This is a genomic window from Cyanobium sp. Tous-M-B4, from assembly GCF_024345395.1.
Lineage (GTDB): Bacteria > Cyanobacteriota > Cyanobacteriia > PCC-6307 > Cyanobiaceae > Cyanobium_A.
The window spans coordinates 1-219027 of sequence record NZ_JAGQBA010000001.1 but is presented as its reverse complement, the minus strand read 5'-3'; the positions used below and the strand labels follow the sequence as shown (position 1 = coordinate 219027).

The following is a 219027-nucleotide window of genomic DNA, read 5'->3' as shown; positions in this document are numbered from 1 at the left end:
ATCCAGTTGCCGGCCACCTGCACCACGGCGCGGCGCTCATCGAGGCGCACCAGCCGGGCCTGTTGGGACAGGAGCATTCGCGTAGACGGCAGCTCCAGGCCCGCCAGGATTTGCTGCCAGAGCTCCGGCAGGTTGGCGGAGCTGTTGGGCTCGACGTTGACCGGAGCTGGGGCTGGAGCCGGAGTCGGGATTGGGGCTGCTGCTGGCGCGACCGCTGGTGTAATTGGAGGTGCAACCACCGGCGCAGTTGCGGTGGGGGCTGCTGCAGGTGCTGCGGCAGAGATTGGCTGGGCGGCAGCTACCGGCTCGGCCAGTAGACCCAACAGCAGTACCTCTAGCCACAGGCGCGGGTTGACGCTGTGGCGCAGCTGCTGCTCGCTGCCCCTTAGCTGGGCCTGCCACTGCAGTAGGCGGGCTTTGCCGAGGGAGCGGGCCAGATCGGGTAGGGCTTGGCGGAACTGGGGCGACACGCTGGTGAGCTCTAGGCGGTCGGGCGCCGTGCCAGCTAGCACTAGATCCCGCAGCAGGCTGACGAGCCCCTGCAGCACGGCGGCGGGCTCCCGGCCCCGCTCCAGCAGCTCGCGGCAACCCTCCAGGAGGGCGAGGGGATCGCAGCTGGCCAGGGCACCGGCCAGGGCCAGTAGCTCCTGCTCCGGGACAGCCCCCAGCAGCTCCCACACGGCCGTGGCCTCGATCGGCGCCGGCAGCAGGCTGAGCTGATCGAGCAGGCTCTCCGCATCCCGCAGTCCCCCCTGGGCTCGCTGGGCCACCACGTGCAGGGCTTCTGGCGTGATGCCGATCTGCTCCTGCTCAGCGATCCAGCTGAGGTGTTGTTCGAGGGCCTGCAGGGGGATGCGGCGGAAATCGAAGCGTTGACAGCGGCTCAGGATCGTGGCGAGTACCCGCTGGGGGTCGGTGGTGGCCAGCACGAACACCACCCGCGGCGGTGGCTCCTCCAAGGTTTTGAGCAGGGCGTTGAAGGCGGCGGTGGAGAGCATGTGGCACTCGTCCACCACGTACACCTTCCAGCGGGCCTGCACCGGAGCGAAGCGGGAGCGCTCGATCAGCTCGCGGATGTTGTCGACGCCGGTGTTGGAGGCGGCGTCGATCTCGATTACATCGAGGGCATTGCCGGCGGCGATGGAGGTGCAGAGCTCGCAGACGCCACAGGGCTCGGGGGTGGGCCCATCGCTGCCGATGCAGTTGAGCGAGCGGGCCAGGATGCGGGCGCTGGAGGTTTTACCCGTGCCGCGAGGGCCACAAAACAGATAGGCCGGTGCAATCCGGCCGGTGCGCAGGGCGTTGCCCAGGGTGGCGGCGATCGCCTCCTGCCCCACCAGCTGGTCGAAGCGCTGCGGACGGTATTTGTGGTGGAGGGGTTGGTAGCTGGAGATCGCCGTTGGGCTCATGAAGCTGAGGCTTGAGATTAGTGGCCCTGGTCCGGTTCAAGCTGGCGCCTTAGCCGCTCTTCCAGTTCTTCCACGGCCGTGAGTTGGTCGGCCAGTTTCTGGGCTGCTAGCCGCAGGCTTTCGAAGCGGTCCTGCCCCCAGCGCGCTTCAGCCTTACCAAGCTCCTGCTCCAATTTCTGCTGCAGGCCTTGGCGCAGCTTGTCGAGTTCGGCCAGGTTGCCCTGGCGCAGCAGCATTCGGGCAGCACTGAGCATGGCCGCTGGCACCCACTGACCGATGGCCAGGGCTCCGAGGCTGCCGGTGTGCAGCAAATCCTCGACCTGGGCGCTGCGATGCCGGCCGGTCTTGCACCAATGGGCGAAGTGTTCGCAGTTGTTGAACAGCAGGTTGTAATTCTGTTCGCCCAGGCGCCCCATGGCCCGCCGCAGGGTCACGCCGGCCGGGGAGCAGTCGCCCGCGGCATAGGGAACCACCGCTACAGGTTCGCCGCGGCTGAAATCGGCCAGGGGGCTGCGCAGGATTTCGCGCCCTTCCAGGTAGTGGGCCACGCTGCCGTCGCCTAGATCGATGCCGTGATGGAGGAACAGACCGTGCTGGCGCGGCACCTGTAGGTGGTCAGCTGCGGACATCGGTGCGGGCCCGATCAGGCGCTGGCCTGCTGTGGCGAATCCAGGTTGGCGCTGCCGAGGGGCACCACCTTGCCCTTGCTGCGCTGCTCCACCAGCTCCCGGGTCACGGTGAAGCTCTTGACGTCGTTGCGGGAGGGCAGGTCGTACATCAGGTCGAGCATTAGCTCTTCGACGATGCCGCGCAGGGCCCGGGCGCCGGTCTTGCGGCGATGGGCCTCGATGGCAATCGCTTCAACAGCGCCGGCCTCGAAATCGAGCTGCACGTTGTCCATGCTCAGCAGGGTTTGGAACTGCTTGATCAGGGCATCCCGGGGTTCGGTGAGAATGGCTTGCAGGGCTGGCGTGTCGAGGGGCTCAAGCACCGCACTAACCGGCAGCCGACCAATGAATTCTGGGATCAGGCCGTAGCGCACTAGGTCGTCGGGCTCCAGATGGCGCAGCACCTCGGCCGCATGGCGATCCTTGCCGCTGCGGGGCCGGCTGCTGCCATCGGCACTAAGGAAACCGATGGAGTTGCGGCCCATCCGCTTTTGCACCACATCTTCGAGGCCGACGAAGGCACCACCGCAGATGAACAGGATCTGACTGGTGTCGATCTGAATGCATTCCTGGTAAGGATGCTTCCGGCCTCCCTGGGGCGGCACGTTGGCCACGGTGCCTTCGAGCATCTTCAGCAATGCCTGCTGCACCCCTTCTCCGGAGACGTCCCGGGTAATAGAGGGGTTTTCGCTCTTGCGAGCGATCTTGTCGATTTCGTCGATATAGATGATGCCTCGCTGGGCCTGCTCCACATCCTGATCCGCTTTCTGCAGCAGCCGCAGCAGGATGTTTTCCACGTCTTCGCCGACGTAGCCCGCCTCGGTAAGGGTGGTGGCGTCTGCCACCGCAAAGGGCACATCGAGCATTTCGGCCAGGGTCTGGGCCAGGAGCGTTTTGCCGCAGCCGGTGGGGCCGATCAGCAGGATGTTGCTCTTGTGCAACTTGGTGGCTGTCTGGTCCGTTTCGCCCTTGCCATCGCCCTGCCAGGCCAGGCGTTTGTAGTGGTTGTAAACAGCTACGGAAAGATTTTTCTTGGCTTCGTTTTGGCCCACCACCTGGCGGTCGAGAAAGGCCTTGATCTCCTGGGGCTTGGGCACCTCCGCCAAAGTTGGAGCGGGTTTAGTTGTTTTTTTGCTGGGTGCCTTACCACGGTTGGAGTCGGCGGCATGGCGGCCGCTCCCGCCTCCGCTGGCTGTGCCGCTATGGCCGTCTACCAGCTCCTCATCAAGGATCTCGTTGCAGAGATCGATACATTCATCGCAGATGTAGACCCCCGGGCCGGCGATCAGCTTGCGCACCTGTTCCTGCGACTTGCCGCAGAACGAGCACTTCAGGTGGGCGTCGAACTTGGCCATGGGCAGGGGAGTCCTGATTCCAGGATCGACAGGAAATAACGGATCGTCAGCTGACCTTAAGGATCAAACCGGAAGGAATCACTCAGCAGCCGCGGCGGCAGGGGATTCGGTCACGACCCGATCGATCAGGCCGTATTCAACCGCCTCTGCGGGGGAAAGGAAGTAGTCGCGGTCCGTGTCTTCGGTGATTTTTTCGAGGGGCTGACCGGTGTGTTCAGCCATCAGACCGTTGAGGGTGTCCTTGAGGAAAAGAATCTCCTTGGCCTGGATTTCAATGTCCACTGCCTGGCCCTGGGCACCGCCGAGGGGTTGGTGAATCATGATCCGGGCATTGGGCAGGGCCAGCCGCTTGCCCTTGGTGCCACCCGAGAGCAGGAAGGCACCCATGGAGGCGGCCAGTCCGAAGCAGATGGTCACCACATCTGGGGAGACCTGCTGCATCGTGTCGTAGATCGCCAAGCCGGCAGTCACCGAGCCGCCTGGGGAGTTCACGTAAATCTGGATGTCCTTCTCCGGATCCTCGGCTTCGAGGAACAGCAGCTGGGCGACTAGGGAATCGGCCACCTGATCGTCGATGCCGGTGCCCAGAAAGATGATCCGCTCGCGCAGCAGGCGCGAATAGATATCGAAAGCGCGGTCGCCTTTGCCGGACTGCTCCACCACCGTGGGCAGCACCCCCGGGGAGCCGCTTGGGCTCCAGCTGCTGTGGACGGGATGGCGAAGGGTGGCGTCGATCACACGCGGAGTAGCTCTCGGAGAACCAATCTATTGGTCCTCGCTGTGGCTATTGGGCCTTGGCTGGTTTGTCCTTTGCTTTCGCTTTGGCCTTTGCCTGCTCCTCGCCTGCAGCCTCAGGGTCGGCGTCGGCTGGAGTGGCAGCTTTTTCGGTGATGGTGCTATAGGCCTCAAGCCACTCCAGCAGCTTGTCGCGCAGCAGGTCGTCAGCAACGGCCAGACGCAACCTTTCAGGATCGATGTTGCCCTGCTGGCTCAGGCCGCGGCTGATCTCTTTGATCTTGGTTTCGAGCTCCTTGGCTTCCACCTCGATCGCCTCGGCGGTGGCGAGGGCCTTGAGGGCCAGGCTGCGGCGCAGGCGCTCCTCTGCCTCCGGCCGGGAGGTGTCCATCAATGAGCGCACCAGGTCGGGGGTGAACAGCTTTTTGACGTCCATGCCCTGCTGGGCGATCTGTCCGGCTGTCTGCTCCACCAGGTTGCGGATTTCCTGTTGGATCAGGGTTTCGGGCAGTTCCACTTCAAGCTCTTGAACCAGGGCGGCGAGCAGGGCGTCGTGGCGGCTGGCCTTAGCCCTGCGCTCGGCGTCGTCCTTGAGGCGGGTTTCCAGATCGCTGCGCAGTTCTGCCAGGGTGGCTTTGTCGCTGGCCTGCTGGGCAAAGGAGTCGTCAAGGGCGGGTAGTTCCCTGCACTTGAGGTCTTTCAGGCTGATCTCGAAGCGCGACTGGCGGCCGGCGGCCTCTTCTTGGGGGTAGGTATCGGGGAACTGGCAGTCGATGGTCTTGCTAGCGCCGATATCCATGCCGATTACGCCCTCGACGAAGCCGGGGATCATCCGGCCCTCCTCCAGCTCGACTTCCATGGCATCGCTGCTGCCACCACTGATGGCCTCGCCGCTATCCACGTAGATGCCGCTGAAGCTGAGCACCGCTACATCGCCGCTGGCGGCGGGGCGGCCTTCTACGGGCACCAGGGTGGCCAGCTGCTTGCGCGACTGCTCGATCAGTTCATCGATGCGGGCTGGATCGAAGCTGATTGCTTCGGCCTCAGCCTTGAGCCCCTTGGTGGACTTGAGTTTTGGTGTGGGCTCGACGTCGAGCTCCAGGGTGATGGTGAGGGGGCTGCCGGGCTCGAAGCGTTCCAGCACGACTTCAAAGCCTTCGGTGAGCTCGGGCCGGCCGATGGCTGCCACCATTTCTTGGCTAACAGCATCCCGGAAAGCGGCGTCCACCAAGTCTTCTAGGGCGGTGGCGCGGATGCGCAGGGGGCCGATCTGCTGGAGCAACACCGGCCGGGGCACCTTGCCCTTGCGAAAGCCGGGAAGCTTGATGCTGCTACTCATCTTGTCCACGGCGGCGTCATAGCTGGCCTGGCTGCGGCCGCCGGGGATGGCCACCTCGAGGGCCACGCGGCTGCCCGGACGGGGACTGGCCTTTATCGACAGCGGGCTGGCGGCTGGGGCGGCGGCAGAGCTCATGGAAAACAGTTGCAGACCCCAATCCTAGAAAGCGGCCGTTCCGAGCTCTCAGCGCGTATTGTCGAAAAGGCGCACGACGAAAGCGATAGGTCCCAAATCAGCAAGTAGCGGCTTCGACGTAAGCCGGCTTCTTTGTTGCAGCTTTCCGTCTCTAGCTGGTTTGACGTTTGACCCCCAGCTCCGCCATCGAGTTTTGATTCCTTTCCCGCTCCCTTGACCGCCGCCCAGACCGTCCCTGCCCCGCCATCTCCCTGCCTGCCCAGCCGCCCCTTGCGGGTTGCGGTTCTCGGTGCGACCGGTGCCGTTGGCCAGGAATTGCTCGAGTTGCTCGCTGAGCGCAATTTTCCTGTGGCTGAGCTGATTCCCCTGGCGTCACCGCGCTCCGCTGGTCAAAGCCTTGCTTGGCAGGGCAAGTCGCTGGCGATCCGCCCTGTGGAGGCCTCAGCTTTTGAAGGGGTGGACGTGGTGCTGGCCTCAGCCGGCGGCTCGGTGTCGCGCCAGTGGGCTCCGGTGGCGGCCCGGGCTGGTGCGGTGGTTATCGACAACTCCAGCGCCTTCCGAATGGATCCGCAGGTGCCCTTGGTGGTTCCAGAAGTGAACCCCGAGGCTGCTTTTGCCCATCGGGGCATCATTGCCAACCCCAACTGCACAACAATTCTGCTCACTCTGGTTTTGGCCCCCCTGGCGGCGCGTCGGGAAATTCGGCGAGTGCTGGTGAGCACCTATCAGAGCGCCAGCGGCGCCGGTGCCCGGGCGATGGAGGAGCTGCGCCAGCTCAGCCGCACCGTGCTCGATGGTGGTGAGCCCGTGAGTGAGGTGCTGCCCCACTCCCTAGCCTTCAACCTTTTTCTGCACAACTCTCCGCTGCAGGACAACGGTTATTGCGAGGAGGAGCTGAAGATGCTCAACGAAACCCGTAAGATCATGGGCACGCAGGAGCTGCGGCTTTCGGCTACCTGTGTGCGGGTGCCGGTGCTGCGGGCCCATTCTGAGGCCGTAAATATTGAATTTTATGAGCCCTTCCCGGTGCAGGAGGCCAGAGCCCTGCTGGCTGAGGCCCCCGGCGTGGAGCTGCTGGAAAACTTTGAGGCCAACCGTTTCCCGATGCCCACAGATGTGACGGGCCGCGATCCGGTAGCGGTGGGACGTATCCGCCAGGACCTCAGTGATGCCAATGCCCTAGAGCTGTGGCTCTGCGGTGATCAGATTCGCAAGGGTGCGGCTCTCAATGCGATCCAGATTGCCGAGCTGTTGATCCAGGGCCCGGCGGCTGCAGCTGGAGCGGTTTTGCCCGGAGGTGCTGCTTGAGCCCTATCCAGCCAGCCACTCCGTTATTTGGCCGCGTGCTGACGGCGATGGTGACCCCCTTCGCTGCCGATGGTTCGGTGGATCTGGGCCTTGCGGCCCAGCTGGCAGAGCACCTGATCAATCAGGGCTCCGATGGAATTGTGGTGTGCGGTACCACTGGCGAATCACCCACGCTCAGCTGGGACGAACAGCATGCGCTTTTAGTAGCGGTGAAGCAAGCGGTTGGGCATCGGGCCAGCGTGCTGGCGGGCAGCGGCAGCAATTGCACCGCCGAAGCGGTGGAGGCCACGCGGCAGGCGGCGGCCCTCGGTGCAGACGGTGCCCTAGTGGTAGTGCCTTACTACAACAAGCCCCCCCAGGACGGCCTTGAGGCCCATTTCCGTGCTGTGGCAGCGGCGGCACCCCAGCTGCCCTTGATGCTCTACAACATCCCTGGCCGTACAGGCACCAGCCTGGAGCCAGGCACCGTTGCCCGCCTGCTCGACTGCGCCAACGTGGTGAGTTTCAAGGCTGCCAGCGGCAGCACCGAAGAGGTGAGTGCCCTGCGGGCTCTGTGCGGCAACCGTCTGGCGATCTACAGCGGTGACGATGCCCTCACCCTGCCGATGCTTGCCGTTGGTGCTGTGGGAGTGGTGAGTGTGGCCAGCCACCTGGCCGGAGCTGAGATCAGCGCCATGGTGCGCGCCTTTTACGCGGGGGATTTGGCCCAGGCCCTGGCTCTGCACGACCAGCTGCTGCCGCTGTGCAAGTCCCTTTTCTGCAGCACCAATCCGATCCCCGTCAAAGCCGCCTTGGAGCTCAGCGGCTGGCCCGTAGGTGCACCCCGTCTTCCCCTGCTTTCCGCCACTACCGACGTGCGACAACGCCTCTCCGAAACCCTGGCCGCCCTGCGTCCTACCTGACGCCAAGGCTTGAGACCAGATCGATTCAGTTTGTTCCTTTTCCCTAAAAATTCTTCTCCATGACCAGTTCCAACGGCAGAGCCCAGGGCACAAGTCAGCTCGCCACCAAGCCGCCCCACCTGCGGGTGATTCCCCTGGGCGGCCTGCACGAGATCGGCAAGAACACCTGTGTGTTCGAGTACGGCGACGACATCATGTTGGTGGATGCCGGATTGGCCTTCCCCAGTGATGGCATGCATGGCGTCAATGTGGTGATGCCGGATACCAGCTATCTCAAGGAAAACCAGAAGCGGATTCGCGGCATGATCGTGACCCATGGTCACGAAGATCACATTGGTGGTATAGCCCACCACCTTAAAAACTTCAGCATCCCCGTGATTCATGGCCCGCGCTTAGCGCTGGCCATGCTCACCGGCAAGATGGAGGAAGCCGGTGTGATGGATCGCACTATCCTCCAAACCGTCGCGCCCCGCGATGTGGTGAAGGTGGGCCAACACTTTTCTGTGGAGTTCATCCGCAACACCCACTCGATGGCCGACAGCTTCTCGCTGGCCATCACCACCCCTGTGGGCACGGTGATTTTCACCGGCGACTTCAAATTTGACCACACACCGGTGGATGGCGAGACCTTCGACATGGCTCGCCTCGCCCATTACGGCGATAAGGGGGTGCTGTGCCTGTTCAGCGACTCCACCAACGCCGAAGTGCCGGGCTTCTGCCCGCCGGAGCGTTCAGTGTTCCCTTGCCTGGATCGTCACATCTCCCAGGCAGAAGGTCGGGTGATCATCACAACTTTTGCCAGCTCGATTCACAGGGTGTCGATGATCCTGGAGCTGGCCCTCAAGAACGGCCGCAAGGTGGGCCTGCTGGGCCGCTCCATGCTCAACGTGATCGCCAAGGCCCGGGAGTTGGGTTATATGCGCGCCCCGGATGATTTGTTTGTGCCGATTAAGCAGATACGCGATCTGCCCGACCGCGAAACTCTGTTGCTGATGACTGGTAGCCAGGGTGAACCCCTGGCCGCCTTGAGCCGCATCTCCCGTGGCGAGCATCCCCAGGTGCAGGTGAAGAGCACCGACACGATTATTTTCTCGGCCAGCCCGATCCCTGGCAACACCATCTCGGTGGTGAACACCATTGACCGGCTGATGATGCTCGGCGCCAAGGTGGTTTATGGCAAGGGCGAGGGTATTCACGTCTCTGGCCACGGCTTCCAGGAAGACCAGAAGCTGATGCTGGCTCTAACCAAACCCAAGTATTTTGTGCCCGTGCATGGCGAGCACCGCATGCTCGTGGCCCACAGCAAAACCGCTCAGTCGATGGGGGTACCAGGCGACAACATGCTCATCATCGACAACGGTGATGTGGTGGAGCTCACTGCCGATTCGATCCGTAAAGGCGACCCCGTCAAGGCCGGCATCGAACTGCTGGATGCTTCCCGCAACGGCATTGTTGATGCCCGTGTGCTTAAGGAGCGCCAGCAGCTGGCCGAAGACGGCGTGATCACTCTGCTTGCGGTGATCAGCACCGACGGTGTGATGGCTGCGCCGCCGCGGGTGAATATCCGTGGTGTGGTCACCACTGCTGATGCCCGCAGGCTTTCGATGTGGGCCGAGCGCGAAATCGGCTGGGTGCTGGAAAATCGCTGGAATCAGCTCTGCCGCAACACCGGTGGCAAGGCCCCTGAGGTGGATTGGGTGGGTGTGCAGCGAGAGGTAGAGGTGGGTCTGCAACGCCGTCTGCGCCGCGAGCTGCAGGTGGAGCCGCTGATCATTTGCCTGGTGCAGCCAGCACCTGCCGGTACGCCTGCTTACAAGGGTCGCGCCGACGCCGAACCCGATAGCCGACCCGCTCCCCGGGGTCGCTCTGCCCGTGATGGAGGTGGCCGTGGCCGCGACGGCGCCGTGCCGGCACCCCAGCGTCAGCTGGTTGCCGTTGGAGCCGCCGCCCCTGCCGCCACGCCTGTGTCTGCTCCTACTGCTGCTCCAGCCGCTGTGGTTGCTGAGGTTTCGGCCCCAGCAGTCCCAGCCCCAGCAGAGCTCGAGCCGGAACCCGCCGGCCGTACCCGCCGCCGCCGTTCAGCCGCTATTGCGGGCTGATCGGCTCCAGCACCAGCTCAGCGGATCACCACTCGCAGCAGCCCCTTGGAGAGTTCGGCTAACTCCTCGGGGCTTGGTCCGCCGACTGGCTCGGCAAACCGTTCTCCAGGCCCAGCCAGGGTCTCTTCACTCAAGTCGACCCACAGTTCTTCGGCGGAAGCAGCATCTGCCTGGGCCACCTCGATCAGCTCTGGCTCATTGACCACTTCAACTACCAGATTCGGCACCGGCGCCTGCGCCGGCACGGGCACCTGAGCCTCCGCCGCCTCGATGCCGCCAAGTTGCTCCATCCAGGGCATGGCTGAGCCAGCGCTGGTGATTGCTGTTCCGCCCGCTACTGGCTCATTGCCGAAGGGGAAGGCTTGGCCTCCACTGCTTGGCGCATTCGAGGCTTGTACCGGTGCAACTTCCAGTTGTGCTGCCTGGCTGGCGCATTGCTCCAGCCCCTGGTCGGCGATATCCCGAAGTACGGGTTCTTGGGTGGCTGCGCGAACGCGGCTGTAAAAACCGGTTGCTGTAGCTCTGTCTTGGTAGCCGTAGAGGTAGGTGTGGCCTAGTAGAAGCTGCAGTCTTTGGCGCAGGGGGTCGGCGGGTTCGTTGGGCAGCTCGAGCAGCAGCTCCTCGCTTAAGCGGGCCACATCGTCCCATTGGCGTTCGCTGTAAACCCGCTCAATGGCCTCATAGCGCTGTTGTAGCGAGTGCGGCGAGGTTGTCATTGCGGCAGCTGGGCGGCGGGATGGTGCAGCCACAGTGTGCAGCGATCCCAGCGCAGCTGCCAACCCGCTCCTAGGTCTGCCTGGCCTGGGGGATGGCCCGGTTGCAGCCGCCGCAATAGTTCTTCGAGTTGCCTGGCTGGGAGCGCCAGCCCGGTGCCTTGCTCAAGCCAGTGATGCAGCAGTTGGCGCTGGTTGGCTACGGCTAGGTCGCCCAACTCCTGGCGCTGCAGTCCTGGTGCCGCATCGTGGCTGGAGACTGTTTTTAGAGTTTGCAGGGCAAGATTCACCAATTCGTTGCTGCTCTCCACCTCCTCCACCAGCCTCTCGGCTTGGGCGCTGATCCTCTGGGCAGCACCGGGATGGAGCTCCTCGAGCACGGGCACCACCTCGGCCCGGATTCGGTTTCGGCTGTAGCGGCGGTTGGTGTTGCTCGGGTCTTGCCACACGGGCAGCTTCAGTTGCTGGCAAAGCCGGGCGGTGTCGGCCCGGGAGAAGGGCAGCAGCGGCCGCGCCAGCGCGATTGGCTCGCATGGATCGGTGGTTGGGCTCGATGGGATGCTGAGGGGGCGCAGGCTGCGCAGGCTGGCCAGGCCGCGGCGATGGCTGCCTCGGGCTAGGTGCAGCAACAGGGTTTCGGCTCGATCGCTGGCGGTGTGGGCGGTCACCACATGGCCCACCCCCAGGCATCCGGCCTGCTCAGCCAACTGGCCATAGCGCCAGTGGCGGGCGTCAGCTTCGCTGGCTGCCTCCGGCGGCCTCAGCCAGGAGGAAACGTGCAGCTTGAGCCCTTGGTCGCTGCACCAGCCGGCCAGCTCCGCTGCCACCTGGCCCGACTCCGGTCGCCAGCGGTGGTCGCCGTGCCAGAGGTGCATGGGCCACTGGTGCAGGCGCTGCAGGTCGCGCAGCAGGGCCAGCAGGGCCATGGAATCTTGACCACCCGAGATGGCCAGCAGCAACGGCGCTCCTGCTGGCAACAGCTCGGGATGGTGCCGCAGGTGGCGATGCAGCCGCAGGTGGTCCGGGCCCCAGCGCGGCCTGGGTGGGAGAATCGATTCACTATTCAAATCTTGCGTTTCCATGGTTGCGAAGTCGCGTCTTGAGCAGCTGCCCTCCGCCCTGCAAGCCGCGCTTGCCGATCGCCGCCTGCTCAAGGTGATCGCTGGCCTCACCAATTTTGATGCTGCCAGTGTGGAGCGGATCAGCCGGGCCGCTGGCCAAGGCGGTGCCGATTTGATCGATGTGGCCTGTGATCCGGAGCTGGTGCAGCTGGCCGCTGCAGTGAGCGGCTTGCCGATCTGCGTGAGCGCAGTTGAGCCCGAGCTGTTTGCCGCTGCTGTGGCTGCCGGGGCGGCAATGGTTGAAATTGGCAACTACGACGCCTTCTATCCCCTCGGTCGCATCTTCGACGCCGCTGAAGTGCTGGAGCTCACCCGCCGCACTCGCAAGTTGCTGCCTGAGGTCGTGTTGAGTGTCACCGTGCCCCATGTGCTGCCCCTCGATCAGCAGGAGCAGCTGGCGGTGGATCTGGTGGCCGCCGGTGCCGACATCATCCAAACCGAGGGCGGCACAAGCGCTAAGCCCTTCAGCGCCGGCAGCCTCGGCTTAATTGAGAAGGCGGCTCCAACCCTGGCCGCTGCCCACAGCATCAGCCGCGCCTTGGCTGCGGCGGACAGTGTTGAAGCGGGTAGTGCTGCACCGGTGTTGTGTGCCTCTGGCCTCTCCGCCGTAACCGTGTCGATGGCAATCGCCGCCGGTGCCGCCGGTGTGGGGGTTGGTTCAGCGATCAACAAGTTGAACGACCCCCTGGCCATGGTGGCCGTCGTGCGCGGTCTACGCGAGGCCCTTGGTAAGCCTGTAGGCGCAATCGTTGTTGGTTGACGCCAAGCTCAGTGGTTTCTGCCTGAACCCATGACTATTTTGCGGCAATGATCACCGCATTTTTTTCATGGGTTCTCTGATGTGGCTATTGCAGTGGCCGATTCGGGCCATCGTGCTGTTGATTGTGGCCTGGCTTCCCTTGGGAGTGGAGGTGAGCAGTTTCCCGATCGCCATGCTTTCCGCTGTGGTGATTGGCTTGCTAGGCACCCTGTTGATCTGGCCGCTGAAACTGCTGCTGGGGCCGGTGTGGGCGGTCACCAGCCTGGGAGGACTGATCAGTCCAGTGAGCCTGCTGTTCAACTGGGCGATCACGGTGGTGCTGTTTGGCCTGGCAGCTTGGTTGATCAAGGGATTCCGCCTCAAAAACGGAGTGGTGAGCGCAATTCTCGGCGGCGTTGTCTATGCCGTGTTGTCGGCCGTGATCCTGCGGATCCTTGGCCTTGATGTCGACTTCACTCGCGCAGCTGCCCTGATCACCACAGCTCCGGTGGTTTGACCCCGAGAATGGGGGAATGGTTCCGTTTGAACTCCACGCCCCTTACCAACCCAAGGGAGATCAGCCCACGGCCATTGCCGGGCTGGTGCAGGGCGTTGATGGGGGCGAGCGCTACCAGACCCTGCTAGGCGCCACCGGCACCGGCAAGACCTTCACGATCGCCAACGTGATCGCCCAGACCGGGCGCCCTGCTTTGGTGCTGGCCCACAACAAAACCTTGGCGGCCCAGCTCTGCAATGAGCTGCGGGAGTTCTTCCCGAATAACGCTGTTGAATATTTCATTAGCTACTACGACTATTACCAGCCAGAGGCGTATGTGGCTGTCTCCGACACCTACATCGCCAAAACAGCTTCGATAAACGAAGAGATCGATATGCTGCGCCACTCGGCGACCCGCTCGCTGTTTGAGCGCAACGATGTGATCGTGGTGGCCTCTATTAGTTGTATTTATGGTTTGGGTATCCCCAGTGAATATCTAAAAGCCGCAGTCAAGTTCAAGGTGGGCGAGACCCTCAATTTGCGAGGCTCTTTGCGGGAGTTGGTAAACAACCAGTATTCCCGCAACGACCTGGAGATTTCCCGCGGTCGTTTTCGGGTGCGGGGGGATGTGCTGGAGATCGGCCCGGCCTATGAAGACCGGCTGGTGCGGATTGAGCTCTTTGGTGATGAGGTGGAGGCGATCCGCTACGTGGATCCCACCACTGGGGAGATCCTGCAAAGCCTCGACACAATCAATATCTATCCGGCTAAGCACTTTGTGACGCCAAAGGAGCGGCTGGCGGACGCGATTTTGGCCATCCGCAATGAGATGCGTGAACGGCTCGATGTACTCAACGGTCAGGGGCGGCTCTTAGAGGCCCAACGGTTGGAGCAGCGCACCACCTATGACCTGGAGATGCTTGAGCAGGTGGGCTACTGCAATGGTGTGGAGAACTACGCCCGCCATTTGGCCGGCCGAGAGGCGGGCACGCCGCCGGAATGCCTGATCGACTATTTCCCTAAAGACTGGCTGCTGGTTGTGGATGAGAGCCACGTCACCTGCTCCCAGCTGCAGGCGATGTACAACGGCGACCAGTCGCGTAAGCAGGTGCTGATTGAGCACGGCTTCCGCCTGCCTAGTGCTGCCGACAACAGGCCGCTCAAGGGTTCGGAGTTCTGGGAGAAGGCCCAGCAGACGATCTTTGTGAGTGCCACTCCTGGTAACTGGGAGATGGAGCAGAGCAGTGGCCAGATTGTGCAGCAGGTGATCCGCCCCACCGGGGTGCTCGACCCGATTGTGGAGGTCCGTCCTAGTGAGGGTCAGGTGGATGACCTGCTCGGCGAGATCCGGGTGCGGGCGGAGAAAAACGAGCGAGTGCTTGTAACCACGCTCACTAAGCGCATGGCCGAAGATCTCACCGATTATCTGGCCGAAAATGGCGTGCGAGTGCGCTATTTGCACTCCGAGATTCATTCGATTGAGCGGATTGAGATCATCCAAGATCTCAGGAATGGTGAATACGACGTGCTGGTTGGCGTTAACCTGCTGCGGGAGGGATTGGACCTGCCCGAGGTATCTCTTGTAGCGATTCTTGATGCTGACAAGGAGGGTTTCCTGCGGGCCGAGCGCTCCTTGGTTCAGACCATTGGCCGGGCCGCCCGCCACATCGAGGGCAAGGCCATCCTCTACGCCGACAATCTCACCGATTCGATGGCTAAGGCCATCTCTGAAACCGAGCGCCGCCGCGCCATTCAGCACGCCTACAACGTTGAGCACGGCATCACCCCCACCCCTGCAGGCAAGCGGGCCGGCAATTCGATTCTCTCCTTTCTGGAGATGTCACGGCGGCTCAACGACGACCAGCTGGAGGAGGCCACCGAGCAGGCCGAGCACAACAATGTGCCCCTGGATGCCCTGCCGGAGCTCATCCAGCAGCTTGAAGAGAAGATGAAGGGTGCCGCCAAGAACCTTGAATTTGAGGAGGCTGCCAACCTGCGCGACAAGATCAAAAATCTGCGCCAGAAGCTGGTGGGAAGGGCTTAATCAGGGGCCTCGGTCTTGACAGGTGACTCAGTTTCGCCAGGTGACTTAGTGCCCTCGGCCCGATGTTGCGCGATGCCACCCAGTGCAAATGCGGCGTGCACCGCCCGTAGAGCTGCTACCCCATCGGTTTCGGCTACGACGCAGCTGGTGCGGATCTCGCTGGTGGCGATCAGTTCAATGTTGATGCCTGCGTCGGCCAGGCAGCGGAACATGCGGGCCGCGGTGCCCGGGGTGAATGGCATGCCGGCCCCTACGGCGCTGATTCGGGCTATGGCGGGCCCCTCCTCGAAGCTGGAGCCGGGCCATTGGCGCAGTAGGGGCGCCAGGGTCTGTTGCGCCCGCGTCAGATCGTCGCGTTTGAGCACGAAGCTCATATCGCGGCTTGGCCCGACGTGGGTGCGCTCGGATTGCACGATTGCGTCGAGGCTGATGCTGGCGTCGGCCAGGGTGCGGCAGACGGCCGCGGCGGTGCCGGGGCGATCGGGCAGGCGCCTAACTGCGACCTGGGCTTGATCGCGGTCGAGGGCAACGCCGCGAACAGCCGGATCCCCCTGATGGCAGGGCCTGGGATTGCGGCGCAGCTGCTGATCAGGCAGCTCAAAGGCTTCGGCTGCGGCCCGCAGGGCCCGATCCGCCTGGTCTCCAGCCACCAGGCAGCTCACCTTCACCTCGCTGGTAGCAATCAGGCGCAAGTTGATGCCCGAGCGGGCCAGGGTGTCAAACAGCCGGGCAGCTACCCCTGGCCTGCCCATGATTCCGGCGCCCGAGATGCTCAGCTTGGCCAAGCCGGCTTCGGCGCTCAGCTGGGCGCCGCCATCGTTGAGGGTCGCGCCCATGGCGGCCAGCACCTCGCGGCACACCAGCTGGGCCCGGTCGCATTCAGTGGCGGCCAGGGTGAAGGCGATGTCGTTCGAGCTGCCCTCGTGGGTGGCTTGCACGATCAGATCCACGTTGAGACCGGCGGCACCGAGGGCCTCGAACAGCTGGGCTGCCACTCCGGGCCGGTCGGGCACGTGGGCGAGGGCCAGCACGGCTTGGTCTGTTTCGAGTTCGGCGCCATCCACTGGTTTGCCCAGCTCCAGACCTTCATGGCGAATCGGCCTGGGGGCGCCACTGGTGAGCAGGGTGCCGGTCTTCTCGCTCCAGCTGGAGCGCACCACTAGGGGCACGCCGTAGTTGCGGGCGATCTCCACCGCCCGCGGGTGCAGCACCGAAGCCCCCAGGCTGGCCAACTCGAGCATTTCATCGCAGCTCACCTGTGCCATCAGCTGGGCGTCGGCCACCTTGCGGGGGTCGGTGGTTAAGACCCCAGGAACATCCGTATAGATCTCGCAGGTATCAGCGCCCAGGGCTGCTGCCAGGGCCACCGCCGAGGTGTCGGAGCCACCGCGGCCCAAGGTGGTGATCTCGGGGGTGCCGCCAGCGCCACTGCTGGTGCCCTGGAAACCAGCCACCACCACCACCTGACCATCAGCGAGTAAGCGCCGCAGCCGTTCGGTGCGGATCTCCAGGATGCGGGCGCGGCCATGGGCCGATTCGGTGACGATGCCAGCCTGGGTGCCTGTCATCGACACTGACGGCACGCCCTCGGCGTGCAGTGCCATGGAAAGCAGAGCGATCGACACTTGCTCGCCGGTGGCTAGCAGCATGTCCATCTCCCGCTGGGGTGGGTTGCTGCTGATGGCGCGCGCTAGGCCGGTGAGCTGGTCGGTGGTGTGGCCCATCGCTGACACCACAATCACCAGCTCGTGGCCCTGCTCACGGCTGCGGGCGATGCGGCGGGCCACTGCCTGAATGCGCTCCACATCGGCCACCGAGGTGCCGCCAAACTTCTGAACCAGCAGGGCCATGGCGGGGTGCGGCGGTGAGCGTCAGTGAAAGAACGGCTAATTATCCGTCCTGGTTCCTGAGGGGTTGAGCAGGAAGCCGTCGCGGAAGGCATCGCCGGCTTCACTGCCCCGCTTGAGGGCAGCCTCCACTGAGAGCAGCTGGCTGAGCAGGCGCAGAAATACGGCGGGCTGGCGGCCGCGGATCTGCTTTCGCATCACGTAGATCCGTTTTGGATTGCCGATGCCGGCCGCTTTAGCGATCACGGCTACGTCGCTTTCACCTTGCTGGTCGAGCAGGGTGACCCAAAGCCAGCCGCGGATTTGGCTGCTGAGAGCGGCAACGATGCGCAGGGCCGGTTCGTTGGCCTCCAGCAGGGCATCGAGCCGGGCAATGGCGTCGGCTGGCTGGCCAGCCAGCAGGGCATCGCCCACGGCGAGGGAGCTGGTGGCCTGACCGCCCACCAGGGCTTGCACGGCGGCGAGGCTGATGGGATTGGCGTAAAGGCTGAGCTTTTCAAGCTCGCTGGCGAGGCGGGCGCTGTCGTTGCCGATGGCATCGGAGAGGGCTGCAGCTGCGGCTGGCTCGAGCTTCAGCCCCAGCTCCCGGGCCGTGCTGCTCACCAGCTCCACCTGGCCGGCGCCGTCCCAGATGGCTGGCAGGGCAAAGCTTTGCTCGCTGGCCTGGCCAGCCTTCACCAACTTCTGCAGGGCCTTGGTGGTGCGCAGCCGGGCATCCGGCTTGCCGGAACTCACCAGCACCAGATGGCAGCCATCCGCCACCTGGGCTAGGGCGGCCTCGAAACGCTCGGCCAGCTCAGCTGGGCACTGGCTGCAAAACGGACTGCGTTGCAGCACCACCATGCGGCTGCCGGCGCCAAAGGGCGGCGTGCGGGCCTCCTCGAGGGCCTGGGCCGCCTGGCCGGTGTCGTTGCCATCGAGGCGGCTGAGGTTGATGGTGGCCCAGCTGGGATCCACCTGCGCCTGCACCAGCGCCTCTACGGCACGGGTGCGGGCAGCTTCGTCGTCGCCCCAGAGCAGGTGAATGGGCATGGGTGGTGTGCGGGGCTCAGATCCGCAGGGCGCTGAGCACCGGATGCAGCCCAGTCTGGGCCAGGGCCGGATGGTCGGTGACTAGCACCACTGCGCCGGACTGGATGGCAGTGGCAAGTTCGATGGCGCAGCTGTCGTCGAGCTGGGGTTCCTGGCGGCGCAGACGCACGGCCGCAGCAGCGATGGCGCCATCGCTGGGGATCAGTTGCCAGTGGTGGGGATTCTCGAAGGCCTGGATGTAGCGCTGGGCCAGGGCCTCGTCGCCCCGGGCCAGGGGCCCCTCGAGCACTCGCATCAGGCTCAAGCTGCTAACAACCCCAATCCAATACCCAGCCCCTATTCCCTGCATCAGTGGCTCGAGGTGTTTGCCGGCGCCCTGGGCGTCTGCCAGAAAGGCCACCAGCGCGGTGCCATCGAGGGCGATTCGGGAGCCGTGGGCTAGCAGGCGGGGGTTGAAGGCCTCTGTGTGGGGCAGGTTCTGTACAGGTTGTACAAAAGCTGGCGGTGGTGGTGCTGGCCGGGCTGGTTGGCGTTGCTGGGGATCCCAGCAGCCCCTGCCGCTGCCTTGTAGGGCCATCAGGCTCTGGATTTGACGTTGGCGGAGCAGGGGATCAACCGGTGCCCGCCCTGCCAGCGGCACCAGGGCGGCCATGGGGGTGCGGTGGCGCTGGATCACGATTCGTTCGCCGGCCGCCGCTCGCTCCAGCAGTTCCGGTAGGCGGCGCCTGGCCGCTTCGACGCCCATGGTGGTGTCAGGCATGGGTGTGCACGAATCTGTACAGACCGTACATGCTGTACAACCTGTACAGAATTAAGGACAGCGCTGCTGGTGATTGATGCACCGCTCAGAAATGGGTCAAAAGAAATGGGTCATGAGAAATGGACCAAGAAAAATGAACTAAGAAAAATGAATCGAACCATGAGTAATGCTGAAACTGCGGCCTTTCGTGGAGTGCCTTCCCTGGATCACCCGATTTTTTGCGAGAGCTTGCGGCTGATCCGGCAGTTGCCGGGCACGGCGGCGGCGCTGGCGGCGCTCAGCCCCCTGCAGCAGGACGTGTTGCTGCGCCTGATTCACAGCAGCGGCGATCCGGGCCTGGCGGCCGATCTGGTTTGCCCCGCGACCGCCTGTGGCGCCGGCTTGGCGGCCCTGGCTGCTGGGGCGCCAATCCTCACGGACACGGCAATGGCGGCCGCGGCGGTGGCGCCGATGGCGCGGCGCACCTTCGCCAATCAGGTGCGCAGCGTGCTCGATTGGGCCCCCGCCGCGGCCCCGGAGGGTTCCACGCGCACGGCAGCCGGGATGGCGGCGGCGCTGGCCGGGCAGGGTGAGCCAGTCGTGGTGTTGATCGGCAGCGCCCCCACGGCCCTGGAGGTGCTGCTGGAGCTGGTGGCATCAAAAGCGGTGCCGGCGCCGGCCCTGGTGATCGGCATGCCGGTGGGGTTTGTGGGGGTGGCCCAGAGCAAGCGTCACCTGGCTGACAGTGGCCTGGTGCATATGCGGCTCGAGGGCTCCAAAGGCGGAGCTGGACTGGTGGCAGCGGCCTGCAATGCCCTGCTGCGGGCTGCCTGGCTTCAGGCGGCGAGCGCCCCGTCTGGCCCGACTTCCGCCTCCTCTGGCTCCTGATCCACCCGCACGACGCTGTTGGCTTCGATGCGGCCCAGCACCTGGCGGGCGCGCAGCACCACCGCGGCGGGTACGCCGGCCAGGCGGGCGGCCTCGATGCCGTAGCTGCGGCTGGCGCCCCCCGAGGCCACCCGGTGCAGGAACACCAGGGCGTCGCCGGTTTCCTGCACCAGCACCTGGGCGTTGGCCACGTTGGGTAGCTGGTCGGCTAAGGCATTGAGCTCGTGGTAGTGGGTGGCGAAGATGCTGCGGGCGCCGATGCCGCCGCGCTCGGCTGGCGTGGCCAGGTGCTCGGCCACGGCCCAGGCGATCGAGAGGCCGTCGAAGGTGGCGGTGCCGCGGCCGATCTCGTCGAGCAACACCAGGGAGCGTGGCGTGGCGTGGTGAAGAATGTTGGCCGTCTCGGCCATCTCCACCATGAAGGTGGACTGGCCGGCAGCCAGGTCGTCGCCGGCGCCGACGCGGGTGAAGATCCGATCGGCGATGCCCAGGCGCGCCGAAGCCGCTGGAATCCAACTGCCCATCTGGGCCATCAGCTGCAGCAGGCCGCTCTGGCGCAGGTAGCAGCTCTTGCCGCTGGCGTTGGGGCCGGTGAGGATGATCAGGTCGGGGCGGGGATCGGAGTCGGGGGCTGCCTCGGGGATGGCACCTAGCACCACGCTGTTGGCGGTGAAGGGCTCTTCCACCAGCAATTGCTCCACTACTGGGTGGCGGCCGGCTTCGATCTGCAGCAGGCGGGCCTCGGGACTGGCGGGGTCGGTGATTTCGGGACAGCAGTAGCCGCTGGTGGCTGCCACCTCGGCTAGGGCCCCGAGGGCGTCGAGCTCGGCCACCAGGCGCGCAGCTGTGCGGATGGCGGCAGCCTGCTCGCCGACCCGGGTGCGCAGGCCGCAGAACAGTTCGTATTCGCGCTGGGCGGCGCGGGCTTTGAGCTGCTGGATGGCGCCCTCGCGGTTGCGCAGGGCTGGGGTGACGAAGCGCTCCTCGTTGGCCAGGGTTTGGCGGCGGATCCAGTGCTGTGGCACCGCCGCCGCCTTGGCCTTGGACACCGCTAGGAAGTAGCCGAAGGTGCGGTGGTACTGGAGTTTGAGGCTGGCGAGGCCGCTGAGCCGGCGCTCCTCGGCTTCCTGCAGGGCCAGCCAGGCGTCCTGGTCGTCGAGTTGGTTGCGCAGCTCATCGAGGTCTGGATCAACGCCGTCGTGGATCAGGCCGCCCTCGGTGAGGGAGAGGGGCGGGGTGTCGAGCAGGGTGTGGCGCAGGTCGGCGGCGAGGGTGTCGAGCTCGGGCCAGGGGCGGGCCAGGGCCTGCAGGGGGGCGCTGCTGGCTTGGGCGAGCTGGCTAGCCAGCTGGGGCAGGCGCTCCAGTCCATCGGCCAGGGCCACCAGATCCCGGGCCGAGGCGCTGCCGGCGCCGGCCCGGCCCGCCAGGCGCTCCAGGTCGCCCATCGGGCGCAGCAGGCGGCGCAGGGCCAGCCGTAGGCCGCGATTGGCCACAAGCTCACTGACGCCGCCCTGACGCTCGAGGATCGCCGCGCGCTCCACCAGCGGCGCCTGCAACCAGCGGCGCAGGCAGCGGCCGCCCATGGCGGTGTGCGTGCGATCCAGCGCCCAGAGCAGGGAGCCGTGCACGCTGCCGCCCAGCTGGGTTTTGGTGAGCTCCAGGTTGCGGCGGGTGGCCGCATCGAGCACCAACTGGTCGCCCGCCTGCCAGGTGGTGGGCGGATCTAGGGGCACCCGGGCCTGGCTGGTGTCGTCGAGGTAAGCCACCAGGCCGCCCGCCGCGCGCAGGGCCAGCGGCGCTTCGCCGAGCCCCAGGCCATCGAGGCTGGCCAGGCCGAAGCGCTGCTTGAGGGTGGCGGATGCTTCCGGTGCCTCAAAGGGCGTGCGGGGCAGGGGCGTCAGCCGCAGGGCCTCGGGGCACCAGTTGGGGCTGGGGCTGGCGCTGGCACTGGCGGTGGCGGTGGCGGCGGGCCAGAGCACCTCGGCGGCCTCCACCTGCAGCAGCTCCTGGTGCAAGCCGGCGCTGCCGGCCCGCTCGGTGACCCGGAATTCACCGGTGCTGACATCGGCCACCGCCAGGCCCCAGCACGCGCCCTCCATCACCACGGCGCAAAGCCAGTTGTTGAGGCGGGCCGCCAGCAGGCCCTCTTCAAGCACGGTGCCGGGGGTTAGCACCCGGGTGATGCCGCGCTTGAGCAGTTCGCCTTTGGCCGGGGTGCTTTCCAGTTGGTCGCAGAGGGCGACGCTGAGGCCGCGGCGCACCAGCTCAGCGCAGTAGCGCTCGGCGGCATGGTGGGGAATGCCCGCCATCGGCACCCGACCGACCGCTTTGCCGCCCTCCTTGCCGGTGAGGGTGAGCTCCAGGAGGCGCGAGAGGGTGATGGCGTCTTCGAAGAAGCACTCGAAGAAGTCGCCGAGGCGGTAGAGCAGCACCCGATCGGGATGGGCGGCCTTGAGCTCCACGTAGTGACGCAGCATCGGCGTCAGCTGCTCGGCGCTCACCAGGCTGTGGTGGTGCCAGGGGGGCAGGTCGGAGTCGGGGCTTGAGCTTGCTGTGGTTGCCGCCGGTGGGGCAGCTGGGGCGGCTTGGCGCTGACGGCTGCGGGGCCGGGTTGGGCCGGGCTCGGGTGCGGGTTGGGGTTGAGGTTCCTCGGCCAGGCCCAGGGCGGCGGTGAGCGAAAGCTGTTGTTCGGCTTCCGCGGCCACGGCCCTTTCCTGGTGAGGTTGGATCGTAGGTCGACTTGCCGGTGGGCTTCATGTTGTGAAGCGAGGCCCCGGCTGACCTGGGTCTGCGTGTGAGAATCTCGCAACCGATCGGCGTGTAGCCGCTGCTAATCCATGCAGATCCTCAACACCCTCACCGTTTTGGCTCTGGTGGTGCTGTCGTTCGCCTTGATTGTGGCGGTGCCGGTGCTGTACGCCAGCAGCGAAGATTCAGGTCGCTCCAATCGCCTTATCCTGCTTGGCGGCCTCGCCTGGGTGGCCCTGGTGCTGCTCAACTGGGGCATGAGCATCTTTGTGGTCTGAAGCGTGGCGATTTTTGAAGGGCGGTTCACCGACACTGCTGGTCTGCGTATCGCGGTGGTGGTTGCCCGTTTCAATGACCTGGTTACCGGCAAGCTGCTGAGCGGCTGCCTCGACTGCCTCTCGCGCCACGGCGTTGACACCAGTGATGCCAGTGCCCAGCTGGATGTGGCCTGGGTGCCCGGCAGCTTTGAGATCCCCCTGGTGGCCCAGCGCTTGGCGGCCAGCGGTCGCTATCAGGTGGTTATCACCCTGGGTGCGGTGATTCGTGGCGACACCCCCCATTTCGATGTGGTGGTGGCCGAGGTGAGCAAAGGCGTGGCTGCCGTGGCCCGCGACACCGGCGTGCCGGTGATCTTCGGCGTGCTCACGACCGATACTTTGCAGCAGGCCCTAGAGCGGGCCGGCATCAAGAGCAATCTGGGCTGGAACTACGGCTTGCAGGCCCTTGAGATGGGCAGCTTGATGGCGGCTATTCCCGACTGAGAGTGCCGGGTAGTTGGTTTTGAGTTGGACGACTTTGCGATGGTGCGCCACCGCCGGCGCTATTTGCCTGGCATTGCCGCCCTGCCTCTTTTGCTGCAGCTCCAGACGGGATCTGGCTGAGGCTGCTGTCGCGCTTTTTTATCCGGTCGAAACCCCTGAGCCCCCTGAAACTCCTTGTTTCACCAGTAGGGCCTGGGGGGCTGCGTCGCGGAAGCCCAGCTGCTCGTAGAAGCCGGCGCTGTTGGTGGTCATTAGGTAAACGCGCTCGACACCCCGCAGGGCCGGGGCTGTCAGCAGGGCTTCCACTACCCGGCGGCCGAGTCCCTGGCCGTGCAGGTCACCGGCCACCACCACATCCCAGAGCACGGCGCGATAGACGCGGTCGCTGCTAGCTCGGCCGAATCCCACTAGGCGCTTGCCCTGCCACAGGCTCACCACCACGCTGCTGCCGGCGAGCAGCCTGCGCAGTTGGGTGTGGCTGCGCTCTTGGGCCCAGAAGGCGTGCTTGTTAAACAGGCGCTGCAACTTCCATAGGCCGCGGCTGGGCCGCAGGCCCGGGCCGAGGCCGAACCAGCGCAGGCCAGGGGCGCCAGGTGCGTGGATCAGGAGGCGCAGTGCTGCCATGGCAGCATTCTCCCAGCGGAGCGTTCCCTATGACCCGTAAGGGAATTATTTTGGCGGGAGGCAGCGGCACTCGGCTGCATCCGATCACGCAGGCGGTGAGTAAGCAGCTGCTGCCGGTGTACGACAAGCCGATGATCTATTACCCGCTCAGCACGTTGATGCTGGCTGGTATTCGGGAGGTGCTGATTATCAGCACGCCCCATGATTTGGCATCTTTTGAGCGTTTGCTGGGAGATGGCAGCGCTTGGGGCATGGAGATTCGCTACGCCGTTCAGCCGAGTCCGGATGGGTTGGCTCAGGCGTTTTTGATCGGCGCTGATTTTTTAAGTGGTGCGCCGGCGGCACTGGTGCTGGGCGACAACCTCTTCCACGGCCACGATTTGATTCCCCAACTGCAGGCCAGTAATGGCGGAGGGGCTGGAGCCACGGTGTTTGCCTATCCGGTGCGGGATCCAGAGCGCTACGGGGTGGTGGAGTTTGCGTCGGATGGTCAGGTGCTGAGCCTGGAAGAGAAGCCAGCGCAGCCCCGTTCGCGCTACGCGGTGACCGGCCTTTACTTCTATGACGATTCTGTGGTGGATCGGGCTCGCCAAATCCAGCCGTCGCCACGGGGAGAGCTGGAGATCACCGATCTCAATCGCCAATACTTAGAGGAGGGGTTGCTGCGGGTGGAGCTGATGGGCAGGGGTATGGCTTGGCTGGATACGGGCACCTGTGATTCGTTGCATGAGGCAGCCAGCTACATCCGCACCCTGGAGCACCGCCAGGGCCTGAAGGTGGGCTGCCCGGAGGAGGTGGCCTGGCGTCTGGGCTGGATCAGCGCTGAGCAGCTCGCCGGATTAGCGGGGCCGCTGCGCAAGAGTGGCTACGGCGACTATTTGCTGCAACTGCTGGAGATCTCCAATGCAGGTTGAGCAGCTGAGCACAGCCTCCGGTGTGGTGATTGAGGGTCCGCTGCTGATCACGCCCCAGATTTTTGGCGATGGGCGGGGCTTTTTCTATGAGAGTTGGAACCAGCGCCGCTTTGATGAAGCAGTGGGCTGCCCCACCACCTTTGTGCAGGACAACCATTCGCGCTCTTGCCGCGGGGTATTGCGCGGCCTGCACTACCAGCTGGAGCCAGAAGCCCAGGGAAAACTGGTGCGCTGCCCGGTGGGTGTGATTTTTGATGTAGCGGTAGACCTGCGGCGCAGTTCCGCCACCTTTGGCCAGTGGGTGGGAGCAGAGCTCAGCGCTGACAATCAGCAGCAGCTGTGGGTGCCGGTGGGCTTTGGCCACGGCTTCCTAACCCTCAGCGAGAGCGCTGAGGTGCTCTACAAGGCGAGCGGCTACTGGAGCAAGAGCTGCGAGCGCTCCCTGCGCTGGAACGATCCTGATCTCGCCATCACCTGGCCGCTGGAAGGCATGGAACCGTTGCTGGCGCAGAAGGATGCTGATGCCCCTGAGCTTGCGGCAGTGATGGCGGCTGGGGAGGTATTTGCGTGAAGGTACTGCTCACCGGCGCTGCCGGCCAACTGGGTCAGGCGCTGCGACAGCAGGTGCCTGCGGGAGTGGAGCTGATCGCCACCTGCCGCAGCGGTGGCAATGGTTTGCTGGCCCTGGATCTGGCTGATGCCGGCGCCTGTCGCGCAGCCATCCGTGATCACAGGCCCGATTGGGTGCTCAACGCCGGCGCCTACACGGCGGTGGACAAGGCCGAAAGCGAGCCAGAACTGGCCTTGGCGGTAAATGGCGGCGCCCCAAGGGCCTTTGCCGAGGCGCTGCTGGAAACGGGTGGACGCTTGCTGCAGGTGAGCACCGATTTTGTTTTTAATGGCAGCCAGGGCAGCCCCTATCGCCTGGAGCAAAAGCGCGATCCCCTTGGGGTTTATGGCTGTAGCAAGGCCGCTGGCGAGGAAGCGGTGGAGCTGCTGCTGGGCCCCGCTGCTGGCGGTGCAGGGGCAGGGCGGGGAGTGATTTTGCGCACCAGCTGGGTGATGGGGCCGGTGGGCAAGAACTTTGCCCTCACCATGCTGCGGCTGCACCGGGAACGCCAGCAGATCGGCGTGGTGGAAGACCAGGTGGGTTGCCCCACCAGCACCCATACCCTGGCGGCGGCTTGCTGGCGGGTGATAAGCGCTGGCATGAGCGAGCCGGTGCTGCATTGGAGCGATGCGGGAGCCGCTAGCTGGTTTGACGTGGCTGTGGCAGTGGGCGAGTTGGCTCAGGAGCTGGGGCTCTTGGAGCAGCCAGCTCTTGTGAATCCGCTGACTACGGCGGAATATCCACTGCCGGCTCAGCGGCCCAGTTACTCGCTGCTGGATTGTTCAGGCAGCCGCAAGGCCCTCGGCCTGGCCCCCACGCCTTGGCGGCAGGCGCTGCGTCAACTTCTCGAAACTCTCCTATGACCAACCCACCCGACGTTTCAGCGCTCCTGGCCGGCCGCCGCCGCATCCTGGTGACCGGTGGGGCCGGCTTTATCGGCGGGGCGGTGGTGCGCCGGCTGCTTAGCGAAAGCGAGGCGTTGGTGTTCAATCTCGATAAATGTGGCTACGCCAGCGACCTCACCAGCATCGAGGCGCTGCCCCAGGCGGAGGCACGCCACCAGCTCCTCAAGGTGGACCTCACCGATGCGGCGGCTACAGCAGCGGCGGTGCAGCAGGCCGATCCCGACCTGGTGATGCACCTGGCGGCAGAGAGCCATGTGGACCGCTCGATCGAGGGGCCGGGGGCCTTTATTGAGAGCAATGTGAGCGGCACCTTTCAGCTGCTGCAGGCGGTGCGGGCCCACTGGGAAGGTCTGAGCGCTGAGCGCAAGGCGGGTTTTCGTTTTCATCACATCAGCACCGATGAGGTGTTCGGCTCGCTGGGGGCTACGGGGCGCTTCTCGGAGACCACCCCTTACGACCCACGCAGTCCCTATTCAGCGAGCAAGGCGGCCAGTGATCACCTGGTGAGCGCCTGGCACCACACCTATGGCCTGCCGGTGGTGCTCACCAACTGCAGCAACAACTACGGCCCCTGGCAATTTCCCGAGAAGTTGATTCCGGTGGTGATCCTCAAGGCAGCGGCTGGCGAGCCGATTCCGCTTTATGGCGATGGCGCCAACGTGCGCGACTGGCTCTATGTGGAAGATCACGTGGATGCGCTGCTGCTGGCTGCAACCCAGGGGCAGCTGGGCCGCAGCTACTGCGTGGGAGGCCATGGGGAGCGCACGAACAAAGAGGTGGTGGAAGCGATCTGCAACGCGCTCGATGAGCTGCGCCCGGCCGGCGCCCCCCACGCGCGTCTGATCACACCGGTGACGGATCGCCCTGGTCACGACCGGCGGTACGCGATTGATCCAACCCGGATCAGCAACGAGCTGGGCTGGCAGCCGCGCCACAGCTTTGAGGAGGGTTTGGCAGCAACGGTGCGCTGGTATCTGGAGCACCACAGCTGGTGTGGGGCTGTGAGCGAGCAATGCGGTTACAGCGGTGCTCGCCTGGGCCTTATTTCTGGTGGCTGATCACGGTTCAGCGATGTTGGCCTTCTGTGCTTCTCAGTAGGCTGACTGAAGCGCTGATTAGCTTTCTCCATGCTCAAGCTCCTGCTGGGTGACCCCAATGCCCGCAAGCTGAAGCGTTACCAGCCGATCGTTTCCGACATCAACCTGCTCGAGGAGGAGATTGCCCCCCTCTCCGACGATGAGCTGCGCGGCCTTACGGGTGAGTTCCGTCAGAAGTTGGAGCAGGTGGCTGGCAATGCCGCCAAGGAGCGGGCCCTGCTTGATGAGCTGCTGCCCCAGGCCTTTGCCGTGGTGCGTGAGGCGGGCAAGCGGGTGCTGGGCATGCGCCACTTCGATGTGCAGCTGATCGGCGGCATGGTGCTGCACGACGGCCAGATCGCCGAGATGAAAACCGGCGAGGGCAAAACCCTCGTGGCCACCCTGCCCGCCTACCTCAACGCCCTCACCGGTCGGGGCGTGCACGTGGTGACGGTGAACGACTACCTGGCCCGCCGCGACGCCGAGTGGATGGGTCAGGTGCACCGCTTCTTAGGGCTATCGGTGGGCCTGATCCAGCAGGAGATGGCGCCAGCAGCCCGCCGGGCCAACTACGCCTGCGACATCACCTACGCCACCAACAGCGAGCTGGGCTTCGACTACCTGCGCGACAACATGGCCAGCGACATCGCCGAGGTGGTGCAGCGCCAGCCCAACTACTGCGTGATCGATGAGGTCGATTCGATCCTGATCGATGAGGCCCGCACGCCGCTGATCATCTCCGGCCAGATCGAGCGCCCCCAGGAGAAATATCGCCGGGCCGCCGAGGTGGCTGAGCTGCTGGAGCGTTCAGCCGAGCTGGGTAAAGACGGCATCGACCCTGAGGGTGACTACGAGGTCGACGAGAAGCAGCGCAATGTGACCCTCACCGACGAGGGCTACGCCAAGGCCGAGCAGCAGCTTGGCGTGAGCGATCTCTTCAACCCAGAAGACCCTTGGGCCCACTTCATTGGCAATGCCCTCAAGGCCAAGGAGATGTTTGCCCGAGACGTGAACTACATAGTGCGTAACGGCGATGCGGTGATCGTTGATGAATTCACCGGCCGGGTGATGCCGGGGCGGCGCTGGAGCGACGGCTTGCACCAGGCGATTGAGGCCAAAGAGCAGCTGGAGATCCAGCCCGAAACCCAAACACTCGCCTCAATCACCTACCAAAACTTCTTCCTGCTCTACCCGCGCTTGGCCGGCATGACCGGTACCGCCAAAACCGAAGAGGTGGAATTCGAGAAAACTTACAAGCTCGAAGTGGCAATCGTGCCCACCAACCGGGTGCGCTCCCGCTCCGACTGGACCGACCAGGTGTACAAAACCGAAACGGCCAAGTGGCGCGCCGTGGCCCTGGAAACCGCCGAGGTGCATAAGGGCGGCCGGCCGGTGCTGGTGGGCACCACCAGCGTGGAGAAATCGGAGCTACTCAGTGCCCTGCTGGCCGAGCAAGACATCCCCCACAACCTGCTCAACGCCAAGCCCGAAAACGTGGAACGGGAGGCCGAGATCGTGGCCCAAGCAGGCCGGGCCGGTGCCGTAACCATCGCCACCAACATGGCGGGCCGTGGCACCGACATCATCCTGGGCGGCAACAGCGATTACATGGCCCGCCTCAAGTTGCGCGAGGTGCTGCTGCCCAAGTTGGTGCGCCCTGAAAACGAGCACAGGCCCATCCCCTCAGCCAAAGCTGCCCGTGAGGCTCGCAGTTTGGGGAGCCTCTATCCCTGCAGCCTCAGCGAAACCAGCGAGCAAGAGCTGGTCACCCTCGCCAAATCCCTCGTGAATGCCTGGGGCGACCGGCAGCTCACCCTGCTCGAGTTGGAAGACCGCATCGCTCAGGCAGCTGAAAAGGCCCCCAGCGAGGACCCCCAGATCCAGGCTCTGCGCGACTGCATCGCCCAGGTGAAGGCTGAATACGACGCCGTGGTTAAGCAGGACGAGCAGCAGGTGCGCGAGGCCGGTGGCTTGCACGTGATCGGCACCGAGCGCCACGAATCCCGCCGCGTTGACAACCAGCTGCGCGGCCGCGCCGGCCGTCAGGGTGACCCGGGCTCCACCCGCTTCTTTCTGTCGCTTGAAGACAATCTGCTGCGCATCTTTGGCGGCGACCGGGTGGCCGGCCTGATGAATGCCTTCCGGGTGGAGGAAGACATGCCGATTGAATCAGGCATGCTCACCCGCTCGCTGGAAGGGGCCCAAAAGAAGGTCGAAACCTACTACTACGACATCCGCAAGCAGGTATTCGAGTACGACGAGGTAATGAACAACCAGCGTAAAGCCGTTTATACCGAGCGGCGCCGAGTGCTCGAAGGCCGGGAGCTAAAGGCTCAGGTGATCGGCTACGGCGAGCGCACCGTAGAAGACATCGTGGAGGCCTACGTCAACCCCGAGCTGCCACCGGAGGAGTGGGACCTCAGCCGACTAGTGGAGAAAACAAAGGAGTTTATTTATATCCTGGAAGATCTCACCGCAGACCAGCTCCAGGGTTTAGGGGTAGAGGAGCTAAAGGCCTTCCTGCAGGAGCAGCTGCGCAACGCCTACGACATCAAGGAGGGCCAAGTTGAGCAGCAGCGCCCTGGCCTGATGCGGGAAGCGGAGCGCTACTTCATTCTCCAGCAGATCGACACCCTCTGGCGTGAGCACTTACAAGCAATGGATGCCCTGCGCGAGTCGGTGGGTCTGCGCGGCTATGGCCAGAAAGATCCCCTGATTGAATATAAAAATGAGGGCTACGATATGTTCCTAGAGATGATGACCCAGATGCGCCGTAACGTGATCTACTCGATGTTCATGTTCCAGCCGGCGCCGGCACCCCAGGGGGCGACTGCTTAATCGCAGCTGCCCCTGAGTTCAGCTGGTGATGCCAGGGTTGTCTCCCAAGAACTCCAGGATTTCGCGGTCTTTGAGGTTTTGAGCGGCCCCGGTGCAGGGCTCCAGCAGGGGGCGGCCGGCGGCCAGCTCCCGCAGGCAGCCCTGGGTGCGGGCTAGTTCCATTTCCAACACGTCGATGCGCTCCATCAGGTTGCGGATCACATTCGCTTCCGTGTCGGGCAGGGCTGAGTGGGCTAGGGGGTCGATGCGCACCCCGCTCTGATGGATCACCCGGCCCGGGATGCCCACCACCGTGCTGTCGGCTGCCACATCGCGCAGCAGCACTGAGCCGGCACCGATGCGGGTGTTGGCGCCCACAGTGATGGCACCCAGCACCTTGGCGCCGGCGCCTACCACTACGTTCTCGAGCAGGGTCGGGTGGCGCTTGCCGTGGGCTTTGCCGGTGCCCCCCAGGGTTACGCCCTGATAAAGCAGGCAGCGATCGCTGATCACGGCCGTTTCACCGATTACCACGCCCATGCCGTGGTCGATGAACACGCCGTGGCCGATCCGGGCGCCGGGATGGATTTCAACGCCGGTTGCCAACCGCCCCACCTGGCTCAGCAGCCGCGCTACCAGGGGCAAGGGCGGCAGTCGCCGCCCCCAGAGCCAATGGCTGAAACGGTGCAGGGTCAGGGCGTGCAGCCCCGGGTAGCAGAGCAAGATTTCCAGCGTGCCTCGGGCCGCAGGATCTCGCTGCTTGATGATTGCCAGGTCGGCCTGCAGTGCCTTGAGCATTGAGCCATCCTGCCGGAGCCAGGGGCGCCTGGCTGGGGTTTGCCCAGCGTTTGACCGAGGGGCACCCTGTCATGCATGATCTTCAAACCGGCAACGCCGGTAATTGCGGATGTAGCTCAGTGGTAGAGCATCTCCTTGCCAAGGAGAGGGTCGAGAGTTCGAATCTCTTCATCCGCTTGAATTAGTTGGTCCTTTGGTTCACTGAGCCAGTAGGCCGATTTCTTTGCGCAGGCCGTCGATGGTGGCGGTGCCTAGGTAGCTCTGGGCGCAGTGCACTACCGGCATCCGTATTAGTTGGGCCCTGTTTTGGCGCAGGCTCTGCTCCACCAGAGGCAGGCTGGGGCGGTCGCAGAGCACGTGGCTGGCGGCCCGCAGCAGGGCCAGCAGGCGGCTGCCGGTGTCGGGGTTGGCGGTCATCACCAGCAGCTCGTTGCCGCGCATGCTGTGCAGGATCACCTCGGCGGCCCTCAGGATGCCTGGGCTGATGCTCACCAAGCCCACGCAGCTGCCCTGGCGCAACTCCTTGAGCAGGTCGAGCTCGTGGCGAAAATCGTTGAGATCAACGGCCACCGCCCGCACGCCGTGCTGCTTGGCAATCTCCTCCACCGGCTGTAGGAAGTAGCGGCTGGTCACCACCGTGCCGTTGTTGGATTCGGTGAGCACCGCCGCCAGCTCCTCCATCGGCACCACCTCCACCGGCACCTCCAGGCTGGGGCTGAGCTCCTCGGCGATCAGCATCGATGCGCCGATGTCCTCGCGGGGGGTGCTGACCAGCACCCGGGCGCCGCAGCGCAGGCGCCAGTCGATCTCGCGAGTGAGTAGGTCGCGGCCCTGCTGCAGGGTGCAGCCGGCATTGAGCAGGCCATCGACGCTTTGGCGCACCTGACGGTCGATGTCCGGCAGAGGCCTGCCCCTGGGGCCCGGCGGCGGCTTGATTTCCCGCGGCTTTTGCTGGTCGCGCACATAGATGCCCGACCCAGCCATCGCCTCAACAACGCCGTCGGTTTCCAGCTGGCGATACACCTTGCTGATCGTGTTGCGGTGCAGGCCTGTTTGCATCGCCAGCTGCCTGGTGCTGGGCAATCGGTGCCCCGGCGGGTAGTGGCGGGCCGCAATGGCGAAGCAGATCTGGTTGTAGAGCTGCGTCGACGCCGGGATGTCGCTTTCCTGCTGAATGTGGAATCGCACGCCGGGGTTGGGCCAATTGGGCTGGTGGCCACCATAAAGAGGCTTGGCCCTGGGGACAATCCCCCTGTTGGCATACGCGCGTGTGCCGGTTGGGAGAGTGCGGCTGCTCTGGCTGGTTTGAGTGGTGTGCGTAAGAAAAGTTCCTGAATTCTGTACGGGCTGTACAAAACTCTGGACACAAGCTCAATGCCCCAGCGCTTCCGCTTTTTCTGCCCGCAGGTTTAGCTGGCTGTTTCGGCTGCGGCGGCGGCCTTGCTGTTGCCCTTTGGAGCGGCGGCCTTGCGGGGGCTCAGGAACATGATCATGTTGCGGCCTTCCCGCTTGGGGGGCTGCTGGATCTCGGCGTTGTCCTCGAGGTCCTTGGCCATGCGGTAAAGCAGCACTTCAGCCAGGGCTGTGTGCTGGATTTCGCGGCCGCGGAAGATCACGGTGCACTTCACCTTGTCGCCGTCCTTAAGGAAGCGCTGCGCCTGACCGATCCGCACTTGATAGTCGTGCGAGTCGATCTTGTAGCGCATCTTCACCTCTTTTACTTCCGTCTGATGCGACTTCTTCTTGGCTTCTTTGGCCTTCTTTTCCTGTTCAAACTTGTATTTGCCGTAATCCATGATCCGGCACACCGGCGGATCGGCCTTCTCGCTCACCAACACCAGATCGAGCTCGCGGTCCTTGGCCACTTCAAGGGCCTCCTCGCGGGTGATCACCCCCAGTTGACTGCCATCGGCATCCACCACCCGCAGGTTGGGGTAGCTGATGCGGTCGTTGATGTTGGGCAGCTCCCGCACGGGAGCACGGCGGTCAAAACGGGGACGTGGAGGCATTCAGGGGTGTGAAGGATCGCGAAATCGCTAACGCTTCACCCTAGTCCGCGCTCGACCACTTGCAACGCCTGGGCCAACTGCCCCTCGGTGCTGCGCTCTTCCAGCCAGATCGGCGCATGGCGCCGCCTAAACCAGGTGCGTTGCCGTTTGGCGAATTGGCGGGTGCGCTGCTCGCAAAGGGCGATCGATTCAGTTTCGCTGAGCTCGCCGGCCAGCTGCCGCCTCGCTTCGCCATAGCCGATGGTGTTGAGCAGGGGCAGCCCAGCCCCGTAGCGCTTGATCAGCGCTTCGGTTTCAGCTACCAGCCCCGCAGCAAATAGGCCCCGGGTACGGCTGGCAATGCGGGCTGTTAGGTCGGTGGGGTTTAGGCCCAGCTCCAGCACCCGCCAGGGCGGCGGCGTGGCCCCCTGCTGGCTGGAGAGGGGCCGCCCTGTGGCATAGAGCACCTCCATGGCCCTTTGGGTGCGCACGGCATCGGCGGGGGCGATGCGGGCGGCGGCCACCGGATCGCCCTGGCGCAGCAGCTGGTGGCAGAGGGGCTGGCCGAGGGCTGCCAGCTGGGCGCGCAGCTGGGGTTGGGGTGGCACCGCTGGGGGCTCCAGCCCCTGGGTGAGGGCCTGAAGGTAGAGGCCGCTGCCGCCAGCCAGCAGGGCCAGGGGCTTGCGGGCAAGTTCGGCCTTGAGCTGGTCCTCGGCGATGGCCCGAAACTCCTGCAGGTTCATCGGCTGGTCGGGATCGCGCAGATCCAGCAACTCGTGGCGCGCCTGCCCCCGCTGGGCGGCCGTGGGCTTGGCGGTGCCCACGTCCATCTGGCGGTAGAGCTGGCGCGAATCCACGTTGAGCACCGCTAGATCCAGGGTCTGAGCCAGGGCGATCGCCAGGTCTGTTTTACCGCTGGCCGTTGGACCCATCAAGACGATGACGAGCGGTTGGCCTGCGGACTCAGTTGGGCTCATGGGTCCACCTTGCCAGGGGGTGTCAGCCCGGGTTGGCGGTGGTAAATTGCTTATTGCAAAAGGGCTTTTGGGCTCGTTTGCGCCTTACTTGCCCCGGGATTTCGCCGTCCTGTGCCGAATCCCTGGGGAGACCTTCCTGCATGAGCGCTGAAAGCCAAGCTTCCACAAAAATTCAGGCCGCCTATGGCGCCGAGCAGATCCAGGTTCTGGAGGGCCTGGAGCCGGTTCGCAAACGGCCTGGCATGTACATCGGCTCCACCGGCCCCCGAGGCCTGCACCATTTGGTGTACGAGGTGGTCGACAACGCAGTGGATGAGGCCCTAGCCGGCCATTGCGACCAGATTCTGGCGGTGCTCAACGACGACGGCTCTTGCGCCGTCACCGACAACGGCCGCGGCATCCCCACAGATATCCACCCGCGCACCGGTAAGAGCGCCCTTGAAACCGTGCTCACGGTGTTGCACGCCGGCGGCAAGTTTGGTTCCGGTGGCTACAAGGTTTCTGGCGGCCTGCACGGCGTTGGTGTTTCGGTGGTCAATGCCCTCTCAGAGTGGGTGGAGGTCACGGTTTACCGCCAAGACCAGGTGCACACCCAGCGCTTTGAACGCGGTGCTCCGATCGGCATCCTGCAATCAGCCGCTGGTGAGAAGGGCCGCACCGGAACATCGGTGTGCTTCAAGCCCGATATCGAGATTTTCTCGACCGGCATTGAGTTCGACTACCAAACTCTCTCTTCGCGTTTGCGCGAGCTGGCCTACCTCAATGGTGGGGTGCGGATCGTCTTCCGTGACGACCGCGCCGCGGCCCGCAATGCCGCTGGCGAAGCTCACGAAGAGATCTATTTCTACGAAGGCGGCATCAAGGAATATGTCGCCTATATGAATAAGGAGAAGGATCCTCTCCACCCCGAAATCATCTACGTCAACCGCGAAAAGGACGGCGTACAGGTGGAAGCGGCACTGCAGTGGTGCGTGGATGCCTACTCAGACAGCATTCTTGGCTTTGCCAACAACATCCGCACCGTCGATGGTGGCACCCACATCGAGGGCCTCAAAACTGTGCTTACCCGCACCCTCAACACCTTTGCCAAAAAGCGCGGCAAACGCAAGGATGCCGATACCAATCTGGCTGGCGAAAACATCCGCGAGGGCCTCACCGCGGTGCTTTCGGTGAAGGTGCCCGACCCGGAATTTGAGGGTCAGACCAAAACCAAGCTGGGCAATACGGAAGTTCGCGGCATTGTTGACACCCTTGTGGGTGAAGCCCTCAGCGAATATCTTGAATTCAATCCCTCGGTGATCGATCTGATCCTCGAGAAGGCGATTCAGGCCTTTAATGCTGCTGAGGCTGCTCGCCGCGCTCGCGAGCTGGTGCGCCGCAAGAGTGTGCTCGAGAGCTCCACCCTGCCTGGCAAGTTGGCAGATTGCTCCTCCCGCGACCCGGCCGAGTCTGAGATCTACATCGTGGAGGGGGATTCAGCTGGTGGCTCTGCTAAGCAGGGGCGCGACCGTCGCTTCCAAGCGATCCTGCCATTGCGGGGCAAAATTCTCAATATCGAGAAAACAGACGACGCCAAGATCTATAAAAATACCGAGATTCAGGCGCTGATTACAGGATTAGGCCTGGGGATCAAGGGCGAAGAATTTGACGAGAAAAATCTGCGCTACCACCGTATCGTGATCATGACCGACGCCGACGTCGACGGCGCCCACATCCGTACCCTGATCCTCACCTTCTTCTTCCGTTATCAGCGGGCCCTAGTTGAAGGCGGCTACATCTACATCGCCTGCCCACCTCTCTATAAAGTGGAGCGCGGCAAAAACCACACTTACTGCTACAACGAAGACGATCTCAAGACAACGATCGCATCATTTGGTGAAAAGGCGAATTACACGATCCAGCGTTTCAAGGGCTTGGGTGAAATGATGCCCAAGCAGTTATGGGAAACCACCATGGATCCCACCACTCGCATGATGAAGCGAGTCGAGATTGAAGATGCTCTCGAAGCCGATCGCATCTTCACAATCCTGATGGGCGACAAAGTTGCCCCGCGCCGGGAATTCATCGAGGCTCATAGCGCCACCCTCGATCTAGCTCAGCTCGACATTTGATGGCGGGCACCCGCATGACGCAGTCGTCTGCAGCTTGGCGCTGGGCGGCCCTGCTTGGTTTCGCCCTGATCACCCCCGTGGGTTTGCCCGCCGGAGGGGCTGATCGGAGGCCCCATGAGGTGCGGCGGCGTAGCGCCAGCGATCCCTTGATTTCTACTCGTGCTGTGGCTTTGCGGGTCGCTCCTGAACAACGGGCACCTGCCCTGCAGCAACTTGGGCCAGGTGAGCCCCTGCGGGTGCTGCGCAGCTGGCGGGGCAGCTCCGGCCAGCGCTGGTTGCAGGTGGAGGTCGCTGATCGCCGTGGCTGGGTGCCGGCGGGTTGAGTCCGCCGCTCAGGCGGCCAGGGCAGCTTCGATGGCGCCCTTCAGCTCAGCTGAATCGGGCTCCACATTGCTCTTGTAGCGGCCCAACACGGTGCCATCCTTGCCCACTAGAAACTTCTCGAAGTTCCAGGCCACGGGGCCAGCGGGCTCGCTTTGGCTGAGGGTGGTGTAGGGCTCTTCGGCCATTACCACCTTGTCGAGCAACTCAAAATCAGCGCCGTAGGTGCTGGAGCAGAACTGCTGAATCTCTGGCAGCGTGCCGGGCTCTTGGGCGCCGAAATCGTTGCAGGGGAAGCCGAGCACCGCCAGGCCCTGGGGGCCGTAGCTCTCCTGAAGCGCCTGCAGGCCTGCGTATTGGCGGGTGAAGCCGCAGCGGCTGGCTACGTTCACGATCAGCAGCACCTTGCCGGCCCATTCGCCCAAAATGCGCTCGTCGCCTTTGGCGTCGCGCACGGCCACATTGCTCACGGAGATAGCCATTGGTGCGGGTGTCATCAAGTGGGCGGACCATAGCGAGCCGAGGGCAGCTGCGACCCATAAACTCATAATTGCGGCGTCGCGGTGCCCATGAGCGAAGCCAACGGGATTCAGGTGGCCGAGGTGGTCGCCCAACAGCTGGAAAGCCTGCTTGAGGCCGGTAACTACGACGGCGCCAAGTTGCTGCTCGGCCCCGTGCAGGAGGTTGATGCGGCAGAAGCGATCGGCAGCTTGCCGCGCACCCTGCAGGCCCTGGCCTTTCGGCTGTTGCCAAAGGACGAAGCCATCGAGGTCTACGAATACCTCGATGCAGCGGTACAGCAGACCTTGCTGGAGCGGCTGCGCTCCGGCGAGGTGCTGGAGCTGGTGGAAGAAATGTCACCCGATGATCGGGTGCGGCTTTTTGATGAGTTGCCCGCCAAGGTGGTGCGGCGCCTACTGGCTGAACTCAGTCCAGCGGAGCGGCGGGTCACGGCCCAACTTCTTGGCTATGAGAGCGAGACGGCGGGCCGGCTGATGACCACCGAATTCGTCGACCTCAAGGAGTTTCACAGCGCCGACCAAGCCCTGGCGATAGTGCGCCGCCGCGCCCGCGACACCGAAACCATCTACTCCCTCTACGTCACTGATGGGTCCCGTCACCTCACCGGCATCCTGTCGCTGCGCGATCTGGTCACAGCCGACCCCGAGGCGCGCATCGGCGATCTGATGACCCGCGATGTGGTGAGCGTCGGCACCGACACCGACCAGGAGGAGGTGGCGCGCGCCATCCAGCGCTACGACTTCCTGGCCGTGCCGGTGGTGGACCGGGAGCAGCGGCTGGTGGGGATCGTCACCGTGGACGACGTCATCGACGTGATCGAGCAGGAGGCAACCCGCGACCTTTATGCCGCCGGCGCCGTGCAGGCTGGCGATGAAGACGACTACTTCCAAAGCAATCTGTTCACCGTGGCGCGGCGCCGGGTGGTGTGGCTGCTGGTGCTGCTGGTGGCCAACAGCGGCACCTCGGCGGTGATCGCTTCCCAGGAGCTGGTGCTCAAGCAGGTGGTGGTGCTCGCCGCCTTTATTCCGCTGCTGATCGGCACCGGCGGCAATGTGGGAGCCCAGAGCTCCACCGTGGTGATTCGGGGCCTGAGCACCCAGCGCATTCAGGCGATGGGCGCCTGGCGGGCGATTTGGCGCGAGGCTGTGGCCGGCGCCCTGCTGGGCTTGTTGATGGTGCTGGCGGTGGTGCCGTGGGCTGCCTACGTGGCAGGCAGCTGGGTAGTGGCTATGGCCGCCGGCCTGAGCCTGGTGGCGATCACCACCCTCGCTGCAACGGCCGGCGCGGCGCTGCCGCTTCTGTTTGACCGTCTAGGCCTGGATCCGGCCTTGATGTCAGCCCCTTTTATTGCCACCGCTACCGACGTCGCTGGGGTGTTCATCTACCTGCAAACCGCCTCCTGGCTGCTGCAACGCGCCGCGCCTGGCTAGGTGGCTACTTGGAGTGGCTTGAGCTGTCGCCGCAGTTTTGGGGTTTCTGAGAGGAGTTAACACTTCTTCAGGTTAGGCTTTACACATCTTCAAAGCCCCAACGCCGTGGTCGTCGCCATCGCTACTGCACCCAGCGCAGCTGCTCCCGACAAGGCTGCCCGCTCCATGCCCGCGGCCGACGGCGACCTAGTGCGCAGCTACCTGCGGGACATTGGCCGAGTGCCGCTGCTATCCCACGAGCAGGAGATCACCTTGGGCCGCCAGGTGCAGGAGCTGGTGGGTTTGGAGGAGCTTGAGCAGGAGCTGGAGGTTCAGCTGGGTAACAAGCCAAGCCAGGTGGAATTGGCCCAGGCCGCTGGTCTGAGCGCGCCCCTACTTAAGAAGCGCTTGCAGGCTGGCCGGCGTGCCAAGGAGCGGATGGTGGCTGCGAATTTGCGGCTGGTGGTGAGCGTGGCTAAGAAGTACACGCGTCGGAATATGGAGCTGCTGGACCTGATTCAGGAGGGCACGATCGGTTTGGTGCGCGGCGTTGAGAAGTTCGACCCAACCCGTGGGTACAAATTTTCAACTTATGCGTATTGGTGGATTCGCCAGGGGATCACGCGGGCAATCGCTGAGAAGAGCCGGACGATCCGGCTGCCAATCCACATCACCGAAACACTGAACAAGCTTAAGAAGGGTCAGCGTGAACTGAGCCAGCTGTTGGGGCGCACGCCGACGGTGACGGAGCTTGCCGAAGCGGTGGAACTGCCGGAAGAGGAGGTGAAGGATCTGCTGTGCCGTGCGCGCCAACCGGTGAGCTTGGAGACGAAGGTGGGCGATGGGGATGACACCGAACTGCTTGACCTGCTGGCAGGAGATGCGGAGCTGCCGGAGGAGCGTGTAGATGGTGAGTGCCTGAAGGGCGACCTGCGTGCGCTGCTGGAGCAACTGCCGGAGCTGCAGGGGCGGGTGCTGAAGATGCGTTATGGCATTCCTTGCTCCGACAACCCCGAGGGCGGCGAGCCGATGAGCCTCACCGGTATCGGCCGCATCCTCGGCATCAGCCGTGATCGGGTGCGCAACCTGGAGCGTGACGGGTTGGCCGGCTTGCGCCGCATCAGCGATGCGGTTGAGGCTTACGTGGCCGGTTGAGCCTGGGTTGCTGCGATCAGGCAGTAGGCAAGCGACATGGCACCGGGATCTGGATGTCCGAGGCTGCGGCTGCCATGGGGGCGTGCTCGCCCCAATTTTGGCAACATTTCTGCGGTTGCTTGTGCCGCCAGTAGGCAATTTGCCGCAGCGTTCTGCAGGGCTTGATCGAGGGCTACGCCGGCCTCCAGCTCAGAGCGCAGCTTCAGGCAGTAGGGCTGGAGGGCATCCACCATGGTTTTGTCGCCGGGAGCCGCCTGTCCGAGGGCGACTACGGCCTGCAAGGCGGAGACGAAAGCTGCCGCAATTTCTTTAGCTCCTATTTCGCTTGACCTGGCTAACGAATTGCCGGCTGCCAGCAGGGCCCCACCCCACAGGGCTCCAGAGGTGCCACCGCCGTGGTCAGACCAGGCTTCTCCTGCTTCCATCAGCACCTCCCCGGTGCTGCAGCCTCGGGTGCAGGCGTGGATGGCGCTCTGCCGGGCGCCCCGAATGCCCCGCAGCATTCCCAGGCCATGGTCACCATCGCCGGCCACGGCATCGAGAGCCCCGAGTTCCTCAACCCGCTGCTCCAAGGCCTTTTCCACAGCCTCGAAGCGTCCCAGTAGGGCGTTTTGGGCTGCTGTGAACTCTGTACTGTCTTGAGTAGCAGTCTTGCTGACAGATGTTTGCTGTTTGGACTCCAGTTCCGCTACGGGATCTGCCGCCGGGATAGGTCCAAGGGCGCCGCGGCGGTAGGCAGCGCTGTCGGCGGGGGCGCTCCAGAAGCCTTCCAGCTCCGCATCCAACCAGCAGAGGCTGAGGGACACCCCGGCCATATCCAGGCTGGTGACCAGCTCGCCGCACTCACAGTCGGCCAGCACCACCCCCCTGGCCAGGAGCTCCTGGTTAACGGCCCCGAAGAGCACGAACAGCTCCTCGTATTTGAAGCTGCCCAGCCCGTTCAGCAGCACCACCAGCCGTTGCTGGTCCTCGGGCACATCCGCCGGCCGTTCGGCCAGCAGTCGTTCCACGAGTAGTGCTGCCAGGCTGTCGGCATCGGTGAGGGGCCCTTCCGACAGGCCCGGTTCGCCGTGCAGCCCCATGCCGATGGCCATGCGGCCGCTGGGCACATCAAATAAAGGCTGGCTAGCGCCCGGCAGGGTGCAGCCACTGAAGGCCACCCCCAGGGAGCGGATGCGGCCATTGGCTTTGCGGGCCAGCCGCTCCACCTCGTCGAGGGGCAGTCCGGCTTCGGCAGCGGCACCTGCCACCTTGAATACAACCAAGCCACCGGCAATGCCACGCCGCAGTTCTGGTTGGTCAATGGGGGCGCTGGCGATGTCGTCGGTGACCGTCACGATGCGCACGTCGATTCCCTGCCGCCGCAGCCGTTCGGCTCCGAGCGTGAAGTGCAACACGTCTCCGGCGTAGTTGCCGAAGCTCAGCAGCAGGCCCGCTCCTCGTTCCACGGCTAATCCCACCCGCATCACCTGACCTGCCGAGGGCGAGGCAAAAATGTTGCCGCAAGCGGCCCCGGCGGCTAAGCCCCGGCCCACCAGGCCGGCAAAGGCCGGATAGTGACCGGAGCCGCCGCCCACCACGACACCCACCTGGCCGCAGGGGATCGGCGCTATTCGGATCACGCCGCCATCGATGCGCTGAACGTGGCGGGGATGGGCAGCTACAAAGCCGTCGATGGCCTTGCTGGCGAAGTCGGAGGCGTCTGTCGGCAGGTAGCTCATGGCTCCAACTTATTCAGGCCCAATTGGCCGAGCCACAAACGTTCACGGGGCGCTGTCTACGCTGCCGCCGATGCCGCTGCCACGCCGTGATGGATGCCCCCAGCGAGTTGCCGTTCCAGGTGATCGGCGTTGGGCTTGTGCGCAACGGCGCCGGTGAGGTGCTGATCGATCAGCGGCTCAATGAGGGTTTGCTGGGGGGCTTGTGGGAATTCCCCGGCGGCAAGCAGGAGCCGGGTGAGCCGATCGTTGAAACGATCCGCCGTGAGTTGGAGGAGGAGTTGGCGATTGAGGTGGCGGTGGGCGAGGAGCTGATCGTGGTGGAGCACGCCTACAGCCATAAGAGGTTGCGCTTTGTGGTGCATCTGTGCACCTGTTTGAGCGGCGAGCCCCAGCCGCTGGCCTCCCAGCAGGTGCGCTGGGTGCGACCTGAGCAGCTGGGCGAATATCCCTTCCCGGCGGCCAACGCCCAGATCATTGCTGCGCTGTTGGGGGCGGGCACTTCATTCGCGGCAGCTAGCTAAGCCAAGACTTAGCTAGCCAAATAAAACAGCAAGCTGCCCCTGCCGGTCGATCAGCGCGGCGAACGCACCTCGATCAGACGTCCAGCTTCTGGGTTCAAGGGGTCGCGCAAGCTGAGCTGGATCTGCCAGCAGCCGGCCGGTGCGCTGCTGAGTCGCTCCGGCCACTCCACTGCCAGCAGGGCGCCTAGGGCTCGAGCTTCCTCCTCCTCCTGAGCGAATAGTTCGTCGGCGGCGGCGGGTAGCTCCAGCCGGTAGAGATCGAGGTGCACCAGCCCGCCGCTAGGCGTTAGCGGGTAGTGCTGGGCGAGGGCGAAGGTGGGGCTGGTGATTGGTTCCTCAATGCCGAGGCCGGCGGCTAGGCCCTGCACCAGGCAGGTTTTGCCGGCCCCCAGGTCACCTGCCAGCAACAGGATGCTGCCAGCGGGTAGACGCAGCGCCAGTTGCCGACCGAAGGCCTTGGTGGCGGCGGCATCTCTCAGGGCTTGCATCACAGGGCTTGTGTCACGAGGAATGAGGGGCTCCTTGTAGATTGCATTTTCAGCGAGCCCGAAGCCTCGGCGTCTCCGCAGATATTTCCAAACCACGCCCTCCCAGCCGGGAGCGAGCAGTACCCCAAGCAAAACCCATGGTGGCTTCACCGGCCTCAACGGCTTCCGCGCCCGTGCTGCAAAGCACTAATACCTATGTGATTGCCGATCTCGGCCTGGCCGATTTTGGCCGCAAGGAGATTGCAATTGCTGAAACTGAGATGCCTGGCCTGATGGCCCTGCGCTCCAGGTTTGGCGCTGAGCAGCCCCTCAAGGGCGCCCGCATTGCGGGTTCCCTGCACATGACGATTCAGACTGCAGTTCTGATTGAAACTTTGGTCGCCCTCGGCGCCGAAGTGCGCTGGGCCAGCTGCAACATCTTTTCAACCCAGGATCACGCTGCCGCCGCGATTGCTGCGGCCAATGTGCCGGTTTTTGCCTATAAGGGCGAAACCCTTGATGAGTATTGGGCCTTCACCCACCGCATCCTTGAGTGGGGCGATGGCGGCACACCTAACATGATCCTCGATGACGGTGGCGATGCCACTGGACTCGTGGTGTTGGGTACGAAGGCCGAGAGCGATCTTTCAGTTCTCGATAACCCCTCCAACGAAGAGGAAACCGCCCTTTTCAACAGCATTCGCCAAAAGCTGGCCGCCCAGCCAGGCTTCTACTCCCGCATATACGCCGAAATTCAGGGCGTTACCGAGGAGACCACCACTGGTGTGGCCCGGCTGTATCAAATGCAGAAGAGCGGCGAGCTGCCCTTTCCTGCGATCAATGTCAACGATTCGGTCACCAAGAGCAAATTTGACAACCTTTATGGTTGCCGCGAATCCCTGGTAGACAGCATCAAGCGCGCTACTGATGTGATGGTGGCCGGCAAGGTTGCCCTAGTGCTTGGCTACGGAGACGTGGGCAAGGGCTCAGCTCAGTCGCTGCGCGGCCTTGGCGCCACGGTGATGATCGCTGAAGTTGACCCCATCTGCGCCCTGCAGGCGGCGATGGAGGGCTACCGCGTCGTGCGTCTTGACGACGTGGTGGGCGATGTGGACATCTTCGTGACTGCCACTGGCAACTTCAAGGTGATCCGCCACGAGCACCTGATTCAGATGAAGGATCAGGCGATCGTCTGCAACATCGGTCACTTCGATAATGAGATCGATGTGGCGTCCCTCAAGCAGTACACCTGGGACAACATCAAGCCTCAGGTTGATCACATCGTGCTGCCCAGCGGCAACAAAATCATCCTGCTGGCTGAGGGCCGTTTGGTGAATTTGGGTTGCGCTACAGGCCATCCCAGTTTTGTGATGAGCGCCTCCTTCACCAATCAGGTGCTGGCTCAAATTGAGCTGTTCACCAAGGGTGACCAGTACGCCAAGCAGGTGTATGTGCTGCCTAAGCACCTCGATGAGATGGTGGCTCGTTTCCACCTCGACAAGATCGGTGCCAAGCTCACCGAGCTCTCCCAGGAGCAGGCTGATTACATCAACGTGCCGGTTGCCGGGCCCTACAAGCTCGATCACTACCGCTACTGAGACGAGCCCGATGGGGATTGGCGAACTGGTGCAACAGCTGCCTCAGCTGATTGGTGCGGCAGTGGAGGCCAATCCCTGGCTCGGTTACGGAGCGATCTTTGCGGCGATGTTCCTTGAGAACCTCTTCCCGCCGATCCCCTCTGAATTGATCATGCCCCTCGGAGGCTTTTATGTGCAGCAGGGCCAGCTGGCCCTGCTGCCAGTGGTATCAGCAGGTCTGCTCGGCACGGTGCTTGGGGCTTTGCCTTGGTATGGCATTGGCCGGCTTATCAACGAGCAGCGCCTGGAGCAATGGTTGGCGCGCCATGGCCGCTGGATTGGTATCAGCCCTAAGGAGCTGCACCGCAGCCGCGATTGGTTTGCCAAATACGGCACCGCTTTGGTGTTTTGGGGCCGGCTGGTGCCTGGCATCCGCACCTTGATCTCGGTGCCCGCGGGCATCGAGATGATGCCCATAGCGCCATTCCTGCTTTGGACCACGGCGGGCAGCCTTATCTGGACCCTGCTACTCACCTTGGCGGGCCTAGCACTGGGTGAGGGTTACACAAATGTGGAGCACTGGATCGAGCCGGTGGCCAAGGCCGTGAAGTTGGTGCTGGTGCTGGCCCTCGCCGCCGGCTCCGCCTGGCTGGGGCTGCGCATCTGGAAGAAGCGCCGCGATTCCCACTGAGCCAGATCAGGTCCGCCGCCATTTGGCTTCAGAAGGGCACTTCCTCCTCGCTTGGGGAGCCACCACCGAACCCTCCTCCCATTCCTGTCCCCATGCCACCGCCACCTTCGGCGTCGCGTTTGGAGCCAAGCAATTCCAGCCGGTCTACCCGGATTACGGGCTTGGTGCGCTCCTCACCGCTGGCCCGGTCGGTCCAGCGATCCAGCTTGAAGCTGCCGATGATGCCCACTAGGGCCCCTTTGCGGACATAGTCGGCGGCTACTTGGGCTTGTTTGCCCCAGATCTCGAGGTTGAACCAGTCGGGCTCGTCGTCACGGCTGCGGCGGTTGACCGCGAGGGTGAGGTTGGCGACCACACTGCCTGATTCGAAATAACGGACTTCGGGGTCGCGGCCGGCCCGGCCGACAAGGGTGATGGAATTCACGCCCATGGTTGATGTCTCCTGTTGCTGATGGATCAATGATGCGGCACCCGGTTCGGCTGCCACCTTTCATCAGTTCCACCGTTAGAGCCGTCTGTAACACCCTCGTATGATTCGGCCCTTGCAGGCCCGGCGTCCGTGTTTTTCCGTCGTTTCCAGTTTTCGCGCGATATCGGTATTGATCTGGGCACCGCCAACACCCTCATTTTCGTGTCGGGCAAAGGCATTGTGCTCCAAGAGCCCTCTGTGGTGGCCATGGATCTGGAGCGGGGTGTGCCCCTGGCCGTGGGCGATGAGGCCAAGATGATGCTGGGCCGCACTCCCGGCAACATTCGCGCCGTGCGGCCCCTGCGTGACGGCGTCATCGCCGATTTCGACGCCGCCGAGCAGATGATCAAAACCTTCATTCGCAAGGCCAATGAAGGCCGCGGCATCGTGGCGCCCCGGTTGGTGATCGGCATCCCCAGTGGAGTTACAGGTGTGGAGCGCCGTGCTGTGCGGGAAGCCGGCCTGGCCGGCGCCCGTGAGGTGCACCTAATTGATGAGCCGGTGGCGGCCGCCATCGGCGCGGGCCTGCCCGTCACCGAGGCGGTGGGCACCATGATTGTCGATATCGGAGGCGGCACCACTGAAGTGGCAGTGCTCAGCCTGGGCGGCACCGTGCTGAGCGAGTCGGTGCGGGTGGCTGGCGACGAACTCAGTGACGCCATCGGCGTCTATCTCAAGAAGGTGCACAACCTGGTAGTAGGAGAGCGCACTGCTGAGGACATCAAGATCCGCATCGGCTCCGCCTTCCCTGACGATGCCCACGACAACACCTCCATGGATGTGCGCGGCCTGCACCTGCTCTCCGGTCTGCCCCGCACCATCAACGTCCGCGCCGGCGATATTCGCGAGGCCATGGCCGAACCCCTCAACGTGATCGTGGAAGCCGTTAAGCGCACCTTGGAGCGCACGCCGCCTGAGCTGGCCGCCGACATCGTCGATCGCGGCATCATGCTGGCCGGTGGTGGTGCCCAGGTGCGGGGCATCACCGACCTGATCAGCCACGAGACCGGCATCCTTACCCATGTGGCAGAAGACCCGCTGCTGTGCGTGGTGAACGGTTGCGGCATGGTGCTTGAGGACTACAAGCGGCTGCAGCGCGTGCTCGACACCCCTGACTTCGTGCGTCAGACCGCCTGATCCCGATGCAGGCCGGCCGCAGGCTTCGCCTTCCCGCCCTGAGCGCTGTAGTTCAGGCCTGGCCCTGGGCCTTGCTGGTGCTGGCCCTGCTAGCCGTGCGGCTGAGTAAGGGTGCGGGTTTTACCGATGCTTACGCCCTGTTGAGCCGTCCTTTCTGGCCCGGTAGTGCCCAGGGTGAGTGGGTGCGCAGCGGCCAGGCTCTCAACGATCAAACCCGCTTGCGCCAGCTGGATGCCGACAACCGCCGGCTGCGCAGCTTGCTCGAGCTGCAGGGTCACGGTGGCCGCGAATTGGCGGCAGCGGTGATCTCGCGCCAGGCAGGGGGCTGGTGGCAGCAGCTCGTTATTGGCCGCGGCGAGTTGCAGGGCCTGCGGCCCGGCATGGCGGTGACGGCGCCGGGGGGGCTGATTGGCAGGATTGCCAGCGTTACTCCCACTACTGCCAGCGTCACCCTGCTCACCGATCCCGGCAGCCGGGTTGGCGTCTGGGTGGGACGGGTTCGGCGCCATGGTTTGCTCACGGGCATCGGCACCAGCCGCCCCTTGCTGCGTTTTCTGGAGAAGGATCCAGGCGTGCGCCCGGGGGATGTGGTCGTCACCTCGCCCGCCAGCACCCTGGTGCCTCCCAACCTCACGGTGGGTGTGATCCAGTCGGTCGACGACCGGGCCGTGCCGGCCACGGAGGCCGTGGTGCAGCTGAGTGCCCCTGTTGAGGCGGTCGACTGGGTGCAGGTGCGGCTGCCATGAGTCGGCTGGCCCGCCACGGTTGGTGTGTGGCTACGGCCTTAGTAGTGCCCTGGCTGGTGCTGGCTGCGCCCGGCCCCCTGAAGCTGGCGGGCATTCCCCCGGCTTGGTCTGTGCTTTGGCTGCTGCCCTGGGCCCTAGCCGATGGACCCCTCTCCGGCGCCCTGGCTGGCGCCGGGCTGGGACTGCTGCTCGATGCTTTGCACCCTGGGTCGATAACGCAGATCCCTGCCCTAGCCCTGCTGGGCTGGTGGTGGGGTCGGCTGGGCCGCCAGGGGCCGCCGATCGAGCGCAGCTTCAGTCTTGGCCTGCTAGCCCTGTTGGGTGCGGCCCTGCTTGGCGGCAGCCTGATTTTGCAGAGCCGGCTGCTGGGCCCATGGCCCCTGGAGCCCGCATTGCAGACCTGGCTGGCCCAAACCCTGCTCACGGCCCTGCTGGCACCGCTGCTTTGCTCCCTGCAGCTGCTGCTCTGGCGCCAGCAGATCCAGGGCGGGCGAGGCTGAGTAGATGGCATTGATCCAGACCCGGCGGCGTTTCCTTGAGCTTCTTGGCGGCGGCTCTGCTGCTGCCCTGCTGGCAGCGGGCCTGGGCAGTTGTGGCAGGGCTGGTCCGGGGCCTGATTCCGCGGCGGCCAAGGTGCTGAATTTCTGGACCCTGGACCTGGCCCCCAAGTTCAACGGCTATTTGCGGGAGCTGATCGCAGCCTGGGAGGGTCAGAACCCCGGGTTGCGGGTGCGCTGGACCGACGTGCCTTGGAGCTCGGTGGAGCGCAAGTTGCTTGCGGCGGTATTTGCTCGCACCGCCCCGGACCTGGTGAATCTCAACCCCCCCTTCGCGGCCAACCTGGCCAGCAAGGGGGGGCTGCTTGATTTAAGCGATGTGCTGCCGGCGGGGGCTGCTGATGCCTATTTGCCAGCGATCTGGGAGGCAGGCCGCCAGGGGCAGGGGGGCCAGCAATTTGCCATTCCTTGGTATTTGACCGCCCGGATCACCATGGCCAACCGCCGGCTGCTTGAGCGGGCCGGCTACAGCGCCCCCCCGGGTTCCTGGGACCAGGTGCCGGCCTATGCCGAGGCGGTGCGCCGTCGCACCGGCCGCTACGCCTTGTTTGTAACCGTGGTGCCCGACGATTCCGCCGAGCTGCTCGAGACCCTGGTGCAGATGGGGGTGAAGCTGCTGGATGGGGAGCAGCGGGCGGCCTTCGATAGCCCCGCGGGGCGGCGGGCCTTTGCCTTTTGGAGTGACCTCTACCGCCGCGGCCTGTTGCCACGAGAGGTGGTGAGCCAGGGCTACCGGAGAGCCATCGAGCTCTACCAGTCGGGGGACCTGGTTCAGGTGGCCACGGGGCCTGACTTCCTGCGCAACCTGCAGACCAATGCTCCCGGCATTGCAGCGGTTACGGCGCCCTTTGCGCCGCTCACGGGCGCCAGCGGTGAGGCCAACGTGGCGGTGATGAATCTGGTGGTGCCCAAGCAGAGCGCCCTGGCGGCCGAGGCGGCCCGCTTCGCCTTATTTCTCACCAATGGCCCCAACCAGTTGGCCTTCGCCGAGCAGGCGCGGGTGCTCCCCTCCAACCGGCAAGCCCTGCAGCAGTTGGAGGCCAGCCTGGCGACTGCTCCTGCACCTGCACCTAGGGCTGGCGCTGGGGCGCAGGATCCTCTGGTGCAGCGGGCCCGGTTGCTGTCGGCCCAGACCCTTCGCCAGGCCAGGGTGCTGGTGCCGGCGAGCCCGGGGGTGAAACGACTGCAGGCGATTGTGTATACCCAGCTGCAGCGCGCCATGCTCGGCCAGGTGGGCAGTGATGCGGCCCTGACTGCTGCGGCTGACGAGTGGAACCGCTACTCCCGGGCCCGTTGGGGGTGACCTTAGGGGGCATCGAGCGGTATGGTTGCGATTCTTCATCCCGGCGCACCGCCCATGCCTTCGGAGGACAGGCCCATTTCAGACGCCTTCTCCGATTCCCTGGGGCCTGCCCCGGTTGAGCCCAAAGCCACCGTGTTGGTGGTAGATGACGAAGCCGCTGTGCGCCGGGTGCTGGTGATGCGCTTGCAGCTGGCTGGCTACAGGGTGATTTGCGCTGAAGACGGCGAGGAAGCCCTCAGCCTGTTTCACCAAGAGCAGCCTGATCTCGTCGTGCTCGACGTGATGCTGCCCAAGCTGGATGGCTTTGCGGTTTGCCGCCGTCTGCGGGCTGAATCCTGCGTGCCGATCATTTTCCTTTCGGCCCTTGATGCGATCGCCGAGCGGGTGTCGGGCCTAGACCTCGGCGCTGACGACTACCTGCCCAAGCCCTTCAGCCCTAAGGAGCTTGAAGCCCGCATCGCCACAATTTTGCGGCGGGTTGGCCGCGGTTCAGCCTCTGCAGAGCCTCGCGAGGTGCCCAGCGGCAGCGGCGTGCTGCGGGTGGGGGACTTGGTGGTAGACACCAACCGCCGCCAGGTGACCCGCGACAGCGAGCGCATCGGGCTTACCTACACCGAATTCAGCCTCTTGGAGCTGCTGTTCCGGGAACCCGGTCGGGTGGTGCCCCGGGCCGAAATCCTTGAGCAGCTTTGGGGCTATCCCCCCCGCCGCGCCGCCGACTTGCGGGTGGTTGATGTGTATGTAGCTCGCTTGCGCGGCAAACTCGAGCCCGACCCTCGCAATCCGGAGCTGATCCTCACGGTGCGCGGCACTGGCTACGCCTCCCAGCGGATGGCTGAAGCAAGCCTGGCGGCTAACGGCTAGCGCTCCTGCAGGATGGGCCGATTCAGCCCCCTGTCTGCCTTGTCGGATCTGCGCGAGACCCGTCTGGAGAAAGCCGCCGCCCTCGCCGCCCTCGGCCAGGGTCCCTACGCCCTGCGCTTTGAGCCCAGCCACCGCACGGCGGCTTTGCAGCAGGACCATGCCGACTTGGCCAACGGTGAGGAGCGGCAACTGGAAGTAGCCGTGGCAGGCCGGGTGATGACTCGCCGCGTGATGGGCAAGCTCGCCTTCTTCACCCTGGCTGATGAAACCGGTCCGATTCAGCTGTTTATTGAGAAGGCCACCCTCGAGGCGTCCATGCCGGAGGACCCGGAGGCTTTCGCCCACCTCACCTCCTTGGTGGATGCCGGTGACCTGATCGGCGTGCAGGGCAGCCTGCGCCGCACCGATCGCGGTGAGCTGTCGGTGAAGGTGAAGGGCTGGACCATGCTCTGCAAGAGCCTCCAGCCCCTGCCCGACAAGTGGCATGGCCTGGCGGATGTGGAGAAGCGCTACCGCCAGCGCTACCTCGATTTGATCGTGTCGCCCCACACCCGCGAAACCTTCCGGCGCCGGGCCGTGGCGGTGAGTGCCATGCGTCGCTGGCTCGATGAGCGGGATTTTCTGGAGATCGAAACACCGGTGCTGCAGAGCGTGCCGGGCGGTGCCGATGCCCGGCCATTTGAAACGCACCACAACGCCTTGGATCTGCCCCTCACCCTGCGGATTGCCACCGAGCTGCACCTGAAGCGGCTGGTGGTGGGGGGCTTCGAGCGGGTGTACGAGCTGGGGCGCATCTTTCGCAACGAGGGCATCAGCACCCGCCACAACCCCGAGTTCACCTCGGTGGAGATCTACCAGGCCTATGCCGACTACACCGACATGATGCTGCTCACCGAGCAGCTGATTGCCCACGTGTGCCAGCAGGTGTGCGGCACCACTCAGATCAGTTACCAGGGCACCAAGATTGATCTGGCGCCCCCCTGGCGGCGGGCCACCATGCATCAGCTGGTGCAAGACGCCACCGGCCTGGATTTCACCAGCTTTGGTAGCCGCGAAGAGGCGGCCGCGGTGATGGGGGCCCAGGGGCTGGAGGTGCCGGCCCTGGCCGATTCCGTGGGTCGCCTGCTGGTGGAGGCCTTCGAGCAGCGGGTGGAAGCGGAGTTGATCCAGCCCACCTTCGTGATCGATTACCCCGTGGAGAATTCGCCCCTGGCCCGGGCCCACCGCAGCAAGCCGGGGATGGTGGAGCGCTTTGAGCTGTTCATCGTGGGCCGTGAAACCGCCAACGCTTTCAGCGAGTTGATTGATCCAGTGGACCAGCGCCAGCGCCTGGAGGCCCAGCAGGCCCGCAAGGCCGCTGGCGACGACGAGGCCCAGCAGGTGGACGAGGATTTCCTCCAGGCCCTGGAGGTGGGCATGCCCCCCACGGGCGGCCTGGGCATTGGCATCGATCGGCTGGTGATGCTGCTCACCGACAGCCCCTCGATCCGCGATGTGATCGCCTTCCCCCTCTTACGTCCGGAGGTGCGTCCGTAGGTGCGTTTGGAGGCTCGTCAAGAGGCTGGGCCTGGCGCAATGGGATAATCCCTCTAGTAGGCAATCTCCCCCATCCGGGGTCAGCGATTCCATGAGTGGCGAGCGCGTTGGTTTTCGCTTCAAACACGCGGATGCTGTGGTGAAGCGCAACCCCCAGGGACGCTCGCGCCGGGGCTGGGTGATGGAGCCGGTGGAGCAGACCACCAGCCGCGGCACCAAGATGCCCGCCTATCGAATTCGTTGGCGTGATAGTGAACGTCCCGAGATCGTGCTGCAGCACATGCTGATCGCCGATCCCGACCCCACTCCGCCACCCGACGGTGTCAGCCTGGTGCCGCCGGCGCCCAAGGCTTGATTGGCTTCCGCCGCTTTGCTTGCCTTGAGCGCTGAGGGCTCAGCTCTGCCGCCGCCGCAGCTGCTCTAGAGCCTGTTCGGCCTCGAAGGTGGCCCAGTCCTGCTCAAGGTTGGAGGCCTTTGGCGGGCGGGGACGGCTCTCCAGTTCGCGCAGATCGCGCTCCACGGTCGCGAAGCTCACCCCCAGTTCCCCAAGGTGTTGCCAGCGCTGCCGGCCCTGTTCCATCAGGCCCAGTTGGTGGGCTTCAGCCCGCTCGGCCAGGGCTGTGGCGCCAGCGGCACGGGCCTTGGCCAGCCGTTCCTGCCAGCAGCGGATTTCAGCGGCCAATTGCAGCAGGGCCTGGCGCTCCTGTTCCGCCTGCCTTTGTAACTGGCGCCGCTGCCCCACCAGCCTGGCTTGGCGATCCCGTGCTTCCTGCTCGCCAAGTAGGGCTTCCTGGCTGGGGTTGGCGGCGAGAAAGGCCGCAAGTTGCTGATCCAGCTGCGCCTCCAGCTCGTCGAGCCAGCTCACGGGGCGGGCTGCCCGGCGGGCGTGGTGATCAATGGCGCCTCGATCTCTTGCTGCAGCGGTGTGATCGCCGCTTCGCGGGAGCGCAGCAGCAGCTGGGTGAGTCGGGCGATTGCCCCTTCACCCAGGTCCTGGCTGCCTATGCGATCAAAAGCGCCTCGATACAGCTCCTCCAGCTCGGCGATCAGGCCCTCGCGCACCTGCCGCATGGCAGCCCGTTGCTCCTCACGACCCATGGTTCTCCTGCCTGATGTCAGGAGTCTGCCGTCACCAGCAGGTGCAGCGAAAGGTCGTCGGCGGGATCGCTCCAACGCCCCAGCGGTCGCCAGCCGGCCCGTTCAGCTAGGGCGGTGAATTCCGCCGGGCCGTATTTGACGCTGTACTCGGTGATCAGCGGCTCCCCTGCGGCGAAATTCCAGATCTCGCCCGCCAGCTGCACCGACTGGGCCTGGCGGCTCATCAGGGCCATGGCGATGCGGCTGTGCTCGGGTTGCCACCGCGCGCTGTAGGCGAAGGCGTCGGGGTCGAAGTTGCCCGCTAGGTCGCGGTTGAGGCGCACCAGCAGGTTGCGGGCAAAGGCGGCTGAAACTCCGGCGGCATCGTTGTAGGCGGCCTCCAGCCGCTCCACGGCTTTGGGCTGGTCGATGCCGATCAGCAGCCTGGCGCCGGGGCCCAGCAGTTGGCCCAGCTGCCGCAGCAGCGCCTGCGCTTCCTCGGGGCTGAAGTTGCCGATTGAGCTGCCGGGATAGAAACCCAGGAGCCGCCGGCCGCTGAGTAAGGGGTGCTCTGGCAGCTGCCGCAGGGCGCTGTAGTCGCAGCAGATGCCGAGCACGGGCACTGCCGGGTGGCGCGCCTGCAGGTCCACGCAGCTTTGCTGGAGATGGTCGGCGCTGATGTCAAGGGCTACGTAGGCCGGTGGCAGCAGCGCCTTGAGCAGGGGCCCCACTTTGCGGGCATTGCCGGCGCCAAACTCCACCAGCACCCCTGCTCCCAGCGCTGCTGCCAGCTCAGGCGCCCGCGCTTCCAGCAGGGCGGTTTCGGTGCGGGTGAGCCCGTATTCCGGCTGCTCGCAGATCGCCTCAAACAGCCGTGAGCCTTCGGCGTCGTACAGCAGCCAGGCCGGCAGCTGACGCGGTTGCTGGGCCATGCCCTCGCGCACTAGCCGCCGCATGTCTGCCGGTTCGGGGTGGAGGTCGATTAGTTGCATGTCAGCCGCCATCGCGGGCTAGGCGTAGGCCACCGGCCAGCCAGCGGCTCGCCGGTGGATAGAAGTTGCGGTAGGTGAGCCGTTCGTGGCCAGGCGGGGTGAGAAAGCAGCTGCCGCGCAGCACCATCTGGGAACTCATGAACTTGCCGTTGTATTCCCCCACCGCCCCGGCTGCCGGCGCGAAGCCCGGGTAGGGCCGGTAGGGGCTGGCGCTCCACTGCCAGAGCACCCCGAAGGCCTGCTCCAGTTGGGGTGCCAGCAGCTCCCATTCGGCCTCGCCTGGCAGCCGGGCACCCGCCCAGCGGGCGTAGGCATCGGCTTCAAACCAGCTCAGGTGCCGCACCGGCAGCTCGGAGCGCCGCGGCTGACGCCCCGCCAGAGAAAATTCCTCGCCGTCGCGCCAGTAGCGCGGTCCCTGCCAGCCCCGGGCTTGCGCCACCGCCCAGCCCTCGCTCATCCACAGCTCCGGCCTCTTGTAGCCGCCATCGGCAATGAAGGTTGCAAATTCGCCGTTGCTCACCAAGCGGGAGCTAAGCGCAAAGGGTTCGAGCCACTGGCGATGCCTGGGCGCCTCGTTGTCGAAATGAAAGCTGCCACCTGGATGGCCGATCTCCACCAGCCCCCCCTCGTGCTGCAGCCAGGTGGGCTCTTGGGCAACGCTCGCCTGATAGGCAGCCTCCGGCTCTGAGCCATATGCCGGCTCGAGTGGGTTGCGGCTGAAGCCATCCAGCAGGTCCATCAGCAGCAGCTCCTGGTGCTGCTGCTCGTGCTGCAGCCCCAGTTCCACCAGCTCCAGCCGGGGATCGCCCGGCTCAAGCTGCTCCAACAGGCTGAGCAGGGCCCCATCCAGCCGCTGCCGCCAGGCCAGCACCTCGGCCAGGGCTGGCCGGGTGAGTAGGCCCCGCTGGGGCCGGGGGTGGCGGGCTCCTACTGAGTCGTAATAGCTGTTGAAAAGAAAGCCCCAGGCGTCCGGCGACACTGGGCTACGCAGCACAAACTGCTCAAAAAACCAGGTGGTGTGGCCCAGGTGCCACTTGGGCGGGCTGGCATCGGCCATGCCCTGCAGGCAGACGTCTTCGGGCTGCAGGGGAGCCACCAATTCGACGCTGCGTTGGCGCACCTGCGCGTAGCGCGCCTTCAGCTCCTGCCCCATGCCGCTGCCGCCAATCTGGGGCTAATTCAGGCCCGACCTTAGGGACCTTGCCTACGATCCCGCCACGCAACGCACGCGGATATGGCCGGCATCACTTCAGGGTTCGTGGGCGCCGTTGGCAACACGCCCCTGATCCGGCTCAATGCCCTGAGCGAGCAAACGGGCTGCGAGATCCTCGGCAAGGCCGAGTTCATGAATCCTGGGGGGTCGGTGAAGGATCGCGCCGCTCTGGGGATCCTGCTGGAGGCGGAGGAGCAGGGGCTGCTGCAGCCTGGGGGAACCGTGGTGGAGGGCACCGCTGGTAACACCGGCATTGGCCTCACCCACCTCTGCAACGCCCGCGGCTATCGGGCCCTGATCGTGATCCCCGACACCCAGTCGGCCGAGAAGATCGGCCTGCTGCGCAGCCTCGGCGCCGAGGTGCGCACGGTGCCGGCGGTGCCTTACCGCGACCCCAACAACTACGTGCGGCTTTCGGGCCGTATCGCCGCTGAAACGCCCGGGGCCGTGTGGGCGAACCAGTTCGACAACCTGGCTAACCGCCGCGCTCACTTCAACTCCACCGGTCCGGAGATCTGGCAGCAAACCGATGGGGCGGTGGATGCCTGGGTGGCGGCCACTGGCACCGGCGGCACCTATGCCGGTGTTGCCCTGTATCTGAAGCAGCAAAACCCAGCCGTGCGCTGCGTGCTGGCCGACCCCCACGGCAGCGCCCTACACAGCTGGGCCAGCCGGGGTGAGCTGGTCAGTGAGGGAAGTTCGATTACCGAGGGGATTGGCAACAGCCGCGTTACCGCCAACCTGGAGGGTGCTCCCATCGATGATGCCGTGCGCATCGACGACCAGACCGCGCTCGAGACGATCTATCAGCTGCTGTGGCAGGAGGGCTTGTTTTTGGGCGGCTCGGTGGGCATCAATGTGGCCGCGGCGGTGGAAACGGCCCGGCGGCTTGGTCCTGGCCACACGATCGTGACCGTGTTGTGCGATAGCGGTGATCGCTACCGATCTCGGCTCTATGACGCCGATTGGCTGGCGGGCAAGGGGTTACACCAACCCCTGCGGCCCTCGCTGGAGGTGGGCTGATGGCGGTGCAGGTGGGTCAGTTGATCGGCGAGCGCTACCGGCTCGAGCAACGCCTCAGCTCCGCCCCGCCGGCAGAGGCTCCCCAGGGGGAACTCTGGCGCGCTAGCGATCAGCTAGCCGCCGAGGCGCCGATGGCCTTGCGGCTGCTGGGTCCAGCTATCGACCCGGCTCGGGCGCGCCAGCTCTGGGGCCGGCTGCAGGGGCTGCTCCATCCCCAGGTGCCCCGGCTCGGGGCGGCCATCCAGGCCCAGGAGGGTTTGTGGCTGGTGCGCGAATGGCAGGCCGGCCGCACCTACCAACTGCTGCTGCAGGCCCGTGCCGAGCGCCAGTTGGTCTTCGGTGCCGGTGAGGTGCTGCTGCTGCTGCGCCAGCTGCTGCCGGTGCTGGCCGTGTTGCATAGCCAGGCACTGGTGCACGGCGACCTCAGCCCCGCCAACCTGTTGCGCCGCGACAGCGACGGGCTGCCGGTGCTGCTCGATTTCGGCCTGGTGGCAGGCACGGCCGCCGCCACCCCGGGCTACGCCCCACCCGAGCGGGCTCGGGTCGCCGATCCCGAGCCCTGGATGGATCTGCATGCCCTCGGGGTGGTGGCCCTGGTGCTGCTCAGCGGCGAGGAGCCCGCCCGGCTACTGGATCCGGTCACCATGGCCTGGCGCTGGCCGGCGGCCCTCACTGCTGAACCGGCCTTGCAGGCCCAAATCAGCCGCCTGCTGGAGCGCCAGCCCGGCGAACGCTTTGCTTCCGCCTCCCAGGCCCTGGCTGCCTTCCAGGCCATACCCATGCCAGAGAGCACCGGTCCGGTGCCCCGCGCCGACCGCACCGTCGCTTTGGTGCCACCACCACCTCCAGCACCAGCACCTGAAGCGCCTGCAGCACCTGAAGTTCCTGTTGAATCCTCTCCGGAGCCGGTCCAGCTGCCCCCACCGCCTTCTCCCGTGCTGCGTAGCCGCTTGGAGGAGCGCGAGGAGGTCGCTGAAGGCGGCGTCTGGCCGGTTGTGATTGCCCTGGTGCTGTCGGCGGTCGTGGGCACTGCCCTGGGCTGGTGGTGGCTGAGCCGCGGTCGCTTGACCATGCCCGTTCCCGATGCGGCCCTGCAGTTGCCCAACAGCCTGCCGCCGGCGGAGGTGGATCAGCGCCAGCAGCTGCTTAACCGGCTGCGGGCCATGCAGGTGGATCGGGGCTGGTTCTTGAAGTTGGTGGATGCCAGCCTGCTGGCCCAGTTTCCGGAGCGGGGCGGTCGCCTGCCCAGCGATTCTCTCGACGACTCTCCCCTGCGCAAGGTTTGGAATGAGCTTGCAGAGGAGTGGCTGGCTCGGGTGGAGCAGCTACCCCTCGAGATTCGGCGCCGTCTGGGTTCCTACACAAACGGTGACTGGGAGAGGCGTCAGCAGGCCCTGGTTAATCAGGGACTTAGCTCAGCGGTGTTGCGCCAGCTGGTTTCGGGCAGTGCCCAGAGCCTGCTGCCCGGCCGCCCCGGCGCTGACATCCCGGCCGAGCCCTTTCGCCAGCTGTGGTTTGCCGCGGCGGAGCAGGGCCTGGCCAACGTGCAGATCGAGGCGATTCAGGCCCAGGCCCAGGCAACCCAGGTGATTTCAGCCCAGGTAGAAGCTGGTGGTGCCCGGCTGTTCCCGGTGCGGTTGCCGCCGGGCTATCGCCTGGTGCTGGGCGTGAATGGCTCGCCCTTGATGCAAATGAGTGTGTTTAGTGCCGATGGCGAGCTGCTGGAAGCCAAGGGGCCCCTGCGGGTGGTCAGTTTGGGGGAGCAGAAGAACTCCCCAGTGCAGCTTCTGGTAACCAACGAGGGCGTGGCGCCGGCCCTGATCACCCTGTCGTTGCGGGCCGATCCGCCCCCTGTCGAGACGCCGCCGGTGACCGTCCCCGAACCATCACCGCAGGCGCCGGCGCCCCAGCTAGAGCCTCCCCAGGCTCCGGCCGTGCCCGCGCCCGCCGCCGATCCCCTGCCGCCCGTACCACCGCCAGTGAACTGACTCCAGCCGGAAGGCGTATGGGCGGGTAGGTCGGGCGCTCCGGCCCCCCAATTCAGAGCCGGGCGATTGCGGCCTTGGCGTCCTTGATGTCCTGCTTGCGCCGCTCCTCGTGACGCTTGTCGTGCAGCTTGCGGCCCTTGGCTAAACCGATTGTCAGCTTGATCCAGGAGCCCTTGAGGTGCAGGTTCAGGGGGATCAGGGTGAGGCCTTTTTGATCTAGGCCAATCCGCAATTTGTCAATTTCGCGGCGGTGGGCCAGCAATTTGCGCACTCGCAACGGCTCATGGTTGAAAAACGCGCCCGCGTGGCTGTGGGGCGAAATGTGCACGTTGTGAAGCTGCAGTTCTCCTTTGCGAATCAGGCAGAAGCCATCGCGCAGATTTGACTGCCCGGCCCGGATCGACTTCACCTCGGTGCCAAATAGCTCGAGGCCGCACTCCAGGGTTTCGAGGATTTCGTATTGGTGCCGCGCAAAGCGGTTGTCGGCCAGCAGCTTGTTGGCGGCATCGCGCTGGGCCTTAGCGCTCTTCTTGCCCCCGCCCTTGGCCATCGCTGCTCCGCAACCGTCCCCTTGATCTCCCGACCCTAGGGAGCCCCCGGTACCCTCGCTGCATGGCCATCGTCTCCTCGGGATCCTCGGCGCCCCGCGGCCGCCCCAGCCGCGACGAGCCACCAGCGCGCCTTGTGGACCCCGCTCCCGTGCTCGAGGAGGTCCCCGCCGCAGCCAGTGGCCTGCCCCGGGAGGACAGTCTCCGCCCCAAGCGCCTTGCCGATTACATCGGCCAAAGCGAGCTCAAGCAGGTGCTGGCCATCGCGGTGGAGGCCACCCGCGCCCGCCAAGAGGCCCTCGACCACGTGCTGCTTTACGGCCCACCGGGCCTGGGCAAAACCACCATGGCTTTGGTGCTGGCTGAGGAGTTGGGCGTGCGCTGCCGCATAACCAGCGCCCCGGCCCTGGAGCGCCCCCGCGACATCGTTGGCCTGCTGGTGAACCTGCAGCCCCATGAGCTGCTGTTCATTGACGAGATTCATCGGCTCAACAGGGTGGCCGAGGAAATTCTTTATCCAGCGATGGAGGATTACCGCCTCGATCTCACCGTGGGTAAGGGCACGACGGCCCGCACCCGCAGCCTGGATCTGCCACCTTTCACGCTTGTTGGCGCCACCACCCGGGCCGGATCGCTGAGTTCACCGCTGCGGGATCGCTTCGGCCTGATTCAGCGGCTTGAGTTTTACGGACTCGATGAGCTTCAGCAAATTGTGGAGCGGGCTGCTGGCCTGCTCCAGATCAAGCTGGAGGGCGGGGCCGCCCTGGAAGTTGCCCGCCGCTGTCGCGGCACCCCCCGCATTGCCAATCGACTGCTGCGTCGGGTGCGCGATGTGGCTTCAGTGCGGGGTCATGGCTGCATTGGTGCGCCCCTGGTGGCTGAGGCCCTCAGCCTGCACCGCGTTGACGACCGCGGTCTCGATGCCAGTGACCGGCGTTTGCTCACCTTGATGCTCGAGGGCTACGGCGGCGGCCCCGTGGGCCTCGACACCCTGGCCGCCGGTCTCGGCGAAGATTCCGCCACCCTCGAAGCGGTGGTGGAGCCCTACCTGTTGCAGCTGGGTTTTCTGCAGCGCACCCCCCGGGGACGGCTGGTTACCCCGGCGGGCCGTAATCACCTGGGCTGGCCGGCTAAGGCGGCCGCATGACCAGCAGCCAACCATGATTCCTACGTTGTTTTCTTTGCTGCTGGGCCTGCAGCTGCTGCTGCCCCAGCTGTTTGATCAGGCCCTCAGCGCCAGTCGGCAGGGGCGCTTTGATGAGGCTCTACCCCTCTGGAACCAGGTGCTGGAGGTGGCCCCGGAGGATGCGGCGGCCTGGAGCAATCGGGGCAATGTGCAGCTGGCCCTGGGCGATCCCCGCGCCGCTATCGCTGACCAGACCAAGGCGATGCAGCTCGACGGCGAGAGCCCCGATCCCCATCTCAATCGAGGCACAGCCGAGGAGGCCTTGGGCCAGTGGGCTGCCGCCGAAGCCGACTACCGCTGGATCCTGGAGCGCGCCCCGCAGGACGCGGGTGAACCGCGCGCCTCGGCCCTCTACAACCTCGGCAACGTGCAGGGCTCCCTGGGGGACTGGCAGGAGGCGCGAAGTTGCTTTGAGGCCGCTTCCCTGGCTAGGCCAGGCTTCGCCATGGCCCGCTCCAGTGCCGCCCTGGCGGCCTTCCAGCTGGGCGATCGCGCCGAGGCCGAGCGGCAGCTGCGCAACCTGATCCGCCGCTATCCCCTGTTTGCCGATGCCCGAGCTGGTCTCACGGCGCTGCTCTGGCAGAAGGGGGCTCGCGGTGAGGCCGAAAGCAACTGGGCGGCCGCCTCTGGCCTCGATCCCCGCTACCGGCAGCAAGAATGGTTACTTGCGACGCGGCGTTGGCCCCCCGAGCCGGTGGCAGCTCTGGCGCAATTTCTCGCTTTGGCCCCTTGATCGATGGCCCTCGAATGACGGCAACACCCTGCAGCTGGAATTGGCAGGCCCTGGGACTTGAGCAGGCCCTGGCCGAGGTGCTGCCGGAGCTGATCCAGTTGCGGCGTCATATCCATCGCCATCCCGAGCTCAGTGGCCATGAGCAGCAGACCGCTGCCCTGGTGGCAGGTGAGCTGCGGCGCTGGGGTTGGCAGGTGCGCGAGGGTGTCGGCCGCACCGGCGTGCTGGCGGAGCTGGGGCCAGAGCAGGGGCCTGCTGGCTTGCCCGCCCCCCTGGTGGCCCTGCGGGTGGATATGGATGCCCTGCCTGTGGAGGAGCGCACCGGCCTCGACTACGCCTCCACCCAGCAGGGCTTGATGCATGCCTGCGGCCACGACCTGCACACCGCCGTGGGACTGGGGGTGGCCTACCTGCTGGCTGAGCTTGCCGAGCGCCACCCCGAGCTGCTCACGGCCCGGGTGCGGCTGTTGTTTCAGCCCGCTGAGGAAACGGCCCAGGGGGCGGCCTGGATGAAGGCCGATGGCGCCATGGACGGTGTGGCAGCCCTGTTTGGTGTGCACGTGTTTCCCAGCCTGGCGGCGGGCACGATCGGCGTGCGCAGCGGCAGCCTTACGGCTGCGGCCGGTGAGCTGGAGGTGGAGGTGCTGGGCGAGGGCGGCCACGGCGCCCGGCCCCACCAGAGCACCGACGCCATTTGGATTGCGGCGCGGGTTGTGAGTGGTCTGCAGGAGGCGATCAGCCGCCGCCTTGATGCCCTGCACCCGGTGGTGGTGAGTTTCGGGCGGATCGAGGGTGGTAAGGCCTTCAACGTGATCGCCGACCATGTGCGCCTGCTCGGCACGGTGCGCTGCCTCGACACCGACGTGCACGCCCAGCTGCCGGGCTGGATCGAAGACACGGTGCAGGCCCTCTGCCGCGGCCATGGCGGTGAGGCCCGGGTGCGTTATCGGGTGATTTCACCGCCTGTGCACAACGACCCTGCCCTTACCGAGCTGGTGGCTGAAGCTGGGGTGGAGTTGCTCGGTCGCCAGCAGGTGCAGTGGCTCGAGCAGCCGTCTTTGGGAGCGGAGGATTTTGCCGAACTGCTCGATGGCACCCGCGGCACCATGTTTCGGCTGGGGGTGGCGGGGCCTCAGGGCTGCACGCCGCTGCACAGCAACAGCTTCGCTCCCGACGAAGCGTCCCTGCCGGTGGGCATTGGCGTGCTCACCTTGAGCCTGCTGCGCTGGATGGAGCGGCGCCCATGAAGCAAAGGCCCTGGCTGCGGGGGTTGCTGGCCCTCTCCTCGCCCCTGTTGATCCTGCTGGCGCTGCTGGTGCTGCTGCAGCGTCGCGGCGTCGATCGGATTCCAGTCTTGCCGGCCCTGCTTATCGGCACGGGCTTGCTTGTTACCAGTGCCGTGAGCCGGCGACGGCGACGGCGTGAGCTGCTGGCGGCCCTGCGCCACGATGGGGATGTATGACCAATCCCTCCCCCGATCTTGCGGCCCTGCGTGAGGCCATCCTTTGCGGAGACCCCAGTCGGGCCATGCCCGCCCTGGTGGGTTTGCGGGAGGTGCCGGTGGAGCAGGCCGTGCCCTTACTGCTGCTCGGGCTGGAGCAGAGCATGTTCATGGTGCGCTCGCTCAGCTGCGCTGGCCTTGGGGTGAAGCAAAACGAGGCTGGCTGGCTGGCGCTGGTGGCCGCGATGCAGGGCGATGAGGACGCCAATGTGCGAGCCGAAGCGGCCAACTCCCTGGTGAGCCACTGCCTTGAGCGGGCCTGGCCCCTGCTGCGTGATGTGTTTGCAGCCGATCAGCAGTGGCTGGTGCGCTGCAGCATCCTTTCGGCTCTAGCTGAGCAGCCGGCCATTGATCCGGCTTGGTTGCTGGAGCTGGCGTCGATGGCGATTACGGACGCGGATGGCACGGTGCGGGTGGGCGGCGCCGAGATCCTGGCCCGCTTGGTGCGGGAACAGGGCGCTGCCGAGGCCCGGGTCCTGTTGCAGCAGCTCCAGGCCGACCCCGACCACCGGGTGGTGGCCGCGGCGCTCAATGGTCTGCAGAGCTAGGTTGGATAGGTCACTAGGGGTGCCCCGCTGCATTAGTGCGGCTTCGGGCTGAGATCACACCCTCCGAACCTGATCCGGGTCATGCCGGCGCAGGGAAGTGGAATTGGATTGTGAAACCACTCTCAGGCTGCGCCCCGCCCTATCTGCAGCCTCACATGCGTAGCGCCTGGATTGAGAAGCGTCGCGGCACCGCGAACTATTCCCAGATGTATTACGCCCGCCAGGGCGTAGTGACTGAAGAGATGGCCTATGTGGCCAAGCGGGAAAACCTGCCCGAGTCGCTGGTGATGGAGGAGGTGGCTCGGGGACGCATGATCATCCCGGCCAACATCAACCACCTCAATTTGGAGCCGATGGCGATCGGTATCGCCAGCCGTTGCAAGGTGAACGCCAATATCGGCGCCTCCCCCAATGCTTCCGATCTCGATGAGGAGGTGGCCAAGCTGCGCCTAGCGGTGAAATACGGCGCCGACACGGTGATGGATCTCTCCACCGGCGGCGTCAATCTCGATGAGGTGCGCACGGCGATCATTAATGCCTCGCCGGTGCCGATCGGCACGGTGCCCGTCTACCAGGCCCTAGAAAGCGTGCACGGCTCCATCGAGAAGCTGGACGCCGACGACTTCTTGCACATCATCGAGAAGCACTGCCAGCAGGGCGTTGACTACCAAACTATTCATGCCGGCTTGCTGATTGAGCACCTGCCGCTAGTGAAGGGTCGCCTCACCGGCATCGTTAGCCGCGGTGGCGGGATCTTGGCCCAGTGGATGCTTTATCACCACAAGCAGAATCCTCTGTTCACGCGCTTCGATGACATCATCGAAATCTTCAAGCGCTACGACTGCAGCTTCTCCCTTGGGGACTCCCTACGTCCCGGTTGCCAGCACGACGCCTCCGACGCCGCCCAGCTGGCGGAGCTGAAAACTCTCGGCCAGCTCACCCGCCGCGCCTGGGAGCACGACATCCAGGTGATGGTTGAGGGTCCGGGCCATGTGCCGATGGATCAGATCGAGTTCAACGTCAAAAAGCAGATGGAGGAGTGCAGTGAGGCGCCTTTCTATGTGCTCGGCCCCCTAGTCACCGACATCGCCCCCGGCTACGACCACATCACCAGCGCCATTGGCGCGGCGATGGCCGGGTGGTACGGCACGGCCATGCTCTGCTATGTGACCCCGAAGGAGCACCTAGGCCTGCCCAATGCTGAAGATGTGCGTGAGGGCCTGATCGCCTACAAGATCGCTGCCCACGCCGCCGATATCGCTCGCCATCGCCCCGGCGCCCGCGATCGCGACGACGAACTCAGCCGCGCCCGCTACGCCTTCGACTGGAACAAGCAGTTCGATCTCTCGCTTGATCCTGAGCGAGCACGCGAATACCACGACGAAACTCTGCCCGCCGATATCTATAAACAGGCAGAGTTCTGTTCGATGTGCGGCCCCAAGCACTGCCCAATGCAAACCAAGATCACCGATGAGGATCTGGAAGGCTTGGAGCAGGTGCTGGCGCAGCAGAAGGCAGGAGTTGAGGCTGGGGCTGCGGCAGTGGTGTGAGATCACCCTGTTTGCGGTTCACGGTTCCGTAAGTTGACATAAAAAAGCTCCGCCGTTAGGCGGGGCTTTTCAGTCTCAGTTGAATCAGCCCAGCGCCTTGGCTGTTGCCACCACGTTGTCGACGGTGAAGCCAAACTTCTCAAGGCAGACCGGGCCGGGAGCGGATGCGCCGAAGCGGTCGATCGAGATGCAGGCGCCATCGAAGCCGGTGTACTTGTGCCAGCCGAAGGAGCTCGAGGCTTCCACCACAACACGCTTGCGCACGGCGGCGGGCAGCACGCTTTCGCGGTAGGCGGCATCCTGCTCTTCGAACAGCTCGATGCAGGGCATCGAGACCACCCGCACGTTTTTGCCTTCGGCGCGCAGCTGGGTTGCGGCTTTGGTGCAGAGCTCCAGCTCGGTGCCGGTGCCGATCAGGATTAGTTCCGGGGTGCCATTGCTGTCTTCCAGGATGTAGCCACCTTTGGCCACATGGGCTGCGGCCGAACCGGGTTGGTTGGCCATGGCCTGGCGGCTGAGGGCCAGCACGGTGGGGCGCTTGCGGTTGGTGACAGCCACCTGATAAGCGCCCATGGTCTCGTTGCCGTCGCCCGGGCGCATCACCAGCAGGTTGGGGATGGCGCGCAGGTTGGCGAGGGTTTCCACCGGCTGGTGGGTGGGACCGTCTTCGCCCAGACCGATCGAGTCGTGGGTGAGCACGTAGATCACGCCCAGCTCGCTAAGGGCTGAAAGGCGCATGGCGCCGATCATGTAGCCGGCGAACACCAGGAAGGTGCCGCCGTAGGGGATTAGGCCGCTGCCGTGGTATGCGATGCCATTCATGATCGCTGCCATGGCGTGCTCACGCACACCGAAGTGCAGATAGCGGTTGGCCTCACCACCCTTCTGGAAGCTGGCCTCGCCCTTGATATCGGTGAGGTTGGAGTGGGTGAGGTCGGCGGAGCCGCCGATCAGCTCGGGCAGGTTGGGGCCGAAGGCGTTCAGGGCGTTGTAGGAGTGCTGGCGGGTGGCCAGGCCCTTGTCTTCGGGGCTGAAGCTGGGCAGGGAAGCGTCCCAACCCTGGGGCAGTTCACCGCGCAGCTGGCGCTCGAATTCGGCCGCTTCGGCTGGGTACTGGCTGCGGTAGGTGGCCAGGGTTGCATTCCAGGCGGTTTCAAGGGCTTCACCGCGGCTGATCGCCTGGCGCCAGTGGTCGTAGGCGTCCTGGGGCACCTCGAAAGCGCCGTAGCTCCAATCGAGGGCTTTGCGGGTCAGCTCTGCCTCGTCGGCGCCTAGGGCCGCACCGTGTACTCCAGCGGTATTGGCCTTGTTTGGCGAGCCGTAGCCGATCGTGGTGGTCACCTTGATCAAGCTGGGCTTGTCGGTGACGGCCTTGGCTGCCTCAATGGCTTGGGCAATGGCGGCCACATCGGTGTTGCCATCCTTGACGTGGATGGTGTGCCAGCCATAGGCCTCGTAGCGCTTCAGCACGTCCTCGGTGAAGGACACCGAGGTGTTGCCGTCGATGGTGATGTGGTTGTCGTCGTAGAGGGCAATCAGCTTGCCCAAGCCCAGGTGGCCGGCCAGGGAGGCGGCTTCACCGCTCACGCCTTCTTGGTTGCAGCCGTCGCCCATGATCACGTAGGTGTAGTGATCAACTAGGTCGCAGCCGGGCTTGTTGAACTTGGCAGCCAGGTGCGCTTCGGCGATGGCCAAGCCCACGGCGTTGGAGATGCCCTGGCCCAGGGGGCCGGTGGTGACCTCAACTCCTGGGGTTTCGAAGGTTTCAGGGTGACCAGGGGTGCGGCTGCCCCACTGGCGGAACTGCTTGATGTCTTCGATGGTCACCGAGTCATAGCCGGTGAGGTGCAGCAGGGCGTATAGCAACATGCAGCCGTGGCCAGCGGAGAGCACGAAGCGATCCCGGTTGAACCACTTGGGGTTCTTGGGGTTGTGCTTGAGCAGCTTGTCCCACAGGGCGAAGGCCATCGGGGCGCAGCCCATGGGCAGGCCGGGGTGGCCCGAATTGCTCTTATTGATCGCGTCAATCGCTAAAAAGCGGATGCTGTTGACGCAGAGCGATTCGACGGATGTGGAAGGAGCGGCGACCATGGCTAAGGCAGGTGGGGGAGTGGGAGGAGGAGGCTCACGCCATGCGGCGGAACGCCAGGCAGACGTTGTGACCGCCAAACCCGAAGGAATTGGAGAGCACCACGTTGAGGGTGTGTTCCCTGGCCTGGTTGGGAACCACATCCAGATCGCAGGCCGGATCCGGATTTTGGTAATTGATGGTAGGTGGCACCAGGTTGTGCTCAATAGCCAGCACCGCTGCGACCGCCTCAATGCCGCCGCTGCCTCCTAGGAGGTGGCCAGTCATTGATTTCGTGGAGCTCACGGGTATGCGGTATGCCCGATCCCCGAGGGCACTCTTGATGGCGGAGGTTTCGTTGCTGTCGTTGGCCTGGGTGCTGGTGCCGTGGGCATTTACGTAGTCGACGGCTTCGGGCTCAAGCCGGGCATCTTTGAGGGCAAGACGAATGGCTTCGGCACCGCCGACCCCTCCAGGGGTGGGTGAGGTGATGTGGTGGGCGTCGCAGGTCATGCCGTAGCCCACAACCTCGGCCAGGATCTGGGCACCACGGGCCCTGGCGTGTTCCAAGCTTTCGAGCACAATTACTCCGGCGCCTTCGCCGATCACAAAGCCGTTGCGCTCGGCGTCGAAGGGGCGACTGGCCGTGGTTGGGTCGTCGTTGCGGAAGGACAGCGCCTTAGCGCTGGCAAATCCCGCTACTCCCAAAGGAGTAATGGCCGATTCGGCGCCACCAGCGACCATCACGTCAGCCAAGCCTAGCTGGATCAGCCGGTAGGCATCACCGATGGCGTTGGAGCCGGCGGCGCAGGCGGTGGCTACCGCACTGCTGGGTCCCTTGGCACCAAGGGCAATCGCCGTTAGGCCAGTCGCCATATTGGGGATCATCATCGGCACGCAGAACGGACTCACCCGATCCGGGCCCCGATCCTTGAGCACGTGGGCCTGGGTTTCCATCATCAGCAGGCCGCCAACGCCGGAGCCAATGGCTGTGCCCACTCGGTGTTGGTTGGACTCATCAATGGTGAGTCCCGCATGGGCAACTGCTTGCTTGGCAGCGATTACCCCAAACTGACAAAAGCGATCCCAGCGCTTGGATTCCTTGGGCTCTAGCCAGCGGGAAGGATCAAAATCTTTTACCTCAGCTGCGAAGCGACAGGCATGACGACTGGCATCAAAAAGAGTGATACCCGCCACGCCGTTGCGCGCAGTGCTCAGACCCTCCCAGTAGCTGGAGACGTCGTTACCGATCGGTGTGATCGCGCCGAGACCGGTGACGACGACGCGCTGGAGACCCTGCACCATGGGGTGGCTCAGGCCTGCTTGTCCTGAATGAACTTGACGGCATCGCCAACGGTGGTGATGCCTTCGGCAGCTTCGTCAGGGATTTCGATGTCAAAGGCTTCTTCCAGAGCCATTACCAGCTCGACGGTGTCGAGGGAGTCGGCACCCAGATCATTCTGAAAGTTTGATTCGGGCTTCACTTCCCCAGCGTCAACGCTGAGCTGCTCGGCAACGATCGAGCGCACTTTCTCGTAGATCGCTTCCTGGGACATGGCCGCTGTGAGAGTCGATGCACTCTACGGGTCACCCCGCTGGGCTCCCCCCGGCGTATGAACAAGGGTGACGGGCTGAGGGCTGCGTGGGTGCGTGTCCGGAGGCTGTGGGTACGTTGGGCTCCACGCCGTTTGTTCCCGGCTCAGGCCCATGTCCCACGCCGTCAAGATCTACGACACCTGCATCGGTTGCACCCAATGTGTGCGCGCCTGCCCACTCGATGTGCTCGAGATGGTGCCCTGGGATGGCTGCAAAGCCGGCCAGATTGCATCCTCTCCCCGCACAGAAGATTGCGTCGGTTGTAAGCGCTGTGAAACCGCTTGCCCCACCGACTTCCTCAGCATTCGCGTTTATTTGGGCGACGAAACCAGTCGCTCTATGGGCTTGTCCTACTGAAGATCATTGGCGCTATTGCCAATAAGCTCAAGCCCGGCCCTTCGCCGGGCTTTTTTGTTGCGCTCCTCGCTGGCCCAGGCCTATGTGCGGCATTGTTGCCCTGATTGGATCGCGGGAGGCGGCTCCCCAGCTGCTGGAGGGTTTGCGCCAGCTCGAATATCGCGGCTACGACTCCGCCGGTATTGCCACTGTTAATGGGGCTGGCCTCCATTGTCTTAAGGCCGAAGGCAAGCTTGTAAATCTCACGACCCGCTTTGAAGCCCAGGGGGCCCCGGGCCAGTGCGGCATTGGCCATACCCGCTGGGCCACCCACGGCAAGCCGGAGGAGCGCAACGCCCACCCCCACCTCGATGGCTCTGGTCGTTTGGCGGTGGTGCAAAACGGCATCATCGAGAACTACCGCGGCTTGAGGGAGGAGCTGCAATCGCAGGGGGTGCTGTTCCGCTCCGAGACCGATACGGAGGTGATTCCGCACCTGCTGGCTCGGGAGCTGGAGCGCCGCCGGGCGGCAGGTGAGCAGGCTTCAGCGGCTCTGCTACTGGCTGCTTTGCAGTCGGTGTTGCCGTTGCTGCAGGGCGCCTATGCCTTGGCGGTGGTGTGGGCAGAAGCCCCTGGAGCTCTGGTGGTGGCCCGTAAGGCGGCGCCCTTGCTGATCGGGCTGGGGGAGGGGGAGTTTCTTTGCGCTAGTGACACCCCGGCCCTGGCAGGCTTCACCCGCACGATTTTGCCGATGGAAGACGGCGAGGTGGCCCTGCTCACCCCGTTGGGCATCGAGCTCTACGACGCCGCGGGCCAGCGGGTGCAGCGCAGCCCCAGCCTGCTTAGCGGCACCGAGCACGTGGCGGATAAGCGCAGCTTCCGCCATTTCATGCTTAAGGAGATCCACGAGCAGCCTGAAACTGCCGCCCTTTGGGTGGCCCGGCACCTGCCCGAGGTTGTGGCAGGGGAAGCGACTCCACTGGTGGCCCTGCCTCTTGCGGCTGAGGTGTTTGAGGGTGTGGAGCGGATCCAGATCCTGGCCTGCGGCACCAGCCGCCACGCCGCCCAGGTGGGTGCCTATCTGCTGGAGCAACTGGCCGGTATCCCCACAAGCGTTTTTTATGCCAGTGAATTTCGTTATGCGCCGCCGCCGCTGAGCCCCCACACGCTCACTATCGGCGTGACCCAGTCGGGGGAAACCGCCGACACCCTGGCGGCCCTTGCAATGGAGCAGGAGCGTCGCCGGCTGGTGGCCGATTCGGCCTACCGGCCGCGGCTGCTGGGCATCACCAATAGGGCAGAAAGCTCCCTGGCCCGGATGGTGGACCACATCCTTGATATTGGCGCTGGCATTGAGGTGGGGGTTGCGGCCACCAAGACCTTCCTTGGCCAACTGCTGGCTTTCTACGGATTGTCCCTGGCATTTGCGGAGCGGCGACTGGGCCAGCGGCAGGGTGGCGTTAGCTCGGGCCGCAGCCGCGAGGAGCTCAAGGCGCTGGTTGCTCAGTTGCGCCAGTTGCCCCAGCAGCTGGAGGCCCTGGTGGCAGACCATGACCAGCGCTGCGCTTCCCTAGCCCACCGCTTCGAGGGCACCCAGGATGTGATCTTCCTGGGCCGTGGCATCAACTACCCGATTGCCTTGGAAGGTGCGCTCAAGCTCAAGGAGATCAGCTATATCCACGCCGAGGGCTATCCGGCCGGCGAGATGAAGCACGGGCCGATCGCCCTGCTCGATGCCAAGGTGCCGGTGGTGTCAATAGCTATGCCAGGTGCGGTGTTCGACAAGGTGCTCAGCAATGCCCAAGAGGCCAAGGCCCGCGATGCCCAGCTGATCGGAGTGGCGCCCGAATGCCCAGACGCTGAGTTGTTTGATGTCTTACTGCCGGTGCCGGCGGTAGATGAGCTACTCAGCCCGCTGCTAACGGTGATCCCTATGCAGCTGCTCAGTTATCACATCGCCGCCCACCGGGGTCTAGATGTGGACCAACCCCGCAACCTGGCCAAGAGCGTCACGGTTGAGTGAGGTTTGGAGCGGGGCTGGCGTCGCTGCGTCCGTAGCGATCTTCAAAGCGGACGATGTCGTCTTCGCCTAGGTAGGGGCCGCTCTGCACCTCGATCAACTCCACCGGAATCTTGCCCGGGTTGGACAGGCGGTGGCGGCAACCCAGGGGGATGTAGGTGCTCTGGTTTTCGCCTACCAGCTCCCTGCCGCCATCTTTTTCCACCACCGCCGTTCCCTGCACCACGATCCAGTGCTCGGCGCGGTGGTGGTGCATCTGCAGCGACAAGCTGGCACCGGGGTTGACCACGATCCGCTTCACCTGCCAGCGCTCACCCTCGGTGACGCCGTCATAGGAGCCCCAGGGGCGGTAGATCTTGCGGTGGGCCTTGCTCTCTGGTGCCCCCTCCCTCTCCAGCAGCCCCACTATTGCTTTGACCTCCTGGGCCCGGTCGCGGTGGGCTACCAGCACGACGTCATCGGTTTCCACCACCACCAGATCCTCCACACCGAGCCCCACCACCAGCCGATGCTCGCTGCGTAGGTAGCAGTTGCTGCTCCCCTCGCTGATCACCCGGCCCCGCAGCACGTTGCCGTCGCTGTCTTGATCGGCGGTTTCCCACAGGGCGCTCCAGCTGCCCACATCACTCCAACCTGCCTCCAGGGGCAACACGGCGCCCCGGTCGGTGCGCTCCATCACCGCCACATCCAGCGCCACGCTGGGGCAGCTGGCAAAGGCCTCCCGCTCCAGCCGCAGAAAGTCGAGATCGGCGCTGTCGTGCTCCAGCGAGGAACGGCAGGCGCTCACAACCTCAGGTGCCAGCCGCTCCAATTCCGCCAGGATCGCGCTGGCTTTGAACAGGAACATGCCGCTGTTCCAGGTGAAGCGCCCCGTGGCAAGAAATTGCTCGGCGGTGGCCCGATCCGGCTTCTCCACAAACCGGGCGATTGGTACCGGTTCGTTGGCACCCAGCAGTGACTGGGCGGCTTCGATGTAGCCGTAGCCGGTTTCTGGCGCCGTGGGCACGATTCCAAACGTCACCAGCTGGCCGGCTTCTGCTGCTGCCATTCCGGCAGCCACCGTGGCGCGGAAGGTGGCTGCATCGCGGATCACGTGGTCTGCCGCCAGCACAAGTAGCAGGGGATCATCCCCTTGGGCCGTGGCCTGCAGCGCTGCAACCGCCACCGCCGGGGCGGTATTGCGGCCTATCGGCTCCAGCAGGATCGCTTGGGGCTCCACGCCGATCTGGCGCAATTGCTCGGCCACGATGAAGCGGTGGTCTTCATTGCAGATCAGCAGTGGTGCGCCGAGGCCTGGCAAGCCCTTCAGGCGCTGCTGGGTCTGCTGCAGCAGGGTGTCTTCTCCCGTGCCTGCGAGGGGCCAATACTGCTTGGGATAGCTAGCTCTCGACAGCGGCCACAGCCGCGTGCCCGTGCCGCCGCACAGGATCACCGGCACGAGTGCACTGCTTGGGGAGCTAGGGCTATTTGCCATGGACCGGACTGGGTTGCTCCCATTCAAGGTCACCTTTGGCTTACCAGCGCAACAGCTGCCTTCTGAGAGTCGACTAAAGCTCCAGCAGCCCAGGGGGCGGGGTGATGCCGATCCAGCCTTCCTCGAGATGGACTTCCGGCACGATCGCAGTCACGAAGGGGATCAGCAGTCGCCGCGGGCCATCGGGGGTTTCCTGCTCCACCTCCAGCAGGTCGTTGCCAGCGTGGATCAGGTCGCGAACCCGGCCAATGGGCCGTTGATCCGCCAGCAGCCGCACTTCGGTGCCCACCAGGTCGAGCAGGTGAAATTCGCCTTTGGCCAGCTTGGGGCGGTCGGCTAGGGGCACCAGCATCTGGTCACCCACCAGGGCTTCGGCCGCTTCCCGGCTGTCGATGGCGGCGAGCCGCACCACAAACAACTCCTTGCCGGGCAGTTGCCTGCCGCTCAGCAGCTCTACCTGGCGCGGCGCCTCCTCCCGCCGCTGCAACCAGCGCCGCCCGGCCCGGGTGAAGCGCTCCGGGAAATCGCTCATGGGCAGCACCCTCAGCTCCCCCTGCAGCCCTTGGGCTGACACCACTTTGCCGACTACAAGTAGATCGTCGGGGCCAGGAGTGGCGATCTCGCTGCTGCTGGTTTGATCGGCCATGGCCAGCTACTTCCCGCGTCCCCCGATAATGGCCCTACGCCTCGCCTAAATCATGGCCGACCTGCCGATCCTGCCGGGCTCCACCGTGGTGGTGCGTGACGGCCGCTCGATTTACAACGGCTACCGGGGCTTTGTGCAACGGATCAGCGGCCAGCAGGCCGCCGTGCTGTTTGAGGGCGGCAACTGGGACAAGCTCGTCACCATGCCGCTCAAGCTTCTCGAGCAGGCTTGATCACAGCGAGGGCAGCCCTGGCTGCTTCCTGTTCAGCGCCGCGCCTTGAAGGCCCCCAGCCCGTGTGGCTTGTCTGGTCCGCAATCGTCACGCTGCAATGAAAGCGGCGCGGGTCAGCGTGGGCTTGGCTGCGCTCCTGGCAGTCGTAGTGCGGCAGGCCCAGCCCGGCCGCTTGGGTCCACTCCTGCAGGGCCGATTTCCAGTTGTGGCGGTCTGGATCGGCCAGCAATTCGCTGCTGCTGCGCTGCCAGTGGGGAGAGAGCCAGCGGTGCACCGGCTCCAGTCCGCCCTGGCTGGCGCCCCAGGCTTCATAGAGGCCACCAAGAAGGGCTTCACAGCATTCCGCCCGCACCGTGGCCCGTCCGGCCTGATCACCACTGGCCATTGGGCCTAGGTGCAGCACGGATTCGATCTTGCAGTGCTCGCCCAGTTCGGCCAGCCAGCGGTCGCTCACCAATTGGGCCCGCAGGGCAGAGCAGCGCCCCACGCTCAGGTTTGGAAAGTGCAGTTGCAGGAATTCTGCTGCGGCTAGGCGCAGCACCGCGTCGCCCAGGAATTCCAGGCGCTCATGGTTTCGGGCCAGGCCCGCTGAGGTGTGGCTGAGAGCCTCCTCTATGGGGGCAAGGTCGCGGTCGCCAACCTCAAGGCCTAGGGAGCGCAGGAAGGCAACCAGCTGCTGGTGGCGTTCGGGCCGCATGGGCTGGCGGGGAATAAGGGTGAAAGCAGGACGTAAGCCGGGTTCTGTTCTCCCACCAGCGAGCCGGTGGGGGGTGATCATCTGTCTGGGACCGTCGTTGCCGGCGGCCTCGAGCGGCGCACTTGAAGCGGGACGGGTGTCATGGCCAACCGTTGTCCCTGGGCCTTGCTCCTAGCTGGGGTTTACCTAGCCAGCACCTCTCGATGCTGCTGGTGCGCTCTTACCGCACCCTTGCACCCTTACCTGTGCGGGGGGTGCGAGCCCCCTGCCATCGGCGGTGTGTTTCTGTGGCACTGTCCTCACGGTCACCCGCACTGGGCGTTACCCAGCAAGCCTGGCCATTGGGGAGCCCGGACTTTCCTCAACCAAGCGCTCCAGCTACCTCCGCGGAGGTGCCGCAGCCCTGATCGCGATCACCTCGCCTGCTTTCGCATTCCATAATGCCGGTATGGGGCTGTAGCTCAGCCGGATAGAGCGACGGTTTCCTAAACCGTAGGTCGTGGGTTCGAGTCCCGCCAGCCCCGTTTTGAAGGCCCATGGCTTGGGTCATTGACCGGGTGGGCTCGTACCTCTAAGGTCGCTCGCAAATTGGGTTTTTAGGGTCTTTGCTGCCACGGCTTCTCGATCAGCCCATCCTGTTGGACACTCGCTGGTCGGCCCGTATCGACGGCCCGGAGGCCCTGGCCTCCCTCCTTGATCACCAATTTGTGATCGAGGATCTGGAACCCCTGCAGCCGCGGCTGCAGGGGTCTGCCCGTCTGCAGCTGCAGGCGGCTTCTGCGGTGGTGGGAGAGGTGGGCTTCAGCAGCGTGCTCGGCACCCCGCTCACCCTTGCAGTGGATCCGCGAGAGCAGCTCTGCCTGTTGGCTCTGCCCTCCGTGGGGTGGGGGCAGTATCAGCTCGATGGCGAGCAGGTGGACAACAGCCACGGGCGGACGGTGGCTTTTCTGCCGGCCAGAGGCTGGCGCCTGGTTAACGATGCCACCGGGGGAACGGCAATCCAGTTCCGTGAAGCGGCCCTGATCTCCCGGCTGCAGACGATGGCGGAGCGGCCCAGTTCTGCCACGCTCTTGGCGGCTCGCCTGGCGGCGCCCTTCGCGGTTGATATCAACCAGGGGCCCTGCGCTTACCACCACCGGCACCTGCTGGCTGCCCTCGCCCTGGTCGACGGCAGCTTTCGCATGGCCCAGCGGGAGCCCGATCCGATGCTCTGCCTGGATGATCTGGTGCTGCGTTGCGTGGCGCTCCTGCTGCAGGCCCACTGGGGAGTTAGTTCCGAAGCGCCTCAGCTGTCCGGTGAGCAGCTCAACCTGCGCTCCTCGGTGCAGGAGCTAATGGTGTGGATGCGGGCCAACCTGCAGCGGCCGCTGGCCCTCAGTGAACTGGAGCAACACAGCGGCTATGGGCGGCGATCGCTGCAGATGGGCTTCAAGGCCGAGGTGGGATGCGGGCCGGTGCAATGGCTGCGCCGCCAGCGCCTGGAGCAGGCCCGCCGGATGCTCGAGAGATCCGCGTCCGGCCTGAGCGTGAGCGAAGTGGCACAGGCGTGTGGCTATCTGAGCCTTTCGGGATTCAGCCGCGACTTCCGTGAGCGCTTTGGGATGTCGCCCCGCCAAGTGCGCTATCTCCGGATGGCGAGGTCGCCCAAGTCCAGCTGAAACCAGGAGGGCGTGAGCCTTCGCAGCCATCCCTGGGCTGACAGGCCCCTCCCCAATGAAAAGCCCGGCGCTGGAGGGATCCGGCGCCGGGCTGGGGGGGATCGACCGCGGTGGGTTTACACCAGGTCGTTGCCGAGGTTGTTGTTGAGGCTCAGCTCATTTTTGAGGCTCTCAATGCCCCAGGTGTTGGCGCCGCCATCGTTGATGTTGAAGGCATCGCGCACCATGGACTGCACATCAGCCACCGTGTACTTGTAGTTCACGTCGTCGCGCTCGGCATTGAGCACAGCGGCAACGGCATCACGGGCCAGGGCGAACTGGCCACCACCACTCAGTTTCACGGCTTCCGACATCGTCACGTCGGTTTTGTTGCGCCAGTTCAGCGAGGCTGCTTGTCCGCCGAAGAAGAACACCTCAAAAGAGGCATTCTTGTAGCTGGCGCCTTCGTAGGCCTCCTCGTTCCAGGTGGCATCGGCCTTGCGACCCGTGATGTGCTCACTCCAGTAGCCCAGGGAAAGGCCCTCGAGGGTCGACGGGGGCTCGGGCGGGTTGTAATTCACGATTGCATCGTCTTCGTTGCTGAGAACGTTGCTGCCCTTGTAGGTAGCTGATGCTTGGGCCACATTCACCACATTTCCGGTGACTGCGTCAGCCTCGGTGGTGGTGTAAGAGCCAGTGAACTTCCACGCCTCGTTGACGTCGAAGGTGCCGTCGTTGTCTGTATCGCCAACGTTAAACTCGCTGCCCTCAGTGAGAATGCCGCTCACTGCATCGTTCAGCAGGCTGTCGCTGATGGTGAGATTATCCAGGTCGCGATTGCCGTTGTTGGTCGCCGTGAAGGTGTAGGTGATGGCTTCGCCGGCGGCTTCAAAGGTGGTTCTGTCGGCTTCCTTCAGCAGTGCGATGCTTAGGCTGGGAGGTGCGTAGGTGACGGTTTCATTGTCAGTGTCGGTTGCCGAAAGCTCCTTGTAGGAGCCGGTGGCGGTTGCCGTGTTGGGAATGTCGGCGTTGTTGGCTTCGGTGGTGGTGTAAGAGCCGGTGAACGTCCAGGTTTCGTCCGTATCCAGGATGTTGTCTTCGTCAGCGTCGCCGATGTTGAACGAGGTGTCTCCTGCTGTGACAGCAGCAACGTTGTTGAGCAGGGGGTCGGTAACCGTAACGTTGCTCAGCCCGCGATTGCCGGTGTTGTCAACGCTGAAGGTGTAGACGATTTCCTCACCAGCACCTTCATAGGTCTCCTGATCGGCTGTTTTGGTCAGATCGATGCCCAGATCGATTGCGTCGTAGGTGACGATTTCATCGTCAGTGTCGGACGCCTCATTGTCGCGGTAGGAGCCGGAGGCGGTTGCCGTGTTGGGAATGTCGGCGGTGTCGCCTGCGGTGGTGGTGTAAGAGCCGGTGAACGTCCAGGTTTCGTCCGTATCCAGGATGTTGTCTTCGTCAGCGTCGCCGATGTTGAACGAGGTGTCTCCTGCTGTGACAGCAGCAACGTTGTTGAGCAGGGGGTCGGTAACCGTAACTTTGCTCAGCCCGCGATTGCCGGTGTTGTCAACGCTGAAGGTGTAGACGATTTCCTCACCAGCCCCTTCATAGGACGCCTGATCGGCCGTTTTGGTCAGCTCGATGCCCAGTTCGATTGCGTCGTACTCGACGATTTCATCGTCGTCATCGTTGACGGCCTGGGTGCCGTAGAAGGCCTCGGCTGTGGCGGTGTTCGGAATCGCATCGCCTTCGAGATCTGCCTGGTCGGCATTGTAGCTGCCTTTGAAGACCCAGGTTTCGCCAATGTCGAAGCTGCCGTCGTTATCGGCATCGCCGGTGTTTTCACCGGTTACTTCATTCAGAACAGCGGAGATCTCCTCAATCAGGGGATCGGTGACTGTCAGGTTGGTGAGATCACGGTTACCCGTGTTTGTGACTGCAAAGGTGTATTCGATCGGATCGCCAAACTGCTCGAAGCTGTCGACGTTGGCTGTTTTCTCTAGTGTGAGGGCGGGAGCGGGCTCGTCGACCACCGAGATCATTCCGGCTGTGGTCGCGGAGGACGACTCTCCGTTGGCGCCTGTTCCATTGCCGAATGGGCCGAAGTCTTTTGTCGCAATGGTTGCGCCAAAAGCGGCGATTGCACCCTCTTGGATCTCTTCGGGAATTGTGTAGCTGGCTGTCCAGGTTCTAAGCTCGCCTTGGTCCCAGCGGCCGTCTCCGTCGGTGTCGCCGGAAGCATCCAGTGTCCAAGTGACTGTGATGGGAATTGTTTCGAAGCTAGAATCTGGATTTAGGACAAGAAGATTGACATTCGAGAATGTGACTTGATTGATATCAAGGTCTTCTCCGACTGCTTCTGCGGTCAGCCTCAGCGTGACCTCTTGGCCGCCATAAATCTGAACTCCATCGGCAGCAAGGTCGCCATCGTTGATGGTCAGGGTTGACTGAACTCCCATGGGTTTTGAGGTTGGGGATGCGGGATTGGTTGGGTGAGGAAGGGTGCTGGCGTCAGCCCATTGAAAAGGCGACCAATGCCGGCGGGGCCAGTGGTAGACAAGCCCCCGCGGGACGGAAAACTAATGATGTAGCAGAGACGGCATTCCTCGTAGCAATTTTAGCTTTTGGTGCCTATTTATACGGCTCTTGGCTGCAACTCTGCGCTAGCTGCGTAAAATTCGCTTTATGGCAAGTAGTTTCTTTTCGTTGATTGTCAAGTCCCGTCAATCTGCCCTTGGTTGGCCTGGCAGAAGAGGGACTTGTCGTTTTGTCCTGTCTGTGGCCGTAATGGGCCGGATGGTTGATCTTCAAGCTGTGCATCGCTGTCTTCCATGCCCGGTAGCGAGCGCTACAGGTGGTGCCCTACCTATTCGCAGCACCGGGGCTAGCGTGGTCCTAGTCGTTTGACCGCGATGACTCAGCTTCACGATCTGCGTCTGCGTCTGCTGGTGCAGCAGGAGAGCGAACGCATCGCCGATAGCCAGCCCGATGAGCTCGACCTTTCGGTGGTTCAAGCCCGCTGCCTTTGCTGGCTGGCCCTGCTAGCTGAGGCTCACGAGGAGCAGGCCACCGACGCTGAGCGTAGTGGTGATACCGAGCAAGCCATGGGCTGGTTTGCCGATTCGATGCGGCTGCGCGACGTAATCAACGTGGTGACCTCGATCGAGATCCCCTTGGCGGCTTGAGTGCCATGATGGGGACTGAGATCAAAAGGGAGTGCGGTGCCAGAAGAGCCCTGCCAATGCCCTGATTGCCAGCGGTTCTATCGGGAACATGACCGATTGATCCGTGAAAATCCCACCCTGCGCCAGCAGCAGGAGCTTAATTGGGCTGCGCTGCAATCTTTTCGCACCCTGGCAGGCCGGGTGATGGAAGAGTTGCAGAAGCAGCAGGAGGCAACAGAAGCCGCCAGTCAGGCCAATGCTGCCCCTGGCGGCCAAGGAGCAGGTACAGGGGCTGTTGAGGATCAGGGCGCTGAGCCCGATGCCTTCCAGCAGGCCATGGCGGATTTGGAGAATATCAATGCCCACCTCTTCTCCATAGAGGCCCTGATGGAGCGCATCTTTGATGTGCGGGTGCCCGATGAGGTCGAGCAAAAGTTTCGGGAAGTGGCCGGTGAGCTGGCCCCTGATCCGCTTAATGCCGATCGCCTAAGGCTGAATCGGCTGCTCCACCAAACTCCAGACCTGCCCGGTTAGACCATCTCCCTGCTCAGTCCAGCTCGCAGGTGATCGTGACCGGGAAGCTTTCGGCTTTCCAGATCCGCTCTGCGTAGTCGCGGATTGAGCGATCTGAAGAGAAGAAGCCACTGCGGGCTGAATTCAGCAACGACATGCGATTCCAGCGACCCCTGTCGGCCCAGGCCAGGTCGACCTCGGACTGGGCCCGCAGATAGTCGTTGAAGTCGGTCAGCACGAAGAAGGGATCCCGGCCGGTGAGGTTTTGCAGCAGCGGTCTAAATAGGTCGCCGTCACCATTACTGAAGTGGCCCTGCTCCACCAGTCGCAGGATCTCGGCCAACTCGGGCATTCCCCCGATCAGCTCCCAGGGGCAATAACCCGACTGGTGCAGTTCGGAGATCTCCTCAGCGGTCTTGCCAAACAGGAAGAAGTTCTCCGCCCCCACCTGTTCGCGAATTTCCACGTTGGCGCCATCGAGCGTCCCGATGGTCAGCGCCCCATTCATGGCGAACTTCATGTTGCCGGTGCCGGAGGCTTCCTTGCCGGCGGTGGAGATCTGCTCCGAGAGATCGGAGGCGGGATAAACCCGCTCACCCAGCTTGACGTTGTAGTCGGCTAGGAAGATCACCCGCAGCCGGCCCTCCATGTCGGGGTCGGCATTGATCGTTTCGGCGATGCCGTTGATGAAACGAATAATGAGCTTGGCCATGTAATAGCCCGGTGCTGCCTTGCCGCCGAAGATCACCGTGCGCGGGGCCATACCCTCGGCCTGACCATTCTTGATGCGCAGGTACTGGGCTACTACCTGCAGGGCATTGAGGTGCTGGCGCTTGTATTCATGGATCCGCTTCACCTGAACATCGAACAGGGAGGTGGGATCGACCAGCACACCCGTGTGGCGATGGATGTAATTACTCAGCTGGCCCTTAACGCCCAGCTTGGTGGCCTCCCAGCGCTCGAGGAAGCTGCTGTCATCGACGAATTGCTCTAGGCGGCGCAGCTCATCGAGATGGTTAATCCAGCCTGGGCCAATCGATTCATTCAGCAGGGCCGACAGCTGGGGATTGGCCAGGGCCACCCAGCGCCTCGGGGTGACGCCGTTGGTGACATTGGTGAATTTCTCGGGCCACAGGGCCGCGAATTCAGGAAACAGCTCGGTTTTGACTAATTCGCTGTGCAGGGCTGCTACGCCGTTGACGTGGTGGGAAGCAACGGTGGCCAGATTGGCCATACGGACTGCCTTATCGCCCTCCTCATCGATGATCGAGACCTTGCGCAGGATCTGCTCGTTGCCCGGATATTTCAGGCGCACCTGTTGCAAGAAGCGGCGGTTGATCTCGTAGATAAGCTCCAGGTGGCGGGGTAGCAGGGAGCCAAATAGCCCCAAGCCCCACTTCTCGAGGGCTTCCGGCAGCAGGGTGTGATTGGTGTAAGAAAGAGAGCGGCTGGTGATGTTCCAGGCGACCTCCCAGTCCAGGTGCTTGTCATCGAGTAGCAGGCGCATCAGCTCTGCCACGGCGATGGCCGGGTGGGTGTCGTTTAGCTGCACCGCCCAGTGATCGGGGAAATCCGTGATTGGGATGCCGCGGGCATCGAGGTTGCGGATCATGTCCTGGAGGGAGCAGCTCACGAAGAAGTGCTGCTGCTTTAGGCGCAGACGCCGACCCTCATCTGTGCCGTCGTTGGGATAGAGCACCTTGGAGAGGGTCTCGGAGCCCACCTTCTCCTCTACGGCGCCGTAGTAGTCGCCGCTGTTAAAGGCATAGAAGTCGAAGGATTCGGCGGCATCGGCTCGCCATAACCGCAGCCGGTCGCAGGTGTTGACCCGGTAGCCCAGCACCGGCACGTCGTGGGGAATGCCGATGGCGTGCTCTGTCGGAATCCAGCGCACCCGGTAGGTGCCGTGCTCATCGCGGTAGCTCTCAGTGTGGCCGCCGAAGCCCACGAAGCAGGCTTGATCGGGGTGGGGCAGCTCCCAGGGCCAGCCGCTCTTGAGCCACTTGTCGGTGATCTCAACCTGCCAGCCATCGCGGATCAGCTGGTCAAAAATGCCGAATTCGTAGCGGATGCCGTAGCCGGTGGCCGGGATTTCCAGCGAGGCCAGCGACTCCAGGAAGCAGGCCGCCAGCCGACCCAGGCCTCCGTTGCCCAGGCCAGGCTCCTCCTCAACATCGAGGATCTCGTTGATGTCGTTGATGCCGAAACGGCGCAGGGCTTCCGCCGCTTCCTGCTGGATGCCCAGCATCAACAGGTTGTTGCCCAGTTGGGGCCCGATCAGAAATTCAGCGGAGAGGTAGGCCACCACTCGAGTCGGGGTGGCACTGAGCGCCTCAATGCCAGCCAAGTATCGGGTCATCAGCCGGTCGCGCACCGCGTAGCTGAGGGCCATGTAAAGGTCGTGGCGGCTGGCCGTGGGGGCGAGCTTGCCGAGCGTGTAAAAAAGGTGTTCGGTCATGCCGTCGAACACGTTTTCCGCGGTCAGACCACTGCGATCTGGGTCGGCGTAGCAGCCCGGGGTGGGCAGACGCAGGTTGCTGGGTTGGAGGTCGCTCATTGGAGTAATTCTCCCGCATGGGCCGCTGTAGGCAGTGGGTTCCATCGCCAGTTGGTGACATCCTCCGCATCCATGCCGTGCTCATGGGCGTGGGCCCGGTTGGCCAAGATCGCCTCCTTCATGCGCTCTTTGACGTGGGCAGCGCGGGATCCCAGGCCCGCAACCCGGTCAATCACATCAATAACCAAGTTGAAACGGTCGATCTGATTGTTCATCGCCAGCTCCAGAGGGGTGTTGATGTTTCCTTTCTCCTTATATCCGCGCACATGGAAGTTGACGTGGTTGGTGCGGTGGTAGGTGAGTCGGTGGATTAGCCAAGGGTAGCCGTGAAAATTGAAGATCACCGGTTGGTTTGTGGTGAACAGGCTGTCGAAGTCCCGGTCGCTGAGGCCGTGGGGGTGTTCGCTCGGAGTGGTGAGAGCAAACAGCTTCACTACATTGAGCACTCGGATTTTTAGGCTCGGGATTTCACGCCGCAGAATTTCAACCGCGGCCAGGGTTTCCTTGGTAGGGATGTCGCCCGCGCAGGCCATCACCACATCAGGCTCATCTGGTTCAGTGCCGCACTCGTCGTTGCTCGCCCAGCTCCATAGGCCGATGCCCTTGGCCACGTGGGCCCGGGCCTGCTCGAGAGTTAGATATTGCAGGTGTTTCTGTTTGTCAGAAACGATGATGTTGCACACGTTCGTTTCCTGTAGCGCCTGTTCAGCTACAGCCAGCAGGCTGTTGGCATCGGCCGGCAGGTAGACGCGCACCACCTCGCCACTCTTGTTGCCGGCGAGATCGATGAAGCCAGGGTCTTGGTGGGTGAAGCCGTTGTGGTCTTGGCGCCACACTGTGCTGGAGATCAGGCAGTTCCAGGGGGAAATCGGTGCGCGCCAGGGGGCGTGGTGAATGCAGGATTCCAGCCACTTGGCGTGTTGGTTGAACATCGAGGCAATCACATGGGCGAAGGCCTCATAGGTGTGGAAAAAACCATGGCGGCCGGTGAGTAGGTAGCCCTCCATCATTCCCACCAAGGTGTGTTCGCTCAACATCTCGACAACGCGGCCGCTGCGGGAGAGCTCGCTGCCGTTGAGGTCTTCCGGCAGAAATTCCTCCATCCACACCTTTTTGCTGACCTCGTAGATGGCTTGCAGCCGGTTGGAGGCGGTTTCATCCGGTCCGAACACGCGCACGGAATTGGGGTTCAGGGCAATGGCATCGCGCAGCAGCTCCCCCAGGGGAGCGGTGTTTTCGGCCTCGTGCCTGCCCGGCTGCTCGACGGGCACGGCATAGTTTTTGATCGGCGGCAGGTGCAGGCGGCGGCGCAGCAGCCCTCCATTGGCATGGGGATTGGAGCCCATGCGGCGTTGGCCAATGGGCGAGAGGGCGCGCAGCTCGGCGATCAGGCTCCCCTGTCCATCGAAGAGTTCGCCGGGGCGGTAGCTATGCAGCCAGGCCTCGAGTTGCACTAGCTGGGCCGGGTCTCGCTTGGGATCGGGCAGGGGCACTTGGTGGCTGCGCCAGAAGCCTTCCAACTTTTTGCCATTCAGCTCCGCCGGCCCTGTCCAGCCTTTAGGCGATCGCAACACGATCATGGGCCAACGGGGCCGGCTGACGTTGCTGGGATCGCCGCTGCGGCGGGCCTCCGCCTGCACCTCTTGAATGCGGTTTATGGCGCTGTCCATGGCGGCTGCCATGGCTTGGTGCATCGCCATCGGCTCGCTGCCTTCCACAAACAGGGGCTCCCAGCCGTAGCCCCGCATCAAGCTGGCGAGCTCCTCCCTGGGGATGCGGGCCAGCAGGGTGGGGTTGGCGATTTTGTAGCCGTTGAGGTGCAACACCGGCAGCACGGCGCCGTCGGATGCGGGGTTGAGGAACTTGTTGATGTGCCAGCTGGTGGCCAAGGGCCCGGTTTCCGCTTCGCCATCGCCGACGCAGGCCAGGGCGATCAGGCTGGGGTTGTCGAACACCGCCCCGCAGGCGTGGGAGAGCACGTAGCCCAGCTCGCCGCCCTCATGGATTGAGCCAGGGGTTTCCGGTGTGCAGTGGCTACCGATGTGGCCGGGGAAGGAAAACTGCTTAAGGAAGCGCTGCATGCCGGCAGCATCCGTCGACTTGTCGGGATAGATCTCGCTGTAGGAGCCATCGAGGTAGGTGGGTGCCAGTACCCCAGGGGCGCCATGGCCCGGGCCCGACAGATAAATCATGTCGAGGTCGTGGGACCGGATCACCCGGTTGGCATGGGCCCAGATAAAGGATTGACCCGGGCTCGAGCCCCAATGCCCCAGCAGCCGACTTTTGATGTGGGCAGGTTGGAGCGGTTCGCTCAGCAGGGGGTTGTCCTGCAGGTAGATCATCCCCACCGCTAAGTAGTTGGCGGCCCGCCACCAAGCATCAAGACGCTGCAGTTGCTCTGCCATTGTCCGCGTCCTCTGCTCAATATTCAGACCGTAGCGATGGTTGCCAAATCCAAACCCCAGGGCCAAATAGAGATCAGTGTCCAAACACCTTGGCGCGGGCGGCTTAAGGTCGCGCCTCCCACTACCGCGCACCCACTTTTCCATGGTTCTGCCAGCGCTTTTGCTTGAAATCGGCAGTCACCAAGCCGAAGTTGCTGAAACCCTGATTTCGGTGGGCGAGTTTCTGGTGATCTTCGTGGCGGCCAGGCTGCTGGCGGAGCTGATGGTGCGGGTGCAGCTGCCCACGATCCTGGGGGAGCTGGTAGCTGGCGTTCTGATTGGCGTTTCCGGCCTGCATTTGATCGTGCCGCCCGAAACCCAGGTCCAACTCAGCAGTTGGGGCTTGGGCTTGCTCAGCTCTCTGGCCGATCTCTCACCGGAAAAGGTGCAGGAGATCTACGCCGAGACCTTCCCGAATCTGCAAGCGGTCTCCCAGATCGGTCTGTTTGCCCTGTTGTTTCTCACCGGACTGGAAAGCGAGCTCGATGAGCTGGTAGCGGTGGGTGCCCAGGCCACCACCGTTGCCGTAACTGGGGTGGTGCTTCCCTTTGCCCTAGGCACTGCGGGCCTTTATTACATCTTCCATGTGCCCCTGATTCCGTCGATCTTCGCCGGTGCGGCGATGACTGCCACCAGCATCGGCATCACCGCCAGCGTGTTTGGTGAGTTGAAGTTTCTGCGCACCCGCGAGGGTCAGACGGTTATCGGCGCGGCCGTGCTCGACGACATTCTTGGCATCGTGATCCTTGCGGTGGTGGTGAGCCTGGCTGGCGGCGAGGGCTTCACCGTGCGCCCGATCCTGAAGTTGGTTGCGGCGGCAGCTGTGTTTGTGGCGGCGGCCCTGTTCCTGAGCCGCACTGCTGCTCCTGGGTTCGACTGGCTGCTCGATCAGCTCAAGGCCCCTGGCGAAGTGGTCGTGGCGGCTTTCGTGGTGTTGTCGCTCTGCTGTTTTGTGGCCCAGGCGATCGGCCTAGAAGCCGCTCTTGGCGCTTTCGCTGCAGGCTTAATTCTCAGCTCTTCTAAGCACACCCATGCGATCCAGGACACCGTTAAGCCCCTAGTTGCCCTGTTTGCCACGATCTTCTTTGTGCTGATTGGCACCGGTATGGATCTGTCGGTGCTCAATCCGCTGAACCCTGAAAACCGGGAGGGATTGATCGTGGCGGCCTTTCTGCTCACCGTGGCGATTGCCGGCAAGGTGGCAACCGGCTGGAGCTATTTCAGTAAGGAGAAAACCAACCGGTTGGTGGTGGGTTTGGGGATGATGCCTCGCGGCGAGGTGGGCTTGATTTTTCTTGGCCTGGGTACCCAGGCTGGGCTGCTTACCAAGCCGCTGGAGGCCGCAATCTTGCTGATGGTGATCGGCACCACCTTCCTGGCGCCGATCCTGCTCAGACTGGTGCTGGGTGGCAGCGCTGGAGGTCCGGATCTTGATCCACTTGCCGAAATTCCAACCTGAGCGCTGGGGCCTGAGTTGGGGGGGCTGGCTAGACAACCGCCACGGTGAGTGGTGGCTGCTCGCCCAGCTGGCCCTGATTGCTGCCCACCTGCTGCCGCCTTGGCCTGCCCCGGGCGCCTGGGGTTATGCCTGGCCCCTGCCCCTAGCCCTGGCTGGCGCCCTTTTGCTGCTGCTCGGGCTGGTGCTGGCGGTCCAGGCGTTCTGGGGGCTGGGCTCCAGCCTTACGCCCCTGCCTGATCCGATTCCTGGTGCCCCATTGGTGACAAGCGGGCCCTACGGCCGTTGCCGTCACCCCCTTTATCAAGCGGTGCTGTTTTGTTCCCTGGGGGTGAGTTTGGCCCTGGGCAGCCTGCTGCATCTGGCCTTGCTGCTGGCCCTGGTGGCCGTGCTGGGCGGAAAGGCGCGCCGCGAGGAGCGGGCCCTTGAGCTGGCCTATCCCGATTACGCCACCTACCGGGCCCGCACACCGGCAATCATTCCCCGTCTTCCCTGGCTCGACTGGCGAGTGCTGTGAACAGGCCCCAGCCGGCGGCGATCAGGCCGAGGCTGCTGGCCCAGTCGGGGCCCAGGGCCCAGCTCAGGCCCAGGTCGGCCAGCACCCCGATGGCCAGGGCCAGCAGCAAGCTGCTAATCACCAACATCACCTGCTGGACAGGGCTCGGCAGGGAGCCCGCGGCCAGGGCTTCCTCCAGGCGCCCCAGGGGGCCGCTCAAGGGGAGGTACAGAGCTAGGGCCCACAGGGCGATCCCCGGCAGGAAGGGGCTCCAGTCAGGGCTGGTGAGGGGCAATGGCGTGCCGCAGATCTCCCTAGCATCGACCACCCTGGACACATCAAGGTGGCTTCCTTGTCTGTACCCCAGCCCTGGAGCTACGCCGGCCATCCAGTGCACGCCATCGCAGCGGCGCCGGCTGAGCCCGAGGGCCCCGCGATCCTGCTGGTGCATGGCTTCGGCGCCTCCACCGATCACTGGCGCCACAACATTCCCGTGCTGGCCCAGCGCCATGAGGTGCACGCCATCGACCTGCTGGGTTTCGGTCGCAGCGCCAAGCCGGCTGAGCTTGCCTACGGCGGCCCCCTCTGGCGCGACCAGCTGGCCGCCTATGTGCACGAGCGCATCGGCCGGCCGACGGTGCTGGCGGGCAATTCCCTTGGCGGTTTTTCAGCCTTGGCGGCTGGCGCTGCCTTGGGGGACCAGGCGGCCGGGGTGGTGCTGCTGAATGCGGCAGGGCCGTTCAGCGATGAGCAGGCGCCGCCTAAGGGCTGGGGAGCGATCACCCGCCAGACCATTGCGGGAGCCCTGCTCAAAAGTCCGGTGCTGCAGCGGTTGTTGTTTGAAAATTTGCGCCGGCCGGCCACGATTCGCCGCACCCTCAACCAGGTGTATGTCGACAAGACCAACGTCGATGAAGCCTTGGTGGAGGCGATCCGGCGGCCGTCGCTGGATCCGGGGGCTTTCGGTGTCTTCCGCACCGTGTTTGATATCCCCCGCGGCCAGCCCCTCGATGAGTTGTTTGTCCAGCTGACATGTCCGTTGCTGTTGCTCTGGGGCATCCGCGACCCCTGGATCAACGCCGTGGGCCGGCGGGCTGCTTTCCAGCGCCATGCTCCTGCAGGCACCAGCGAAGTGGTGCTCGAGGCGGGTCACTGTCCCCACGACGAGGTGCCAGATCAGGTGAATGCTGCCCTGCTCGACTGGATCGCCGGCCTTAGCTCCGGGGCGGCTCCACTCCAGGCAGATTCACTCCCGGCAGGCGACCGCGCGACAGTTGCTGCTTCGGGTCAAACTGCCGTTTGATCGCTTCGATCAGGGGCCGCGATGGGGCATCCAGCCAGGCTGGCAGTTTGCTGCTGGCCGGCTGGCGTAGCACCGTCAGGTAGCCGCCACCCTGCTGGCAATAGCGCCTGAGCGCCTCCACCTTGTAGGTAGGTAGGGCTGAGGCAGTTGCCCAGGCGATACCTAGGCCACTGCCAGCCCCCAGGACCACCGGCAAGCCGGCCAGGGCTGGATCTTTGAGCAGGGCAGTCGCCTGGTTGGGGCGCACCGCCAGCCGCAGCAACCAGTCGCTGGACCCAGTTTCAGACCCTTGGCTTTGGCCTACCAGGCTTGCGAGTTGGGCAGGTTCAAGAGTTTTGGCCGTGATTGCCAAGGGAGCAGCCTTGGCGGCGATGCAGCCGATTTGCTCATTGAGAGTGAGGGCGTTGATGCTGGCCAGGCTGATCAGCAGTCCGGTGCCGTCTTCTTGGGGGGCAGGGGGGCGCCACCAGTCGATCCGCTCCGGGCTGAGGCTTGAGCCCAGCAGCCAGGCGGCCAGTTGGCCGAGGGCTTCGAGCGGCCCCTCCAGCTTCAGGCCGCGCCGCTGGGGCGGCTCCGGCATGGTGCGCAGCGTGAGGCTGCTGATCAGGCCTAAGGACCCCCAGCTGCCCGCCATCAAGCGCATCAGGTCGTAGCCGGCCACGTTTTTCACCACCTTGCCCCCGGCCCGGGCGCGGGTGCCGTCGCTGCGGATCAATTCCAGGCCAATGATCTGGTCGCGCACGCCCAGGTAGCGCTGGCGCAGACCTCCGGCCAGGCCCCTGGCCACCAAGCCGCCCAGGCTGCCGCTGGCTTGGCCGCTCATGCCACTGCCCCAGGGCCAGTCAACGGCTAGCCATTGCCTGTGGCGGGCCAGTTCGGCTTGCAATTCGACCAGGGGCGTGCCGGCTAGGGCCGTCACAGTGAAATCGCCAGGGCTGTGTTCAACGATGCCGCTCAGCCGCCTACAGCTCACGGTGGCGCTGGCGCCCACAACTGGTGGCCCCCAGTTGAGTCGGCTGCCCAGGCCCGCGGGTTGCCAGGGCGCAGCCTGCTGGTGCAGCTCGCGCACCAGCTCCTGCAGCTCCCTGGGCTCCGGAGTCATCACGGCACGATGGTGCCATGGCCGCCTCCTCCAAAATCATCGTCATCGACGATGACCCCACCGGCTCCCAGACGGTGCACAGCTGCCCGCTGCTGCTGCGCTGGGATGCCGCCACCTTGGCGGAGGGGCTGCGGCACCCTTCGCCACTGCTGTTTCTGCTGGCTAACACCCGGGCCCTAGCGCCGGAAGCGGCCGCGGAGCGGGTGCGCCAGATCTGCCGGGCCCTGGCTGCGGCCCTGCCCCTGGCAGGCATTGAGCGTTGGTGGCTGGTGAGTCGCGGCGACTCCACCTTGCGGGGCCACTTTCCTTTGGAGGTGGAGGTGATAACGGCCGAGCTCGGCCCCTTTGCGGCCACCTTGTTGATCCCGGCTTTTTTTGAGGGGGGACGCACCACCGTGGAGGGGGTGCATCGCCTGCACGGCCAGCCCGTGCACGAAACCGCCTTCGCCCGCGACCGCCTGTTTGGCTACGCCAGCAGCGATCTACCGGTTTGGGTGGAGGAAAAAAGTGGGGGCCGTATCGCCGCTCACCAGGTCCAGCGTCTGACGGGCGCCGAGTTGGATTACGCCCTAAGCGATGGCGGCCAGGCCCTGGCGGAGCGATTTGCGGCCCTAGATGGCGGGCCTGTGGTGGCCGTTGACGGGGAGCGACCTGAGCAATTGGCCGCCCTGGCCCAGGTGGTGCGCCAGGCCTGGCCGCGGGCGGTGCTTTCCCAGTCGGCGGCCAGTTGGATCCAGGCCTTAGCGGCTTTGCCGCCCCAGCCCCTGGCTGGAGCTGCCCTGGCCCGGTTGCGCCGCCCCAAGCCAGGGCTGGTGCTGGTGGGCTCCCACGTGCCTTTGGCTGATGCCCAGCTTACCCAGCTGCTGACGGAGCCCCGCTGCGTGGGGCTGGAGCTGCCCGTCGCCAAGCTGGCGCGGCTGCTGGAAGGCCCCCTGCCGGAGCCCCTGCTGGCTTCCCTGGAGGCCGACTGGTTGGTTCAGTTGCGGCGGGTGCTGGCTCAGGAGCAAACGCCGGTGCTGTACACCAGCCGGGGTGAGCTCCAGTGCTCATCAGTGGCGCAGCGCCGCCGCTTAGGCGACGCTCTGGCGGCGCTGATGGCCCGGTTGGCTGCTGCCCTGGCCCCCCAGCTGGGTTATCTGATCAGCAAGGGGGGCATCACCACCCACACCCTGCTGGCCGATGGTCTGGCTCTGGCGGCTGTCGAGTTGCAAGGCCAGCTGCTGCCGGGGCTTTCCTTAGTGCTGGCTGATCTGCCAGAGCCTCTGCCGGTGCTCACCTTCCCTGGCAACCTCGGTGATGGGGACACGCTGCAGCTGGCCTGGCGCTGGATGGAGGGCTTGGAAAGCGCGGATTAATTCGTCTCCTCGGCTAGGGGTCGTCGCTCCGCCAACAGGCAGACGCCGTAGCCCATGGCCACCAGGGCTAGGGCGGCAAGGCTGCTTAGCCAGTCGTTGGCCGTACTGCCGATCAGGAAGGCCAGGGACACCGCCGTGATCAGTAGGGGGGACACGGGGTAGCCCCAGGTGAGAAAGGGGCGGGGCAGCTCCGGCTCCCGCTGGCGCAGGGTCACCAGGGAGGCAATGCCCGCCAGCGGCAGGCTCACGTAGAACACGGCGCCCATGGTCAGCAGCCGCTCGAAGGAGCCGGCCAGCACTAGGGCCGCGGCGGCCGTACTGGTGAGCAGCAGGGCCGCGCTCGGGGTGCCGCCCCCGTTCACTTGGGCAACAAAGCTCGGCAGCAGGCCGTCGCGGCTGAGGCCAAACAAAATCCGTGGGGCGGCCATCACCACGGTGTTGATCAGGCCTAGCAGGGACACAAGCGCTAACGCGGTGATCAGCAGGCCACCCAGCGGTCCAGCCAGGGCCCGTGCCGCGTCCGCGGCCGGCAGGCGTGCGCTGGCCAGCTGGGCGATGGGCAGCACATGCAGCAGGGCCAGGTTGATCAGCAGATAAAGCACCAGCACCGCCAGTACCCCGCCGATCAGGGAGCGGGGTAGATCTCGCCCCGGCTCGCTGAATTCTTCAGCGAAATAAACGGGGCTGGCCCAGCCGTCGTAGGTGGTGATCACTGCCTGTAGGGCCAGTACCACTGCCAGGCTCAGGCTCCGCCAGCCCGCGATCGCCATGGGCGCAGGCGGTGATAGCGCGATAGGGGGCGCCGCCTGGATGGGCAGCAGGAAGCACGCCGCCACTAGGGCCAGAAAGGCCACCGCCTTGGCGAGGCTGAGTAATTCCTGGCTGGCGCTGCCGGCCCGCATGCCCCGTAGCTGAATCAGGCTGAACAGGCCGATGGCCAGCAGCGCCAGGATTCGGACCGTGTAGGGCTCCTGGGGGATCGCGGCGGGCAGCAGGGCCTGGCCGTATTCCCCCACTGTGGTGGCTACCCAGGCCAGGCCGATGCAGTGGGCCAGCCAGTCGGTCCAGCCCACCAGAAAGCCCACTCGCTTGCCGAAGGCTCGCTCGGCGTAGACGTACCAACCGCCGGCCTTTGGCAAGGCTGCCGCCAATTCGGCAACGCACACCGCCCCCAGCAGGGCATAGAGCCCGCCGGCCAGCCAGGCGGCCAGCACCAGCTCCGCCGAGGGCAATTGGGCTGCCACCAGGCCCGGAGTGCGCAGGATGCCGGCCCCGATCGTGCCGCCCACGGCACCGGCCAAGCCAAAACCAACTCCCAGAATGTTCAGCAGGCGGCCTTTAGGGGCCTTGTTGATTGGCGGCTGGTCGGGGATGGGTTGGCTCAACCCCTGTAGCTCTGCTCCAGCAACTGCATCGGATGCAGCACCGGGATTGGCTGGGGCAGCTCCTGCAGGTGGCGCCGGATCTGCAGGCTGCAGCCGATGTTGGCGCTAACAGCGAGCTCGGCACCGGTGCCAGCTAGGTCTTTGGCCTTGAGCTGGCCAAGGGCGGCGGCCTCCTCAGGCTGCACCAAGTTGTAGATGCCGGCGCTGCCGCAGCACACTCCCGCTTCCGTCGCTTCGCGCAGCTGGATGTGGGGGATGGCATTGAGCAGGGCCCGGGGCTGGCTGCTGATGCCCTGGCCATGCAGCATGTGGCAGGCGTCGTGATAAGCCAGTTGGAGCGGGCGTTTGGCGCTGGCTGGCTCGCCGTCAGCGTGGCTCAGGGGCTTGAGGGCGGCGAGGAATGGCTGGCTTAGACCGAGCTCGGCTAAGAATTCCTGTATGTCCGCGACCGGGGCAGAGAAGCTGCTGCCGGTGAGCCGCCCGTAGGCCTTCATGGTGTGGCCGCAACCGGAGGCTGCCACCAATACGGCGTCGAGAGGCTCGGCTCCGGCGGGCTTGCCTGGGCCCACTACGGCCTCAAAGCTTTGGATTAAGCCGATTGCCAGCTCGTTGGTCTGGCTGAGTTCCCCCTGGTGGTGGGTCACGGCGCCGCAGCAACCCTGGGCTGGCGGGATCACTACCTCGATGCCGTTGGCGCTCAGCACCTGCACGGCGGCCTGATTCACGGCTGGATCAAATAAACGCTGCACACAACCCAGCACCAGCCCTACCCGGGCGCGGCGAGGACCCTGGGCGGGCACTACTAGGGGGAAGTCGTCGCGGAAGCCAGCCGGCACTAAGGGAGGTAGCAGCTGATCGAGGGCCTCCAGTTGGGGGCCGAACAGGCGGGTGAGCCCACTGCGGCGGGCCAGGGCCTGCAGGGGGGTGCCGGCGTAAAGGCGCAGCGGCGTGAGCAGGGCCCGAAGCCGCGCAGGGTAGGGAAGCAGGGCAAACAGCAGCTTGCGAAATGCTTGCTGGGCGGAGCTGCGCAGTTCCGGGGCGTTGAGCTGGGGGCGCGTCGCCTCGATCATTTGGTCGTAGCGCACCCCTGAAGGACAGGCGGTCACGCAAGCGAGACAGCCCAGGCAACTGTCGAAGTGTTTCGCCACGGTGGCGTCGAGGCTCAGTTCACCGTTGGCGATCGCCTTGAGGGTGTAGATGCGGCCCCGGGGTGAATCCATCTCCGTTCCCAGCACCCGGTAGCTGGCGCAGGTGGGCAGGCAGAAGCCGCAGTGCACGCAGGGGTCGGTGTTCATCCGCCGAAGTGGCGGATCACAGCATCAGCAAAGCCACTGCAGCTCACCGGCTCCACGGGAGGCTCCATCAGGCGGGCTAGGTCGTAGGTCACCTCGCCATTGGCGATGGCGGCGCTCAGGCCCGCGGTGATTAGGTCGGCGGCCTCCTGCCAGCCCATGAACTCGAGCATCATCACGCCGCTGAGGATTACTGAGCCGGGGTTGATGCGATCGAGGCCGGCATGCTTGGGAGCGGTGCCGTGGGTGGCCTCGAAGATCGCAGCGTTGTCGCCGATGTTGGCGCCGGGGGCCATGCCCAGGCCTCCCACCACGGCTGCGGCCGCATCGGAGATGTAGTCGCCGTTGAGGTTGAGGGTGGCGAGGATCGAGTAGTCGGCGGGGCGGGTTTGGATCTGCTGGAAGATGCTGTCGGCGATGCGGTCGTCAACAAGCACCATCTGCTTCCACTTACCACCGCCGTGGCTGGTGCCGATGGTATCGAGCACGCCCTGCACCTCGGCATCAATGGCGGCTTTCTTCTCGGGGGTGAGGCTGTCGTAGCCGGGCTCGATCATGCGGGCATTGGCCTCGATGCTCAGGCCGGGATCCTTTTCGAGGTTGCCGAGAATCCAGCTTTCCCGCTCGGTGATGCAGACATCGCGGAATTCCGTGCTGGCCAGTTCGTAGCCCCAGTCGCGGAAGGCACCCTCGGTGAATTTCATGATGTTGCCCTTGTGCACCAGGGTCACGTGGCGCTTGTCGCCCTCTAGGCGCAGTGCGTGCTGGATCGCCTTGCGGATGTGGCGCTGGCTGCCGTGCTTACTCACGGGCTTGATGCCGATGCCGGAGCCCGCTGGGATCTGGCGCTGTCCCAGCTTGCCGTTGGCTGGGATCACCACCTCATTGAGGTGCTTGATCAGATCGAGGCACACCGGATCGCCCGCTTCCCACTCGATCCCCATATAGATGTCTTCGGTGTTTTCGCGGTACACGATCACATCCAGGTCTTGAGGGCGCTTGTGGGGGCTGGGGGTGCCCTCGTAGTAGCGGCAGGGGCGCACGCAGCAGTAGAGATCGAAGATCTGGCGCAGGGCCACGTTGAGGGAGCGAATGCCGCCGCCGATCGGTGTGGTGAGGGGCCCCTTGATCGCCACGCCGAACTGCTTGATGGCGCTCAGGGTGTCTTCCGGCAGGTATTGATAGGTGCCGTAGAGGTCGCAGGCCTCGTCGCCGGCGTACACCTTGAACCACTCAATGCGGCGCTCACCGCCGTAGGCCTGGGCCACCGCCGCATCCAGCACTTTCTGGGTGGCGGGCCAGATGTCTACGCCCGTGCCATCACCGCGGATGAAGGGAACAATCGGATCGTTGGGCACGATCGGCTGACCATTTTCGAAGCGAATTGCGGTGCCGTTGGCAGGGGCGGTGAGCTTCTCAAAGCTGGCGGCGCTAGGGGTTGCCATGGGCTGTTACGGACCTGTTCGGCCTGAGCGGTGCGGCGAGCCTAGGTTTCAGGCATGTTGCGGTTCTGCTCAGGGGAAACGGCATGAATGCCGCCGATCAGGCCCGATCCCTGGAACTTGCCCAGGCAATCGCTGCGGCGGCGAGCCTGTTTCGCGTCCACTTCCCCGATGCCCGAGCCAACCTCACCCCCTGGCGCGACGACGCTCTGACCCGTGCCTTTGCCGAGCAGGAGAGCCTGGATCTCTCCTTTCATCTACCGGGTTGGAGTCCGCGCAGCCAGTGCCGCTCCTTTCTGGTGCAGCTGCGCCTGGACGGGGCCCCGGGGCGGAGCAGGCCTGAACGCCCTCGCCTGCTGGGGGTGACGATCCGGGGCCTCACCTACGAGAGCGAGCGCTGGCGGCTGGCCACCGTGGGCGACTGGCAGCCGTCGGGTAGTCATCTGCCACAGGCCGAGGTGGCGCAGAAGTTGCAGCAGTTTTCCCGGGAGCTGTTTGATCTCTTCGGTGGCGCCGAGCAGGCCGATCAGAACCTGGCGGCGTAACCCTTCGCAACCTTGCCAGGCGCCCCGGTAAAACTCCCGCCTAACTTGGCGCCTCGCCCGTATCAAGCCCCTGTCAGATGGCCGTCGCCCTTGCTTCCCAATTGCGTGAAGGCACCAAAAAGGCGCACACGATGGCGGAGAACACCGGCTTCGTGAGCTGCTTCCTCAAGGGGGTGGTGGATAAGGCCAGCTACCGCACCCTGGTGGCCGACCTTTATTTCGTGTACTCCGCCATGGAGGAGGAGTTTGGCCGGCTTAGGGAGCATCCGGTGGTGGGTCCGGTGGCCTTTCCTGAGCTCAACCGGCGCGAAAGTCTCGAGCAGGACCTTGCCTTTTACTTCGGTGGCGACTGGCGCAATGCGGTCCAACCCACCCCTGGCGCCCAGCAATACGTTGAGCGTCTGCACCAGGTGGCGCGGGAGTGCCCGGAGCTGCTGGTGGGTCACCACTACACCCGCTACATAGGTGATCTTTCCGGCGGCCAGATCCTCAAGAACATCGCCCAGAAGGCCATGAGCCTGGGCGAGCACGATGGCCTGCGTTTCTACGAATTCGCGTCTATCCCCGATGAGAAGGCCTTCAAGGCCAACTACCGCACCACCCTCGACGCCCTGCCAATCGACCAGGCCATGGCCGATCGCATTGTGGAGGAGGCCAACCACGCCTTCCACCTCAACATGACCATGTTCCAGGAACTGGAAGGCAATCTGATCGCCGCCATTGGCAAGGTGCTGTTTGGCTTCCTTACACGCCGTCAGCGTTCGGGCAGCACGGAAGTGGCGGCGGCCTGAGCCAGAGTTGGCGGGCCGCAGCCTCTGAGCGTCTTGCGCCCCCTTCGCTTTTTGGTGCCAGGCACCAGCGGTCGCTACCGCTGCGGCGGCCTGCTGGTGGAGCAGCAGACGGCCCGGCTGCTGGCCGAACTGGTGCCAACGGAACTGGTTACCTATCGGCAGCGGGAGCCCGGATTGCCCTACCTGGACGATCTGCTCCGGGCTGAACCCCTAGGCAGCCCGGCCGCTACTGCCGCCCTGTGGATCGTGAGCTGGGGTTTTGATGTGCCGTGCCAGTTGCGGGCCTTGCGGGGCCGGCCGGTGGCATATCACGCCCATAGCAGCGGCTACGGCTTCCGCTTGCCCCCCGGGGTGCCGGTGCTGGCGGTGAGTCGCAACACCCTGGGCTACTGGGGCCAATGGGCCAGCCGCAATCCGCTGTTCCTGGTGCCCAACGCCCTGGAGGCCAGTTGGATCGCCCGCGGTGATCGCCCCCACAACTTCGGCGCTGAGCCGGCGCCGGGCGGCCGCTCGATCGATGTGCTGATCCAGCGGCGCAAGACCAGCACCTACGTGCTGGAGCAGCTGGTGCCAGCCCTGCGGGCCCGGGGGCTCACGGTGCTGCTGCAGGACGGCTGGGTGGAGGATCTGGTGGGGCTGTTCAACAGCGCCAAGGTGGTGGTTTACGACTCCGCCGACCACTGGCGCTGCAGTGGGGTGAGCGAGGGCTTTGGTCTGCCGCCGATCGAGGCCCTGGCCTGTGGCTGCGTGCTGTTCAGCAGCCTTAACCACGCCCTGGCTGACAACCTCGACCCCGGGGGCCTGGCCCACCAGATCGGCATGGGCAGCCTGGCCGCCGACGGGGAGCGGATCGCTGCGGCGGTGGCCGATCCAGCCTCCTGGCTGCCTGCTCCGCGCCGCTTGGAAGAGTTGCTTGGTGAGCTCAGTGAACCGCGGCTGCGCCAGCGCTGGCGCCAGGCTCTAGAGGCGATCAACATCCACATCGATCGGCTGCAGGCCGGTGAGCCGCCACTGAGGCCCCCTTCCCTGCTCCAGCTGCGCTTGGAGCGCTGGCGGCAGAGGTTGGCCCGTCGCCTTGCCTAGGGTCTCAGGAATGAGTGCATTTCTCGCCGGCCTCAACGACGCCCAGCGCAAGGCGGTGGACCACCACACAGGTCCGCTGCTGGTGGTGGCCGGTGCGGGCAGCGGCAAAACCCGCGCCCTCACCCACCGCATCGCCCACCTGATCGGCCACCACGGCGCCGATCCGGCCCATCTGCTCGCGGTCACCTTCACCAATAAGGCGGCCCGCGAGATGAAGGAGCGGCTGGAGCTGCTGCTGGCTCAGAAGCTGGCCCAGAGCCAGTTTGGCCAGCCCTGGAGCACCCTGCCGGCGGTGGAGCAGCGCCAGCTGCGCTCGCGCATCTACCGCGAGGTGATCAAGGAGCTGTGGATCGGTACGTTCCACGCCCTGTTCGCCCGGCTGCTGCGCTTCGATATCGACAAGTTCAAGGATCCCGAAGGCCTCAGTTGGACGCGCCAGTTCTCGATCTACGACGAGAACGACGTGCAGAGCCTGATCAAGGAGATCGTCACCCAGGAGCTGCAGCTAGATCCCAAGCGCTTTGAGCCCAAGAAGGTGCGCTGGGCGATCAGCAACGCCAAGAACCAGGGCTGGATGCCCGAGCAGCTGGAAGCCGATGCCGGCGGCCAGCGGGGTCGGTTGATGGCGGAGACCTACCGGCGCTACCGGCGCGCCCTGGCCGCCAACAACGCCCTCGATTTCGATGATCTGCTGCTGCTGCCGGTGCAGCTGCTGCGTCAGAACGAGCAGGTCCGCGACTACTGGCACCGGCGCTTCCGCCATGTGCTGGTGGATGAATACCAGGACACCAACCGCACCCAGTACGACCTGATCAAGCTGCTGGTGACCAACGGTCGTGAACCCTCCGACTACGACGACTGGGACGGGCGCTCGGTGTTTGTGGTGGGTGACGCGGACCAGAGCATCTACAGCTTCCGCGCCGCCGATTTCACGATCCTGATGGGCTTTCAGGACGACTTCGGTGATGGGGCCGCCAGTGAGACGACCGCCACGATGGTGAAGCTGGAGGAGAACTACCGCTCCACCGCCACGATCCTGGAGGCGGCCAATGCCCTGATCGCCCACAACTCCGAGCGGATCGACAAGGTGCTGCGGCCCACCCGAGGCGAGGGTGAATTGATCTCCCTCACCCGCTGCGATGACGAGATCGCCGAGGCCGAGGCGGTGGTGCATCGCATGCGCATGCTCGAGGCCGCCCACCCCGATCTCAGCTGGGGCGATATGGCGGTGCTGTATCGCACCAATGCCCAGTCGCGGGCGATGGAGGAGTCGCTGGTGCGCTGGGGCATCCCATACATCGTGGTGGGGGGGCTGCGCTTCTACGACCGCCGTGAGATCAAGGATGTACTCGCCTACCTCAAGCTGTTGGTGAACCCCGCCGACACCGTGAGCCTGTTGCGGGTGCTCAATACCCCCAAGCGCGGCATCGGTAAAACCACGATCGAGCGACTCACCGACGCTTCCAACCAGCTTGGCATTCCCCTCTGGGAAGTGGTGCGTGATGCTGAAGCAGTGCGTTCTTTGGGCGGCCGCTCGGCCAAGGGGTTGCTGCAGTTTTGCGAGCTGATTAACGGCTTGCAGGCCTGCGCTCAAGACATCGCCCCTTCTGAACTGGTGCAGCGGGTGATGGAGCAGAGCGGCTATGTGGCCGAGTTGATCACCGAAGGCACCGATGAAGCGGAAGACCGGCGCCGCAACCTCAATGAGCTGGTGAATGCCGCCTTGCAATACCAGGAGGAAAACGAGGAGGGCTCCCTGGAGGATTTCCTGGCCTCAGCCGCCCTGGCCAGCGACGCTGACAGCAAGGACACTGAGCAGGACCGGGTCACCCTGATGACCCTGCATGCCAGTAAGGGCTTGGAATTTCCGGTGGTGTACCTGGTGGGCATGGAGCAGGGTCTCTTCCCCAGCTATCGCTCCTTGGAAGACCCCTCTGCTCTCGAGGAGGAGCGCCGCCTCTGCTACGTGGGCCTCACCCGGGCTAAGGAGCGGCTGTTTCTCTCCCATGCCAGTGAGCGGCGGCTTTGGGGTGGCATGCGCGAGCCAGCGGTGCCCTCGGTGTTTCTTTCGGAGCTGCCCAGCGCCCTGATCCAGGGGGACATTCCCCATAGCGGTGGAGCTTCCATTCGCCGTGAGCAGCGCCTGGAGCGGCTCACCCGCGTGGATCGCGAGGATTCACGCCAGGTGGCCGGTGGCGGTGCGGCCGGTGCTCCCGCCAATGCGGTGCGGCGCCGGGCGGCTGCCAAAACCTGGGCGGTGGGGGACCGGCTGCGCCACAGCAGCTTTGGCGAAGGTCAGGTGACCCACCTGTTTGGCAGTGGTGAGAAGGTGTCGATTGCCGTGAAATTTCAGGGGATGGGGCCCAAAATCCTTGACCCGCGTCTGGCGCCGATCGAGCCGGTCTAGGTGGAAATCCCCGGCATTCCAGCGCCCCTGCTGACAGCCCTGAGCCGGGCAGGGGTTCGGCCGGTGGCATTGGTCGGTGGGGCGGTGCGGGATTTGTTGCTGCACCGGCTGCACAACGATCCCTGGCGGGGGCTGCCCGATCTTGACCTGGTGGTGCAGGGCCGGGCTTCAGAGCTGGTTAAGGAGCTGGCTGGCCAGCTGGGCGAGGCTGTGGTGCAGCGCTGCCAGGAGCATGGCGCTTACGGCACCGTTGAGCTCGAACTCAATTTGGACGGCCAGCAGGTGCTGCTGGATGTGGCCACCGCCCGCTGCGAGACCTACCCGGTGCCAGCCGAAAATCCTCAGGTGAGCTTCGGCTCTCTGGCCGATGATCTGGCCAGGCGTGATTTCAGCATCAACGCCATGGCCTTGGATCTGGTCAGTGGCACCCTGCTCGATCCCCATGGAGGCCAGGCGGATCTGGGGCTGCGCCAGCTTCGCTTTTTGCATCACGGCAGCGTTCGCGACGATCCCACCCGGCTGGTGCGCGGTGCCCGCTATGCGGCGCGGCTAGGTCTGGAGCTTGAGGCGCTGAGCGCCGAGCAGGCGGCGGCCACCCTGGCCCAGTGGCCTTGGCCTTGGCGCCAGGGTGATCCGCCGGCTGAGGCGCCGTCAGCCCTGGGCACGCGCCTGCGGATGGAGTTGGAGTTGCTGCTGGAGCGCGAGCCCTGGCCGGCGGCGCTGGGGGCCCTGCAGCGCTGGGGCGCTCTGGCGCTGCTTGATCCGGCGCTGCAGGCGGATACCCAGTGGTCGCGGCGGTTGCGCTGGGCTGCTCGGCTGGGGTTGCCGCTGCTGGTGGCCCTGGTGGCGGGAGCGCGCCAGCCCCTTGCCCTGGCGGAGCGGCTGCAGTTGCCCCACCGCCAGCACCGCCTGCTGGCGCAATGGTTGGAGTTGCGGCGCCGGCTGGTGGAGCACCAGCTCGAGGGATCTCCGGCGCTGCCCGAGCACTGGTGCGCCCTGCTGGAGGCTTCTGGTTGCAGTCCAGAAGCGGTGGCCCTGGCCCTGGCCTGTGGCAGCGGCCCGCGCCGGCCCCTGCTGCGCTGGCTGCTGCGCTGGCGCCAGGTCAAGGCCGAGCTCACCGCCGCCGACCTGCTGGCTGCTGGCATGAGGCAAGGCCCCGAGTTGGGCCAGCGGCTGCGCCAGTTGCGGGCCGAGCGGCTGCGCTTGGAGCGGATCTGAGCGCCGCAGACCCCTCGTTAGCGTGGCGGGATGACTGACCAGATGTCCGTTCCCCGAGTGGTGGTGGCCGTACCGGCCCGGCTGGAATCGGCGCGGCTGCCCGGCAAGCTGCTCGCCGATATTGCCGGCAAGCCCATGCTCCAGCATGTGTTGGAGCGCTGCCGGCAGGCCCAGGGTGTGGCGGCCGTGGTGGTGTGCACAGACAGCGACCAGGTGCGCGCTGTTGCCGAAGGCTGGGGCTTCCCGGTGCTGATGACCTCGCCTGATTGCAGCTCCGGCAGTGAACGCCTGGCCAGCGTGGTGGCGGAGCTGGTGGCCGCTGCGGGGGGTGCGGCATCTGATTTTGACCAAACCCTGGTGATCAACGTCCAGGGCGACCAGCCGCTGCTGGATCCGGCGATTATCGAGGCGATGGCGGCTGAGTTTGCCCAGCTGCAGCGGCCGCCGGTGCTCACGCCCGTCTATCCCCTCACAGCCGACAAGTTGCACGATCCCAATGTGGTGAAGGTGCTGCGGGCCCGCGACGGCCGCGCCATCACCTTCTCCCGCAGTGCCCTGCCCCATTTGCGCGGGGTGCCGCCGGAGCAGTGGGCCCAGCACACCACCTATTGGGGCCATGTGGGCCTCTATGGCTATCGGGCCGACGTGTTGGTGGGCTGGGCGGCCCTGCCCCATTCCCGGCTCGAAGACCTGGAGAAGTTGGAGCAGCTGCGGCTTATCGACGCCGGTATCCCCCTGCTCACCTACGAGGTGGCGCAGGACTGCCTCTCGGTGGATACCCCGGAGCAGCTGGAGCAGGCCCGCGCCCTAGCCGGCGCCTAGGCGTTGCCGTCTCGCCAGCCCTCGCGGTTGAGGCTTTGCAACAGCCCCCGCTGCAGCAGCAGGGCTTCAGCTAGTTCACGCACGGCCCCATCCCCCCCCCGGCGGCGCAGCACCCAGTCGGCCTGGCGGCGCAGGCCGCGGGCGCCGTCGGCGGGGCAGATCAGCAGACCCGTAGCCGGGCGCACTGTTAGGTCGTTGAGGTCGTCGCCGATGAAGGCGGTTTGCTGGCGCTCCAGCTGCAGGTTGGCCTGGAGCTGGCGTAGGGCGCTGAGCTTGTCGCCGACGCCCACCAGACAGTGATTGACGTGAAGATGCCGGGCCCGCTGCTCGATGGCGCCGCTGCGCCCGCCGCTGAGAAAGGCCACCTCAATGCCTGCTCGCTGCAGCATCCGGATCGCCAGGCCGTCGCGCACGTCGAAGCGCTTCACCACCTGGCCCTGCTCGTCGTAGTGCAAGCCGCCATCGGTGAGGACACCGTCAACATCACAAACCAGCAATTCAATCGCTGCAAGATTCCGGCGCCGCAGCAGGGTTCGTTGCAGCAGCTGGCGGATCACAGGCTGCTTGGGGCCACACCCGCTGCCACTACTTGACGCAGGGCCAGCAGCTGGCTGAGCAGGGCCTCGAGCCGGTGCAGCGGCACCATGTTCGGCCCGTCGCTCAGGGCGTTGTCGGGGTCTGGATGGGTCTCCATGAACAAACCGTCCACCCCCACGGCGACGGCAGCTCTGGCAAGTGGTGCCACAAACTCCCGCTGCCCGCCGGTGCTGGTGCCACGACCGCCGGGCTGCTGCACGGCGTGGGTGGCATCGAAGATCACCGGGCAACCCAGGGCTTGGAGCTGGGGGAAGCTGCGGTAATCAACCACAAGGGCGTTGTAGCCAAAACTGGTGCCTCGCTCGGTGAGCCAAAGGCGGCCGCTGGCGGGATCTAGCCCGCATTCCTGCATTTTGTTCACCACCTGGGCCATGTCCCAGGGCGCCAGAAACTGCCCCTTTTTGACGTTTACCACCTTGCTGGTGCCGGCCACTGCCTTGGCGGCGGCTTCGAGCAGGTCGGTCTGACGGCAGAGAAAGGCGGGGATCTGCAGCACATCCACGGCCTGGGCCGCCGCCGCCGCCTGACAGCTCTCGTGGATGTCGGTGAGCACGGGCACCCCGAAGCTCTGGCCCACCTCCTGGAGGATCTTCAACCCCTCATCGGGGCCCGGGCCGCGAAACGACTTGCCGGAGCTGCGGTTGGCTTTGTCGAAGCTGGCTTTGAAGATGTAGCGGATGCCGACGCGAGCGCAGATCGTGCTCACTTGCTCGGCGATCTGCAGCACCAGATCGCGGCTTTCGATTACACAGGGCCCGGCGATCAAGGTGAAGGGAATGGCCGTCATGGGCGCTCCGCGGCGGTACTGCTGAACCCAGCCTGCACCAGATCGTGCAGCCGCAACAGGCCAAGCAGCTGGTGAGGTTGGGAGGGCTCCACAACTGGCAGCACCGAAATGGCTTTACGGGGATTGCGTTCCATCAGCTCTAAGGCTGCGACTGCAAGTGTTTGGGGCGTAACCGTGATCGGGTCAGCAGTGGCCATGGCGTCGGCGCGGATGGTGGCCCAGCTGGCCGGGTCATGGTGCTGCAGGGTGCGACGCAGGTCTCCGTCCGTGATCAGCCCGGCCATCAGTTCGGGGTTCGCGCTGGCTCGCACCCAGGCAGCCCCAAGACTGCCTTTGCCGTTGCTGCCTTCGGTGAGCCGCCCTATCACCTCAGCCAGGGGTGCCTCGGGAGAGAGCCCGTCCAGAGCTGTTGCCGGCACCATCAGATCGGCCACGGTGAGGGTGAGCTGGCGGCCGAGGGAGCCGGCTGGATGGTTGATGGCGAAGTCTTCGGGCGATATGCCTGCCCGCTCCATCCACACTGCCGCTAGGGCGTCGCCAATCGCCATAGCTACCGCCGTGCTGGCTGTGGGAGCCAGGTTCAGCGGGCAAACCTCCCGATCCACCGAGCTATCCAGCACCACGTCGCAGCCATTAGCCAGGCTGGACTCCAGACGCCCCACTAGGGCGATCAGGGCCGTGCCGCGGCGGCGCAGGTGGGGCAGGATCGCTAGCAACTCTTCGGTTTCACCGCTGTTGGAGAGCAGCAGGGCGACGTCGTCGGCAGCCACGATGCCGAGATCGCCGTGCAGGGCATCGACCGGATTGAGAAATACGGCCGTAAGGCCGATAGAGGAAAAGGTGGCCGCAATTTTGCGGGCGACTATGCCGCTCTTGCCCACACCCGTAAGTACAAGCTTGGCGCGGCGTTGGCGGCACCCCTCCAGCAGCTCCAGGGCTGCTTCCACCTGTTCGCTGCTGAGGCGCTGGGCGGCGGCGGCAATGGCAGCTGCTTCTTCTTCCAGGCAGCGGGTAAGGGCAGACAAGACGCCGGTCTCGCAGATAAGTCATTGTCGCTGGCGGTTCGGCGCGCTGTCGTTTAGGTGTGCACTTGGCCGATCACAGCGGCTTCGCCAAAGCCTGCTTGCTGCAGATCGCTCAGGGCCGCAGCCAGCTGGTCGCCTGGAAGCGCCGCCAGCAGGGGTCCGCAGGTCTGGGGATCAAGCAGCAGGGCTTGATGCGCTGCATCGGCTTGCCCCTGGAGCTCAATCCGCTCCCCCAGTAGGGCCAGGGCGCTGGCATTAGAAGGGGCCAGGCTGCTGGCCCAGCCTGCGCCCAGCAGGGCTAAGGCCCCAGGTAGGGCCGGGATAGCTGCTGCCGCCAGCGTCACGCGGCAGTTTGCTGGGCTGGCGGCCAGCATTTCGCCCAGATGGCCCAACAGCCCGAAGCCGGTCACGTCGGTGCAGGCCCGGCAGCCGCGGCGGTTTAGTAGCTCCACCAGGCTTGCTTGGCATTGCTGCATTTGGGCTAGGGCGGCATCTATCCACTGGGGCTGGGCGGCTCCAGCCATGGCCGCGGCAAAAAGCACCCCAGTGCCGATGGGCCGGCACAGCAACAGCCCATCGCCGCTGCGCAAGGGCCCCTTGCCCCAGTGCCGCCCAGCGGCTGCCCTGCCGTTCACGCTCAGCACCAAGCTCAGGCCAGCGGGGTTGGCCGGGCTGGTTTGGCTGTCGCGGGCCTCCAGGCTGTGGCCGCCGATCAGGCGGGCCCCGAGCGGTTGCAGCACCGATTGGATGCCGGCCAGGGTGTCGCTGAGCAGGTCTGCCTGCAGGGCGGGAGCTAGCTCAGGCAGGGTGACCACCGCTTGCAGGCTTTCCACCTGGGCGCCACTGGCCCAGATATCACTGCAGGCATGCAGGGTGGTGAGCCGGGCATTGAGCCAGGCGTCGGCCACCAGCGCTGGAAAGCCATCGACGCTCTGCAGCAGCAGGGACCCATCGCCTGCCTGGGCGATCACCGCGGCGTCCTCGGCGCTGCCCGGGGTGCCGCCGCCGAGGCCATTGCGCGCCAGGGCGTCTTGCAGGGGACTGGCGGCCAGTTTGGCGGCGCAGCCGCGGCATGCCATCGCTGCGCCCCCATCTGGGCCCATGGCCTTCAGCTCGCTGAAACCGGCCATGAAGCGCCGATCCACGGCCTGTTTCCAACGCCACAGCAGCGGGCTGGGGCCCAGGGCCCATGGACCCCAGAAGGCCACCGCCTGGGGCCTGGTGTTGCTGCCATCGCCCAGCAGCTGCAGGGCCCAGCGCTGGGGCCGCCAGGGCCGCAGCTGGCGGCCCGCCACCACTGCCGTCAGGTTGTGGGCCAGGGTTTGGGCGCAGCGCACAGCCCAGACACCGGAGGCGGGCCTGGGCCTGCTGGCGATCACGCCGCAGTCGCCGCTGGCGAACAACCTCGGCTGCTGCCGTACCTGCAGGCAGGCCTCAGTGAGCAGGCGCCCCTCGCTGTTGCAGGCCAGGCCTGAGGCGGCGAGCCAGCGGGGTGCGCGGCTGCCAGTGCAGGCCAGGTCGGCGGCGGCGGCGTCCGGGCAGTTGGCCTCGATGGCAATGCCGGCGCTCTCCAGTAGCTGCCCCCCCAATCGGTTGGCTGCCTTTGAGCCCAGATTCAGCTGGGTCCCGCGTAGCTGCAGCTTGGGCTGCTGGCCCCTCGCCCGTAGGGCCAGGGCCACCTCTACGGCTGCGCCACCGCCACCGCGAATGCGGACGCTGCCTGATTTGGGCTGGCTGCACCAGAGCAAGAAGGGCTCCAGGGGCTTTACCGCCATGGCCGCATGAGTTACGGCGCTGGTTTCTGCGCCCACATCGAGGCTGAGCCAGTCCCAGCGCAGGTTGGGCCGCCCCGCCAGTGCCAGCTCCCGGCTCACGGGATCAATCGCCGTGATCTCTGCCTGCACAAAGGTCACCCCCGCCAGCAGGCAAAGGCGGCGCAGGTCGATGGCGCAGTCGGCTGGCTCATAAAGACCGGCAACCAGCCCCGGCACCATGCCCGAATAGAGGGTGGTGCTGTGGCGGCTCACCAGAGTGATCCAGGCGGCCGGCCGCTGCCGGCCCATGGCCCACATGCGTAGCACCAGGGCGTGGCTATGGCCGCCACCGGCGAGCACCAGCCTTGCTTCAGCTGCCATAACCCTCGGGATTGGCCTGCTGCCAGGTCCAGCCGTCGCGGCACATCTCCTCCAGGGAGCGGCGGGTGCGCCAGCCGAGTCGTGTAGTTGCCAGGCGCGGATCGGCCACGGTGCTGGCCGCGTCTCCGTCTCGCCTTTCCACAACGGTGTAGGGAACTGAACGGCCACTGGCGAGCTCGAAGGCCCTCACCACCTCCAGCACCGAGTGGCCCTGGCCGCTGCCCAGGTTGAGGCTGAGCAGCTGGGGGGGCTCGGCCAGCAGCACGTCCAAGGCGGCCCGGTGCCCCTCAGCGAGGTCCATCACATGGATGTAGTCGCGGATGCCGCTGCCATCGCGGGTGGGCCAGTCGCCGCCAAATACCTGCAGGCAGTAGCGACGCCCCACCGCCACCTGGCTCACAAAGGGGAACAGGTTGTTGGGTATGCCCCTGGGGTCTTCGCCGATGCGGCCACTGGGGTGGGCGCCCACCGGATTGAAGTAGCGCAGCCGGGCGATGCGCCAGCCTGCTTCGCTGGCCGCCAGATCGGCCAGCAGCTGTTCCACCGCGGCTTTGCTGTGGCCGTAGGGGTTGATCGGCTGGATGGCGGCAGATTCACTGATCGGTGTTTGTTCGGGTAGGCCGTAAACCGTGCAGCTGCTGCTGAACACCAGGCTGCGGCAGCCATGGGCCTGCATTGCCTCCAGCAGCTGGCGCGAGCCACAGAGGTTCACGTCCCAGTAACGCAGCGGCTCTCGCACCGATTCACCCACCGCCTTGAGACCGGCGAAGTGGACCACGGCTGTGATTGGCTGGCCCGCCGGGGCCGCCGCGAAGGCCCGTTCCAGATCTGCAGCGGAGCGAATGTCGCCCTCCACCACCTGCAGCCTGCCGGCTGCGGAGGGGCCGGCGAGTTCGAGCACGCGCTTCAGGCTCTCGGGGGAGCTGTTGTCGAAGTTGTCGAGCACCACCAAGTTGTGGCCCGCCTCCAGCAGCACCAGACAGCTGTGGCTGCCGATGAAGCCAGCACCTCCGGTGATTAGCAGCTGGGCCATGGAGGTAATTCGTGCTTAAGGAATAGTCTCTCTTCCTGGCTATGTGAGTTCCATGGGATTGCCCACCATCCGCTCCATCTGCTGCATCGGAGCGGGCTATGTGGGCGGCCCAACTATGGCGGTGATTGCAGATCGCTGCCCGGATGTGCAGGTGACTGTGGTGGACCTCAGCGCTGAACGGATTGCAGCCTGGAATGGCGCCGATCTCAGCCGTCTACCGGTGTACGAGCCTGGTCTTGATGCGGTGGTGGGCCGCTGCCGGGGCCGCAATTTGCACTTTTCCACGGCCGTGGAGGAGGCAATCGCTGCGGCGGATCTGGTGTTCATCTCGGTGAACACACCCACCAAAACGAAAGGGCTGGGTGCAGGCCAGGCCAGCGACCTGAAGTGGGTGGAGGCGAGTGCCCGCACGGTGGCAAAAGCTGCCCGCGGTCACACGATCGTGGTGGAGAAAAGCACGCTGCCGGTGCGCACCGCTGAGGTGATTCAGCAAATCCTCTCCGCATCTGAGGGCAGTGATGTAGGTGAAACCCAGCCGGCCAAGAGCTTTTCGGTGCTCTCCAATCCGGAGTTTCTGGCGGAGGGCACAGCTATTGCCGATTTGGAGAAGCCAGATCGGGTGCTGATCGGCGGCCAGGACCCCGAGGCGATCGAAGCCCTGGCGGCGATTTACGGCCAGTGGGTGGCGCCCCAGAAGATCCTGCGCACCAACCTCTGGAGCAGCGAGCTCTCAAAACTCACGGCTAATGCCTTTTTGGCGCAGCGGATCAGCTCGATCAACAGCATTGCGGCTTTCTGCGAGGCCACTGGCGCCAATGTGCGCGAGGTGGCCCGGGCGATTGGCGCCGACAGCCGCATTGGCGAGAAGTTTCTGCAGGCGGGTCCGGGCTTTGGCGGCAGCTGCTTTCAGAAGGACATCTTGAATTTGGTCTACCTGTGCCGGCACTACGGGCTGGAGGAGGTGGCGGCCTACTGGGAGCAGGTGGTGAGGCTGAACCACTGGCAGCAACAGCGCATAGCCCGGCTGGTGATCAGCAAGCTGTTTGGCACGGTGAGCGGCAAGCGGATCGGCGTGCTGGGGTTTGCTTTTAAGGCCGATACCAATGACACGCGGGAATCACCGGCGATCCGGATCTGCCGGGACCTGCTGGAGGAGGGGGCGGTGCTGCAGATCGTCGATCCCAAGGTGAGCGAGAGCCAGATAGCTCAGGATCTGGGTCAATCGGCCGGCGCTGGCGAGGGCAGCTGGCAGCAGGTGCCGGAGGTGCAGCAGGCGGCCAGCGGCGCCGATGCCCTGCTGCTGCTCACCGAATGGCAGCAGTTTGCTGTGATCGACTGGCAGCAAGTGGCGGCGGTGATGCGCCAGCCGGCCTGGCTGTTTGATGCGCGCGCTAAGGCCGACGGCGCCCTAGCCCGTGCCGCGGGGCTGCAGGTGTGGACCGTGGGGGAGGGCTGAGCCATGCCCGCCTCCCTTACCCGCAACCTGATCACCGGCGGCGCCGGTTTTGTGGGGTCGCACCTGGTGGACCGGCTGATGGAGGCCGGGGAGGAGGTGATCTGCCTCGACAACTTTTTCACTGGCCGCAAAGCCAATGTGGCCCAGTGGATCGGCCATCCGCGCTTTGAGCTGATCCGCCATGACGTCACCGAACCGATCCGGCTGGAGGTGGACCGGATCTGGCACCTGGCCTGCCCGGCTTCGCCGGTGCACTACCAGCACAACCCGATCAAGACCGCCAAAACCAGCTTCCTGGGTACTTACAACATGCTGGGCCTGGCGCGGCGGGTGGGGGCGCGGTTGCTGCTGGCCAGCACCAGTGAGGTGTATGGCGATCCGGAGGTGCACCCCCAGCCGGAGAGCTATCGGGGCTGTGTCAACACCATCGGTTTGCGCAGCTGCTACGACGAAGGCAAGCGCATCGCTGAAACGCTGTGCTTTGACTACCGGCGCATGCATGGGGTGGAGATCCGGGTAGCGCGGATCTTCAACACCTATGGGCCGCGGATGCTGCCCGATGACGGCCGGGTGGTGAGCAACTTCATCGTGCAGGCCCTGCGCGGTGAACCGCTCACCCTTTATGGCGATGGCAGCCAGACCCGCAGCTTTTGTTATGTGGATGATCTGGTGGAGGGGCTGATCCGGCTGATGAATGGGGCGCACACCGGCCCGATCAACATCGGCAACCCGGGTGAATTCACGATCCGCCAGCTGGCCGAGCTGGTGCGCTCCCGGATTAATCCGGAGCTACCGCTGACCTGTGAACCGCTGCCGGCGGATGATCCGCTGCAACGTCAACCGGTGATCGAGCTGGCCACCCGCGAGCTGGGCTGGCAGCCGACGGTGGCGCTGGAGCAGGGGCTGGAGCCCACGATCGCTTACTTCCGCCAGCTTTTGGCCCCATGAGTCGCCCCGTGCTGGTGACCGGTGCGGCCGGCTTCATCGGTGCGGCGGTGTGTGAGCGGCTTTTGGCCCGGGGTGAACGGGTGGTGGGGATAGACAACCTCAACAGCTACTACGACCCCGCCTTGAAGCAGGCCCGGCTGAGCCGGCTCGAGGCCTCTGCCCCCAGGGAGTCCTGGTGCTTTCAGCGTTTGGAGCTGGAGGACGGATCTGCCATCGCGGACCTCTTCGCCCGCGAACGACCCCGGCTGGTGATCCACTTGGCAGCCCAGGCCGGGGTGCGTTACTCCCTTGAGAACCCTGCGGTGTACTTGCAGAGCAACCTGGTGGGGTTTGGTTCGATCCTGGAAGGTTGCCGGCACCACGGCGTTGAGCATCTGGTGTATGCCTCCAGTAGCTCGGTGTATGGCGGCAACACCAACCTGCCGTTTACGGAGCACCAGCCGGTGAACCACCCGGTGAGCCTGTACGCGGCCACTAAGAAGGCCAGTGAGCTGATGGCCCACACCTACAGCCATCTCTATGGGCTACCGGCCACGGGGCTGCGCTTTTTCACCGTGTACGGCCCCTGGGGCCGGCCCGACATGGCGCCGATGTTGTTTGCCAAGGCGATCGTGGCGGGGGAGCCGATTCGGGTGTTCAACCAGGGCCGCATGCGCCGCGATTTCACCTACATCGACGACATCGTGACCACGGTGATCGCCTGCGCCGATAAGCCGGCCAGCGCCGATCCCAGTTTTGACACCGCGGCTCCAGACCCTGCCACCAGCTGGGCGCCGCACCGCTTGTTCAATATCGGCAACAGCCAGCCGGTGCAGCTGCTGTATTTCATTGATCTGCTCGAGCGGGCTTTAGGTAGGCAGGCGATCCGCGACCTGCAGCCCATGCAGCCCGGCGATGTGGAGGCCACCGCCGCCGATACGAGCTTGCTCGAGGCCTGGGTGGGCTTTAGTCCCTCCACCTCTATTGAGGTGGGGGTTGAACGCTTCGCCCGTTGGTATCAAGCCAGCTACGCCTGAGCGCCGGCAGGCAGACTCACCCCACTTGCTGCTTTCGGTTTGGCATCGCTGCAGAGCCTGCGTGGCATGGCCGATCTGCTGCCAGAGCAGATTCGCCTGTGGCAGCACATTGAAGCTACGGCCCGCGAGCACTTCCGCCGCAGTGCCATAACTGAGATCCGCACCCCCCTGCTGGAGGTCACCGAGCTGTTTGCCCGCGGCATCGGCGAGGCCACCGACGTGGTGGGCAAGGAGATGTACACCTTTCTCGATCGCGGTGAGCGCAGCTGCACCCTGCGGCCGGAGGGCACGGCGTCGGTGGTGCGGGCGGCGATCCAGCACGGCCTGTTGAGCCAGGGTCCCCAGCGCCTCTGGTACGGCGGGCCGATGTTCCGCTACGAGCGCCCCCAGGCGGGCCGGCTGCGTCAGTTCCACCAGATTGGGCTTGAGCTGCTCGGTTTTGCCGATGCCTGCAGCGACGTCGAGGCCATTGCTGTGGCCTGGGATCTGCTGGCCGAGCTGGGGGTGGGCGGGCTGGAGCTGCAGCTCAATTCCCTCGGCAGCAGCGAAGACCGGGCCTGCTACCGTGAGCTGCTGGTGGCCTGGCTGGAGCAGCGGCGCGACCAGCTCGATGCCGATTCCCAGGCCCGCATCCACAGCAACCCCCTGCGGGTGCTGGACAGCAAGAACCCCGATACGCAGGCCCTGCTGGCGGCGGCCCCCAGCCTGGCGTCCGCTCTCAGCGACGCGAGCCAGGCCCGCTTTGCGGCGGTGCAGCAGGCCCTCTCGGCCCTGGGGATTCCTTTTGTGCTCAACCCCCGGCTGGTAAGGGGCCTCGATTACTACAGCCACACCGCCTTTGAGATCACCAGCAGCCAGCTGGGGGCGCAGGCCACCGTGTGCGGTGGTGGTCGCTACGACGGCCTGGTGCAGCAGCTGGGCGGGCCGGCCACGCCGGCGATCGGCTGGGCCCTGGGGATGGAGCGGCTGGTGTTGCTGCTCAGCCAGGCCGAGGCCCCGCTGGCTGCCGCCCCCGCCCTCGATCTTTATGTGGTCAGCCGTGGCGAGGCCGCGGCAGCGCTGGCTCTGGCCCTGGCGCGGCGCTGCCGCCAGGCCGGACTGGCGGTGGAGAGGGATGCCAGTGGCGCGGCCTTCGGTAAGCAGTTCAAGCGGGCCGACCGCTCCGGGGCCCGCTGGGCGGCGGTTATCGGCGAGCAGGAGGCGCTAGAGGGGCTGGTGGGGCTCAAGGATCTGCGCGCTGGCACTGAGCAAGCCGATCAGCGACTCACCCCTGAGGCCCTGCTTGAGGCCATGACGCCACAGGACCTGTCCACCGATGGGGGCCAGGCCAGGGTGTAGGGCCTTTGACTAACCAGGCAACAAGACGCGGAGCAGTTTCGGCCCTGATGGGTGATCCGACCGTCGCGATCATTGCTGGTGAGGGCGTGTTGCCTCGGATGCTCTCGGAGGCTCTCAGCCGTGCGGGGCGGCCCCATATCGCCTGCTACCCCCACGGCCTGGAGGTGGAGGTGCCGGCGGCTGAGGAGTTTTTCTTCGAGCGCTCGATCGCTTTCATCAAGTCGCTGCAGCAGCGCGGCATCGAGCAGATCGTGATGGTGGGCAAGTTTGTGCGGCCGCGCTCGCTCAACCTGCTGCGCTTTGAGGGCTCCACCTTGATGGCGGCGCCGCGCATCCTGGCCTCGCTGCGCAATGGCGACGATGCCTCCCTGCGGGCCCTGGCCCAGATCATCGAGGAGCACGGCCTGAAGGTGGTGGGCATCGAAGATGTGGCTCCAAATTTGCTGCCGGAGCCGGGCCTGTATGCCAGCACCGTGCCGAGCGATCTGGACCGGGCCGATGTGGAGCGTGCCGCTTACATCGTTGAGGCCATTTCCCAGGTGGATGTGGGCCAGGGAGCGGTGGTGGCTAAGGGGCTGTGCCTGGCCACCGAAGCGCTGCCCGGTACCGACGCCATGCTCGAGTGGGTGGCAGCCACGCGCCCGGAGCGACCGGAAACGGGCCGCTCCGGCGTGCTCTACAAGGCCCCCAAGCTCAACCAAGACCGGCGCATGGACCTGCCCGGCATCGGTCCCACCACCGTGGCGAAAGCCGCGGCGGCTGGGTTGGCGGGCATCGCCTGGGAAGCCCGCAGTGCCCTGTTGCTGGATGCGGAGCAGACGATGGCGGACGCCGAGCGGCTGGGGTTGTTTTTGTGGTCGCGGGAGTCCAGTCCGGACTAGTTATTCGATCTCAGAAGGTTGTTTAGCTCAGCACACAGTCATGACCAAGTCGCAACCGCACTAGCAGCCCACCGTCGGTCTGCGGCTCAAGCTCCAACCGTCCGCCATGGCGACGACAGAAATCTATTGCCAAGGCCAGGCCCAGGCCCCCATGGGGCCATCCACCTGCCAGGTCGGAAGCCACCTTGACCATGTCTGGCCCACGGTCCTCCACCTCAAGCACCAGACCTCCCGGCTCGGGATAGGCGCGAATGTGTACCGGAGGGCTGCCGTGTTCCAGCGCGTTGTCGATCAGGTTGTGCAGCACCCGCCTTAGCTGATTTACTTCCAGGTGAAGCCTCAGCGTGGGTACCGCCAGCTGTACGAAATCACGGCGGTAGTGGCGGGCGATCTGCTGGCAGAGGTCCGCCAGCTCAACAGCCTGGCTGCCCGTCAGGGAACCGGGTTGGCCTCGCGATGGTCCCATTTGCTCCTGCAGCTCGCGCAGCAGCTCGAGATCACAGCTGAGACCCTCCACCAGCTCCTGGTCAGGGGGTTGATTTGGCTGAAGCTCCTCCACTCGCAGCACCAGTCGCGTCAGCGGAGCTGTCTGGTCGTGCAGCAGCGTCTGCCAGTGGGCTCGCTGTTCGGTCGCCTCCAGTGCTTGATCTGCTTGCTGTTCCTCCAACCGCACGATGCGGCGCCGCTGCACCAGCGCCGTGATCAGGAGCCCACCCACCCCAATGGCCCAAAGCAGTCCGGGGGGGAAGGCCAGCAGCGTCCGCAGGCCCAACAGGCTGATACTCATGCCCAGGATCACGATCGAGACCAGGGCCTCTTGATTGGAGCCAAAACTGGGCATCTTGAGGCGGTAGCCAATCCCGCGCACCGCTTCGATGCTCACGTCTCCCGCTGAGAGGCGCTGCAGCAGGCGCCGCAGCCGTGAGAGGCGCACATCGAGGGAGCGGCTCTCGGTGACATTCACCATGGAGCCACTGGCCCGGGCTAGCTGTTCACGGCTGCGCACCGTGCCTGGCATTTCCAACAAAGTCAGCAGGAGGGCGATGTCGCCGCGGCAGAGGGGAAACTCCATTCCGGCGGCATCGCGTAGGCAACACTTGCGCCGGTCGAGCGCCATGGGGCCGAGGGGTACGCCCCCTTCCCGCGAGGAGCCATGTATTAGTGGCGGCGGCCCCCCCTGCAGTAACCGCTCAAGACGCCAAATCAATTCGCGGCAGCGAAACGGCTTGGTTAGGTAGTCGTTGGCTCCGAGTGCTAGGCCTTCGATCCGTTCGTCCGCCGAACCCATGGCCGAGAGCATCAGCACGGGGAATGCATGGCGTTTTTGGCGCAGGCTTTGCAGTAGTGCAATGCCATTTATCCCCGGCAGGAGGCGGTCGAGGATCAGCAGATCCGGCTGATCCTGGTGGAGGGCGTCTAACAGGTCCTGGCTCTTGTGGAAGAGGGTTAGGCGCCAGCCGCATGCTCGCAGCCGAGCTTCGACCAGGCGGCAGAGGTGGCGGTCATCCTCCAGCCACCAAATTTGAGCACCGCAACGTGCGCTGGTCAGTTCCCCCACCAAGGATGAACTTAGAGCTCCCTCGGTTGTAGGTGGTGAATCACCAGCCATGCTGTCTTCTCACCGTGGCTGACGGGTTTCTTGCTAATAGCGTGACAATGCCAGAGGTAAAATAGATCTAAGCGATGTACGGTTGCAGCAGAAATGCTGCCAGCCCGGCAAGGCGAATACGCGTGTCTATGAAGCAGTATCGGTGCAGCTCGCCGATGGGCCCTCTGGATACTTCCCCAATGACCACAACGACGGCACCGCAGCCTAATCTGAAGCTGAACTTCAATGATCGAGACTATGAATTTTCTGAGTTGCCGCGCACTGCCCAATTGCTTCTCCAAGACATGATGCGATTGGAGCAACAAATTGCCCAGCAGCAATTTGAGCTGCGTCATCTGCAGGCAGCCAAGCAAACCTACGGCGCAAGCCTGCGCAAGGCCATGAGTGAGGAAGAGAATGCTGAATTCTCTGTAGGTACCAGTGGAGATAGCCCTGATGGAAATGGTGATCATCACTACTGAAGCAGCGATCGCCACCGCAACTTGATCGAGCTAACAGCACTATTCCTGCCGGGGCTAGACCCTGGCTTTTTGATGGCAAGGCACGCCGTTGCAAAGCCCTGAAGCGGTGCTAACCGGTGCGGTGTAAATCGGTTTACGGATCCGATGGGCTCCTGTTGGAGGTCTGAGACAACCGGAACAGTTTGCAGCGCAGGGCGTTTCTGCTGGTGCTGGGCCTCGGCGAGCTGCTTCAGATGTCCTGCGGCTTTGACGCAGATCAGTGGTGGATTGGAGGCTGATCGCATCTGATTCACCCGCCTCGCAGCGGGACCTCCTGATGGCCCGCCACATTGAACATCTGCCCCTTGCATTGCCCTGGATCTTTGAACAAGCAAACAGACGTGAACGCCAGAGTGACCACGTCATCAGCACACCGAAAGCCCTCCAAAGCCAAACAGAGGTGGACGATGAGGTAGAAAATCAGACTTATGAGCGCGATGGCAAACAGGCGAGCCAGCAGGGTCTGAACAGCCAGGATCCTCAAGTCGCTAGCACAGTCCTGTCCGCAGCCGCTCACTCTGGTGCACACCAGTGGGTGACTGAGAAGCAATCACAGGAACAATCGTACGACCATTCAGAGGGGGATCATGACTCCCGGCATCAAACGGATTCCCCCCAGAAGATCTGCATTGAACTCGCTCCCGAGGCGTTGCTGGGTCTGGATTCCACTCAGGGAGTGGTGTCATCGACTCCACTTCTGGATCTAGGCTTCACATTCAGGCTGAACTCCCATCCAGGTGCCTCGAAGATTATCTATCTTGACTTCAATGGCCATACCACAAGCGGCACATCATGGAACAATTCCACGATGGGGAGTTCTTTCTACTCTCCTGCCTACGACACGAATGGCGACCCCACTCGTTTCAGTGATAGTGAACTCATCTCTATCCAGCAGATCTGGCAACGGGTGGCAAACGATTTTTCCCCGTTTGATGTCAATGTGACATTGCAGGAGCCGCCTGCTGATTGGCTGGCGCGGTCAGGAAGCAGTGATGAAAGCTGGGGAGTACGGGCGGTGATTAGCAGTTACGGACCTTCTTCTTCGACGGCGGCTGGAATTGCATTTGTCGGAAGTTTCAACTCGAGCACAGACACTCCTGTGTTTATCTACAACAAAACGCTCATCGGAGTCAGTGAGACAATCAGCCACGAAGTGGGCCATGCGTTAGGGCTGTCACACGATGGGACCGCCAGTACCACCTACTACACAGGGCATGGCGGCACAGGCGAGACCAGCTGGGCCCCGATCATGGGAGGGAGCTACAATCGTAACGTCACCACCTGGGACGATGGAACTTATACGGGCAGTAACAATACTGGTAGCACCGCTAATTACGGCAAAGGTGATGGTGATCTGGCCGTAATCGTTGGCGGTAACGGATTCTCTTATCGGCCTGATCTGGTGGGCAATAGCGCCTTGGCTGCCGCTCCGCTGTCAATCGTGGGAGAAACAGTCGGCCAGTTCGGCACCATTGAAACCCGTTATGATCTCGACTACTATTCCTTTGAAATTCTCGACTTCGGCAATCTAGACCTCAGCTTTAGTCCATACTGGTATCGAGCCTATGTGGATGAAGATGGCGTCTGGGGAGGAAGTTATACTGCCTATCTCGGTAATACAAGTGATGTTCGCTCCACCACTCCATATCCCGACAATGCAGCCAGCCTTGATCTCGAGGTGCAGCTCTATGACAGTAATAGCAACCTTCTCTACACCTCCAATGACCCCGGACTGGCTACATCAATGTCTCTGCAGGGGCTCTCAACGGGCACCTACTTCCTGAAGCTGGACGGTGTGGGCTTTGGGGACCCATCAGCCAGTATGCCGACTGGCTATACCGACTACGCCAGCATTGGTGATTTTTGGATCAGTGGCACGATTACATCGGCGCCGGATGTCACAACAAGCCCCGTGATCACACTGAGCCTCTCTCCCATCCTTGTAAATGAGGATGGCAGCGCAAATATAGTTTATACGTTCACCCGATCGCAGGCCAGCGCCCAGTCGCTGAGCGTTAACTTCACGGTAACGGGAACCGCCACCAATGCCAGCGACTACATCGGTTTAAAGGCAGGTAGCAGCCAGAGTGTGACTTTTGCTGCGAATGCATCCACAGCCACTGTTGTGATCGATCCCACGGCTGACAGCATTGTGGAACCTGATGAAACCGTGAGCTTGCTGCTTGCTCCTGGCACGGGCTACAGCATCGGAACCACCAACGCCGTAACCGGCACGATCAGCAACGACGATTCCGTTGCTGCTCCACTGGTCTTCACCACTCAGGCTGACATCCTCACCGGCACAAGCGGCACCGATAGCTTCACTTTGAACCGTCTCAGTGATGCCTTTTGGAGCGTTACGCCTGATCGAATCACCAACCTTCAGGCCGGTGTCGATACGATTGACAGTCCCTTCACTCGAAGCTCCGCCATCAATCCCAGACAGCTCGGGATGGTGAAGACCCTAGATGTTGCCGGTATTGGAGCCTTGCTGACCAGCAAGACCTTCGCCAAGAATGGAGCTTCCACGTTTACTTTTGGAGATGGCGGCAACCTGCGCACCTTCCTGGCGCTCAATGACGGCAGAGCAGGGTTCAATGCGAGCAGCGACAGCGTGATCGAGATCACCGGTTATGCCGGTAGCTTGTCCACATTGGCCATCTTCTGATCGGCCAGCCTGGTCAAGAGCCTCTGGTTCGATCCTGGAACCCTCAACTTTTGGATTCGAGTCCAAATCATGCGGGCTGGCACCACCACGCTGCCAGGTCTGCCCCGGTCGTCCTTGAGGAGACCGGAGCTGACGCCCACCACGGTGATGCCATTCCCTTCTCCAGCGAGCACCGGTGAGCCGGAATCGCCTGCGAGGGTATCGCAGTCAGTGAACCAGAAGCGATCAGCTGGATCGCGGTAAAGGATCCAGCAGGCAGGCACCAGCGTGAGGCGATCGCCTTCGCTGAATCCCGCACGAGCGATCGGTTGGCCGTCGGGGAGACGGGCAACCCGCAGGGGGATGGGCCGCAGGGGGAGGGGGCACGAAGCACGATCAAGGCCCAATCGGTTGCCATGTTCTTGATCGTTGGATTGCGCTGGCCATGGCCTAGAGATGGGCGCACGATGCCGGCAATGGTGGAGGGCGATGGCGTGTGTGCGGTCTGTCCAAGCTGACCTGACGTCAGGAAGCGCAGATCAGCTGCCTGAAGGGCCCGTCTATTGCGTTGGTCGTACGTGCAGTGGGCCGCCGTGAGCACCACGCTGGGGGCGATGAGGGTGTCGGAACAGGCACCGCCGAATCGTCGCTGCACAATGCCAATCGCCTGCCAAGGCCAACGACTTGAGTCGACCGGGATGCGATCGTCAGCACCAAAGATGCCGTGAGGCAGGGGATGGACTGTGGCGCAGTTCGTGATCATAGAGACATGGGACACAACAGCAATGGGGAGAGCTGCTGAATAACGGTTGCGGAGAAAGGCCATGGAGAATGGGGCTCGCCACTGCTGAATGTGGTCTTCAAGAAGCTCAAAGGGATGTTCTATGTGTGAAGGAGTGTTGCTCTGCACGCATTTATAAAGAAATTTTTACTACTAATAGCCCTGGGTCGGCTGTTAATTGCTCCATTGCCAATAAAAAGGGATGGGCGAAGCCCACCCCTTTATCTATATTTGCCTGCAGTTCAAACGAGATTAGCAACAGTCATGAAATCAGTGAAGATGGTCATGCTTCCAGTGCCGATTGCGCGATCATCCTGGTAATTTCCATCATTGCCGTCACCGGCTAGAGCCATCACTAGGGGCTGTTGCGTGGATACGTCGATACCAGTAGTGATAAGACAGTTATTGAAGTCATCAAGTGTTTCGTGGATTTCAGAAGCTGAGAGAGAGCAATCCTCATATGATTTTTCTTGCTGCCAGGCAGCCATTTTGGCCGTAACTGCTGAGCCTGCAAAGCCATTAAAGACACCTTGATTTGTGTATTTGGTGTCTGCCCAGCCACCTGCTGCTGGTTCTCCTGCCTGAATCAGAGTATCAACATCCCCTGTCAAGCTGCTGTTCTTACCCGTAAAGCTGTTATATGGTTCACCTGCCGTCAGCCATAGAGCCGCTCCAGTAATGAGATCTTTCACTCCGCTGTCTGCGGTTGCACCATTTTGCAGATTGAGCTGAGCCGCAATCACATCTCGAGCCATCTTGCTTCGCTGATCTGCATTCACGAGGTTTGTGCTGGGGTTGATCAGATTCTGGGCATCATTAAGTGTAAAGAATACATTTGCCGCGTCATCCCATAAGCCATTCAGATTCGTGTCTCCGACCAAAACGCCTTTGATGTCCAACTCGGTGAAGCTATTGTCTCTATTGCTGTCAATGGCAATGAGAACATCCTCGAAGCTCAGAACTTCATCACTGACGAGTTTCGAGGCCAGAGTTCGCCCTTGCTTATCCACTTGGCCGTCTGTAGTGGGATTGCCATCCCATGCCCATAGGTGTTGACCCCAGAAGCCTGGGGTCAATCCGCATACTCCAGGCTGCCAGTTGCCGAAATTGTTGTTTTCAGAAATTTCTCCGGAGATCAGGGTTTCCGTGTAGCCACCTTGAGTTTGAACCCAGCCACTTTGGTTGACTTCTTGGAAGGTATAGGTGCCTGGATCAAGAGAGAAGGAGTAGCTGCCGTTCGCGTCGGTGATGGTCGACGTCTCACCTATATCGAAGATGTTGTTAGCGTTGGCATCGATGTAAATGGTCCAACCTTCTAGGCCAGGCTCGCCATCGTCTCGAGTGCCGTTTCCGTTGAGATCATTGTACTTGGTACCGGACTTGGTTGCTTGCCTGAAGTTGAAGAAGTTATTTTCAGTGGAGGAAGAACCGGACGTGAAGGTTTCGGTGTATTCACCGCCATCAGGACCGGACTGGAACCAGCCGTCCTGGAGGACTTCCCGGAAGGTGTAGGTGCCGGGATCAAGAGAGAAGGAGTAGTTGCCGTTGCCGTCGGTGATGGTGGAGATTTCACCGTCATCGAGAGTGTCGTTGGCGTTGGCATCGATGTAGATGGTCCAGCCAGCGAGAGCGGTATCACCGTCATCGAGGATGCCATTGGCATTCAGGTCCTCGTACTTGGTACCGGACTTGGTTGCTTGTTGGAAGTTGCCAAAGTCAACATCTCCACTAACAACCTGGACGTCACCGTTGAATATTGTGAATGCTCCATTGAGCACCTCAATTCTGTACTCCCCGTCGACAGCGGTGGTGGGGTTGCTCTGAATCCATCCGTCTTCAAGCTCTTCTCGCAGGTAGTAAGTGCCATCTACCAGCTCGGCTGTGATCGCCCAGCCTCCGTCATCAGCGGTGATATCAAAGGGCTCGCCTTCGTCAAATGAGTTGTCATTGTCAAGGTCTAGATAAATCGTCCAACCTGCCAACCCAGGTTCGCCAGGTTGTTGCCAACTTCCGTCGCCATTCAGGTCGTGAAACTTATGGCCTTCCAGTCCTACATTGGTTTCTGCGATCCGGTTGCCGAAGTCCTTGTTCAGATACGTTGGCGTATCGGCACTGACAACCAGCGGTCCGTAGGAGATCGTTGATGGGGCTGTTTGAACCCAGCCGTCCCGATCCTCTTCGTAAATGTAGTACGTGCCGGGTGTCACCGAGAAGTAGTAGAAGCCCAACGGATCGATTGAGCCGTTGCCATCTAGATCGTCGGTGATTCCATCAGCAGTCAGGACAAAGCCAAGGTTGCCGTTAGTCGTGTCTGTGTCGTCATCAAGGTAGATCGTCCAGTCCGCAAGGCCTGGTTCGCCGCTCTCCTTGACACCGTTGCCATTTAGGTCGTTGAACTTCAGGCCGCTGATCTCTCCCTGAATGATTGCGCTCGGTGCCAGCTGGATCGAGGTAGCGCCCGAGCCGCCGATATCGACTGTTGTCTGCAGCGAGCCACCGCTCCAGGCGGCAGCACCGTTTGTCGTTCCTGCATTCTGATCGGGCACCTCGCCGGGTTGGGCTATGTACAGTCCGTAGTAGATCGCCGCATAACCGTTCCCGGTCGTTTCCCCTGTGTAGGTGAACGTGATCGTAACGACCCCATCCTTGGTTCCGGTACCCGTGTAAGTCACACCGCTCACGGCGGTGATGTCGGCATCGACCGTCCAGAAGTTCGCACCGCCATCCGCGCCACCGTTGCCGTCAGTTATGCCGCCGCTGTTGGTGAAGATACTGTCAACAACTGGCGTGATCGCAGGAGTAGCCCAGTCGAAAACGTTGGGCTGCCGGCTTAGGTCGTACTCTGTCATGTACGCAAAGCCGCCGGCATCGGTGTTTTGCTGGTAGTAGTTGTACGTAACGTTGAATGAGTAGGATTCTCCATTCACGAGTTGCGCGTTGTTGGAAGCCCCATACATGAAGACATGGGGAATCACCTCGCCTTCGAAGTAGTTGGATTTGTTGTCGTTGAGAATGTTGTTGTTCCAATCCCCGGGCAGGGGAAAATCCGCCCAGTGGGCGTAGGGCTTGGAGAAACTCCCTTGCGCGTCCGTGAACGAGGTGATGGCCACCTCGTCGTCTGCTGTATTTTTTAAACCATCGACACCAAATCCTCTGGCTGTCAGTCTGAGTGTGCGGCCCTGCGCGTCGGCATCGACGAACCAGCTTGTTTCAACCGTGCCATCGATAGCATTGTCCAGGTCGAGCGGGCTTCCGTCGATCACAGTCCAAGGAGTTTCTCCAAGTAGAGCGGTTGCTGCTGCGTCAATCACATCATCGGTAGTTCCGTAGATTGTGTCGAGGCCTGGGCTGAGGACTTCAACGCTGAATTCAATCGTGCTTCCTGCCCTGAAGCCAGAGGCCAGGATTAGGGCTTCATCTCCAGGCGCGTAATCGCTTTTTTCGGTAACGAGATAAAGTCCTGAATCGGTGAATGTTGTGTTCGCAATCTGTCCACCACTGGTACTCGCAGTGAGTAGGAGCGTGGCATTCAGTGCATCCGGCGTACCGCTGCCACTGCCATCATCATCGCTGGGCACCTGCCAGCTGGTTGTTACTTTGCCATTCCTTTGGCCGTCGAGATCCCCTTCGCCACCATCGGTGATGCTGAATGGGGCATAGGCGTCGGCATCGCCATCATCGCCGGGATCTAGGGGATCGTCGGCAATCGCAAAGGTGATCGTTTCGCCTGGTCTGAAGCCGCTGGCACTGATGACTGCTGTTTCACCAGGTGCGTAATCGGCCTTGTCGGTGCTGACCCTTGGGTTGCCGGCAGCCGACGCCTGACTGTTCGCAATGCCCGTGTCAGGAGCTGTGTCGGGCCTGACGGTTGGCAAAATCTGATCTACCCAGCTGGAGCGCCGTTGGTTGCCACTCCATGCAACCAACAAATCTTGCATGGGATTGTTCTGCTTTTCCTTTGAATTACGCTTCTCCATGGGGAATCACCCTGGTGTAATGGATGGCGTGATGTCAGCAGTCAGCTTTGCGTCATCAAAGCTCCGGCAGGTAGAATCTGGCTGTACCAATGCGCTACAGCAAGATCCCTGCCCATGCGTTTAGCGCTGCCGCATGATTGTATTTGCTTTTTTGTGGCTCACTGCTTGCGACGGTTTGGGCGAGAAGTTCTCTGTGGGTATTGAACTATTCGATTGGCTGACATCACCTTCTTAACTTAGGAAGCACAATTGATGATGGCTGCTTTCTGGATCCCCGTAATCGCTCCAGGTTTGTTGTTAAATCGCAGCATCTATGCCGCGCATGTTTCGGCTGGCAAATATCGGCTTGGCTATATTTACGTCGTTGTTGGTGCTCCAGCGGCAGCTCAGCTGCCAGCGCGCTCCAGCACACCCTTGCTGCTCGGCACCGCACCTGCCCGGCGTGGATCGAGCTCCGTCGCCTGGCGCAGCGCCCGGGCGAACGCCTTGAAGCTGGCCTCCACGATGTGGTGGGAATTCACCCCATCCAGCTGGCGGATGTGCAGGGTGAGGCCGGCGTTGTTGGCCACCGCCACGAAAAACTCCTTGACCAGCTCGGTGTCGTAGCTGCCGATCTTCTGGGCCGGGATCGTTAGCCCGTAGCTGAGGTGGGGCCGGCCGCTGCAGTCGAGAGCCACCTGCACCAGGGCCTCATCCAGCGGCGCCAGGAAGTGACCGAAGCGGTGGATGCCGCGCCGCTCGCCCAGGGCCTGGGCCAGGGCCTGGCCCACGGCAATGCCCACGTCTTCATTGGTGTGGTGATCGTCGATATGGGTATCCCCCACCGCCTTGATCTCCAGGTCGATCAGGCCGTGGCTGCTGATCTGGTGGAGCATGTGGTCAAGGAAGGGCACGCCCGTATTCACTGCGCAGCGGCCGCTGCCGTCGAGCCCCAGGCTCACGCGCACGTCTGTTTCGCCGGTGACGCGGTGGATGCTGCCGGTGCGCATGGGGATCTCCGTTGGGGCCAGTGTGGCGCTCACATCCCCGTAATGCAGTAGCCGGCGTCCACATAGATCACCTGGCCGGTGATGCCGGAGGCCAGGGGGCTGGCCAGGAAGGCGGCGGTGCTGCCCACTTCCTCCTGGGTCACGGTGCGCTGCAGAGGCGCTTTGGCCTCCACGTTGTGGATCATGTCGAGGATGCCGCCGATGGCGCTGCTGGCCAGGGTGCGGATCGGTCCGGCGCTGATGGCGTTGACGCGCACCTGCTTCTCGGGGCCCAGCTCAGCCGCCAAATAGCGCACCGAGGCCTCCAGGGCCGCCTTGGCCACTCCCATCACGTTGTAGTTAGGGATGGCGCGTTCGGCCCCCAGGTAGCTCAGGGTGATCACGCTGGCGCCAGGGTTGAACAGGGGTTTGGCGAAGCGGCACAGGGGCGCCAGGGAGTAGGCGCTCACCTCCAGGGCCCGGGCGAAGCCCTCGGGGCTGATGGCGGAATAGTCGCCGATCAGCTCCTCCTTGCCAGCGAAGGCCAGGCAGTGCACCAGCACGTCGATCGAGCCCCATTGCTCCTTGACGCGATCGAACACGGCTTCGATCTGGGCGTGGTCCTGCACGTTGAGGGGCTCGAACAGGCTGGGTGCCAGCGGCGCGGTGAGCTCGCGCACCTTGCCCTCGAAGCGGCCCTTCTCATCTGGCAGGTAGGTCACGCCCAGCTCCGCTCCGGCGGCATGCAGCTGCTGGGCGATGCCCCAGGCGATCGACTTGTTGTTGGCGATGCCGGTAACCAGGGCCTTTTTGCCGCGCAGATCGAGGAGCATGGGAGCAGTGGCCAGGAGCCGGAACGATGCGATCGGGCGATTCTCTCCCACCCGGCGATCTGCCCCGCCAGTTCGCCAATCGCGATGCGCTGGAGGCGACCCTGCGCCAGCTGTTTCCCCAGGCCCCAGGTGGGTTGAGCCCGATTCAGGGCGGGCGCCGGGCGGCTGAAACGGCGCTAGCCGCCATCGATCCGGCCGCCTATGGCCGCAGCCGCAACCACCTCGATGGGGCGGTGACGCGCCTCTCGCCCCATATCCGCCACGGCGTGCTCAGCCTGGTGGAGGTGCGTGAGGCGGTGTTTGCCTGGCTGGAGCGCAGCGGCCAGCCGCCGGTAGCGGCCCAAAAATTAATCAACGAGCTGGGCTGGCGCGACTACTGGCAGCGGCTCTGGCGCCAGCTGGGCGATGGCATCTGGCGCGACCAGGAGCCGCTTAAGACCGGCCATCCCCCCGAGCGCTACGCCGCCGCGCTGCCGGCCGACCTGCTCGAGGCCCGCACCGGCCTGGCCTGCGTGGATGGCTTTGCCACTGAACTGATCCACACAGGCTGGCTGCACAACCACGCCCGCATGTGGCTGGCGGCCTATGTGGTGCACTGGCGGCGGATCCAGTGGCAGGCGGGTGCCCGCTGGTTTCTGCAGCATCTGCTCGATGGCGATCCGGCCAGCAACAACCTCAGCTGGCAGTGGGTGGCCTCCAGCTTCAGCAGCAAGCCCTACATGTTTAACCGGGAAAACCTGGAGCGCTTCAGCTCCGGCCGCTTTTGCCGCGACTGCGCCCTGGCTGGTGCGGGCTGCCCCTTTGAAGCCAGCTACGAGCAGTTGCAGGCAGACCTATTCCCAGGAGCCAGCCCGTGTTGAAGCCCGTGCTCTGGATCCATGGCGAGGCCCTAGGGCCCACTAACCCGGCGTTGCGGGCCCATCCGGCGGCACCGGCGGTGTTTGTGTTTGACCGGGAGCTGATCGAGACCCAGCGCCTCAGCCTCAAGCGGCTGGGCTTTCTCTATGAGTGCCTGCTGGATCTGCCGGTGACCCTGCGTCACGGCGACGTGGTGGAGCAGGTGCTGAGCTTCGCTCGCCGCCATGGGGCTGATGGCGTGGTCACCAGCGCTGCGGTGGATCCGCGTTTCGCCGTGCTGCGGGAGCAGATCGCCGCCCAGTTGCCCCTGCAGGTGCTCGAGCCTGAACCCTTCGTGGCGCTGCCGGAACCGCTGGATCTGCGCCGCTTCAGTCGCTACTGGCGCCGGGCTGAGCCGGTGCTGTGGGGGCGGGGTTCAGCAGCCGCTCCTCCTGCTCCAGCACGTCGTTGGGATCGCTGAGCAGGTCGGCTTCCTCCAGCAGCGGGTAGGGCTCTGGCTTGATTTCGGCGGCGTTGCGGGGAGGCTCCAGCCAGCTGAAGCTGCTGCGGGGGGACTGTTGCTTACAGAGGGCCTCGCTCTGCTGGCGCAGGGCCCGGCGCACGCCCTGGCGGGCGACGGCCTGAAAGAACTCTTGACGTGGCGCCAGGCCCGAGCTGAACGGGGCCGTGCCGTTGCCGTTAAACAGCCGGGCCGCATCGGCGCTCCAGCGGGGCTTGCAGCTGCCACTCTGGCGGGTGTCGGTGTCGATCCAGATGTGCAGGCCGTAGCCATCGGGCTGACTCACCACGGCCAGGCCGTCGTTGGGCAGGCGCCGCTGCAGCGGATAGATCGCCCAGCTGGGGTGGCGGTGGGCCGGTACGCAGGCGCTCAGTAAGGCGGTGCCGACCACGCTGGCAAGGCCACTGGCCAGGACATGTTGTCTTCGCCGAGCTGGGATCATCGCCGGGGTCCCGTGGCGCATGGTGAGCTGATCATGGCCCGGCCCCACTTGGCTCAACCACCAACTGGCATCCGGCCACCAAGGCGTAGGCCTGAAAGGCGTAAATTGCCCGCTATGCAAGTGCCCCCGTTCAGCCTTAGCGAGCAGCTTCAAGGGCTGGGAGCAGCTCTAGATCAGGCTGTGCTCGAGGTTTTGCGCAGCGGTCAATACATCGGCGGCGCCACGATCGCCCGCTTTGAGCAGGATTTTGCTGAGGCCTGTCGAGTTCCCCATGCCATCGGCTGCAACAGCGGCACCGACGCCCTAATTCTGGCCCTGCGGGGCTTGGGCATCGGTCCAGGCGATGAGGTGATCACCGCTTCCTTCAGCTTTTTCGCCACCGCCGAAGCGATCAGCGCCGTGGGCGCCACGCCGGTGTTTGTCGATGTGGAGGAGAGCAGCTACCTGATCAATCTCGATCAGTTGGAAGCGGCGATCACGCCGGCCACCCGGGCCCTGCTGCCGGTGCACCTGTTTGGGCGGCCCGTGGACATGGAGCGGGTGTGTGCCATCGCTGAGCGCCATGGCCTCAAGGTGGTCGAAGATTGTGCCCAGGCCACCGGTGCTAGCTGGGCGGGCCGGCCCGTGGGCAGCTGGGGGGATGTGGGCTGTTTCAGCTTCTTTCCCACCAAGAATCTGGGTGCCGCTGGTGATGGAGGGGCGATCACCTGCCGCGATGCCGAGCTGGCCCAGGCCATGCGGGAGCTGGCGGTGCACGGCATGCCCCGCCGCTACCTGCACACGGCTCTGGGCTACAACAGCCGCCTTGACGCCATGCAGGCGGCGGTGCTCAACGTCAAGCTGCCCCACCTGCCTCGCTGGGTTGAGCGCCGCGGTGCTATTGCCCGGCACTACCGCGAGCATTTGGCCGCCCTTTCCGGTGTGGCCTTGCCAGAGCTTGGCCCAGATGGCCATAGCTGGAACCAGTTCGTTCTGAGGGTGCCCCGGTGCGCTGCGGCCCAGGCCTGTGCTGACTCCGGTGTCTCCTGTACGCCAGCTGCCGATAGCGCCAGTTTTGGCTTGCCGGAGGCCTGCTGCCGCGACTGGCTCAAGCAGCAGCTCCAGGATGCTGGGGTCAGCACGATCATCTATTACCCAATCCCAATCCACCGCCAGCCGGCCTATGCCGATCTGGGCTACGGGCCCGGATCCCTGCCGGTCACCGAGCGTCTCTGCACTGAAGTGCTGAGCCTGCCGATCTTCCCGGAGCTCAGCGGCGAGCAGCAGCAGCGGGTGGTTGAGGTGCTGCGCACCGTGGTGGCTCAGCCCTTGATCGTGGCGTAGAGGGCCTTGAAGCGGGCCTGCTGAATTTTGTGGTTCACCAGAGGTGCCGGGTATCCGCGGCGCTCCAGTGGGGCTATCTCGCCGCTGATCAGGTCGCGGGTGGCCACATGGCGCAGCTCCGGCAGCCAGGTGCGGATGTAGGTGCCCTCGGCATCGAATTTTGAGGCCTGGGTGGCCGGGTTGAAGATGCGCAGCGGTTTGGGGTCCATGCCGCTGCTGGCGCTCCACTGCCAGCCGCCGTTGTTGGCGGCCAGGTCGCCATCCACCAGGCGCGCCATGAAGGCCGCCTCGCCCCAGCGCCAGTCGCAGATCAGGTCCTTCACCAGGAAGGAGGCCACGATCATGCGGCAGCGGTTGTGCATCCAGCCGCTCTCGTTTAGCTGGCGCATGGCGGCGTCGATGATCGGCATGCCCGTGAGTCCATCGCGCCAGGCCTCAAACCAGCCGTTGTCGTTGTCCCAGGGGAAGGCGCGCCACTGGGGCCGGTAGGGCCCTTCGGCCAGCTCCGGAAAGTGAAACAGTGCCTGCTGGTAAAACTCGCGCCAGGCCAGCTCCTGCTCCCACACCTGGATTGAGTGCAGCTCCTCCTCGCTGCGGGCCAGCTGCCGGGCCTGCTGGGCGGCGGCCCAGGCCTGCCTTGGGCTGAGCGTGCCGAACTTGAGGGCGGCACTGAGCCCTGAGGTGCCCGCATCGCCTGGGATGTTGCGTCCCGGTTCGTAGCCCAGCAGCGCAATGGAGCGGCCATCGCCATCGCAGAAGGCCTGCAGCTGCTGTTGGGCCGCCTGTTCGCCGGGCCGGCAGGGGCAGAGCTCAGCGCCCCTAAAGCCATGCTCCAGCTCTGGGCTCACCAGTGGCAGCCCACTGAGCTGGGCGGAATCGCAATCCATCAGGGCGCTCGGCGCCGGCAGGGGATCCAGGCCACCCGAGGCTGCTGATCCGAGGGCGCTCGCCTCCTCCACCCAGCGGCGCCAGCTGCGCCAGTAGGGCCCATAAACCCGGTAGGGGTCGCCGGCGCCGGTTTTGATGGCCTCCGGCGCCACCAGCAGCTGGTCCCAGTCGGCCAGCACCTTGCGCCCCTCCGCCTGCAGCGCCCGCGCCACCCGCCGGTCGCGCTCGCGCCCGAAGGGCTCCACGTCCCGGTTCCAGGCCACCACTTCGGCGCCCAGGCCAGCGGCCAGGCGGGGTAATAGCTCGGCGGGGTCGCCGCTCAGGATCACCAGCCTGCTGCCGGCCTGCTGCCAGGCCTGTTGCAGCTCCCGCAAGCTCTCAGACAGAAACCACAGCCGCGCCGGGGCCATGTTGGGCTCCGAGAGGATGGCGGGATCCAGCACGAACACCCCCGTCACCGCTGGAGTGGCGGCGGCGGCCGCCGCCAGGCCCCGGTTGTCGGCCAGACGCAGGTCGCGGCGATGCCAGAAAAGCCAGCGCTCCGGAGCCATTAGATCCCCAGCAGTTGCTTGGCCCGCAGCCAGGCAGTGACGCTCTTGCCATCGAGATACTCGTCGCCGCTGGCCAGGGCCGCATCCAGTTCGCCGGGCTCCATCAGCAGCACCTCCAAGTCCTCGTCGTCATCGCCGGCGGGGGGCTCGGCCAGCGGCGTCAGCTCCCGGGCAAGGAACAGGTGGATGACCTCGTCGGAGTAGCCCGGGCAGGGCAGCATGGCTCCCAGGGGATCCCAGCGGCTGGCGCTGTAGCCGGCCTCCTCCTGCAGCTCCCGCTGCATGGTGCTGAGCGGGTCTTCGCCCTCATCGAGGGTGCCGGCCGGAAATTCCAGCAGCCGGGTGGCCACGGCGAAGCGGTACTGGCGCAGCACCACCACCCGGCCGTCGTCCAGCACCGGCACCGCCAAGGAGGCGCCGGGGTGGCGGATCAAGCCAAAAGTGCCCACCACGCCCATCGGCAGCTCGACGCGGTTGACCTCAAAGCGGATCTTGCGGGCATCGAGCACCGCGGTAGTTTCCAGGTTACGCGAGGGCTCAGGAGCGGGGAGGGGCGCCATGGCTGGGCTTGTCGCGGGTCAGTGGGGCCAGCATCGCGCAGGGCTACCCCAGCTGCTCTGGCCAGCCGGGTCTGCCAGCTAGCGCGATCACCGCGCACCCAGGTTCTGGGGCCAGGCCTGCCAGGGCAGCCAGCGGCGCCAGCACAAAGTCTCGCTGCCGCCAAAGTGGGTGGGGCAACTGGAGGCGTGGGGTGTGGCAGTTCAGATCCCCCCACCAGAGCAGGTCGAGGTCGATGCTGCGGGGGGCCCAGCGCGCCTGACGCTCCCGGCCGAAGTCATGCTCCAGCGCTTGCAATTGCTCCAGTAGAGCTTCACCGGCCGCTGCCCTTGCCCCATCAGCTCCCAGCCCTGCCACCAGGCCGTCCGCCACTAGGACCGCATTGATGTAGGGCGGCTGGCCTGGGGGGCCGCCCACGGGTTCGGTCTCAAACAGAGGCGACCAGCGGAAGCCGGTAGGCCCCGAGCTGAGGCCCTGGCCCCACTGGCGCAGGCTGGCTTCTAGCAGGGGCCGCACGGCGATCAGGGTGGCGATCGGGCCACCGCAGCGGCTGGGCAGGTTGGCGCCTAGGGCGATGGCCAGGGTTGCCGCTTCACTGCCTCTGGGCTGATCAGCGAGACTGGCTGGCACGTGAATCGGGTCTTAGCCCTCCCATGGTTGCAAGCGGAGTTGCCAGTAGGGCCTTTCCCCTCGCCGCCATTACCGGCCACGGCACCCTCAAGTTGGCCCTGCTGCTGGCCGCGGTTGATCCGGGCCTGGGCGGGGTGGTGATCGCCGGTGGTCGAGGCACTGGCAAGTCGGTGTTGGCTCGCGGTCTGCACGCCCTGCTGCCGCCGATCGACGTGCTCGATGTGGGCGGCCAGGCCCTCAACATCGATCCCCAGAGACCCGATGACTGGGACGAGGCAACCTGCATTCGGCTTACCGAATTGGGTGCCGATCCCACGGGAGCGGATACCAGCGCCTTGTTGCCAACCGCAGTGGTGCCGGCGCCCTTCGTGCAGGTGCCGTTGGGCATCACCGAAGACAGGCTGGTCGGCTCGGTCGATGTGACGGCTTCGCTGACCAGTGGCCAGGCTGTTTTTCAGCCAGGGCTACTGGCTGAAGCCCATCGGGGTGTGCTCTACGTCGACGAGCTCAACCTGCTCGACGACAACGTCACCAACCTGTTGTTGGCGGCGGTGGGCAGCGGCGAAAACCGGATCGAGCGGGAGGGCCTCAGCCTCAGCCACCCTTGTCGCTGCCTGCTGATCGCCACCTTCAATCCTGAGGAGGGGCCGGTGCGCGATCACCTGCTCGATCGCTTCGCCATCTGCCTAAGTGCCAATCAGGTGCTGGAGCTTGAGCAGCGGGTGGAAATCACCCGCTCGGCGATGGATCAGGCCGAATCCAGCACCGGCTTTGGGGCACGCTGGCAGGAGGAAACCGATGCTCTGGCCACCCAGCTGCTGCTGGCGCGGCAGTGGCTACCGGATGTGCAGATTGCCCGCGAGCAGATCGTTTATCTGGTGAATGAGGCTTTGCGGGGTGGGGTCGAGGGCCATCGCAGCGAGCTCTATGCCGTGCGGGTGGCCCGGGCCCATGCAGCCCTCAGCGGCCGCGATCGAGTCGAGGCCGACGACCTTCAAGTAGCAGTGCGCCTGGTGATTGCACCTCGTGCCCTACAAATGCCGCCCCCCGATCCCGACCAGCCTCTTGAACCCCCGCCGCCACCGCCCCAGGGAGAGACACCGCCCCAGGGGGAGCAGGCGCCGGAGGATCCCGACCAGCCTGAGAACGGGCAGGAGCCCGAGCAAGACAAAGACGGTCAAGAAGACGAAAGTTCCAAAGAAGACGAACCTGAAGAAGACGAATCCCAAGACGACGAATCCCAAGACGACAGTCCCGAAGACAAGGCGCCTCCCCAGGTGCCAGAGGAGTTCCTGCTGGATCCGGAGGCCATCGCTATCGATCCCGACCTGCTGCTGTTCTCCTCGGCCAAGGCCAAGAGCGGCGGTAGTGGCAGCCGGGCGGTGGTATTCAGCGACTCTCGCGGCCGCTACGTGAAGCCGATGCTGCCCCGCGGCCCGGTGAAGCGCATAGCTGTCGATGCGACCCTCCGGGCCGCAGCGCCGTACCAGAAATCTCGCCGTGAGCGGCAGCCCCACCGCACCGTGATCGTGGAGGACGGTGACCTGCGCGCCAAACAGCTGCAGCGCAAGGCCGGTGCCCTGGTGATCTTCCTGGTGGATGCCAGCGGCTCGATGGCTCTCAATCGCATGCAGAGCGCTAAGGGGGCCGTGATTCGCTTGCTCACCGAGGCCTACGAAAATCGCGACGAAGTGGCCCTGATTCCCTTCCGCGGCGAGCAGGCCGAGGTGCTGCTGCCCCCCACCCGCTCGATCACAGCTGCGCGCCGGCGTCTGGAGGCGATGCCCTGCGGTGGCGGCTCACCCCTGGCCCACGGGCTCTCCCAGGCCGCCCGGGTGGGGGCTAACGCACTGGCCACGGGCGATCTGGGCCAGGTGGTGGTGGTGGCGATCACCGATGGCCGTGGCAACGTGCCCCTCAGCCGCTCCCTGGGTCAGCCCCAGCTGGAGGGGGAGGAGCCTGTGGACCTCAAGGAGGAGGTGAAGCAGGTGGCCAGCAAGTACCGGGCCTTGGGCATCAAGCTGCTGGTGATCGACACGGAGCGCAAGTTCATCGGCAGCGGCATGGGCAAAGACCTGGCTGAGGCCGCCGGTGGCAAGTATGTGCAGCTGCCCAAGGCCAGCGATCAGGCCATCGCCGCCATAGCCATGGAGGCGATCAACGGGATTTAGGGCTTTGCCTGCGCGGCTTTCTCTCGGGCGGCCTTGTCCCGGGCGGCTTCGGTCTGGGCCGGGTACAGCTCATCGAAGAATTTGCCCAAGCCCACGGCCACGCTGCGGATGCCGTCCATGAAGCGTGGGTCGTCGGTGAGTTTGGTCACATCACCCCCCACCGCATTCCATTTGGCGGTGAGCTGCTCGGCATTGCTGACGGTGGCCTTGAGATCCTTCAGGGTCTGGGGATTGTCCAGGGCAGCGAGCACCCGGCGTAGGTGGGCGCTGCTGCTGTTGAGGTTGGTGATCGTGGGCTGGGCTGCCTTAACCGACGTTTCGAGTTCTTTGGCCAGGGTCTGGCCATCCTTCATGAAGGCCGAGGTGTCCTTGGCGGTGCGCTCGAAGCTGCTGGCGGCGGTTGAGACCTTGCTCAGCAGTTTCATCTGGTCGGTTTCCACCAGCATCTTGTGCATCAGCGTGGTCACGCTGGTGAGACTTGGCCCCTGAATTCCCTCAATGGTGGCGCCATTGCAGATGGCTACGGTCGAATTGCAGGCCTTGGAGCGTGGCTTGGCAGAGCCTGGCGGCAAGGGCGGGCCGCTGCTGATCAGGGCAACTTCGGCTTCGCCCCCAAGTAAGGAGGCTTCGCCAATCTCCGCCCTAGTAGGCCGCGCCAGATTTAAATCGCCATGGTTGATTTCCAGCTCAGCAACCACCGCCTCGGGTGTCACGGTTACGCGCCGCACGCTGCCAACCAAAACCCCCCTGTAGGTCACAGGTGAGCGCTCTGCCAGGCCAGATGCTTCGGCGAAGCTGGCTTTGACGCTCCAGTTTTGCCTGCTTAGGGAGATGCCTCGCAACCAGAAGGAGAGACCAACGGCACTGCTAATAGCGGCTAACAGGGAGAAGCCGACAACTGCTTCGCGGATGCTGCGGCGCATGGATTCAGAGCTCCGCAGGCTGCATTGGTCCGCGCAGACTACCGCTCCTGAACTGCACCACGTAGGGATCGCTGCAGCTGCGGTATTCCTCAACCGTGCCGCTCCAGCGGAATTGACCGTCGTAAAGCAGCACAACCCGCTCCGCAGAGCGTTCGATGGTGCTGTGCACATGGCTCACCACCACAGAGGTGGCCCGGGCCACCTCTGTGGTGCGCACGATTAGATCTTCGATTCGGGTACAAGCCATCGGATCCAGGCCGGCCGTCGGTTCGTCGAACAGCAGCAGGGGCATCTGTTCATTTGGCTTGGCCGGGTCGTCGATTAGGGCACGGGCAAAGCTCACCCGCTTCTGCATGCCGCCGCTGAGCTCCGCAGGCATTTGCTCCTCGATGCCTTGCAGCCCCACCGCCTGCAGGGCTGCGCCCACTCGCTCCCTTATGTCTCGTTCAGCTAAGCGGCCGTGGCGATAGAGCAGGAAGCCGACGTTTTCACGCACGGTGAGGGAGCCAAGTAAGGCCGGGTTCTGAAACACCAGCCGTACGTCCTGAGGCTGACGCTGGTCTAGACGCAAGTAGGTCTGAGGGATGCCATGGAGACTCAAGCTGCCGCTGCTGGGCAGCTGCAGTCCTGCCAGCAGACGCAGGATGGTTGACTTACCCGCTCCGGAAGGCCCAACCACCACTAGGCGCTCGCCGGGGGCGACGTGCAGGTTTACTTGGTCAAGAACGCAGCGGCTGCCCCAGCGCACGCTGAGGTTCTCCATTGCGGCCAGCGGTGCTGCTGAGGAAGCCAGAGGGGGCTCATGAAGAAGGTTTCCATCCTGGCTGTTTGCGAGGCCGATGGCTCTCCTTAAAGTTCAGCCAATTGAGGCAGCGTCCTTCCCCGCCCTTTGCGCTCCTCCGCTCCGGTTTCCCGATTGCGGCGCTCCCGCCGACCGCTGCCGAAACCGGGTTGGCTGGGCCGCGGCGATCTGCGCCGCAAGGACTTGATGAGTCGCTCCCGGCGAGCGGCCCGCTGGTTGCAGCCAGGTCTGGTGGTGAAGCGCTGGGTGCTCACCTCCGGGTTGGGGTTATTGGTGGCCCTGCTCGGCGCGGCGGTGTGGGCCGATCTGCAGCCGATCTACTGGATGCTCTCCAGTATTCAATGGCTGCTGGCTCAGGTCACCGGGGTGTTGCCCCGCAAGTTCACGGGCCCGTTGGTCTTGCTGGTTGGGGCAGTGCTGATCTGGCTGGGCCAGAGCCGCAGTTTCGGCTCCATTCAGCAGGCCTTGGCTCCTGAAAAGGACACATTGTTAGTGGATGCCCTGCTGGCTCAGCGGCGCCTCAACCGCGGTCCAAGCATCGTCGCCATTGGCGGCGGTACCGGTCTTTCCACCCTGCTCAGCGGACTAAAGCGCTACAGCAGCAATCTCACGGCCATCGTCACGGTTGCTGATGACGGCGGTAGCAGCGGGGTGCTGCGGCGGGAGCTGGGCGTGCAACCACCCGGCGACATCCGCAACTGCCTGGCGGCCCTGGCTCGGGAGGAGCCCTTGCTGACCCGGCTGTTCCAATACCGCTTCAAGGCCGGGAGCGGCCTGGAGGGCCACAGCTTCGGCAACTTATTCCTTTCAGCCCTCACGGCGATCACTGGCAATCTGGAATCGGCGATCACCGCCAGTAGCAGGGTGTTGGCGGTGCAGGGGCAGGTGGTGCCCGCCACCAACGCCGACGTGCGTTTGTGGGCTGAGCTTGAGAATGGCGAACGGATCGAAGGCGAGTCGAAGATTGGCCACGCCTCCAGCCCAATCGTGCGGCTGGGCTGCACGCCCGAGCGTCCCCCGGCCCTACCCCGAGCCTTGGAGGCAATCGCCAATGCCGATCTAATTGTGTTGGGTCCGGGCAGTCTCTACACCTCGCTGCTGCCCAATCTGCTCGTACCCGAACTGGTGCAGGCCATCCGTCGCAGCAAGGCACCACGCCTTTATATCTGCAACCTGATGACCCAGCCGGGCGAAACCGATGGGCTCGATGTAGAGGGACATTTGCGGGCTCTTGAGGCCCAATTGGCCAGCCTCGGGGTGGAGGAGCGACTATTTACCGCTGTGCTTGCCCAGGAAGATCTGGGCGATTCCGCCTTGATTGACCACTACCGGCACCAGGGCGCTGAGCCAGTGGCCTGTGATACGCGCCAGCTGCGCCGCCAGGGCTACGAAGTGATGTTGGCACCGCTGCAAGGGGCAAGGCCTACGGCCACGTTGCGCCACGATCCCCGCAGCGTCGCCCTAGCGGTGATGCGTTTTTTCCGTAATCACCAGCGGGGCAGTGGTTCCGCTTCCTAGTAGGCGTCCTGCATTTCGTAGAAATCGGGCTGCACGTAGTCCTTGCGCATCGGAAAGCCTTTCCAGTCTTCCGGCATCAACAGCCGCTTGGGATGGGGGTGGCCAGCAAACTGAATGCCATACATGTCGAAGGTTTCCCGCTCCTGCCAGTCGGCACCGCGGAACAGGCCATAGAGAGTGGGAATGGTGAGATCGCCGTCGCGCTCCAGAAATACCTTGATGCGCACTTCTTCAGGGGCTTCCCCTGGGGGCATCACTCCAGCAGTACAGCGATCTGAAATGGCTGCCAGCTTGACCAGGTTGTAGAAGCTCACCAACCGGCCACCGGCTCCTTCGTCGTAGCCCCCTTGGCATTGCAGGTAATCAAACCCTTGGCTTTTGAGTGCCGTAGCGATTACGGGCAGAAACACCGCTTCCACGCCGATCATTTCGATGCCGAGATGGTCGCGGCCAAGCGCAACATGATCAAACCCCTGGCTGCCAAGCCAGCTGCCAACCGCGCCGGGAGCTGGGGTTTCAAGCGCCGTGCTGCTGGGGTTGTCGCCGGCTTTGGTTTGGATTGCGTCAGGCATGGCGGGCGTGGAGGTGGTGCTCAGGCTTCGACTGGAGCAGGAATGGCCGCAGCTGGTGCGGGCATTGGAAGGGAGCTGGAGGCGGCTAAGGCCTGTCTTTGGGTTTCGGCCGCTAAGTATTGGCCATTCACGATCGGGGCCACCGCTTTCATCTGGTGGGAGACCGTGCAATAGCGATGCGATTGCTGCAGATTGCCGCGCTCGACCAAGGCTTCGTTGCCCACTTTTTTACGCAGTTTGATCACCGCATCAAAGATTGCTTCCGGGCGAGGAGGGCAGCCGGGCAGGTAGAGATCTACGGGAATCAACTTGTCCACGCCCCGCACGGCGGTGGTGGAATCGGCGGAAAACATGCCGCCGGTGATGGTGCAAGCGCCCATGGCGATCACATATTTCGGCTCCGGCATCTGCTCATAGAGACGCACCAGGGCAGGGGCCATTTTCATGGTCACTGTGCCGGCCACGATCAGCAGGTCGGCCTGGCGCGGACTGGAGCGGGGCACTAGACCAAAGCGGTCGAAATCGAAGCGGGAGCCAATCAGGGCGGCAAATTCGATGAAGCAGCAAGCCGTGCCGTAAAGCAGGGGCCAGAGACTCGAGAGGCGCGCCCAGTTGTGAATGTCATCCAGGGTGGTGAGGATGACATTTTCAGAGAGATCTGAGGTGATCGTTGGCGTGCCAACCGGGTTGCAGCTAGCCGCCCGCAGATCCTTTAAAGCTTCTATGGAGGGTGTGTTGGTCATGGGTTCAGCTCCACTCAAGGGCGCCTTTGCGCCAGGCGTAGGCGAGTGCCACTACAAGGATGGCGATGAAGATAAGGGCTTCGATAAAGGCCAGCAGGCCAAGGCGGTGGAATGCCACGGCCCAGGGGTACAGAAAGACAGTCTCCACGTCAAAGATGACGAAGACCAAAGCAAACATGTAATAGCGAATATTGAATTGAATCCAGGCGCCGCCAATCGGCTCCATACCCGATTCGTAGGTGAGCTCGCGCTCGCCTTTGCGGCTCTGGGGTGACAGCAATTTGTTGGCTAGCAACGCCAGCACTGGCACCGCCGCCGAAATCAGCAGGAAGCCAACAAAAGCGTCGTAGCCGGAGAGCACGAACATTCGAGCCATACCAACCTGGAGGCCAGTCTGGCATCTGTGCCCTGGCCCTGGGGTGGGACCGATAAAGTGACTGCACCACCTGAGGCCCAGGGATGAGTTCAGATCAAGTGCCTGGGCCCCAGCCCGAAGCCAGCGAACCCAGCGAGGTCATTGAGGCCGAGCTAGGCCCCCAAGTGGAAGCTGCGGTGTCAGTTGATCTGTCGGTTGATTCGTCAGTTGATCCAGTGGAGGATCCAGATACGCACCGATTTGAATGCCGCAGCTGCGGTTTCGTCTACGACCCGGAAGAGGGGGTGCGGAAGCTGGCCATCGCCCCCGGCACGCCCTTTACCCAGCTTGATCCGATCGGCTTCCGCTGCCCCGTCTGCCGCAGTCGGGTGGGGGCCTTTAAGGACATAGGGCCCCGCAACAAGCCCAGCGGTTTCGAAGAAAACCTCAACTTCGGGTTGGGCGTCAACAAGCTCACCCCAGGCCAGAAGAATGTGTTGATCTTCGGGGGCTTCGCTTTGGCTTTTGCCTTCTTCCTCTCCCTCTACTCCCTGCGCTGATGACCAGTCTTCCCTTGTTCCGCCAGCTTCAGGCCCTAATGCGGCCCCTAGTGAGCTTGCTGCTCGTTGCTGGGCTGGGCTTTGGCCTCTCCGGCTGTGTCACCACCGGGTTGCCTGTGGCAGAGGCAAGCCCCTGGCAAGCGGTGCCTTTGGCCACCAAGGCCAATCCCCTGGATGTGGCCTTTACCGATGACCGCCACGGCTTTCTGGTGGGTAGTAACAGGTTGATACTGGAAACCAACGATGGCGGAGCCAGCTGGGCTGAGCGGGCCCTCGATCTGCCGGAAGAGGAAAACTTCCGTTTGATCAGCCTTGATTTCCGCGGCGATGAGGGCTGGATTGCTGGCCAGCCTGGTTTGTTGCTGCACACCACGGACGGCGGCCAAAACTGGAGCCGTCTTTTCCTAGATACCAAGCTGCCAGGCGAGCCATACCTGATCACGGCCCTGGGGCCAAATCAGGCCGAGCTCGCCACCAACGTGGGCGCGATTTATCAAACAACCGATGGCGGCACCAATTGGCAAGCCGATGTGGATGACGCTGCCGGGGCTGTGCGGGAGCTGCGCCGCTTTGGCGATGGTCGCTATGTAAGCGTCAGTGGCCTGGGCAACTTCTTCTCCACTTGGAAGCCAGGGGATGGCACCTGGCAGCCGCACCAACGGATGAGCAGCCAGCGGCTCCAGTCGATGGGCTTCCAGCCCGACGGCTCCCTCTGGATGTTGGCCCGGGGAGCCCAGATCCGCTTCAACCCTGATGCCAGCAACGTTGAGGAGTGGGGCAAGGCGGTGGTGCCGATCACGAATGGCTTCGGTTATCTCGACATGGCCTGGGCTCCTGATGGCTCGATCTGGACCGGCGGCGGCAGCGGCACTTTGTTGATGTCCAGCGATGGTGGCAAAAGCTGGCAGAAAGATCCGGTGGGCGCCCAGCAGCCCTCCAACTTCACCCGCATCAGCTTTAAGTCAGATGGCAAGGGCTTCGTGCTGGGTGAACGGGGATCCCTGCTGCGCTGGGTGGGCTGATCCCGCCCCATCCAGCTGCTGCGGCCGCCAACTTCTGTAACCAAGAGGCCATTCCGGCCCCGTCCTCCCCCAGCTCACCCTTAAGATCAATGAGCTGAACGCTTGTCGCTATGGCTGCCGGCTCAACTGGAGAACGCCCGTTCTTCGAGATCATTACGAGCATCCGTTACTGGGTAATCCACGCGGTCACCCTGCCTGCCATCTTTTTGGCCGGTTTCATGTTCGTGTCCACGGGCTTGGCCTATGACGCCTTTGGAACCCCTCGCCCTGACGCCTATTTTCAGGCTCAGGAGAGCAAGGCTCCGGTGGTGAGTCGGCGTTATGAGGGCAAGAGTCAACTTGACCAGCGCTTGCAATAAGCCATGACACAAGCACCTGTTTCCACCACACCCCGCAACTATCCGATCTTCACAGTTCGGTGGCTGTCGGTGCATGCCCTCGGCGTTCCCACGGTCTTTTTCCTGGGATGTCTTGCGGCTATGCAATTTGTTCGCCGCTGAGTCGGTAATTGCTCGTCAGCCATGCAACGCTCTCCCAATCCCAATAATTTGCCGGTTGAACTAAACCGCACCAGCTTGTTTCTAGGCCTGTTGTTCGTTTTCACGATCGGCATTCTTTTTTCAAGCTATTTCTTTAACTGACCCCTCTTCACGTAACCCGGAGAGCTCCCGATGAGCGGCAAGAAGTCCAACCTGCCTGATGGCCGGATTCCAGATCGTCTGCCAGATGGTCGTCCTGCTGTTGCTTGGCGCTCTCGCTGGACAGAAGGGGTTCTGCCCCTTTGGCTGGTCGCAACAGCCGGCGGTATGGCAGTTATTTTTGTTGTGGGGCTGTTTTTCTACGGCTCCTACGTGGGCGTTGGTTCCGCCTGAATTGGCTTCTGAACTGATTCGTGATTCCCTGCAGAATTGCCGTTTTCGGCAGATCTGTAGGGTTTTTTGATGGGTTGTTTTGGTGAAAAAGCGAACCCTGCTTAACAACCGAGTGCTGGCAAGCCTTGCCGGTACGGCGCTCAATTGCTACGGGGAGCTGTTTGTGCGTACCTCGCGGATCCGCATTCAGGCCCATCCCGACACCTATCGGTTGGTTCGGGAACAGGGGGCCGCAGTGATTTACGCCCTCTGGCATCGTCACGCCTTTTTTATTCCCTTATTGCGTCGCTTTGATCGGCGCCGGGTGGCAGTGCTGCTCAGTAGCCATCGGGATGCCCAGATCGTGGCCGTGGCAGTGCGCTTACGCGGTTTGGTGGTGGTGGAGGGTTCCTCCACCCGTGGTGGCCTGCAGGCCTACTACTTGCTGCGCCGCGCTCTGCAGCAATGCCAGCCTGTTTGCATCACTCCAGATGGGCCTAAGGGCCCGGCTGAGTTGGTCAAAAGTGGGGCTATTCATCTTGCCCAGCAATCGGGCTGCCCGATTGTGCCGGTTTCTGTTTCCTGTTCCCGCAGCTATCGCTTGCGCTCCTGGGACCGGTCGGTGTTGCCCTTGCCCCTGTCGCGAGTGGTTGTGCAGCTGGGCGAGCCGCTATGGCTGCACGACAGCTTGGTGGATAGCCAGGAGCTGCTGGCGGAGCGATTGCGCCATGGGGCCGGCCTGGCTGGTGAGTGCCCGTGAAGCGAGCTCAGGCCTGGTTGCTGCTGGGGCTCTATCGACTGCTCTCCCTTGGCCTGACCCCGTTCTGGCTGATCTTGTTGCTGGTGCGCCTGGCCCAGGCCAAGGAGGATCCCCGCCGGCTGGGGGAGCGCCTGGGCTGGCCCAGCCGCCGCCGCCCAGCTGGGCCGCTGCTGTGGTTTCACGCCGCCAGTGTGGGCGAACTCAACAGCCTGCTGCCCGTGTTGCGAGCGCTGGGCCAGGGTGCAGGAGCGCCAGTGCTGCTGGTGACAACGGTGACACGCACCTCCGCCGCCCTGGCTGGCCGGGTATTGCCGCCTGCTGCGATTCACCAATACGTGCCGTTAGATCATTGGCTGGCCCTGTTGCCCTTTCGCTGCTATTGGCGTCCCTGCCTGGGGGTATTGGCCGAGGCGGAGCTCTGGCCTGAGCTGGTGCAGGCGATGCCCCACCTGCACTTGATCAATGCCCGCATGAGCCAACGCTCCTACCTGCGGCATCGGCGGCTACCCGTTTATGCCGGCTGGTTGCTGGCGCGGGTGGAGCTGTGCCTGGCCCAGTCCCAGGCCGATGCCGAGCGCTTTCGGCGTCTGGGGGCCGGCGATGTGCGCGCCCTGGGCTCCACCAAGCTCGATGCCGATCCGCCGCCGGTCAATAGCGTTCACCTTGAGCTGGTGCAGCAGGTGTTTGCCGGTAGGTCGGTGCTGCTGCTGGCCAGCAGCCATGCCGGTGAAGAGCGGCAATGGCTTGAAGCCTGGGCGGAAAACAAGCTGACGCAGCGCCCATTTGGACTGCTATTGGCACCGCGCCATCCCCAGCGGGCCCAGGAGGTGCTTGTACAGGCGCGGCAGCTGGGCCTTTCGGCGGTGCTCTGGAGTGACCTGGCTGGCGGGGGCTTGGCTCCTAACCCCGATGTGCTGGTGGCTGATGTAATTGGCGAGATGGGCACCTGGATCAGCGCAGCGGCCGTGGTGGTGATGGGGGGTAGTTTTTATCCCCAGGGCCGGGCCCTTGGTGGCCAGAACCCCCTGGAGCCCGTGGCCCTGGGGCGTCCCGTGCTCTGCGGCCCCGATATGGCCAACTTTTCTGACCTGCTGGAGCCGTTGCTGGCGGCTGGCTGCCTGCAGCAGTGCGCCGATGTGGCAGCAACCCTGACGGCTGCCCTGCCCCTGTTGGTTCAGCCATTGCCGCGGGGGCATGGGGAGGGCCTGCGCTTGCGCGGCCCCTCCCAGCTGCTTGCTTCACTGCTGCTGAAGCAATGCTGCTGATTTGCTGCCGCTGATGCAGTGCCGCTGATTCGACGAAATTAATGAGATGCCAATGATCTAATGCCCTTAACTACGCCGCGTTTTTGGTATCAGCGCCGCCGTGGCTGGCAGGCCTGGCTGCTCTGGCCACTGGGCTGGCTTTATGGCTGCGCCGTGACTTTGCACCGGCGCAATACCCGCCGATGGCCTTGTTCGGTGCCGGTGCTCTCGATCGGCAACCTCACCTTGGGGGGCACGGGCAAGACCCCTCTAGGTATTGCCTTGGCCAGGGGCCTTGAGGAGCGCGGCTGGCGGGTGGCGGTGCTGCTGCGGGGCTATGGCACCCGGCGCCTAAACTCGTGCCCGGTTTCTGCGACCAGCTTCTGCGCGGAGGTGGGGGATGAGGCCCTGGAGTACGCCCAAAGCCTCGGGGAGGGTGTGGCGTGGGTGGGCTCGAACCGCCGCCGGAGTGCGGCGTTGGCAGTGGCGGCTGGGGCCACTGTGATCTTGCTGGACGATGGTTTGCAGCACTGGCCCTTGGGCCGTGATTTGGACCTGTCCCTGCTGGATCGAAAGCACGGACTGGGAAACCGTCTGGTGTTTCCGGCGGGCCCACTACGGGAGCCCCTGGATCAATTGGCCCGGGCCGATGGGCTGGTGTTCACCGGTGCAGAGCCTGTTGAGCCTTTGCCGCCTATTCCCGTGGGTTGGCCGAGCCAGAAGCCACGGTTTGCTGTGCGCTTCTGTTTGGTGCCGCCGCCCCAGCTCCAGCAGGAGCGTCTGGTGGCCTTCTGCGGTATCGGCTTGCCGGAGAAGTTTTTTTCAGCTCTGCGGGCCTGCGGACTCCAGCTGGTGGCAACGGAATCCTTCCCGGATCACCACCTTTATGCTGAATCAGACCTGAAGCGTTTGTTGGATTTGGCCCACGCCAATGGCGCACGGTTGGTCACCACCGTCAAGGATGGACAACGCCTGCCCCACCGTTTTCGCCAGGCGGTGAGCTTGGTGCCGCTTCAGGTGGATAGTGCCAGTCTGGCTCCCTTGCTGAATTGGCTGGATCAGCGTCTTTGTGCTCTGTCGGGTGTTCGGTTCGATGGCTGATCTGGGACGGCGGCGGGTTTTGTTTGTGGCAGGTGAGGCGTCGGGAGATCTCCATGGCGGCTTCTTGGTGCGCGAGCTGCAGCGCCAAGTGCCGGGGGTAGAGATAGCAGGGGTGGGCGGTGACCAACTGCGCGCCTGCGGCATTGACATCCTGGCCGACGTGCGAGTGCTTTCTGCGGTTGGCTTGGTGGAGATCATCAGCAGTCTTCGCCGTCACCACCGCGTGATGGAGTTGTTGAAGCATCAGATGGATAACCATCGCCCGGATGTGGTGGTGCTGGTTGACTATCCCGGCTTCAATATGTTTGTAGCTAAGGAGGCAAAGAAGCGCGGCATTCCTGTCTTTTTCTACATCGCGCCCCAGGTTTGGGCATGGGGCCAAGGAAGGGCTAAAAAGATGGAGCGGCTAATTGAGCGCCTGGCAGTAATTTTCCCGTTTGAGGAGCCCATCTTTAATGCCCATGGCCGCGACTTTGCTCGCTATGTGGGCCATCCACTAGTGGATGAGCTCCAAGTCAGTTGCTCCCGTGAGCAGACGCGGCTTCGCCATGGGTTATCCCTAGAGCAGCCCTTGCTTGTGCTGATGCCTGGCAGTCGCCGGGCTGAGGTGCGGATGCTGTTGCCCGCCATGTTGAAAGCTGCCAATCAGCTCAAACTTGATGGTTGGCAGGTTGTCTTACTTAAGGCGCCCACCATCGATCGCTCCTATTTGGAGCAGGCGAATGGTGGAGAGGCACTGCCGGTTTCCCTAGTTGATGGCGATGCCCATAACCTGCTGCACGCTGCCGATGCTGGTGTGATCGCCTCTGGCACAGCCACGCTCGAGGCGGCCTTGCTGGGTTGCCCCCATGTGATTCTTTATCGCTTCTCCTGGCTTACCTATTTGATTGCCAGGCTGGTAATTGGCCAGCGCTCTATGGGGCTGCCCAATGTTATCCTCGGACGCCAGTTGTTTCCCGAGTTAGTTCAGAGGCATGTGACGGCTGACAAAATTGTGAGATCCCTGCGCAGCCTCGACGCTGATCGGGCCTTGTTTAATCAAGCTGTGCAGGAGTTGCAGGTAACCATGGGCCCCCCTGGCGCATCCAGGCGAGCGGCCGATGAATTAGTGGGCTTGCTTAAGTGAGTAAGCAAATTTATCAACGGCTGGCTTTTTATGGACGTCGCCATTTGTGGCCGGGCTTTTCTCTAGCCTTATTCTTTAATTTTCTGTATGGCGCGTCCACCGGCTTCGTGCCATTGGTAATTCGCTACCTTTTTGATGATATTTTGCCTTCGAGCGATCGAAGTCGCTTGTATTTGGCGCCTGTAGTCATATTGGTAGTGATAGTGCTTAGGGCGGTTTCCCAATATTTAGGAGCCTATCTAACTGAAACTGTAGGCCAGTCAATCACGGCCGACTTGCGCCATCAACTCGCCGAGCGAATATTAGATTTACCCCAGTCCTATGTGGATCGCAATTCCTCCACCGTGTTGGTGTCTCGAGTACTCACTGATGTGTCACTCGTCAAGAGCGGAATTGTTGATGGCTTTTCATCTATATTTAAAGATTCCCTAACCCTTCTGGTTTTGGTTTGCGTGGCCTTCTATCAGGATTGGCTGCTGTCGTTGATCGCTTTCATACTTTTCCCTTTAGCGATTTTACCCATTCTTAACTCATCTAAAAAAGTTAGGCGTCACTCTAGTAAAGGGCAGCTCAGCCTGGCCAAGTTGGCGTCATTCCTCCAAGAGTCGGTAATCGGTTTGCGGGTGGTCAAGATCTTCGGCATGCAGGCTTATGAGTTGTCGAGGTTTGATCAAGAGAATCAATCGGTTTTAAGGGCTGCCCTAAAGACAACAAGGGCAAAGCTTGCCAACCAGCCCCTAATGGAAGTAATAGGCGCGATTGGCTTTAGTGCGGTTTTAGTGTATGGCGGTGAAAACGTAATTGCCGGTACGCGTACTACTGGCAACTTCTTTGCCTTTTTAACTTCTCTCTATCTGTGCTATGCGCCCTTTAAGGGGATTGCTAGATCTAATTCTACATTGCAGCAAGGTGTTTCTGCTGCCAGTGATTTATTCAATATTCTCGATACCAAGCCTGAACCTCCTGAGGCTTCCAGTCCCAAGTCTTTAAACAGTGTTTCCGAAGGTCTTGTGGCCAGTAATGTCTGTTTTGCTTATGGCGATGATCTGGTTATTGATAACTTATCTTTAGAGCTGCCTTGCAGCAGCACTGTCGCTTTGGTTGGATCTAGTGGCGGCGGGAAAAGCACCATAATTGACTTGTTTTGCCGCTTTTACGACCCTAGCTCGGGAGTTATATCAATCGATGGCATTGATATTCGCCAGCTTTCCCTGGCATCGTTACGCTCCTTGATCTCAGTTGTTGATCAAAATACATTCCTTTTTAACGACACTGTTGCTAACAACATTGCCTATGGATTGGCGTCAGCTTCGCCTTCCCAGATTGAGGCTGCTGCACGGGCTGCGAATGCTCACGACTTCATTATTCAGCTGCCCGAGGGCTATGCCACCCTTATTGGAGAAAATGGCACGATGCTCTCCGGCGGCCAGCGTCAGCGGATTGCAATTGCGCGCGCGTTAATTAAGGATGCGCCCTTGCTGTTTCTGGATGAGGCCACCTCTGCGCTCGACTCAGCTTCTGAGCAGGTGGTGCAAGAAGCCCTAGACAGATTGATGGCTGACCGCACCACCTTGGTAGTGGCCCATCGCCTCTCCACTGTCGTTAATGCCGACTGCATTTGTGTGATTGCGGGTGGCCGAGTGGTTGAGTCGGGAAATCACGCCACCCTGCTGGCTCGCGGCGGCACTTATGCCGACCTATTTTCGACACAATTCGCAAACGCTGACGCGGGATCGCCAGGATGACAATTGCCGCTTCTCAGCCCACCGGTTTTCAGCCTGCCTATGAGCGCCACGATTGGTCCAGCGCCTTTCGCAACGTCGGTGTTGAACTAAGCGACGTTCCCTTAGAGCCCGTGCGCGGCACGATCCCGGCTGAGCTCAAGGGCACTTTGTTCCGCAATGGGCCTGGCCGGCTTGAGCGTGGTGGCCATTGGGTTCATCACCCATTTGATGGCGACGGCATGATCAGCGCCTTCCGGTTTGAAGGGGGGCAAGCCCGACTCACCAACCGCTTTGTGCGCACCGAGGGCTGGCTGGCAGAGGAGCAAGCCGGTCGCTTTGTTTACCGGGGGGTCTTCGGCACTCAGAAGCCTGGCGGGCCACTCGCCAACGCCTTCGATCTGAGGCTCAAAAATATTGCCAATACCCATGTGGTGCAGCTGGGTGACCAGCTGCTGGCGCTCTGGGAAGCGGCCGAGCCCCACGCCCTTGATCCCCGCACCCTCGAGACCAGGGGGCTCTCGCGGCTGGAGGGTCTGCTCAAGCCAGGCGAAGCTTTCAGCGCCCACCCGCGCTTCGATCCTGGTCACCACGGCGAGCCCCGCATGGTCACCTTTGGCGTCAAGGCGGGCCCCACCAGCACCATTCGCTTGATGGAATTTGCCAGCGCAGACCAGCCAGATGGTGTGCGCGCCGGCGATCTGGTGGCTGACAGCCGCCACAGCTTCAAGGGTTTTGCCTTCCTGCATGATTTTGCGATCACACCCAGCTGGGCTGTGTTTCTGCAGAACGCTGTGGCGTTTAACCCCCTGCCATTTGTGCTGGGGCAGAAGGGGGCGGCCCAATGCCTGGCCTCCAAACCCGGTGAGGCCGGCAAGTTTTGGTTGGTGCCTCGCCAGCCGGGTCATCACGCTGGCGCCCGCCCGCTGCTGCTACCTGCTCCAGAAGGCTTTGTGTTCCACCACCTCAATGCCTTTGAGGATCCGGCCACCGGCGAGGTGGTGGTGGATTCGATCTACTACGACGATTTCCCTTCCATAGGCCCCGAGGTTGACTACCGCGAGATCGATTTCGACTCCATACCTGAGGGGCAGTTGCGCCGTTGCCGGATAGACCCCCGCAGCGGCAAGGTTCAGAGCGAGTGGCTGGAGCAGCGCTGCTGTGAGTTCGCCATGGTTAATCCGGCAAAGCAGGGCCTAAACGCGCGCTTTGCCTGGATGGCGGTGGCGCAGCGGGAGCGGGGTAATGATCCGCTCCAGGCGATTGAGAAGCTCGACTTGCAAACCGGCGAACGCCTGGTTTGGAGTGCGGCCCCCCGCGGTTTTGTCACCGAACCGGTGATGGTTCCCCGCCTAACTCATGGCTCACCCGAAGAAGTGGCCGCTGAAGATAGTGGCTGGGTGTTGGTGCCGGTTTGGAACGGGGCTCGCTGCGCTACGGATCTGGTGATCCTCAACGCTGCCGATATGACAGAGCAAGCCGTGCTTGAGCTTCCCCTGGCGATTCCCTATGGGCTGCACGGCAGTTGGTCTGCGACTGCCTGATCAGCTGCCCAGCAGGGAGAGCAGCTGGGGCTCCAGCTGGGCAAAAGCTTGGCCCCTGTGGCCGATCTCGCTTTTGAGAGCATCGGTGCCGGTTGACGGCAAGCACGCGTGGGGTGAATGAGGCTTCGTGTCGACGCCTCCCAACTATGGAGAGGCTCAGATCGTGCTGGTCAACACCCGCGGGCCAGTGGGTGCCGCGCCCAGGGGGTCTGCTTCCACACTGACGCTGAGGCTGCTGGCCTGGCTGGTGGGGAAAGGGGGGATCAGCATGGCCACATGGCCCTGGGCGGTGGGTTTGAAGGAGACGCAGCCCACCTGCCGCCCGTTCACGTTGGCCCAGAGCCGATAGACGTGTTTCGGCGGCGGCGGCGGCAGAGCATTGAGCATCAGGATGTTGTTGGTGGGGTTGCCGGTCACGAGTACCTCGCCGAACCCCTGGCCGTTCCCTGGTATCGCCCGCAGGGGCAGGCGCCGGCCAGCCGGCGTCAGAGTGGGTTCCGGAGCCACCCTCAACTGCAATTGCGCCAGCTGCTGGCGTGTCTGCTGCAGCTCCATGCCGAGGATCAGCAGCCCCAGAGAGAGCAGGCCAGGCACCAGCCAGGACGGCGCTGCAACACGGCGGCTGACCTGGGGTTGCATGGGTAGGCGCAGCAGGCGGTGGCGCACGCCCTCTGGTGCCGGCTCTGTCTCCGGCAGGGCCAGGGGCAGCAGTTCGAGCGTGGTGCGGAATTCCTCCAGCCGCTGGCGTAGCTCCGGGTGTCGCTGCAGCAGAAGCGTCAGCTGCTGCCGTTCCTCTTCGTCCAGATCTCCCAGGGCATGGCCTGCCAGCAGGGCATCGATGGCGGTGTCAGGTTTGGCGGCCTCTGCGTTGGCGTCGTGCGGTGTCATGGTGTGCTCCGGAAATCGATCAGCAACTCCCGCAGGCGGATCAGGCCCTGGCGGGAACGGGTCTTGACGGTGCCCAGCGGCAGGTTCAGCCGCTGCCCGATCGCAGACTGGCTTAGCCCTTCGTAGTAAGCCAGCTCCAGGACCTGCCGCTGATTGGCGGGGATTGTCTCCAGGGCATGGCGCACCCGCTGGCTGAGGTCATCCACCTCGGCGGACTCTTGGGGGCTGCGCACGGCCTGCGGGAACAGCTGCTCCGACCAGCGTTGCAGCAGCTGCCAGTGATTGCTCCGCTGATTGAGGCGGTTGATTGCCATCGAGCGGGTCAGCAGCAGCAGGTAGGCCAGCACTGGCCCGCGGGAGGGCTCGTAGCGCTCCTGCTTCCAGTACCGCAGAAAGACGTCGTGGCAGAGGTCTTCCGCCTCCTGGTTCGAGCGGCATAGCCGCAGCGCCAGGCGGTAAACGGGGCCGCCGTATGAGTCGTAGAGCGCACCGAGATCGGTGGGGCTCGGCGGATCAGACGCGAACCCCTGCAGCAGCGGCCTGGCGGCAGCGGCATCTGGTTGTTGGGCGGGAAAGTTCACAGGGGGATGGCCGTTCAGGCACTCTCAGCGGGAATCGACTGATGGGGATACCGCTGGGCAGCCCGATCGGATTGGCGGAACGCCCAGCGACGGCAGGACTGCATGGGTTGGGAGTGAGGGCGTTCCAATCCGATATCGAGGCCTAGCGGTATCCCTGGACGCAGAGGTCGATCCCGTTGGGTTCAACTCGGTTGGTTCACCCCCTCCCACTGCGCAGCACACACGCCCCCACTCCTCGTTCGTCATGACGCCCTTCTCCTCCACCCTGGCCCGCTCCGCTGCCCTGGCCTTGGTCGGTGCCTCCCTGCTCTCGGGCGCGGCGCTCCACGCCGAATCCATGTCCAAGCCGATGATCAAACCCATGCAGAAAGAGGCTGCCGGGACGATGGCCGGTGCGATGGCCAAGGGAAGTTTCCGGATGGCGGAGAAACCCGTGAGCGGCGGCTTCTTGATCCATAGCGAAGGCGGCAAGAAGATGCTGACGCTCAGCAAGGACTTCAAGACCAGCGACATGGCCCCCGATCTGAAGATCGTCTTCAGCGCCTCGACTACGCCCCTGGCCAGCACCAAGGCGCCCGGCTATCCGCTCAAGCCCGGTAGCTACACGATCCTGGCGCCGCTGAAAACCAGTATGGGAGCGCAGAGCTACACCATTCCCGCCTCGATCGATCTCAGCAAGCAGGGCTCGGTGCTGATCTGGTGCGAGAAGTTCAACGCCACCATGGCCTGGGCGCCGCTGAAGGGCTGATCGTCAGCCCAGCAGGGCACGCAGCTGGGGCTCCAGCAGGGCGAAGGCACGACCGCGGTGGCCAAGTCGGGCCTTCTCCGCCTTGGCCATCTCCGCGAAGGTCCGCCCGGCTTCATCCACGAGAAAGACCGGGTCGTAACCGAAGCCACCAGATCCGCGTGGTGCCTTGAGGATCGTGCCCGGACAGATCCCCTCCACCTCCAGGCGGATGGTGCCGCTGGGATCCGCCACCGCCAGGGCGGCGGTGAACCGGGCCGCACGGCTGGCGGCAGGGTCGGCGGCCTGGGCAGTGGCTAGCTCCTTCAGCAGGCGCGCGATCCGGGCGACGTCCGTGTCGGCATAGCGGGCCGAGTGGACGCCCGGAGCACCGCCGAGGGCCTCGACGGCCAGGCCCGAGTCGTCGGCGAGGGCCCAGGCGCCTGTGGCGCGGGCTACGGCGGTGGCTTTGAGGCGGGCATTTTCGGCGAAGGTGCTGCCGGTTTCCTCCACCTCCAGGCCCTTGGGCTGGGGCCGGATCTCCAGGCCCAGCCCGGTGAGCAGGTGGCTGAACTCGTGGACTTTGCCTGGGTTGCCGCTGGCGATCACCAGCACTTCAGATCCCCTCGGCGAGCTGCCGCGCCCAGCCCAGCACCTCAGCCACCCGGGCTTCGCTGGGGGCTTCGCAGTAGAGCCGCAGCAGCGGTTCGGTGCCGGAGAAGCGCAACATTAGCCAGTGGCTGGGGCCTAGGCGCAGCTTCACCCCATCGGTGGTGATCACCTCCAGCACGGGGCTGCCGGCCACCTCGCTGGGAGGTGCTGCGGCCAGCTTTGCCTCGAGGCGCTCGCGGGCTGCCATGTCTGGCAGGCGCAGGTCGAGTCGGTCGTAGGCGGCGGCACCACCGCAGCGCTGCTGCAGGGCATCGATCCGCTCCCCCAAGGGCACGCCCCCCTCCACCAGCGCTTCGATCAGCAGCAGGGCTGCAAAGGGCGCATCCCGCTCTGGCAGATGCATGCCGAAGCCCACGCCGCCCGATTCTTCGCCGCCCACCAGCACCTCGCCGCTCAGCATCTCGGCAGCGATGTATTTGAAGCCCACGGGCTTTTCCAGCACCTGGCGCTCCAGGCCTTCTGCCACAAGCTGCATCAGGTCGGAGCCGCTTACGGTTTTGATTACGCAGCCCGGCAGCTGGCGAGCCCGGGCCAGGTGGTCGATGAATAGGGGCATCAGCAGCTGGGTGCTGCAGAAGCGGCCGCGCTCATCCACGGCGGCGATGCGGTCGCCGTCACCATCAAACACGATGCCCATGGCGGGCCTGCCAGCTGCGGTGCTGGCGGTTACGGCCGTGATCAATTCCTGCAGGTAAGGGGCCAGCGGCTCGGGAGGGTTGCCGCCAAATAGGGGGTCCCGGTTTGCCCGAATCTCGCGGATGACGCCACTGGATCTGGCTCCATCGCCCAGCAGGGCCGGCAGCACACCGGCTGCTGAGCCGTGCATTGGATCGACAATCACCGTGAGCCCCAGACGCTCTAGGCCTGCCGCCAGTGCTGCAGTGTCCACCTTGGTCTGCAGGCCCGCCACGTAGGTGCCCAGGGCATCGAAGCGTTGGGGGTCCCCCGGGATCGGCACGGTGATGCCACCGGCTTCCAGACGGGTCTCCACTCGGCGGGTGAAGTCACCTTCCACCGAGCCGCCGAACGGTCCCTTGATTTTTAAGCCGAGCCACTCCGGCGGGTTGTGGCTGGCGGTGATCACCAGGGCGCCCAGGGCCTGGCGCTGCACCACGGCCCAGCTGCTGGCAGGGGTGGGAGTGGCTGTGGCCGAAAGCAGGGGCTCCAGGCCGCAACCTCTAACGGCGCTGCAGATCGCCTCAGCTAGTTCGGGCGCCAGAAAACGGCGGTCGTAGCCGATCACTACCTCGCGGCTTTTCAGGCCTTCGGGGGCTGAGTGGGCCAGCTCCCGGGCTGCAGCGGCAGCTACCGGCAGCAGTCGATCCAGGGTGATGTCCACGCCGAGGATGCCGCGCCAGCCATCGGTGCCGAAGGCGATTGGGCTGGCCTCCAGGGGTAGGGGGGCTGAGGCCATGGGGGGTGGACATGCCGAGCTGGGGCAATTCTGCGGTGCCGGCGGCGCTCCAGCCCTAGCGTCGGCGTCTGTGGACGCCAGCATTGACTTCCCGGCCCCAAATTGAACGTTCAGGGCCCGAGCCGGCTCTCACGGATCGCTTGCTGCGCAGTTGGCTGCGATGCAGGCGCCGCGCCTGGCTGGATCGCTTTGGGGTTGCCAGCGAGCGGCAGTGGAATGCCCACCGGGCCCTGGCCTTGAGCGACCAGCTGCGCAGCTTTCAGACCCTGCTGCCCCAGCGGCCTGGCCACGGCGAGGCGGCCTGCGCCGCAGGGGCGGCTGGGGTAGTGGGCTTGCGGCTGCGGGGGGCTGGTCCCCAGGGAGTGAGATTGGAATCCCATCCCTCCCTGCTGGAGCGCATCGCTGGCCAAAGCCGTTGGGGTGCCTATGCATACCGGCCGGTATTGGCTCGCCAGGGGCGACGTCTAACCCGGGAAGCGCGGGTGGTGCTGGCGCTTTGGGGGCGCCTGTTGGCGGAGCACCAGCAGGCAGCAGTGCCCCATGGTCTGGTGGTGGCCGGTGAAGGCAGGTTCCTGCAGCGGGAGCGCCTGGCATTGGCTAGCGGCCTGCAGCACCAGCTCGATGAGAGCCTGCAGCGCCTGGCGGCTGATCTTGCCCAGTCCACGCCACCGCCCTTGGTGAGCGATCGCAAAAAGTGCACCCTGTGCAGCTGGCGAGGCGTCTGCGATAAGGAGGCCTCCGCCATGGGGCATCTCAGCGAGGTGAGTGGTATCGGCGGTAAGCGCCGCGAGATGTTGCTGGAGCAGGGGGTAACCAGCCTGCCGGACCTGGCTGCCCGCGATCCAGAGCTGTTGGCCGAGGCCCTTGCCGCCTACGGAGAGCAGCACCGCGAGATTGCCGCTGAGTTGGTGGCCCAGGCCCGGGTGCAGGCCTCTGGCCTGCCGCAGCGCCTTGGCCGCGGGCCGGTCTTGCCCGAGTTGGCAACAGCACCTGGTGTGCTGCTCTACGACATCGAATCCGATCCCGATGCCCGCGATGATTTCCTGCACGGCTTTGTGGTGCTGGAGAGCGACGGGGCGGGGGGCTGGCTAGAGCAAACCGCCCGCTACCAGCCCCTGCTGGCCTTGCAGGAGCATGGTGAGCAGCGCCTGTGGCAGCGATTGCAGCGTTTGCTCGCCCGCTATCCCGATTGGCCGGTGCTGCATTACGGCGAAACCGAGGTAATTGGCCTGGTGCGCCTGGCCCAGCGCCAGGGGGCCAGTGAGGCTGAGGTGGCCCGGTTGCGGGGCCGGATGCTGGATGTGCACGCCCGGTTGCGGCGCCATTGGCGCCTGCCGGTGAGCAGCTACGGGCTCAAGGCAGTGGCCGGCTGGCTGGGCTTTGCCTGGAGCCAGAAAGGGGTGGATGGCGCCCGCTGCCTGCTTTGGTGGCGCCAGTGGCGTCAATGGCACCGCCAAGACGGCAGCCGGGGCCAGGCCAGTCGCAATCAGTTGCAGCGGATATTTCTCTACAACCGCGACGACAGCCTGGCCACCTGGGCCGTGGTGCGCTGGCTGCTGGCTCAGCCCTAACGCTTCAGGATTTACGGCCGGCACCCACCGGTGGATCAACGCAGGCTGGCGGGCGAGATAGCTCCAGCAGTGCGCCATCGGGATCGGGGCCGGCGCGCAGGCAGGTTTGTTGAAGCGACTGGCGGCGCACCAGAGCTAGGCCAATCCAGAGGCCATCTTCCAGGGCCAGGCTGGAGGTGATCAGGCCCGCCCGGGGGCTGCTGGTCTCGTCGCCCGTCTTGGCGCCAAATAAGACAGTTCCTGGCTCTCCAGGGCCCTGGGTTCCGCGCCAGAACCAGCGCCGCAGCTGTTGTTTAACGCCGTCGTAGGTGGCGAGTTTGGCCAGGGTTTCCTGGCCCACGTAGCAGCCCTTGCTGAGGCTCACCCGATCGGCGAGCCCTACTTCGAAGGGGTTGGTGTCGTCGTTGATCTCACCTGGGGCCGCCGGCAGCCCCTGCTGGATGCGCCAACGCTGCTGTTCCCTGGCCGGCAGGGGCGCTCGATCGGCTAGCCAGGCGGGCAGCTCGGCGTTGGCCAGCAGGACCAACTGGCGGCCCAGCAACCAGCCGCTGCCATCTTCCAGAGCAATCCAGCTCCCATCAGCAACCTGAGGCAGGCCGTCGCAGCCAGCCCCAAGTGGTGTGATCCAACGCACCGGGGTTACCGGACCCAGTTGCACCCGATCGGCGGGGAACAGCACCCGCTCAAGGGCCTGCCAAAGGGCGGTGCCATCAGCGCCGCGCAGCAGCAGCCAGGCCCCATCCCTATCCACCAACACCTCGGCGAGGGCCCTCAGGCGACCGGTGGCGGTGGTGCAACAGCTGGGTATCCAGCTGCCGGGCTGCTGGCCTTCGATTGCCGAGCTGGTTTGGCCGTGTAGAAATCTGCCCGTATCTGGGCCATCCAGGCGGATCAGGTAGCCCGCTTGCTCGCTTCGACACGGGCCGCTGGGCTGCCAGCCCCAGGGATCGGAGCTCATGAGTTGGCCAGGCCCGCGGCGGTGGTAGCCACCTCGTCCAGCAGAAACAGGCTGCGCAGCTCGAGCCCGGCAGCCGTCATCGCCTCGACGCCCCCCTCCTGGCGATCAACGATTGTCACTACCCGGCTCACCGTGTAGCCAGCCTCCCGCAGCTGTTGCACGGCCTTTAGGGAAGAGCCGCCAGTGGTGACTACGTCTTCAAGCACGGTGATGGTGCTGCCCGGTTCCGGCAGCGGCCCCTCCAGCCAGGCACCGGTGCCGTGGCCCTTGGCCTCTTTGCGCACGATCAGAGCATTGAGCTCCCGGCCCTCCAAGGCAGCCCTCATCGCCACTGCGCTCACCAGGGGGTCTGCCCCCAGGGTGAGGCCGGCAACCGCCCGCGCTTCCGTTTCCACCTGGTCGAGCATCAGGGCGCCGAGCAGGGCCAAGCCAGTTCCGCTGAGGCTGACTGGCTTGCAATTGACGTAATGGTGGCTACTCCGCCCGGAAGCCAAGGTGAAGTTGCCGTGGCGGTAGGCCTGGGAGGCGAGCAGGGGAAGCAGGGCCAGGCGCATCTCTGCGGGGCTGGCAGTGAATGACGTGGCAGCCAGGGAAACGGTCGACAACATCTGGTGCATCTGCGATTGGTTGACTAGTTTGCGACCATCACGACAGGATCAGCCCTGGGCTGATGGGATCAATGGCTTACGGCACCAACTTAAGGTCCACTTTGGGTTTGGCTGTAGCCGCAGGGTCCTCGGCTGTAGCCGCATGGTGCTCGGTTGGAGCCTTGGTCTCGGCCCCTGCAGCGGCGGGCCCTGTGGTTTGCACCACGACCTTGGAGGCCCCAAACAGCACTGGGCAGGCAGTCGATGGGGGAGCTGCCGGACCCGTTGAAGTTACCCGCTGTGGCGTCGTGCAGACCACGCCCCAGCTGATGGAGCAACGCTTTTACAGCTACACGGCACCATTTGCTCGCGGCGTGAGCCTCACCAATCAAATCACCGATCTATTTGGCATCGCCATGGGTGGTGGTGATGGCACCAGGGTGATGGGCTTCGGCTTCCCCGATCAAACGATCATCTGGGATGGCACGGCAGTGGAAAATACCTATCAAGTGTTACTTCAGCAGCAGAGTGATCCCATGCCCTGGCGTACGGGGGATGTTTCAAATGGCTATTCCGGCAGGCTGGGATCCGCTGGCTCCCAGCCTGATGGCCGCGGCTGGCAGGATGGCGGTGCCAGCTATGGTGCTCCGGTGCGTGGCCTCTGGTAGCACTGCTGGCTCGGGGGTCTAGCAATCTGGTGAATGCAGCGAACTCATAATTCGCCTTAGCCGAGTTCGATCCTCGGGACCCCCATTTCACCTTGGTTCAGTCAACCCCAGCGGTCTGATTGCCCAGCAACCCCTATCGTCAGGGCACTGATGGCTCTCCTGGCTGGGCTTCCTGTGATTCAAGTCCTGGCGCTGGCCGTTTTGCTGGCTCTGCTGGCTTTTTTTGCCGCTGGGGAATTCGCCCTGATTCGCCTGCGGCCTAGCCGGGTGCAGCAACTGCAGGAGGCCGGTGAGCCCGGTGCCCAAGCCGTTGCCAAGCTGCAACACCGTCTCCGGCGAGTCCTGGTGGCTACCCAGCTGGGTACGGCGCTCGCTTTGGTGGCATTGGGCTGGGCCGGTCGCGGCTTGGCTGAACAGCTCGGCTTGGCTATTGCCGCCAGAAGTGGTGCTGGAGCCATTCCCCAGGTTTGGCTTGATGCCGGCCTATTTCTTGTCCTGGTAATGCTTGCCACCGTGCTGGGCGGCTTACTGCCCAAGGCCTGGGTGTTGCATCGTCCCGAAAGCTCGGCTTTGCGACTGGCGCCATTGCTGGCTGCGGTGAGTCGCAACCTGTCCCCCTTGCTTTCCCTCATTGAGCGTTGCAGCGGAGTGCTGCTGCACCTGCTGGGCTTACCCCGTAACTGGGATGAGCTGGTGCCTGCCCTGTCAGCTGGCGAGCTTGAAACCTTGATCGAAACCGGCAACGTCACCGGTCTTATGCCCGACGAACGCAACATTTTGGAGGGAGTCTTTTCGCTGCGGGACACCTTGGTGAGGGAGGTGATGGTGCCCAGATCCGGCATGGTCACCCTGCCCCTGGATGTGAGTTTTGCCGAGCTGATGCGCGAGGTCCATGACACCGCCCACGCCCGCTTCCCGGTGATCGGCAGCTCCCTCGACGACGTGCGTGGGGTGCTTGACTTGCGGCGTCTTGCTGATCCCATTGCCAGGGGCCTGCTCAGCGCCGACACTCCCCTGGCTCCCTACATCACCCCCGTGGCGCTGGTGCAGGAGAGCACTTCCCTGGCGGAGCTCCTGCCCCTGATTCGCAGTGGTCAGCCCCTGCTGGTGGTGGTGGATGAGCATGGTGGTACGGAGGGGCTGGTCACGGTGGCCGACCTCACTAGCGAGATTGTTGGCGAGGAAGAAGATTCCCTTGAGGCGGCCCAGGATCTGCAGCAACTCGGCGAAGGCTGCTGGTCGGTGGCAGGTGACCTGGAAATCTTCGAACTCAACAGGCAGCTAGCGCTGCAGTTGCCTGAGGCGGAAGGTCATCACACGCTTGCTGGCTTCCTGCTTGAGCGCTTGCAGCACATTCCCTCGGCCGGTGAAGGTTTGCGTTGGAAAGGCCACCAATTTCGGGTGCTGGCCATGGATGGCCCGCGCATTGAGCGAGTGCAGATCGAGCGTCCAGTCGTCGAACCGGAGCGCACCGAGGGCGGCTGATCAGCGGTCTGGGCCCCCGTACCCCCGATAATGCCCTCAGTTGAGAGCCCCTGCCTTGAACCCTGTGCGCGTGGGTGTCATCGGCATCGGCAACATGGGTTGGCACCACGCCCGGGTGCTGAGCCTGATCAAAGACGCCGAACTGGTGGGGGTGGCTGATCCAGATGGGAGCCGCGGTCAGCTAGCTACCGAGCAGTTCGGTTGCCGCTGGTTCCCCTCCTACGAGGAAATGTTGCCCGAGGTGGACGCTGTATGTATCGCCGTTCCCACCCTGCTTCACCACCGCGTCGGCTTGGCCTGCCTGAAGGCCGGGGTGCACGTGCTGATCGAGAAGCCGATTGCGGCCAGTCAGGAGGAGGCGGTTGAGTTGATCCATGCGGCCGAGCAGGCCGGTCGTCTGCTGCAGGTGGGCCATATCGAGCGCTTCAATCCCGCCTTCCGGGAATTGGTCAAGGTTGTGGCCAATGAGGAGGTGGTAGTGCTTGAAGCGCGCCGTCACAGTCCCAACCCAGACCGCGCCAATGACGTGTCGGTGGTGCTCGACCTGATGATCCACGACATTGACCTTGTGCTGGAGCTGGCTGGGGCGCCAGTGATTCGCCTGGCGGCGGCCGGAGGTCGCAGTGCTGAGGGACCAATCGACTACGTCAACGCCACCTTGGCCTTTGCTAATGGTGTGGTGGCCAGCCTGACGGCTAGCAAGATGGCCCATCGCAAGATTCGCAGCCTTAGTGCCCACTGCCGCGGCAGCTTGGTAGAGACGGATTTTCTTAATCGCACCTTACACATTCATCGCCGCGCTCACGAGTCGGTGAGCGCAGATCACGGCGAGCTGGTTTACAGATCCGATGGAGTAATTGAAGAGGTCAGTACCACCTCCATTGAGCCCCTTTACGCCGAACTAGAGCATTTCCTCCAGTGCGTGCGGGGTGTGGAGACCCCGGCGGTGGATGGCTTGCAGGCTTCCCGGGCTTTGCAGCTGGCTGACCTGATTGAGCAGTGCGTCGAGCAGCCCAATCTCTGCATGAGCCTGGAGGCGCCGATCTAGGTCGTCGAACTTGCCCTTGCGGCTGGGGCTATTTCCAGGCTGGTGAGCTGGCGCAGAGCTGCCAGCTGCCAGCGGCGGCAATCAGCTGGCGAAGCCAGATAAAACTGATCCCAGGCGTCTGCCTTGTGCAGGCCGTATTGGGATTCAGGAATATTTGGGTGGCGTTGCTGCCAGCCCACCCTCACGGCGTGACCGATCACCACGTCTAACACCAGGTCGTCGTCAAATACCACCTCGGGATTAGTACCCATAAAGGTGATCAAGGTGAGCAGGGTTTCCGTACACAGCTGCCGATAGTCGGGCGCTTCGATTTTGCTGAGCAGGTGATCGACAAGGGCGGCGAAATTACGTTCGCCAGGTGTCTTTTCACTCAATAGGGGACCGCTGTCCAGGCGGTTGCGCTTCTCCAGCTTGTCGCCGATGACGATGCCGTGGCAGTGGTGCAGTAGATCCCAGATACCGGGATAGAAATCGCGGGGCACGCGCCCTAGGGCCCCGAGCCGCAGCCGATGTTGCAGCCAGCAGCCGCCCTTGGGTAGCTCTGCCAGGGGATCGGGAACGTCCCAACGCACCCGGCCGCTCACATGCAGTTGCTCCTGGCGCTGCAGGGAGGCTTTGGCATGTTCCAGATCAGCCAGCACGGTCCGCAGCCGGCGCTGGATGGCGTGGGGGGGCTGATCGCAAAGGGCTTCGAAGGCGTCGATGGGGTTGAGCTCGGCTTCGCTGGCCAGTTCGCCGGTGAGTAGCAGCAGCAGCTGTCCCAGTTGCAGGGTGAGGCTGCCGCTCAGCAGGGCCGGCTCGTGGCGGGCCAGGCTGTCGAGGGCAAGTAGCAATTCCTGCTGCAGCATCCATTCACGGCCGTCTTCGCCGCTGAAGCGACGGATCATGGCGGCGATGCTGGCGCTGCCCTGGGGCTCGCTGATGCGCGAATCGCTGGTGTAGTTGCGTCCTACCACCACCTGCTTCTGGCGCACCAGCAGGTCGGTGAGGGCATCTTCCAGCTGGGGATGGACCAGATCGAGGGCGCCAGCAACCCGCCGCACCACGTTCCAGTCGGCTTCGGCCAGGGCGCGGCGGTAGACCTCCTCCAACAGGTCATGCAGGCGCACTGGTTGGCTGCCGGCCGGCCCCTGCAGCCGGGAGTCGGGTCCTAGGCGCCGCACTAACTGCTCCAGCACCTCGCCCTGCTCTTCCAGGGAGGAGCTGCGCCAGAGCCGATCGGCGAGTTCGCCAATGCTGATGTCCTCGCGTTCGAGTTCTTGCTCCTCCTTGGCGCTAAGGGGGGTCTGGCTGGTGCCAGCCCGCAACGGGGTGGCTATGGGCGCAGGCGGTAGAAGCACGGTCCCTGGCGCTTGGGCAGGCAGCTCTACCCAGCTGCCCTGGTCGATGAGTTCTGCCAGCGGGGCCAGCTGCACGGGGACGCCGTCCAGCAAACCTGCCTGCAACTTCTGCCCCAGCCTCAGGAAGGCATCTGGGTTGGCCTGGAAGGCTCCCTCGGCGATCGGCAGCAGCAGCAGCGGCGCGCCGCTTCCGCGCCAGTGGCGCTGCAACAGGCGCAGTTCGGCGGTCACGGCGTCCACGAGCTGCTCAGGATCGTCTGCCAGGTAGAAGGTGTCTTCCTCCAGCACGGCTGGGAAAAACGCTAAACAGCTGGTTCCCTGCCGGTACAGGCGAGCCGTAGCCATCGTTTCCATCCGCACGGGTGGATGGCCGCTGAGGCCGAGGGCGGGGTTTGCACCTACCTGGGCCATCCGCATCGCCAGCTCCTGGGAGCTGCCGATGCGGATGGCCGCATTGGTGCTGTTGGGGTCGGAGTTGTCACTGGGGCCATGGGCCAGGGGCAGTCCAGCCGCCTCCAGGCTGACCGCGATAGCCGCATTAGCTGGCACCAGAGCCACCAGCACCCGGTCGGCGCCGAGAGTGCTGGGCCGGCGTCGCCCGGTTGGATCGAGATCGTCTGGACTGATTAATCCGGCCAGCAACAGGTCGGAGAGCCAGGTGAGGCTTTGGGTCCACAGCAAAGGCACGTTGGGGTTTGCCAGTCGGAGCTGGCTGCCGGGCTGTTGCCGTTCGGCTGCTATCGCTGCTTCGGGAACCAGATAGAGCTCGGGGAGCAGGCCGCCCTCCGCTTGCTCCAGGCTCACTTCATGTAGGCGCTGGCGCCATTGGCGGGCCTCCTCCCAGCGCTCTTCGCAGCAGGCGGTGATCAGTTCATAAGCCCAAAACAGGGGCCATTCGCATTCGATGTGCTCAAACTCCGCCAGTTCCTCCCGTTCGTAGTGCAGGCGGGTGTGGTCTTCGACCACGGTTTGGTGGCCATCGCGGCGGAAGCGCTTATACCCGTAGGCCCCACCCAGCTCGGCGCGAATCTTGGCGCGGGTGCGCCGCCTCAGCTCTGGGTCGTCCACGGCCCAGGCGGGATAGCCGATCACCGCTAGGCAGGCGCTGTCAACCTCCTTGCTCGCTGATTCCCGCGGCAGCAGGGCGTCCAGAGCCCGACGCAGCCGCACGATGGCGTCGTGGGGGATCACCAGACAGCTGCGGCCATCACCGTGGGGTCCATAGAGATCGAGTCCCTCCAGGGATTCCAGAGCGGCCTTGACCAGGCCAATCGAGCTGGCGTTGCGTTCTGGGAGGCCGTGGTTGCCTTTGTCGCCCCTTTCCCAGATGCCGTAGTCGGCTACGCGGTAGGCGCGGGCCACGTAGTACACCAGGTTTTGAACGAAGTCGCGCTCGTGGCTGCTTTGCACCACCACCAGGCCTGAGCGGGTCAGCTGGGCGAGTTGGAGCAGAAACAGCGCCGTGGCATCGAGTTGCAGATGCCCCCAGCCGTCATCGGCCACTACAGCAGCGCCGGTGGCCGTGTCGAACTTGGCGTGGATGGCATGCAGGCGATGCAGGCTGTGCTTGAAGCGCTCCACCTTCGGTGCCTGGCGCAGCATGGCGTTGAGCAGGCCGCGCATCAGTTGCAGCACCCTCGCTTCAAGCTCGTATACGCGGCGACTGTCCCCCCGCAGGCGGCGATGGGCCAGGGCAAGTCCCCAGACGCATTGGATTGAATAAACGCAGTCGCGCACCCAGGCGTCTGCGTAGTTGCCGTGCACCGTATGGGCGGTGCTGGCGGGCAGCAGTCCCGTGATCGGGTGTTGGCGGCTCAACACCACCCGATCAATTTGACTATCCAGGTCTTGCAGCAGGGCCCAGGCCTGAGCCGGATCCAAGGCGGCTGAAACGGCGGGTTGCGGCTGATGGGCCGGATTGTTCAGTGGCAGGGATTGCGCCATGGATGTCCCTATGCCAGTGGTAGGCCAGCCATATATTCTCCACCCCCACCTCACCCCTGATGGCATCAACAGCAACTGAACCACTGCGCACCAAGGTTCTGGGGGTGCCGGTGAGCGTGTGTCCAGATGTGTTTGCAGCGGCGTTGGCCCTGCGGCAGCGCAGTGGTGGGCAGATCGTCACCCTGAATGCTGAGATGACAATGGCCGCTAAGGCCGATCCAGCTTTGGGGGCTGCCATAGCCGCGGCGGCCCTGGTGATTCCGGATGGTGCCGGCGTGGTCTGGGCCCTAGGGCGCCAGGGCTACCGGGTGCGTCGCAGTCCAGGGATTGAGCTGGCCCGTGATTTGCTCACTCACGCTGCTTCCCATGGCTGGAGGGTGGCTTTGGTGGGGGCCTCACCGGAGGTGATGGAGCAGCTCACTGCGCGCTTGCGCCAGGAGCTTCCCGGGCTGAAGCTGGTGCTGCATGCCCATGGATACCAACCGGCTGAAGCCTGGCCTGGCTTGGAGCAGCAGCTGCTGGCTGCTCGGCCCGATCTGGTGCTGGCGGCCCTAGGCGTACCCCGCCAGGAAACCTGGATTCAGCAGCTGCCTGGGCGCAATGGCGGCCTCTGGATGGGTGTGGGCGGCAGCTTTGACGTTTGGGCTGGGGTCAAAAAAAGAGCCCCCGCTTGGATGGGAGCCCTGCAGATTGAATGGTTATACCGGCTGATTCAGGAGCCCAGTCGCTGGCGCCGAATGCTCTCTCTGCCCAAATTTGCCTGGGAGGTGCTCAGGCAGGGCTGAGGCCGGATTCAGCGAAAGCCGACGGAGGCCTGCCACACGAAGGCAAGCAGCAGAAAGAACAGGGGAATGATCGGCAGGATGTCGACCAGTGGTCCGAAGGCTTGGTAGGCCTCGGGGAGTTGGGCCAGGGTTTGCAGGGCGTAGGAAGCCATCCCGGAATTCACTGAGCTAGGGGCGGACGCTACCACGTGTGGGCGGCTGGGGAGTCCGGTTCCCAGGGAGCGAAATCCTCTGCAAAACAGCCGTCGCGGATGGCTTGCCCCATGGCGGTTGAGAAGCGCACCAACTGGGTGATGTTGTGCAAGCTCAACAGAATTTTGCCCAGCAGCTCTTCGCTCTTGATGAGGTGGTGCAGGTAGGCCCTGCTGTGCTGGCGGCAGGCTGGGCAGGGGCAGCTGGCATCCATGGGGGTGTGGTCGTGGCGGAAGCGGGAGTTCTTGAGGTTCCAGCGTTCGCCACCCACCAGGGCCGCGCCGTGGCGGCCGAGGCGGGTGGGAATCACGCAATCAAACAGGTCGAAGCCGTTGGCCACGGCGATGGCCATTTCCCGCAGGGTGCCTATGCCCATTAGGTAGTGGGGCACGGCATCAGGCAGCAGCGGCCCCAGCTGGCGCACGATCCGATGCATTTCCTCGGTGGGCTCGCCGACACTCACGCCGCCCACGGCTATCCCGGGCAGGCCCATGGAGGCCACCACCTGGGCCGACTCCTGGCGTAGGTGGGGGAAGCAGCCCCCTTGGACGATGCCAAACAGGGCCTGGTCGGCTTTGGTGTGGCTGGTGATGCAGCGCTCCAGCCAGCTGTGGGTGCGCCGGCAGGCAGCAGCCACATCTGCCTCACTGGCTGGATAGGGGGGGCATTGGTCGAAGGCCATGGCCACATCGGCCCCTAGGGCCATCTGGATCGCCATCGAGCGTTCGGGGGTGAGTTCGATGCGGGCGCCGTCGCGCGGTGAGCGGAACACCACGCCGTGGTCGTCGATGGTGTTGATGTCGCCGAGGCTGAAAACCTGGAAGCCGCCGGAATCGGTGAGCATCGGCCCGTCCCAAGCCATGAAGCGGTGCAGGCCACCGGCATCCGCCACGATCTGCTCCCCCGGCTGCAGGTGTAGGTGATAGGTGTTGGAGAGCACCATCTGGGCGCCGGTGTCCCGCAGTTGGGACGCCGTAACCCCTTTCACCGTGGCCAGGGTGCCCACGGGCATGAACCGCGGTGTGGTGACAACCCCATGGGGGGTGTGAAAGCAGCCGCAGCGGGCCCGGGTGCGGCTGCACTGGGCCGTGATGTCGAAGGAGAACGCTGGTGGGAAGCTGATTGCGCCGAACAGGTGCTGTCCTGACGCTAGGTGTCGCTTGCTAGAGCCCGTGTCGAAGTCATTTTCTGGGGCGATTCCCGGCTGGTTGGGCGATCTGGCCGGTGCCTGGGTGTTTTATTCGGTGCTGCCCGCCTGGCCAGGAGTGCCGCCGCGCTTTGAGCGTATTGCCCGCTTCGCTCCCCTGATCGGCCTGGTGCTTGGCGGGTTGCAGGGCTTTTTCTGGTGGCTTGCCGCTGGCTGGTTGCCCCTTGGAGCCCAGGTGGCCTTGGTGCTAGCGCTCGGGTTGGTGCTCACCGGTGGCTTGCACGTTGATGGCGCAATGGATACGGCTGATGGCTTGGGCGCCGGCCCTAGGGCCTTGGAGGCGATGGCAGATAGCCGGGTGGGCGCATCGGGGGTGCAGGCCCTGGTGGTGGTGCTGCTGCTCAAGGCAGCAGCCCTGCTTTGCCTAGGGGCCGCTGCCCCGCTGGCCATGCTCTGGGCGGCTTTCTGGGGCCGGGTGTCACCCCTTTTGGCCATGCAGTGGTTTCCATATTTGAGGCAGCAGGGCAGTGCTGCTTTTCACCGGCAGCACTGGCGGGGTCTGGCCGCGGAACTGGTGCCGGCCCTGCTGGTGTTCGCCCTGGCCCTGGGCCTAGCGGCCTGGACCCGCTGGCCTTGGCCCCAGGGGGTGGGTTTGCTGCCAGCGGTGCTAGTGCCCCTATGGCTCGGCCGCCGTCTCGGCGGCCATAGCGGCGATAGCTACGGAGCCTGTGTCGAATGGACAGAAGCTCTGGCCCTGCTGCTCATGGCCCTGCTGCTGGGTGTGGGTCCGCGGCTGGCAGCCTGAGGCAAAAGGCGTTGCCCCGCTGGGGCAGTTGCCGGGCAACGGCTGCCGGCGGCAACACCAGATTGAGCTCGCCACCGAGGCTGCGGGCCAGATCTCTGGCCAGAGCCAGTCCCAGCCCCGTCCCCGGCCGCCCCTGCCCCTGCCGCCCCCGGAAACCCTGTTCAAAGATGGCCTGGCGCTCGTTTGCGGCGATCGGCTCGCCGCCATCCCAAACCGTCAGTTGCCAGTCCCCTGACGCCAGTGCCTGGCAGTCCAGGCCGATGGCCGTGCCGCTGGGGCTGTATCGAAAGGCGTTGTTCAGCAGGTTGGCCAAAATTTCAGCCACGGCGCCACTGTCCCCGTGCCAGTTGGGCAAGCAGGATGGCGGATACCAGGGGCGGCCCTGCAGAGAGGCCGTGGCAGCAGCCCGCTGCACCAAGGGTTCAAGCCAGTCGAGCAGGGGCTGGCCCTCTGGCCCCACCAGCCCGGGGGGAAGTAGCAGGGGCGCCGCCGCTTCGCCGCTGACGGCGGCTTGTTCGTGGCGGCCCAGCTGGCTGAGGGCATCCACGTAGCGGTTGAGCTGGCGCTCTTCCGCCAGCAAGCCTTCCACCAGCGGTCGGTTCTGCTGGTCCTGTTCGAGGCGCCGCAGCAGTAGTTGGCCGAAGGTGCGCAGGGCGGCGAGGGGGTTGCGCAGCTGGTGCAACAGCAGGCCCAATTCGGCTTGCTGTTGCTCGAGGGTCTGCTGCAACTGCTGTTGTTCCAGATCAAGGCAGAGCGCTTCGGTAAGACACAGGGCGACGGCCTGGAGCCGCTGCCCGAGGCTGTCTGGCCAGGGCACCACGCTGGTTTCCACCTGGATCGCGCCCAGCAGCACCCTTTGGTGGCGCAGCGGCAGCCAGCGCCGCTCCTCGGCTGGCAGGCTCAGCGGACTGCCGGCTTCGACCGCCGGCAGGGCTCGACCATCACTCGGCCACTGGCCGATTGGTACAAGAATGGGGGCGTTGGCTTCGCCGGGCTGGGTGACATAAACCACCAGGGAGCTCAGGTCGCTGCGATCAGCGAACTGGGCTAGCTGGAAGCGTAGTAGGGCGAGAAAGCGGTTGGAGACTTGCATCTGCTGCCCTCAGTCCTGGCCGTGTTCCAAAAAATTTGGATAAGGCGTGGGAAAACCAGAAAAAAGTCTTAAGATGTGCGGTATCGACCAATACGGCGCGGTCCGCAAGCGGGCAGCGGTTCGTCGTCGTGACGCCCTCACCCTTTGTTGCCCATTTCGGCAATTCAGGCTACAGCAGTGACAGATCCGACTTACGCCGATCTTGCTTCCTGTTGTTCTGCACCCCGAATGGGCGGGGTGTGGCGTCACTGACCCCTGGGCCTGCTGACTCTCTCGGACAACAGAACGTTTGGGCGTCGCCCTGCTCTCCAAATTTTGGGGAGTGCGGGTGGGCTGAGTCACGGACCCTGCGCATGTTTTGCGCCCCCACTGTCCGTTCCCCCTCCGGTTTCTCTTCCTTCTCTTAATCCTTCCTTCTCGGGAGCAGTTCAATGTCCAAAAAGCGCAAGCGGATCAGCCGTCGCCGGCTCGCGGGCCAGCGGGTGCTGGCGCATGTCCCCACTTTCAATCTCGAGACCGGCTCCCACAAGCCGGTCACGGCAGCACGCCGCTTCATTGCTGAGGAGCTGTTGGTGCCCCCAGCAATTCTCAACGTGCGCCGCAACGAGCACACCACTGATCGCTTCTTCTGGGGCGAAAAGGGCCTGTTCAGCGCCCAGTACGCCGAGGAAAACCATTTCCTGTTTCCCTCACTGCGGACGATCGTCGACCGCATCGGTGAGGAGGTGCTTTTCGAAGGCATCGAAGCCCTCGCCGCCGACGACTGGGAAGAAATGGAGGAGTACGAATACGCCTTCGTCTGAGCTTGGCTTTGCCCTGGCGGAACTCAGGTGGGCCACTGGTTGTTCAGCATGACCACTGGCTGGCCAAGTAGCTCCGCAGGGCAGGAAACAGGCAGCTGTCAATTGTGTGGCCGCCTGTAAAGCCAACCAGTTCGGTGTCGATGCCACCGAGTTGCAACTGCTCTTTCAGGGCCTCACTGGCTCCGTAGGGCACCACAGGATCCTGTTCGCCATGGGTGAGCAGGATTTTTGGCAGGGATGCTGCGCTTGGTTGCCAGCCGGGATGGGGGTAGCCGCTGCAGCCGATCAGAGCGGCCAGGGGTAGGCCGCTGCCGGCTGTGGCCACATCAAGGGCCATTGCTGCGCCTTGGGAGAAGCCCAGCAGAGCCGTTTGCTGCAGGGGCACCTCCGCCGCTAGGGCCAGGAGCCGCTCTAGCAGCTGGGTTCGAGCGGCAGGCAGCTGGGGCCAATTTGGCTGTTGCAGGTCGTACCACTGGCGGCCGCTACCGCTTGGATGCGGCAGTGGTGCCCGCAGGGCCACCACGCTCACCTCTGGCCCCACCAGCACCTCGGCCAGGTCGAGCAGGTCGTCGGCATCCGCTCCCCAGCCGTGCAGCAGCACAAGGCGCCGGTCGCACAGGTCCGGGCCACTGCGGATCAGTTGGTCGTTGGGTTGGCTGGTTTGGCTACTCATGGAGGGTGATCGGTTGCTGCGTAGGTTGGCTCTAGACCTGCACGTTTGGCAGCCATGGCCCCCACGGCCCTTCTCAGCGTCTCCAATAAGGAGGGCCTGGTGCCCTTGGCCGAGGGGCTGCTGGAGGCTGGCTATCAGTTGATTTCTAGTGGCGGCACCGCTGCCGCCCTCAAGGCGGCCGGGCTTGAGGTCACCAAGGTGGCGGAGCACACCGGCGCCCCTGAGATCTTGGGTGGCAGGGTCAAGACCCTGCACCCACGCATCCATGGCGGCATCCTGGCCCGCCGCTGCGAGCCCAGCCACCAGGCTGATCTGGAGGCCCAGGGCATTGCGCCGATCGACGTGGTGGTGGTCAACCTCTACCCATTTCGAGAAACAGTTGCCAACCCCGAGGTGGCATTCGATACCGCCATCGAGAACATCGATATCGGCGGACCGGCAATGGTGCGGGCAGCGGCCAAAAATCACGCCGATGTGGTGGTGCTGACCAGCCCCAGCCAATACGGCCCCTTCCTTGAGTGTCTGCGCACCGGAGCCATCAGCCCCGCCCTGCGGCGCCAGCTGGCGCTGGAAGCTTTCCAGCACACCGCTAGCTACGACACGGCGATCAGCAGCTGGCTGGCAGGCCAGCTGGCCGGCGCAGCCGAGGTCCCTTCAACGGTGGCGGCGCCCCTGCGACTGGAACTGCCCGCCCGTCAGAGCCTGCGCTATGGCGAAAACCCCCACCAACAGGCCACCTGGCATAGCGAGCCCGCTGCCGGCTGGGGCGCCGCGGTGCAACTGCAGGGCAAGGAGCTCAGCTACAACAACTTGATCGATCTAGATGCGGCCTTAGCCACCGTGCGGGAGTTTGGCTACGGCCCCGGGGCCCAGCCCGCGGCGGTTGTGGTTAAGCACACCAACCCCTGCGGTGTGGCCATCGGCCACAACGGCGCCGCTGCCCTCAGCCGGGCCCTTGACGCCGATCGACTCTCAGCCTTCGGCGGCATTGTGGCTATCAACTGTGTGGTCGATCTAGCCACCGCCGAATTGCTGACCAGCCTGTTCCTTGAATGTGTAGTGGCGCCTGGCTTTGATGGACCGGCATCGGAGCGGCTGGCCACGAAAGCCAATCTGCGCCTGCTGGAATTGAATCCTGCGGCGATCGGCCTGGCGTCCAGGCGCCAGCTGCGCACCCTGCTGGGCGGGGTACTGGTACAGGAGCTAGACGATCAACCGGTTGATGGAGCGGCCTGGCAGGTGGTGAGCGAACGTCAGCCCACAGCCCAGGAGCTCGACGACCTCGGTTTTGCCTGGAAGCTGGCTCGCCACGTGCGCTCCAATGCCATCACCGTGGCCAAGGGTGGTCAGAGCCTGGGCATTGGCGCCGGTCAGATGAATCGGGTTGGCTCGGCCAGGCTGGCCTTGGAAGCGGCCGGGGATCGGGCCCGGGGCGCGGTGCTGGCTAGCGATGGTTTCTTCCCCTTCGATGACACCGTGCGGCTGGCGGCTGGTCAGGGCATCACTGCTGTCATTCAGCCTGGCGGCAGCGTGCGCGACGCCGATTCGATCACCGCCTGCAATGCCCTTGGGTTGGCGATGGTGGTAACCGGTCGCCGTCATTTTCTGCATTGACGCCCTTGGTGGGGCGCAGTGAGTTGTAGTTTCGCTCCATAAGTCCTGTTCTGCTGCGCACTTGCCGCAGCCATTCCTTAGCCCCCTCTGACGCCATGCCTGAAGCCCTCGCCTACAACCTCAACTTCCTCCATCCCCTATTGATGCTGGGTCTGCTGGCCCTCTCCAGCTACGGGATGCTCCTTGGCATCAAGGCCAAGAAAACCCGCACCGCAGATGCTGAGACCCGCAAGCAGCTGATCAAGGGGCAATTTGCCAAGCGCCATTTCCAGATCGGCAGCCTGATCCTGGCCCTCACCGTGCTGGGTACCTTTGGCGGCATGGCCGTCACCTACCTCAATAACGGCAAATTATTTGTAGGCCCCCACCTGCTAGTGGGCATTGGCATGACCTGCTTGATTGCCCTGGCGGTGTCGCTTACCCCCCTGATGCAGCAGGGCAATCTGATCGCCCGCAAGGTCCATGTGGGCCTCAACATGGCGATGATGACCCTGTTTCTGTGGCAGGCGGTGAGTGGCTTTCAGATCCTCAACAAAATCTGGGAAAACCGCCCTGCTTGAGTGCTGGTTTGCGGGCTAGGTCTCAAGTTAGAAAGACAGCCCAGTTGATTTAGAACTGGGCGCTTCGCCGCGGTGGGCACTCCAGATCGTGGCTGCCGTGGAAATCTTCCTGCACCTTCCAGGTGAGCCGGCGAGAGATCTGCCTCACGATCTGACGCAGCAGGTGGTCGCCGCTCGACTGCACCAGCCCATCAGGCAGCAGGGTGATCACCCCGGGTAGGCGTACCCAGACGCTCAAGTCGAGCTCCCAGCGCACCAAAGTTTGGGGCCAGGGATCGTTGGAAGCGACGGCAGCATCATTGGCTTGGTCCAGTTGCAGCGAGGCGTTGAACTCGACGTCATAAAGCCCTTCAAGCTTGGGATCGCCGCCGGGGTGGGGCACGGTCAAGATTCGGTACAGCCCCTGGTCTTGGGGCAGCAATTCCAGGCCGATGGTGGGCTCCACCTCGAAGCCGAAGTTGCCAAAGGTGCCCAAAGTCAGGGCGTAGCCCCGCGTGCCCAGGGCTTCCACACTCATCGGGGCAGCGCAACGGCGAAACCAGCCCTCGTGGTGATCGAGGTATTGGGAGACAACGGGCGAGCTGGCTCGCATTTCCATCACGTCGGCAAAGGCACTGGCATAGCGCCGCACCCTCGGATCATCGCTGTGGCGCAACAACGGACCGGAGCCCAGCTCTCCCTTGGACGACGGATGGGCTGGTGCGGTTGACAACGACAAAGGCAACAACGGCAACTCCTGGCGTTTGACCAGCCCTGGCAGCAGGATGCCGGACTTGTTCAAGAGGTTCTTTAATCAATGTAAAGCCCCTGGTGGGCCCAAGTGCCGCCCGCTGTGACACCCGGACACCTTGGTTCGGCTCAGGCTTCGCAGAGTTCGATCAGCCGCTCGATTACGTCTTCCACCACCCGGTCGGGAGTGGAGGCCCCGGAGGTTATGCCCACTCGGATTGGACCTTCAGGCAGGAAGGGCAGCTCGATTTCGAGCTCGCCCCCTAGGGGCATGTGCTCGATGCGGTTGCCAGGGCCAATGCGCTCGGGGGTGTCGATGTGGAAGGAGCGGATGCCCCGGCTGACGGCGATCTCCTGCAGGTGGGTGGTATTGGAAGAGTTGTAACCGCCGATCACCACCATCAGGTCGAGGGGCTCATCAACTAAGGCGAAAATGGCGTCCTGGCGCTCCTGGGTGGCGTCGCAAATGGTGTTGAAGGCCAGGAAGTGCTCATTGAGCTCAATGGGGCCGAAGCGCTGCAGCATGGTGCGCTCGAACAGGCGGCCAATCTCTTCGGTTTCGCTCTTCAACATGGTGGTCTGGTTTGCGACGCCCACCCGGATCAGATCGCGGTCGGGGTCGAAGCCGGGCGAGCAGGCTTTAGCGAAGCGGGCCATGAAGGATTGCCGATCGCCGTTGCCGAGGATGTATTCGCTCACCATCTGGGCTTCGGCCAGGTCGAGCACCACCAAGTAGGTGCCGGCGAAGCTGCTGGTGGCGAGGGTTTCCTCGTGCTTCACCTTGCCGTGAATGATCGAGGTGAAGGAGTGCTTTTTGTGCTTTTCCACCGTGTTCCACACCTTGGAGACCCAGGGGCAGGTGGTATCAACGATGTGGCAGCCCCGCTCGCTCAGCAGCTGCATCTCCTGCACGGTGGCGCCGAATGCGGGCAGGATCACCACATCACCGCTGGCAACCTCCGAAAAATCTTTCATGCCGTCTTCCACGGAGATGAACAGCACGTTCATGTCGCGCAGGTGATCGTTGACCGAAGGGTTGTGGATGATTTCGTTGGTAATCCAGATCCGTTCAGTGGGGTAGTGGCGCCGGGTTTCGTAGGCCATCGCCACCGCCCGCTCTACGCCCCAGCAGAACCCAAAAGCTTCCGCCAGCCGCACGGTGAGGCGGCCGCTCTCGAGCGAGTAGCCGCTCTCCCGCAGCTTGGCGATCAGATCGCTTTGGTAGGCCTGTTCCAGGCTTCCCGCCACCTCATTGCCCAAACCGAAGCCTCGGCGGTTGTAACGCTCCGAGTGGTGCAAGGAGCGTTTGAAAGCGCGGGTATCCACAGCGTCGAGGTCTCGGTGAATCAACTCTATGGGCCCCTTAGGTCAGAGCTGCGGCTCCCAGGGTCATCTGGTGGAGGCCCTCAATTCCCTGCCAGCCCAGATAAACCCCCAGCACTAGGGCAAATACCCCCACCAGCCATTCGGCCCGATGCACAAGCCAGTCGTTGAGGCGGCTCAGGGGCTGGCGCAGCCTGCCGCCGCTCAGCAGCCAGGCCAGTGGTGGCAGCAGCAGTAGTGAGGTCGTTACGGCCACAAATACGGCGCCCACCTCCAGATCGCCGCGCAGGGAGGTGTGGTTGGTGAGCAACATGCCGCCTTCTTTGGCGTAAAAAACCAGATTTTCCGGGCTGATCAAGGCACAGCCGGCCCCAAGCCCGAGCAGGGGAAACCAGTCGAGCTCGGGCAGCTGGCCCATCAGTTGCATCGCCCAGCTCTCCTCACCGATGGCTACCGCAGGGGTTAGCTGGAACAGCCCCAAGGCCACCAGGGCTCCGGCACCGATCAGGTCCATCAGCACCTGGCCGCGGCTACCCAGCTGCATGGCCCAACTGAAGCGACTGCCTACCAGCACCACCGCTGCCAGCGCGCCGCCGTTGGCGAGTATCCAGCCCCCCAGGTAGGTGGAGCAGCGTCGCAGTGGGTTGGGGCCCAGCAGCAGCAGGGCCACCAGAGCGATGTTGAGTGGGCTGAAGGAAATGCCCAGGCCCAGGGCGAGGGTCTGGGTGAGCCAGTGGAACGGAAGCATCGCGGGATTGTGGCGCTTAGCCAGCGCCTTAGGCGGGGCCGTGGGTTTCCACAGCCGCAATCCCATGCCAGTTCACCTCGCTGGCGCTGAAGCTGTAGCGGCAGGGCAGTACCTCCACGCCCGCCGCCAGGGCCTGGCGAAACAGTTCGCCGTAGCGCGGGTCGGCCGCGTCGCCCGGCGCAAAGCGGCTCACATCGCCGCGACTAAGGCAGGGCACCAGCACGGCCCGGCTCTCTGGCAGCAGGGCCATCAGCTCCACCAGGTGTTTTTGGCCCCGCTCAGTAACGGTGTCTGGGAAAAGGGCCAGCTGCCCTTCGCTCCAGGTGGTGTTTTTCACCTCCAGGTAGATCGGCCTGGGATCGGCGGCGTTTTCCGCTGGGGTGAGCAGCAGGTCGATGCGGCTGCGACGCCCTTCGCCATAGGGCACCTCGGCGCGGATGGCCGCGATCGGCCCCAGCCAGGGCTCCAGGCAACCGGCCTCAATCGTGGCCCGCACCAGATGGTTGGGGAGGGCCGTGTTGATGCCCACCCAGATGGGCGTGCCATCGGCGCCAGGTACCTGGGCCTGCTCCCAGGTCCAGGCCAGCTTGCGGCTGGGGGAAGGGGCGTGGCGCAAGCGCACCCTTCCGCCGGGGTGCAGCACTCCGGTCATCGGCCCGGTGTTGGCGCAGTGGGCCGTGACCAGCGCGCCGTTTTCTAGTTCGATATCGGCCAGGAAGCGCTTGTAGCGCTTCACCAAGGTGCCTTCCACCAGGGGGCCGAGGCTGAGCACGCAGGTGGCCATGGCGGGCGGGTTGGGGTGGATTGGAGCAGGCCAGCCATACTGCCGCCAACTCCCGGGCCTTGGGCCCCAATGGATGGCAAAGTCCCTCAGGCGCATTGCGCTGGTTGTGGCAGTGGCCACTGCCCTCAGCAAGTTGGCCGGCCTGGTGCGGCAGCAGGCCATTGCAGCGGCCTTCGGCGTTGGCGCTGCTTACGACGCCTACAACTACGCCTACGTGCTGCCCGGCTTTCTGCTGATCCTGCTGGGCGGCATCAACGGGCCTTTCCACAGCGCCATGGTGAGCGTGCTGGCCCGCCGGCCCCGCCAAGAGGGCGCCTACGTGCTGGCCGCAATCAACACCCTGGTGGGGGCCGGGTTGCTCGGGGTGACGGTGTTGCTGCTGGTGTTCGCTGGCCCCCTGATCACCCTGGTGGGCCCGGGCCTGGATGCCACCCGCCACGACATCGCCGTGCTGCAGCTGCGTTGGATGGCGCCGATGGCCCTATTTGCCGGGCTGATCGGCCTTGGCTTTGGAGCCCTTAATGCTGCTGATGAGTTTTGGTTGCCCTCGGTGAGCCCCTTGCTCTCGAGCGTGGCCGTGATCGCTGGTATCGCCGTGCTGTGGTGGCAGCTCGGTGCCGCGATCACCCTGCCCACCACGGCGGTGCTTGGCGGCGTGGTGCTGGCCGGCTCCACAACTTTGGGGGCGGTGCTGCAGTGGCTGATTCAGCTGCCAGCCCTGGCCCGGCAAGGGCTGCAACGCTTTCAGCTGGTGTGGGACTGGCGGGACCCCGGTGTGCGCGAGGTGCTGCAGGTGATGGGGCCCGCCACCCTCTCCTCGGGGATGCTGCAGATCAACGTGTTTGTGTCCCTGTTTTTCGCTTCGGGCATCCCGGCGGCGGCGGCGGGTCTCGGCTACGCCAACCTGCTCGTGCAAACGCCCCTCGGGCTGCTCTCCAATGCCCTGCTGGTGCCGCTACTGCCGGTTTATGCCCGGCTGACGGCACCGGACGATCGACCTGAGCTGGTCGGTCGTATCCGTCAGGGGTTGATGCTCTCCAACGCCAGCATGCTGCCCCTGGGGGCGTTGATGGTGGCGCTGGCGTTGCCCATCGTGGCGCTGATCTATGAGCGGGGGGCTTTCAATGCCGGTGCTGCTGAGTTGGTGGGCAACCTGCTGATGGCCTACGGCATCGGCATGCCCGCCTATCTGGCCCGCGATGTGCTGGTGCGGGTGTTCTACGCCCTCGGCGATGGGGTTACCCCGTTCCGCTGGTCGATGGCGGGGATCGGCCTGAATGCGCTCTTCTGCTGGGCTTTCGTGGGCGGACCGCTGCCCGGCGCTACCCAGCTGCTGCCTGGGCTCTATTGCGGTGCCGCCGGCCTGGTGCTAGCCACCGTGGCGGTGAATCTGATCACCTGCGTGGGTTTGCTGCTGGCGCTGCAGACCAAGCTCGGCGGGCTGCCATTGCGGCTGTGGCTGCGCGACACGATGCTGCTGTTCGGTGCTGCCGTGCTGGCCGGACTGGCGGCCTGGGGCGTGTCAGTAACTGTGGCCTGGCCCACTGGTCTTTGGGGCCGGCTGCTGGAGTGCAGCTTTGCCGGCGGAGTGGGCGTGTTGATCTATGGAGTGGTGGCCAGCCTTGCCCAGGTGCCAGAGGTCAAGGATCTGACAGACCAGTTGCGCGATCGCTTGCCTCGCATTGGCGCGAGGCGCTAAGGGTCAAGGCGAACGTCCCGTTCAGCTCGCACCTGTACTGGAATCTCCAGGTGCGAGCGACCCAGCATCCGGGGGCCGTCGACCGAAAAGATGCGTGCCTCGATGCCGAATTCCTTGAAGGCCGTCTCTAGCTCCTGAATCAGGGCTTTTTCAACCTGGGCCTCGGCGTCCACCACCTTGCCAATTAGGCGTCCGCCCAGGCGACCCAGGCGTTGACGCACCACATCGCGGGCGTTGGTGACCTCAATGACCAGCACAGCCCGTCGCCAGTTGGCGCAACCTTATCGGCAAAACTGCTCCAGCACCTCTTCGAGGTCCCGCAGCTGGCCGGCGGGCACCAGCCGAGCTAGGGGCAGTCGGGTGGAACCGGCGCCGATCGGCACCTGCACCGCCTCAAGGGCCTGGCGCGCGCACACCTCCGCCCCCTGGTCCAGCCGGGCGGAACATTCGATCGCCAGGGCCTGGGCCAGGCCGGCGTCGCCGAGGTAGAGATGCCAACTGGCTACTTGCAAATAAAGGCGATCTGCCAGGGCCAGCTCCAGTTCTTTGAGGTCCGTGGCGGAGAGGGTCATGGCCGGGGGGTTGGACGCAGGACCACTACAACGCCAGCGTGAACCAGCAACACCAGCAACCAACCCAGGCTCAGCCAGTTGAGGTGGGCCCAGGGGTGACGCATTTCCTGCACCAACCAGAGGCCGCTGTTCAGGGCGGCGAATAGGGCGGCGTGGAGCGTCAGGTTCACGATCCTTTCGAAGTGCCTGTAGGTGGGGTCTTCGGGGTTGGCGGGGCCGTACCAGCGGATAGGCATTGATGGGGAGGCGAGGACGGGGTGTTTGACGGATGGGCCCTCCGTGCGGTGAAAATGGACCCATGCGCTTGTAGCTCAGCGGATTAGAGCATCTGACTACGGATCAGAGGGTCGGGAGTTCGAATCTCTCCAGGCGCGCTTCTCTCAAAACCGCCTTCGGGCGGTTTTTTTGTGGGTTGGCTTCGACATGGAGTTATCCCTTGCCCGGCTCCGGTCCTTACGATCATCAAACGATTTAACCCTCAACCATGGCCAACCCCGGCGGTGCTGCCCTCAACCAGTCCCTAGCTGCCGGAGATCCCGCCATCGCTGGGCTGATTGAAAAGGAGCTGCGGCGCCAGGAAACCCATCTTGAGCTGATCGCCTCGGAGAACTTTGCCTCCCGAGCCGTGATGGAGGCGCAGGGCTCTGTGCTCACAAACAAATATGCCGAAGGCCTGCCATCCAAGCGCTACTACGGCGGCTGTGAGCATGTCGATGCGATCGAGGAGCTGGCGATCGAGCGGGCCAAGGAGCTGTTTGGTGCCGCCTGGGCCAATGTGCAGCCCCACAGCGGCGCCCAGGCCAACTTCGCTGTCTTCCTGGCGCTGCTCCAGCCCGGCGACACGATCCTGGGCATGGACCTCAGCCACGGCGGCCACCTCACCCACGGCTCGCCGGTGAACGTGAGCGGCAAGTGGTTCAAGGCCGTCCACTACGGCGTCGACCCCGACAGCCAGCAGCTCAACTTCGACACCATCCGCCAGCTGGCCCTAGAGCACAAGCCCAAGCTGATCGTGTGCGGCTACTCCGCCTATCCCCGCAGCATCGATTTCGCGGCCTTTCGCGCCATCGCCGATGAGGTGGGCGCCTACCTGCTGGCCGATATGGCCCACATCGCCGGCCTGGTGGCGGCGGGAGTGCACCCCAACCCCGTGCCCCATTGCGACGTGGTGACCACCACCACCCACAAGACCCTGCGCGGCCCCCGCGGCGGCTTGATCCTCTGCCGCGATGCCGAGTTCGGCAAGCAGTTTGACAAGGCCGTGTTCCCCGGCAGCCAGGGTGGCCCGCTGGAGCACGTGATCGCCGCCAAGGCCGTGGCCTTCGGCGAGGCCCTACAGCCCTGCTTCCGCGTTTACAGCCAGCAGGTGATTGCCAACGCCCAGGCCCTCGCCGGGCGCATCCAAGAGCGCGGCATCGCCGTGGTGAGCGGCGGCACCGACAACCACATCGTGCTGCTGGATCTGCGCAGCATCGGCATGACCGGCAAGGTGGCTGACCTGCTGGTGAGTGATGTCCACATCACCGCCAACAAGAACACCGTGCCCTTCGATCCTCAGTCGCCCTTCGTGACCAGCGGCCTGCGTCTGGGCACCGCTGCCTGCACCACCCGTGGTTTTGACGAGGCTGCCTTCCGCGAGGTGGCCGATGTGATCGCCGATCGCCTGCTAAATCCCGAAGACAGCGCCATCGAACAGCGCTGCCGCGATCGGGTTGCTGCTCTCTGTGAGCGCTTCCCGCTTTACGCAGCAGCGCGTGAGCTTCAGCACGCTTGATCCAGTTCAACGCCCGTAAGGTGGGTGCTGAAGGCCATTTTTCGGCTTGCTTCGGTCTGATTCAGTGACCCTCGCCTACAGCCCCAACGCGGCCGCCTTGCTCACTTTTGCCGTTGCTGCTCTGTGCACGGCTCTGGTGGTGCCAGTGGTACGTCGGCTCGGACTGCGCTGGGGATTGGTGGATGCTCCCGATGCGCGCAAGCAGCACACCTCTCCGATGGTGCGCCTTGGAGGAGTCGGCATTGTTATCTCCTTCAGTGCAGCACTGGGTCTCACTTGGGGCTTGGGGGGGTTCGCCAACCTTCCCGCTGAAAAGGACCAGTTGATCTGGACCACCCTGGCTGGCGCCCTTTGCTTTTTCTTGATCGGGCTGGCAGATGATCTCTATGCCCTGCCGCCCCTGCCCCGCTTGGCCGGCCAGTTGGCCATTTCGATGGTTGCGTGGAACGAGGGTGTGCGCATCGGCAACATCGAGATCCCCATGGGCTGGTGGGGAGGCTCTGATCTGCTGCTGCCATTGCCAGACTGGCTCAGCCTGCTGGCAACGGTGATCTGGTTGGTGGGCATCACCAATGCCATCAACTGGCTTGATGGTCTCGATGGTCTGGCGGCGGGCGTGAGCGGTATCGCTGCAGTGGGTTTGTTGTCGGTGAGTTTCAGCCTGCATCAGCCTGCAGCTGGCCTGCTGGCCGCGGCGCTGGCCGGCAGCTGCCTCGGTTTCCTGCGCCACAACTTCAACCCTGCCCGCATCTTCATGGGTGACGGCGGTTCCTATTTCTTGGGCTTTGCCCTGGCGGCGATCAGCATCGTCGGCCCGGCCAAGGGGCTCACCAGCGTCAGCCTGCTGCTACCGCTGCTGATCCTGTCGCTGCCCTTGGCCGACATGTCGGCAGTGATCATGGGGCGCCTCAGCGAAGGCCACTCTCCCTTCTATCCCGATCGGCGCCACCTGCACCACCGGCTGCTGCGGACGGGACTGAGCCATCGCCGCACCGTGTTGCTGATTTATGCCTTCACCCAGTGGTTGGGCTCCCTGGCCCTGGTGCTGGTGAATGCTGAATTGCGCTTTCTCTGGCTGGCCCTGGCTACTGCGGTGTTGATCTGGGTGCTGGTTAGCACTCGCCGGGCCTTGCAGCAGCCTGCGGCCAACCGGGAGCTGTGAGGTTGTGAGCGCCGAGATTCTCTGCATCGGCACCGAGCTGCTGCTCGGCAACATCACTAATGGCAATGCCCGCTGGCTGGCCGAGCAGCTGGCGGCCCTGGGCATCGCCCACCAGCGCCAGAGCGTGGTTGGTGACAACCGCCCGCGCCTGATGGCAGCGGTGCGGGAAGCGGCAGGCCGCTGCCGGGTGTTGATCACTACCGGCGGCCTCGGCCCGACCCCTGACGACCTAACCACCGAAGCTATCGCTGCCGCCTTTGACACGCCCCTGGTGGAGCACCCAGAGATCTGGAGCGCTATCCAGGCCCGCATCGGCGCCCGCGGCCGTTTCTGTTCCCCCAGCAACCGCAAACAGGCATTTCTGCCCGAAGGGGCAGCTGTGTTGCCAAATCCCACCGGCACCGCCCCGGGCATGATCTGGACCCCGCCTGCGGCCCCGGGCATTCAGCCAGGTTTCACGGTGCTCACTTTCCCTGGTGTGCCAAGCGAAATGGAGGCGATGTGGTCTGACACCGCAGAGCCATGGCTGCGCTCAGCTGGTTTGGCTGAGGGGGTGTTCGCCAGTCGCATGTTGCGCTTTTGGGGCGTTTCCGAGTCGGCTCTAGCTGAGCAGATGGCCGATCTGCTGGCGCAAGAAAACCCAACTGTGGCTCCCTACGCCGGCGCCGGTGAAGTGAAGCTGCGCCTCACGGCCAGGGCAGGCAGCGTTGCTGAAGCCCAGATCCTGCTGGCTCCGCTTGAGGCGCAGATCCGGGCCCGTTCCGGTAGGGCCTGCTTCGGCGTCGATGACGACAGCTTGGCCAGTGTGGTGCTTGAGCAGATCCGCCGCCGTGGTGAGACGCTGGCTGTAGCTGAGAGCTGCACTGGCGGTGGGCTGGGAGCGGCCCTGGCGGCGGTGCCCGGAGCCTCTGATGGCTTTGTTGGTGGCGTGATTGCCTACGCCAACTCGATTAAGCAGGCGTTGCTTGGGGTGCCGCAGGCGCTGCTTGAGAGCCACGGCGCTGTGAGCGATCCGGTGGCCATTGCCATGGGTGAGGGCGCTCGCCGTGCAACTGGTGCCACCTGGGCAATTGCTGTGACCGGCATCGCCGGCCCGGGGGGTGGTGGCACCGAGAAGCCGGTTGGGCTTGTGCATATCGCCATTGCCGGCCCGGATGGTTGCAGCAGCGAGGCAGTGCGCTTTGGCGCCACGCGCGGCCGGGTCTGGATTCAGCGGTTGACGACCGGAGAAGCGCTCAATCGCTTGCGCCTGCGGCTTGCCGACTGCCCCGGGGCGCAGCTTTAGGCTTGAGCCTCAGTCGAACGGACCTTGCGTGAGTGCCGGCACCCTCTACGACAAGGTCTGGGATCTGCATCGGGTGGCCCAGTTGCCGGGCGGCTCCACCCAGCTGTTTATCGGTTTGCACCTGATTCATGAGGTGACCAGCCCCCAGGCCTTTGCAGCCTTGAAAGATCTGGGCCTGCCGGTGCGACTCCCCGAGCGCACCGTGGCCACGGTTGATCACATCGTGCCCACTACATCCCAGGCGCGCCCCTTCGCTGATCCCCTGGCTGAGGAGATGCTCGCCACCCTCGAGCGCAACTGCAGCGACTACGGCATCCCTTTGCATGGCCTCGGCAGCGGCCGCCAGGGAATCGTCCATGTGATTGCCCCCGAATTGGGCCTCACCCAGCCGGGTATGACCGTCGCCTGCGGCGACTCCCACACCTCTACCCACGGGGCGTTTGGGGCTATTGCCTTTGGTATCGGCACCAGCCAGGTGCGCGATGTGCTGGCCAGCCAGAGCCTGTCGATGGGCAAGCTCAAGGTGCGGAGGATTTGGGTAGAGGGGCAGCTGCAGCCGGGCGTCTATGCCAAAGACTTGGTGCTGCACATCATCCGGGTGTTGGGGGTCAAAGGTGGTGTGGGCTACGCCTACGAATTTGCCGGCCCCGCCATCGATGCGTTGGCGATGGAGGAGCGCATGACCCTCTGCAACATGGCAATCGAGGGTGGTGCCCGCTGCGGCTACGTCAACCCCGACGCCGTCACCTTTGCTTACCTTCAAGGCCGGCCCTATGCGCCCAAGGCTGAAGCCTGGGAGCGGGCCGTGGCCTGGTGGCGTGGCCTGGCCAGTGGCGCAGACGCCGTTTTTGACGATGAGGTGCGCTTCGATGCCGCCGCCATTGCGCCGACGGTCACCTGGGGGATCACCCCCGGCCAGGGCATCGGTGTTGATGAAACGGTGCCAACCTTGGAGCAGACAGAGCCAGATGAGCGCCCCCTGGCCCAGGAGGCCTACCGCTACATGGATCTGCAGCCGGGTACTCCGATTGCCGGCACAGGGGTGGATGTTTGCTTCATTGGCAGCTGCACCAATGGGCGCCTGTCCGATCTGCAGGCGGCTGCGGCGGTGGCCAAGGGGCGCCATGTGGCTCCTGGCATCAAGGCATTTGTGGTGCCTGGTTCTGAACAGGTGGCGGCGGCCGCGGTAGCGGAAGGACTCGACCGAGTATTTAGGGAGGCTGGCTTTGAGTGGCGTGAGCCCGGCTGCTCGATGTGCCTGGCCATGAATCCAGATCGGCTTGAGGGCCGCCAGATCAGCGCTAGTTCAAGTAATCGCAACTTCAAGGGTCGCCAGGGCTCGGCTAGCGGCCGCACCCTGCTGATGAGTCCGGCGATGGTGGCTGCGGCCGCAATTGCCGGCAAAGTGTGTGATGTGCGCCAGATGATTAACACCACGCCATGATCGCGGCCATGACCACCCCCAGCTTCCCCTTTGGCCCTGTCTCGGCTGTGCGCGGCCGCGCCGTTGTCATCGCCGGCGACGACATTGACACCGATCGAATCATTCCAGCCCGCTTTCTTAAATGTGTCACTTTTGACGGGCTTGGTGAGCAGGTGTTTGCCGATGATCGGGCCGAGCTCTTTGGGGAGCACCCCTTCGATCGAGCAGAGCTGCAGGGAGCCTCTGTGCTGGTTGTGAACCGCAACTTTGGTTGTGGCTCAAGTCGTGAGCATGCTCCCCAGGCGCTGATGCGCTGGGGTATCCGGGCGGTAGTGGGGGAAAGCTTTGCTGAGATCTTCTATGGCAACTGTCTGGCCTTGGGAATCCCCTGTTTCACCGCATCCCACGCCAGCGTGCTGAGCCTGCAGGAGCAGCTGATCGCTGATCCCGACCAAGAGCTGAGCTTGTCGCTGGCTAAAGCCACCCTGGAAGCCTCCCGAGGTCAGCTTTGGCAGCTAGAACTCCAGGCTGGTCCCCAGCAGATGCTGGCTTCTGGGCAATGGGATGCCACCTCCCAGTTACTGGCCCACGACAGCGAGCTGGCGCGCACTGCTGCATCGTTGCCCTACATCAACGGCTTCTAGGCCTGGGCACGAATGGTGTGCCACTGCCAGTGAAGTTGAAGTCGTTGAGTTTGACGCGGATGCCGCCGATGCCGTCGTAGGGGCTGTAGTAGACCCCGAGCTCGTAGGAGCGGCGTTGCAGTTTTAATTCCACATAGGAATAGGAAACGTCGCCATAGAATTCGGAGCCATTGTCAATGTTGAAGGTGGCACCAGCTTCCAGCACAATTGGGCCATAGATCTGTTGAGCTGCTTGAAAGCTAAGGGTGCGCAGATCTACTGTGCGATCAAAGCCAAAGGGACTGGCTCCATTTAAAAAGGTGCCGGCGATTGATGCAGAGAAGCGGGTGTAATCGAATACGGGTCGATCAAACTGTCCTAATGTGAACGAAGGCCCACCCCACAAGGTGAGGGTGTTTTGGTTGGCGCCATCGCTATAAGTGGCCGCGTAGCCACTGGCTCCGAAGTTGATTCCGAAGCTGGGTGCGACCGGTATGGGCGAATAACGCAAGCCTCGCTTGGGATCTTCGCTGGCATCAAGGGCAGAGCCCTGCCAGAGCTGCAAAGTTGTGCTGGCTGCCAGGTTGGCATAGCTACGCCATAACGTGTCTAGCGTATCTGTCTCAAAAAGTTCTGCTTGGTAGGAGCCTGATTGGACTGCCCAGTTGAGATTGATTGGCTCAATAAAGGGGGATTTGCGAGAAGTTTCTGGATTTTTGTACTGGTTTAATAGCGCATTTCCCGCTAGATTGGCGCCGTAGGAGTAAACTACTGTTTGCAGCCCAAGGCTGCCGTTGTAAATCCGCTCTCGGTATGAGCCAAATAAGCTGGCATTGGCGCTTGAATGGCCGGGCAGGCTGAAGGGAGCCGTCAAGCTTGTGTTGCTACGGGTCCCGGCTCTGAAATTATCAGGATTGAAGGTAGATAGGCTGGCTTCTGCATTCAGAGAGAGCCAGCCCATGGGCAGATTGAGTGCCGCCAGCAGGCCAAACATGTCGCCAATCTTGGCTGTCTGTTCGCTGCCCGGACTGGCCAGGTTTTGACCGGAAAGGGCGTAACTACTGGTGCGTCCTTCTAGTGCCCGCTGCACATTCAGCTGGGGTTGGAGCTGAAGGCTTCCCCGTTGGCCCAGCTTGATTGGCTCTAGGTTGTAGCCGAGGAAAAACCCATCACGATCTTGCTTGTCGGTGTCGAAAGCAAGCCGACCTTCCTCAGCGCCGATTGTTGTGTTGGTGATTGCTGGCAGGGAGACCTTGCCGTCCAGCAGGATCTGGGTGCTGCGGCTGTTGATGCGGGTCTTCCCTCGTCCATCCATTAAGGCCACCACTTTGCGGGCCAGGATCCATGAAGCTGCTGGTGTGAAAGGGTCATTGGTGAAGGCGATCTGCTCGGCAGTCCAGCGGTTGCCTCGGATTTGGATTTGGGCTCCCTGAAAGCGGACGCGGCTTATGGTGCCGGCTTTGTTGGTGGGCGGACGGTATTCCTGTCTGTTATTTAGCGAGTCGGTGGTGTCGATTACGGCAGCTAGATCAAGCTTGAAGCGGATGCTCCAGCTCTGCTGGAAAGCAACATCTCTGACTTTTGAATCCACCTCTGGCAGCTGCCCAATTTCAAGTGCTTTGGTAGTAGAGCTGCTGGGGTTTTGCGTTGATTGTCTCTGCTGCGGGCCGCCCGCCTGGGGTGGGCCGAAAGCAACTGATTCCAGTGCCCTATTTAGAGATAGAGCTGGAGTGGAGAGCTCACTGCCAAGGCAGCCTGCTGGTGCTGGCATGGTGGGCAGGCTGCTGCGACCCGGTGGCAACACCCGCAGCATGGTTCTATTGCCAGGATCTGCACTGAGTGGCGGACAGGCAAACGCTGGTTGGCTGACGTCAGATGGCTGACCGTTCGTTTTGGCCTTGGTCTGTTGAGAGTTGACTTCTTGAGAGCTGACCTCTTGAGAATTGATGTCCCGGGCAAGGGTGTCTTGGTCGATAACGCCATAGACGTCGTCAAGTTCACCGCTGCCTTCAAGATCGCTGTAGCGCAGACGGCTTGCCTGCAGGTATTGATCTCCTTTGATCAGGCGAATTTGCCCGCTGGCGTAGACACTGCGGCTGGCTTCAGCCAGTTCGACTCGATCTGCCAGCAGGCGCCAGCCGTTGAAGCGAGCTTCTACATTGCCGGTGGCAACAAACCGGCCTAGTTGCTGGTCGTAGCTCTGCTGATCGGCCTTGATAACAGCAAAGTTGGGAGCAGGGCTAACTGAACTAGCGGCTGTGACAGCCCCAGGCTGGCTGGGAATATCATTTGCCAGTACCTTTGGAGCAAAAAGGGCAGACAGGCAAGCTGCTGTTAATAGTTGGCGAGCGAGCCTCCTTAAAGGCCGTTTCCCCAGAGGCACTCGTTGGGAATTGCCAGCCAAATCCATCAGCCCTTAAGACCTTCTTGAGCCTGAAGTGTTGAAGGAAGCGTGTCTAAAATCGGCACCATTAAATAAGGCCCAGCAGGTCCCATTGGGGATCATCCCACAAACAGAATCAGGACCTTGCTTGCCTAGTGCCAGCTGATCAATCTTCCAGGTCTTTACGGCTCGGGGTGCGGCTAGGGTCACTGGCCAAAAAGCCGAATACAAAGATCCCAATAAAGAAGAAGACGACCGAATAAACCGAGATCTTGAGGGCGAGCATGGTTCGGCCTTGGGGAACGGCGAGCGGGTGACAGGGAGTGACAGGCGCGTTGAAGGGCCTAGTCGACCCCGCAGCTGCGGGATCATCCTATGGGACTCGGCTTGCCATCCAACGATGCCTGAGGCCTCAGGACTAGGGCAGACCCCACGGATTGAAACGATTCAGTCACGTTTGCGGCCAACCCATTCGCGCTTGGATCTCCAACCACTCTGGCGCTGCGTGCAGGCGGGAGGGCGGTTTGGCCCAGCCATTGACGATCCTTGGGGCCAGCAATGTCGTCCGGATTGGGCAGCTCGGGGGTTGGTGATTTGGCCGCGGGGTGGCCAGTGGCGGGAGCTACGGCTGCGGCTGGTTTGCCCGGAGACCTGGCTGCAGCTGCACCAGCCGGAGCCCGTTGCCCAGGCCCGGCTGGTGCTGCGCTGGTGGGCCGACCAGGTGGAGCTACGGGTTGATGGTGTGAGGGTGCATGGCGGCGACCTGTTCGACACCGCTTGCCGCTGGTTGCTGCCCGAGCGCTGGTGGCAGGGGGAGGCCCTGGAGCTGGAGTTACGCCTGCGCAGCCCCGTGCACGACGACGGTGCTCTGATCGAGAGCCGTCTTGAGCTCGAGCCCCTGGATCCAGCCGATCCGGTGGATTTGTTGGCTGAAACCAAGGCTGAGCTTGCCCAGCTGCGCAGCGGCGAACCGCCGACAGGTCGGTTTCATGTGTTGGGCCATGCCCACCTCGATCTGGCCTGGCTCTGGCCGGTGGCCGACACCTGGCAAGCGGCCGAGCGCACCTTCACCTCTGCCCTTGATCTGATCGAGCGCTTCGAGGAGTTGCATTTCGGCCACTCCACACCGGCCCTATACGCCTGGCTGCAGCAACACCGGCCGGCCCTGTTCGCCCGTCTGCAGCGCGCGGTGGCAGCCGGTCGCTTTGAGCCGATCAACGGCCCCTGGGTGGAGAGCGACTGCGTGCTGATCAGCAGCTCCTCCCTGCTGCGCCAGTTTCAGCTGGGCCAGCAATTCAGCGCCGCCAGCTTCCCGGAGCTGGAGCACTATTTGGCCTGGTTGCCCGACAGCTTTGGCTTCGCCAGCGGCCTGCCGGCCGTGGCTGGCAGCACCGGCGTGCGTTGGTTTTGCACCCACAAAATGGCCTGGAACGCCACCAATCCCTTCCCCCACCGGCTGTTTCGCTGGCGCAGTCGCTGCGGTTCCGAGCTGCTGGCCCTGATCAACGCCCCGATCGGCACCGATGGCGACCCCGTGGCGATGGAGCGATATCGCTTGGCTTGGCAAGGCGCGACCGGGGTTGAATCGGCCCTGTGGCTGCCCGGAGTGGGCGACCACGGTGGTGGCCCCAGCGCCGAAATGCTCGAGCAGCTGCGGCTCTGGCAGCAGCAAGCTGAGGCTGCTCCCCAGCATCACGGCAGCTTGCGGGGTTATTTGGCTGCCCTCGAGCCGCTGGCGCTCCGGCTGCCGGTGTGGCGCGACGAGCTTTACCTGGAGCTGCATCGCGGCTGCGCCACCTCGCGCCCTGATCAGAAGCGCCACAACCGCACGCTCGAGCGGCTGCTGCGGGAGGCTGAGCTGGCCCAGTCCCTAGCCGGCGAGCCGGAAACGGTCGACTGGCGAACGCTGCTTTTTCAGCAGTTTCACGACATTTTGCCCGGCACCTCGATTCCGGAGGTGTTCGAGCAGGCCGAGCCCCAGTGGCGGGCAGCGCGCCGCAGCGCCTGCCTGCAACGGGATCGGGCTCTGCAGGCCTGGCTAGGAGCTGATGGCGGTGAAGATGACGGTGTGGGTGTGGGTTGGTGGGTAGCCCAGCTCCAGCCCCTGCCTCCGCGGGCCCGCAGTCTGCGGGTGCCTTTGGGCAGCTGGAGTTGTGGCGGCGTCACGCTGCCGGCCCAGCCGGCCCGGGCTGGCGGCCAGTGGCTGCAGCTGCCGCCCTTGGCGGGAGTGGCCGCCCTGCCCCTGGAGCGAACGGATGCAGTGGCCGCCTCTCAGGCAGCTCAGGTTGAGGCAGCTCAGGTTGAAGCGCCGGTGTGGCGAGAGGGCTGGCGCTGCGGCAACGGTTTGGTGAGTTTTGAGCTGGGGCCGCGGGGCCTCGAGCAGCTGTGGGATAGCCAAGATCAGCCCCAGTTGGCAGGACCGCTGGCCTGGCGGCGTTTTGCCGATCGCGGTGAGTTTTGGGATGCCTGGGACATCGCCACGGGCTACCGGGACCATCCGCTGGCCTGGCAGTGGCAGGGCGAGCCGAGCTGGCTGGAGCAGGGCGAGCTGTGCACCAGTTTTGTGTGGCGGGGCCAGTGCGGGGCCAGTGCGGTGCGGCTGGAGGGGCGCTTACTAGCCAATACCCCCTGGCTCGAGCTTGTGCTCAGCGTTGACTGGCGCCAGCGCCATGAGCTGCTGCGCCTGGAGATCCCCTTGGCCCAGCCGGCCCTGCGCTGGGCGGCGGATACCTCCGGTGGCGTGCTGGAACGGCCAGCCCAGCCGGTCACTGACCGCGAGCAGGCCCGCTGGGAGCTGCCAGCGATCAGCTGGATCGCTTCTGTGGCTGTCGACGGCGGCTTGGCGGTGCTGCTCGATGGGCCCCAGGGGGTGTCGGCTAGTTCGGAGCAGTTGGGTGTGTCGCTGCTGCGGGCGCCTACTTGGCCAGATCCTGGCGCTGATAACGGCCTGCAGCGCTTGCGGTTGGCCCTGGCGCCCTGCCCAGCAGGCTGGTGCCGGGCCCAGGTGCCCAAGCAGGCGGTGGCCTTCAGGGAACCGCTATGGCTGCGGCCGGCGGCGGCCCAGGGCCGGCCTAAACGACATCAGGCCCTGCCTCCCCTGGACGAGGGGCTGTTGCTACTGGGCTGCCGGCCGCTAGGGGCGTCGGGGGACGTGGTGCTCACCGTGCAGAACTGTTCCCCTTGCCGCCGTTACCTGGAGGTGGGAGAGAGCTGGCAGCTGCTGGAGCGACTCGATGGCCTTGATCAGCCCTTGGTTTCCCAAAGAAAGATTGCCGAAGATCCCTGGCGGCTGGCGCCGTGGAGCTTGGGATTTTGGCGATTGCGCCCCTATTTGGCCTAGCGCTTAGCGCTCAGTCGTCGTGGTCGTCAAAGGGGTCGGTGAGGCCCTTGGAGGGCGGCCCGAAGGCTTGATACACCCCAAAACCGGTGAGCGAAAGCAGCACCGCCAGCACGGCGAGGGCCACAGAAAGGGCCGGGGAGCTGGTGGTGGCGGTGGGGTCCATGGAGGCGGAAGGGGGATGCAGGTGACGGGTTGCGTCACAACTCTCGACGGACCGCCGCAACGCGGTACGCGAGGCCCTTACAGTACTTAAAGCGAATCCATGCCCGAGAGGCTGCAGCAGACATGGCCCAACGCACCCGCCTCGGAGACATCCTGCGGCCACTCAATTCTGAGTACGGCAAGGTCGTTCCCGGTTGGGGCACCACGCCCGTGATGGGCATTTTTATGGTGCTCTTCCTGGTGTTTCTGCTAATCATTCTTCAGCTGTACAACAAGTCCTTGCTGCTCGAGGGCATCACGGTCAACTGGAACGGCCTCGGCTGATGAACGTGTTTGGCATTGGCCTGCCTGAGCTGGCGGTAATTGCCGCCATCGGGCTGCTGGTGTTCGGGCCAAAGCGGCTGCCGGAGCTTGGTAAAACCCTGGGGCGCACCTTGAAGGGTTTTCAATCCGCTTCCTCCGAGTTCGAAAAGGAGCTGCGCACGGCGATCACCACCGCCGAACCTGTCGCGGCTGAGCTGCCGGTTGCAGTTTCTGCAACTGAGCTTGTTTCAGCTGATGCCTCTGGGGCTGATGCTCCAGAGCTCATTGAGCAGCCTCTCGATGGTCCCGCGGCCTGAGTTGTCGTTGCAGTTGGTGGTGGGCCTGGGTAACCCGGGAGCCAAGTACGCAGGTACTCGCCACAACGTGGGCTTTATGGCCCTTGAGCGTCTAGTCGATTGCGCTGGCGGCGTCTCTTTTCGGCAGCAGCCAAAGCTTCAGGGCTTGGTGGCTGAGGTGGGTTCAGGGCCTGCCCGGCTGCGGCTATTGATGCCCCAGACCTTTATGAATGAAAGTGGTCGCTCGATCCGCGCAGCCCTTGACTGGTTTGGTTTCGAGCCTGCCCAGTTGCTGGTGCTGGTGGATGACATGGATCTACCCCTCGGCAAGTTGAGGCTGCGGGCTACGGGCAGTGCCGGGGGGCATAACGGCCTGCGCAGCACCATCAGCCACCTAGGTACCCAGGACTTTCCGCGGCTTCGTATTGGTATTGGCGCCCCCGCCCAAGATCCCGGCGAGCGCCGCGCCCGCACCGTTGGCCATGTGCTCGGACGCTTCACGCTTGCCGAGCAGCCCCTGCTCGAGGAGGTGCTGCGCGAGGTGGAGGCAGGTATTGGCCTGATTCAGCGCCTCGGCCTGGAGCGGGCTGGCAACCGACTCAACAGTTTTCAGCCCCAGGGCACGGCAGCCTGAGCCGATGGCACGCCTTCCCTCCACCACTGCCCAGTTGCGGGTGCTGCATCAGAGCTTCAGCCAGAGGGTGCTGGAGGGGGAGGTGAGTGCGGGCGGCTACCAATGGAGTTTCCGCTGGGCCTTTGACCGCGGTGAACTCAGCGTTGAGCCTTCATTGGGCAGAGCTCTGATCCAGGACGCTCTGCTGCGTTATCTGCTCAAGGTCGACTACCAGCTCGAGCCTGGCGGTGACTACGTCTTCACGGTTCGGGCCCGTTTTTAAACCGATTTAGTCTGCGGCGACCGGCTGCGGCCATTGCCTCAGCACCTCCTGGTTGCTGCGCTGCAGGGTCATCCCGCAATAGCGCTCAATCAGCAGCTGGGCGACCACATCGTCGATATCGCGGGGGGGCAAGCGCAAGCCCGCCGGCAGCAGTCGCCTCCAGCCCCTAGGGGGCCACAGCTGCCAGTAGCGCTCGCGGGCCGCCAGGGTGCTGCCGCTCTCATCCACCACAGCTAGCGCCAGCCGCTGCTGGCCAAGCCGGCTGCGCCAGTCTTGGCTGCCGGTGCCATTGCCGAGCACAACCTGATCAAGCCCCACTTGCTGCCAGCTTTTGAGCAGGGCGAGGCAGGCTTGCGGGGGCAGGATTGCAGCCTGCCGGATCTGGCCAAGGGCAGGATCAGCAAGCACTAGACCGCATTTGCTGCGCCCGGGATCTAGGCCTGCCACCAGGCCCGCCGCAGCGCGCGTCATGGGCGGCGAGGGCCTGGCCCAGATTGGGATGGAGATGGGGCTGTCAACCAGCGCAATTCCACCGCAATTGGGTCGGCGGTGCTGGCGTTATTGATGGCGAGTGCTTCTAGTAGGGCAACCTGGCCTGGCTGGCGCTCGCTCAGCTCCCGGGCCAGATTTTTAAAGCTGGCCGCATCGAACTGCAGCCCTTCCACCAACGTGCCCTGGCGCTGGGCTCGGGCATAGGCAGCGGCCAGCAGCAGGTTGAGTCGCCGCGAAACCGGCTCCAGGGCTGTGAGGTCGCCCTCGATCGTGGTGCTGGCCAGCACTTCGCCGGCCTTAACTACTGGGCGGTTGGGGCGTAGGTCTGGGAAGGCAAGCACCTGGCGCTCGCCCCGTAGCACGTTGGCTGCCGAGAGAATGCTCACCACCCAGCTGCCGGGCTTGGCGAGCAGGCCTTCCAGCTTGCTGATGTCATTTTTGGGTACCAGCAGGATCTGGCGATCGGGGGGCTGGCCGGGCAGCACCCGCCTGAAGGCGTTGAGATTGGCCTGCTGCAGCAAGGCGGTGATCACATCCTTGGCCTGCTCGGGGCGCTCAAGGGTCACCTTGGCGCTGGCCAGGGTCTGACCGCTGCTGAGCACCACGTCTCCGCGGCGCAGAGCAATCAGGTTGCTCTCCAGGTCTTTAAGTTCTTGGGCTCCGGCGCTAATCCGGCGGCGCACCTGGGCTAGTTCCGCTTCGGTGCGGCGGATTTCCGCATCCCGCCCCTTCACCTCCTCGCTGAGACGGCTGCGCTCCAGCTCCAGCCGGTTGCGCTGGGCTAAAAGTGGCGCCAGCTCTTGGCGCAATTTGCTGGCGCGGGCTTGGGCCTGCTCAAAGCGCGCCTGAGCCTCGCGTTTGCCCTGTTCAGCCCTCGCCACCTCCAGGCGGCTGCTAGCTAGTTGGCTATTGCTGCGGCTCAGTTGGCTGCGGCTGGTTTGCAGCCGTTGCTCCAGTCGATCGAGTTCAAACAGGCCCGTGCGCAGCCGCTCGCTCACTAAGAGCATCAGGCCGAGGGAGATGGCACTGATCAGGCTGCCTGTGAGCACCGTGATCAACACGGCGGTGCGGCGGGGCCGCATCCCCAACAGGCTCAAGCGCGCCTTGCCCACCAGGCTGCCGAGTCGGTCGCCCAGGGTGGAGAGCACCCCCCCTAGGGCGAGCAGAGCGAGGATCAGCAGCCAGCCCGTCACATACGTCCGCGAAGGGCCCCAGTATCTCTGGCGTTCAGCTGAAGCGCTTGGCTAGGGCGATTGGATCAAACACAGTGATCTTTTTGCGGTCGATCTGAACCAGCCCGTCGTTGCGCAGGTCGCCCAGCAGGCGAGTGATTGTGACCCGGGTGGAGCCAATCGCTTCGGCAATCGCCTGGTGGGACAGGCGCAGATCAATCGTGATCCCTTCCGAGCTGGGAACGCCGAAATCGCGACACAGCACCAGCAGGAAGCTCACCAGCCGCGAGCTCATGTCGCGGTGGGTGAGGGTTTCGATCATCGTTTCGGTCTGCAGTATTCGCGAAGACAGGCCCTGCAGCAGCAGCAAGCCCACGCTGGCGTCCTGCTCGATCGCCCGGCGCACGGAGGTGGCTGGTGCGGTCACCATCTCGACCCTGGTGAAGGCCACAGCGTGATAAAAGCGGTCGGAGCGCTGGCCGGTAAGCAGCGACAGCACACCAAACAGACTGTTCTCACGCAACAGGGCCACGGTGATCTCCTCGCCGGATTCATATACCCGCGACAGCCGGACCGCTCCGCGCCGCAGCAGGTAGACCCTCTCGGCTGGATCGCCGGGAAAAAAAATCGTCTTGCCCCGTTCGATCGTCTCAACACTGCTGCCGGCCAGGCCCCGGATCACTTCCAACAGGGTGGGGTTGCCCTGGCCGGCGCTGCCCATGCCTGCCACCACGCCAGGGGCACCCGTCGATGGGGTGTTGGCGGTACGGCTAAATCCGTGGGTAGCGCCAACCATCAAGGTCTGGGCAAGTGCCGGGACCCTAAGGATCACCCGGGGGGCGGCTTGTAGCAATACACACGGTTTCAGACGACACCGCCGGCGCCCCCTGCGCACCAGTACGTATGTTTCCGCTAGGGATGGTGTCGTTTGCTTGTGAAGCGGCCCGATCCCGCTACATTCAGCTTCGCGGGGCCATGGGCTGCTCGCGGCTCCCCAGGTCTGTTTTCGATTTTCCAGGTTTTTATTCAGGTTGTTCATGACCGCGAGCTTGCCCGTCTCAGGCCTCACCTCCTCCTCTGGAGCTGGTTTTCCGGCGGTACAGCACCAACCTCAGCGCTCTGGTCATCGCCCTTTGGCTGTGGCAGCTGCGCCGGCATTGCGGCTAGTGGCCCAGTCGGAGGGCTTGCTGCAAATCCATACGGCGCCATTCCGCGGCAGTTTCGGTGCCGTGCTCAGCCAGGCCCTGCGTAGTGCCGGTTTGGGCAGCCGGGTGCTGGTTACTCAGTTTCTTAAGGGTGGCGTAGATCAGGGCCTCGGCAGCAGCGTCTGGCTGTGTGGGCGACTGCAATGGCTGCGGCCCGGTGTGCCTGCCTGTCTGTCAGAGCCAGCTGCCCACCAGGAGCTTGAGTTGTTGGAGGCGGTGCGCCAGGTGTGGGCCTTCAGCCGCGAGCAGCTGCTCAGTGGTGCGGTGGATCTGATGGTGCTCGATGAGCTGGGCTTGGCTGTGGAGCTGGGCTACATCGAGCAGGCTGAAGTGCTGGCAACCTTGGAGCGCCGTCCAGCCCATTTAGATGTCATTTTGACGGGGCCAGCCATGACTCCTGAGTTGATGGCCATGGCTGATCAGGTCACCCAGTTGCGCCGAGGCCTCTGATGCTGAAGAACGACCGCTGGATCAACGAGCAGGCTGCGGCAGGTTTGTTGCAGCCGTTTCAGTCGAGCCTGGTGCGCCACCTCGATCCCGAGACGACGGGCTCGCCGGTGCTCAGCTACGGCTGCTCTTCCTATGGCTACGACTTGCGGTTGTCGGCTAAGGAATTTTTGATCTTTCGGCATGTGCCTGGCACCGTGATGAACCCCAAGCGGTTCAATCCGGCCAACCTCGAACCCGCTCCCCTGCACGATGACGAGGATGGATCTTATTTTATCTTGCCAGCCCATTCCTATGGCTTGGGAGTGGCACTGGAGAAGATGAAGGTGCCATCAAATATCACGGTGATCTGCCTGGGTAAGAGCACATACGCCCGGCTAGGTATCATTGTTAATACGACGCCAGCGGAAGCCGGCTGGGAGGGTCACCTCACCCTGGAGTTCAGTAATTCTTCGGGTGCTGACTGCCGCATTTATGCAAATGAGGGAATTTGTCAGCTGCTCTTTTTTGAGGGCGATCCCTGCGAAACCACCTATCAAGATCGGGCCGGTAAATATCAGCACCAGCCCGAACGGGTTACGTTGGCGCGAATTTAAGCCGCCAGTTAATTATGTGCTTCTGCCCTATGGGGCGAGCCTGGCTTTATGCAAGCGGCTCTTTTCATACCAGTCAGCAAATTGGGGTGTCCAAGCCTGCAGGTGGGGCCACATCAATTCACAAAGTTCGCGAATTTCGAGCTGGGCGTCGAGCTTGGCCCGCAGGTCAAGGAAGTGCAGAAATGCTCGCAAGGTGAAGCTCACCACGAAGTGCTGGCGGTAGTCGAAGGGCAGGATGCCGCGGGCGTGCTCCTCGGCGAAGCCAGCCGCCAAAAGGTCGCGGTAACGAGACGCCGCAGCACTGCAGAGCTCTAGATCTACGCAGCGCTGCTCTTCGGTGTAGGCGTATTTTTTGCCTTGCCGGTCGCTATAGCTACCCGAGGGCCTTAGATAGAACACCTCCTCCAGTTCCAGTTCACCATTGGCGGCCTTGCAGATGCGATCGCCGGTGTAGCGCATCGATTGCACGTCAAAGCTCACCCCCACTCGGTGGGTACGCGCCTGCTGCATCACCGAGTGGGGAAACCAGCCAACGTTGAGCACGATTTGGGCATGTTCTAAGGGGCCGTAGTGACCGCGCTCGCCGGCGAGAAGTCGTTTGATGCAGATTTCCCCTGCCTTGCTCTCCTCGGGCCAGCTGCTGGGATCTGCTGCCACAAAGCCCTCGCTGTAGTCCTGATGCATTCCCGCATAAACGCACTGCTGGGGGTTAGGCGTGGCGGCGATCAGGTCAACGCGGAAACGGGAATCCATGGCGGGCGTCAACCGTGGCTGCGGGGTCCGGCCATCGTGGCAGTACTGGGCTCCGCTGCCGCAACTTCGCCAGCGGGTTGGCTCAGGTTGCTGACGGCCCCCACTCCGGCGAGGGGCGGCAGGGGTTCGCCGGCGATCAGGGCGCTGCTGAGGGCGCGCAATTCGTTGAGGCTGCGAGCGCCAATCGAGCGGCCCACCGCTTCACCGGCAGCGTTGAACAGCTCTAGTTGGGGAATGCCGTTGACGTCGTAGCGCTCCAGCTCCGGCTGCCAGCGCGGATTGTCAACGTTGAGCAGCACCACATCGAGCTGGCCGCGGTGTTGGGCTTCGATCGTTTCCATCGCCGGAGCCATGGTGCGGCAGGCGTCGCACCAGTCGGCGTAGAACTCCACCAGCGTTGGCTTGCCATTGCGCAAGGCCACGGGTAGATCCAGGGATTGGCGCGCCAAGCGCTCCAGGGGAGCCTCCGGATTCAGTCCGCCGCGGAACCACAGCAGGCCCGCTGCCAGTAGGGCCGCCAGCACAACTAGCAGCAGCCGTTCGCTTGGCCCCAGGCCGGAATTCGGGGTGGAGTTGGTCATGCCTGCACTTTGCCAGTGCTTGCTAGCGTTTTGCGGAGGTAAGCGTGCTGTTCCCGCGAACCGGATCCTCGTGAAACGGCGCCTCACCCTGCACTTTCCCCGCGAAGCGGTGCATCAGCCGATCACCTACCGGCTTGCGGTGGATTTCGATATCGCCGCCAAGATCCTGCGCGCCCAGATTTCCCCCAACCAGAGCGGCACCATGGTGGTGGAGCTCTCCGGTGACATCGACGAACTGACGGCGGCGGAGGCCTGGTTAGAAAGTCAGGGACTCGGCCTCAACCGGGCGCCTGGTCAGATAGATGTCGACCGCAGTCTCTGTGTCGACTGCGGCCTCTGCTCGAGCGTTTGCCCCAGCGGTGCCCTCAGCTTGAGCCAGCCGGCTTGGCAGCTGCAATTCGATGCGCAACGCTGCTTGGTGTGCGAACAGTGCATTCCGAGTTGCCCTCTGGATGCGATTTCCCTGGTGCTGGCTCCCCCGTGATGGCGATGTTGCGTCTGCTGTTGCTGCCCTTGCGGGCGCCGATGCTGCTGGTGCTGGTGGTGATATCCGTTTACGAGGGGTTGCAGTGGAGCCAGCCCCTCGAGGGTGCGGCAGCGTCGGGGATGGGGCAGTTATCCAGCTTGTTCTGGTCACTTGACTGTCTCCACGCCTTGCTGGTGGTGGTGGTGTGCACCATGCCCGACCTGCTGCTGCAGCGGATTTCCAATTTGATGGCCGCCAGTCGGGTGATGAGCCTGGTGATCAGCCTGTTGATCGTCACGGTTGGTGGCCTCTATCTGCTCCACCTGAAAGTGCTTACCAATGTGCTGATCCTTGGCACCACTGTGTTGTTGGCACGCCTCGATCTAGCCCGGATTCGGGTGGCACCCCCGCCGGTGCTCCTGGCAGGGGTGCTGGGGGTGCTGGTGTTGTCAGGGGCATGGGTGGGCCGTTGGCTGGCCAGCGGTGGCTAGCAGCTAGCCATCGGCCTCTGCTGAAAGCTCCAAAGGTTGCCGAGCACTTTTTTGACGTAGAGCCTGGTTTCCGGATAGGGGATGGCCTCTATCCATAGCTCCGGTGCCTGTTGCAATTGGGGCGTCACCCAGCCAGCGGTGGCACCGGGGCCGGCGTTGTAGCTGGCAGCCATCAGCACGGGGTTGCCCTGCCACTGGCCCAGCAGTTGCTTTAGGTAGAGCGCGCCTAGTTGGGCATTGCGGGCTGGGTCGGTGAGGGCATCGCCTGTCAGGGGTGTGCCGGCCAGTTCGGCGGCGGTGGCTGGCATCAGTTGCAGCAAGCCGACGGCACCGGCGCCGGAGCTCACCCCCGGGCTGAAGCGCGATTCCTGTTTGGCTACGGCTGCCAGCAGGGTTGCCGGCACCGCGGCGGTTGCGCCAGCCTGCTCGAGCTCCGCCACGAAGCTGGCGGTTTGCAGGTCGCGCTCAAGCTGTTGGGCCAGGGCGCAGTTTCCATTCAGCGGTAGGCGCAGGCTGGCTTGCTCGAGTTGGCCGAGTCCCATCCAGTGGTCTCCCACGGCCCGGCGTAGCCGGCCTTCCGTAATCAGCTCCTGGGGACTAGTGGGGGGAGAACTCCGCCCCGTGCGCCAGTGCTCCCAGGCTTCCAGGGGTTGGCCCAGGCGCCAGAGCCGGTCGATCTGCCAGTCGCCGCTGCCTAGGGGGTGCCATTGGGGTTGCACAAGGGCTGGGCTGCTGCGGGGATCGAGGCTGAGATCGCCGCGGCCTAGGCGCACCGCCGCCCGCCAGCCGTAGTAGCCGCCGGGATGCTGTTTGTTCAGATCACTCCAGGTGCGTTCTGCTTTGGCGGTGGCGCCTTGCTGCTTCTGGCTGAAACCCAGCCAGAAGCGCTGGCGTCCCACCAGCCCCACCGGCAATTCGCGACCGATCGGCGCACTCAGCAGCGTTGTGGCCGTTGCCCATTGGCGCTTGAGCAGGGCCTGACGGGCTTGCTGCCACTGCAGTTCCCAGCTGGCTGGATTGTTGGGCCAGCGCTGCAGCACCGCCAGCGTCGCGCCGATGTCGCCACTCTCCATCGCCCGCCGCGCCCGCACCGGGGCCGTGTCTTGCAGGGCAGAGGGCAGCCCCTTCAAGGCCTGGAGAGCCCTGGACCCGGGCTGTTCGCTCAGCAGGGCTGCGGCCTCGCTGGCCTGGCTGGAGCGCGGCGCGGCTTTGGCCAGTTGCAGCAGCAGACTTTCCGCCTGGGCCTGCTGCTCGCTGCCGCCAGCGAGCAGGGCCCGGCTGAGGGCTAGCTGGGTTTCTGGGCTCGGCTGACTGCCCTTGAGGCAGCTAAGGGCGGCGGCCGAGTCGCCTAGCTGGGCCAGGCCCCTGGCTAATTGGTCCCGCTGGCTAGGGGTAGCTGCTGCGACCGTGCTCAGGCAGGCCTGGCGCAAGCGTGGCCCCGCACCGGGCCAGCGCACACCGTGCCCGGCCAGGTGCAGGGCTGCCTGGAGGCGATCTGCGTCGCTCGGGCCCGCCTCCACGGCGGCCGCTAGGGCCGCGGGATGGGCAGGGAAGCGGCTGCGTAGTTTCTGCCGCAGCTGGGGCTGCTGCCGGCCCAAGGCATAAAGCCCATCGGCTGAGGCGGGCGTGTCGGGGAAGCGCCGCACAAGCTGCTGCCAGCGTTGCTGGGCGGCTGCCTGATCACCCAGGGCTTCGGCGGCCAGGGCATCGCGTTTGAGCACCAGGGCTGCTAGCTCATCGCCACCCCAGCCCTGGCCGCGCAGCAACCGGCGCTCGCCGACTAGGTCGCCTTTTGCCTGGCGCGGCAGCAGCAGCAAGCTGGCCTCCCGCCGCCGCTCCGGATCGGGCGAGAACCGCCGCAGGCGCTCCAGGGTTGGGGTGGGTGTGCTGGGGTCTGTCGCGGGAATCAGGGTCAGCAGGGCACTGCCGCCCACCAAGGCGGCGCCGCTGCCCAAGCAGGTGAGGGCCAGCAGCAGGGGGAGGCGAGCCAAGGGCAATAGCGGCGCAGCTTCGGCATTCTGGTGAGGTGTGAATCCCACTTAGCTGGTGCGCCTGCCCTCCCTACCCCCCTATCTCTCCACCTTGCCTGGGGCTGAGCAGCGGTTGCGGGCCCTGCGGGTGCTGGCGGTATCGGGACTGGTGCTGCTGCTGCGCCCCTTTTGGCCATTGAGCTGGCTGCCCGGCTGGGTTGTTGGTGCGCTGCTGCTCTGGACGATTGGCGAACTGGTGCTCTGGATCTGGTGGCCCCGCCGCTGGCGCTGAAAGGGATCCGGCCCCTACCTGGCCCAGGCCAGCCATGGTGGAGCGCTTTGCAGCAGCCCACGTAACCTGAGCACCACTGAGGCATCTGCTGCTGCCCATGGCCGATCTGGCTCCCCATCCCGTTGGCCTGCCCCTGCGGGGTGTGGCCGGTTTCGGAACCGATGGCATCCGCGGTCGGGTGGGAACCCAGGTGAGCCCGGCTTTGGCTTTGCAGGTTGGCTTCTGGTGCGGCCAGGTGTTACCCCAGGGAGCGCCGGTGCTCATCGGCATGGATTCCCGCAGCAGTGGCCCGATGCTGGTGGCGGCGCTTACCGCCGGGCTCACGGCTGCAGGTAGGGAGGTATGGACCCTGGGCCTTTGCCCTACGCCAGCGATTCCTGGCGCCATTCGCCGTCTTGGCGCGGCTGGAGGTCTGATGGTGTCCGCTAGCCACAACCCCCCTGAAGACAACGGCATCAAGGTGTTTGGGGCCTCCGGCGCCAAGCTGAGCCGCGGCCAGCAGCAGGCGATCGAGGCTGGGCTGCAGGGGGTTGGGGCTGGCCCGGCAATAGGTGCTTCCGGCGGCTTCTTGGGCACAGGAGTTGTGCACGACCGCCCCGATTTACTGGCTGACTACCAGCGGTCCTTGGTGGCGAGCGTCATGGGTCGGCGCCTAGAAGGTTGCAAGATTGTGCTGGACCTCTGTTGGGGCTCGGCTTCTGCCTGTGGAGAGGCGGTGTTTCGGGCCTTAGGCGCTGAACTCACCGTGTTGCACGGCAAGCCGGATGGAACGCGCATCAACGTGGACTGCGGCAGCACCCACCTTGAGCCGCTCAGGCGCACGGTGCTGGAGAGCGGAGCCAGCATGGGTTTTGGTTTCGATGGCGATGCAGATCGGATGCTGGCGGTGGATGGCCGGGGCCGGGTCGTGGATGGTGACCAGATCCTTTATCTCTGGGGATCGTCTCTGCTTGATGCGGGTCAGTTACCGGCCAATCGCATCGTTGCCACGGTGATGTCCAACCTCGGCTTTGAGCGTGCCTGGCAGGCCAAGGGAGGGGTGCTTGAGCGCACCGCCGTTGGTGATCAATACGTCCACCAGGCGATGGAGCAGATGGGCGCTGGCCTGGGTGGCGAGCAGTCGGGCCATATTTTGTCGGCCCGCCATGGCATGAGTGGCGATGGGCTGCTCACCGCTTTGCAGGTGGCCACGCTGTTGCACCGCAGTGGCCAATCACTGGCCGACTGGATGGACAGCAGTTTCAAGCCCTACCCCCAGACCCTGGTGAATGTGACGGTGCCAGACCGACAACGGCGCCAGCAGTGGCAAGCCTGCGAGCCGCTGCGGCTCGCCGTGGAGCAGGCGGAGATTGCGATGGAGGGACAGGGCCGGGTGCTGGTGCGCGCCAGTGGCACCGAACCGCTGCTGCGGGTGATGGTGGAGGCCGCCGATCAGCAGCTGGTGGACCACTGGTCAAGCCAGCTGGCCGCCGCAGCGGAGCAGCACCTCAACGCCGCCTAGCTTCCAAGCATTCTCGAGCCAGGCTTAGGGCTCCGCAGCAGGCATCTGCGGCGGGTATCTGCAGTTGGGCGCCTGGGCAGCACTCCTCAAGGCAGGCCTCTAGCCGGCGGCGCAGCAAGGCAAGGTGCTCCAGAGCTCCGCCCATGGGCCATACCGGCGGGGCACTTAGCTTCAGCCGTGTGCAGATGGTGGTTGCCATTAATGCCAGGGCCTGGGCGGAGCGCTCCACAACGGCGGCGGCGCCGGCATCACCCTCGCTGGCGGCGACCGCCACCAGCGGTGCCAGGCGGGCAAAGCCCGCGGCCCCGAAGCCAGGCTCTACTACCAAAGCTTTGATGGCCTGAGCGGCCTGGGGGTCGTCTGCGCTCACATTCAGTCCAGCCCAGATCCGGGCTCGCAGGGGCGAATCGGGCTGGCGTCCATCCGCCATCGCCAAGCTGAGGGCTAGGCCATCGCGGCCGATGTCCGTGGCCGAGCCAGCCCCATCGAGCAGCCAGCCCCAGCCGGAGCAGCGGTGTTCCTGGCCTGCCGGATTGCGTCCAACGGCGATGGTGCCCGTGCCGCTGATGATCAGGATGCCTGCGCCGCCTTGGTGGTTGCCCATGGCTCCGCGCAGGGCAGTGCGCTCATCTCCCGTGACTACTAGGCGCTCAAGGGGTAGTTGCAGGGCCTCGGCCGCCAGTTGCCGGCCCAGCTCCTGGACGGAGCTGCCCACTTCGATGCCACTGGCGCCAATGCCGGCGGCTAGCAGGGGCGTGCCGGTGTGCGGCAGGTGTAGGCGCGCCTGCGCCAGGCTGACTTGAAGGGCCTGGCGGAAGCGGGCGGGGCCGTCGGCTGCGGCCAGATGGCACACTCCAGGCCCCTGGCCTTCACCTAGCAGCTCACCACTGCAGGCATCGCTGAGGCGACAGCTGGTGTGGGTTTGGCCGGCGTCGAAGCCGGCAATCAGGCTTGGCTCAGCCACGACCTTCGGCGCGGCTAGCTCCGGCCGCCAGGGTGGCGATGCAAAACCAGCCGCTCAGTTGCACCTCCGGCCGGAAAAAGATCGTGTCGGTGAGTCCCTGCACCGTGAGCCCAACAATTACGGCGATCGCCGCCAGCGCGGGCAGGCTGAAGCAGCTATCACTGCGCCAGAGGCTGGTGGCGCTGCGCAGGCTGGCCAGCAGCAGTCCGATCCCGGCCAGCAAGCCGGGAATGCCGGCTTCTACCGCCAGCTCCAGGGGGATGGAGTAGGCGCTGAGCGCATTGAACTTAGGTTGCTGAAACAGCGGATAGATCTGGTTAAAAGCGTCGTTGCCGGGGCCGATACCAAGCCAAGGGCGGGCCTGGACCATATCCAGTGCAGCAAGCCAGACGTTGATGCGGAAGTTGTTGGAGCTGTCTTGCCGGCCGGCCACCAGGCTCATCACCCGCACCCGCAGCGGCTCCACCTGGGTAACCAGCACCACGAGCAGGGCGGCGCCGCCTAGCAGCAGCAGCAGGGGAAACAGACGACGCCAGAGCAGGGGCCAGGCCCGGGTGGCGCGCACGGCTAGCAGCAGCAAGATCACGGCCGCCTCGGCCACCAAGCCCATCCAGGCGCCGCGGCTGAAGGTGAGTACCAGGGCGGCGACGCCAAGCACCAGGGCAGTGAGGGCAAAGAGCTTGCGGGCTCGGCCCGGCCAGCGCAGCAGGGCCACGAGGGCGAGGGGCAGCACCGGCAGCAGGTACCCCGCCAGCAGGTTGGGGTTTTCGAGGGTGCTGTAGATGCGCACCGTGCCATCGGCCACGGAGTTGGGGTCAGCCCAGCGGGCTAGTTCGCCGCTATCTCCGTAGAGCTGGCGGATGCCGATCACGCAGGTGACCAGGTTTCCAGCCAGCAGCGCCGCCACGATCCGGTCCCACCAGACCGGAGCCAGGGTCAGCAGTTGGCGCATCAGGGCATAGACGCCCAGGTAGCTCACAAGCTTGACCAGCCCCTTGGCGGCGGCCAGGGGCACCGGTGAGAAACCTGTGGCCAGCAGGGCGATGGCCAGAATCCCCAGAATCCAGCGGTCGATCTCCACCAGCGGTCCAGGGGTAGTGGTCAGGGCCAGCAGTAGCCATAGGAGGCCACTGGCCAGCACCAGCAGGCTGAGGCCGCTGCGGGTTACCAGGGGCAGGCCAGCCATCAGGGCGCAGAGCACCAGGCCGGCTATCAGGCTTAGCTGACGCCCCAGGGGACCACTGTCAGCGCGCTGAACGCAGCCCTGCCAGCGCAGCAAAATTGGCATTGAGGGCGCGCTCAAGGGGTGCAGCCTGGCTTCAGGCCCGATTATCAACCGCTTCGAGCTGATCTTCCAGGTTGGGCCGCTTTTCCAGGTTGGTCCGGTCTTCCAGGTCGGGCAGTGGTGGCAGGTTGCGGTCGTTGCGTTGGTAGACCACCCGGTAGACCGGCAACCCCTGGCTCAGCACGTAGGTTTCGCGCTCGGTTGGCACCGCCAGGGGGTTGTCGGCACGCCAGGGGCGCCCATCAGCGGCCGGGCGATCGAAGCCCCCGCTGGCCTCGATCAGCTGCACCATCGGTGTGATCACCGCCAGCACATCGCTCTGAATAAACAGCTCACGGCCCGGCCCAAGGGCCTCGGCCAGGGCCAGCAGCAGGGCGGGCTGCAGCACCCGCCGCTTTTGATGCTTTTGTTTAAACCAGGGATCTGGAAACTGGATAGTCACCCGCTGCAGCAGGCCAGCGGGCAGGGCCGCTAGCCAGTCCTGCAGGCTGATGTTGGCATTGCAGAACAGGTAGTGGAGGTTGCCGAGAGCCAGGGCTTGGCGCTCGGCCTCGGCGGCATCCACCAATGGCCGGCGGATTTCAACGCCTAGATAGTTGCAGTTGGGCTGGTGCTGGGCCAGGGCCAGTAGGAAGCGGCCGCGGGCGCAGCCAATGTCCAGATGGAGGGGAAGATCCGGCTGACTGAAAAGCTCGGCCGGCGGCGGCAGGGGCCGGGGTAGCTGGAAAAAGCGGCTGAGTGGATTGACGTGCTGGCGCACCATCAGCCCTCTCCGCGCGGCACCAGGAAGGCCAGGCTCGCGGTATAGCCGTGCAGATGGGTGCTGCCGGCGACCGGGCCGATTTCGCCGTTGCAGAACGATCCTGCGATGGGCACCTGATCAAACACTTCCCGGCACAGCTCTACGTCGCCATCGGCGTTGCCGTAGAGCCCAACGCCACGGCCTAGGCAGGCAAACAGCAGGGCGGCTAGGGGCTCCGGGTTGCGACCCCGCTGTCTGGTCAGCAGCTGGCGCAGTTCCAGTCTGGAGGCGCTGGCATCGCGCAGTTGGAACTGCACCTGTTGTCCCACCCGCATCCGTTCAGCCACGGCTACGGCGCCGTTGCGGGGGTCGACACCAAGCAGGTTGCGCACCAGAAAAGCGGTGGGACCATCTGGGTCTGCGGCGCTGAGGCTGAAGTTGCTGCGGCCGACGCCCAGAAACAGTGAATGCTTCACCAGCTCCCGCTCCTCGGGACTCAGATCCGTGAGGATCGCCTGTAGAGCAGCTACAGGGCTGCGGCGGGCCTGGCCCTGGCTCACTTCCAGCACCACATTGCGCTGAACTTGCTCTACATCAAAAACCGGACCGATCGGCCGGCAGCCCTGGGCCACCACCGGATCGAGTTGCCAGGCCCCACCAATGAGGCAGCCGACAGCACCGCGAACCACCTGATCTCCAAACAGCAGGGAGCCATGGCCGGCACTGTGGGGGCCGGCGACGCCGCCAACTTTCGCCGCCCCTGGACAGGCGTAATCCAGGCCACTGATCAGATCGTTGATGCGGGAGCAGCTGGGATCCACCAGAAGCAGCATTGAGGGGCTGGGAGCTGCTGGCGCATTGAGCAGGTCGCGCCAGGGATCAGCCGGGCCGTCGAGGTCGGGCAGGCAGTCGGTATCAATCGCAAAAGGGTGGAGCTCGGCGCCGGGCAGGCGCAGCAGGGTGACGCTCAGGGCTGGTTTGTTCTCCAGCTCATGGGGGCTGCCGCCAGCATCGGTGCCCACCACCCCACCGCCCAGGCAGCCAAGCCAGTGGCTGGCTTGGAGTTTCTCCTGGAGTAGGGGCAGCAGCCGGGGCAGGTCGCTGGCGTAGCTGGCTGCGGCGAAGACCAAGGCCAGATCTGCTGGACCGGCTCCCCGCAGCTGGCTGGCGATGTCTTCAACCGAGCCCTGCAGCGAGGTCTCGCTGGCCAGGGCGGTGCGGCACCAGGCGCGGGCCGGACGGGCCCCGAAGGTGCGGGAGAGCCAGCTGGGCAGGGAGAAGGCGGCCATGACTTGGACCCTATCGCTTGCCGGGGACGCGGATAATGGCGCCTTACCGAACCACACGCGTGCTCGCCGCCCTGCCAGAACCTCTGTACCGCTCCTTGGTGTGGCTCGATGTCCGCCTGGCGATGCTGTTCAGCGTCGGTTTGCCATTAGTGCTCCTGATCTGGGCGTCGGTACGCAAGGAGGGATCCTTGGTGCGCCTGCTGGGGATTTATTGGAAGGTGGCCAGCCTGTTGCTGCTTGCAACCCTGCTGCTCACCGACCGGCGGCCCCTCGGCTTCGTGGTTTTGCTGCTGGCCCAGCTGCTGGTGGTGCTGAGCGTCTGGTTTTGGGTGGATCTCAACGAGGAGCTGGCCGACCTGCCGCCCTGGCGTCCCTTGCCCCTGACCCTGCGCATCTGGCGCTGGAGTCTCACGGTGTGGGCTCTGCTGGGCGCCCTGCTTAGTGCCACGGCTCTGGGCTGTATGGGCCCTGGCGCCCTAGCCCAGCCCCGTTGCGCCGTTTGGATTCAGCCGCCCCTTGGTCTGCACCGGCATGTCGAGGGGCTGTTTGCCTTCATTTTTGGCGGCGAATGGACCCCTGCCGTGGCTGCCTTCATCGGATACGTGGGTTTGGTTGCCTATGTGGTGGGACTGTTGCAATGGCTGCTGGTGCGCTTGCCCAAGCAGGGGCGAATCGCTGGCGATTTCTAAGGATCAGCCCTTTGCTTTCTTTGCAGCCAAGCTTCCTCTGCAGTCATGACCCTCTCCGCTGCATCTGTGATGGCCCTGCTGGCCAGGCTGGAAGAGTTGAGCCGGGAGCGGTCCGATCGGGTGCTGCGGCTCAGGGGCCAGCTTCAGTTGGCGGCAGGCCCGCTTGAGCCCTACGAGCTGCTGATTTTTCGGGGTTTTTCAAGCAGCACCACCCATCCCACTGATTTCGATCCCGACCAGCCAGTGCTGCCTGATGGGGCGGTGATCGAAACAGCTGAATTACTGCAGGCCCCCCTGAATCCGGCCGCGGAACAGCTGTTGGCTGGGCCCGTCTCCCCTGAGGTTTTCCTTGACTCCGGCGGTTGGGCTTGAGCCCCCAGATCAACTGATCGCACCCATGTGGCGTGGCGACCACCCCCTTTGGCATTCAGGACAGCACCGCCACGCAGCGGCCGCAGAGGCTGGGATGGGCGCTGTGCTGGCCGATGTCGGTCTCGTAGTGCCAGCAGCGCTCGCATTTTTGGCCTTCGGCCTTGGCAATGCGCACCGTGATGCCGTTTGCGCTGGCTTCGGCCAGCAGCTCGGCAGGCGCTACGCCTCCTTCCTTCAGGCCCGACACCAGCAGCCAGTCGGCCAGGTTGTCGACGCTGGGGTGGCTTGAGCTGGCCAGCCAGCCCAGGGCCTCCGCCGTGCTGGTGCTGCCCGCTTCCAGCTCTAGCTGCACCTGGGCCTCCAGCGAAGCACCCAGCTGGCCGCTGGAGCGGCAGCTCTCCAGTTGGCGATTCACCAAAGATCGCAACTCCAGGATTCGCTCCATCGGCGCCTCCAGTGGCGCTTGGCGCCACCCAGCGGGGGCCGTGGGCCAGCCCCGCTCGAACACTGAGGCCTCGGCTACCGGGTAGGGCAGGTTCTGCCAGATGTCCTCGGCCATGTGGCAGAGCACCGGTGCGATCAGCCCGGCGAGACGCTCCAGCACCAGGCTCAGCACCGTCTGGCAGCTGCGGCGGCGAAACTCCGCGGCCCCGCTCACGTAGAGGCGGTCCTTGGCGATGTCGAGGTAGACGTTCGACAGGTCCACCACGCAGAAGTTCTGCAGGGCCTGGAAGAAGCGGTAGAACTCATAGCGCTCGAAGTCTCCCGTCACGCTGTCGATCAGGGCGGCGGTGCGCTGCAGCATCCACTGATCCAGCAGAGGCAGCTGGTCGTAGGGCACGGCATCGCCGCCTTCAGCCTGGGGGCGCGGATCGAAGTCGTGCAGGTTGCCCAGCAGATAGCGAGCGGTGTTGCGCACCTTGCGGTACACGTCCGCCAGCTGCTTCACGATCCCTGGCCCCAGCGGCACGTCGGCGGAGTAGTCCACCGAGCTCACCCACAGTCGCAGCACATCTGCGCCGTAGGCCGGCTCTTGCTTTTCGTTTTTGCCCCCCTCCACCAGCACCGCCGGATCGACGACGTTGCCCAGCGATTTGCTCATCTTGCGACCCTTCTCATCGAGGGTGAAGCCGTGGGTGAGCACCCGCTTGTAGGGGGCGTGGCCGTTCACGGCCACCGAGGTGAGCAGGCTGCTCTGGAACCAGCCGCGGTGCTGATCGCTGCCTTCTAGGTAGAGATCGGCGGGGTAGTGAAGGCCGCGCTCCTGGAGCACGCCAGCCCAGGAGGAGCCTGAGTCAAACCACACGTCCATGGTGTCGCTGCCCTTGCGCCATTGGCTGGCTTCGGCGGCGTAGGCCTCAGGCAGCAGGCCGGCCTCATCGCGCTGCCACCACACATCGGCACCGTGCTCGGCGATCAGGGCCTTGATGTGGCCCAAGGTGGCTTCGTTGAGCAGCACTTCACCCGTTTCGCGGTGATAGAAGACGGGGATTGGCACGCCCCAGGTGCGCTGGCGGCTGATGCACCAGTCGCCCCGTTCGCTCACCATTGCTTCAATCCGGTTGCGGCCGCTGGCCGGCAGCCACTCCACCTCGGCGATGGCGTCAAGAGCGGCGGCGCGGAAGCCCTCCACTGAGGCAAACCATTGCTCGGTGGCGCGGAAGATCGTCGGTTTTTTGGTGCGCCAGTCGTAGGGGTAGCGGTGTTCGTAGCGCTCTTGCTTGAGTAGCAGGCCGGTGGCTTCCAGGGCACTGAGGATCGCGGGGTTGGCGTCCTTGAGCACGTTGGTGCCGGCAAAGGGCCCGGCTTCGGCGGTGAGGTTGCCGGCTTCATCCACCGGGCAGAGCACCGGCAGGCCGTATTTCTTGCCGGTGTTGAAGTCGTCTACGCCGTGGCCCGGGGCGGTGTGCACCAGGCCCGTGCCGGCCTCAGTGGTGATGTAATCGCCGCCGATTACCACCGGGCTGGTGCGCTCCAGCAGCGGATGGCGGTAACTAATCCCCTCAAGCTCGCTGCCCTTAACGCTTAAAAGGGGTGTGAGCTCAAGTCCCAGATTGGTTTGCAGGCTTTCAATCAGCTCAGCGGCTACCACCAGGTGGCTGGCGGCTGGGGTGGGGGCTTCGCCTCGGGCAGCCACTGCGCAGATGGCGTAGTCGAGTCGCCCATTCACCGACACCGCCAGGTTGGCTGGCAGCGTCCAGGGGGTGGTGGTCCAGATAGCCACTGCCAGGCCGCCGGCCCCTGTGGCTGCGGCGGTAGCTAGACCGGCAGTCTCTAATTGGGCGGCTAGGGCCCCGGGTAGCGCCACCACCGGGAAGGCCGCGAAAACGCTGGGGGATGTGTGGCCGTCGGGATATTCGAGTTCGGCTTCGGCCAGGGCGGTGCGGGAGCTTGGGCTCCAGTGCACCGGTTTGAGGCCTCGATAGATGTGGCCGGCCAGCACCATGGCGCCGAAAACGCCGATTTGGGCGGACTCATAGTCCTTGTGCAGGGTGAGATAGGGCGTTTCCCAGTCGGCCCAGATGCCCCAGCGGCGGAAGCCGCTCTTCTGGCCCTCCACCTGCTCAAGGGCGTAGGCGTGGGCCTTCTGGCGCAGCGTTACCGGCGTGAGCTCGGCCCGTTCGCTGCTGCTGAGCCCCTGCAGCACCTTGAGTTCGATTGGTAGGCCGTGGCAATCCCAGCCAGGCACAAACCGCGCCCGCTTGCCCTGCAGCAGGGCGGTTTTGTTGATGATGTCCTTAAGGATTTTGTTGAGGGCATGGCCTACGTGCAGGGCCCCATTGGCGTAGGGAGGGCCGTCGTGCAGGGTGAAGGCCTCACCGGGGTTCTGCTGGCTCAGGCGCTCGTAGAGCCGCTGCTGGGCCCAGAACGCCTGGATTTGCGGCTCGCGCACCTTGGCATTGGCCCTCATTGCAAAGGGCGTCTGCAGCAGGTTGAGCGTGTCTTTATACGAGAGGGGGTAGGAGACGGGCGCAGGGCTGGCGGTCACGTCGCCTGGGGGCAGCAGCGCTGATTATCCCGCCTGGCTGCTGGAGGGCTCGGGGAGCGGTTGCGGTTCCGGGATTTCGGCCGTTACCAGGCTGTCGATCTCGCTGATGGAGCTCGGCTCTTCCGGGCGCACCCAGCGTTTGCCACTGGCTTTGGGCTGGCGTTGCTGCGTCAGCCATTGGCTGATACCTGAAGTGGCAGTGGTAAGTACGGCGAGCAGATGGGCCAGGCTGGCGCCGGCTTGTTGCAGGCTGGTCTGCCAGCGTTCCTTCGACCAAAGCCGCTGCTGCTCCTCAGCGGTGAGCTGCCGCCAGCGGCCTTGGGACACCTCGCCTGCGAGCCTGCCGATCAGCAGGCCACCGCAAAGCACGCCCAGCATCGGTGCGCCCGTGAGCCGGTCGGCACTGGTTACAAGCACTAGGCCCAGCAGCAGCACTACGGCGCCCCAGGCCGAATCCCGCGGCCGGCTCAGTTCTGTGGCCAGCAGCGGCAGCAGCAGGATGGCGAGACCCAGCAGCAGCGACAGGAGTCCGCCCAGGGTGGCGAGCATGGCCAGAAGGCATGGAGTCCCCCATTGTGGGCGCCGCTCAGCATCTGTCCCTACAGTCGAGTTCTGCCCACCTGGCGGAATTGGTAGACGCGCTGGTTTTAGGTACCAGTGGCTTTGGTCGTGGGGGTTCAAGTCCCCCGGTGGGCATCATCACTTTCTTAAGTTGCCTTGATGCAACGTTCTGGGATCTGGTTCAGCTGAGATGACACAGGTTCTGGCCGCCTCTGCAACTGCCTTGGTCTCTGAGGGGGCAATGGCATCTCCCTCCCGGCTTGTGCCGCGGGAATTTCTTGACCCGCCTGCTCCCTGGAACCCCACGGTTGGGCTGTTTTTGGCTGGCTACGGCTTAGCTGTCCTCACGATTTGGGGCTGGTTTGTGGCTGGTTGGCCCCTGCCCGTGCTGCTGGCTACCGGATTTCTGGCTCTGCACCTAGAGGGCACGGTTATTCACGACGCCTGCCACAACGCGGCCCATCCGCACCGCTTCTGGAATGCGGTGATGGGCCATGGGGCTGCCCTCCTGCTTGGCTTCAGCTTTCCCGTTTTTACCCGGGTGCACCTGCAGCACCATGCCCATGTCAATGATCCAAAGAACGATCCTGATCACATCGTCAGCACTTTTGGACCCCTGTGGTTAATTGCGCCACGATTTTTCTATCACGAGCTGTTTTTCTTCCGCCGACGTTTGTGGCGTCGTTATGAACTGTTTGAGTGGGGCCTAGCCCGGGCCATTTTTGTGGCAATAGTGGTGTCTGCAGCAAAATTTGGCTTTCTCCCCTTTATTTTCAACTGCTGGTTTGCTCCGGCCCTAATGGTGGGAGTGACTTTGGGCCTGTTCTTCGACTACCTGCCCCACCGCCCCTTCCAGTCTCGTAACCGCTGGCACAACTCCCGCGTTTATCCGGGTCGACTGATGAATTGGTTGATCATGGGTCAGAATTATCACCTTATTCACCACTTGTGGCCATCAATACCTTGGTTTGAATACCGCCCTGCCTATCACGCCACTAAACCGATTCTTGATGCCAAAGGCTCGCCACAGCGGCTTGGCTTGTTTGAAACCAAGAATGATGGTTTTAATTTTCTCTACGATATCTTTCTAGGTGTTCGCAGTCATTGTAAAAAGCGCAGCAAGCTCCGGCCTATTGCAGCCTTAATGCCTACCCGCCATGCCCGCAGGCGAGTGCTCGAGTTGCTTCACCGCACTGCGATTTCGCCGGTACGTTGACCGGAGAGCGGACCAAGCTCAGCTAGCAACGATTTTGGGTACGCGAATGAAGTCTCCCTCTCTTTGGGGGGCTTCGTTTAGTAGCTCCTCGCGCACGTCCGTAGGGTTTACCAGATCTTCACGGCAGACGTTTACTACTTCCACCGCTCGAGTGGTGGCTGGCACTCCTTCGGTGTCAACTGTTTCAAGGTGGGCTACGTAGTCGAGGATGCGTTCGAGCTGGCCGGTGTAAGTGGCGATCTTGGCCTCGGGCAGGTCTAGGCGGGCCAGCTTGGCCACCTTGCGCACGTCGTCTGCGGTGATCTTGCTCATCGGGATTTACCAGCTAAGCCGACGCTAGCGCTCAGGTCAGGAAGGCTTCCAGGTCTGAGGCAAGGGCGGTGGCGGCCAGTTCCAAGAAGCGCTCGCCATGGCTGGCCTGGGCCAGGTAGGGGTTGGAGCCCATGCGGCCATCCGGATGGCGGCGGCGGAAATCTTCGGGGCCGTGGATGGGGCCGGCGGGGGCTGGATCAGGCAGGGGCCTCTGCTTGGTCTGCAGGCTGGGCTCCAGGTGCAACGTGAGGGCGATTTCGCTGGGGGTGGCGTGGTGACCTTCCTCCGCGCCATAAAGGCTGCGCGCCTCCTGCATTACCGGGCCAGCCATGAACCAATTAGCAAGCTTGCAGCGCAGCCGCGGCGCCACCGCCAGGCCCCGGTCGGCGGCGCTGGCATAGGCCTGGGCGAAAGCGGCCTTGCTGGTGGCGATGTTGCCGCCATGGCCGTTGATCACGTAGATGCGCTCAAAGCCGTGGCGTGCAAGCGATAGCACCACGTCGTGCAGAACGGCTAGCAGGGTGGAGGGTTGCAGGCTCACGGTGCCAGCAAAGCCCAAGTGGTGCTCGGCCATGCCGAAGGCTTGGGCTGGAGTCACCAGTACGCCAGTGCGGCGGCCCACTTCCAGGGCCACGGCCTCGGCCGTGAGCGCATCGGTGCCGATGGCGCCGGTGGGGCCGTGCTGCTCGGTGGAGCCCAGGGGCACGATTACGCCCTTGCAATTTTCCAGATAGGTCTCCACCTCAGGCCAGCTGCGCAGTTGCAGGCGAATGGCGTCATTGGAGCTGGCGGATTGGATCATGGTGAACAGCAGGTAGACCCTGGAGACTGGCTAGTGTTTGAAGGCCAGCAGTGCCTCGGCCCATGCTGCACCGCAAGCTTTATCAGTTTTGTGCCGAACAGCGCCCGGTGTGGGTGTTTTTGCGTGATCAGCAGCGCTGGATTGAGGAGGCCACGGTGGTGGAGGTCGAGGGGGATCTCGTCACCCTGCGCTACGACGCTGAAGACGACGACGAAACCCACAGCTGGGAGGAGAGCGTGCGGCTCGACTCGATCGGGGCCGTCAGCACCAGGCTGGCCTACGTCTGCCGCAGCGGCAGCCCCGATGATGTGATCACCTCCGAAGACTGCCCCGAGGCCGAGAGGCTGCCAAGTCAGGGTCAGTGAGCGGTGCCGTTGCCGTCGTAGTCGTCGGTGTCGTAGTAGCCGCCTTTGGTGCCAAAAAACAGGGTGGCAAGTACAAATAGGCCGCTGCCAAAGATCAGCACAGTGGCGAGGGTGAAACCGGTGGTGTGCATGGCGGACCCTGGTTTTGGCACTAAGGATTTCAGTTTGCTGGCTGCGGCTCCCAGAGGCGAGCAACCCGTCGAACTTGTGGTGAATCCATTGCCGAAGGCCTTCTTCGCCCGCCCCGCCGAGGTCGTCGCCCCCGAGCTCATCGGCTGCCTGCTGGTGAAACGCCAACCCGATGGCGAGCTGCTGTGGGGCGTACTTGTGGAAACGGAGGCGTATTCCCAGGAGGAACCTGCCTGCCACGGGCATCGCCGCCGCACCCCCAGCAACGAAACGCTCTTTGGCGAGCCTGGGCGGTTTTATGTCTATGTGAGCTATGGGATACACCACTGCGTCAACGTGGTGACAGGGAGAGCCGACTGGGCCAATGGGGTGCTGCTGCGCGCCGTGGCCATTCCGGGTGAGCCGGAGCGGCTGGCGGCGGGTCCCGCCCTATTGGCACGCTGCTTTGGCATCGATCGCTCCCATAACGCCCAGCTGGTGCATCCCGATCAGGGCCTGTGGCTCGCCCCGCGTCCCCCAGCGCTGGCAAATATGGCCGCGGCCGACTTGGTGCAAACCAGCCGCATCGGCATCAGTCAGGGCCAGGACCTGCCCTGGCGCTGGTATTGGCGGGCGAGCCGCAGCGTCAGCAGGCGGGTCAGGGGGGATCGCCTACCAGTGCAAACTCCAGCGCCCTGGGAATTAGCGCCTGTCCAGTGTCGCCAGCGCAAGTCAGCCCCTACCCTGGCCCTGTGAGCCGCCGCACCCCTTGAGCAGCTGGAGCCACCGCCACGTGCTGGATCTGGCGGCCTTTTCGCTGGATGATTTCACCACCGTGCTGACCCTGGCCCAGCGTTTCCGGGCCCTGCCGGTGGCTGGAGCTCGCAAGTTGCCCGCCCTGCAGGGGCGGTTGATGACCAGCCTTTTCTTTGAACCAAGCACCCGCACCCGCAGCAGTTTTGAGCTGGCGGCCAAGCGGCTCTCTGCCGATGTGCAGAGTTTTTCTCCCTCCTCCAGCTCCCTGAGCAAGGGCGAGAGCCTGCTCGATACGGCTCGGACTTACGTGGCGATGGGCGCCAACGTGTTGGTGGTGCGCCATCGCTGCGCCGGGGTGCCCCAGAGCCTGGCGGCCGACCTCGACCGTGCCGGTGAGCGGGTCGCGGTGCTCAATGCCGGCGATGGCCTGCACAGCCACCCCAGCCAGGGATTGCTGGATTTGTTCACCCTGGCGCGCCACTTCGCCCCTGAAGCCCCCACGCCCGCGGCCCTGCGGGGCAAGCGCATCGTGATCGTGGGTGATGTGCTCCACTCCCGCGTGGCCCGCTCCAACCTCTGGGCCCTCACCGCCTGCGGCGCCGAGGTGGTGCTCTGCGGCCCGCCCACCTTGTTGCCCGCCGCCTTCGCCGACTTTGTGGCGGCACCACCGCCAGGTCAGGCGGCCGATCCGGTGGCGGCGCGGGGCTCGGTGCGGATTGAGCGCAGCCTGGATCAGGCCCTGGCCGGGGCCGATGCGGTGATGACTCTGAGACTGCAGAAGGAGCGCATGCATCAGCACCTGCTCACCAGCCTCGACACCTACCACCGGCAATTCGGCATCACCCGAGCGCGCCTAGCCCTTTGCGGTCTGTCCGTGCCACTGCTGCATCCGGGCCCGGTGAATCGGGGCGTGGAGCTGGCGGGAGATGTGCTCGATGATCCCGCCGTTTCACTGGTAGAGGAGCAGGTGCGCAATGGCATCCCTGTGCGCATGGCTCTGCTCTATCTGCTGGCCGCGGCAGAACCGCTGGCCTGAGAAGCCTTGCACCAGTTGAATCAGAGCAACTTGAAGCCGTCAAGCAGCAAGCCGTAGAGCAAGCCGATTCGAGCCATATCGAGTACTTGCAGCACGAGTGCATCGCCACCACGACGTATCAGCGGGCCCCTGGCGCGAATGGCCAGCTCGATGGCAGCCACGCAGATCAGTGCCCCCACCGGGTCGAGCTTGGACAGGGTGCCGGTGATCGAGCCGACGGCTCCGCCAATGCTGAAGCTGATCAGCAAAACGATCAACAACAGCGATAACCGCCGCCAGGGATTGGCTGCCCAACTCTCCAGGGCTGCCCGAGCTTGGGCAACCCGTTCCTGAAAGCCGGTCTGTTGATAACGACTTCCGGGAGGTGAGGCCATCACGGCTGAAGGGGTATCAGCGAGGGCCAAAAGAGGAGGCAGGGATGCTGACGGCGGTGATCCCCATCACCCGGCCCGAGCCCTGCCATTGCCTGTCTACACCATCTCTGGCGTATGCGCAGCCTTTTGGCGCTACCTATAGGGGATTCCAATAAAAAAGCCCGAGGCCAATGGCCCGGGCTGGGTGATGGGGACTGAGCAACGAAAGCGCCTGGCTGGCTACTGATCAACTGACCGCAGACGTTTGCCAGAGCGTCCCAAGGGGCTTGACGTTCCCCGAGGGCTTCCCGGTCTGGGTCTCAGCCGTCGCTGTCCTTTTTGCGGGAGGATTTGCCCTCGAGGAGCTCAAGTAGAGCTTCCATCTGGGCCATAACCCCGCGGACCTCACCGGCTTCTGGAAGTAAGCCGTCGTCCATGACGCCCTGGTGCATTTCTCGGAGCTCCTGGCGGATGTATCGCAGGTGGCTAACCACCTGTTCGCGTTTCGACTGCGACATCGATGGGTGTTCTACTGATGCACCCTTTTACCGCATCGCCGGTTCACTTCTGACCAAACCTTGCCTTGGCCTGCTCGTAGAAGGGGGCATCGATGGCGCTAAGACCGGCCTCCTGTGCCATGGTTTCGATGCGTCGCCGCACTGCTGGACGTACAAAAAAGGGCACTTCCTTAAGTTTGGCTTCGGCGTCTGGATGCCAATCCATAGGGCTGACCAGCAGCGCTTCTTTGAGTAGAAATGGAGAATAGGGGACTCGAACCCCTGACCTCTGCGGTGCGATCGCAGCGCTCTACCAGCTGAGCTAACTCCCCGGGTTAGGGCCCTCTGTTGTCCCTAGAAGTCCATTATCCCCGACCCCACCTCCCCAGCAACTTCCATGAACGCGTCGATCACCCCCGAACGGCTCGCCGCTTTCGATGAAGCTTCGATCGCCGAGCTCGCCCGTCGACTGGAGGAAGACGACTACCCCAGTGCCTTTGACGGCTTAGCCGATTGGCACTTGATGCGTGCCCTGGCGATCCACCAACCGGAGTTGGCTCGCCCCTACGTGCATCTGGTGGACCAGGAACCCTTTGATGAGGACTGATCCGGCGGCAGCTGCTGACCCCTTGGTGCACCCGCTAGCGGGTAGCCGAGTGTTGGTGGGTATCAGCGGCAGCATCGCTGCGGTCAAGCTGCCTCTGGTGGTGAGCTCCCTGGTCCAGTGCGGCGCCGAGGTGCGTTGCCTGGTTACACCGTCGGCGGCCCAACTGGTAAGTCCGGTGGCCCTTGCCAGCCTCAGCCGCAATCCCTGCAACCTCGATGAGGATCAGTGGAGTCATCGCGCTGCCAGGCCGCTGCATGTGGAGCTGGCTGAGTGGGCTGAGTTGGTGTTAGTGGCGCCCTTGAGTGCCACCAGCCTGGGTCGTTGGGTGCATGGGTTGGCTGACAACCTGTTGGCCAGCACTCTGTTGGCTACCGAGGCGCCGGTGCTGACTGCTGCGGCCATGAACACTTCCATGTGGAACTCCCCTGGAGTGCGCCGCAACTGGGAGCTGCTGCAGGGCTTTGAGCGGGTCTTGCCCCTGGGGCCTACGGCGGGATTGTTGGCCTGTGATCGGCAGGGGGACGGCCGCATGGCTGAGCCGCAACAACTGCTACTGGCCTTGCAGTGTCTACAGCTGTGGGGCTGGCAGCGGGACTGGGCTGGCTTGCGGCTTTTGGTCACTGCCGGCCCCACTCGCGAACCACTTGATCCGGCCCGCGTTCTCACCAACCCCAGCTCCGGGCTGATGGGTGTGCTCTTAGCCCAGGCAGCCCGGCTGCGTGGGGCGGAGGTGACTCTGGTGCATGGTCCGTTGAGCGTGGATTCCCAGTTGCTGGAGGGCTTGGCTTGCGTGCCTGTCCAGACGGCGGCCGATATGGAGCGGGCCTTGGTGCGTTTACAGCCCTGTGCCGATGCCATTGCCATGGCGGCTGCTGTGGCCGACCACCGCCGCCAGCAACCGCTACCTCACAAACTGACCAAAGAGGAGCTCGCCATTGAGCTCGCCTCCGGCTGGCAGCAGGTGCCCGATCTTTTGGCTGGCCTGGTGAGCCGCCGGCACCCCGGTCAGCGGATTTTGGGTTTCGCTGCCCAATCGGGCGATGTATTGGCTCAGGCCCGTTCCAAGTGGGCCCGTAAAGGCTGCGATCTGCTGTTCGCCAACCCGATAGATCAAGCCGATGCGGGCTTTGGCGTGAACAGCAACCACGGTTGGCTGCTGGGAGGGCAGGGCGGCGAGCAACGCATCGAGCCGGGCTCAAAGCTGGCTATTGCCCAGCACTTGCTTACCGCCCTGCGGCCCTAAGCCACCAGAGTCTCTTCGGCGGGCAGGGTCTCGTCTGCAGCAGCTTCGTGCTGGAGCAGATCCATGAAGGTGCGCAGTTGCAACCTCGGGATGTAGGGCCAGCCCCCACTGCGCTCGACACTTTGCAGCAGGCTGAACAGCTGGCTGCGGTCGGCTGGAAGGCTGCCCCGGAATGGGCCGTCTTGGACGGAGCGGTGCAGCTGCTCGAGCTGGCGCAGCAGGGTAAGCAGGGCTTCAGGCTGGCCTTCGAGCTCACTTGCAAGCTCGTTTAGTTGCTGCAGCTGGTTGGCGAGACGGTCTTGCTGGGATGGGGTGAGGCTCATGACTGGTCTTGCTTTGCGCTCGCGTCTGGCTCTCGCATACAGGTTGTTGAGAGCCGCGACATCGTACGGGGAATAGCAGATTTGCACCGGTAGGATCGGCGACAGCCCAGTTCCAATCCACCGTCTCTGCGGCGTTTCCCCATGAGTTTTCGTCCTCTGCTGGCTCTTGTGCTGGCGCTGTGCCTGACCCTGGTGACCGCGTGCAGCGGTGGCGCCAAGGCCGTGGATCGCGCCAATCTCACCTACGAAGACATCCACAACACAGGCTTAGCGAACGACTGTCCGACCCTGCCGGATTCGGCCCGCGGCTCGATCTCCCTCGATCCCTCCGCTAAATATCAGCTCCGTGAAATCTGCATGCACCCTGCCGAGGTGTACGTGAAGGGTGAGCCAGCTAACAAGCGCCAAGAAGCACAGTTTGTCGCCGGCAAAATTCTTACCCGTTTCACCTCCAGCCTTGATCAGGTTTACGGTGATCTGGCCGTGACTGCCGATGGCCTTATCTTCAAGGAGCTCGGCGGCATCGACTTCCAGCCGATCACCGTGCTGCTGCCCGGTGGTGAGGAAGTGCCCTTCACCTTCTCCAGTAAGGAGTTGTTGGCCAAGGCTGATGGTTCAGCTCTGACCACCAGCACCGACTTTGAAGGTCCTTATCGGGCTCCCAGCTACCGCACCAGCAACTTCCTCGACCCCAAGGGCCGGGGCCTAACCACCGGCTATAGCAGCGCTGTTGGCTTGGTGCCTGCTGGAGATGAGTTCACCGGCGAGACCGTGAAGCGCTACGTGGATGGTTCCGGCACCATGAACCTCTCAATTACCAAAGTCGATCCCAGCACAGGCGAGTTTGCCGGCGTGTTTACTGCAATCCAGCCTTCCGACTCCGACATGGGCACCAAGGCGGTTGTCGATGTCAAGATCGTCGGCCAGCTCTATGGCCGCCTAGAGCAGTCTTGAGCCCTGGGCGCTAGCTCGCACTCGCACACTCGCAGGTGCTGCCTGCCTATTCAAGGCCCCGTCGGGGCCTTTTTTTATTGGGTCCTGGGTCTTTTTTATTGGCAGATGAGCCTCGACTCCCCCGGTCTGGGAGAATCCACCCCTTCCTGAGTTGGCCTCCATGACCGCTGCTGAATCCGCTGGCTTGATCGCGCCTCACGGTGGGTCTTTAGTGAATTTGGCGGTGCCTGCGGCTGAGCGCGAGTCGCTGCTCGCTGGGGTGAGCCGCAGGATTGAGTGCAGCGATCGCAATGCCTGCGACGTTGAGTTGCTGGTGGTGGGGGGGTTCTCGCCCCTACGTGGCTTCATGCATCAGCAGGACTACGACGCCGTGGTGGCGGGCCACCGCACCACCAGTGGCCTGTTGTTTGGCCTGCCGATCGTCTTCGACACCGATGACGCTTCGATTGCTGTTGGCGACCAGCTGCTGCTCACCTATCGCGGTCAGGAGCTGGCAGTGCTGACGGTGGAGAGCCGCTGGGAGCCTGACAAGGCGCGTGAGGCTCAGGGCTGCTACGGCACCACCTCTATTGAGCATCCGGCGGTGAAGATGATCGCCACCGAGCGGGGTCGCATCTACCTCGGCGGCAGCATTCAGGGCCTGGAGCTGCCCAGCCGGGTTTTCCCTTGCAAAACGCCAGCTGAAGTGCGCGCCACCCTCCCCGCTGGCCAGAGCGTGGTGGCTTTCCAGTGCCGCAACCCCATTCACCGCGCACACTACGAGCTGTTTACCCGGGCATTGGACGCGGCCAACGTCAGTGAGCAGGGTGTGGTGCTGGTGCACCCCACCTGCGGCCCCACCCAGGACGACGACATTGCCGGCGAGGTGCGCTTCCAGACCTACGAGCGGCTGGCGGCTGAGGTGAATAACGCCCGAATTCGCTGGGCCTACTTGCCCTACTCGATGCACATGGCCGGCCCGCGGGAGGCTCTGCAGCACATGATCATCCGCAAGAACTACGGCTGCACCCACTTCATCATTGGCCGCGACATGGCCGGCTGCAAAAGCTCCCTCAGTGGCGAAGACTTCTACGGCCCCTACCAAGCCCAAGATTTTGCCCGCGACAACGCTGCAGAGCTCGGGATGGAGACCGTACCCTCGCTCAACCTCGTCTACACGGAGGAGGAGGGCTATGTGACCGCTGAACATGCCGAGGCCAGGGGGCTGCATATCCGCAAGCTCAGCGGTACCCAATTCCGTCAAATGCTCCGTGGTGGCGAAGAAATCCCAGAATGGTTTGCCTTCCGTAGTGTGGTGGAAGTGCTGCGGGCCGCGGCCGGTTAACATTCCGTAACTGACTTCTCAGCTGAGGCAAGGTTCTTGAAGAAGCGCTGGCGCAATGCGGGGCTCTATGTCCTTTTGGTGATCGTGATGATCGCCGTGGGTACGGCTTTTCTCGACAGGCCTGACCCGGCCAATGCGCCGCGCACCCTCCGCTACAGCGACTTCGTAGAGGCCGTTCAGGACAACGAGGTGTCCAGGGTGCTGATTTCCCCGGATCGGGGCACGGCCCAAGTGGTCGAAAACGACGGTCGCCGTGCGGTCGTCAACCTTGCACCCGACAAGGACCTGCTCAAGCTGCTCACCGACCACAACGTAGATATCGCGGTCCAGCCCAGCCGCGAGCCCGCGGCATGGCAGCAGGCTGTTGGCAGTCTGATTTTCCCGCTACTGCTTCTTGGCGGCCTGTTTTTCCTGTTGCGTCGTGCCCAAGGTGGTGGTGGTAATCAGGCGATGAATTTCGGTAAGAGCAAGGCGCGGCTTCAAATGGAGCCCCAAACTCAAGTGACCTTCGGCGATGTGGCCGGCATTGAGGGAGCCAAGCTCGAGCTCACAGAAGTTGTTGACTTTCTCAAGAACCCAGATCGCTTCACCGCCGTCGGCGCCAAGATCCCCAAGGGTGTGCTGCTGGTGGGCCCTCCGGGCACCGGTAAGACCCTGCTTGCCAAGGCCGTGGCCGGCGAGGCGGGGGTTCCGTTCTTCTCCATCTCCGGTTCGGAGTTTGTCGAGATGTTTGTCGGTGTGGGCGCCAGTCGTGTGCGCGACCTGTTCGAGCAGGCCAAGAAAAGTGCTCCCTGCATCGTCTTCATCGACGAGATCGACGCTGTGGGTCGCCAGCGTGGTGCCGGACTCGGCGGTGGTAACGACGAGCGGGAGCAGACCCTCAACCAGCTGCTCACCGAGATGGATGGCTTTGAGGGCAATACCGGTATCATCATCGTGGCTGCAACCAACCGCCCAGACGTGCTGGACGCAGCCTTAATGCGCCCGGGTCGTTTTGATCGCCAAGTGGTTGTAGATCGTCCCGACTACGCCGGCCGCTTGCAAATCCTCGGCGTCCACGCCCGAGGCAAGACCTTGGCGAAGGATGTCGATCTCGACAAAATCGCTCGCCGCACCCCTGGTTACACCGGCGCTGATCTGGCAAATCTCCTTAATGAGGCGGCGATTCTCGCTGCTCGCCGTCAGCTCACTGAAGTTGCGATGGACGAGGTTAACGACGCCATTGAGCGCGTCATGGCAGGCCCAGAGAAGAAGGATCGGGTGATGAGCGAGAAGCGCAAGCGGCTTGTTGCGTATCACGAAGCTGGCCACGCCCTAGTCGGTGCTCTGATGCCCGATTACGACCCTGTGCAGAAGATTTCAATCATTCCTAGGGGTAATGCAGGCGGCCTCACCTTCTTCACCCCCTCTGAGGAGCGGATGGAATCGGGTCTCTATTCTCGCGCCTATCTGCAGAACCAGATGGCAGTTGCCCTAGGTGGTCGGGTTGCCGAGGAGATCGTCTACGGCGAAGACGAAGTCACCACCGGCGCCTCAAACGACCTCCAGCAGGTAGCCCGTGTAGCCCGTCAGATGGTTACCCGATTCGGTATGAGCGATCGCCTTGGCCCAGTTGCCTTGGGCCGCAGCCAGGGGGGCATGTTCCTTGGTCGTGATATCGCTGCAGAGCGTGATTTCTCAGAAGACACCGCTGCCGCAATCGATGAGGAAGTGAGCGACTTGGTGGCGGTGGCCTACAAGCGCGCCACCTGCGTTCTCGTCGACAATCGTTCGGTGCTTGATGAGCTCGCCGAGATGTTGGTAGAGAAGGAAACAGTCGATGCCGACGACCTGCAGGAGCTGCTGATCCGCAGCGACGTGAAGGTGGCGGAATACGTCTGAACCGTCAACGCTGCTAGCCGCTTTGCACCACCAGCCCCTGCTGGTGGTGCTTCGTGCTTATGACCTGCTTGAGCTGCTGCCCTGTTTAGAGCGTTTGCAGGAGCTGGGTGTTCAGCATGTAGAGCTTGCTTGGAGCACCCATCCCCGTTGGGTTGCCCAGGCGATTGAGCTTCGTCAGCGCTTCGCCCATTTGCGCTTGGGTGCTGCTTCGGTAGTTGACTTAACTGGCCTTAAAGCTGCTGCTGCTGCTGGCCTCGGCTATGCGGTTTCACCCGTGCTGGATCGTGGCTTGGTTGAGGCTGCAATGGCTCTGCCTTTGCAGTTCGTGCCAGGTGTGATGTCTCCATCTGAGGTGCACCTAGCGCGTTTGTGGGGATGCTCCATTGTCAAGCTCTTCCCCGCCGCTGCGCTGGGCCGTTCCTATTGGCAACGACTCGCTGCTCCTTTGGCGGGCGCTGATTGCTTGCCCTTCTGCATTGCGGCAGGTGGACTTGGCCCTGCTGATGTGGAGCCCTGGCTGGCTGCCGGAGTTGATGCGGTCGCCTTGGGTGGTTCCTTGGTCAACCCCGCCGATTGGGAGGCGTTGGCTAGGCTTGTCGAACGTCTTAGGCCCTGATTACCACAGGCCGCACTGGCCCTTTTGGCGTAGCAAGTGATCGGCGAGCACTAAGGCCACCATCGCCTCCACCATCGGCACGGCCCGAGGCAGTACACAAGGGTCGTGCCTGCCTTTGGCCTCAAGGGTGGTGGCTTCGCCACGGTCATTGATCGTCTGCTGGGCCTTGCGGATCGTGGCGGTGGGCTTGAAGGCCACCCGAATCACGATTTGCTCGCCGTTGCTGATGCCCCCCTGGATGCCACCGGAATTGTTGGTGGCTGTGTGCAGGGAGCCATCGCCTGTGGGTAGGAAGGCATCGTTGTGCTCGCTGCCCTTGAGCAAGGTGCCTGCGAAGCCCGAGCCGATTTCAAACCCCTTGGTGGCCGGCAGCGACATCACCGCCTTGGCCAGGTCGGCTTCGAGTTTGTCAAATACGGGCATGCCAAGGCCCATTGGCGCCTGGCGCACCAGGCAGGTGATCACGCCGCCGCAGGAATCGCCCTCCCGGCCGATTGCCTCGATGCGCTCGATCATCTGGGCTGCCATGGCTTGGTCTGGGCAGCGCACGATATTTGCTTCCACAGCCGCCAGGGTCACCTGTTCCGGGTCGATCGAAGCCTCAAGGTTGTGGATGCGCTCCACCCAGGCGATCACTTCGGTGCCGTGGGCCTTGGCCAGGAGCTGTTTGGCGATAGCCCCGGCAGCTACTCGGCCGATGGTTTCGCGGGCCGAAGCCCGGCCGCCGCCGCTGCGGGCTTGTATGCCGTACTTCGCTTGGTAGGTGGCATCGGCGTGGGAGGGACGGAAGGCTACTTCCATTTCCCTGTAGTCCTGTGGTCGCTGATCCTTGTTGCGCACCACCATCGCGATCGGTGTGCCGAGGGTCACGCCATCGAGCAGGCCACTGAGAAATTCGACCTGGTCATCCTCCTTGCGGGGGGTGGTGATCTTGCTCTGGCCTGGCTTGCGGCGGTCGAGTTCGGCCTGGATCGCTTCAAGATCCAGCTCCAGCCTGGGCGGGCAGCCGTCGATGATTACGCCAACCCCGCCGCCATGGGATTCGCCGAAGGTGCTGATCCGAAAGAGATCTCCGAAGCTGCTGCCCATTGACCACCTGCGTTGGGGCGAGCCTACAAACTGGGCTTCACCTTTGGCATAGCGCAATCTTGAAGAGGCAGGAGCGTGCCGCCCTGATCATGGAGCGGCTGCAGCAGCACTACCCCGAAACCCCTGTACCTCTCGACCACAGCGATCCCTTCACGCTGCTGGTGGCGGTGCTGCTGAGCGCCCAATGCACAGATAAGAAGGTCAACGAGGTCACCCCGGCCCTGTTTGCATCTGGCCAGGACCCTGCCGCGATGGCATCACTGAGTGAGGAGACGATCCTGGCCCATATCCGCCAGCTTGGCCTGGCTCGCACCAAGGCTCGCAATGTCAAGCGCCTTGCCGAGCTCTTGCTTGAGCGCCATGGAGGCATGGTGCCCCGCAGCTTTGAACAGCTTGAGGCCCTGCCTGGGGTTGGTCATAAAACCGCAAGTGTGGTGATGGCCCAAGCCTTCGGCGTGCCCGCCTTCCCCGTAGACACCCACATCCACCGATTGGCGCAGCGCTGGGGTCTGAGCAGTGGCAAGAGTGTTGTGCAAACGGAGCATGATCTCAAGACCTTGTTCCCCAAGGAAGCCTGGAATCGCTTGCACCTGCAGATCATTTTTTATGGGCGCGAATTCTGCACGGCCCGTGGTTGTGACGGCACTATCTGCCCCCTTTGCCGGGAGCTCTATCCTCGCCGGCGTACTGCTGTGATCTGGCGTAAGCCCTGATTTACAACTTGCGCAACATCCACCCAGCCAATAAAAAAGCCCCCTGGTGAGAGGGAGCTTTTGGGATTCCGTTATTTCCCAGCCGTAGCTGGGCTGTTGACTATCAACCGATTGCAGGTGCGGTCAGTGCCACTGGGGTGGCAGTAGCAGCAGCCAGGTCAAGCGGGAAGTTGTGAGCATTGCGCTCGTGCATCACTTCCATACCCAGACCAGCGCGGTTGAGAACGTCTGCCCAGGTGTTCACCACACGGCCTTGGCCGTCGAGGATCGACTGGTTGAAGTTGAAACCGT

The 219027-nt window shown here is 64.0% G+C and carries 215 protein-coding genes, 6 tRNA genes, 1 other RNA gene, 2 pseudogenes and 1 riboswitch (1 of these 225 only partly in view); of the genes and pseudogenes, 121 read left to right on the top strand and 103 right to left on the bottom strand.

Features of this window, described 5'->3' with window-relative positions:
* From KBY73_RS01115 to tig, 5 genes are all read right to left on the bottom strand, one after another.
* On the bottom strand, positions 1-1409 hold the 5' portion of the coding sequence (locus tag KBY73_RS01115; protein ID WP_254935272.1) for a DNA polymerase III subunit gamma/tau. The gene continues 409 nt to the left of window position 1, outside the view; 1409 of the gene's 1818 nt are visible here — the first part of the coding sequence; its start codon is at positions 1407-1409; its stop codon lies beyond the left edge, outside the window.
* Between the two features lie 17 nt (positions 1410-1426).
* A complete protein-coding gene (locus tag KBY73_RS01110) occupies positions 1427-2038 on the bottom strand; it encodes a lecithin retinol acyltransferase family protein (protein WP_254935271.1) in 612 nt (203 codons plus the stop codon).
* A gap of 14 nt (positions 2039-2052) precedes the next feature.
* Entirely contained in the window at positions 2053-3432 is a 1380-nt protein-coding gene (gene clpX, locus KBY73_RS01105; RefSeq protein ID WP_254935270.1) for an ATP-dependent protease ATP-binding subunit ClpX, read from the bottom strand.
* Positions 3433-3510: 78 nt separating this feature from the next.
* Complete coding sequence (gene clpP / locus KBY73_RS01100; protein WP_254935269.1) at positions 3511-4170, bottom strand: ATP-dependent Clp endopeptidase proteolytic subunit ClpP; 660 nt, start codon at positions 4168-4170, stop codon at positions 3511-3513.
* Between the two features lie 46 nt (positions 4171-4216).
* Positions 4217-5641: a trigger factor gene (gene tig, locus KBY73_RS01095; protein WP_254935268.1), complete on the bottom strand. Its 1425-nt coding sequence runs from the start codon at positions 5639-5641 to the stop codon at positions 4217-4219.
* 213 nt (positions 5642-5854) lie between these two features.
* On the opposite strand from tig, the gene KBY73_RS01090 reads away from it, so the two are divergent.
* The 3 genes from KBY73_RS01090 to KBY73_RS01080 are packed head-to-tail and all read left to right on the top strand — an operon-like array spanning position 5855 to position 9950.
* Positions 5855-6949 carry an aspartate-semialdehyde dehydrogenase gene (locus KBY73_RS01090; protein WP_254935267.1) on the top strand — a complete coding sequence of 365 codons (1095 nt, stop codon included), beginning with the start codon at positions 5855-5857 and terminating at the stop codon, positions 6947-6949.
* Positions 6946-7851, top strand: a complete 906-nt coding sequence (dapA, locus tag KBY73_RS01085) for a 4-hydroxy-tetrahydrodipicolinate synthase (protein ID WP_254935266.1) — start codon at positions 6946-6948, stop codon at positions 7849-7851. The genes KBY73_RS01090 and dapA overlap by 4 nt, the downstream gene beginning before the upstream one ends.
* A 59-nt stretch (positions 7852-7910) precedes the next feature.
* Positions 7911-9950 (top strand): ribonuclease J, encoded by a 2040-nt coding sequence (locus KBY73_RS01080; RefSeq protein WP_254935265.1) that lies wholly within the window; start codon positions 7911-7913, stop codon positions 9948-9950.
* A 17-nt stretch (positions 9951-9967) separates the two neighbouring features.
* Here KBY73_RS01080 and KBY73_RS01075 read toward each other — a convergent pair whose 3' ends face one another.
* Both KBY73_RS01075 and tilS read right to left on the bottom strand, forming a co-directional pair.
* Entirely contained in the window at positions 9968-10666 is a 699-nt protein-coding gene (locus KBY73_RS01075) for a hypothetical protein (RefSeq protein ID WP_254935264.1), read from the bottom strand.
* Entirely contained in the window at positions 10663-11745 is a 1083-nt protein-coding gene (gene tilS, locus KBY73_RS01070; RefSeq protein WP_254935263.1) for a tRNA lysidine(34) synthetase TilS, read from the bottom strand. Before tilS ends, KBY73_RS01075 begins: the two co-directional genes overlap by 4 nt.
* Here tilS and KBY73_RS01065 point away from each other — a divergent pair.
* From KBY73_RS01065 to uvrB, 3 genes are all read left to right on the top strand, one after another.
* Positions 11744-12544 carry a DUF561 domain-containing protein gene (locus KBY73_RS01065; RefSeq protein WP_254935262.1) on the top strand — a complete coding sequence of 267 codons (801 nt, stop codon included), beginning with the start codon at positions 11744-11746 and terminating at the stop codon, positions 12542-12544. The genes tilS and KBY73_RS01065 overlap by 2 nt on opposite strands.
* A 67-nt stretch (positions 12545-12611) precedes the next feature.
* Positions 12612-13040 (top strand): phage holin family protein, encoded by a 429-nt coding sequence (locus KBY73_RS01060; RefSeq protein WP_106632469.1) that lies wholly within the window; start codon positions 12612-12614, stop codon positions 13038-13040.
* A gap of 16 nt (positions 13041-13056) precedes the next feature.
* The gene (gene uvrB / locus KBY73_RS01055) at positions 13057-15063 is read left to right on the top strand and encodes an excinuclease ABC subunit UvrB (RefSeq protein WP_254935261.1); all 2007 of its coding nucleotides are present in this window, start codon (positions 13057-13059) and stop codon (positions 15061-15063) included.
* Here the strand turns inward: uvrB and KBY73_RS01050 are convergent.
* From KBY73_RS01050 to KBY73_RS01040, 3 genes are read right to left on the bottom strand one after another with little or no spacing between them, the layout of a single operon-like run.
* Positions 15060-16913 carry an aspartate kinase gene (locus KBY73_RS01050; RefSeq protein WP_254935260.1) on the bottom strand — a complete coding sequence of 618 codons (1854 nt, stop codon included), beginning with the start codon at positions 16911-16913 and terminating at the stop codon, positions 15060-15062. The two genes, uvrB and KBY73_RS01050, sit on opposite strands and share 4 nt — an antisense overlap.
* A 36-nt stretch (positions 16914-16949) precedes the next feature.
* Positions 16950-17942 carry a DNA polymerase III subunit delta gene (gene holA / locus KBY73_RS01045; protein ID WP_254935259.1) on the bottom strand — a complete coding sequence of 331 codons (993 nt, stop codon included), beginning with the start codon at positions 17940-17942 and terminating at the stop codon, positions 16950-16952.
* 16 nt (positions 17943-17958) lie between these two features.
* Entirely contained in the window at positions 17959-18702 is a 744-nt protein-coding gene (locus tag KBY73_RS01040; RefSeq protein ID WP_254935258.1) for a hypothetical protein, read from the bottom strand.
* Positions 18703-18861: 159 nt separating this feature from the next.
* On the opposite strand from KBY73_RS01040, the gene KBY73_RS01035 reads away from it, so the two are divergent.
* Positions 18862-19569 (top strand): precorrin-8X methylmutase, encoded by a 708-nt coding sequence (locus KBY73_RS01035; RefSeq protein WP_254935257.1) that lies wholly within the window; start codon positions 18862-18864, stop codon positions 19567-19569.
* Here KBY73_RS01035 and mutS read toward each other — a convergent pair.
* On the bottom strand, positions 19518-22232 hold the full coding sequence (mutS, locus tag KBY73_RS01030) for a DNA mismatch repair protein MutS (protein ID WP_261349072.1): 2715 nt from the start codon (positions 22230-22232) through the stop codon (positions 19518-19520). The genes KBY73_RS01035 and mutS overlap by 52 nt on opposite strands.
* Positions 22233-22406: 174 nt before the next feature.
* Between mutS and psbZ the strand changes: the two genes are divergently transcribed.
* A complete protein-coding gene (gene psbZ / locus KBY73_RS01025) occupies positions 22407-22595 on the top strand; it encodes a photosystem II reaction center protein PsbZ (protein ID WP_106632462.1) in 189 nt (62 codons plus the stop codon).
* A gap of 3 nt (positions 22596-22598) precedes the next feature.
* Entirely contained in the window at positions 22599-23078 is a 480-nt protein-coding gene (gene ribH, locus KBY73_RS01020) for a 6,7-dimethyl-8-ribityllumazine synthase (RefSeq protein WP_254935255.1), read from the top strand.
* Between the two features lie 138 nt (positions 23079-23216).
* Here the strand turns inward: ribH and KBY73_RS01015 are convergent, their stop codons facing one another.
* Positions 23217-23702, bottom strand: a complete 486-nt coding sequence (locus tag KBY73_RS01015; protein ID WP_254935254.1) for a GNAT family N-acetyltransferase — start codon at positions 23700-23702, stop codon at positions 23217-23219.
* A 29-nt stretch (positions 23703-23731) separates the two neighbouring features.
* On the opposite strand from KBY73_RS01015, the gene rfbA reads away from it, so the two are divergent.
* The 5 genes from rfbA (at position 23732) to secA (ending at position 30045) form a co-directional block, all read left to right on the top strand.
* Positions 23732-24616, top strand: a complete 885-nt coding sequence (gene rfbA, locus KBY73_RS01010; protein ID WP_254935253.1) for a glucose-1-phosphate thymidylyltransferase RfbA — start codon at positions 23732-23734, stop codon at positions 24614-24616.
* Positions 24606-25187, top strand: a complete 582-nt coding sequence (gene rfbC, locus KBY73_RS01005; RefSeq protein WP_254935252.1) for a dTDP-4-dehydrorhamnose 3,5-epimerase — start codon at positions 24606-24608, stop codon at positions 25185-25187. The genes rfbA and rfbC overlap by 11 nt, the downstream gene beginning before the upstream one ends.
* Complete coding sequence (gene rfbD / locus KBY73_RS01000) at positions 25184-26089, top strand: dTDP-4-dehydrorhamnose reductase (protein ID WP_254935251.1); 906 nt, start codon at positions 25184-25186, stop codon at positions 26087-26089. The genes rfbC and rfbD overlap by 4 nt, the downstream gene beginning before the upstream one ends.
* Positions 26086-27189: a dTDP-glucose 4,6-dehydratase gene (gene rfbB, locus KBY73_RS00995; RefSeq protein WP_254935250.1), complete on the top strand. Its 1104-nt coding sequence runs from the start codon at positions 26086-26088 to the stop codon at positions 27187-27189. Before rfbD ends, rfbB begins: the two co-directional genes overlap by 4 nt.
* 69 nt (positions 27190-27258) lie before the next feature.
* Complete coding sequence (gene secA / locus KBY73_RS00990; protein ID WP_254935249.1) at positions 27259-30045, top strand: preprotein translocase subunit SecA; 2787 nt, start codon at positions 27259-27261, stop codon at positions 30043-30045.
* A gap of 18 nt (positions 30046-30063) precedes the next feature.
* Here secA and cysE read toward each other — a convergent pair whose 3' ends face one another.
* The gene (gene cysE, locus KBY73_RS00985) at positions 30064-30822 is read right to left on the bottom strand and encodes a serine O-acetyltransferase (protein WP_396096354.1); all 759 of its coding nucleotides are present in this window, start codon (positions 30820-30822) and stop codon (positions 30064-30066) included.
* A gap of 105 nt (positions 30823-30927) precedes the next feature.
* Between cysE and KBY73_RS00980 the strand changes: the two genes are divergently transcribed.
* Positions 30928-30999: transfer RNA gene (locus KBY73_RS00980), tRNA-Gly, on the top strand.
* Positions 31000-31020: 21 nt separating this feature from the next.
* Here the strand turns inward: KBY73_RS00980 and KBY73_RS00975 are convergent.
* From KBY73_RS00975 to miaA, 3 genes are all read right to left on the bottom strand, one after another.
* Entirely contained in the window at positions 31021-32010 is a 990-nt protein-coding gene (locus tag KBY73_RS00975; RefSeq protein ID WP_254935248.1) for a GntR family transcriptional regulator, read from the bottom strand.
* Between the two features lie 221 nt (positions 32011-32231).
* Entirely contained in the window at positions 32232-32831 is a 600-nt protein-coding gene (gene infC, locus KBY73_RS00970) for a translation initiation factor IF-3 (protein WP_254935247.1), read from the bottom strand.
* Between the two features lie 35 nt (positions 32832-32866).
* A complete protein-coding gene (miaA, locus tag KBY73_RS00965) occupies positions 32867-33787 on the bottom strand; it encodes a tRNA (adenosine(37)-N6)-dimethylallyltransferase MiaA (RefSeq protein ID WP_254935246.1) in 921 nt (306 codons plus the stop codon).
* A 140-nt stretch (positions 33788-33927) separates the two neighbouring features.
* On the opposite strand from miaA, the gene gyrB reads away from it, so the two are divergent.
* Complete coding sequence (gene gyrB / locus KBY73_RS00960; RefSeq protein ID WP_254935245.1) at positions 33928-35898, top strand: DNA topoisomerase (ATP-hydrolyzing) subunit B; 1971 nt, start codon at positions 33928-33930, stop codon at positions 35896-35898.
* Between the two features lie 14 nt (positions 35899-35912).
* Positions 35913-36221, top strand: a complete 309-nt coding sequence (locus tag KBY73_RS00955) for an SH3 domain-containing protein (protein ID WP_254935244.1) — start codon at positions 35913-35915, stop codon at positions 36219-36221.
* A 9-nt stretch (positions 36222-36230) separates the two neighbouring features.
* Here KBY73_RS00955 and KBY73_RS00950 read toward each other — a convergent pair whose 3' ends face one another.
* Positions 36231-36701: a glutathione peroxidase gene (locus KBY73_RS00950; RefSeq protein WP_254935243.1), complete on the bottom strand. Its 471-nt coding sequence runs from the start codon at positions 36699-36701 to the stop codon at positions 36231-36233.
* An 87-nt stretch (positions 36702-36788) separates the two neighbouring features.
* On the opposite strand from KBY73_RS00950, the gene mgtE reads away from it, so the two are divergent.
* Positions 36789-38171 carry a magnesium transporter gene (gene mgtE, locus KBY73_RS00945; RefSeq protein ID WP_254935242.1) on the top strand — a complete coding sequence of 461 codons (1383 nt, stop codon included), beginning with the start codon at positions 36789-36791 and terminating at the stop codon, positions 38169-38171.
* 165 nt (positions 38172-38336) lie between these two features.
* Entirely contained in the window at positions 38337-39305 is a 969-nt protein-coding gene (locus KBY73_RS00940; RefSeq protein ID WP_254935600.1) for an RpoD/SigA family RNA polymerase sigma factor, read from the top strand.
* On the opposite strand, the gene KBY73_RS00935 is transcribed toward KBY73_RS00940, so the two are convergent.
* Complete coding sequence (locus KBY73_RS00935) at positions 39290-41026, bottom strand: dihydroxyacetone kinase family protein (protein WP_254935241.1); 1737 nt, start codon at positions 41024-41026, stop codon at positions 39290-39292. The genes KBY73_RS00940 and KBY73_RS00935 overlap by 16 nt on opposite strands.
* An 89-nt stretch (positions 41027-41115) precedes the next feature.
* Here KBY73_RS00935 and mutT point away from each other — a divergent pair, with 89 nt between their 5' ends.
* Complete coding sequence (gene mutT / locus KBY73_RS00930; protein ID WP_396096349.1) at positions 41116-41547, top strand: 8-oxo-dGTP diphosphatase MutT; 432 nt, start codon at positions 41116-41118, stop codon at positions 41545-41547.
* Between the two features lie 50 nt (positions 41548-41597).
* Here the strand turns inward: mutT and tsaE are convergent, their stop codons facing one another.
* Complete coding sequence (tsaE, locus tag KBY73_RS00925) at positions 41598-42035, bottom strand: tRNA (adenosine(37)-N6)-threonylcarbamoyltransferase complex ATPase subunit type 1 TsaE (RefSeq protein ID WP_254935240.1); 438 nt, start codon at positions 42033-42035, stop codon at positions 41598-41600.
* Between the two features lie 137 nt (positions 42036-42172).
* On the opposite strand from tsaE, the gene ahcY reads away from it, so the two are divergent.
* The gene (ahcY, locus tag KBY73_RS00920; protein WP_254935239.1) at positions 42173-43612 is read left to right on the top strand and encodes an adenosylhomocysteinase; all 1440 of its coding nucleotides are present in this window, start codon (positions 42173-42175) and stop codon (positions 43610-43612) included.
* Between the two features lie 10 nt (positions 43613-43622).
* Positions 43623-44282, top strand: coding sequence for a DedA family protein (locus KBY73_RS00915; RefSeq protein WP_254935238.1), 660 nt, complete (start codon positions 43623-43625; stop codon positions 44280-44282).
* A gap of 28 nt (positions 44283-44310) precedes the next feature.
* Here the strand turns inward: KBY73_RS00915 and KBY73_RS00910 are convergent, their stop codons facing one another.
* Positions 44311-44712, bottom strand: a complete 402-nt coding sequence (locus tag KBY73_RS00910; protein WP_254935237.1) for a single-stranded DNA-binding protein — start codon at positions 44710-44712, stop codon at positions 44311-44313.
* Between the two features lie 129 nt (positions 44713-44841).
* Between KBY73_RS00910 and KBY73_RS00905 the strand changes: the two genes are divergently transcribed.
* The 7 genes from KBY73_RS00905 to KBY73_RS00875 all read left to right on the top strand — a co-directional run bounded on the left by KBY73_RS00905 (position 44842) and on the right by KBY73_RS00875 (position 51249).
* Positions 44842-45888: a rod shape-determining protein gene (locus tag KBY73_RS00905; RefSeq protein WP_106632915.1), complete on the top strand. Its 1047-nt coding sequence runs from the start codon at positions 44842-44844 to the stop codon at positions 45886-45888.
* Between the two features lie 5 nt (positions 45889-45893).
* Positions 45894-46634: a rod shape-determining protein MreC gene (mreC, locus tag KBY73_RS00900; protein WP_254935236.1), complete on the top strand. Its 741-nt coding sequence runs from the start codon at positions 45894-45896 to the stop codon at positions 46632-46634.
* Positions 46631-47134: a rod shape-determining protein MreD gene (locus KBY73_RS00895; RefSeq protein ID WP_254935235.1), complete on the top strand. Its 504-nt coding sequence runs from the start codon at positions 46631-46633 to the stop codon at positions 47132-47134. The genes mreC and KBY73_RS00895 overlap by 4 nt, the downstream gene beginning before the upstream one ends.
* Positions 47135-47138: 4 nt before the next feature.
* Positions 47139-48494: an ABC transporter substrate-binding protein gene (locus KBY73_RS00890; protein ID WP_254935234.1), complete on the top strand. Its 1356-nt coding sequence runs from the start codon at positions 47139-47141 to the stop codon at positions 48492-48494.
* 54 nt (positions 48495-48548) lie between these two features.
* Positions 48549-49358 carry a response regulator transcription factor RpaB gene (rpaB, locus tag KBY73_RS00885; protein ID WP_254935233.1) on the top strand — a complete coding sequence of 270 codons (810 nt, stop codon included), beginning with the start codon at positions 48549-48551 and terminating at the stop codon, positions 49356-49358.
* Positions 49359-49397: 39 nt separating this feature from the next.
* Complete coding sequence (gene lysS / locus KBY73_RS00880; RefSeq protein ID WP_254935232.1) at positions 49398-50894, top strand: lysine--tRNA ligase; 1497 nt, start codon at positions 49398-49400, stop codon at positions 50892-50894.
* 91 nt (positions 50895-50985) lie between these two features.
* Positions 50986-51249 carry a hypothetical protein gene (locus KBY73_RS00875; protein WP_094559041.1) on the top strand — a complete coding sequence of 88 codons (264 nt, stop codon included), beginning with the start codon at positions 50986-50988 and terminating at the stop codon, positions 51247-51249.
* Positions 51250-51288: 39 nt separating this feature from the next.
* Here KBY73_RS00875 and KBY73_RS00870 read toward each other — a convergent pair whose 3' ends face one another.
* The 4 genes from KBY73_RS00870 to egtB are packed head-to-tail and all read right to left on the bottom strand — an operon-like array spanning position 51289 to position 54116.
* Positions 51289-51759, bottom strand: a complete 471-nt coding sequence (locus KBY73_RS00870; RefSeq protein ID WP_254935231.1) for a hercynine metabolism protein — start codon at positions 51757-51759, stop codon at positions 51289-51291.
* Positions 51756-51992, bottom strand: a complete 237-nt coding sequence (locus tag KBY73_RS00865; protein ID WP_254935230.1) for a hercynine metabolism small protein — start codon at positions 51990-51992, stop codon at positions 51756-51758. The genes KBY73_RS00870 and KBY73_RS00865 overlap by 4 nt, the downstream gene beginning before the upstream one ends.
* A 17-nt stretch (positions 51993-52009) precedes the next feature.
* A complete protein-coding gene (gene egtD, locus KBY73_RS00860; RefSeq protein ID WP_254935229.1) occupies positions 52010-52975 on the bottom strand; it encodes an L-histidine N(alpha)-methyltransferase in 966 nt (321 codons plus the stop codon).
* Positions 52965-54116 carry an ergothioneine biosynthesis protein EgtB gene (egtB, locus tag KBY73_RS00855; RefSeq protein ID WP_254935228.1) on the bottom strand — a complete coding sequence of 384 codons (1152 nt, stop codon included), beginning with the start codon at positions 54114-54116 and terminating at the stop codon, positions 52965-52967. Before egtB ends, egtD begins: the two co-directional genes overlap by 11 nt.
* An 81-nt stretch (positions 54117-54197) precedes the next feature.
* Here egtB and KBY73_RS00850 point away from each other — a divergent pair, with 81 nt between their 5' ends.
* Positions 54198-55199: a cysteine synthase A gene (locus KBY73_RS00850; protein ID WP_254935227.1), complete on the top strand. Its 1002-nt coding sequence runs from the start codon at positions 54198-54200 to the stop codon at positions 55197-55199.
* Positions 55199-57187: a protein kinase domain-containing protein gene (locus KBY73_RS00845; RefSeq protein ID WP_254935226.1), complete on the top strand. Its 1989-nt coding sequence runs from the start codon at positions 55199-55201 to the stop codon at positions 57185-57187. Before KBY73_RS00850 ends, KBY73_RS00845 begins: the two co-directional genes overlap by 1 nt.
* 52 nt (positions 57188-57239) lie before the next feature.
* On the opposite strand, the gene smpB is transcribed toward KBY73_RS00845, so the two are convergent.
* On the bottom strand, positions 57240-57737 hold the full coding sequence (gene smpB / locus KBY73_RS00840) for an SsrA-binding protein SmpB (protein WP_254935225.1): 498 nt from the start codon (positions 57735-57737) through the stop codon (positions 57240-57242).
* A 62-nt stretch (positions 57738-57799) separates the two neighbouring features.
* Here smpB and ruvB point away from each other — a divergent pair, with 62 nt between their 5' ends.
* From ruvB to thiC, 6 genes are all read left to right on the top strand, one after another.
* Positions 57800-58882, top strand: a complete 1083-nt coding sequence (ruvB, locus tag KBY73_RS00835; protein WP_254935224.1) for a Holliday junction branch migration DNA helicase RuvB — start codon at positions 57800-57802, stop codon at positions 58880-58882.
* Between the two features lie 13 nt (positions 58883-58895).
* Entirely contained in the window at positions 58896-59654 is a 759-nt protein-coding gene (locus KBY73_RS00830; protein ID WP_254935223.1) for a tetratricopeptide repeat protein, read from the top strand.
* Between the two features lie 14 nt (positions 59655-59668).
* Positions 59669-60901, top strand: coding sequence for an amidohydrolase (locus KBY73_RS00825; protein WP_254935222.1), 1233 nt, complete (start codon positions 59669-59671; stop codon positions 60899-60901).
* Positions 60898-61116 (top strand): DUF3188 domain-containing protein, encoded by a 219-nt coding sequence (locus KBY73_RS00820; RefSeq protein WP_254935221.1) that lies wholly within the window; start codon positions 60898-60900, stop codon positions 61114-61116. Before KBY73_RS00825 ends, KBY73_RS00820 begins: the two co-directional genes overlap by 4 nt.
* The gene (locus tag KBY73_RS00815; RefSeq protein WP_254935220.1) at positions 61113-61703 is read left to right on the top strand and encodes a HEAT repeat domain-containing protein; all 591 of its coding nucleotides are present in this window, start codon (positions 61113-61115) and stop codon (positions 61701-61703) included. Before KBY73_RS00820 ends, KBY73_RS00815 begins: the two co-directional genes overlap by 4 nt.
* A gap of 5 nt (positions 61704-61708) precedes the next feature.
* A riboswitch (TPP riboswitch) is annotated at positions 61709-61816 on the top strand.
* 42 nt (positions 61817-61858) lie between these two features.
* Positions 61859-63253, top strand: coding sequence for a phosphomethylpyrimidine synthase ThiC (gene thiC, locus KBY73_RS00810; RefSeq protein ID WP_254935219.1), 1395 nt, complete (start codon positions 61859-61861; stop codon positions 63251-63253).
* A gap of 84 nt (positions 63254-63337) precedes the next feature.
* Here thiC and tkt read toward each other — a convergent pair whose 3' ends face one another.
* Genes tkt through acpP form a run of 3 tightly spaced genes read right to left on the bottom strand, consistent with a single transcriptional unit; the run spans position 63338 to position 66877 of the window.
* Positions 63338-65344 (bottom strand): transketolase, encoded by a 2007-nt coding sequence (gene tkt, locus KBY73_RS00805; RefSeq protein ID WP_254935218.1) that lies wholly within the window; start codon positions 65342-65344, stop codon positions 63338-63340.
* 34 nt (positions 65345-65378) lie between these two features.
* Positions 65379-66626: a beta-ketoacyl-ACP synthase II gene (gene fabF / locus KBY73_RS00800; RefSeq protein ID WP_254935217.1), complete on the bottom strand. Its 1248-nt coding sequence runs from the start codon at positions 66624-66626 to the stop codon at positions 65379-65381.
* Between the two features lie 8 nt (positions 66627-66634).
* The gene (acpP, locus tag KBY73_RS00795) at positions 66635-66877 is read right to left on the bottom strand and encodes an acyl carrier protein (protein WP_106632933.1); all 243 of its coding nucleotides are present in this window, start codon (positions 66875-66877) and stop codon (positions 66635-66637) included.
* A gap of 151 nt (positions 66878-67028) precedes the next feature.
* Between acpP and psaC the strand changes: the two genes are divergently transcribed.
* Positions 67029-67274, top strand: a complete 246-nt coding sequence (psaC, locus tag KBY73_RS00790) for a photosystem I iron-sulfur center protein PsaC (RefSeq protein ID WP_006042515.1) — start codon at positions 67029-67031, stop codon at positions 67272-67274.
* An 82-nt stretch (positions 67275-67356) separates the two neighbouring features.
* Positions 67357-69276 (top strand): glutamine--fructose-6-phosphate transaminase (isomerizing), encoded by a 1920-nt coding sequence (gene glmS, locus KBY73_RS00785; RefSeq protein WP_254935216.1) that lies wholly within the window; start codon positions 67357-67359, stop codon positions 69274-69276.
* Here glmS and KBY73_RS00780 read toward each other — a convergent pair.
* Positions 69263-70747 carry a mannose-1-phosphate guanylyltransferase/mannose-6-phosphate isomerase gene (locus KBY73_RS00780; protein ID WP_254935215.1) on the bottom strand — a complete coding sequence of 495 codons (1485 nt, stop codon included), beginning with the start codon at positions 70745-70747 and terminating at the stop codon, positions 69263-69265. The genes glmS and KBY73_RS00780 overlap by 14 nt on opposite strands.
* A gap of 73 nt (positions 70748-70820) precedes the next feature.
* The gene (gene rimM, locus KBY73_RS00775) at positions 70821-71393 is read right to left on the bottom strand and encodes a ribosome maturation factor RimM (RefSeq protein WP_254935214.1); all 573 of its coding nucleotides are present in this window, start codon (positions 71391-71393) and stop codon (positions 70821-70823) included.
* A 52-nt stretch (positions 71394-71445) separates the two neighbouring features.
* Between rimM and KBY73_RS00770 the strand changes: the two genes are divergently transcribed.
* The gene (locus KBY73_RS00770; RefSeq protein ID WP_106632954.1) at positions 71446-71625 is read left to right on the top strand and encodes an NAD(P)H dehydrogenase subunit NdhS; all 180 of its coding nucleotides are present in this window, start codon (positions 71446-71448) and stop codon (positions 71623-71625) included.
* On the opposite strand, the gene KBY73_RS00765 is transcribed toward KBY73_RS00770, so the two are convergent.
* On the bottom strand, positions 71603-72322 hold the full coding sequence (locus KBY73_RS00765) for a ribonuclease III family protein (protein ID WP_254935213.1): 720 nt from the start codon (positions 72320-72322) through the stop codon (positions 71603-71605). The two genes, KBY73_RS00770 and KBY73_RS00765, sit on opposite strands and share 23 nt — an antisense overlap.
* Before the next feature lie 17 nt (positions 72323-72339).
* Positions 72340-72752: RNase P RNA component class A (gene rnpB / locus KBY73_RS00760), an RNA gene on the bottom strand.
* A 20-nt stretch (positions 72753-72772) separates the two neighbouring features.
* Here rnpB and KBY73_RS00755 point away from each other — a divergent pair.
* Positions 72773-72846: transfer RNA gene (locus tag KBY73_RS00755), tRNA-Arg, on the top strand.
* Between the two features lie 114 nt (positions 72847-72960).
* Positions 72961-73980, top strand: coding sequence for a helix-turn-helix domain-containing protein (locus KBY73_RS00750; RefSeq protein WP_254935212.1), 1020 nt, complete (start codon positions 72961-72963; stop codon positions 73978-73980).
* A gap of 116 nt (positions 73981-74096) precedes the next feature.
* On the opposite strand, the gene KBY73_RS00745 is transcribed toward KBY73_RS00750, so the two are convergent.
* The gene (locus KBY73_RS00745; protein WP_254935211.1) at positions 74097-76421 is read right to left on the bottom strand and encodes a DUF11 domain-containing protein; all 2325 of its coding nucleotides are present in this window, start codon (positions 76419-76421) and stop codon (positions 74097-74099) included.
* A gap of 453 nt (positions 76422-76874) precedes the next feature.
* Here KBY73_RS00745 and KBY73_RS00740 point away from each other — a divergent pair, with 453 nt between their 5' ends.
* The gene (locus KBY73_RS00740; RefSeq protein WP_106632938.1) at positions 76875-77147 is read left to right on the top strand and encodes a hypothetical protein; all 273 of its coding nucleotides are present in this window, start codon (positions 76875-76877) and stop codon (positions 77145-77147) included.
* 36 nt (positions 77148-77183) lie between these two features.
* Positions 77184-77660: a hypothetical protein gene (locus tag KBY73_RS00735; protein ID WP_254935210.1), complete on the top strand. Its 477-nt coding sequence runs from the start codon at positions 77184-77186 to the stop codon at positions 77658-77660.
* Positions 77661-77673: 13 nt separating this feature from the next.
* On the opposite strand, the gene KBY73_RS00730 is transcribed toward KBY73_RS00735, so the two are convergent.
* Positions 77674-80196: a glycogen/starch/alpha-glucan phosphorylase gene (locus KBY73_RS00730; RefSeq protein ID WP_254935209.1), complete on the bottom strand. Its 2523-nt coding sequence runs from the start codon at positions 80194-80196 to the stop codon at positions 77674-77676.
* Positions 80193-82628, bottom strand: coding sequence for a phosphoketolase (locus KBY73_RS00725; protein WP_254935599.1), 2436 nt, complete (start codon positions 82626-82628; stop codon positions 80193-80195). The genes KBY73_RS00730 and KBY73_RS00725 overlap by 4 nt, the downstream gene beginning before the upstream one ends.
* A gap of 115 nt (positions 82629-82743) precedes the next feature.
* Here KBY73_RS00725 and KBY73_RS00720 point away from each other — a divergent pair, with 115 nt between their 5' ends.
* Both KBY73_RS00720 and KBY73_RS00715 read left to right on the top strand, forming a co-directional pair.
* Complete coding sequence (locus KBY73_RS00720; RefSeq protein WP_254935208.1) at positions 82744-84099, top strand: cation:proton antiporter; 1356 nt, start codon at positions 82744-82746, stop codon at positions 84097-84099.
* A complete protein-coding gene (locus KBY73_RS00715) occupies positions 84080-84613 on the top strand; it encodes an isoprenylcysteine carboxylmethyltransferase family protein (protein ID WP_254935207.1) in 534 nt (177 codons plus the stop codon). Before KBY73_RS00720 ends, KBY73_RS00715 begins: the two co-directional genes overlap by 20 nt.
* Here the strand turns inward: KBY73_RS00715 and KBY73_RS00710 are convergent.
* The gene (locus KBY73_RS00710; protein WP_396096335.1) at positions 84573-84920 is read right to left on the bottom strand and encodes a hypothetical protein; all 348 of its coding nucleotides are present in this window, start codon (positions 84918-84920) and stop codon (positions 84573-84575) included. The two genes, KBY73_RS00715 and KBY73_RS00710, sit on opposite strands and share 41 nt — an antisense overlap.
* Before the next feature lie 24 nt (positions 84921-84944).
* Here KBY73_RS00710 and KBY73_RS00705 point away from each other — a divergent pair, with 24 nt between their 5' ends.
* Positions 84945-85895, top strand: coding sequence for an alpha/beta fold hydrolase (locus tag KBY73_RS00705; RefSeq protein WP_261348969.1), 951 nt, complete (start codon positions 84945-84947; stop codon positions 85893-85895).
* On the opposite strand, the gene KBY73_RS00700 is transcribed toward KBY73_RS00705, so the two are convergent.
* Positions 85807-86997: an FAD-binding oxidoreductase gene (locus KBY73_RS00700; protein WP_261347105.1), complete on the bottom strand. Its 1191-nt coding sequence runs from the start codon at positions 86995-86997 to the stop codon at positions 85807-85809. The two genes, KBY73_RS00705 and KBY73_RS00700, sit on opposite strands and share 89 nt — an antisense overlap.
* Before the next feature lie 17 nt (positions 86998-87014).
* Here KBY73_RS00700 and KBY73_RS00695 point away from each other — a divergent pair, with 17 nt between their 5' ends.
* The gene (locus tag KBY73_RS00695) at positions 87015-88352 is read left to right on the top strand and encodes a four-carbon acid sugar kinase family protein (RefSeq protein WP_254935205.1); all 1338 of its coding nucleotides are present in this window, start codon (positions 87015-87017) and stop codon (positions 88350-88352) included.
* On the opposite strand, the gene KBY73_RS00690 is transcribed toward KBY73_RS00695, so the two are convergent.
* From KBY73_RS00690 to KBY73_RS00680, 3 genes are read right to left on the bottom strand one after another with little or no spacing between them, the layout of a single operon-like run.
* Entirely contained in the window at positions 88349-89737 is a 1389-nt protein-coding gene (locus KBY73_RS00690; protein ID WP_254935204.1) for an APC family permease, read from the bottom strand. The two genes, KBY73_RS00695 and KBY73_RS00690, sit on opposite strands and share 4 nt — an antisense overlap.
* A complete protein-coding gene (locus KBY73_RS00685) occupies positions 89734-91032 on the bottom strand; it encodes a (Fe-S)-binding protein (protein WP_254935203.1) in 1299 nt (432 codons plus the stop codon). The genes KBY73_RS00690 and KBY73_RS00685 overlap by 4 nt, the downstream gene beginning before the upstream one ends.
* Positions 91029-92474, bottom strand: a complete 1446-nt coding sequence (locus tag KBY73_RS00680) for an NADP-dependent isocitrate dehydrogenase (protein ID WP_254935202.1) — start codon at positions 92472-92474, stop codon at positions 91029-91031. The genes KBY73_RS00685 and KBY73_RS00680 overlap by 4 nt, the downstream gene beginning before the upstream one ends.
* Before the next feature lie 83 nt (positions 92475-92557).
* Between KBY73_RS00680 and KBY73_RS00675 the strand changes: the two genes are divergently transcribed.
* The 6 genes from KBY73_RS00675 (at position 92558) to kdsB (ending at position 99337) form a co-directional block, all read left to right on the top strand.
* Positions 92558-93016: a hypothetical protein gene (locus tag KBY73_RS00675; RefSeq protein WP_254935201.1), complete on the top strand. Its 459-nt coding sequence runs from the start codon at positions 92558-92560 to the stop codon at positions 93014-93016.
* Between the two features lie 77 nt (positions 93017-93093).
* The gene (locus KBY73_RS00670; protein ID WP_254935200.1) at positions 93094-93807 is read left to right on the top strand and encodes a heme oxygenase (biliverdin-producing); all 714 of its coding nucleotides are present in this window, start codon (positions 93094-93096) and stop codon (positions 93805-93807) included.
* 33 nt (positions 93808-93840) lie between these two features.
* Positions 93841-94890 (top strand): glycosyltransferase, encoded by a 1050-nt coding sequence (locus KBY73_RS00665; protein WP_254935199.1) that lies wholly within the window; start codon positions 93841-93843, stop codon positions 94888-94890.
* A gap of 10 nt (positions 94891-94900) precedes the next feature.
* Positions 94901-97297: a UvrD-helicase domain-containing protein gene (locus tag KBY73_RS00660; protein ID WP_254935198.1), complete on the top strand. Its 2397-nt coding sequence runs from the start codon at positions 94901-94903 to the stop codon at positions 97295-97297.
* The gene (locus KBY73_RS00655) at positions 97298-98515 is read left to right on the top strand and encodes a CCA tRNA nucleotidyltransferase (RefSeq protein ID WP_254935197.1); all 1218 of its coding nucleotides are present in this window, start codon (positions 97298-97300) and stop codon (positions 98513-98515) included.
* A gap of 42 nt (positions 98516-98557) precedes the next feature.
* Entirely contained in the window at positions 98558-99337 is a 780-nt protein-coding gene (gene kdsB / locus KBY73_RS00650) for a 3-deoxy-manno-octulosonate cytidylyltransferase (protein WP_254935597.1), read from the top strand.
* On the opposite strand, the gene KBY73_RS00645 is transcribed toward kdsB, so the two are convergent.
* Genes KBY73_RS00645 through galE form a run of 5 tightly spaced genes read right to left on the bottom strand, consistent with a single transcriptional unit; the run spans position 99334 to position 104914 of the window.
* On the bottom strand, positions 99334-99894 hold the full coding sequence (locus KBY73_RS00645; RefSeq protein WP_396096329.1) for a KdsC family phosphatase: 561 nt from the start codon (positions 99892-99894) through the stop codon (positions 99334-99336). The genes kdsB and KBY73_RS00645 overlap by 4 nt on opposite strands.
* Positions 99891-100721 (bottom strand): 3-deoxy-8-phosphooctulonate synthase, encoded by an 831-nt coding sequence (gene kdsA, locus KBY73_RS00640; protein WP_254935196.1) that lies wholly within the window; start codon positions 100719-100721, stop codon positions 99891-99893. The genes KBY73_RS00645 and kdsA overlap by 4 nt, the downstream gene beginning before the upstream one ends.
* Positions 100718-101746 carry an SIS domain-containing protein gene (locus tag KBY73_RS00635; protein ID WP_254935195.1) on the bottom strand — a complete coding sequence of 343 codons (1029 nt, stop codon included), beginning with the start codon at positions 101744-101746 and terminating at the stop codon, positions 100718-100720. The genes kdsA and KBY73_RS00635 overlap by 4 nt, the downstream gene beginning before the upstream one ends.
* 53 nt (positions 101747-101799) lie before the next feature.
* The gene (gene selD / locus KBY73_RS00630) at positions 101800-103881 is read right to left on the bottom strand and encodes a selenide, water dikinase SelD (protein WP_254935194.1); all 2082 of its coding nucleotides are present in this window, start codon (positions 103879-103881) and stop codon (positions 101800-101802) included.
* Positions 103871-104914, bottom strand: a complete 1044-nt coding sequence (galE, locus tag KBY73_RS00625) for a UDP-glucose 4-epimerase GalE (protein ID WP_254935193.1) — start codon at positions 104912-104914, stop codon at positions 103871-103873. The genes selD and galE overlap by 11 nt, the downstream gene beginning before the upstream one ends.
* Before the next feature lie 52 nt (positions 104915-104966).
* Between galE and KBY73_RS00620 the strand changes: the two genes are divergently transcribed.
* The 5 genes from KBY73_RS00620 to KBY73_RS00600 are packed head-to-tail and all read left to right on the top strand — an operon-like array spanning position 104967 to position 110553.
* Positions 104967-106370 carry a nucleotide sugar dehydrogenase gene (locus tag KBY73_RS00620; RefSeq protein ID WP_254935192.1) on the top strand — a complete coding sequence of 468 codons (1404 nt, stop codon included), beginning with the start codon at positions 104967-104969 and terminating at the stop codon, positions 106368-106370.
* 3 nt (positions 106371-106373) lie between these two features.
* Complete coding sequence (locus KBY73_RS00615; RefSeq protein ID WP_254935191.1) at positions 106374-107318, top strand: UDP-glucuronic acid decarboxylase family protein; 945 nt, start codon at positions 106374-106376, stop codon at positions 107316-107318.
* Positions 107315-108334, top strand: a complete 1020-nt coding sequence (locus tag KBY73_RS00610) for an NAD-dependent epimerase (RefSeq protein ID WP_254935190.1) — start codon at positions 107315-107317, stop codon at positions 108332-108334. The genes KBY73_RS00615 and KBY73_RS00610 overlap by 4 nt, the downstream gene beginning before the upstream one ends.
* Positions 108335-108373: 39 nt before the next feature.
* Positions 108374-109672 (top strand): histidine--tRNA ligase, encoded by a 1299-nt coding sequence (hisS, locus tag KBY73_RS00605; RefSeq protein WP_254935189.1) that lies wholly within the window; start codon positions 108374-108376, stop codon positions 109670-109672.
* Between the two features lie 47 nt (positions 109673-109719).
* Entirely contained in the window at positions 109720-110553 is an 834-nt protein-coding gene (locus tag KBY73_RS00600) for an LpxI family protein (protein WP_254935188.1), read from the top strand.
* A gap of 22 nt (positions 110554-110575) precedes the next feature.
* Here the strand turns inward: KBY73_RS00600 and KBY73_RS00595 are convergent, their stop codons facing one another.
* Positions 110576-112111, bottom strand: coding sequence for a response regulator (locus KBY73_RS00595; RefSeq protein WP_254935187.1), 1536 nt, complete (start codon positions 112109-112111; stop codon positions 110576-110578).
* 230 nt (positions 112112-112341) lie between these two features.
* On the opposite strand from KBY73_RS00595, the gene KBY73_RS00590 reads away from it, so the two are divergent.
* Both KBY73_RS00590 and KBY73_RS00585 read left to right on the top strand, forming a co-directional pair.
* Complete coding sequence (locus KBY73_RS00590; RefSeq protein ID WP_254935186.1) at positions 112342-112623, top strand: hypothetical protein; 282 nt, start codon at positions 112342-112344, stop codon at positions 112621-112623.
* Positions 112624-112939: 316 nt separating this feature from the next.
* Positions 112940-115330: a bluetail domain-containing putative surface protein gene (locus tag KBY73_RS00585; protein WP_254935185.1), complete on the top strand. Its 2391-nt coding sequence runs from the start codon at positions 112940-112942 to the stop codon at positions 115328-115330.
* On the opposite strand, the gene KBY73_RS00580 is transcribed toward KBY73_RS00585, so the two are convergent.
* From KBY73_RS00580 to fabI, 5 genes and pseudogenes are all read right to left on the bottom strand, one after another.
* Positions 115294-115716: a serine protease gene (locus KBY73_RS00580; RefSeq protein WP_254935184.1), complete on the bottom strand. Its 423-nt coding sequence runs from the start codon at positions 115714-115716 to the stop codon at positions 115294-115296. The two genes, KBY73_RS00585 and KBY73_RS00580, sit on opposite strands and share 37 nt — an antisense overlap.
* A 23-nt stretch (positions 115717-115739) precedes the next feature.
* Positions 115740-116072, bottom strand: a pseudogene (locus KBY73_RS15095) (trypsin-like serine protease); the annotation flags it as partial.
* A gap of 260 nt (positions 116073-116332) precedes the next feature.
* Positions 116333-120067: a collagen binding domain-containing protein gene (locus KBY73_RS00575; protein ID WP_254935183.1), complete on the bottom strand. Its 3735-nt coding sequence runs from the start codon at positions 120065-120067 to the stop codon at positions 116333-116335.
* A 386-nt stretch (positions 120068-120453) separates the two neighbouring features.
* A complete protein-coding gene (hisB, locus tag KBY73_RS00570; RefSeq protein WP_254935595.1) occupies positions 120454-121056 on the bottom strand; it encodes an imidazoleglycerol-phosphate dehydratase HisB in 603 nt (200 codons plus the stop codon).
* A gap of 29 nt (positions 121057-121085) precedes the next feature.
* On the bottom strand, positions 121086-121868 hold the full coding sequence (gene fabI / locus KBY73_RS00565; protein WP_254935182.1) for an enoyl-ACP reductase FabI: 783 nt from the start codon (positions 121866-121868) through the stop codon (positions 121086-121088).
* Positions 121869-121894: 26 nt separating this feature from the next.
* Between fabI and KBY73_RS00560 the strand changes: the two genes are divergently transcribed.
* A complete protein-coding gene (locus tag KBY73_RS00560; protein ID WP_254935181.1) occupies positions 121895-122728 on the top strand; it encodes an FAD-binding domain-containing protein in 834 nt (277 codons plus the stop codon).
* Positions 122722-123186, top strand: coding sequence for a hypothetical protein (locus tag KBY73_RS00555; protein WP_254935180.1), 465 nt, complete (start codon positions 122722-122724; stop codon positions 123184-123186). Before KBY73_RS00560 ends, KBY73_RS00555 begins: the two co-directional genes overlap by 7 nt.
* Here KBY73_RS00555 and KBY73_RS00550 read toward each other — a convergent pair.
* Positions 123095-123616 (bottom strand): hypothetical protein, encoded by a 522-nt coding sequence (locus KBY73_RS00550; RefSeq protein WP_315858389.1) that lies wholly within the window; start codon positions 123614-123616, stop codon positions 123095-123097. The genes KBY73_RS00555 and KBY73_RS00550 overlap by 92 nt on opposite strands.
* Before the next feature lie 165 nt (positions 123617-123781).
* Here KBY73_RS00550 and KBY73_RS00545 point away from each other — a divergent pair, with 165 nt between their 5' ends.
* Positions 123782-124990: a DegT/DnrJ/EryC1/StrS aminotransferase family protein gene (locus KBY73_RS00545; protein WP_254935179.1), complete on the top strand. Its 1209-nt coding sequence runs from the start codon at positions 123782-123784 to the stop codon at positions 124988-124990.
* Here the strand turns inward: KBY73_RS00545 and KBY73_RS00540 are convergent.
* From KBY73_RS00540 to folK, 3 genes are read right to left on the bottom strand one after another with little or no spacing between them, the layout of a single operon-like run.
* Positions 124969-126429 (bottom strand): FAD-binding domain-containing protein, encoded by a 1461-nt coding sequence (locus KBY73_RS00540; RefSeq protein WP_254935178.1) that lies wholly within the window; start codon positions 126427-126429, stop codon positions 124969-124971. The genes KBY73_RS00545 and KBY73_RS00540 overlap by 22 nt on opposite strands.
* A complete protein-coding gene (locus KBY73_RS00535) occupies positions 126429-126989 on the bottom strand; it encodes an NUDIX domain-containing protein (RefSeq protein WP_254935177.1) in 561 nt (186 codons plus the stop codon). The genes KBY73_RS00540 and KBY73_RS00535 overlap by 1 nt, the downstream gene beginning before the upstream one ends.
* Before the next feature lie 43 nt (positions 126990-127032).
* Positions 127033-127617 (bottom strand): 2-amino-4-hydroxy-6-hydroxymethyldihydropteridine diphosphokinase, encoded by a 585-nt coding sequence (gene folK / locus KBY73_RS00530; RefSeq protein ID WP_254935176.1) that lies wholly within the window; start codon positions 127615-127617, stop codon positions 127033-127035.
* Between the two features lie 23 nt (positions 127618-127640).
* On the opposite strand from folK, the gene KBY73_RS00525 reads away from it, so the two are divergent.
* Positions 127641-129788 carry a magnesium chelatase subunit D family protein gene (locus KBY73_RS00525; protein WP_254935175.1) on the top strand — a complete coding sequence of 716 codons (2148 nt, stop codon included), beginning with the start codon at positions 127641-127643 and terminating at the stop codon, positions 129786-129788.
* Here KBY73_RS00525 and KBY73_RS00520 read toward each other — a convergent pair.
* Together KBY73_RS00520 and KBY73_RS00515 are read right to left on the bottom strand one after the other, a co-directional pair.
* Entirely contained in the window at positions 129785-130711 is a 927-nt protein-coding gene (locus KBY73_RS00520; protein ID WP_254935174.1) for an MlaD family protein, read from the bottom strand. The two genes, KBY73_RS00525 and KBY73_RS00520, sit on opposite strands and share 4 nt — an antisense overlap.
* A gap of 4 nt (positions 130712-130715) precedes the next feature.
* Positions 130716-131474 carry an ABC transporter ATP-binding protein gene (locus KBY73_RS00515; RefSeq protein ID WP_254935173.1) on the bottom strand — a complete coding sequence of 253 codons (759 nt, stop codon included), beginning with the start codon at positions 131472-131474 and terminating at the stop codon, positions 130716-130718.
* A 225-nt stretch (positions 131475-131699) separates the two neighbouring features.
* Between KBY73_RS00515 and yvcK the strand changes: the two genes are divergently transcribed.
* The gene (gene yvcK, locus KBY73_RS00510) at positions 131700-133031 is read left to right on the top strand and encodes a gluconeogenesis factor YvcK family protein (RefSeq protein WP_254935593.1); all 1332 of its coding nucleotides are present in this window, start codon (positions 131700-131702) and stop codon (positions 133029-133031) included.
* On the opposite strand, the gene KBY73_RS00505 is transcribed toward yvcK, so the two are convergent.
* From KBY73_RS00505 to ndhC, 3 genes are read right to left on the bottom strand one after another with little or no spacing between them, the layout of a single operon-like run.
* Positions 133028-133603 carry an NAD(P)H-quinone oxidoreductase subunit J gene (locus tag KBY73_RS00505; RefSeq protein WP_254935172.1) on the bottom strand — a complete coding sequence of 192 codons (576 nt, stop codon included), beginning with the start codon at positions 133601-133603 and terminating at the stop codon, positions 133028-133030. The two genes, yvcK and KBY73_RS00505, sit on opposite strands and share 4 nt — an antisense overlap.
* Before the next feature lie 20 nt (positions 133604-133623).
* Positions 133624-134346, bottom strand: coding sequence for an NADH dehydrogenase subunit K (locus KBY73_RS00500; RefSeq protein ID WP_254935171.1), 723 nt, complete (start codon positions 134344-134346; stop codon positions 133624-133626).
* 4 nt (positions 134347-134350) lie between these two features.
* Positions 134351-134713 (bottom strand): photosynthetic/respiratory NAD(P)H-quinone oxidoreductase subunit C, encoded by a 363-nt coding sequence (gene ndhC / locus KBY73_RS00495; protein WP_106632246.1) that lies wholly within the window; start codon positions 134711-134713, stop codon positions 134351-134353.
* A 92-nt stretch (positions 134714-134805) separates the two neighbouring features.
* On the opposite strand from ndhC, the gene KBY73_RS00490 reads away from it, so the two are divergent.
* The 12 genes from KBY73_RS00490 (at position 134806) to KBY73_RS00435 (ending at position 144630) form a co-directional block, all read left to right on the top strand.
* Positions 134806-135261 carry a rubredoxin gene (locus tag KBY73_RS00490; protein ID WP_254935170.1) on the top strand — a complete coding sequence of 152 codons (456 nt, stop codon included), beginning with the start codon at positions 134806-134808 and terminating at the stop codon, positions 135259-135261.
* Positions 135261-136283, top strand: coding sequence for a photosynthesis system II assembly factor Ycf48 (locus KBY73_RS00485; RefSeq protein ID WP_254935169.1), 1023 nt, complete (start codon positions 135261-135263; stop codon positions 136281-136283). The genes KBY73_RS00490 and KBY73_RS00485 overlap by 1 nt, the downstream gene beginning before the upstream one ends.
* Before the next feature lie 110 nt (positions 136284-136393).
* Positions 136394-136642: a cytochrome b559 subunit alpha gene (gene psbE, locus KBY73_RS00480; protein WP_254935168.1), complete on the top strand. Its 249-nt coding sequence runs from the start codon at positions 136394-136396 to the stop codon at positions 136640-136642.
* 3 nt (positions 136643-136645) lie between these two features.
* Positions 136646-136783: a cytochrome b559 subunit beta gene (psbF, locus tag KBY73_RS00475; RefSeq protein ID WP_106632249.1), complete on the top strand. Its 138-nt coding sequence runs from the start codon at positions 136646-136648 to the stop codon at positions 136781-136783.
* Positions 136784-136804: 21 nt separating this feature from the next.
* Positions 136805-136924, top strand: a complete 120-nt coding sequence (locus KBY73_RS00470) for a photosystem II reaction center protein L (protein ID WP_094559111.1) — start codon at positions 136805-136807, stop codon at positions 136922-136924.
* Between the two features lie 30 nt (positions 136925-136954).
* Entirely contained in the window at positions 136955-137155 is a 201-nt protein-coding gene (locus KBY73_RS00465) for a photosystem II reaction center protein J (RefSeq protein ID WP_094559112.1), read from the top strand.
* A gap of 82 nt (positions 137156-137237) precedes the next feature.
* Positions 137238-137894: a lysophospholipid acyltransferase family protein gene (locus KBY73_RS00460; RefSeq protein WP_254935167.1), complete on the top strand. Its 657-nt coding sequence runs from the start codon at positions 137238-137240 to the stop codon at positions 137892-137894.
* The gene (locus KBY73_RS00455) at positions 137891-139159 is read left to right on the top strand and encodes a glycosyltransferase N-terminal domain-containing protein (protein WP_254935166.1); all 1269 of its coding nucleotides are present in this window, start codon (positions 137891-137893) and stop codon (positions 139157-139159) included. The genes KBY73_RS00460 and KBY73_RS00455 overlap by 4 nt, the downstream gene beginning before the upstream one ends.
* A 60-nt stretch (positions 139160-139219) precedes the next feature.
* Complete coding sequence (lpxK, locus tag KBY73_RS00450; RefSeq protein ID WP_254935165.1) at positions 139220-140239, top strand: tetraacyldisaccharide 4'-kinase; 1020 nt, start codon at positions 139220-139222, stop codon at positions 140237-140239.
* A complete protein-coding gene (gene lpxB, locus KBY73_RS00445; RefSeq protein WP_254935164.1) occupies positions 140232-141365 on the top strand; it encodes a lipid-A-disaccharide synthase in 1134 nt (377 codons plus the stop codon). Before lpxK ends, lpxB begins: the two co-directional genes overlap by 8 nt.
* Positions 141362-143110: an ABC transporter transmembrane domain-containing protein gene (locus tag KBY73_RS00440; protein WP_254935163.1), complete on the top strand. Its 1749-nt coding sequence runs from the start codon at positions 141362-141364 to the stop codon at positions 143108-143110. The genes lpxB and KBY73_RS00440 overlap by 4 nt, the downstream gene beginning before the upstream one ends.
* Entirely contained in the window at positions 143107-144630 is a 1524-nt protein-coding gene (locus KBY73_RS00435) for a carotenoid oxygenase family protein (RefSeq protein ID WP_254935162.1), read from the top strand. Before KBY73_RS00440 ends, KBY73_RS00435 begins: the two co-directional genes overlap by 4 nt.
* A gap of 156 nt (positions 144631-144786) precedes the next feature.
* Here the strand turns inward: KBY73_RS00435 and KBY73_RS00430 are convergent, their stop codons facing one another.
* Positions 144787-145518 carry an anti-sigma factor domain-containing protein gene (locus KBY73_RS00430; protein ID WP_254935161.1) on the bottom strand — a complete coding sequence of 244 codons (732 nt, stop codon included), beginning with the start codon at positions 145516-145518 and terminating at the stop codon, positions 144787-144789.
* Positions 145515-146099 (bottom strand): sigma-70 family RNA polymerase sigma factor, encoded by a 585-nt coding sequence (locus KBY73_RS00425; RefSeq protein ID WP_254935160.1) that lies wholly within the window; start codon positions 146097-146099, stop codon positions 145515-145517. Before KBY73_RS00425 ends, KBY73_RS00430 begins: the two co-directional genes overlap by 4 nt.
* Before the next feature lie 289 nt (positions 146100-146388).
* On the opposite strand from KBY73_RS00425, the gene KBY73_RS00420 reads away from it, so the two are divergent.
* Positions 146389-146847, top strand: coding sequence for a DM13 domain-containing protein (locus KBY73_RS00420; RefSeq protein WP_254935159.1), 459 nt, complete (start codon positions 146389-146391; stop codon positions 146845-146847).
* Between the two features lie 3 nt (positions 146848-146850).
* On the opposite strand, the gene rdgB is transcribed toward KBY73_RS00420, so the two are convergent.
* Together rdgB and KBY73_RS00410 are read right to left on the bottom strand one after the other, a co-directional pair.
* Entirely contained in the window at positions 146851-147438 is a 588-nt protein-coding gene (gene rdgB, locus KBY73_RS00415) for an RdgB/HAM1 family non-canonical purine NTP pyrophosphatase (RefSeq protein ID WP_254935158.1), read from the bottom strand.
* A 1-nt stretch (position 147439) separates the two neighbouring features.
* On the bottom strand, positions 147440-148909 hold the full coding sequence (locus KBY73_RS00410; protein WP_254935157.1) for a phosphoglucomutase/phosphomannomutase family protein: 1470 nt from the start codon (positions 148907-148909) through the stop codon (positions 147440-147442).
* A gap of 83 nt (positions 148910-148992) precedes the next feature.
* On the opposite strand from KBY73_RS00410, the gene KBY73_RS00405 reads away from it, so the two are divergent.
* Positions 148993-150480 carry a TM0106 family RecB-like putative nuclease gene (locus tag KBY73_RS00405; protein WP_254935156.1) on the top strand — a complete coding sequence of 496 codons (1488 nt, stop codon included), beginning with the start codon at positions 148993-148995 and terminating at the stop codon, positions 150478-150480.
* A gap of 4 nt (positions 150481-150484) precedes the next feature.
* On the opposite strand, the gene KBY73_RS00400 is transcribed toward KBY73_RS00405, so the two are convergent.
* Positions 150485-151438 carry a folate-binding protein YgfZ gene (locus KBY73_RS00400; RefSeq protein ID WP_254935155.1) on the bottom strand — a complete coding sequence of 318 codons (954 nt, stop codon included), beginning with the start codon at positions 151436-151438 and terminating at the stop codon, positions 150485-150487.
* On the bottom strand, positions 151435-151992 hold the full coding sequence (gene pyrE, locus KBY73_RS00395; RefSeq protein ID WP_254935154.1) for an orotate phosphoribosyltransferase: 558 nt from the start codon (positions 151990-151992) through the stop codon (positions 151435-151437). Before pyrE ends, KBY73_RS00400 begins: the two co-directional genes overlap by 4 nt.
* Before the next feature lie 215 nt (positions 151993-152207).
* Here pyrE and KBY73_RS00390 point away from each other — a divergent pair, with 215 nt between their 5' ends.
* The 4 genes from KBY73_RS00390 to KBY73_RS00375 all read left to right on the top strand — a co-directional run bounded on the left by KBY73_RS00390 (position 152208) and on the right by KBY73_RS00375 (position 155226).
* Positions 152208-152693, top strand: coding sequence for an Occludin/ELL family protein (locus tag KBY73_RS00390; RefSeq protein WP_254935153.1), 486 nt, complete (start codon positions 152208-152210; stop codon positions 152691-152693).
* Positions 152694-152705: 12 nt separating this feature from the next.
* Positions 152706-152778: transfer RNA gene (locus tag KBY73_RS00385), tRNA-Ile, on the top strand.
* 92 nt (positions 152779-152870) lie between these two features.
* Positions 152871-154178 (top strand): hemolysin family protein, encoded by a 1308-nt coding sequence (locus tag KBY73_RS00380; RefSeq protein WP_254935592.1) that lies wholly within the window; start codon positions 152871-152873, stop codon positions 154176-154178.
* Between the two features lie 55 nt (positions 154179-154233).
* The gene (locus tag KBY73_RS00375) at positions 154234-155226 is read left to right on the top strand and encodes a Gfo/Idh/MocA family protein (RefSeq protein ID WP_254935152.1); all 993 of its coding nucleotides are present in this window, start codon (positions 154234-154236) and stop codon (positions 155224-155226) included.
* Here the strand turns inward: KBY73_RS00375 and KBY73_RS00370 are convergent.
* Positions 155223-158510, bottom strand: coding sequence for a glycoside hydrolase family 15 protein (locus tag KBY73_RS00370; RefSeq protein ID WP_254935151.1), 3288 nt, complete (start codon positions 158508-158510; stop codon positions 155223-155225). The genes KBY73_RS00375 and KBY73_RS00370 overlap by 4 nt on opposite strands.
* A gap of 59 nt (positions 158511-158569) precedes the next feature.
* Here KBY73_RS00370 and KBY73_RS00365 point away from each other — a divergent pair, with 59 nt between their 5' ends.
* The gene (locus tag KBY73_RS00365) at positions 158570-159295 is read left to right on the top strand and encodes a WecB/TagA/CpsF family glycosyltransferase (RefSeq protein ID WP_254935150.1); all 726 of its coding nucleotides are present in this window, start codon (positions 158570-158572) and stop codon (positions 159293-159295) included.
* 8 nt (positions 159296-159303) lie between these two features.
* On the opposite strand, the gene KBY73_RS00360 is transcribed toward KBY73_RS00365, so the two are convergent.
* Positions 159304-159447: a photosystem II reaction center protein K gene (locus KBY73_RS00360; RefSeq protein ID WP_254935149.1), complete on the bottom strand. Its 144-nt coding sequence runs from the start codon at positions 159445-159447 to the stop codon at positions 159304-159306.
* Positions 159448-159476: 29 nt separating this feature from the next.
* Entirely contained in the window at positions 159477-160610 is a 1134-nt protein-coding gene (gene tgt / locus KBY73_RS00355) for a tRNA guanosine(34) transglycosylase Tgt (protein ID WP_254935591.1), read from the bottom strand.
* 49 nt (positions 160611-160659) lie between these two features.
* Between tgt and KBY73_RS00350 the strand changes: the two genes are divergently transcribed.
* Positions 160660-161439, top strand: coding sequence for an adenosylcobinamide-GDP ribazoletransferase (locus KBY73_RS00350; RefSeq protein WP_254935148.1), 780 nt, complete (start codon positions 160660-160662; stop codon positions 161437-161439).
* Here KBY73_RS00350 and KBY73_RS00345 read toward each other — a convergent pair.
* Positions 161396-162532, bottom strand: coding sequence for a sensor histidine kinase KdpD (locus KBY73_RS00345; protein WP_254935147.1), 1137 nt, complete (start codon positions 162530-162532; stop codon positions 161396-161398). The two genes, KBY73_RS00350 and KBY73_RS00345, sit on opposite strands and share 44 nt — an antisense overlap.
* A 431-nt stretch (positions 162533-162963) precedes the next feature.
* Here KBY73_RS00345 and KBY73_RS00340 point away from each other — a divergent pair, with 431 nt between their 5' ends.
* A complete protein-coding gene (locus tag KBY73_RS00340; RefSeq protein WP_106632267.1) occupies positions 162964-163335 on the top strand; it encodes a DUF3155 domain-containing protein in 372 nt (123 codons plus the stop codon).
* Between the two features lie 43 nt (positions 163336-163378).
* Here KBY73_RS00340 and KBY73_RS00335 read toward each other — a convergent pair whose 3' ends face one another.
* Entirely contained in the window at positions 163379-164008 is a 630-nt protein-coding gene (locus KBY73_RS00335) for an alpha/beta hydrolase (protein ID WP_254935146.1), read from the bottom strand.
* 54 nt (positions 164009-164062) lie between these two features.
* On the opposite strand from KBY73_RS00335, the gene purH reads away from it, so the two are divergent.
* Together purH and KBY73_RS00325 are read left to right on the top strand one after the other, a co-directional pair.
* Positions 164063-165622, top strand: coding sequence for a bifunctional phosphoribosylaminoimidazolecarboxamide formyltransferase/IMP cyclohydrolase (purH, locus tag KBY73_RS00330; protein ID WP_254935145.1), 1560 nt, complete (start codon positions 164063-164065; stop codon positions 165620-165622).
* A gap of 95 nt (positions 165623-165717) precedes the next feature.
* The gene (locus tag KBY73_RS00325; RefSeq protein WP_106632269.1) at positions 165718-166182 is read left to right on the top strand and encodes a DUF4079 domain-containing protein; all 465 of its coding nucleotides are present in this window, start codon (positions 165718-165720) and stop codon (positions 166180-166182) included.
* A gap of 49 nt (positions 166183-166231) precedes the next feature.
* Here the strand turns inward: KBY73_RS00325 and KBY73_RS00320 are convergent, their stop codons facing one another.
* The 4 genes from KBY73_RS00320 to sfsA form a co-directional block, all read right to left on the bottom strand.
* Complete coding sequence (locus KBY73_RS00320) at positions 166232-166894, bottom strand: DUF1997 domain-containing protein (protein WP_396096476.1); 663 nt, start codon at positions 166892-166894, stop codon at positions 166232-166234.
* A gap of 146 nt (positions 166895-167040) precedes the next feature.
* Entirely contained in the window at positions 167041-168237 is a 1197-nt protein-coding gene (locus tag KBY73_RS00315) for a 4-hydroxy-3-methylbut-2-enyl diphosphate reductase (RefSeq protein ID WP_254935144.1), read from the bottom strand.
* Between the two features lie 37 nt (positions 168238-168274).
* Complete coding sequence (locus tag KBY73_RS00310) at positions 168275-169048, bottom strand: GAP family protein (RefSeq protein ID WP_254935143.1); 774 nt, start codon at positions 169046-169048, stop codon at positions 168275-168277.
* Entirely contained in the window at positions 169011-169766 is a 756-nt protein-coding gene (sfsA, locus tag KBY73_RS00305) for a DNA/RNA nuclease SfsA (protein WP_254935142.1), read from the bottom strand. Before sfsA ends, KBY73_RS00310 begins: the two co-directional genes overlap by 38 nt.
* A 73-nt stretch (positions 169767-169839) precedes the next feature.
* Between sfsA and murJ the strand changes: the two genes are divergently transcribed.
* Positions 169840-171465 carry a murein biosynthesis integral membrane protein MurJ gene (gene murJ / locus KBY73_RS00300; protein ID WP_254935141.1) on the top strand — a complete coding sequence of 542 codons (1626 nt, stop codon included), beginning with the start codon at positions 169840-169842 and terminating at the stop codon, positions 171463-171465.
* Here the strand turns inward: murJ and KBY73_RS00295 are convergent.
* The 3 genes from KBY73_RS00295 to KBY73_RS00285 are packed head-to-tail and all read right to left on the bottom strand — an operon-like array spanning position 171462 to position 172273.
* Entirely contained in the window at positions 171462-171722 is a 261-nt protein-coding gene (locus KBY73_RS00295) for a cytochrome-c oxidase (RefSeq protein ID WP_254935140.1), read from the bottom strand. The genes murJ and KBY73_RS00295 overlap by 4 nt on opposite strands.
* A 24-nt stretch (positions 171723-171746) precedes the next feature.
* On the bottom strand, positions 171747-172037 hold the full coding sequence (locus tag KBY73_RS00290; protein ID WP_254935139.1) for a DUF3181 family protein: 291 nt from the start codon (positions 172035-172037) through the stop codon (positions 171747-171749).
* Positions 172034-172273 carry a hypothetical protein gene (locus KBY73_RS00285; protein WP_254935138.1) on the bottom strand — a complete coding sequence of 80 codons (240 nt, stop codon included), beginning with the start codon at positions 172271-172273 and terminating at the stop codon, positions 172034-172036. The genes KBY73_RS00290 and KBY73_RS00285 overlap by 4 nt, the downstream gene beginning before the upstream one ends.
* Before the next feature lie 64 nt (positions 172274-172337).
* Between KBY73_RS00285 and KBY73_RS00280 the strand changes: the two genes are divergently transcribed.
* The 6 genes from KBY73_RS00280 (at position 172338) to KBY73_RS00255 (ending at position 178325) form a co-directional block, all read left to right on the top strand.
* A tRNA-Arg gene (locus KBY73_RS00280) sits at positions 172338-172411 on the top strand.
* Positions 172412-172521: 110 nt separating this feature from the next.
* On the top strand, positions 172522-173811 hold the full coding sequence (gene glyA / locus KBY73_RS00275; RefSeq protein ID WP_254935137.1) for a serine hydroxymethyltransferase: 1290 nt from the start codon (positions 172522-172524) through the stop codon (positions 173809-173811).
* Between the two features lie 64 nt (positions 173812-173875).
* Positions 173876-174973, top strand: coding sequence for a glycosyltransferase family 4 protein (locus tag KBY73_RS00270; protein ID WP_254935136.1), 1098 nt, complete (start codon positions 173876-173878; stop codon positions 174971-174973).
* A 4-nt stretch (positions 174974-174977) separates the two neighbouring features.
* Positions 174978-176258, top strand: a complete 1281-nt coding sequence (locus tag KBY73_RS00265; protein WP_254935135.1) for a competence/damage-inducible protein A — start codon at positions 174978-174980, stop codon at positions 176256-176258.
* 28 nt (positions 176259-176286) lie between these two features.
* Positions 176287-177702 (top strand): 3-isopropylmalate dehydratase large subunit, encoded by a 1416-nt coding sequence (gene leuC / locus KBY73_RS00260; protein ID WP_254935134.1) that lies wholly within the window; start codon positions 176287-176289, stop codon positions 177700-177702.
* An 8-nt stretch (positions 177703-177710) separates the two neighbouring features.
* Positions 177711-178325, top strand: a complete 615-nt coding sequence (locus KBY73_RS00255; protein WP_254935133.1) for a 3-isopropylmalate dehydratase small subunit 2 — start codon at positions 177711-177713, stop codon at positions 178323-178325.
* Here KBY73_RS00255 and KBY73_RS00250 read toward each other — a convergent pair.
* Both KBY73_RS00250 and KBY73_RS00245 read right to left on the bottom strand, forming a co-directional pair.
* A complete protein-coding gene (locus tag KBY73_RS00250) occupies positions 178312-180687 on the bottom strand; it encodes a DUF3769 domain-containing protein (protein WP_254935132.1) in 2376 nt (791 codons plus the stop codon). The genes KBY73_RS00255 and KBY73_RS00250 overlap by 14 nt on opposite strands.
* 166 nt (positions 180688-180853) lie before the next feature.
* The gene (locus KBY73_RS00245) at positions 180854-180973 is read right to left on the bottom strand and encodes a photosystem II reaction center protein I (protein WP_006172424.1); all 120 of its coding nucleotides are present in this window, start codon (positions 180971-180973) and stop codon (positions 180854-180856) included.
* Between the two features lie 114 nt (positions 180974-181087).
* Between KBY73_RS00245 and KBY73_RS00240 the strand changes: the two genes are divergently transcribed.
* The gene (locus tag KBY73_RS00240) at positions 181088-184027 is read left to right on the top strand and encodes an alpha-mannosidase (RefSeq protein ID WP_254935131.1); all 2940 of its coding nucleotides are present in this window, start codon (positions 181088-181090) and stop codon (positions 184025-184027) included.
* Positions 184028-184037: 10 nt separating this feature from the next.
* Here the strand turns inward: KBY73_RS00240 and psbN are convergent, their stop codons facing one another.
* Positions 184038-184190, bottom strand: a complete 153-nt coding sequence (psbN, locus tag KBY73_RS00235) for a photosystem II reaction center protein PsbN (RefSeq protein ID WP_106632281.1) — start codon at positions 184188-184190, stop codon at positions 184038-184040.
* A gap of 122 nt (positions 184191-184312) precedes the next feature.
* Between psbN and psbH the strand changes: the two genes are divergently transcribed.
* Genes psbH through KBY73_RS00215 form a run of 4 tightly spaced genes read left to right on the top strand, consistent with a single transcriptional unit; the run spans position 184313 to position 185684 of the window.
* The gene (psbH, locus tag KBY73_RS00230; protein WP_094559148.1) at positions 184313-184513 is read left to right on the top strand and encodes a photosystem II reaction center phosphoprotein PsbH; all 201 of its coding nucleotides are present in this window, start codon (positions 184313-184315) and stop codon (positions 184511-184513) included.
* Positions 184513-184809, top strand: a complete 297-nt coding sequence (locus KBY73_RS00225) for a TatA/E family twin arginine-targeting protein translocase (RefSeq protein WP_254935130.1) — start codon at positions 184513-184515, stop codon at positions 184807-184809. The genes psbH and KBY73_RS00225 overlap by 1 nt, the downstream gene beginning before the upstream one ends.
* Positions 184793-185422 (top strand): aminoacyl-tRNA hydrolase, encoded by a 630-nt coding sequence (gene pth / locus KBY73_RS00220; protein WP_254935129.1) that lies wholly within the window; start codon positions 184793-184795, stop codon positions 185420-185422. The genes KBY73_RS00225 and pth overlap by 17 nt, the downstream gene beginning before the upstream one ends.
* A 4-nt stretch (positions 185423-185426) precedes the next feature.
* A complete protein-coding gene (locus tag KBY73_RS00215) occupies positions 185427-185684 on the top strand; it encodes a DUF3146 family protein (RefSeq protein WP_254935128.1) in 258 nt (85 codons plus the stop codon).
* Positions 185685-185690: 6 nt separating this feature from the next.
* On the opposite strand, the gene KBY73_RS00210 is transcribed toward KBY73_RS00215, so the two are convergent.
* From KBY73_RS00210 to ntcA, 3 genes are read right to left on the bottom strand one after another with little or no spacing between them, the layout of a single operon-like run.
* Positions 185691-186155 (bottom strand): resolvase, encoded by a 465-nt coding sequence (locus KBY73_RS00210; protein ID WP_254935127.1) that lies wholly within the window; start codon positions 186153-186155, stop codon positions 185691-185693.
* The gene (locus KBY73_RS00205; protein WP_254935126.1) at positions 186152-187369 is read right to left on the bottom strand and encodes a DUF3084 domain-containing protein; all 1218 of its coding nucleotides are present in this window, start codon (positions 187367-187369) and stop codon (positions 186152-186154) included. Before KBY73_RS00205 ends, KBY73_RS00210 begins: the two co-directional genes overlap by 4 nt.
* Positions 187370-187403: 34 nt before the next feature.
* The gene (gene ntcA / locus KBY73_RS00200) at positions 187404-188144 is read right to left on the bottom strand and encodes a global nitrogen regulator NtcA (RefSeq protein WP_106632287.1); all 741 of its coding nucleotides are present in this window, start codon (positions 188142-188144) and stop codon (positions 187404-187406) included.
* Between the two features lie 241 nt (positions 188145-188385).
* On the opposite strand from ntcA, the gene KBY73_RS00195 reads away from it, so the two are divergent.
* Positions 188386-189003, top strand: a complete 618-nt coding sequence (locus tag KBY73_RS00195) for a cob(I)yrinic acid a,c-diamide adenosyltransferase (protein WP_254935125.1) — start codon at positions 188386-188388, stop codon at positions 189001-189003.
* Entirely contained in the window at positions 189003-189596 is a 594-nt protein-coding gene (dcd, locus tag KBY73_RS00190) for a dCTP deaminase (RefSeq protein ID WP_254935124.1), read from the top strand. The genes KBY73_RS00195 and dcd overlap by 1 nt, the downstream gene beginning before the upstream one ends.
* A gap of 27 nt (positions 189597-189623) precedes the next feature.
* Here dcd and thyX read toward each other — a convergent pair whose 3' ends face one another.
* Together thyX and KBY73_RS00180 are read right to left on the bottom strand one after the other, a co-directional pair.
* Positions 189624-190349, bottom strand: coding sequence for an FAD-dependent thymidylate synthase (gene thyX / locus KBY73_RS00185; RefSeq protein WP_254935123.1), 726 nt, complete (start codon positions 190347-190349; stop codon positions 189624-189626).
* An 8-nt stretch (positions 190350-190357) separates the two neighbouring features.
* The gene (locus KBY73_RS00180) at positions 190358-190930 is read right to left on the bottom strand and encodes a thioredoxin domain-containing protein (protein ID WP_254935122.1); all 573 of its coding nucleotides are present in this window, start codon (positions 190928-190930) and stop codon (positions 190358-190360) included.
* Positions 190931-191000: 70 nt separating this feature from the next.
* Between KBY73_RS00180 and KBY73_RS00175 the strand changes: the two genes are divergently transcribed.
* Positions 191001-191414: an NIL domain-containing protein gene (locus KBY73_RS00175; RefSeq protein ID WP_254935121.1), complete on the top strand. Its 414-nt coding sequence runs from the start codon at positions 191001-191003 to the stop codon at positions 191412-191414.
* Entirely contained in the window at positions 191414-191887 is a 474-nt protein-coding gene (locus KBY73_RS00170; protein WP_106632293.1) for a hypothetical protein, read from the top strand. Before KBY73_RS00175 ends, KBY73_RS00170 begins: the two co-directional genes overlap by 1 nt.
* Here KBY73_RS00170 and KBY73_RS00165 read toward each other — a convergent pair.
* On the bottom strand, positions 191884-193878 hold the full coding sequence (locus tag KBY73_RS00165; protein WP_254935120.1) for a lytic transglycosylase domain-containing protein: 1995 nt from the start codon (positions 193876-193878) through the stop codon (positions 191884-191886). The two genes, KBY73_RS00170 and KBY73_RS00165, sit on opposite strands and share 4 nt — an antisense overlap.
* 55 nt (positions 193879-193933) lie before the next feature.
* On the opposite strand from KBY73_RS00165, the gene KBY73_RS00160 reads away from it, so the two are divergent.
* Both KBY73_RS00160 and glmM read left to right on the top strand, forming a co-directional pair.
* The gene (locus KBY73_RS00160) at positions 193934-194149 is read left to right on the top strand and encodes a hypothetical protein (RefSeq protein ID WP_106632295.1); all 216 of its coding nucleotides are present in this window, start codon (positions 193934-193936) and stop codon (positions 194147-194149) included.
* Between the two features lie 97 nt (positions 194150-194246).
* The gene (gene glmM / locus KBY73_RS00155) at positions 194247-195650 is read left to right on the top strand and encodes a phosphoglucosamine mutase (RefSeq protein WP_254935119.1); all 1404 of its coding nucleotides are present in this window, start codon (positions 194247-194249) and stop codon (positions 195648-195650) included.
* On the opposite strand, the gene KBY73_RS00150 is transcribed toward glmM, so the two are convergent.
* From KBY73_RS00150 to KBY73_RS00135, 4 genes are read right to left on the bottom strand one after another with little or no spacing between them, the layout of a single operon-like run.
* Entirely contained in the window at positions 195637-196614 is a 978-nt protein-coding gene (locus KBY73_RS00150) for a BadF/BadG/BcrA/BcrD ATPase family protein (RefSeq protein ID WP_254935118.1), read from the bottom strand. The genes glmM and KBY73_RS00150 overlap by 14 nt on opposite strands.
* Positions 196607-197926 (bottom strand): IctB family putative bicarbonate transporter, encoded by a 1320-nt coding sequence (locus KBY73_RS00145; protein WP_254935589.1) that lies wholly within the window; start codon positions 197924-197926, stop codon positions 196607-196609. The genes KBY73_RS00150 and KBY73_RS00145 overlap by 8 nt, the downstream gene beginning before the upstream one ends.
* Before the next feature lie 7 nt (positions 197927-197933).
* Complete coding sequence (trmB, locus tag KBY73_RS00140; protein ID WP_254935588.1) at positions 197934-198659, bottom strand: tRNA (guanosine(46)-N7)-methyltransferase TrmB; 726 nt, start codon at positions 198657-198659, stop codon at positions 197934-197936.
* A gap of 2 nt (positions 198660-198661) precedes the next feature.
* A complete protein-coding gene (locus tag KBY73_RS00135; RefSeq protein WP_254935117.1) occupies positions 198662-199930 on the bottom strand; it encodes an FIST N-terminal domain-containing protein in 1269 nt (422 codons plus the stop codon).
* Positions 199931-200001: 71 nt separating this feature from the next.
* On the opposite strand from KBY73_RS00135, the gene KBY73_RS00130 reads away from it, so the two are divergent.
* Together KBY73_RS00130 and KBY73_RS00125 are read left to right on the top strand one after the other, a co-directional pair.
* The gene (locus KBY73_RS00130; protein WP_254935587.1) at positions 200002-200619 is read left to right on the top strand and encodes a DUF3177 family protein; all 618 of its coding nucleotides are present in this window, start codon (positions 200002-200004) and stop codon (positions 200617-200619) included.
* 45 nt (positions 200620-200664) lie between these two features.
* Entirely contained in the window at positions 200665-200991 is a 327-nt protein-coding gene (locus KBY73_RS00125) for a hypothetical protein (protein ID WP_254935116.1), read from the top strand.
* Positions 200992-201046: 55 nt separating this feature from the next.
* Here the strand turns inward: KBY73_RS00125 and ileS are convergent, their stop codons facing one another.
* Both ileS and KBY73_RS00115 read right to left on the bottom strand, forming a co-directional pair.
* Positions 201047-203980, bottom strand: a complete 2934-nt coding sequence (gene ileS, locus KBY73_RS00120) for an isoleucine--tRNA ligase (RefSeq protein ID WP_315858388.1) — start codon at positions 203978-203980, stop codon at positions 201047-201049.
* Between the two features lie 24 nt (positions 203981-204004).
* Complete coding sequence (locus KBY73_RS00115) at positions 204005-204529, bottom strand: Ycf66 family protein (RefSeq protein WP_254935115.1); 525 nt, start codon at positions 204527-204529, stop codon at positions 204005-204007.
* Between the two features lie 65 nt (positions 204530-204594).
* Between KBY73_RS00115 and KBY73_RS00110 the strand changes: the two genes are divergently transcribed.
* A tRNA-Leu gene (locus KBY73_RS00110) sits at positions 204595-204676 on the top strand.
* Between the two features lie 106 nt (positions 204677-204782).
* Entirely contained in the window at positions 204783-205757 is a 975-nt protein-coding gene (gene crtR / locus KBY73_RS00105) for a beta-carotene hydroxylase (RefSeq protein WP_254935585.1), read from the top strand.
* Positions 205758-205775: 18 nt separating this feature from the next.
* On the opposite strand, the gene gatC is transcribed toward crtR, so the two are convergent.
* Complete coding sequence (gatC, locus tag KBY73_RS00100) at positions 205776-206069, bottom strand: Asp-tRNA(Asn)/Glu-tRNA(Gln) amidotransferase subunit GatC (protein WP_254935114.1); 294 nt, start codon at positions 206067-206069, stop codon at positions 205776-205778.
* A 31-nt stretch (positions 206070-206100) separates the two neighbouring features.
* On the bottom strand, positions 206101-206871 hold the full coding sequence (locus KBY73_RS00095; protein ID WP_254935113.1) for a creatininase family protein: 771 nt from the start codon (positions 206869-206871) through the stop codon (positions 206101-206103).
* 62 nt (positions 206872-206933) lie between these two features.
* Between KBY73_RS00095 and KBY73_RS00090 the strand changes: the two genes are divergently transcribed.
* On the top strand, positions 206934-207236 hold the full coding sequence (locus KBY73_RS00090; RefSeq protein ID WP_254935112.1) for a glycine/sarcosine/betaine reductase component B subunit: 303 nt from the start codon (positions 206934-206936) through the stop codon (positions 207234-207236).
* Here the strand turns inward: KBY73_RS00090 and KBY73_RS00085 are convergent.
* A complete protein-coding gene (locus KBY73_RS00085) occupies positions 207230-207367 on the bottom strand; it encodes a hypothetical protein (protein WP_254935111.1) in 138 nt (45 codons plus the stop codon). The genes KBY73_RS00090 and KBY73_RS00085 overlap by 7 nt on opposite strands.
* Before the next feature lie 79 nt (positions 207368-207446).
* Here KBY73_RS00085 and KBY73_RS00080 point away from each other — a divergent pair, with 79 nt between their 5' ends.
* Complete coding sequence (locus tag KBY73_RS00080; RefSeq protein WP_254935110.1) at positions 207447-208100, top strand: DNA-3-methyladenine glycosylase; 654 nt, start codon at positions 207447-207449, stop codon at positions 208098-208100.
* 13 nt (positions 208101-208113) lie between these two features.
* A complete protein-coding gene (locus KBY73_RS00075) occupies positions 208114-209136 on the top strand; it encodes an aspartate carbamoyltransferase catalytic subunit (protein WP_254935109.1) in 1023 nt (340 codons plus the stop codon).
* Between the two features lie 20 nt (positions 209137-209156).
* Here KBY73_RS00075 and KBY73_RS00070 read toward each other — a convergent pair whose 3' ends face one another.
* The 4 genes from KBY73_RS00070 to KBY73_RS00055 all read right to left on the bottom strand — a co-directional run bounded on the left by KBY73_RS00070 (position 209157) and on the right by KBY73_RS00055 (position 210318).
* The gene (locus tag KBY73_RS00070) at positions 209157-209510 is read right to left on the bottom strand and encodes a DUF565 domain-containing protein (protein WP_254935108.1); all 354 of its coding nucleotides are present in this window, start codon (positions 209508-209510) and stop codon (positions 209157-209159) included.
* A 299-nt stretch (positions 209511-209809) separates the two neighbouring features.
* Positions 209810-210007, bottom strand: coding sequence for a hypothetical protein (locus tag KBY73_RS00065; RefSeq protein WP_094559179.1), 198 nt, complete (start codon positions 210005-210007; stop codon positions 209810-209812).
* A gap of 43 nt (positions 210008-210050) precedes the next feature.
* Positions 210051-210212, bottom strand: a complete 162-nt coding sequence (locus tag KBY73_RS00060) for a PCP reductase family protein (RefSeq protein ID WP_254935107.1) — start codon at positions 210210-210212, stop codon at positions 210051-210053.
* 33 nt (positions 210213-210245) lie between these two features.
* Positions 210246-210318, bottom strand: a tRNA-Ala gene (locus tag KBY73_RS00055).
* Positions 210319-210383: 65 nt separating this feature from the next.
* Here KBY73_RS00055 and KBY73_RS00050 point away from each other — a divergent pair.
* Positions 210384-210593, top strand: a complete 210-nt coding sequence (locus KBY73_RS00050; protein ID WP_106632313.1) for a DUF2555 domain-containing protein — start codon at positions 210384-210386, stop codon at positions 210591-210593.
* Entirely contained in the window at positions 210583-211836 is a 1254-nt protein-coding gene (gene coaBC, locus KBY73_RS00045; protein ID WP_254935106.1) for a bifunctional phosphopantothenoylcysteine decarboxylase/phosphopantothenate--cysteine ligase CoaBC, read from the top strand. Before KBY73_RS00050 ends, coaBC begins: the two co-directional genes overlap by 11 nt.
* Here the strand turns inward: coaBC and KBY73_RS00040 are convergent.
* Entirely contained in the window at positions 211833-212159 is a 327-nt protein-coding gene (locus KBY73_RS00040) for a hypothetical protein (protein ID WP_254935105.1), read from the bottom strand. The two genes, coaBC and KBY73_RS00040, sit on opposite strands and share 4 nt — an antisense overlap.
* Before the next feature lie 141 nt (positions 212160-212300).
* Between KBY73_RS00040 and psbO the strand changes: the two genes are divergently transcribed.
* The 4 genes from psbO (at position 212301) to KBY73_RS00020 (ending at position 216934) form a co-directional block, all read left to right on the top strand.
* Positions 212301-213113 carry a photosystem II manganese-stabilizing polypeptide gene (gene psbO / locus KBY73_RS00035; protein WP_254935104.1) on the top strand — a complete coding sequence of 271 codons (813 nt, stop codon included), beginning with the start codon at positions 212301-212303 and terminating at the stop codon, positions 213111-213113.
* A 160-nt stretch (positions 213114-213273) separates the two neighbouring features.
* Positions 213274-214437: a sulfate adenylyltransferase gene (gene sat, locus KBY73_RS00030; RefSeq protein WP_254935103.1), complete on the top strand. Its 1164-nt coding sequence runs from the start codon at positions 213274-213276 to the stop codon at positions 214435-214437.
* Between the two features lie 36 nt (positions 214438-214473).
* Positions 214474-216318 (top strand): ATP-dependent zinc metalloprotease FtsH3, encoded by a 1845-nt coding sequence (gene ftsH3 / locus KBY73_RS00025; protein WP_254935102.1) that lies wholly within the window; start codon positions 214474-214476, stop codon positions 216316-216318.
* A 22-nt stretch (positions 216319-216340) separates the two neighbouring features.
* On the top strand, positions 216341-216934 hold the full coding sequence (locus KBY73_RS00020) for a bifunctional 4-hydroxy-2-oxoglutarate aldolase/2-dehydro-3-deoxy-phosphogluconate aldolase (RefSeq protein WP_254935101.1): 594 nt from the start codon (positions 216341-216343) through the stop codon (positions 216932-216934).
* On the opposite strand, the gene aroC is transcribed toward KBY73_RS00020, so the two are convergent.
* On the bottom strand, positions 216935-218023 hold the full coding sequence (gene aroC / locus KBY73_RS00015; protein WP_254935100.1) for a chorismate synthase: 1089 nt from the start codon (positions 218021-218023) through the stop codon (positions 216935-216937).
* A 59-nt stretch (positions 218024-218082) separates the two neighbouring features.
* On the opposite strand from aroC, the gene nth reads away from it, so the two are divergent.
* Positions 218083-218736, top strand: coding sequence for an endonuclease III (gene nth, locus KBY73_RS00010; RefSeq protein ID WP_254935099.1), 654 nt, complete (start codon positions 218083-218085; stop codon positions 218734-218736).
* 103 nt (positions 218737-218839) lie between these two features.
* Here the strand turns inward: nth and KBY73_RS00005 are convergent.
* Positions 218840-219027 (bottom strand): annotated as a pseudogene (locus KBY73_RS00005) (photosystem II q(b) protein); the annotation flags it as partial.

What these genes read in the sequence shown, in the direction of transcription:
- KBY73_RS01110 (WP_254935271.1), bottom strand. Translation starts at nt 2,038, where the DNA reads ATGTCCGCAGCTGACCACCTACAGGTGCCGCGCCAGCACGGTCTGTTC.
- clpX (WP_254935270.1), bottom strand. Translation starts at nt 3,432, where the DNA reads ATGGCCAAGTTCGACGCCCACCTGAAGTGCTCGTTCTGCGGCAAGTCG.
- tig (WP_254935268.1), bottom strand. Translation starts at nt 5,641, where the DNA reads ATGAGCTCTGCCGCCGCCCCAGCCGCCAGCCCGCTGTCGATAAAGGCC.
- KBY73_RS01080 (WP_254935265.1), top strand. Translation starts at nt 7,911, where the DNA reads ATGACCAGTTCCAACGGCAGAGCCCAGGGCACAAGTCAGCTCGCCACC.
- KBY73_RS01075 (WP_254935264.1), bottom strand. Translation starts at nt 10,666, where the DNA reads ATGACAACCTCGCCGCACTCGCTACAACAGCGCTATGAGGCCATTGAG.
- KBY73_RS01065 (WP_254935262.1), top strand. Translation starts at nt 11,744, where the DNA reads ATGGTTGCGAAGTCGCGTCTTGAGCAGCTGCCCTCCGCCCTGCAAGCC.
- tilS (WP_254935263.1), bottom strand. Translation starts at nt 11,745, where the DNA reads ATGGAAACGCAAGATTTGAATAGTGAATCGATTCTCCCACCCAGGCCG.
- KBY73_RS01060 (WP_106632469.1), top strand. Translation starts at nt 12,612, where the DNA reads ATGGGTTCTCTGATGTGGCTATTGCAGTGGCCGATTCGGGCCATCGTG.
- uvrB (WP_254935261.1), top strand. Translation starts at nt 13,057, where the DNA reads ATGGTTCCGTTTGAACTCCACGCCCCTTACCAACCCAAGGGAGATCAG.
- KBY73_RS01050 (WP_254935260.1), bottom strand. Translation starts at nt 16,913, where the DNA reads ATGGCCCTGCTGGTTCAGAAGTTTGGCGGCACCTCGGTGGCCGATGTG.
- holA (WP_254935259.1), bottom strand. Translation starts at nt 17,942, where the DNA reads ATGCCCATTCACCTGCTCTGGGGCGACGACGAAGCTGCCCGCACCCGT.
- KBY73_RS01040 (WP_254935258.1), bottom strand. Translation starts at nt 18,702, where the DNA reads ATGCCTGACACCACCATGGGCGTCGAAGCGGCCAGGCGCCGCCTACCG.
- KBY73_RS01035 (WP_254935257.1), top strand. Translation starts at nt 18,862, where the DNA reads ATGAGTAATGCTGAAACTGCGGCCTTTCGTGGAGTGCCTTCCCTGGAT.
- psbZ (WP_106632462.1), top strand. Translation starts at nt 22,407, where the DNA reads ATGCAGATCCTCAACACCCTCACCGTTTTGGCTCTGGTGGTGCTGTCG.
- KBY73_RS01015 (WP_254935254.1), bottom strand. Translation starts at nt 23,702, where the DNA reads ATGGCAGCACTGCGCCTCCTGATCCACGCACCTGGCGCCCCTGGCCTG.
- rfbA (WP_254935253.1), top strand. Translation starts at nt 23,732, where the DNA reads ATGACCCGTAAGGGAATTATTTTGGCGGGAGGCAGCGGCACTCGGCTG.
- rfbC (WP_254935252.1), top strand. Translation starts at nt 24,606, where the DNA reads ATGCAGGTTGAGCAGCTGAGCACAGCCTCCGGTGTGGTGATTGAGGGT.
- rfbB (WP_254935250.1), top strand. Translation starts at nt 26,086, where the DNA reads ATGACCAACCCACCCGACGTTTCAGCGCTCCTGGCCGGCCGCCGCCGC.
- secA (WP_254935249.1), top strand. Translation starts at nt 27,259, where the DNA reads ATGCTCAAGCTCCTGCTGGGTGACCCCAATGCCCGCAAGCTGAAGCGT.
- cysE (WP_396096354.1), bottom strand. Translation starts at nt 30,822, where the DNA reads ATGCTCAAGGCACTGCAGGCCGACCTGGCAATCATCAAGCAGCGAGAT.
- infC (WP_254935247.1), bottom strand. Translation starts at nt 32,831, where the DNA reads ATGCCTCCACGTCCCCGTTTTGACCGCCGTGCTCCCGTGCGGGAGCTG.
- miaA (WP_254935246.1), bottom strand. Translation starts at nt 33,787, where the DNA reads ATGAGCCCAACTGAGTCCGCAGGCCAACCGCTCGTCATCGTCTTGATG.
- gyrB (WP_254935245.1), top strand. Translation starts at nt 33,928, where the DNA reads ATGAGCGCTGAAAGCCAAGCTTCCACAAAAATTCAGGCCGCCTATGGC.
- KBY73_RS00955 (WP_254935244.1), top strand. Translation starts at nt 35,913, where the DNA reads ATGACGCAGTCGTCTGCAGCTTGGCGCTGGGCGGCCCTGCTTGGTTTC.
- KBY73_RS00950 (WP_254935243.1), bottom strand. Translation starts at nt 36,701, where the DNA reads ATGGCTATCTCCGTGAGCAATGTGGCCGTGCGCGACGCCAAAGGCGAC.
- mgtE (WP_254935242.1), top strand. Translation starts at nt 36,789, where the DNA reads ATGAGCGAAGCCAACGGGATTCAGGTGGCCGAGGTGGTCGCCCAACAG.
- KBY73_RS00940 (WP_254935600.1), top strand. Translation starts at nt 38,337, where the DNA reads ATGCCCGCGGCCGACGGCGACCTAGTGCGCAGCTACCTGCGGGACATT.
- KBY73_RS00935 (WP_254935241.1), bottom strand. Translation starts at nt 41,026, where the DNA reads ATGAGCTACCTGCCGACAGACGCCTCCGACTTCGCCAGCAAGGCCATC.
- mutT (WP_396096349.1), top strand. Translation starts at nt 41,116, where the DNA reads ATGGATGCCCCCAGCGAGTTGCCGTTCCAGGTGATCGGCGTTGGGCTT.
- tsaE (WP_254935240.1), bottom strand. Translation starts at nt 42,035, where the DNA reads ATGCAAGCCCTGAGAGATGCCGCCGCCACCAAGGCCTTCGGTCGGCAA.
- ahcY (WP_254935239.1), top strand. Translation starts at nt 42,173, where the DNA reads ATGGTGGCTTCACCGGCCTCAACGGCTTCCGCGCCCGTGCTGCAAAGC.
- KBY73_RS00915 (WP_254935238.1), top strand. Translation starts at nt 43,623, where the DNA reads ATGGGGATTGGCGAACTGGTGCAACAGCTGCCTCAGCTGATTGGTGCG.
- KBY73_RS00910 (WP_254935237.1), bottom strand. Translation starts at nt 44,712, where the DNA reads ATGGGCGTGAATTCCATCACCCTTGTCGGCCGGGCCGGCCGCGACCCC.
- mreC (WP_254935236.1), top strand. Translation starts at nt 45,894, where the DNA reads ATGCAGGCCGGCCGCAGGCTTCGCCTTCCCGCCCTGAGCGCTGTAGTT.
- KBY73_RS00895 (WP_254935235.1), top strand. Translation starts at nt 46,631, where the DNA reads ATGAGTCGGCTGGCCCGCCACGGTTGGTGTGTGGCTACGGCCTTAGTA.
- KBY73_RS00890 (WP_254935234.1), top strand. Translation starts at nt 47,139, where the DNA reads ATGGCATTGATCCAGACCCGGCGGCGTTTCCTTGAGCTTCTTGGCGGC.
- rpaB (WP_254935233.1), top strand. Translation starts at nt 48,549, where the DNA reads ATGCCTTCGGAGGACAGGCCCATTTCAGACGCCTTCTCCGATTCCCTG.
- KBY73_RS00875 (WP_094559041.1), top strand. Translation starts at nt 50,986, where the DNA reads ATGAGTGGCGAGCGCGTTGGTTTTCGCTTCAAACACGCGGATGCTGTG.
- KBY73_RS00865 (WP_254935230.1), bottom strand. Translation starts at nt 51,992, where the DNA reads ATGGGTCGTGAGGAGCAACGGGCTGCCATGCGGCAGGTGCGCGAGGGC.
- egtD (WP_254935229.1), bottom strand. Translation starts at nt 52,975, where the DNA reads ATGGCGGCTGACATGCAACTAATCGACCTCCACCCCGAACCGGCAGAC.
- egtB (WP_254935228.1), bottom strand. Translation starts at nt 54,116, where the DNA reads ATGGGGCAGGAGCTGAAGGCGCGCTACGCGCAGGTGCGCCAACGCAGC.
- KBY73_RS00850 (WP_254935227.1), top strand. Translation starts at nt 54,198, where the DNA reads ATGGCCGGCATCACTTCAGGGTTCGTGGGCGCCGTTGGCAACACGCCC.
- KBY73_RS00845 (WP_254935226.1), top strand. Translation starts at nt 55,199, where the DNA reads ATGGCGGTGCAGGTGGGTCAGTTGATCGGCGAGCGCTACCGGCTCGAG.
- smpB (WP_254935225.1), bottom strand. Translation starts at nt 57,737, where the DNA reads ATGGCCAAGGGCGGGGGCAAGAAGAGCGCTAAGGCCCAGCGCGATGCC.
- ruvB (WP_254935224.1), top strand. Translation starts at nt 57,800, where the DNA reads ATGGCCATCGTCTCCTCGGGATCCTCGGCGCCCCGCGGCCGCCCCAGC.
- KBY73_RS00830 (WP_254935223.1), top strand. Translation starts at nt 58,896, where the DNA reads ATGATTCCTACGTTGTTTTCTTTGCTGCTGGGCCTGCAGCTGCTGCTG.
- KBY73_RS00825 (WP_254935222.1), top strand. Translation starts at nt 59,669, where the DNA reads ATGACGGCAACACCCTGCAGCTGGAATTGGCAGGCCCTGGGACTTGAG.
- KBY73_RS00820 (WP_254935221.1), top strand. Translation starts at nt 60,898, where the DNA reads ATGAAGCAAAGGCCCTGGCTGCGGGGGTTGCTGGCCCTCTCCTCGCCC.
- KBY73_RS00815 (WP_254935220.1), top strand. Translation starts at nt 61,113, where the DNA reads ATGACCAATCCCTCCCCCGATCTTGCGGCCCTGCGTGAGGCCATCCTT.
- thiC (WP_254935219.1), top strand. Translation starts at nt 61,859, where the DNA reads ATGCGTAGCGCCTGGATTGAGAAGCGTCGCGGCACCGCGAACTATTCC.
- tkt (WP_254935218.1), bottom strand. Translation starts at nt 65,344, where the DNA reads ATGGTCGCCGCTCCTTCCACATCCGTCGAATCGCTCTGCGTCAACAGC.
- fabF (WP_254935217.1), bottom strand. Translation starts at nt 66,626, where the DNA reads ATGGTGCAGGGTCTCCAGCGCGTCGTCGTCACCGGTCTCGGCGCGATC.
- acpP (WP_106632933.1), bottom strand. Translation starts at nt 66,877, where the DNA reads ATGTCCCAGGAAGCGATCTACGAGAAAGTGCGCTCGATCGTTGCCGAG.
- psaC (WP_006042515.1), top strand. Translation starts at nt 67,029, where the DNA reads ATGTCCCACGCCGTCAAGATCTACGACACCTGCATCGGTTGCACCCAA.
- glmS (WP_254935216.1), top strand. Translation starts at nt 67,357, where the DNA reads ATGTGCGGCATTGTTGCCCTGATTGGATCGCGGGAGGCGGCTCCCCAG.
- KBY73_RS00780 (WP_254935215.1), bottom strand. Translation starts at nt 70,747, where the DNA reads ATGGCAAATAGCCCTAGCTCCCCAAGCAGTGCACTCGTGCCGGTGATC.
- rimM (WP_254935214.1), bottom strand. Translation starts at nt 71,393, where the DNA reads ATGGCCGATCAAACCAGCAGCAGCGAGATCGCCACTCCTGGCCCCGAC.
- KBY73_RS00770 (WP_106632954.1), top strand. Translation starts at nt 71,446, where the DNA reads ATGGCCGACCTGCCGATCCTGCCGGGCTCCACCGTGGTGGTGCGTGAC.
- KBY73_RS00765 (WP_254935213.1), bottom strand. Translation starts at nt 72,322, where the DNA reads ATGCGGCCCGAACGCCACCAGCAGCTGGTTGCCTTCCTGCGCTCCCTA.
- KBY73_RS00745 (WP_254935211.1), bottom strand. Translation starts at nt 76,421, where the DNA reads ATGGGAGTTCAGTCAACCCTGACCATCAACGATGGCGACCTTGCTGCC.
- KBY73_RS00740 (WP_106632938.1), top strand. Translation starts at nt 76,875, where the DNA reads ATGACTCAGCTTCACGATCTGCGTCTGCGTCTGCTGGTGCAGCAGGAG.
- KBY73_RS00730 (WP_254935209.1), bottom strand. Translation starts at nt 80,196, where the DNA reads ATGAGCGACCTCCAACCCAGCAACCTGCGTCTGCCCACCCCGGGCTGC.
- KBY73_RS00720 (WP_254935208.1), top strand. Translation starts at nt 82,744, where the DNA reads ATGGTTCTGCCAGCGCTTTTGCTTGAAATCGGCAGTCACCAAGCCGAA.
- KBY73_RS00700 (WP_261347105.1), bottom strand. Translation starts at nt 86,997, where the DNA reads ATGACTCCGGAGCCCAGGGAGCTGCAGGAGCTGGTGCGCGAGCTGCAC.
- KBY73_RS00695 (WP_254935205.1), top strand. Translation starts at nt 87,015, where the DNA reads ATGGCCGCCTCCTCCAAAATCATCGTCATCGACGATGACCCCACCGGC.
- KBY73_RS00685 (WP_254935203.1), bottom strand. Translation starts at nt 91,032, where the DNA reads ATGAACACCGACCCCTGCGTGCACTGCGGCTTCTGCCTGCCCACCTGC.
- KBY73_RS00680 (WP_254935202.1), bottom strand. Translation starts at nt 92,474, where the DNA reads ATGGCAACCCCTAGCGCCGCCAGCTTTGAGAAGCTCACCGCCCCTGCC.
- KBY73_RS00675 (WP_254935201.1), top strand. Translation starts at nt 92,558, where the DNA reads ATGAATGCCGCCGATCAGGCCCGATCCCTGGAACTTGCCCAGGCAATC.
- KBY73_RS00670 (WP_254935200.1), top strand. Translation starts at nt 93,094, where the DNA reads ATGGCCGTCGCCCTTGCTTCCCAATTGCGTGAAGGCACCAAAAAGGCG.
- KBY73_RS00660 (WP_254935198.1), top strand. Translation starts at nt 94,901, where the DNA reads ATGAGTGCATTTCTCGCCGGCCTCAACGACGCCCAGCGCAAGGCGGTG.
- kdsB (WP_254935597.1), top strand. Translation starts at nt 98,558, where the DNA reads ATGTCCGTTCCCCGAGTGGTGGTGGCCGTACCGGCCCGGCTGGAATCG.
- kdsA (WP_254935196.1), bottom strand. Translation starts at nt 100,721, where the DNA reads ATGACGGCCATTCCCTTCACCTTGATCGCCGGGCCCTGTGTAATCGAA.
- selD (WP_254935194.1), bottom strand. Translation starts at nt 103,881, where the DNA reads ATGGCAGCTGAAGCAAGGCTGGTGCTCGCCGGTGGCGGCCATAGCCAC.
- galE (WP_254935193.1), bottom strand. Translation starts at nt 104,914, where the DNA reads ATGGCCCAGCTGCTAATCACCGGAGGTGCTGGCTTCATCGGCAGCCAC.
- KBY73_RS00620 (WP_254935192.1), top strand. Translation starts at nt 104,967, where the DNA reads ATGGGATTGCCCACCATCCGCTCCATCTGCTGCATCGGAGCGGGCTAT.
- KBY73_RS00615 (WP_254935191.1), top strand. Translation starts at nt 106,374, where the DNA reads ATGCCCGCCTCCCTTACCCGCAACCTGATCACCGGCGGCGCCGGTTTT.
- KBY73_RS00610 (WP_254935190.1), top strand. Translation starts at nt 107,315, where the DNA reads ATGAGTCGCCCCGTGCTGGTGACCGGTGCGGCCGGCTTCATCGGTGCG.
- KBY73_RS00600 (WP_254935188.1), top strand. Translation starts at nt 109,720, where the DNA reads ATGGGTGATCCGACCGTCGCGATCATTGCTGGTGAGGGCGTGTTGCCT.
- KBY73_RS00590 (WP_254935186.1), top strand. Translation starts at nt 112,342, where the DNA reads ATGACCACAACGACGGCACCGCAGCCTAATCTGAAGCTGAACTTCAAT.
- KBY73_RS00585 (WP_254935185.1), top strand. Translation starts at nt 112,940, where the DNA reads ATGGCCCGCCACATTGAACATCTGCCCCTTGCATTGCCCTGGATCTTT.
- KBY73_RS00575 (WP_254935183.1), bottom strand. Translation starts at nt 120,067, where the DNA reads ATGGAGAAGCGTAATTCAAAGGAAAAGCAGAACAATCCCATGCAAGAT.
- hisB (WP_254935595.1), bottom strand. Translation starts at nt 121,056, where the DNA reads ATGCGCACCGGCAGCATCCACCGCGTCACCGGCGAAACAGACGTGCGC.
- fabI (WP_254935182.1), bottom strand. Translation starts at nt 121,868, where the DNA reads ATGCTCCTCGATCTGCGCGGCAAAAAGGCCCTGGTTACCGGCATCGCC.
- KBY73_RS00560 (WP_254935181.1), top strand. Translation starts at nt 121,895, where the DNA reads ATGCGATCGGGCGATTCTCTCCCACCCGGCGATCTGCCCCGCCAGTTC.
- KBY73_RS00545 (WP_254935179.1), top strand. Translation starts at nt 123,782, where the DNA reads ATGCAAGTGCCCCCGTTCAGCCTTAGCGAGCAGCTTCAAGGGCTGGGA.
- KBY73_RS00540 (WP_254935178.1), bottom strand. Translation starts at nt 126,429, where the DNA reads ATGGCTCCGGAGCGCTGGCTTTTCTGGCATCGCCGCGACCTGCGTCTG.
- KBY73_RS00535 (WP_254935177.1), bottom strand. Translation starts at nt 126,989, where the DNA reads ATGGCGCCCCTCCCCGCTCCTGAGCCCTCGCGTAACCTGGAAACTACC.
- KBY73_RS00525 (WP_254935175.1), top strand. Translation starts at nt 127,641, where the DNA reads ATGGTTGCAAGCGGAGTTGCCAGTAGGGCCTTTCCCCTCGCCGCCATT.
- KBY73_RS00520 (WP_254935174.1), bottom strand. Translation starts at nt 130,711, where the DNA reads ATGCGCCGCAGCATCCGCGAAGCAGTTGTCGGCTTCTCCCTGTTAGCC.
- KBY73_RS00515 (WP_254935173.1), bottom strand. Translation starts at nt 131,474, where the DNA reads ATGGAGAACCTCAGCGTGCGCTGGGGCAGCCGCTGCGTTCTTGACCAA.
- yvcK (WP_254935593.1), top strand. Translation starts at nt 131,700, where the DNA reads ATGAGTCGCTCCCGGCGAGCGGCCCGCTGGTTGCAGCCAGGTCTGGTG.
- KBY73_RS00505 (WP_254935172.1), bottom strand. Translation starts at nt 133,603, where the DNA reads ATGCCTGACGCAATCCAAACCAAAGCCGGCGACAACCCCAGCAGCACG.
- KBY73_RS00500 (WP_254935171.1), bottom strand. Translation starts at nt 134,346, where the DNA reads ATGACCAACACACCCTCCATAGAAGCTTTAAAGGATCTGCGGGCGGCT.
- ndhC (WP_106632246.1), bottom strand. Translation starts at nt 134,713, where the DNA reads ATGTTCGTGCTCTCCGGCTACGACGCTTTTGTTGGCTTCCTGCTGATT.
- KBY73_RS00490 (WP_254935170.1), top strand. Translation starts at nt 134,806, where the DNA reads ATGAGTTCAGATCAAGTGCCTGGGCCCCAGCCCGAAGCCAGCGAACCC.
- KBY73_RS00485 (WP_254935169.1), top strand. Translation starts at nt 135,261, where the DNA reads ATGACCAGTCTTCCCTTGTTCCGCCAGCTTCAGGCCCTAATGCGGCCC.
- psbE (WP_254935168.1), top strand. Translation starts at nt 136,394, where the DNA reads ATGGCTGCCGGCTCAACTGGAGAACGCCCGTTCTTCGAGATCATTACG.
- psbF (WP_106632249.1), top strand. Translation starts at nt 136,646, where the DNA reads ATGACACAAGCACCTGTTTCCACCACACCCCGCAACTATCCGATCTTC.
- KBY73_RS00470 (WP_094559111.1), top strand. Translation starts at nt 136,805, where the DNA reads ATGCAACGCTCTCCCAATCCCAATAATTTGCCGGTTGAACTAAACCGC.
- KBY73_RS00465 (WP_094559112.1), top strand. Translation starts at nt 136,955, where the DNA reads ATGAGCGGCAAGAAGTCCAACCTGCCTGATGGCCGGATTCCAGATCGT.
- lpxK (WP_254935165.1), top strand. Translation starts at nt 139,220, where the DNA reads ATGCCCTTAACTACGCCGCGTTTTTGGTATCAGCGCCGCCGTGGCTGG.
- lpxB (WP_254935164.1), top strand. Translation starts at nt 140,232, where the DNA reads ATGGCTGATCTGGGACGGCGGCGGGTTTTGTTTGTGGCAGGTGAGGCG.
- KBY73_RS00435 (WP_254935162.1), top strand. Translation starts at nt 143,107, where the DNA reads ATGACAATTGCCGCTTCTCAGCCCACCGGTTTTCAGCCTGCCTATGAG.
- KBY73_RS00430 (WP_254935161.1), bottom strand. Translation starts at nt 145,518, where the DNA reads ATGACACCGCACGACGCCAACGCAGAGGCCGCCAAACCTGACACCGCC.
- KBY73_RS00410 (WP_254935157.1), bottom strand. Translation starts at nt 148,909, where the DNA reads ATGGCCTCAGCCCCCCTACCCCTGGAGGCCAGCCCAATCGCCTTCGGC.
- KBY73_RS00400 (WP_254935155.1), bottom strand. Translation starts at nt 151,438, where the DNA reads ATGAGCTCCGATCCCTGGGGCTGGCAGCCCAGCGGCCCGTGTCGAAGC.
- pyrE (WP_254935154.1), bottom strand. Translation starts at nt 151,992, where the DNA reads ATGCGCCTGGCCCTGCTTCCCCTGCTCGCCTCCCAGGCCTACCGCCAC.
- KBY73_RS00370 (WP_254935151.1), bottom strand. Translation starts at nt 158,510, where the DNA reads ATGGCGCAATCCCTGCCACTGAACAATCCGGCCCATCAGCCGCAACCC.
- KBY73_RS00365 (WP_254935150.1), top strand. Translation starts at nt 158,570, where the DNA reads ATGGCATCAACAGCAACTGAACCACTGCGCACCAAGGTTCTGGGGGTG.
- KBY73_RS00360 (WP_254935149.1), bottom strand. Translation starts at nt 159,447, where the DNA reads ATGGCTTCCTACGCCCTGCAAACCCTGGCCCAACTCCCCGAGGCCTAC.
- KBY73_RS00345 (WP_254935147.1), bottom strand. Translation starts at nt 162,532, where the DNA reads ATGCAAGTCTCCAACCGCTTTCTCGCCCTACTACGCTTCCAGCTAGCC.
- KBY73_RS00340 (WP_106632267.1), top strand. Translation starts at nt 162,964, where the DNA reads ATGTCCAAAAAGCGCAAGCGGATCAGCCGTCGCCGGCTCGCGGGCCAG.
- KBY73_RS00335 (WP_254935146.1), bottom strand. Translation starts at nt 164,008, where the DNA reads ATGAGTAGCCAAACCAGCCAACCCAACGACCAACTGATCCGCAGTGGC.
- purH (WP_254935145.1), top strand. Translation starts at nt 164,063, where the DNA reads ATGGCCCCCACGGCCCTTCTCAGCGTCTCCAATAAGGAGGGCCTGGTG.
- KBY73_RS00325 (WP_106632269.1), top strand. Translation starts at nt 165,718, where the DNA reads ATGCCTGAAGCCCTCGCCTACAACCTCAACTTCCTCCATCCCCTATTG.
- KBY73_RS00310 (WP_254935143.1), bottom strand. Translation starts at nt 169,048, where the DNA reads ATGGGATTGCGGCTGTGGAAACCCACGGCCCCGCCTAAGGCGCTGGCT.
- sfsA (WP_254935142.1), bottom strand. Translation starts at nt 169,766, where the DNA reads ATGGCCACCTGCGTGCTCAGCCTCGGCCCCCTGGTGGAAGGCACCTTG.
- murJ (WP_254935141.1), top strand. Translation starts at nt 169,840, where the DNA reads ATGGCAAAGTCCCTCAGGCGCATTGCGCTGGTTGTGGCAGTGGCCACT.
- KBY73_RS00290 (WP_254935139.1), bottom strand. Translation starts at nt 172,037, where the DNA reads ATGACCCTCTCCGCCACGGACCTCAAAGAACTGGAGCTGGCCCTGGCA.
- KBY73_RS00285 (WP_254935138.1), bottom strand. Translation starts at nt 172,273, where the DNA reads ATGCCTATCCGCTGGTACGGCCCCGCCAACCCCGAAGACCCCACCTAC.
- glyA (WP_254935137.1), top strand. Translation starts at nt 172,522, where the DNA reads ATGGCCAACCCCGGCGGTGCTGCCCTCAACCAGTCCCTAGCTGCCGGA.
- KBY73_RS00255 (WP_254935133.1), top strand. Translation starts at nt 177,711, where the DNA reads ATGACCACCCCCAGCTTCCCCTTTGGCCCTGTCTCGGCTGTGCGCGGC.
- KBY73_RS00245 (WP_006172424.1), bottom strand. Translation starts at nt 180,973, where the DNA reads ATGCTCGCCCTCAAGATCTCGGTTTATTCGGTCGTCTTCTTCTTTATT.
- KBY73_RS00240 (WP_254935131.1), top strand. Translation starts at nt 181,088, where the DNA reads ATGCCTGAGGCCTCAGGACTAGGGCAGACCCCACGGATTGAAACGATT.
- psbN (WP_106632281.1), bottom strand. Translation starts at nt 184,190, where the DNA reads ATGGACCCCACCGCCACCACCAGCTCCCCGGCCCTTTCTGTGGCCCTC.
- psbH (WP_094559148.1), top strand. Translation starts at nt 184,313, where the DNA reads ATGGCCCAACGCACCCGCCTCGGAGACATCCTGCGGCCACTCAATTCT.
- KBY73_RS00225 (WP_254935130.1), top strand. Translation starts at nt 184,513, where the DNA reads ATGAACGTGTTTGGCATTGGCCTGCCTGAGCTGGCGGTAATTGCCGCC.
- pth (WP_254935129.1), top strand. Translation starts at nt 184,793, where the DNA reads ATGGTCCCGCGGCCTGAGTTGTCGTTGCAGTTGGTGGTGGGCCTGGGT.
- KBY73_RS00215 (WP_254935128.1), top strand. Translation starts at nt 185,427, where the DNA reads ATGGCACGCCTTCCCTCCACCACTGCCCAGTTGCGGGTGCTGCATCAG.
- KBY73_RS00210 (WP_254935127.1), bottom strand. Translation starts at nt 186,155, where the DNA reads ATGACGCGCGCTGCGGCGGGCCTGGTGGCAGGCCTAGATCCCGGGCGC.
- ntcA (WP_106632287.1), bottom strand. Translation starts at nt 188,144, where the DNA reads ATGGTTGGCGCTACCCACGGATTTAGCCGTACCGCCAACACCCCATCG.
- KBY73_RS00195 (WP_254935125.1), top strand. Translation starts at nt 188,386, where the DNA reads ATGACCGCGAGCTTGCCCGTCTCAGGCCTCACCTCCTCCTCTGGAGCT.
- dcd (WP_254935124.1), top strand. Translation starts at nt 189,003, where the DNA reads ATGCTGAAGAACGACCGCTGGATCAACGAGCAGGCTGCGGCAGGTTTG.
- thyX (WP_254935123.1), bottom strand. Translation starts at nt 190,349, where the DNA reads ATGGATTCCCGTTTCCGCGTTGACCTGATCGCCGCCACGCCTAACCCC.
- KBY73_RS00180 (WP_254935122.1), bottom strand. Translation starts at nt 190,930, where the DNA reads ATGACCAACTCCACCCCGAATTCCGGCCTGGGGCCAAGCGAACGGCTG.
- KBY73_RS00170 (WP_106632293.1), top strand. Translation starts at nt 191,414, where the DNA reads ATGGCGATGTTGCGTCTGCTGTTGCTGCCCTTGCGGGCGCCGATGCTG.
- glmM (WP_254935119.1), top strand. Translation starts at nt 194,247, where the DNA reads ATGGCCGATCTGGCTCCCCATCCCGTTGGCCTGCCCCTGCGGGGTGTG.
- KBY73_RS00135 (WP_254935117.1), bottom strand. Translation starts at nt 199,930, where the DNA reads ATGGCCGCCTTCTCCCTGCCCAGCTGGCTCTCCCGCACCTTCGGGGCC.
- KBY73_RS00125 (WP_254935116.1), top strand. Translation starts at nt 200,665, where the DNA reads ATGACCCTCTCCGCTGCATCTGTGATGGCCCTGCTGGCCAGGCTGGAA.
- KBY73_RS00115 (WP_254935115.1), bottom strand. Translation starts at nt 204,529, where the DNA reads ATGCTCGCCACCCTGGGCGGACTCCTGTCGCTGCTGCTGGGTCTCGCC.
- crtR (WP_254935585.1), top strand. Translation starts at nt 204,783, where the DNA reads ATGGCATCTCCCTCCCGGCTTGTGCCGCGGGAATTTCTTGACCCGCCT.
- gatC (WP_254935114.1), bottom strand. Translation starts at nt 206,069, where the DNA reads ATGAGCAAGATCACCGCAGACGACGTGCGCAAGGTGGCCAAGCTGGCC.
- KBY73_RS00095 (WP_254935113.1), bottom strand. Translation starts at nt 206,871, where the DNA reads ATGATCCAATCCGCCAGCTCCAATGACGCCATTCGCCTGCAACTGCGC.
- KBY73_RS00090 (WP_254935112.1), top strand. Translation starts at nt 206,934, where the DNA reads ATGCTGCACCGCAAGCTTTATCAGTTTTGTGCCGAACAGCGCCCGGTG.
- KBY73_RS00085 (WP_254935111.1), bottom strand. Translation starts at nt 207,367, where the DNA reads ATGCACACCACCGGTTTCACCCTCGCCACTGTGCTGATCTTTGGCAGC.
- KBY73_RS00070 (WP_254935108.1), bottom strand. Translation starts at nt 209,510, where the DNA reads ATGGCCTCACCTCCCGGAAGTCGTTATCAACAGACCGGCTTTCAGGAA.
- KBY73_RS00065 (WP_094559179.1), bottom strand. Translation starts at nt 210,007, where the DNA reads ATGTCGCAGTCGAAACGCGAACAGGTGGTTAGCCACCTGCGATACATC.
- KBY73_RS00060 (WP_254935107.1), bottom strand. Translation starts at nt 210,212, where the DNA reads ATGGATTGGCATCCAGACGCCGAAGCCAAACTTAAGGAAGTGCCCTTT.
- KBY73_RS00050 (WP_106632313.1), top strand. Translation starts at nt 210,384, where the DNA reads ATGAACGCGTCGATCACCCCCGAACGGCTCGCCGCTTTCGATGAAGCT.
- coaBC (WP_254935106.1), top strand. Translation starts at nt 210,583, where the DNA reads ATGAGGACTGATCCGGCGGCAGCTGCTGACCCCTTGGTGCACCCGCTA.
- KBY73_RS00040 (WP_254935105.1), bottom strand. Translation starts at nt 212,159, where the DNA reads ATGAGCCTCACCCCATCCCAGCAAGACCGTCTCGCCAACCAGCTGCAG.
- psbO (WP_254935104.1), top strand. Translation starts at nt 212,301, where the DNA reads ATGAGTTTTCGTCCTCTGCTGGCTCTTGTGCTGGCGCTGTGCCTGACC.
- sat (WP_254935103.1), top strand. Translation starts at nt 213,274, where the DNA reads ATGACCGCTGCTGAATCCGCTGGCTTGATCGCGCCTCACGGTGGGTCT.
- aroC (WP_254935100.1), bottom strand. Translation starts at nt 218,023, where the DNA reads ATGGGCAGCAGCTTCGGAGATCTCTTTCGGATCAGCACCTTCGGCGAA.